This window comes from uncultured Cedecea sp. (assembly GCF_947498825.1).
In the GTDB taxonomy this organism is placed as follows: Bacteria; Pseudomonadota; Gammaproteobacteria; order Enterobacterales; family Enterobacteriaceae; genus JGM124.
This window is the reverse complement of sequence record NZ_CANMLV010000001.1, coordinates 173,015-403,700: the sequence shown is the minus strand read 5'-3', so window position 1 is coordinate 403,700 and position 230,686 is coordinate 173,015. Positions and strand designations below refer to the sequence as shown.

The 230,686-nt window shown below is 46.9% G+C and carries 232 protein-coding genes, 2 tRNA genes, 9 pseudogenes, 1 riboswitch and 1 other annotated feature (2 of these 245 cut by a window edge); of the genes and pseudogenes, 146 read left to right on the top strand and 97 right to left on the bottom strand.

Going from position 1 to position 230,686, the window contains the following annotated elements; translation table 11 throughout:
• Positions 1–1,341: the 3' portion of a carbohydrate porin gene (locus Q1A40_RS02030; RefSeq protein ID WP_299997118.1), read on the top strand. Its footprint begins 63 nt before the window's first position; 1,341 of the gene's 1,404 nt are visible here — the last part of the coding sequence; the start codon falls outside the window, past its left edge; the stop codon is at positions 1,339–1,341.
• 31 nt (positions 1,342–1,372) lie between these two features.
• Here the strand turns inward: Q1A40_RS02030 and Q1A40_RS02025 are convergent, their stop codons facing one another.
• The gene (locus Q1A40_RS02025; protein ID WP_299997115.1) at positions 1,373–1,759 is read right to left on the bottom strand and encodes a CrcB family protein; all 387 of its coding nucleotides are present in this window, start codon (positions 1,757–1,759) and stop codon (positions 1,373–1,375) included.
• A gap of 10 nt (positions 1,760–1,769) precedes the next feature.
• On the bottom strand, positions 1,770–2,150 hold the full coding sequence (gene crcB / locus Q1A40_RS02020) for a fluoride efflux transporter CrcB (protein WP_299997112.1): 381 nt from the start codon (positions 2,148–2,150) through the stop codon (positions 1,770–1,772).
• A gap of 333 nt (positions 2,151–2,483) precedes the next feature.
• Here crcB and Q1A40_RS02015 point away from each other — a divergent pair, with 333 nt between their 5' ends.
• The 4 genes from Q1A40_RS02015 to Q1A40_RS02000 all read left to right on the top strand — a co-directional run bounded on the left by Q1A40_RS02015 (position 2,484) and on the right by Q1A40_RS02000 (position 5,748).
• Positions 2,484–2,729 carry a hypothetical protein gene (locus Q1A40_RS02015; RefSeq protein WP_299997917.1) on the top strand — a complete coding sequence of 82 codons (246 nt, stop codon included), beginning with the start codon at positions 2,484–2,486 and terminating at the stop codon, positions 2,727–2,729.
• 590 nt (positions 2,730–3,319) lie between these two features.
• Complete coding sequence (locus Q1A40_RS02010) at positions 3,320–3,574, top strand: hypothetical protein (protein ID WP_299997109.1); 255 nt, start codon at positions 3,320–3,322, stop codon at positions 3,572–3,574.
• Entirely contained in the window at positions 3,575–5,284 is a 1,710-nt protein-coding gene (locus Q1A40_RS02005) for an S-type pyocin domain-containing protein (protein WP_299997106.1), read from the top strand. It abuts the gene before it with no gap.
• Complete coding sequence (locus Q1A40_RS02000; RefSeq protein WP_299997103.1) at positions 5,281–5,748, top strand: DUF6392 family protein; 468 nt, start codon at positions 5,281–5,283, stop codon at positions 5,746–5,748. The genes Q1A40_RS02005 and Q1A40_RS02000 overlap by 4 nt, the downstream gene beginning before the upstream one ends.
• 237 nt (positions 5,749–5,985) lie before the next feature.
• Here Q1A40_RS02000 and Q1A40_RS01995 read toward each other — a convergent pair whose 3' ends face one another.
• On the bottom strand, positions 5,986–6,117 hold the full coding sequence (locus Q1A40_RS01995; protein ID WP_299997866.1) for a DUF4756 family protein: 132 nt from the start codon (positions 6,115–6,117) through the stop codon (positions 5,986–5,988).
• A gap of 237 nt (positions 6,118–6,354) precedes the next feature.
• Positions 6,355–6,451: riboswitch (TPP riboswitch) on the top strand.
• A gap of 37 nt (positions 6,452–6,488) precedes the next feature.
• Between Q1A40_RS01995 and thiM the strand changes: the two genes are divergently transcribed.
• Together thiM and thiD are read left to right on the top strand one after the other, a co-directional pair.
• Positions 6,489–7,268, top strand: coding sequence for a hydroxyethylthiazole kinase (gene thiM / locus Q1A40_RS01990; RefSeq protein ID WP_299997863.1), 780 nt, complete (start codon positions 6,489–6,491; stop codon positions 7,266–7,268).
• Complete coding sequence (gene thiD / locus Q1A40_RS01985; RefSeq protein ID WP_299997101.1) at positions 7,255–8,055, top strand: bifunctional hydroxymethylpyrimidine kinase/phosphomethylpyrimidine kinase; 801 nt, start codon at positions 7,255–7,257, stop codon at positions 8,053–8,055. The genes thiM and thiD overlap by 14 nt, the downstream gene beginning before the upstream one ends.
• A 101-nt stretch (positions 8,056–8,156) precedes the next feature.
• Here thiD and Q1A40_RS01980 read toward each other — a convergent pair whose 3' ends face one another.
• The 13 genes from Q1A40_RS01980 to Q1A40_RS01920 form a co-directional block, all read right to left on the bottom strand.
• On the bottom strand, positions 8,157–9,713 hold the full coding sequence (locus Q1A40_RS01980; RefSeq protein WP_299997098.1) for a hypothetical protein: 1,557 nt from the start codon (positions 9,711–9,713) through the stop codon (positions 8,157–8,159).
• Positions 9,714–9,849: 136 nt separating this feature from the next.
• The gene (locus Q1A40_RS01975; protein WP_299997095.1) at positions 9,850–10,953 is read right to left on the bottom strand and encodes a tryptophan 7-halogenase; all 1,104 of its coding nucleotides are present in this window, start codon (positions 10,951–10,953) and stop codon (positions 9,850–9,852) included.
• A complete protein-coding gene (locus tag Q1A40_RS01970) occupies positions 10,926–13,325 on the bottom strand; it encodes a LodA/GoxA family CTQ-dependent oxidase (RefSeq protein WP_299997092.1) in 2,400 nt (799 codons plus the stop codon). The genes Q1A40_RS01975 and Q1A40_RS01970 overlap by 28 nt, the downstream gene beginning before the upstream one ends.
• 824 nt (positions 13,326–14,149) lie before the next feature.
• On the bottom strand, positions 14,150–15,049 hold the full coding sequence (gene yegS, locus Q1A40_RS01965; protein WP_299997860.1) for a lipid kinase YegS: 900 nt from the start codon (positions 15,047–15,049) through the stop codon (positions 14,150–14,152).
• Between the two features lie 335 nt (positions 15,050–15,384).
• Positions 15,385–16,728, bottom strand: a complete 1,344-nt coding sequence (gene yegQ, locus Q1A40_RS01960) for a tRNA 5-hydroxyuridine modification protein YegQ (RefSeq protein WP_299997088.1) — start codon at positions 16,726–16,728, stop codon at positions 15,385–15,387.
• Between the two features lie 118 nt (positions 16,729–16,846).
• Positions 16,847–17,569 (bottom strand): two-component system response regulator BaeR, encoded by a 723-nt coding sequence (gene baeR, locus Q1A40_RS01955; RefSeq protein WP_299997085.1) that lies wholly within the window; start codon positions 17,567–17,569, stop codon positions 16,847–16,849.
• Between the two features lie 11 nt (positions 17,570–17,580).
• Positions 17,581–18,975, bottom strand: coding sequence for a two-component system sensor histidine kinase BaeS (gene baeS, locus Q1A40_RS01950; protein ID WP_299997082.1), 1,395 nt, complete (start codon positions 18,973–18,975; stop codon positions 17,581–17,583).
• Positions 18,972–20,387: a multidrug transporter subunit MdtD gene (gene mdtD, locus Q1A40_RS01945; protein WP_299997079.1), complete on the bottom strand. Its 1,416-nt coding sequence runs from the start codon at positions 20,385–20,387 to the stop codon at positions 18,972–18,974. Before mdtD ends, baeS begins: the two co-directional genes overlap by 4 nt.
• A gap of 3 nt (positions 20,388–20,390) precedes the next feature.
• Positions 20,391–23,483 carry a multidrug efflux RND transporter permease subunit MdtC gene (gene mdtC, locus Q1A40_RS01940; RefSeq protein WP_299997077.1) on the bottom strand — a complete coding sequence of 1,031 codons (3,093 nt, stop codon included), beginning with the start codon at positions 23,481–23,483 and terminating at the stop codon, positions 20,391–20,393.
• Entirely contained in the window at positions 23,484–26,606 is a 3,123-nt protein-coding gene (locus Q1A40_RS01935; protein WP_299997075.1) for an MdtB/MuxB family multidrug efflux RND transporter permease subunit, read from the bottom strand. It abuts the gene before it with no gap.
• Entirely contained in the window at positions 26,603–27,841 is a 1,239-nt protein-coding gene (locus Q1A40_RS01930) for an MdtA/MuxA family multidrug efflux RND transporter periplasmic adaptor subunit (protein WP_299997072.1), read from the bottom strand. The genes Q1A40_RS01935 and Q1A40_RS01930 overlap by 4 nt, the downstream gene beginning before the upstream one ends.
• A gap of 319 nt (positions 27,842–28,160) precedes the next feature.
• A complete protein-coding gene (gene yegD, locus Q1A40_RS01925) occupies positions 28,161–29,513 on the bottom strand; it encodes a molecular chaperone (RefSeq protein ID WP_299997069.1) in 1,353 nt (450 codons plus the stop codon).
• Between the two features lie 211 nt (positions 29,514–29,724).
• Positions 29,725–33,069, bottom strand: a complete 3,345-nt coding sequence (locus tag Q1A40_RS01920; RefSeq protein WP_299997066.1) for a diguanylate cyclase — start codon at positions 33,067–33,069, stop codon at positions 29,725–29,727.
• A 693-nt stretch (positions 33,070–33,762) separates the two neighbouring features.
• Here Q1A40_RS01920 and udk point away from each other — a divergent pair.
• The 19 genes and pseudogenes from udk (at position 33,763) to ugd (ending at position 53,736) form a co-directional block, all read left to right on the top strand.
• Positions 33,763–34,404: a uridine kinase gene (udk, locus tag Q1A40_RS01915; RefSeq protein ID WP_299997063.1), complete on the top strand. Its 642-nt coding sequence runs from the start codon at positions 33,763–33,765 to the stop codon at positions 34,402–34,404.
• A gap of 336 nt (positions 34,405–34,740) precedes the next feature.
• Positions 34,741–35,322 carry a dCTP deaminase gene (dcd, locus tag Q1A40_RS01910; RefSeq protein ID WP_299997061.1) on the top strand — a complete coding sequence of 194 codons (582 nt, stop codon included), beginning with the start codon at positions 34,741–34,743 and terminating at the stop codon, positions 35,320–35,322.
• 101 nt (positions 35,323–35,423) lie between these two features.
• On the top strand, positions 35,424–37,259 hold the full coding sequence (asmA, locus tag Q1A40_RS01905) for an outer membrane assembly protein AsmA (protein ID WP_299997058.1): 1,836 nt from the start codon (positions 35,424–35,426) through the stop codon (positions 37,257–37,259).
• A gap of 100 nt (positions 37,260–37,359) precedes the next feature.
• Positions 37,360–37,488 carry a hypothetical protein gene (locus tag Q1A40_RS01900; protein ID WP_299997055.1) on the top strand — a complete coding sequence of 43 codons (129 nt, stop codon included), beginning with the start codon at positions 37,360–37,362 and terminating at the stop codon, positions 37,486–37,488.
• Between the two features lie 471 nt (positions 37,489–37,959).
• The gene (galF, locus tag Q1A40_RS01895; protein ID WP_299997052.1) at positions 37,960–38,850 is read left to right on the top strand and encodes a UTP--glucose-1-phosphate uridylyltransferase GalF; all 891 of its coding nucleotides are present in this window, start codon (positions 37,960–37,962) and stop codon (positions 38,848–38,850) included.
• Positions 38,851–39,578: 728 nt separating this feature from the next.
• Positions 39,579–40,712, top strand: a complete 1,134-nt coding sequence (locus Q1A40_RS01890; RefSeq protein WP_299997050.1) for an ISAs1 family transposase — start codon at positions 39,579–39,581, stop codon at positions 40,710–40,712.
• 230 nt (positions 40,713–40,942) lie between these two features.
• Positions 40,943–41,098, top strand: coding sequence for a transposase (locus Q1A40_RS23145; RefSeq protein WP_367275726.1), 156 nt, complete (start codon positions 40,943–40,945; stop codon positions 41,096–41,098).
• 31 nt (positions 41,099–41,129) lie between these two features.
• A complete protein-coding gene (locus Q1A40_RS01885) occupies positions 41,130–41,261 on the top strand; it encodes a hypothetical protein (RefSeq protein ID WP_299997047.1) in 132 nt (43 codons plus the stop codon).
• Between the two features lie 641 nt (positions 41,262–41,902).
• Positions 41,903–42,727, top strand: coding sequence for an ATP-grasp fold amidoligase family protein (locus Q1A40_RS01880; RefSeq protein ID WP_299997045.1), 825 nt, complete (start codon positions 41,903–41,905; stop codon positions 42,725–42,727).
• A gap of 302 nt (positions 42,728–43,029) precedes the next feature.
• A pseudogene (locus Q1A40_RS01875) lies at positions 43,030–43,904 on the top strand (ISAs1 family transposase); the annotation flags it as partial.
• A 202-nt stretch (positions 43,905–44,106) separates the two neighbouring features.
• Positions 44,107–44,931 carry a glycosyltransferase gene (locus Q1A40_RS01870; protein ID WP_299997042.1) on the top strand — a complete coding sequence of 275 codons (825 nt, stop codon included), beginning with the start codon at positions 44,107–44,109 and terminating at the stop codon, positions 44,929–44,931.
• Positions 44,932–45,194: 263 nt separating this feature from the next.
• Positions 45,195–46,484 (top strand): oligosaccharide flippase family protein, encoded by a 1,290-nt coding sequence (locus tag Q1A40_RS01865; RefSeq protein WP_299997038.1) that lies wholly within the window; start codon positions 45,195–45,197, stop codon positions 46,482–46,484.
• Entirely contained in the window at positions 46,474–47,283 is an 810-nt protein-coding gene (locus tag Q1A40_RS01860; protein ID WP_299997035.1) for a polysaccharide pyruvyl transferase family protein, read from the top strand. Before Q1A40_RS01865 ends, Q1A40_RS01860 begins: the two co-directional genes overlap by 11 nt.
• Positions 47,284–47,296: 13 nt before the next feature.
• Positions 47,297–48,199, top strand: a complete 903-nt coding sequence (locus tag Q1A40_RS01855) for a glycosyltransferase family A protein (RefSeq protein ID WP_299997032.1) — start codon at positions 47,297–47,299, stop codon at positions 48,197–48,199.
• A gap of 1 nt (position 48,200) precedes the next feature.
• Positions 48,201–49,247 carry an EpsG family protein gene (locus Q1A40_RS01850; RefSeq protein ID WP_299997029.1) on the top strand — a complete coding sequence of 349 codons (1,047 nt, stop codon included), beginning with the start codon at positions 48,201–48,203 and terminating at the stop codon, positions 49,245–49,247.
• A gap of 255 nt (positions 49,248–49,502) precedes the next feature.
• Positions 49,503–50,100 (top strand): annotated as a pseudogene (locus Q1A40_RS01845) (NAD(P)-binding domain-containing protein); the annotation flags it as partial.
• Positions 50,101–50,456: 356 nt separating this feature from the next.
• Positions 50,457–51,515, top strand: a complete 1,059-nt coding sequence (gene rfbB / locus Q1A40_RS01840; protein WP_299997026.1) for a dTDP-glucose 4,6-dehydratase — start codon at positions 50,457–50,459, stop codon at positions 51,513–51,515.
• Between the two features lie 20 nt (positions 51,516–51,535).
• The gene (gene rfbA, locus Q1A40_RS01835; RefSeq protein WP_299997024.1) at positions 51,536–52,411 is read left to right on the top strand and encodes a glucose-1-phosphate thymidylyltransferase RfbA; all 876 of its coding nucleotides are present in this window, start codon (positions 51,536–51,538) and stop codon (positions 52,409–52,411) included.
• A gap of 158 nt (positions 52,412–52,569) precedes the next feature.
• Complete coding sequence (gene ugd, locus Q1A40_RS01830; RefSeq protein WP_299997021.1) at positions 52,570–53,736, top strand: UDP-glucose 6-dehydrogenase; 1,167 nt, start codon at positions 52,570–52,572, stop codon at positions 53,734–53,736.
• 135 nt (positions 53,737–53,871) lie between these two features.
• Here the strand turns inward: ugd and Q1A40_RS01825 are convergent, their stop codons facing one another.
• A complete protein-coding gene (locus tag Q1A40_RS01825; protein ID WP_299997018.1) occupies positions 53,872–54,876 on the bottom strand; it encodes an NAD-dependent epimerase in 1,005 nt (334 codons plus the stop codon).
• A 403-nt stretch (positions 54,877–55,279) separates the two neighbouring features.
• On the opposite strand from Q1A40_RS01825, the gene wzzB reads away from it, so the two are divergent.
• Positions 55,280–56,257 carry an LPS O-antigen chain length determinant protein WzzB gene (gene wzzB, locus Q1A40_RS01820; protein WP_299997015.1) on the top strand — a complete coding sequence of 326 codons (978 nt, stop codon included), beginning with the start codon at positions 55,280–55,282 and terminating at the stop codon, positions 56,255–56,257.
• Positions 56,258–56,447: 190 nt separating this feature from the next.
• On the opposite strand, the gene Q1A40_RS01815 is transcribed toward wzzB, so the two are convergent.
• From Q1A40_RS01815 to hisL, 11 genes and pseudogenes are all read right to left on the bottom strand, one after another.
• Positions 56,448–56,747, bottom strand: coding sequence for a helix-turn-helix domain-containing protein (locus Q1A40_RS01815; RefSeq protein ID WP_299997012.1), 300 nt, complete (start codon positions 56,745–56,747; stop codon positions 56,448–56,450).
• A pseudogene (locus tag Q1A40_RS01810) lies at positions 56,734–57,120 on the bottom strand (type II toxin-antitoxin system RelE/ParE family toxin). Before Q1A40_RS01810 ends, Q1A40_RS01815 begins: the two are co-directional and overlap by 14 nt.
• Positions 57,121–57,259: 139 nt before the next feature.
• Positions 57,260–57,877, bottom strand: coding sequence for a bifunctional phosphoribosyl-AMP cyclohydrolase/phosphoribosyl-ATP diphosphatase HisIE (gene hisIE / locus Q1A40_RS01805; protein ID WP_299997009.1), 618 nt, complete (start codon positions 57,875–57,877; stop codon positions 57,260–57,262).
• A complete protein-coding gene (gene hisF, locus Q1A40_RS01800) occupies positions 57,871–58,647 on the bottom strand; it encodes an imidazole glycerol phosphate synthase subunit HisF (protein WP_299997007.1) in 777 nt (258 codons plus the stop codon). Before hisF ends, hisIE begins: the two co-directional genes overlap by 7 nt.
• Positions 58,629–59,366 carry a 1-(5-phosphoribosyl)-5-[(5-phosphoribosylamino)methylideneamino]imidazole-4-carboxamide isomerase gene (hisA, locus tag Q1A40_RS01795; RefSeq protein WP_299997004.1) on the bottom strand — a complete coding sequence of 246 codons (738 nt, stop codon included), beginning with the start codon at positions 59,364–59,366 and terminating at the stop codon, positions 58,629–58,631. Before hisA ends, hisF begins: the two co-directional genes overlap by 19 nt.
• 2 nt (positions 59,367–59,368) lie before the next feature.
• Positions 59,369–59,959 carry an imidazole glycerol phosphate synthase subunit HisH gene (hisH, locus tag Q1A40_RS01790; protein WP_299997002.1) on the bottom strand — a complete coding sequence of 197 codons (591 nt, stop codon included), beginning with the start codon at positions 59,957–59,959 and terminating at the stop codon, positions 59,369–59,371.
• Positions 59,959–61,026, bottom strand: a complete 1,068-nt coding sequence (gene hisB / locus Q1A40_RS01785; protein ID WP_299996999.1) for a bifunctional histidinol-phosphatase/imidazoleglycerol-phosphate dehydratase HisB — start codon at positions 61,024–61,026, stop codon at positions 59,959–59,961. The genes hisH and hisB overlap by 1 nt, the downstream gene beginning before the upstream one ends.
• The gene (gene hisC / locus Q1A40_RS01780; protein WP_299996996.1) at positions 61,023–62,105 is read right to left on the bottom strand and encodes a histidinol-phosphate transaminase; all 1,083 of its coding nucleotides are present in this window, start codon (positions 62,103–62,105) and stop codon (positions 61,023–61,025) included. Before hisC ends, hisB begins: the two co-directional genes overlap by 4 nt.
• Positions 62,102–63,424 carry a histidinol dehydrogenase gene (gene hisD, locus Q1A40_RS01775; protein WP_299996993.1) on the bottom strand — a complete coding sequence of 441 codons (1,323 nt, stop codon included), beginning with the start codon at positions 63,422–63,424 and terminating at the stop codon, positions 62,102–62,104. Before hisD ends, hisC begins: the two co-directional genes overlap by 4 nt.
• Positions 63,425–63,430: 6 nt before the next feature.
• Positions 63,431–64,330: an ATP phosphoribosyltransferase gene (gene hisG / locus Q1A40_RS01770; RefSeq protein WP_299996991.1), complete on the bottom strand. Its 900-nt coding sequence runs from the start codon at positions 64,328–64,330 to the stop codon at positions 63,431–63,433.
• A gap of 37 nt (positions 64,331–64,367) precedes the next feature.
• Positions 64,368–64,489 (bottom strand) — a sequence feature (His leader region).
• Positions 64,465–64,515 carry a his operon leader peptide gene (hisL, locus tag Q1A40_RS01765; RefSeq protein ID WP_299997857.1) on the bottom strand — a complete coding sequence of 17 codons (51 nt, stop codon included), beginning with the start codon at positions 64,513–64,515 and terminating at the stop codon, positions 64,465–64,467. (Overlaps the previous feature by 25 nt.)
• Before the next feature lie 199 nt (positions 64,516–64,714).
• On the opposite strand from hisL, the gene Q1A40_RS01760 reads away from it, so the two are divergent.
• Together Q1A40_RS01760 and Q1A40_RS01755 are read left to right on the top strand one after the other, a co-directional pair.
• Positions 64,715–65,539 carry an SDR family oxidoreductase gene (locus Q1A40_RS01760; protein ID WP_299996988.1) on the top strand — a complete coding sequence of 275 codons (825 nt, stop codon included), beginning with the start codon at positions 64,715–64,717 and terminating at the stop codon, positions 65,537–65,539.
• 430 nt (positions 65,540–65,969) lie between these two features.
• Positions 65,970–67,334, top strand: coding sequence for an APC family permease (locus tag Q1A40_RS01755; protein WP_299996985.1), 1,365 nt, complete (start codon positions 65,970–65,972; stop codon positions 67,332–67,334).
• Positions 67,335–67,801: 467 nt separating this feature from the next.
• Here Q1A40_RS01755 and Q1A40_RS01750 read toward each other — a convergent pair whose 3' ends face one another.
• From Q1A40_RS01750 to Q1A40_RS01740, 3 genes are read right to left on the bottom strand one after another with little or no spacing between them, the layout of a single operon-like run.
• Positions 67,802–69,121 (bottom strand): TRAP transporter large permease, encoded by a 1,320-nt coding sequence (locus tag Q1A40_RS01750; protein ID WP_299996982.1) that lies wholly within the window; start codon positions 69,119–69,121, stop codon positions 67,802–67,804.
• Entirely contained in the window at positions 69,121–69,615 is a 495-nt protein-coding gene (locus tag Q1A40_RS01745) for a TRAP transporter small permease (protein ID WP_299996979.1), read from the bottom strand. Before Q1A40_RS01745 ends, Q1A40_RS01750 begins: the two co-directional genes overlap by 1 nt.
• A gap of 53 nt (positions 69,616–69,668) precedes the next feature.
• Complete coding sequence (locus Q1A40_RS01740) at positions 69,669–70,658, bottom strand: TRAP transporter substrate-binding protein (protein ID WP_299996976.1); 990 nt, start codon at positions 70,656–70,658, stop codon at positions 69,669–69,671.
• Between the two features lie 360 nt (positions 70,659–71,018).
• Here Q1A40_RS01740 and uxaC point away from each other — a divergent pair, with 360 nt between their 5' ends.
• The 4 genes from uxaC (at position 71,019) to exuR (ending at position 76,732) form a co-directional block, all read left to right on the top strand.
• Positions 71,019–72,434: a glucuronate isomerase gene (gene uxaC, locus Q1A40_RS01735; RefSeq protein WP_299996974.1), complete on the top strand. Its 1,416-nt coding sequence runs from the start codon at positions 71,019–71,021 to the stop codon at positions 72,432–72,434.
• A gap of 34 nt (positions 72,435–72,468) precedes the next feature.
• Positions 72,469–73,923, top strand: a complete 1,455-nt coding sequence (locus Q1A40_RS01730; RefSeq protein ID WP_299996972.1) for a tagaturonate reductase — start codon at positions 72,469–72,471, stop codon at positions 73,921–73,923.
• Positions 73,924–74,178: 255 nt separating this feature from the next.
• The gene (locus tag Q1A40_RS01725; RefSeq protein WP_299996969.1) at positions 74,179–75,669 is read left to right on the top strand and encodes a UxaA family hydrolase; all 1,491 of its coding nucleotides are present in this window, start codon (positions 74,179–74,181) and stop codon (positions 75,667–75,669) included.
• Between the two features lie 310 nt (positions 75,670–75,979).
• Positions 75,980–76,732, top strand: coding sequence for a transcriptional regulator ExuR (gene exuR, locus Q1A40_RS01720; protein WP_299997854.1), 753 nt, complete (start codon positions 75,980–75,982; stop codon positions 76,730–76,732).
• 74 nt (positions 76,733–76,806) lie between these two features.
• Here exuR and sbcB read toward each other — a convergent pair whose 3' ends face one another.
• Entirely contained in the window at positions 76,807–78,234 is a 1,428-nt protein-coding gene (sbcB, locus tag Q1A40_RS01715; protein WP_299997851.1) for an exodeoxyribonuclease I, read from the bottom strand.
• A gap of 180 nt (positions 78,235–78,414) precedes the next feature.
• On the opposite strand from sbcB, the gene Q1A40_RS01710 reads away from it, so the two are divergent.
• Positions 78,415–79,596, top strand: coding sequence for a site-specific integrase (locus Q1A40_RS01710; RefSeq protein WP_299996966.1), 1,182 nt, complete (start codon positions 78,415–78,417; stop codon positions 79,594–79,596).
• On the opposite strand, the gene Q1A40_RS01705 is transcribed toward Q1A40_RS01710, so the two are convergent.
• The 23 genes from Q1A40_RS01705 to Q1A40_RS01600 all read right to left on the bottom strand — a co-directional run bounded on the left by Q1A40_RS01705 (position 79,577) and on the right by Q1A40_RS01600 (position 90,137).
• Positions 79,577–79,768 carry an AlpA family transcriptional regulator gene (locus Q1A40_RS01705; protein WP_299996963.1) on the bottom strand — a complete coding sequence of 64 codons (192 nt, stop codon included), beginning with the start codon at positions 79,766–79,768 and terminating at the stop codon, positions 79,577–79,579. The genes Q1A40_RS01710 and Q1A40_RS01705 overlap by 20 nt on opposite strands.
• On the bottom strand, positions 79,765–80,211 hold the full coding sequence (locus Q1A40_RS01700; protein WP_299996961.1) for a hypothetical protein: 447 nt from the start codon (positions 80,209–80,211) through the stop codon (positions 79,765–79,767). Before Q1A40_RS01700 ends, Q1A40_RS01705 begins: the two co-directional genes overlap by 4 nt.
• Positions 80,212–80,220: 9 nt before the next feature.
• A complete protein-coding gene (locus Q1A40_RS01695; protein WP_299996958.1) occupies positions 80,221–80,517 on the bottom strand; it encodes a hypothetical protein in 297 nt (98 codons plus the stop codon).
• Positions 80,518–80,788: 271 nt separating this feature from the next.
• A complete protein-coding gene (locus tag Q1A40_RS01690) occupies positions 80,789–81,190 on the bottom strand; it encodes a hypothetical protein (protein ID WP_299996956.1) in 402 nt (133 codons plus the stop codon).
• Positions 81,183–81,722 carry a hypothetical protein gene (locus Q1A40_RS01685; protein ID WP_299996954.1) on the bottom strand — a complete coding sequence of 180 codons (540 nt, stop codon included), beginning with the start codon at positions 81,720–81,722 and terminating at the stop codon, positions 81,183–81,185. The genes Q1A40_RS01690 and Q1A40_RS01685 overlap by 8 nt, the downstream gene beginning before the upstream one ends.
• Positions 81,719–82,144: a hypothetical protein gene (locus tag Q1A40_RS01680; RefSeq protein WP_299996952.1), complete on the bottom strand. Its 426-nt coding sequence runs from the start codon at positions 82,142–82,144 to the stop codon at positions 81,719–81,721. The genes Q1A40_RS01685 and Q1A40_RS01680 overlap by 4 nt, the downstream gene beginning before the upstream one ends.
• Before the next feature lie 403 nt (positions 82,145–82,547).
• Positions 82,548–82,811 (bottom strand): DUF5405 family protein, encoded by a 264-nt coding sequence (locus tag Q1A40_RS01675; RefSeq protein ID WP_299996948.1) that lies wholly within the window; start codon positions 82,809–82,811, stop codon positions 82,548–82,550.
• Positions 82,812–82,820: 9 nt separating this feature from the next.
• A complete protein-coding gene (locus tag Q1A40_RS01670) occupies positions 82,821–83,126 on the bottom strand; it encodes a phage anti-RecBCD protein (protein WP_299996946.1) in 306 nt (101 codons plus the stop codon).
• Positions 83,127–83,149: 23 nt separating this feature from the next.
• Positions 83,150–83,527, bottom strand: coding sequence for a hypothetical protein (locus Q1A40_RS01665; protein WP_299996943.1), 378 nt, complete (start codon positions 83,525–83,527; stop codon positions 83,150–83,152).
• A complete protein-coding gene (locus Q1A40_RS01660; RefSeq protein ID WP_299996940.1) occupies positions 83,527–84,147 on the bottom strand; it encodes an ERF family protein in 621 nt (206 codons plus the stop codon). Before Q1A40_RS01660 ends, Q1A40_RS01665 begins: the two co-directional genes overlap by 1 nt.
• Before the next feature lie 7 nt (positions 84,148–84,154).
• Positions 84,155–84,340: a hypothetical protein gene (locus Q1A40_RS01655; protein ID WP_299996936.1), complete on the bottom strand. Its 186-nt coding sequence runs from the start codon at positions 84,338–84,340 to the stop codon at positions 84,155–84,157.
• 175 nt (positions 84,341–84,515) lie between these two features.
• Positions 84,516–84,665 carry a protease FtsH-inhibitory lysogeny factor CIII gene (locus Q1A40_RS01650; protein WP_299997848.1) on the bottom strand — a complete coding sequence of 50 codons (150 nt, stop codon included), beginning with the start codon at positions 84,663–84,665 and terminating at the stop codon, positions 84,516–84,518.
• A 30-nt stretch (positions 84,666–84,695) separates the two neighbouring features.
• On the bottom strand, positions 84,696–85,658 hold the full coding sequence (locus Q1A40_RS01645) for a hypothetical protein (protein WP_299996933.1): 963 nt from the start codon (positions 85,656–85,658) through the stop codon (positions 84,696–84,698).
• A gap of 98 nt (positions 85,659–85,756) precedes the next feature.
• Complete coding sequence (locus Q1A40_RS01640) at positions 85,757–85,882, bottom strand: hypothetical protein (protein ID WP_299996930.1); 126 nt, start codon at positions 85,880–85,882, stop codon at positions 85,757–85,759.
• 80 nt (positions 85,883–85,962) lie between these two features.
• Complete coding sequence (locus tag Q1A40_RS23140) at positions 85,963–86,169, bottom strand: DUF551 domain-containing protein (protein ID WP_367275722.1); 207 nt, start codon at positions 86,167–86,169, stop codon at positions 85,963–85,965.
• Entirely contained in the window at positions 86,169–86,417 is a 249-nt protein-coding gene (locus tag Q1A40_RS01635; protein ID WP_299996928.1) for a hypothetical protein, read from the bottom strand. The genes Q1A40_RS23140 and Q1A40_RS01635 overlap by 1 nt, the downstream gene beginning before the upstream one ends.
• A gap of 249 nt (positions 86,418–86,666) precedes the next feature.
• Positions 86,667–86,888 (bottom strand): hypothetical protein, encoded by a 222-nt coding sequence (locus Q1A40_RS01630; RefSeq protein WP_299996925.1) that lies wholly within the window; start codon positions 86,886–86,888, stop codon positions 86,667–86,669.
• Positions 86,889–86,949: 61 nt separating this feature from the next.
• Positions 86,950–87,213, bottom strand: coding sequence for a hypothetical protein (locus Q1A40_RS01625; RefSeq protein ID WP_299996922.1), 264 nt, complete (start codon positions 87,211–87,213; stop codon positions 86,950–86,952).
• 7 nt (positions 87,214–87,220) lie between these two features.
• Positions 87,221–87,484 (bottom strand): hypothetical protein, encoded by a 264-nt coding sequence (locus Q1A40_RS01620; RefSeq protein ID WP_299996920.1) that lies wholly within the window; start codon positions 87,482–87,484, stop codon positions 87,221–87,223.
• 510 nt (positions 87,485–87,994) lie between these two features.
• Positions 87,995–88,381 (bottom strand): protein-export chaperone SecB, encoded by a 387-nt coding sequence (locus Q1A40_RS01615; RefSeq protein ID WP_299996917.1) that lies wholly within the window; start codon positions 88,379–88,381, stop codon positions 87,995–87,997.
• 2 nt (positions 88,382–88,383) lie between these two features.
• The gene (locus Q1A40_RS01610; protein ID WP_299996915.1) at positions 88,384–89,064 is read right to left on the bottom strand and encodes a hypothetical protein; all 681 of its coding nucleotides are present in this window, start codon (positions 89,062–89,064) and stop codon (positions 88,384–88,386) included.
• Positions 89,061–89,348 (bottom strand): type II toxin-antitoxin system HigB family toxin, encoded by a 288-nt coding sequence (locus Q1A40_RS01605; RefSeq protein ID WP_299996912.1) that lies wholly within the window; start codon positions 89,346–89,348, stop codon positions 89,061–89,063. Before Q1A40_RS01605 ends, Q1A40_RS01610 begins: the two co-directional genes overlap by 4 nt.
• A 105-nt stretch (positions 89,349–89,453) precedes the next feature.
• Entirely contained in the window at positions 89,454–90,137 is a 684-nt protein-coding gene (locus tag Q1A40_RS01600; RefSeq protein WP_299996910.1) for a S24 family peptidase, read from the bottom strand.
• A 77-nt stretch (positions 90,138–90,214) separates the two neighbouring features.
• On the opposite strand from Q1A40_RS01600, the gene Q1A40_RS01595 reads away from it, so the two are divergent.
• The 16 genes from Q1A40_RS01595 (at position 90,215) to Q1A40_RS01520 (ending at position 97,130) form a co-directional block, all read left to right on the top strand.
• Positions 90,215–90,442 carry a helix-turn-helix domain-containing protein gene (locus tag Q1A40_RS01595; RefSeq protein WP_299996907.1) on the top strand — a complete coding sequence of 76 codons (228 nt, stop codon included), beginning with the start codon at positions 90,215–90,217 and terminating at the stop codon, positions 90,440–90,442.
• A 108-nt stretch (positions 90,443–90,550) separates the two neighbouring features.
• Entirely contained in the window at positions 90,551–90,844 is a 294-nt protein-coding gene (locus Q1A40_RS01590; protein WP_299996904.1) for a CII family transcriptional regulator, read from the top strand.
• A gap of 24 nt (positions 90,845–90,868) precedes the next feature.
• Positions 90,869–91,570 (top strand): GIY-YIG nuclease family protein, encoded by a 702-nt coding sequence (locus Q1A40_RS01585; protein ID WP_299996901.1) that lies wholly within the window; start codon positions 90,869–90,871, stop codon positions 91,568–91,570.
• A gap of 2 nt (positions 91,571–91,572) precedes the next feature.
• Positions 91,573–92,325, top strand: coding sequence for a helix-turn-helix domain-containing protein (locus Q1A40_RS01580; RefSeq protein ID WP_299996898.1), 753 nt, complete (start codon positions 91,573–91,575; stop codon positions 92,323–92,325).
• Complete coding sequence (locus Q1A40_RS01575; protein WP_299996895.1) at positions 92,322–93,086, top strand: replication protein P; 765 nt, start codon at positions 92,322–92,324, stop codon at positions 93,084–93,086. The genes Q1A40_RS01580 and Q1A40_RS01575 overlap by 4 nt, the downstream gene beginning before the upstream one ends.
• Positions 93,087–93,111: 25 nt before the next feature.
• The gene (locus Q1A40_RS01570; RefSeq protein WP_299996893.1) at positions 93,112–93,399 is read left to right on the top strand and encodes a DUF4406 domain-containing protein; all 288 of its coding nucleotides are present in this window, start codon (positions 93,112–93,114) and stop codon (positions 93,397–93,399) included.
• A gap of 196 nt (positions 93,400–93,595) precedes the next feature.
• On the top strand, positions 93,596–94,030 hold the full coding sequence (locus Q1A40_RS01565; RefSeq protein ID WP_299997845.1) for a YbcN family protein: 435 nt from the start codon (positions 93,596–93,598) through the stop codon (positions 94,028–94,030).
• Entirely contained in the window at positions 94,027–94,551 is a 525-nt protein-coding gene (locus tag Q1A40_RS01560) for a phage N-6-adenine-methyltransferase (RefSeq protein ID WP_299996891.1), read from the top strand. The genes Q1A40_RS01565 and Q1A40_RS01560 overlap by 4 nt, the downstream gene beginning before the upstream one ends.
• Entirely contained in the window at positions 94,548–94,907 is a 360-nt protein-coding gene (locus tag Q1A40_RS01555; RefSeq protein WP_299996888.1) for a phage protein NinX family protein, read from the top strand. Before Q1A40_RS01560 ends, Q1A40_RS01555 begins: the two co-directional genes overlap by 4 nt.
• Entirely contained in the window at positions 94,882–95,112 is a 231-nt protein-coding gene (locus tag Q1A40_RS01550) for a protein NinF (RefSeq protein ID WP_367275721.1), read from the top strand. The genes Q1A40_RS01555 and Q1A40_RS01550 overlap by 26 nt, the downstream gene beginning before the upstream one ends.
• Positions 95,051–95,293 carry a hypothetical protein gene (locus Q1A40_RS01545; protein ID WP_299996883.1) on the top strand — a complete coding sequence of 81 codons (243 nt, stop codon included), beginning with the start codon at positions 95,051–95,053 and terminating at the stop codon, positions 95,291–95,293. The genes Q1A40_RS01550 and Q1A40_RS01545 overlap by 62 nt, the downstream gene beginning before the upstream one ends.
• The gene (locus tag Q1A40_RS01540; RefSeq protein WP_299996881.1) at positions 95,286–95,576 is read left to right on the top strand and encodes a DUF1364 domain-containing protein; all 291 of its coding nucleotides are present in this window, start codon (positions 95,286–95,288) and stop codon (positions 95,574–95,576) included. Before Q1A40_RS01545 ends, Q1A40_RS01540 begins: the two co-directional genes overlap by 8 nt.
• Positions 95,573–96,103 (top strand): HNH endonuclease, encoded by a 531-nt coding sequence (locus Q1A40_RS01535; RefSeq protein WP_299996878.1) that lies wholly within the window; start codon positions 95,573–95,575, stop codon positions 96,101–96,103. The genes Q1A40_RS01540 and Q1A40_RS01535 overlap by 4 nt, the downstream gene beginning before the upstream one ends.
• Positions 96,060–96,455, top strand: a complete 396-nt coding sequence (locus Q1A40_RS01530) for a RusA family crossover junction endodeoxyribonuclease (RefSeq protein WP_299997842.1) — start codon at positions 96,060–96,062, stop codon at positions 96,453–96,455. Before Q1A40_RS01535 ends, Q1A40_RS01530 begins: the two co-directional genes overlap by 44 nt.
• A complete protein-coding gene (locus Q1A40_RS01525) occupies positions 96,452–96,649 on the top strand; it encodes a protein ninH (RefSeq protein ID WP_299996875.1) in 198 nt (65 codons plus the stop codon). Before Q1A40_RS01530 ends, Q1A40_RS01525 begins: the two co-directional genes overlap by 4 nt.
• A complete protein-coding gene (locus Q1A40_RS01520) occupies positions 96,639–97,130 on the top strand; it encodes an antiterminator Q family protein (RefSeq protein WP_299996873.1) in 492 nt (163 codons plus the stop codon). The genes Q1A40_RS01525 and Q1A40_RS01520 overlap by 11 nt, the downstream gene beginning before the upstream one ends.
• A 143-nt stretch (positions 97,131–97,273) precedes the next feature.
• On the opposite strand, the gene Q1A40_RS01515 is transcribed toward Q1A40_RS01520, so the two are convergent.
• Positions 97,274–97,723, bottom strand: coding sequence for a hypothetical protein (locus Q1A40_RS01515; protein ID WP_299996871.1), 450 nt, complete (start codon positions 97,721–97,723; stop codon positions 97,274–97,276).
• A gap of 244 nt (positions 97,724–97,967) precedes the next feature.
• Between Q1A40_RS01515 and Q1A40_RS01510 the strand changes: the two genes are divergently transcribed.
• From Q1A40_RS01510 to Q1A40_RS01500, 3 genes are read left to right on the top strand one after another with little or no spacing between them, the layout of a single operon-like run.
• On the top strand, positions 97,968–98,216 hold the full coding sequence (locus Q1A40_RS01510; RefSeq protein WP_299996868.1) for a phage holin: 249 nt from the start codon (positions 97,968–97,970) through the stop codon (positions 98,214–98,216).
• 1 nt (position 98,217) lies between these two features.
• Complete coding sequence (locus tag Q1A40_RS01505; protein ID WP_299996866.1) at positions 98,218–98,748, top strand: lysozyme; 531 nt, start codon at positions 98,218–98,220, stop codon at positions 98,746–98,748.
• Positions 98,745–99,209, top strand: coding sequence for a lysis protein (locus Q1A40_RS01500; protein WP_299996864.1), 465 nt, complete (start codon positions 98,745–98,747; stop codon positions 99,207–99,209). The genes Q1A40_RS01505 and Q1A40_RS01500 overlap by 4 nt, the downstream gene beginning before the upstream one ends.
• 177 nt (positions 99,210–99,386) lie before the next feature.
• On the opposite strand, the gene Q1A40_RS01495 is transcribed toward Q1A40_RS01500, so the two are convergent.
• Entirely contained in the window at positions 99,387–99,665 is a 279-nt protein-coding gene (locus Q1A40_RS01495) for a hypothetical protein (RefSeq protein ID WP_299996861.1), read from the bottom strand.
• A gap of 201 nt (positions 99,666–99,866) precedes the next feature.
• Here Q1A40_RS01495 and Q1A40_RS01490 point away from each other — a divergent pair, with 201 nt between their 5' ends.
• From Q1A40_RS01490 to Q1A40_RS01365, 26 genes and pseudogenes are all read left to right on the top strand, one after another.
• Positions 99,867–100,484 carry a terminase small subunit gene (locus Q1A40_RS01490; RefSeq protein ID WP_299996858.1) on the top strand — a complete coding sequence of 206 codons (618 nt, stop codon included), beginning with the start codon at positions 99,867–99,869 and terminating at the stop codon, positions 100,482–100,484.
• Positions 100,450–101,925: a terminase gene (locus Q1A40_RS01485; RefSeq protein ID WP_299996855.1), complete on the top strand. Its 1,476-nt coding sequence runs from the start codon at positions 100,450–100,452 to the stop codon at positions 101,923–101,925. Before Q1A40_RS01490 ends, Q1A40_RS01485 begins: the two co-directional genes overlap by 35 nt.
• Before the next feature lie 11 nt (positions 101,926–101,936).
• Complete coding sequence (locus Q1A40_RS01480) at positions 101,937–103,358, top strand: phage portal protein (protein WP_299996853.1); 1,422 nt, start codon at positions 101,937–101,939, stop codon at positions 103,356–103,358.
• Positions 103,321–104,322 carry a phage minor head protein gene (locus tag Q1A40_RS01475; protein ID WP_299996850.1) on the top strand — a complete coding sequence of 334 codons (1,002 nt, stop codon included), beginning with the start codon at positions 103,321–103,323 and terminating at the stop codon, positions 104,320–104,322. Before Q1A40_RS01480 ends, Q1A40_RS01475 begins: the two co-directional genes overlap by 38 nt.
• 16 nt (positions 104,323–104,338) lie before the next feature.
• Positions 104,339–105,730, top strand: a complete 1,392-nt coding sequence (locus Q1A40_RS01470) for a DUF2213 domain-containing protein (RefSeq protein ID WP_299996848.1) — start codon at positions 104,339–104,341, stop codon at positions 105,728–105,730.
• A 3-nt stretch (positions 105,731–105,733) separates the two neighbouring features.
• Positions 105,734–106,177: a hypothetical protein gene (locus Q1A40_RS01465; RefSeq protein WP_299996846.1), complete on the top strand. Its 444-nt coding sequence runs from the start codon at positions 105,734–105,736 to the stop codon at positions 106,175–106,177.
• Positions 106,178–106,188: 11 nt separating this feature from the next.
• A complete protein-coding gene (locus Q1A40_RS01460) occupies positions 106,189–107,253 on the top strand; it encodes a major capsid protein (protein ID WP_299996843.1) in 1,065 nt (354 codons plus the stop codon).
• Positions 107,254–107,262: 9 nt separating this feature from the next.
• The gene (locus Q1A40_RS01455; protein ID WP_299996841.1) at positions 107,263–107,631 is read left to right on the top strand and encodes a hypothetical protein; all 369 of its coding nucleotides are present in this window, start codon (positions 107,263–107,265) and stop codon (positions 107,629–107,631) included.
• A gap of 2 nt (positions 107,632–107,633) precedes the next feature.
• Positions 107,634–108,005 (top strand): hypothetical protein, encoded by a 372-nt coding sequence (locus tag Q1A40_RS01450; RefSeq protein WP_299996838.1) that lies wholly within the window; start codon positions 107,634–107,636, stop codon positions 108,003–108,005.
• Between the two features lie 164 nt (positions 108,006–108,169).
• Positions 108,170–108,514, top strand: coding sequence for a hypothetical protein (locus Q1A40_RS01445; RefSeq protein WP_299996835.1), 345 nt, complete (start codon positions 108,170–108,172; stop codon positions 108,512–108,514).
• Position 108,515: 1 nt separating this feature from the next.
• Positions 108,516–108,914, top strand: coding sequence for an HK97 gp10 family phage protein (locus Q1A40_RS01440; protein ID WP_299996833.1), 399 nt, complete (start codon positions 108,516–108,518; stop codon positions 108,912–108,914).
• Positions 108,911–109,297: a hypothetical protein gene (locus tag Q1A40_RS01435; RefSeq protein WP_299996830.1), complete on the top strand. Its 387-nt coding sequence runs from the start codon at positions 108,911–108,913 to the stop codon at positions 109,295–109,297. The genes Q1A40_RS01440 and Q1A40_RS01435 overlap by 4 nt, the downstream gene beginning before the upstream one ends.
• A gap of 58 nt (positions 109,298–109,355) precedes the next feature.
• A complete protein-coding gene (locus Q1A40_RS01430) occupies positions 109,356–110,102 on the top strand; it encodes an Ig-like domain-containing protein (protein ID WP_299996827.1) in 747 nt (248 codons plus the stop codon).
• A gap of 49 nt (positions 110,103–110,151) precedes the next feature.
• Positions 110,152–110,829 carry a DUF6246 family protein gene (locus Q1A40_RS01425; protein WP_299996824.1) on the top strand — a complete coding sequence of 226 codons (678 nt, stop codon included), beginning with the start codon at positions 110,152–110,154 and terminating at the stop codon, positions 110,827–110,829.
• 143 nt (positions 110,830–110,972) lie between these two features.
• Positions 110,973–111,893 (top strand): hypothetical protein, encoded by a 921-nt coding sequence (locus Q1A40_RS01420; protein WP_299996822.1) that lies wholly within the window; start codon positions 110,973–110,975, stop codon positions 111,891–111,893.
• A 21-nt stretch (positions 111,894–111,914) separates the two neighbouring features.
• A complete protein-coding gene (locus tag Q1A40_RS01415) occupies positions 111,915–112,487 on the top strand; it encodes a hypothetical protein (protein WP_299996820.1) in 573 nt (190 codons plus the stop codon).
• Between the two features lie 317 nt (positions 112,488–112,804).
• Positions 112,805–113,341: a hypothetical protein gene (locus Q1A40_RS01410; protein WP_299996817.1), complete on the top strand. Its 537-nt coding sequence runs from the start codon at positions 112,805–112,807 to the stop codon at positions 113,339–113,341.
• A gap of 74 nt (positions 113,342–113,415) precedes the next feature.
• Complete coding sequence (locus Q1A40_RS01405; protein ID WP_299996814.1) at positions 113,416–116,625, top strand: tape measure protein; 3,210 nt, start codon at positions 113,416–113,418, stop codon at positions 116,623–116,625.
• A gap of 28 nt (positions 116,626–116,653) precedes the next feature.
• Complete coding sequence (locus Q1A40_RS01400) at positions 116,654–116,872, top strand: hypothetical protein (protein ID WP_299996811.1); 219 nt, start codon at positions 116,654–116,656, stop codon at positions 116,870–116,872.
• Between the two features lie 55 nt (positions 116,873–116,927).
• A complete protein-coding gene (locus Q1A40_RS01395) occupies positions 116,928–117,281 on the top strand; it encodes a phage tail protein (protein ID WP_299996808.1) in 354 nt (117 codons plus the stop codon).
• A complete protein-coding gene (locus Q1A40_RS01390; protein ID WP_299996805.1) occupies positions 117,278–117,982 on the top strand; it encodes a phage minor tail protein L in 705 nt (234 codons plus the stop codon). Before Q1A40_RS01395 ends, Q1A40_RS01390 begins: the two co-directional genes overlap by 4 nt.
• The gene (locus Q1A40_RS01385) at positions 117,982–118,707 is read left to right on the top strand and encodes a C40 family peptidase (protein WP_299996802.1); all 726 of its coding nucleotides are present in this window, start codon (positions 117,982–117,984) and stop codon (positions 118,705–118,707) included. The genes Q1A40_RS01390 and Q1A40_RS01385 overlap by 1 nt, the downstream gene beginning before the upstream one ends.
• Positions 118,650–119,174: a tail assembly protein gene (locus Q1A40_RS01380; RefSeq protein ID WP_299996799.1), complete on the top strand. Its 525-nt coding sequence runs from the start codon at positions 118,650–118,652 to the stop codon at positions 119,172–119,174. The genes Q1A40_RS01385 and Q1A40_RS01380 overlap by 58 nt, the downstream gene beginning before the upstream one ends.
• A 28-nt stretch (positions 119,175–119,202) precedes the next feature.
• A pseudogene (locus Q1A40_RS01375) lies at positions 119,203–121,686 on the top strand (host specificity protein J); the annotation flags it as partial.
• Positions 121,687–121,800: 114 nt separating this feature from the next.
• Positions 121,801–124,962 carry a DUF1983 domain-containing protein gene (locus Q1A40_RS23135; protein WP_367275725.1) on the top strand — a complete coding sequence of 1,054 codons (3,162 nt, stop codon included), beginning with the start codon at positions 121,801–121,803 and terminating at the stop codon, positions 124,960–124,962.
• Positions 124,963–125,018: 56 nt separating this feature from the next.
• A complete protein-coding gene (locus tag Q1A40_RS01365; protein WP_299996796.1) occupies positions 125,019–126,371 on the top strand; it encodes a phage tail protein in 1,353 nt (450 codons plus the stop codon).
• On the opposite strand, the gene Q1A40_RS01360 is transcribed toward Q1A40_RS01365, so the two are convergent.
• A complete protein-coding gene (locus Q1A40_RS01360; protein ID WP_299996793.1) occupies positions 126,322–127,368 on the bottom strand; it encodes a pyocin knob domain-containing protein in 1,047 nt (348 codons plus the stop codon). The two genes, Q1A40_RS01365 and Q1A40_RS01360, sit on opposite strands and share 50 nt — an antisense overlap.
• A gap of 54 nt (positions 127,369–127,422) precedes the next feature.
• Between Q1A40_RS01360 and Q1A40_RS01355 the strand changes: the two genes are divergently transcribed.
• From Q1A40_RS01355 to Q1A40_RS01345, 3 genes and pseudogenes are all read left to right on the top strand, one after another.
• The gene (locus Q1A40_RS01355; RefSeq protein ID WP_299996789.1) at positions 127,423–127,977 is read left to right on the top strand and encodes a recombinase family protein; all 555 of its coding nucleotides are present in this window, start codon (positions 127,423–127,425) and stop codon (positions 127,975–127,977) included.
• Positions 127,978–128,493: 516 nt separating this feature from the next.
• Positions 128,494–129,444, top strand: coding sequence for an Rpn family recombination-promoting nuclease/putative transposase (locus Q1A40_RS01350; protein WP_299996786.1), 951 nt, complete (start codon positions 128,494–128,496; stop codon positions 129,442–129,444).
• A 27-nt stretch (positions 129,445–129,471) separates the two neighbouring features.
• Positions 129,472–129,687 (top strand): annotated as a pseudogene (locus Q1A40_RS01345) (Rpn family recombination-promoting nuclease/putative transposase); the annotation flags it as partial.
• Positions 129,688–129,776: 89 nt separating this feature from the next.
• Here the strand turns inward: Q1A40_RS01345 and Q1A40_RS01340 are convergent.
• From Q1A40_RS01340 to Q1A40_RS01325, 4 genes are all read right to left on the bottom strand, one after another.
• A complete protein-coding gene (locus Q1A40_RS01340) occupies positions 129,777–130,010 on the bottom strand; it encodes a hypothetical protein (protein WP_299996783.1) in 234 nt (77 codons plus the stop codon).
• Positions 130,011–130,015: 5 nt separating this feature from the next.
• Entirely contained in the window at positions 130,016–130,255 is a 240-nt protein-coding gene (locus Q1A40_RS01335) for a DinI-like family protein (RefSeq protein ID WP_299996780.1), read from the bottom strand.
• A 135-nt stretch (positions 130,256–130,390) separates the two neighbouring features.
• On the bottom strand, positions 130,391–132,481 hold the full coding sequence (locus Q1A40_RS01330; protein WP_299996777.1) for a TonB-dependent siderophore receptor: 2,091 nt from the start codon (positions 132,479–132,481) through the stop codon (positions 130,391–130,393).
• A gap of 131 nt (positions 132,482–132,612) precedes the next feature.
• Positions 132,613–133,539, bottom strand: a complete 927-nt coding sequence (locus Q1A40_RS01325; protein WP_299997836.1) for a helix-turn-helix transcriptional regulator — start codon at positions 133,537–133,539, stop codon at positions 132,613–132,615.
• Between the two features lie 276 nt (positions 133,540–133,815).
• On the opposite strand from Q1A40_RS01325, the gene Q1A40_RS01320 reads away from it, so the two are divergent.
• The 3 genes from Q1A40_RS01320 (at position 133,816) to Q1A40_RS01310 (ending at position 135,009) form a co-directional block, all read left to right on the top strand.
• Positions 133,816–134,004: an effector binding domain-containing protein gene (locus Q1A40_RS01320; RefSeq protein ID WP_299996774.1), complete on the top strand. Its 189-nt coding sequence runs from the start codon at positions 133,816–133,818 to the stop codon at positions 134,002–134,004.
• A 3-nt stretch (positions 134,005–134,007) separates the two neighbouring features.
• Positions 134,008–134,445 (top strand): glyoxalase, encoded by a 438-nt coding sequence (locus tag Q1A40_RS01315; protein ID WP_299996771.1) that lies wholly within the window; start codon positions 134,008–134,010, stop codon positions 134,443–134,445.
• A gap of 222 nt (positions 134,446–134,667) precedes the next feature.
• Positions 134,668–135,009 carry a DUF496 family protein gene (locus Q1A40_RS01310; protein WP_299996768.1) on the top strand — a complete coding sequence of 114 codons (342 nt, stop codon included), beginning with the start codon at positions 134,668–134,670 and terminating at the stop codon, positions 135,007–135,009.
• Between the two features lie 138 nt (positions 135,010–135,147).
• Here the strand turns inward: Q1A40_RS01310 and Q1A40_RS01305 are convergent, their stop codons facing one another.
• Positions 135,148–136,425 (bottom strand): aminotransferase class I/II-fold pyridoxal phosphate-dependent enzyme, encoded by a 1,278-nt coding sequence (locus Q1A40_RS01305; protein ID WP_299996765.1) that lies wholly within the window; start codon positions 136,423–136,425, stop codon positions 135,148–135,150.
• 297 nt (positions 136,426–136,722) lie between these two features.
• On the opposite strand from Q1A40_RS01305, the gene Q1A40_RS01300 reads away from it, so the two are divergent.
• Positions 136,723–137,382: a protein-disulfide isomerase gene (locus Q1A40_RS01300; RefSeq protein ID WP_299996762.1), complete on the top strand. Its 660-nt coding sequence runs from the start codon at positions 136,723–136,725 to the stop codon at positions 137,380–137,382.
• 213 nt (positions 137,383–137,595) lie between these two features.
• Here the strand turns inward: Q1A40_RS01300 and Q1A40_RS01295 are convergent.
• A tRNA-Asn gene (locus Q1A40_RS01295) sits at positions 137,596–137,671 on the bottom strand.
• A gap of 188 nt (positions 137,672–137,859) precedes the next feature.
• Here Q1A40_RS01295 and Q1A40_RS01290 point away from each other — a divergent pair.
• Positions 137,860–139,281 (top strand): EmmdR/YeeO family multidrug/toxin efflux MATE transporter, encoded by a 1,422-nt coding sequence (locus tag Q1A40_RS01290; protein ID WP_299996760.1) that lies wholly within the window; start codon positions 137,860–137,862, stop codon positions 139,279–139,281.
• 56 nt (positions 139,282–139,337) lie between these two features.
• Here the strand turns inward: Q1A40_RS01290 and Q1A40_RS01285 are convergent, their stop codons facing one another.
• Positions 139,338–140,588 (bottom strand): mechanosensitive ion channel domain-containing protein, encoded by a 1,251-nt coding sequence (locus Q1A40_RS01285; protein ID WP_299996757.1) that lies wholly within the window; start codon positions 140,586–140,588, stop codon positions 139,338–139,340.
• A 152-nt stretch (positions 140,589–140,740) separates the two neighbouring features.
• On the opposite strand from Q1A40_RS01285, the gene ldtA reads away from it, so the two are divergent.
• Together ldtA and Q1A40_RS01275 are read left to right on the top strand one after the other, a co-directional pair.
• Positions 140,741–141,679 carry a L,D-transpeptidase gene (ldtA, locus tag Q1A40_RS01280; RefSeq protein ID WP_299996754.1) on the top strand — a complete coding sequence of 313 codons (939 nt, stop codon included), beginning with the start codon at positions 140,741–140,743 and terminating at the stop codon, positions 141,677–141,679.
• A gap of 68 nt (positions 141,680–141,747) precedes the next feature.
• On the top strand, positions 141,748–142,512 hold the full coding sequence (locus tag Q1A40_RS01275; protein ID WP_299996751.1) for a DeoR/GlpR family DNA-binding transcription regulator: 765 nt from the start codon (positions 141,748–141,750) through the stop codon (positions 142,510–142,512).
• A 51-nt stretch (positions 142,513–142,563) separates the two neighbouring features.
• Here Q1A40_RS01275 and Q1A40_RS01270 read toward each other — a convergent pair.
• The 3 genes and pseudogenes from Q1A40_RS01270 to hisN all read right to left on the bottom strand — a co-directional run bounded on the left by Q1A40_RS01270 (position 142,564) and on the right by hisN (position 145,287).
• Positions 142,564–143,071 (bottom strand): annotated as a pseudogene (locus Q1A40_RS01270) (HAD hydrolase family protein).
• 230 nt (positions 143,072–143,301) lie between these two features.
• Positions 143,302–144,432, bottom strand: a complete 1,131-nt coding sequence (locus tag Q1A40_RS01265; protein WP_299996748.1) for an MFS transporter — start codon at positions 144,430–144,432, stop codon at positions 143,302–143,304.
• Between the two features lie 63 nt (positions 144,433–144,495).
• Complete coding sequence (gene hisN, locus Q1A40_RS01260) at positions 144,496–145,287, bottom strand: histidinol-phosphatase (protein ID WP_299997833.1); 792 nt, start codon at positions 145,285–145,287, stop codon at positions 144,496–144,498.
• A gap of 302 nt (positions 145,288–145,589) precedes the next feature.
• Between hisN and Q1A40_RS01255 the strand changes: the two genes are divergently transcribed.
• Positions 145,590–146,705: an ABC transporter substrate-binding protein gene (locus tag Q1A40_RS01255; protein ID WP_299996745.1), complete on the top strand. Its 1,116-nt coding sequence runs from the start codon at positions 145,590–145,592 to the stop codon at positions 146,703–146,705.
• Positions 146,706–146,796: 91 nt separating this feature from the next.
• Here the strand turns inward: Q1A40_RS01255 and Q1A40_RS01250 are convergent, their stop codons facing one another.
• Positions 146,797–148,272: a PLP-dependent aminotransferase family protein gene (locus tag Q1A40_RS01250; protein ID WP_299996742.1), complete on the bottom strand. Its 1,476-nt coding sequence runs from the start codon at positions 148,270–148,272 to the stop codon at positions 146,797–146,799.
• A 106-nt stretch (positions 148,273–148,378) separates the two neighbouring features.
• On the opposite strand from Q1A40_RS01250, the gene Q1A40_RS01245 reads away from it, so the two are divergent.
• Complete coding sequence (locus Q1A40_RS01245) at positions 148,379–148,837, top strand: GNAT family N-acetyltransferase (RefSeq protein WP_299996739.1); 459 nt, start codon at positions 148,379–148,381, stop codon at positions 148,835–148,837.
• A 43-nt stretch (positions 148,838–148,880) separates the two neighbouring features.
• Complete coding sequence (locus tag Q1A40_RS01240) at positions 148,881–149,123, top strand: hypothetical protein (protein WP_299996736.1); 243 nt, start codon at positions 148,881–148,883, stop codon at positions 149,121–149,123.
• Positions 149,124–149,378: 255 nt separating this feature from the next.
• Here the strand turns inward: Q1A40_RS01240 and Q1A40_RS01235 are convergent, their stop codons facing one another.
• From Q1A40_RS01235 to Q1A40_RS23130, 3 genes are all read right to left on the bottom strand, one after another.
• A complete protein-coding gene (locus Q1A40_RS01235) occupies positions 149,379–149,591 on the bottom strand; it encodes a glycine zipper 2TM domain-containing protein (RefSeq protein ID WP_299996732.1) in 213 nt (70 codons plus the stop codon).
• 323 nt (positions 149,592–149,914) lie between these two features.
• Positions 149,915–150,586 carry an EAL domain-containing protein gene (locus tag Q1A40_RS01230; protein ID WP_299996729.1) on the bottom strand — a complete coding sequence of 224 codons (672 nt, stop codon included), beginning with the start codon at positions 150,584–150,586 and terminating at the stop codon, positions 149,915–149,917.
• A 44-nt stretch (positions 150,587–150,630) separates the two neighbouring features.
• Positions 150,631–150,753: a small membrane protein gene (locus tag Q1A40_RS23130; RefSeq protein ID WP_367275720.1), complete on the bottom strand. Its 123-nt coding sequence runs from the start codon at positions 150,751–150,753 to the stop codon at positions 150,631–150,633.
• 1,285 nt (positions 150,754–152,038) lie between these two features.
• Here Q1A40_RS23130 and Q1A40_RS01225 point away from each other — a divergent pair.
• From Q1A40_RS01225 to Q1A40_RS01215, 3 genes and pseudogenes are all read left to right on the top strand, one after another.
• Positions 152,039–153,082 (top strand): diguanylate cyclase, encoded by a 1,044-nt coding sequence (locus tag Q1A40_RS01225; RefSeq protein WP_299996726.1) that lies wholly within the window; start codon positions 152,039–152,041, stop codon positions 153,080–153,082.
• 100 nt (positions 153,083–153,182) lie between these two features.
• Entirely contained in the window at positions 153,183–153,530 is a 348-nt protein-coding gene (locus tag Q1A40_RS01220) for a GGDEF domain-containing protein (RefSeq protein ID WP_299996723.1), read from the top strand.
• A 426-nt stretch (positions 153,531–153,956) separates the two neighbouring features.
• Positions 153,957–154,043, top strand: a pseudogene (locus tag Q1A40_RS01215) (S-type pyocin domain-containing protein); the annotation flags it as partial.
• 62 nt (positions 154,044–154,105) lie between these two features.
• Here Q1A40_RS01215 and Q1A40_RS01210 read toward each other — a convergent pair.
• The 4 genes and pseudogenes from Q1A40_RS01210 to Q1A40_RS01195 form a co-directional block, all read right to left on the bottom strand.
• A pseudogene (locus Q1A40_RS01210) lies at positions 154,106–154,183 on the bottom strand (DUF4102 domain-containing protein); the annotation flags it as partial.
• Between the two features lie 179 nt (positions 154,184–154,362).
• A tRNA-Asn gene (locus Q1A40_RS01205) sits at positions 154,363–154,438 on the bottom strand.
• Between the two features lie 100 nt (positions 154,439–154,538).
• The gene (mtfA, locus tag Q1A40_RS01200) at positions 154,539–155,336 is read right to left on the bottom strand and encodes a DgsA anti-repressor MtfA (protein WP_299996720.1); all 798 of its coding nucleotides are present in this window, start codon (positions 155,334–155,336) and stop codon (positions 154,539–154,541) included.
• A gap of 238 nt (positions 155,337–155,574) precedes the next feature.
• Complete coding sequence (locus tag Q1A40_RS01195) at positions 155,575–156,825, bottom strand: SLC13 family permease (RefSeq protein WP_299996717.1); 1,251 nt, start codon at positions 156,823–156,825, stop codon at positions 155,575–155,577.
• A 343-nt stretch (positions 156,826–157,168) separates the two neighbouring features.
• Here Q1A40_RS01195 and ymdB point away from each other — a divergent pair, with 343 nt between their 5' ends.
• Entirely contained in the window at positions 157,169–157,696 is a 528-nt protein-coding gene (gene ymdB, locus Q1A40_RS01190) for an O-acetyl-ADP-ribose deacetylase (RefSeq protein WP_299996714.1), read from the top strand.
• A gap of 50 nt (positions 157,697–157,746) precedes the next feature.
• On the opposite strand, the gene mdoC is transcribed toward ymdB, so the two are convergent.
• On the bottom strand, positions 157,747–158,919 hold the full coding sequence (mdoC, locus tag Q1A40_RS01185; protein ID WP_299996711.1) for a glucans biosynthesis protein MdoC: 1,173 nt from the start codon (positions 158,917–158,919) through the stop codon (positions 157,747–157,749).
• Positions 158,920–159,228: 309 nt separating this feature from the next.
• On the opposite strand from mdoC, the gene mdoG reads away from it, so the two are divergent.
• From mdoG to Q1A40_RS01170, 3 genes are all read left to right on the top strand, one after another.
• Positions 159,229–160,764, top strand: a complete 1,536-nt coding sequence (gene mdoG, locus Q1A40_RS01180) for a glucans biosynthesis protein MdoG (RefSeq protein ID WP_299997830.1) — start codon at positions 159,229–159,231, stop codon at positions 160,762–160,764.
• Positions 160,757–163,288 carry a glucans biosynthesis glucosyltransferase MdoH gene (mdoH, locus tag Q1A40_RS01175; RefSeq protein WP_299996708.1) on the top strand — a complete coding sequence of 844 codons (2,532 nt, stop codon included), beginning with the start codon at positions 160,757–160,759 and terminating at the stop codon, positions 163,286–163,288. The genes mdoG and mdoH overlap by 8 nt, the downstream gene beginning before the upstream one ends.
• Positions 163,289–163,424: 136 nt before the next feature.
• Positions 163,425–163,655: a YceK/YidQ family lipoprotein gene (locus Q1A40_RS01170; RefSeq protein ID WP_299996705.1), complete on the top strand. Its 231-nt coding sequence runs from the start codon at positions 163,425–163,427 to the stop codon at positions 163,653–163,655.
• Between the two features lie 3 nt (positions 163,656–163,658).
• Here the strand turns inward: Q1A40_RS01170 and Q1A40_RS01165 are convergent, their stop codons facing one another.
• Together Q1A40_RS01165 and Q1A40_RS01160 are read right to left on the bottom strand one after the other, a co-directional pair.
• Positions 163,659–164,033 carry a MysB family protein gene (locus Q1A40_RS01165; protein WP_299996702.1) on the bottom strand — a complete coding sequence of 125 codons (375 nt, stop codon included), beginning with the start codon at positions 164,031–164,033 and terminating at the stop codon, positions 163,659–163,661.
• A gap of 419 nt (positions 164,034–164,452) precedes the next feature.
• Positions 164,453–165,376, bottom strand: coding sequence for a Kdo(2)-lipid IV(A) acyltransferase (locus Q1A40_RS01160; protein WP_299996700.1), 924 nt, complete (start codon positions 165,374–165,376; stop codon positions 164,453–164,455).
• A 209-nt stretch (positions 165,377–165,585) separates the two neighbouring features.
• Between Q1A40_RS01160 and Q1A40_RS01155 the strand changes: the two genes are divergently transcribed.
• The gene (locus Q1A40_RS01155) at positions 165,586–166,635 is read left to right on the top strand and encodes a rhodanese-related sulfurtransferase (RefSeq protein WP_299996697.1); all 1,050 of its coding nucleotides are present in this window, start codon (positions 165,586–165,588) and stop codon (positions 166,633–166,635) included.
• A gap of 38 nt (positions 166,636–166,673) precedes the next feature.
• Here Q1A40_RS01155 and Q1A40_RS01150 read toward each other — a convergent pair whose 3' ends face one another.
• The 8 genes and pseudogenes from Q1A40_RS01150 to mdtH all read right to left on the bottom strand — a co-directional run bounded on the left by Q1A40_RS01150 (position 166,674) and on the right by mdtH (position 174,062).
• Positions 166,674–167,240 carry a YceI family protein gene (locus tag Q1A40_RS01150; protein ID WP_299996694.1) on the bottom strand — a complete coding sequence of 189 codons (567 nt, stop codon included), beginning with the start codon at positions 167,238–167,240 and terminating at the stop codon, positions 166,674–166,676.
• A 16-nt stretch (positions 167,241–167,256) separates the two neighbouring features.
• Positions 167,257–167,811, bottom strand: a complete 555-nt coding sequence (locus Q1A40_RS01145; RefSeq protein WP_299996691.1) for a cytochrome b — start codon at positions 167,809–167,811, stop codon at positions 167,257–167,259.
• Positions 167,812–168,194: 383 nt separating this feature from the next.
• On the bottom strand, positions 168,195–169,316 hold the full coding sequence (solA, locus tag Q1A40_RS01140; RefSeq protein WP_299996689.1) for an N-methyl-L-tryptophan oxidase: 1,122 nt from the start codon (positions 169,314–169,316) through the stop codon (positions 168,195–168,197).
• A 293-nt stretch (positions 169,317–169,609) separates the two neighbouring features.
• Positions 169,610–169,864, bottom strand: a complete 255-nt coding sequence (bssS, locus tag Q1A40_RS01135) for a biofilm formation regulator BssS (RefSeq protein WP_259052467.1) — start codon at positions 169,862–169,864, stop codon at positions 169,610–169,612.
• Between the two features lie 513 nt (positions 169,865–170,377).
• The gene (dinI, locus tag Q1A40_RS01130; RefSeq protein WP_299996686.1) at positions 170,378–170,623 is read right to left on the bottom strand and encodes a DNA damage-inducible protein I; all 246 of its coding nucleotides are present in this window, start codon (positions 170,621–170,623) and stop codon (positions 170,378–170,380) included.
• Between the two features lie 73 nt (positions 170,624–170,696).
• Entirely contained in the window at positions 170,697–171,743 is a 1,047-nt protein-coding gene (pyrC, locus tag Q1A40_RS01125) for a dihydroorotase (RefSeq protein ID WP_299996684.1), read from the bottom strand.
• Positions 171,744–172,059: 316 nt separating this feature from the next.
• Positions 172,060–172,620 (bottom strand): lipoprotein, encoded by a 561-nt coding sequence (locus tag Q1A40_RS01120; protein ID WP_299996681.1) that lies wholly within the window; start codon positions 172,618–172,620, stop codon positions 172,060–172,062.
• Between the two features lie 227 nt (positions 172,621–172,847).
• Positions 172,848–174,062: pseudogene (gene mdtH, locus Q1A40_RS01115) on the bottom strand (multidrug efflux MFS transporter MdtH).
• 301 nt (positions 174,063–174,363) lie between these two features.
• On the opposite strand from mdtH, the gene rimJ reads away from it, so the two are divergent.
• The 5 genes from rimJ to Q1A40_RS01090 all read left to right on the top strand — a co-directional run bounded on the left by rimJ (position 174,364) and on the right by Q1A40_RS01090 (position 178,903).
• Complete coding sequence (gene rimJ / locus Q1A40_RS01110) at positions 174,364–174,948, top strand: ribosomal protein S5-alanine N-acetyltransferase (protein WP_299996678.1); 585 nt, start codon at positions 174,364–174,366, stop codon at positions 174,946–174,948.
• 12 nt (positions 174,949–174,960) lie between these two features.
• Complete coding sequence (locus Q1A40_RS01105) at positions 174,961–175,608, top strand: DUF480 domain-containing protein (protein WP_299996675.1); 648 nt, start codon at positions 174,961–174,963, stop codon at positions 175,606–175,608.
• Positions 175,609–175,611: 3 nt separating this feature from the next.
• Positions 175,612–176,538, top strand: coding sequence for a Gfo/Idh/MocA family oxidoreductase (locus Q1A40_RS01100; protein WP_299996672.1), 927 nt, complete (start codon positions 175,612–175,614; stop codon positions 176,536–176,538).
• Between the two features lie 190 nt (positions 176,539–176,728).
• Positions 176,729–178,264 (top strand): murein biosynthesis integral membrane protein MurJ, encoded by a 1,536-nt coding sequence (gene murJ / locus Q1A40_RS01095; RefSeq protein WP_299996669.1) that lies wholly within the window; start codon positions 176,729–176,731, stop codon positions 178,262–178,264.
• Between the two features lie 159 nt (positions 178,265–178,423).
• Positions 178,424–178,903, top strand: a complete 480-nt coding sequence (locus tag Q1A40_RS01090; RefSeq protein WP_299996666.1) for a cold-shock protein — start codon at positions 178,424–178,426, stop codon at positions 178,901–178,903.
• Between the two features lie 56 nt (positions 178,904–178,959).
• Here Q1A40_RS01090 and flgN read toward each other — a convergent pair whose 3' ends face one another.
• The 3 genes from flgN to flgA all read right to left on the bottom strand — a co-directional run bounded on the left by flgN (position 178,960) and on the right by flgA (position 180,435).
• Positions 178,960–179,385, bottom strand: coding sequence for a flagellar export chaperone FlgN (flgN, locus tag Q1A40_RS01085; protein WP_299996663.1), 426 nt, complete (start codon positions 179,383–179,385; stop codon positions 178,960–178,962).
• A gap of 2 nt (positions 179,386–179,387) precedes the next feature.
• Positions 179,388–179,681 carry a flagellar biosynthesis anti-sigma factor FlgM gene (gene flgM / locus Q1A40_RS01080; RefSeq protein WP_299996660.1) on the bottom strand — a complete coding sequence of 98 codons (294 nt, stop codon included), beginning with the start codon at positions 179,679–179,681 and terminating at the stop codon, positions 179,388–179,390.
• A gap of 94 nt (positions 179,682–179,775) precedes the next feature.
• Entirely contained in the window at positions 179,776–180,435 is a 660-nt protein-coding gene (gene flgA, locus Q1A40_RS01075; RefSeq protein ID WP_299996657.1) for a flagellar basal body P-ring formation chaperone FlgA, read from the bottom strand.
• Between the two features lie 157 nt (positions 180,436–180,592).
• Between flgA and flgB the strand changes: the two genes are divergently transcribed.
• From flgB to Q1A40_RS01010, 13 genes are all read left to right on the top strand, one after another.
• Entirely contained in the window at positions 180,593–181,006 is a 414-nt protein-coding gene (flgB, locus tag Q1A40_RS01070) for a flagellar basal body rod protein FlgB (protein WP_299996655.1), read from the top strand.
• A 3-nt stretch (positions 181,007–181,009) separates the two neighbouring features.
• Positions 181,010–181,414, top strand: a complete 405-nt coding sequence (gene flgC, locus Q1A40_RS01065) for a flagellar basal body rod protein FlgC (RefSeq protein WP_299996651.1) — start codon at positions 181,010–181,012, stop codon at positions 181,412–181,414.
• An 11-nt stretch (positions 181,415–181,425) separates the two neighbouring features.
• Positions 181,426–182,103, top strand: a complete 678-nt coding sequence (gene flgD / locus Q1A40_RS01060) for a flagellar hook assembly protein FlgD (protein WP_299996648.1) — start codon at positions 181,426–181,428, stop codon at positions 182,101–182,103.
• A 26-nt stretch (positions 182,104–182,129) separates the two neighbouring features.
• On the top strand, positions 182,130–183,341 hold the full coding sequence (gene flgE / locus Q1A40_RS01055) for a flagellar hook protein FlgE (protein WP_299996645.1): 1,212 nt from the start codon (positions 182,130–182,132) through the stop codon (positions 183,339–183,341).
• A gap of 20 nt (positions 183,342–183,361) precedes the next feature.
• Positions 183,362–184,117, top strand: coding sequence for a flagellar basal body rod protein FlgF (locus Q1A40_RS01050; RefSeq protein ID WP_299996642.1), 756 nt, complete (start codon positions 183,362–183,364; stop codon positions 184,115–184,117).
• 29 nt (positions 184,118–184,146) lie between these two features.
• Positions 184,147–184,929, top strand: a complete 783-nt coding sequence (flgG, locus tag Q1A40_RS01045) for a flagellar basal-body rod protein FlgG (protein WP_299996639.1) — start codon at positions 184,147–184,149, stop codon at positions 184,927–184,929.
• Between the two features lie 55 nt (positions 184,930–184,984).
• The gene (locus Q1A40_RS01040; RefSeq protein ID WP_299996636.1) at positions 184,985–185,677 is read left to right on the top strand and encodes a flagellar basal body L-ring protein FlgH; all 693 of its coding nucleotides are present in this window, start codon (positions 184,985–184,987) and stop codon (positions 185,675–185,677) included.
• Positions 185,678–185,689: 12 nt separating this feature from the next.
• Positions 185,690–186,787: a flagellar basal body P-ring protein FlgI gene (locus Q1A40_RS01035; RefSeq protein WP_299996633.1), complete on the top strand. Its 1,098-nt coding sequence runs from the start codon at positions 185,690–185,692 to the stop codon at positions 186,785–186,787.
• Positions 186,787–187,758, top strand: a complete 972-nt coding sequence (gene flgJ / locus Q1A40_RS01030) for a flagellar assembly peptidoglycan hydrolase FlgJ (protein ID WP_299996631.1) — start codon at positions 186,787–186,789, stop codon at positions 187,756–187,758. Before Q1A40_RS01035 ends, flgJ begins: the two co-directional genes overlap by 1 nt.
• Positions 187,759–187,832: 74 nt before the next feature.
• A complete protein-coding gene (flgK, locus tag Q1A40_RS01025; RefSeq protein ID WP_299996628.1) occupies positions 187,833–189,479 on the top strand; it encodes a flagellar hook-associated protein FlgK in 1,647 nt (548 codons plus the stop codon).
• Positions 189,480–189,493: 14 nt separating this feature from the next.
• Entirely contained in the window at positions 189,494–190,444 is a 951-nt protein-coding gene (flgL, locus tag Q1A40_RS01020; protein ID WP_299996625.1) for a flagellar hook-associated protein FlgL, read from the top strand.
• 332 nt (positions 190,445–190,776) lie between these two features.
• Positions 190,777–191,166 (top strand): DUF202 domain-containing protein, encoded by a 390-nt coding sequence (locus tag Q1A40_RS01015; RefSeq protein WP_299996622.1) that lies wholly within the window; start codon positions 190,777–190,779, stop codon positions 191,164–191,166.
• Complete coding sequence (locus Q1A40_RS01010; RefSeq protein WP_299996619.1) at positions 191,148–191,426, top strand: DUF202 domain-containing protein; 279 nt, start codon at positions 191,148–191,150, stop codon at positions 191,424–191,426. The genes Q1A40_RS01015 and Q1A40_RS01010 overlap by 19 nt, the downstream gene beginning before the upstream one ends.
• Positions 191,427–191,500: 74 nt before the next feature.
• On the opposite strand, the gene Q1A40_RS01005 is transcribed toward Q1A40_RS01010, so the two are convergent.
• Together Q1A40_RS01005 and rne are read right to left on the bottom strand one after the other, a co-directional pair.
• A complete protein-coding gene (locus Q1A40_RS01005; RefSeq protein WP_299996616.1) occupies positions 191,501–192,883 on the bottom strand; it encodes a glycosyl hydrolase family 28 protein in 1,383 nt (460 codons plus the stop codon).
• 214 nt (positions 192,884–193,097) lie between these two features.
• Positions 193,098–196,490, bottom strand: coding sequence for a ribonuclease E (gene rne / locus Q1A40_RS01000; RefSeq protein ID WP_299996614.1), 3,393 nt, complete (start codon positions 196,488–196,490; stop codon positions 193,098–193,100).
• Between the two features lie 569 nt (positions 196,491–197,059).
• On the opposite strand from rne, the gene rluC reads away from it, so the two are divergent.
• Positions 197,060–198,013, top strand: coding sequence for a 23S rRNA pseudouridine(955/2504/2580) synthase RluC (gene rluC / locus Q1A40_RS00995; RefSeq protein WP_299997824.1), 954 nt, complete (start codon positions 197,060–197,062; stop codon positions 198,011–198,013).
• 54 nt (positions 198,014–198,067) lie between these two features.
• Here rluC and Q1A40_RS00990 read toward each other — a convergent pair whose 3' ends face one another.
• The gene (locus Q1A40_RS00990) at positions 198,068–198,652 is read right to left on the bottom strand and encodes a nucleoside triphosphate pyrophosphatase (protein ID WP_299996611.1); all 585 of its coding nucleotides are present in this window, start codon (positions 198,650–198,652) and stop codon (positions 198,068–198,070) included.
• A 141-nt stretch (positions 198,653–198,793) separates the two neighbouring features.
• Here Q1A40_RS00990 and yceD point away from each other — a divergent pair, with 141 nt between their 5' ends.
• From yceD to Q1A40_RS00885, 21 genes are all read left to right on the top strand, one after another.
• On the top strand, positions 198,794–199,315 hold the full coding sequence (yceD, locus tag Q1A40_RS00985) for a 23S rRNA accumulation protein YceD (RefSeq protein WP_299996608.1): 522 nt from the start codon (positions 198,794–198,796) through the stop codon (positions 199,313–199,315).
• Positions 199,316–199,331: 16 nt separating this feature from the next.
• The gene (rpmF, locus tag Q1A40_RS00980; RefSeq protein WP_073980962.1) at positions 199,332–199,502 is read left to right on the top strand and encodes a 50S ribosomal protein L32; all 171 of its coding nucleotides are present in this window, start codon (positions 199,332–199,334) and stop codon (positions 199,500–199,502) included.
• 12 nt (positions 199,503–199,514) lie between these two features.
• The gene (plsX, locus tag Q1A40_RS00975) at positions 199,515–200,549 is read left to right on the top strand and encodes a phosphate acyltransferase PlsX (protein WP_299996603.1); all 1,035 of its coding nucleotides are present in this window, start codon (positions 199,515–199,517) and stop codon (positions 200,547–200,549) included.
• Between the two features lie 6 nt (positions 200,550–200,555).
• Positions 200,556–201,509, top strand: a complete 954-nt coding sequence (locus Q1A40_RS00970; RefSeq protein ID WP_299996600.1) for a beta-ketoacyl-ACP synthase III — start codon at positions 200,556–200,558, stop codon at positions 201,507–201,509.
• A gap of 17 nt (positions 201,510–201,526) precedes the next feature.
• Positions 201,527–202,456 (top strand): ACP S-malonyltransferase, encoded by a 930-nt coding sequence (gene fabD / locus Q1A40_RS00965; RefSeq protein WP_299996597.1) that lies wholly within the window; start codon positions 201,527–201,529, stop codon positions 202,454–202,456.
• Positions 202,457–202,468: 12 nt separating this feature from the next.
• Positions 202,469–203,203, top strand: a complete 735-nt coding sequence (gene fabG / locus Q1A40_RS00960; protein ID WP_299996594.1) for a 3-oxoacyl-ACP reductase FabG — start codon at positions 202,469–202,471, stop codon at positions 203,201–203,203.
• A 154-nt stretch (positions 203,204–203,357) separates the two neighbouring features.
• Positions 203,358–203,594, top strand: a complete 237-nt coding sequence (acpP, locus tag Q1A40_RS00955; protein WP_034456161.1) for an acyl carrier protein — start codon at positions 203,358–203,360, stop codon at positions 203,592–203,594.
• 85 nt (positions 203,595–203,679) lie between these two features.
• Positions 203,680–204,921, top strand: coding sequence for a beta-ketoacyl-ACP synthase II (gene fabF, locus Q1A40_RS00950; protein ID WP_299996578.1), 1,242 nt, complete (start codon positions 203,680–203,682; stop codon positions 204,919–204,921).
• Positions 204,922–205,019: 98 nt separating this feature from the next.
• Positions 205,020–205,820: an aminodeoxychorismate lyase gene (gene pabC, locus Q1A40_RS00945; protein ID WP_299996575.1), complete on the top strand. Its 801-nt coding sequence runs from the start codon at positions 205,020–205,022 to the stop codon at positions 205,818–205,820.
• A gap of 10 nt (positions 205,821–205,830) precedes the next feature.
• Positions 205,831–206,853 (top strand): cell division protein YceG, encoded by a 1,023-nt coding sequence (gene yceG / locus Q1A40_RS00940; protein ID WP_299996572.1) that lies wholly within the window; start codon positions 205,831–205,833, stop codon positions 206,851–206,853.
• A complete protein-coding gene (tmk, locus tag Q1A40_RS00935) occupies positions 206,843–207,481 on the top strand; it encodes a dTMP kinase (RefSeq protein ID WP_299996570.1) in 639 nt (212 codons plus the stop codon). The genes yceG and tmk overlap by 11 nt, the downstream gene beginning before the upstream one ends.
• The gene (gene holB, locus Q1A40_RS00930) at positions 207,481–208,488 is read left to right on the top strand and encodes a DNA polymerase III subunit delta' (RefSeq protein WP_299996568.1); all 1,008 of its coding nucleotides are present in this window, start codon (positions 207,481–207,483) and stop codon (positions 208,486–208,488) included. Before tmk ends, holB begins: the two co-directional genes overlap by 1 nt.
• Before the next feature lie 10 nt (positions 208,489–208,498).
• Positions 208,499–209,284 carry a metal-dependent hydrolase gene (locus Q1A40_RS00925; RefSeq protein WP_299996566.1) on the top strand — a complete coding sequence of 262 codons (786 nt, stop codon included), beginning with the start codon at positions 208,499–208,501 and terminating at the stop codon, positions 209,282–209,284.
• 296 nt (positions 209,285–209,580) lie between these two features.
• The gene (gene ptsG, locus Q1A40_RS00920) at positions 209,581–211,014 is read left to right on the top strand and encodes a PTS glucose transporter subunit IIBC (RefSeq protein WP_299997821.1); all 1,434 of its coding nucleotides are present in this window, start codon (positions 209,581–209,583) and stop codon (positions 211,012–211,014) included.
• Positions 211,015–211,302: 288 nt separating this feature from the next.
• Complete coding sequence (gene hinT, locus Q1A40_RS00915; protein ID WP_299997818.1) at positions 211,303–211,659, top strand: purine nucleoside phosphoramidase; 357 nt, start codon at positions 211,303–211,305, stop codon at positions 211,657–211,659.
• Between the two features lie 7 nt (positions 211,660–211,666).
• Positions 211,667–212,050, top strand: coding sequence for a DUF1425 domain-containing protein (locus Q1A40_RS00910; RefSeq protein WP_299996564.1), 384 nt, complete (start codon positions 211,667–211,669; stop codon positions 212,048–212,050).
• Positions 212,047–212,676, top strand: coding sequence for a penicillin-binding protein activator LpoB (gene lpoB, locus Q1A40_RS00905; RefSeq protein WP_299996562.1), 630 nt, complete (start codon positions 212,047–212,049; stop codon positions 212,674–212,676). The genes Q1A40_RS00910 and lpoB overlap by 4 nt, the downstream gene beginning before the upstream one ends.
• Positions 212,654–213,499 (top strand): thiamine kinase, encoded by an 846-nt coding sequence (gene thiK / locus Q1A40_RS00900; RefSeq protein WP_299996560.1) that lies wholly within the window; start codon positions 212,654–212,656, stop codon positions 213,497–213,499. Before lpoB ends, thiK begins: the two co-directional genes overlap by 23 nt.
• Complete coding sequence (gene nagZ, locus Q1A40_RS00895) at positions 213,487–214,512, top strand: beta-N-acetylhexosaminidase (RefSeq protein ID WP_299996558.1); 1,026 nt, start codon at positions 213,487–213,489, stop codon at positions 214,510–214,512. The genes thiK and nagZ overlap by 13 nt, the downstream gene beginning before the upstream one ends.
• A 42-nt stretch (positions 214,513–214,554) precedes the next feature.
• On the top strand, positions 214,555–215,097 hold the full coding sequence (ycfP, locus tag Q1A40_RS00890; protein ID WP_299996556.1) for an alpha/beta hydrolase YcfP: 543 nt from the start codon (positions 214,555–214,557) through the stop codon (positions 215,095–215,097).
• 234 nt (positions 215,098–215,331) lie between these two features.
• On the top strand, positions 215,332–216,636 hold the full coding sequence (locus tag Q1A40_RS00885; protein ID WP_299996554.1) for an NAD(P)/FAD-dependent oxidoreductase: 1,305 nt from the start codon (positions 215,332–215,334) through the stop codon (positions 216,634–216,636).
• A gap of 47 nt (positions 216,637–216,683) precedes the next feature.
• Here Q1A40_RS00885 and Q1A40_RS00880 read toward each other — a convergent pair whose 3' ends face one another.
• Positions 216,684–218,882, bottom strand: a complete 2,199-nt coding sequence (locus Q1A40_RS00880) for a TonB-dependent siderophore receptor (protein WP_299996552.1) — start codon at positions 218,880–218,882, stop codon at positions 216,684–216,686.
• Between the two features lie 359 nt (positions 218,883–219,241).
• On the opposite strand from Q1A40_RS00880, the gene Q1A40_RS00875 reads away from it, so the two are divergent.
• Positions 219,242–220,135, top strand: a complete 894-nt coding sequence (locus Q1A40_RS00875; protein WP_299996550.1) for a siderophore-interacting protein — start codon at positions 219,242–219,244, stop codon at positions 220,133–220,135.
• Positions 220,136–220,228: 93 nt separating this feature from the next.
• On the opposite strand, the gene Q1A40_RS00870 is transcribed toward Q1A40_RS00875, so the two are convergent.
• The gene (locus tag Q1A40_RS00870; protein WP_299997815.1) at positions 220,229–220,864 is read right to left on the bottom strand and encodes a TetR/AcrR family transcriptional regulator; all 636 of its coding nucleotides are present in this window, start codon (positions 220,862–220,864) and stop codon (positions 220,229–220,231) included.
• 244 nt (positions 220,865–221,108) lie between these two features.
• On the opposite strand from Q1A40_RS00870, the gene Q1A40_RS00865 reads away from it, so the two are divergent.
• Positions 221,109–221,366, top strand: coding sequence for a YdgH/BhsA/McbA-like domain containing protein (locus Q1A40_RS00865; RefSeq protein WP_299996548.1), 258 nt, complete (start codon positions 221,109–221,111; stop codon positions 221,364–221,366).
• Between the two features lie 291 nt (positions 221,367–221,657).
• On the opposite strand, the gene Q1A40_RS00860 is transcribed toward Q1A40_RS00865, so the two are convergent.
• Both Q1A40_RS00860 and mfd read right to left on the bottom strand, forming a co-directional pair.
• Positions 221,658–222,629: a L,D-transpeptidase family protein gene (locus tag Q1A40_RS00860; protein ID WP_299996546.1), complete on the bottom strand. Its 972-nt coding sequence runs from the start codon at positions 222,627–222,629 to the stop codon at positions 221,658–221,660.
• Positions 222,630–222,825: 196 nt separating this feature from the next.
• Complete coding sequence (gene mfd / locus Q1A40_RS00855; RefSeq protein ID WP_299996544.1) at positions 222,826–226,272, bottom strand: transcription-repair coupling factor; 3,447 nt, start codon at positions 226,270–226,272, stop codon at positions 222,826–222,828.
• Between the two features lie 400 nt (positions 226,273–226,672).
• On the opposite strand from mfd, the gene Q1A40_RS00850 reads away from it, so the two are divergent.
• The 4 genes from Q1A40_RS00850 to lolE all read left to right on the top strand — a co-directional run.
• Positions 226,673–227,860, top strand: coding sequence for an MFS transporter (locus Q1A40_RS00850; RefSeq protein ID WP_299996542.1), 1,188 nt, complete (start codon positions 226,673–226,675; stop codon positions 227,858–227,860).
• Positions 227,861–228,181: 321 nt separating this feature from the next.
• Complete coding sequence (lolC, locus tag Q1A40_RS00845; RefSeq protein ID WP_299996539.1) at positions 228,182–229,381, top strand: lipoprotein-releasing ABC transporter permease subunit LolC; 1,200 nt, start codon at positions 228,182–228,184, stop codon at positions 229,379–229,381.
• Positions 229,374–230,078 carry a lipoprotein-releasing ABC transporter ATP-binding protein LolD gene (gene lolD / locus Q1A40_RS00840; protein WP_299996536.1) on the top strand — a complete coding sequence of 235 codons (705 nt, stop codon included), beginning with the start codon at positions 229,374–229,376 and terminating at the stop codon, positions 230,076–230,078. The genes lolC and lolD overlap by 8 nt, the downstream gene beginning before the upstream one ends.
• Positions 230,078–230,686: the 5' portion of a lipoprotein-releasing ABC transporter permease subunit LolE gene (lolE, locus tag Q1A40_RS00835; RefSeq protein WP_299996534.1), read on the top strand. The gene runs 636 nt beyond the window's last position; only the first 609 of its 1,245 coding nucleotides appear in the window; the start codon lies at positions 230,078–230,080; the stop codon falls past the right edge of the window. Before lolD ends, lolE begins: the two co-directional genes overlap by 1 nt.

The following is a 230,686-nucleotide window of genomic DNA, read 5'->3' as shown; positions in this document are numbered from 1 at the left end:
GTATTTGCCCAGGGAACGACACAAGTTACTATTAGTTCTGAAGAGTTAAATAAAATTGTTGCCCAGGCGGTAGAAAAAGCGCTGGCTGAACGACAAGAAAAACTTGATGCGACATTAGTGCAAAATAAAAATATCGATGTTGTTGATACCTCTTCTGTCCTGCCGCCAACACCCGATACGGCCATTCCCTATGGCTTACAATTTAATGCTTATGCGCGATACGGGGCACAAATCCAAACTGGTGATATGAAATATGTCGGTGTCGATGGTTCATATAATGGTTCTTCCGCTATCGGACGTCTGGGTAATGAGGGGAATGGCGGAGAATTCCAGCTTTCGAAAGCTTTTAAAGGGAATAACGGCGCAATATGGGATGTGGTGGTGATGCTTGACCACTGGGGAGATGAAGTTAACCTGAAAAAAGCCTATGCCGGTGTGACCAATCTGTTTGAATCCCAGCCTGATGCCTATTTATGGGCGGGACGTGATTTTCACCAGCGACCACAGCAGGGGATTAACGACTATTTTTGGATGACGCATGACGGACAAGGTGCCGGGGTAAAAAATCTTGATCTGGGAGGTGTTAAGCTAGACTTTGCCGGAGTGGGCTCCGTTGAGTCTTGTAGCCCGGAAGTGATTGCTGATGAATCTAATCCGTCGCGCATTACCTGTACCGGTAGTTCAGGAACCGGTGATAACGGTCACTATGCGGTAACCTCAAAATTACATGGAATAAAGCTGGGCCCTATCGATTTTGAGCTTTATACCAACTATGGCTTTGATTCTAAAGCTATTGAAAGTAACGATAGGCTCACCGCCTGGCAAACCGCTGTGGTTCTGGGTCATACCGGAGAGAACATTGAAAATAAATGGGTTACCCGCTATTCGGATAAGTCAGATAACAGCATCTATTATAAAACCAGCGATCTGCGCACCGTTTATACCAGCCTGGAGGGAACCTATAAATTTACGCCACAAACCTCAGTCACTTACCTGGCAGCATTCCACGACTATGATCGCAGTAATCATAAAGATGAGAGCCGTCGTAACTATAATCTGATAGTGCGTCCAATGCATTTCTGGAATGATGTCTACTCAACCTGGCTTGAAGCGGGTTATCAGCACGTGGATTATAAAACCGGTGGAGATAACAAGGGCTGGAAACTGACCCTTTCTCAGAACGTTTCTATCGATATGGGCTCAGATTTCAGGCCAATGCTACGCTTCTATGTCACCGGTGGCGAAGTGGATAATAAACACACCGCTTCCACGACCAATGACACAGAAAATACCCGCCTTGACGCCTTTAATATCGGGGCGATGTGGGAAGCCTGGTTCTAGTTTTACCATCACCGGGTAGCTGCTCTGGCAGTTACTCGGTGCCAGGCTTTACGCGATTTCCCAGATACAGTCCCGCGATAACAGCCAGAAAACCGGCAACTATGCTAATGATTAAATAACTCACGCCGATTATCAGCAATTCAGGTGCTGTCATAACTTCAAAAGCACCATAAACAAAACTGCTAAAAGTGGATAGCCCACCCATAATTCCTGTTGCTGCCAGCGCATTGACATACTGGTTAATACGTTTACGCTGGAATAGTGCGGCGGTTATCCCCAACAGAAATGAGGCAATAATATTTGCCGAAAAAATGTCCAGAGGAAAACCATCACTGAGCGAAGGAACGCCCAGCATCAATAATTCACGACAAATTGCACCCAGTGCACCGCCGACAAAAATCAGAATGACCATATTCATGTAGGGACCCTTACATCGCCAGCCAGACACCTGCGGCGGCGGCTGCAACACCCGTCACTACAGAGAGCAATAAATATCCCAGAGCCAGCGCTTGTTGCTTTGTCTGTGCCAGTTTTGCCGCATCCAGCTGCATACTGCTGAAGGTTGTATAACCTCCGAGAATACCGGTTAATATGGCAGCATGAAGAAACGAACCGAAACGGTCTTGCCAGTCAATCACAAACAGTGTGCTTAAAAAACCAATAATAAATGCACCTGAAATATTAATGATAAAGGTGCCAAGAGGAAAATTTCCGTGATAACGTTCACCCGTTATTTTTCCTACCCACCAGCGTAGAAGCGATCCGCTGCCACCACCGATACCAACCCAAAAAATATCTATTGCTGTCATAAGAGAACTCTTATTGTCTGTTAGCCAGGAGGACTTTTATTGAAAGTACTAATTGACGGTACGATGAAATTAACTATAGTCGAACATAGTAATATCTTCCAGACATAGGAAGAACCACTACGTTCATAAAAACGGATAAACAGTCAACATTATGTGTCAGCATGCTGGTTACCCGCCGACAGTTACGTATTGGTGTAGCCTACGATATACAGAGCGTAAACGCTCTGAATCGTTGCAGTCTGTGCTTTATGCTATTTCTGAAGCGGTACACATAACCGAAGATTTGCTCAAATTATTTCAGCGTATTCATGAAATAGTCGGTACACTGCTTCCGTGGAAAATTTTTCCGTAACGTTTTATGACGATGAAACTGCTCAGCTAAGTTTCTTCTATCATATGGATGAGTTTATGCCACCTCCTACATATAGTGTTTTAATAACGCGTGAGATGAAGAAATACTCTGTCAAAAATGATGTCTCTAATATAAGCAGAAGAGATTTAAAAACCGCTATTTTGTTTTGGTATAAAGAAAATATCATTGAACTTGTTTCGAAAAATATAAGTCAGGATAACAATTAATAGCCTGTTTATACCCTAAATAATTCAAGTTGCTTGTAGGCGCAGAGTCAATTCTGGCGATGAGCATAGATAAACTATGTGATTCGGCAGGATTGACGAAGGTAACGCCCAAGCAACTTGAAGTATGACGGGTATATTGGGAGTTAAAAATGACAGTGGTTTGATGTTCAGATGTAACTGGAAGAAAATAGAGACGAAAGTTTAAGTAATGCGATTGTTTTGGACAATCACTCAGTGCTGCTATTGGAGATATGGTTTTACTATGCATTCAAGAGAAAATGCTATAGCCTGACCTTATAGTCAATATATAGAGAAAGGGCGGGGCTATGAGCGTTAGCTCATAAAATAAATATCATTTCAAAAAAATAATAAAGCAGTAATAATCTTGTTATTCATGAGGGGTTAAATTTGATTTGATGAAAAATGGTATTTAATTGCATAACAAAAATGCATTACTTCCCTGAACCGAATTCATCAGCATTGTCCCGGAACGAATTTTTGTAACCGAATGATAAACATCTCTTTTAAGTTAAATGACAAATCGGTTAGTATTACATCAAATTAACCATAGAAATTACAGGGAAAAGGACATGGAGCGTCAATACAACAATGAACTGACTACGGAAGTACTGGCAATAATAGATCAATTTCTGTTTGCGGTGAAAATTGTCACTGGTGTGGGTAAAATGAGTGAAGTAAATGATAGCGGTGTCTCTCTTGTGTCCAGCCTTCTGGATAACGGTGATGTGATTATCAGCACTCCGCAGGACAGTTTTGTTCTTGTTGGACGTACAGGCTCCTTAATGTCATTGGATTTTCTGTCGACAAAAACCGGAGATGCATAAATGGGAAACCGTCCAAATATTCTGGGGCGGGGACAGGCACTGAGCGGTGATTCAACCACAACGGGTGCAAAACTTATCTCTTCCCTGTCAGTCGGAAATATTCTCGGTCGTCGACCTATTGTGCTTGGTGACGAAACTACCCCCTGTCCTGTATGCCGTAAGTCCGGGAAAGTCGTTGAAGCTGATTCACGTCGAACCATTCACCAGCGTCCCGTAGCTGTGGATAACTGTAAAGTGCTATGTGGTTGTCCCCTAGGTTCAAACCGGATTATTGCTCCTCTGGGCTGGATTGGTCCGGGGGAATCACCTGCACAGGCTGCAAGAAGAAATGAAGAAGAAGGTCGAAAAATAGTGGAAGCTGCTACTGCACTGGCGACTGCTACACCAGCAGCAAATATTGTTCCTGTTTTTGCCAAATCAAAAATGTGCGGAGCCGGGAATACTGATGCCGGGAAAGAGCAGGAACCGCACACCAATTTTAGTACGATGGCATTTTATCAGGCTGTTCCTCCTGCAGACCCTGCATCTGATAATGAAGTGGTTCAACGTGCTCAGACTGCCAAGAGAAAGAAATCTGTTGAAGATATTCCTGAACCCAAGAAGCGAAGTGCCCTGTATAAATGGTGGAATGGTAATCATGAGGAAATGGATTATCAGGCAGCAAAAGCTGCCGCTGTCAGTGCTGCTAATGCCCAGATGGCGGTTGAAGGAGCCAGTGTACTTGGTCTGATTGGCGGAAGTGCCATTACGTCAGGAACGTGGGCGGTAAAACTTGGCGAGATATCTACCGGACTTGGAAGAATTGCTGCCAGCGGTCCCGGTGCTCCCATAGCCGCAGTCGTGATGGGAATGATGCCCGGAAGGCTCAATGACGGTGAACAGGACTTTATTGACCGTATGCGTCTGGAACAAATGCGTGAAGCACCAAGCCGTGTACGTTATACATGGGAACAGGATGATAAAGGTAATCCGGTTCCCCACGGCTGGCACACTCCACCCGGTAAAGATATGGTGCGTGTGCGTAAAATGGCTTGGGATGAGAGCCGTAAAGCGTATACATTTACCACAGAGGAAGAACCACGTATAACAATAATCTGGACGCCAGACAGTTCAGGTGTCAATGTTCCTTCAAATACAGGCAACCAGAACCCGGTAAGGATACCGAATCCGGTAGTTGTTGATCCGTTGCCTGAAAATACCAGCATCGAGGCCACAACCACTCCGGCACCGGAAGAAAAGAATTTTGCGGATTATATTCTTATTCTGCCATTGCCGAATATTCCACCGATTTATATATACCTGAGCAAGCCACCTGTTGAATTTTTGGAAGTTGAGCTTTATAGCGATTTTGTGCGCAGATCTCGTCAAGGCAAGTATGAGGCTGATCATATGCCATCGAAAGCAGCAGTAAAGGCATACCTGAAAGCACATTATCCTGACATGACACCTGAAGATATTGAGCTTGCTTCTCAAGATGTCGCTGCAATAGTGATACCTAAAAAGGTACACCAGCAAATCAGCGAAACCTACGGTGGGCGTAACACATCTGCACAAATTGAACTGGACTCAAAAAATCTCAGGGCTGCTCTTGATCGTAATCTTGATGCCATTAAACCAGCGCTAAAAGAGCAAGGGGCAACAGAAAATCAAATAGAGTCAGCAAGGTCGAGAATGCATAAACTAAACAGTGAGATGGGGTTATATAAATGACAGTAAATATTGATGCTTTGATAAGCTGTTTAGGAAAAACTTATCAGGAACTTATTGATAATGAATTGATCACTTACAAAAGCCCTCCTACAGGCTCATCTGGAGATCCTGACCTAAGTCTTGATATGGCAAAAGAAGGTCTTTTCTTGTCCTTCAAGCGGGATGGTCGAATATTGCAGGCTATCGTCGTAAAAATCCAGAATGATAAGGCTAAAAACTGGATATTTCCAAATGAATTACCAGAGCCATTGCAGCGAAGCATGTCGAGGGAATGGGTTCATGAAAAAATAGGTGTGCCATTAAGAAGCAGCCCTCCAAAGGTAGTTATGCGGAGGTCTTTTGGCTGGACAGATCTTTATGAAGCTCAAAACCGATCAATGCCTACAATGATGCAGATAAGTTATGACACATCAGATCAAGTCAGGTCTGTGACATTTCTCCCTGCTTCAGATCTTCGCTGGTAGCTTTCGTCCTTCTCATAAAAGCAGCACACAAGATTTGTTGTGTTGCTTCATTTTTTAGCTTTTTAATAAATTGGCTATAACCCAAGAAATTCTGTAGCAGTTTACTTATCGTTGACCACCACATTTATTATTACCGATAAACTAACCTTGTTATCACGGATTTTGTTTTATTGATGAGTCTAATTAGGTTGTTTTATGAGATTATCAATATAAAAGAATCAATTATTATTGAAGTATTTAAATGGACAGCTTACGGATTTTTGTATTCGATGGTTCAAGAGTTGATAAAATATGTGAAAGCTGTTCCAGACTGAGCCCAACAGAACGCTGAAACTCAAGAGCTGCTTCTGTACGTTGTTTTACCTGTATTAACTCAGACTTGATCTGACAGTTACCGGTTATTTATACAGGTGTCTGTTAGATTACATCTGGCTTAAATTTTTCTCAGCCCAGATTACCAGCGATAGCGGAGGATTCGTATACTTAATAAAAGGAGAAAACAATGGCACACATCTGCATTTTAAAGCTTGTTTGTCTGACCTTCCGCTGGCATTATCCTGATTAGGGATTAATGAAGATCATTAATCGCAAGTTTTTGATTTAGCTGTACATGACTCGGGGTGCCCTTCTTTGTGAAGGCTGAGAAATACCCGTACCACCTGATCTGGATAATGCCAGCGTAGGGAAGTCAGATGCCTGTCCGGTGTCCCTTCTTTCACGCCGGACAGGAGCTTGATATGTTGCAACCTGACCCGCTTAATTTAGTTGTATTAGATGCTTTTCGTCGCCACTCCCCCCTTGTTCACTGCATAACCAATGATGTTGTTCAGTCTTTTACTGCAAATATTTTGCTGGCATTAGGCGCTTCACCTGCGATGGTGGTTGAGCCTGATGAAGCAGAGCAATTTGCTGCTATTGCCGATGCGCTGTTAATCAATGTTGGTACCCTGACTGCTATTCAAGCGCAGGCGATGCATCGGGGTATTGAGGGGGCCTTAGCGGCGAATACACCCTGGGTGCTGGATCCCGTTGCTGTAGGGGGACTGACTTTTCGCAGTCATTTTTGCCAGCAAATCATTCAGCAAAAGCCCAGCGCAATTCGTGGTAATGCCTCAGAAATTATTGCCCTCGCGGGGTTAAGTGGGGGGGGGCGAGGTGTGGACAGTACTGACAGTGTTGTCAGTGCACTGCCTGCGGCACAAATGCTCGCCCGCCAGACGGGCGCTATTGTGGTGGTGACCGGAGAAGTGGATCATCTGACTGATGGAGAGCGTATCCGGACGGTAAAGGGGGGCAGTGTTTTGATGACCCGTGTGGTCGGAACAGGGTGCGCGCTTTCAGCCGTGGTAGCCGCTTGCTGTGCCTTGCCTGGCGATCGACTGGAGAATATTGCAGCGGGCTGTGGTTTTATGAAACAGGCGGGTTCGATAGCGGCAGGTCAGAGTCAGGGGCTGGGAAGTTTTGCGGTCGGTTTGCTTGATGCTTTGTCAGGGATGGGAGGCAGGCATGAAGCGGATTAATGCTCTGACTATCGCAGGAACTGACCCCAGCGGAGGTGCCGGTATTCAGGCGGATCTGAAGACATTTTCTGCACTGGGGGCTTATGGTACCAGTGTCATTACTGCACTGGTGGCGCAGAATACTCAGGGTGTCCAGTCTCTTTACCGCATAGAGCCTGCTTTTGTTGCCGCGCAGTTAGACTCGGTGCTGAGTGATGTGCGTATTGACGCAGTAAAAATCGGTATGCTGTCTGAAGCCGATATTGTTGAGATTGTCGCTGCTCAACTGACCCGTTATCAAATCAGCAATATCGTACTGGATACGGTCATGCTGGCGAAGAGCGGTGACCCGTTATTAACCCCCGATGCGGTTGATAGCTTGCGACGCTATTTAATCCCCAGAGTGGCACTGATCACGCCAAACTTACCGGAAGCGGCAGCACTGCTTGATGCGCCCCATGCCTGTAATGAAAAAGAGATGAAAGAGCAGGGCAGAGCATTATTGGCCTTAGGTTGCCAGGCGGTACTGCTAAAAGGCGGGCATCTGACTGACGCAGAAAGCCCGGACTGGTTATTTACGGCTGAGAGTGAGCAGCGCTTTACTGCCCCGCGCGTGGTAACAAAAAACACCCATGGCACCGGTTGTACACTGTCAGCCGCACTGACCGCCTTACGGCCTCGCCATTCTGACTGGGCGACGACAATACTACAGGCGAAAAGCTGGCTTTCCGAAGCGCTGGTACAAGCGGATAGTCTTGAAGTGGGGCAGGGCATCGGCCCGGTACATCATTTCCATGAGTGGTGGTAATACGTGAGTTATTGTTAAGCCGCTGTCGTGATAGCGGCTTAACAGATTAATTCGACGGTTTGTTAAACAGGAATACTCTGTGATTTTTTAGCAGATAAATATTATGCATAAGTCATTACGAAGTTGTTTAAAGATATCACAAATACTCCACTATTAAACTTAAATGTCAGTAGGTTAAAAGCACTACCATTTACTGGCTGTATCGTTACACGAGCGTTAATTTCTCCAGTTTCGAATGATTCGATAAATTCATTATCCAGATAAGATGATATTGTTAAAACGTTCGCACTGATACCACGAACCACAATTAAATCAAAACTAACATTCTTCATATTATGCTTTTCAAAAAGTAATCTCATCGTGCTAGAGGTATAGGGATAATTGACATAAATAATGCCTTTTTCTATAAAAGGATGACTGGATAGATCACCTCTATGATTTATATATATAGGAGATGATGTGTCGCGGGCACTTATTGTTATTTCTGGAAATTTAGTCAAGTAATGATTCGGATTTATCGTGACTGGGCCAGAACTGCTAAAATTTTCAGAGACATTTCCCAAGGTGCCAATCGGCCATGGGGTGTCCACAGTAGGGATAAAAGCAGGTTTATCCGACAGTTGATACGCTCTTGGTTTATCAGGCTCTCCTGCACTCTGTCCATTCACGTTTCGGCGTACTTCCGCGGAGGACTGATAAACGACTTTTCTGGCTTCAGCAATACTGCCCACCGGTTCCATTTCTGGTAGCGTTCGCCAGAGATTAAAGGATAACGACTCGCCGTACTCTTGCTGTTGTCTGGTGCGGATATTCTGTCTGTAAAGCGTTAATGTTGCCACCTTAAAGGGGATTGCCTCGCGTTCATCCCACAGGTTACGTGCATCGGTAAGAGATTGTTTTGCAGGGTTATTGCGTAACTGCACGAAAAAATCAAGCCTTATCTCGCTATCCATTAACCGGTAGGCTAAATCATGCCCGAGATAGTCGATGCCATTAAAGTCTGGTACATGGTCTGTCTTGGGGAGTGTTTTTGCAAACAGTTTAAATTTGCAGTAATCATCACCAAACTTAAAGGGAACGCAGCTCCAGAGTGGTTCACCTAACAGGGTATCCACTTTTTTTTTCATACTGTCCAGAACAGCCTTCATCTCCGGATTTTGTGCCAGGAATGTATTCAGGTTTCCAGCCATGGAGGCTGATTTGAAGTTATTCATATCCGTTGCATCGGAAGCAAAGAAAACCTCTGTATTTTGTAATATAAAATCCAGAGTGCTGCCATTGGCTTCCTGGTCTATGGATTTTCTGCCTGTAATACCGAAAAGCTTGATGCCTATACCAACTGTAGAGTTAAGGTCTGCTGCTGTTTGTGCAATATCGCTGGAGTACCTGACCCAGGCAGTATAACGTCTTCCGGGTTTAAATATACCCACCTGATACCTTGTGGGCAGATTATCAACGACCTGAAAACTGGCAGAAACAATACCGTGTGTTTTGGCAAAAGCAGCACGTTTGGCAGGGGTCTGATTATTATTAACGATACGTGGCACCTGTATTTCGTCAACAAACATGCGGCGAATATTTTCTATTGCGGTGGTATCAGAGGCGGGCTGAATCTCTTCATTATTTCGGATAATATCTTTAGCATCATCATTATTCATAATTTCACCCGTGAAAGTTATAATAAAAAGGGAGGCGTGCCTGGATAGTAACGGCCAGGATTGACTCTGCGCCTACAAGCAATTCGAATTATTTTGGGTATAATCGATTTATTTCCCTGGTATGGCTTACATAAAGTCACTCTCTGTCTGCCTGATGAATTTGCCAGAATCGATGTCTGGACCACCGTTGCTCTTGTCGATAATATTGGCTGACCTCCCGGCGATAGGCATCACGTATAGATTTAATTCTTTCATTGTACTGAGAGAGTAATGAGTGATCGTTGGTGTTTAATGCCGTATTAACGGCCTCAGCTCCTCTTAGTCCGGTATAAATTGCATTGTATATCCCCTGTGAGGACAAGGGATCGAATGATACCGCGGCATCACCGACAGCTATCCAGTGTTCACTTACCGCTTTTTTGAGATAACTTGCCGTGGCTTCTGTAATATGCAAGGGTTCTGCTATTATTTTTTCCCCAACACCGTGCCTGGAAATATACGTTGTCTCTTTCAATGCCGATATAAAGTGATTCTTGTTTCGTAGCAGGGCTTTTGCTTGTTGTGCCAGAGTAAAAAAGGCGACAACGCGTTTGCCATCAGGCAATCCGGCCGTATACCACCATCCGGAAGGCGCAGCTTCCACAGTACTGCGCGAATCCGGACTATCACTCTCACACCAGGTATAGATAGCAAATAAAGGGGCATCTTTTTGTCTGACAGCACCTAACTGACTGGCAACAAATTGTGAAGTGCCACAGGCATTAATCATCCACGGCGTTGAAATATTGAACTCTCCTGCTTGAATATGGATCCCTTCATCGTTTTCGATAAGAGAAGATAACCGCTCTCTCAGCAAAAACGCGCCCGAATCGACAGCCGCATTACGTAAATTTTGCTCAAAATGCTGTCTGTCAAGGTGCCATCCACAGCCATAAGGATCACGAATAAAGTCCGTTTCCCTTAATTTGTCATCACCCCAGCTGGATAAATTGCCTTTATTTGTCAAAGACGCCGCATTTTCAACCCAGGGCAGTAAACCCAGTTTATCCAGCATAGGCCGGGCTGCTCCTGGTAAACTTTCTCCTATTTTTTGCCGGGTAGTCTGACTCGCATCCAGTAAGACGACCTGTTTTCCACAGAGAGATAATTCCCTGGCTGCAACAGCACCCGCGGGCCCCCCTCCGACAATTACCGCATCACAATACATATGGGTTAACGTGTTCGCCTGAATTTGTCCCATTGCTCTTGAGTCCATCCCAGTTGTTTGAGAAGCGCCTCTCGGTCATGCACCGTGCTACCGTCTATACGGGAACTGAAAGCGGCAACAGAAGGCGGGAAAGGCTCCATGCCCGGTTTTAACTGTTCAACAAAGACACTGTCTCTTACCGCCCGATCCTCATCAGACGCCGGGCAGCGTTGTACGATGCCGAGTTCATCAAAGCGGTCAACAGTCATTTGCATTACTGCTTCGTTATCCAGACCTTCTAATAAGAATCCACGCTGCCAGTAGTCACGCGTCTGGAAGGCTTCTTTTCGCTGTTTTGCACTGTGGTCTGCATGGTCATTAAAGTAGATGTCGTAGTGGGCTTCGGAAAGAACCTCATTAGGGACTTTAGCGGGCCAGAATGACGGTAAGTAGGGATGAAAATCTTTGTCATAGCCTGAACGACAGCGAGCGGTATCTCCTTGCCAGGGAACGGCCATCCAACGGCTCAGGCCACCGGGAGATTGCGCATGGAGGGGACCGTCTTCTGACAACGCTTCATCCGGCGTCAGGATATCGCCATAATCACGTTCAGGACAGTCCTCTTCACGGCGTTTAATCCGCAAAAAGTCACTGTATAAAGACGCATGCCGCATCGGCCAGGTCAGCTCACAGCCCGGGTGAAAGGCATCGGCACAGCAGTAAGCTAGAGGCGCTTTATCAAGGATTTTGGGTTGCATTGCAGCCGGTAATTCATCAACGGGGACGGCATAGAATTGGGTTGGAAATCTTGCTGCACCGAAGATTTCATCATATTTCAGGTCGTTAATAAAATCGCCGTTAACAAAATTGACAAGGTGCTCATAACTTTCTGCAGAGACGGGAAGAAGAGCACCAGGTTCCTCTTTCAGTTGACCCTCAAATACATCTCCGTACAGTTGTGGCCATTTCATTTTATCGCCACCTTCGAGCCGATGATCGTCTGGTGCCCGGAACCGTTCGAAGATTTCAAAACGCTCGAAGTAGCTATCCGCTTTAGCGAGTGTTTTAATCAGTTCCGAATCGATTGGAAATAAACCATCCTCACCAAATACCCGGGCAAAGCCGACATTAACCCATTGCAGATTAGACAGATTAAAGAGTAATGGCACAATGTCATTGGTATACGAGGTATCCTGTTCGGGCTCCAGCGTCGAGTGCTTAATCATGTCATACATCGAACGGAAGGCCACAATGCCAGGAGCATAATCAGGTGGGCCGATAACAACCCAGGCATCGACGACGGGAATATTTTTTCCCTTGAATATGACTTTAGCAGAAACCGGACCATCAGAAGTATCGTCATACCAGTCTACAGAGTTATTAAAGTTAATTTCTCTGCCACTGGCATCGGTCAGTAAGAGTGGTGCCCCACTCGGTGACCCGGAAATACCATGCCCTCCCAGCACTAATAAACGGCCTTCGCCATCAGTCTGTAATTCACCTAACTCAACAGTGACGTTTTTAAACTTTCCGTCATCAAAAAATACACCACTCTGGTCTGCACCTGTTATGGTTTGAGGCGAAGGTGTTATTTCCAGCGTTTTACGTTGGGCTCCAGTAATTAATGGATTACGGCGTTCTACTGAGTTTCCGGCAGGTTGATCCATGGCATTGTCAAAACAGTACCATGAGGCTTTTTTATTCGCGAGTTCGACTTTCCAGGTAATATCAGCACTATCAGCCGTTAATTCTGCCACCGCCACGCTATATTCGTTATAACCATAAATCCTGAACCTGGCAGCTTGTCGCTTAATAGCTCCGGTATCATCGCGAGTTGCTCCAAAAGGTGGTGGAGGTTCATGTAAATATTCAGGTCCAATATAATATTCATCTTCACTGTTCCCCACGCGGCCGATACCAATGGCTGGATGTATTTTAGCATAAACAATATCATCGATTTTTCTCTGGTCATTCGTGCAGGATAATTCAGCATGACGGGCTGAGTGACGAGAGCCGATTTTCTGTTGCTGGTTTTTTTTAGCCGCTGTTTCTTTGAGGATTGCTGCTATTTCTTCGGTCAGCGATATATTGATGGTGACAACGGGGGAGGTTTTAATATCGCCAGTGCCAACCCGATGGAAAGAGTACCATATATCTAAAAGTGGATGATTCTCTAACTGTCCGAGGGGGATTTGATAAATAAAGTTTTTTCCTTCACGCTGCTGTGTTATTGCTTTCGGGTAGCTTTTATTAATAGCCTCTTTTCCTCGCCAGTAAATAGTCAGTAAATCATAATGTTTCATTCCTGCTTCGGCAGGAATGATAACGATTAAACCCGTTCTATTTAGTGACACTTCATTATTAGTTGCATTTTTAATAATAACAGCAGGCAGAGTATCATAATCTTCAGTACTTCTACTATTCATTGAAAAATCCTCTGGCAGGTTAATGTTTAACATTAAAAGACAGTTTTCAAAAAAAATAGAAAGGAACGAATGATATTGATTTTTTAATAATAGCGAATCACAAGCTGCCACCATCAAATAATGGGACTCATTGAGGTGCACAGAAGCGCTATTTTGGTGTGGCTTATTAGTGATATAATATAGAAAAATAAGAAATTATTAATTGATAGCAATGATTCACTGCTCACTAATAGAGAGAGTGTTTTTTTTTCTAAAGCGACAGAATGAGACTTATCTATTGGCTATCAGAAAGTACTATATCTGTGGTATTTTAAAAAGTATATCCCTTATTTTATCATATGGTATGTAATCCTGTTGTTTTTGTTTTTTATGTCTAACATGATTAATTGTTTACATTAAATTAACAAAAAACAGGTTAATATATCGACATTTGTGATTTTATTGGGAGTTTATTGATTTTTCGTTTCTGAATGGTGCCTGATGAGGGAAGTTATCGGCAGATAAATGAAGTATAGTTCACTCTCAGCAGAACGGAGATTTATTTAGTTATCACGCACTCGGGCTATTTGTGGAAAATGACATCGCGTGTGTTGTGGCAGAGAGCGGATAATCAACCAGGGAATAATGGATGAGAGGACTTTATCTGTCAGGTTGGCTCTGATAACGGGAAAAGAGACAGATAAGAGCCTTTCAGGATGTCAGACCTGAATATGAATAATGACTGATATTGTGCAGTTATCGGGGGAGATACCGGACGGTTGGCTAGCTGTAGAAAAGGGGGTCTCTCCCGGGAAAGAAAGAGACATGACTTTGTTAAGGGTTATCTATTTCAATAACGGGCAGTCAGGTTGCAGTCGGCATGCCAGGGCATGAGGATGAACCTCAAGATGAAACTCATTCCCTGTTAAGGGTTCACCATCGAGATTGAAGGTCATTTCATTCTGTGCTGTGATGGTAAACCATTTCGATCTTCCTTCGGTAAACGCGTAATGTTCTGAAGTATTAGTGAGTTGTGTCACTATTGCAGGTAATAACTCTTCCCCGGTAAAGATCCTTATATCGAGTAATCCGTCATTGATAAAAGCATCAGGACAAAGTTGCTGACCACCCCCAGCCTGGCGTCCATTACCAATACCTACCACTAGCGCATCACCTTGCCAGTGAAAATGTTCACCGCGAATTTCACAGCTATCGGGTTTCAGAGTATCCATACGCATCAGCCCGTGGATAAAATACGACAGTCCCCCGAGCAGTGATTTCATTTTTTTCGGCGTTTCAGTCGTGATACGGGTACCAAAGCCGCCGGTAGCCATATTGATAAAGAAAAATTCGTGGTTAACCTGAATTAAGTCAATACCGAGCGGGCTGGCAGCGACGGCTAAGCGTAAAGCGGGTTCCATTTCTTGCGGAATTCCGGCGCTGGTGGCAAAGTCATTGGCGGTTCCCAGCGGTAAAACTCCCAGAGCGGGGCGCACTTCAGGCTCAAGTCCTGCAAGACAAGTAGCGATAGCATTAATGGTGCCATCTCCACCACCGGCAATCACGGTGTCGACCTGCAAGGCCAGGGCCTCTTCCACATAGCGAGGAGTATCGTCTTTTTCCCAGGTGACGCGAATATGGATAGTGTAGCCTTCGTCGCGCAGAGCGGTTACGGCATCACGCAGGGGATCGTTTTCGGCATTTTTGCCATTAAGTATTATTAATGAAACTGGAAATGTCATTATTCACCTCTGGCTTGTCCGTCGTTCTCTATTTCGATGTGTACCCGTCATATTTCAAGTTGCAGACCAAAACGTTAACGTTTTAAACAATGCACATGCAACTTGAAATATGACGGGTATCGATAAAGTGTAGGCAAGACTGGCAAGGGGAGGGACAATTAGATTGTAAAAAAGAAAGTCTGCGCAAGGGAGATTGCGCAGACCAAGGAGGTGGTTTCAAAAAAGCTGTTCATTTATTGTTACGTTTTTCAGCCCGGCGATAATAGCGTTATCTGGCCGATTGATATGTGATCAGATTCTAATATAGAAAGAATAATCTTATTTATACCCGTCACACCTCAAATTGCCCGCCCGTTAAGATTACGCATTAGCAGAGCATAAGTCAGGTCCATATCATCAGGGACAGGCAGCCAGACGGTATAACCATCACCTGGCGCAACTGACACCGCTTCAGATTTCTTGTTTTCCATCTGTTCGAGCGTAAATACCACATTACCCTGGGGAGTCATCAATTCCAGACTATCACCGACGCTGAATTTATTTTTTACCTGCACAGCGGCAAGGTTTCCGCGGCGCTCACCGGTAAACTCTCCGACAAACTGCTGAGTGTCAGAAATGGAGTGTCCGTAGTCATAGTTCTGCGCGCTATCATGGGTATGACGGCGCAGGAAACCTTCGGTATAGCCACGATGAGCCAGACCTTCCAGTGTGCGCATCAATGTCGGGTCAAAAGGTTTGCCAGCAGCGGCATCATCAATTGCCCGGCGGTACACTTGGGCGGTACGCGCACAGTAATAGTGTGATTTAGTCCGGCCTTCGATTTTCAGAGAATGGACGCCCATTTTAGTCAGACGCTCAACATGCTCAATTGCCCTTAAATCTTTTGAGTTCATGATATAAGTGCCATGCTCATCTTCAAAGGCTGTCATATACTCGCCGGGACGTTTGGCCTCTTCAACCATAAACACTTTGTCCGTCGGAGCCCCCAGACCTAAAGTCGGCTCGACGTTCTGTACAGGGATAGGTTCATGAATATGAACGATATTGCCGAGATCGTCCTCTTTTCCTTCCTGCACTTTATATTCCCAGCGACAGGCATTGGTACAGGTTCCCTGGTTCGGATCACGTTTATTGATATAGCCTGATAGCAGGCAGCGTCCGGAGTAGGCCATACACAGCGCACCATGGACAAAAATTTCCAGCTCCATTTCCGGAACCTGCGCGCGAATTTCTGCTATCTCATCCAGGGAGAGTTCACGGGACAAGATAACGCGAGTCAGCCCCATCTGTTGCCAGAATTTAACCGTTGCCCAGTTGACGGCATTGGCCTGCACTGACAAATGGACATCCATTTGCGGGAAAGCTTCGCGTACCATCATAATCAGTCCGGGATCGGACATAATCAGGGCATCCGGCCCCATATCAATCACCGGCTTTAAATCACGAATAAAGGTTTTCAGCTTGGCATTGTGGGGGGCAATATTGACCACCACATAAAATTTCTTTCCTGAAGCATGAGCTTCATTAATGCCGGTCTGTAAGTTCTCGTGATTAAATTCATTATTACGAACCCGGAGCGAGTAGCGGGGCTGGCCTGCGTAAACCGCGTCGGCACCATAGGCGAAAGCGTAACGCATATTTTTCAGCGTTCCCGCAGGGGAAAGGAGTTCTGGTTTAAACATGTTGGTCTCAGTCTGATATCAAGTCAGAACCGCCTCACTGAATGGGGCGGTTTGGGAGGAAATAATTTCCACAGTTACTGAGTGGAATTGTAGCGCGAATTGTGACGGGAAACTACTTTTACAGTAGGGTGCTGATACCGGCTTCCCAGCGATAACCCATACCGTAAACTGCGCGAATAAACGAAGGTTCGCTGTCCAGCGCTTCCAGTTTACGGCGCAGATTTTTAATATGTGTATCGATAGTGCGGTCCGTCACCACCCGGTAATCATCATAGAGATGGTTGAGCAGCATTTCTCGAGAAAACACTTTTCCCGGTTCACTGGACAGGGTTTTTAATAAACGGAATTCAGCCGGTGTCAGCTCCAGTAGTTTACCGCGCCAGCTTGCCTGGAAGCGTCCTTCATCTATCACTAACGGGCTACTGTCTGCGTCAATACTGAAATTTTGCGTTTTTTTATAGCGACGTAGAATCGTTTTTACACGAGCCACGACTTCACGCGGACTGTAGGGCTTGCAAATATAATCATCTGCGCCTAGTTCCAGCCCTAACAGCCGGTCTATTTCTTCAATCTTCGCCGTGACGATAACCATCGGGACTTCGGAGAAGCGGCGGATCTCCCGACAGAGCGTCAGGCCGTCGCAGCCGGGTAACATCAAGTCCAGCAAAATAAGGTCAGGAGGCGTCTGGCGGACATAAGGGATAACCAGATCGCCATGATTAATCAACACCGGGGTAAAATTTGCCGCACGTAGATAATCAATTAATAACTGACCCAGCTTAGGTTCGTCTTCAACGATTAAGATACGCGGTGCCTGGTCATCAACAGGAGTTTCAGTCATAGTATTCTCGATTAACTGGTTTCCAGTGGCAGAACCACTGTCATCATCATCCCACCCAAGGGGGAATGACTGGCTTGTAGTGTGCCGCCGTGGGCGGTAACAATGTTCTGACAAATCGATAAGCCCAGACCGGAGCCGCCACTGGCGCGGTTACGTGAACCTTCTGCGCGATAGAAGCGGTTGAACAAATGAGTCAGTTGCTCGTCGGTCACTCCGGGGGCGCTGTCGCAAAAACGCAGCGTCAGGGTGTTATCTGTAAACTGCCCCTGAATCAGTAGCTCTCCCCCAGGGTCGGTATAACGCAGGCTATTTTCCAGCAAGTTATTAAATAGTTGCATCAGACGATCGCTGTCACCAAATACCTGTGCCTGCTCGGGAAGCTCAAGACGTATCTTTAAGCCGCGTTCGGCAAAACGCAGACGAACAACCCCGGTTGCCACTTCCAGCAGGGTAATAATATCCAGCGTCTGTTTTTGATAGGCCAGGGCTCCTTCATCGGACAAAGAAAGCTGATGCAAATCGTTCACTAGTTTGGTCAGAGTGGCAACTTCCATTTGTAATGAGGCCAGTGAGTCAGGGGTGAACTGACGAACGCCATCCTGCATGGCTTCCAGCTCGCCATGCAAAATAGCCAGTGGCGTACGAAGTTCATGCGAGATATCGGCCATATAGGCGCGCCGCATCTGCTGGTTTTTTTCCAGTGTACTGGCAAGCTGATTAAAGTCTTGTGCCAGCCGACCCAGCTCATCATCACTCCCCGGCGTCACCCGAGTGGTAAAATCACCAGCCGCCAGTCGATGTGTTCCCGCTATCAGTCGTTTGACTGGAGCCAGTAAACCGCGTGCCAGAAAAAACGTCACAGCGGCTGCCAGTAATGATGACAGGGCGACAATAATCCAACTGGTGCGCTGCTGCTGGCGATCAAAATTGATATCGGCATTTTGCGTCAAATGTTCGACTGATGAGGCAACCACCCAGCCTACCAGACGATTATCGACTTTGATCTCCTGCTGTATCCCGTCGGTTGGCACGCTTTCGCGCGGTCCTGCCAGCACTTTTTTATTTTGATCCAATACCCAAAACTTGGTACGCCAGCCATGAGGAGGAGGGTGTGGCGGAGGGTTACCATTTTCATTATCAGCGTCTTGTTCAAAAGATCGCAACAGCTGAAACATCACCCGTTGATTGTGGTGCAGAAATTTCCAGTTGCCATGTTCGGCATACTGTTCACCCAGCCCGTTGCTTAACCACTGAACACGCTGCTCATTACCCCGTTTAATATAGTCAATAAAACCGTACTCAAAGCTCAGCCGTACGCCCCAGTGCATAATGGCTAACACCATTAAACAGGTCGACAGGATGGCAAAAAACAGTTTACCGGTGACCCCCGGTCGCCAGAGTTTCATGACGTGTTCCTCTTTTTTCGGGTAATCGCTAAATTCAGGGTGCTATCGGTCGGAACCCACAGAAAAATCAGTGCCGGCAGGGCAATAATCACGGCCATACAACTGTAGGTGTAGATAAAGATGTGCTGCAACATGCCCGGATCGCTGACGCCCTGTGGATGGCCAAACATGCCCAGTAAAAGACCGGCAATACTGACGCCAATACTCATTGCCAGCTGCATGACCATTGACAGCAAGCTATTACCGCCGCTGGCCAGGGTATCAGGTAAGTCTTTTAAAGTAAGGGTGTTCATGGATGAAAAACGCATCGCATTGACTATGCCTTGGCAGAACAGCACTATCGGTAGCAGCCAGTACCAGCCCATCATCGCGGTGGTGACAAATAACAGACTCAGTACCGACAGGCCCAGGGTCGAGGCGACCAGCACTTTACGATAGCCAAAGTGATTAACCACCTGAACCACAATGCGTTTCATCCCCATACTGCCCAGCACCATCGGGATCATCATTAATCCGGCATGAAACGGCGAAAAGCCAAGGCCAATTTGCAGAAATACCGGTGTCATAAAGGGCAGCATGCCGCTACCAATACGCCCACAGAGACTCCCGGCCAGGCCCAGAGAAAAGGTTTTGGTTTTGAATAAATCAAGATTAAACAGTGCGTCAGGGTTACCCGAGGCATGACGCAGATAAAGCAGCAGAGCGCTCAGGCCGATAACAATGATTGCACCGAGTAGTCCGGCTGATATATCAACCCCTTGCTGACCTTCCAGTGCAATCGTCAACAGGGCCATACCCACAGCCAGTAATAAGAAACCGGTAATATCAAAACGACGCGTCTGTAGTTTGTGATTGGGCATCAGTTTCAGGGTGGCAATCGCGCCGATAATTCCCACCGGGATATTAATCAAAAAGATCCAGTGCCAGGTTGCATACTCAACCAGTACGCCGCCCAGCGCCGGGCCGAGAAGAGGGCCGACTTGTCCCGGAATCGTCACCATCGTCATGGCTGCCATATACTGCGCGCGTGGGACAATTTTCATCACCGTTAAGCGCCCCACAGGCACCATCATTGCTCCGCCAACCCCCTGGATAATGCGGGCGAGAACCAGCTCATTTAGTGTTGAAGCAGCCGCACAGCAGAGTGAACCAAAGGTAAACAGTACAATGGCAGTAAAAAAGACATTACGCACACCCGCTTTGTCGGCCAGCCAGCCACTGGCTGGCAGCATCACCGCCACCGTTAAGACATAGGCGACCACCACTGAGTGCATCTGCAACGGACTGACCCCCAGGCTGTGAGCCATGCTGGGCAGCGCCGTATTCACAATCGTGGTATCCAGGGCTTGCATAAAGAAGCCAAAAGCAACAATCCATAACTGCCAGCGCACCGCCGAGGGCAGGTCATTCATGTATCAATTATCCTTGACCCCAAACGTCAGGTCCGGTTTTTTACTGGAGGTAAATCGGGCTCTCAGCTTATCAAAGAAGAGATACACCACTGGAGTGGTATAGAGCGTCAATAGCTGACTCATCACCAGTCCCCCCACCAGGGTAATACCCAGCGGTTGGCGTAGCTCTGCGCCATCACCATGCGTGAGCACCAGTGGCAGTGCGCCAAATATCGCCGCCAGCGTCGTCATCATAATGGGGCGAAAGCGTAATAAACAGGCCTGGAAAATCGCCTCTTCGGGGCTGAGATTGCCCTGACGCTGTGCGGTAATCGCAAAGTCGACCATCATAATCGCATTTTTCTTTACTATACCAATTAACAGCATAATGCCAATCAGAGCAATCAGGCTAAAAGGAGCCTGGAACAGTTCCAGCGCCAGTAAAGCGCCTACGCCAGCAGAAGGCAAGGTTGAAAGAATGGTTAAGGGGTGAACATAACTTTCATACAGGATACCCAGCACAATATAGACCGTGGCAATTGCCGCCAGAATCAGAATAACCTGCGAGTTTTGCGACTCCTGAAAAAGCTGTGCGGTGCCAGAATAGCTGCCCTGCACCGAGGACGGAACGCTTAATGCCGTCATGGTTCTGTCAATATCCGCGCTGGCTTCAGACAATGAGACCCCGGTCGGCAAGTTAAACGCAATAGTGGAGGAGGCTGACAGTCCCTGGTGATTAACCGAGAGCGGCGCATTAGCAGGCCGCCATTTAGCAAAGTAAGAAAGCGGAATAGGAGCCCCGTCTTTATTGATGATAAACATCTTATCCAGTGCACTGACATCTTCCGCATAACGCGGGTCAACCGTCATCACCACTTTGTACTGATTAAGCGGTTGATAAATGGTGGAGACTTGGCGCTGACCAAAAGCGTTATTGAGTAAATTATTCACCTCGGCCACATCCACCCCGAGCCGGGCCAGCGCGTCCCTGTCATAGGTCAGGGCCATTTCAGAACCTTTATCCTCTTGGTCTGAATTGATATCGGCAAGTGTAGGTAATGCCGCCAGCGCAGTACGGATTTTCGGTTCCCATTCTCGCAGAGCGCTAAGATCGTCGGACAACAGGGTATATTGATAGCTGGCATTGGCCTGACGCCCGCCGACACGAATATCCTGCACTGGCATTAAAAACAGACTGGCGCCAGGTTCTTTGGCGAGTTTAACCCGCAGTCTGTCAATCACCTGTTGTGACGTTTCGCTACGCTCAGACAAGGGTTTGAGTGAAATAAACATCATCCCACTGTTAACCCGGGAGCCTCCGGTAAAACCCGTGACGTTGTCTACCGCCGGATCCTCACGAATAATTTTCATAAAATCCTGCAGCTTTTCGCGCATTGCCGGGAAGGAGATGCTTTGGTCAGCGCGAATATTCCCCATTAACCTTCCGGTATCCTGTTCCGGGAAGAAGGTTTTCGGAATAGAAATGTAAAGCCAGACCGTCAGGGCAATGGTGCCGAGAAACACCATGCCAATAAAGCGGCTATGCCTCAGCGCCCAGCGCAGGGAGCGGGCATAACCGGTTTGTACTCCGCCCAGTAATTTTGCCATTCCTGTTGGGGCCAGCGGGGTATGTGGCGGGCGGCTTTTCAGTAACCAGCCGCACATCATCGGGGTTAACGTCAGTGACACCGCCAGCGAAATCAGAATCGCCACTGACAAGGTAATGGCAAACTCCTGGAATAATCGTCCTGGTAATCCGCCCATCAGTAACAGCGGCAGGAACACGGCAATTAATGACAGACTCATCGAAAAAACGGTAAAACCCACCTCTCGCACACCAATCAGGGCCGCCTGCATCGGTTTCATTGACGCTTCCAGATGACGGGTAATATTTTCCAGCACGACAATAGCATCATCGACCACAAAGCCCGTGGCAATGGTAAGCGCCATCAGCGACAGATTGTTAAGACTGAAGCCGCATAAATACATGGCGGCAAAGGTACCTACCAGAGAAACCGGTACGGCAACCGCCGGGATAAGGGTGGCACGACCCGATCGTAGAAATAAAAATACCACCAGGATAACCAGGGCGACCGCAATGACCAGGGTCTTTTCGACCTCAAGGAGCGAGGCGCGGATCGTGGGGGAGCGGTCCTGGGCAATCTGTAACTTGACCGAAGCCGGAAGCAGTTGCTGCAAAATGGGCAGTTTTTCGCGCACTCGGTCTACGGTGGCAATAATATTGGCTTGCTGAGTTTTACGCACTATCAACAGAATCGCTGGTTTGGCGTCGGCCATTCCCGCATTACGGTAATTTTCCACATCATCCACCACCTCGGCGACATCGCTCAGGCGTACCGCTGCCCCGTTCTGGTAGCGGATAATCAGCGGCTGATAGTCCGCCGCTTTCTTTAGTTCATCGTTGCTCTCGACCTGAAAGCGTTGATGATTATCTTCCAGCGCGCCCAGCGGGCGGCGCACATTGGCGCTACTGATAGCGGTGCGAACGGCATCCAGCGAGATGCCCTGGTTAAACAGTGCCATTGGGTTGAGCGTGACGCGTACTGCAGGAAGCGAGCTCCCCCCCACATCCACGTCACCAACGCCTTCTATCTGGGAAACGGCCTGGGCCAGTTGTGTCGAGGCAACATCATACAGTTCTCCCTGACTCAAGGTATCTGATGTCAGGGTAAGGATCATTATCGGTGCATCAGACGGATTGATCTTACGGTAGGTAGGGCGGCTTGGCATACCGGTTGGCAATAAGCTCTGGGCGGCATTAATCGCTCCCTGAACATCACGGGCTGCGCCATTAATATCACGGTCAAAATTGAACTGGAGAATAATACGCGTACTGCCCAGCGAGCTCGATGAGGTCATTTCATTGACCCCGGCGATGCGGCTTAATGAACGTTCCAGCGGCGTGGCCACAGAAGAAGCCATGGTTTCAGGCGATGCGCCGGGCAAAGACGCGCTGACAATAATCACCGGAAAATCAACCTGGGGGAGTGGGGCAACCGGTAATAACCGGAAGCCCAAAATTCCGCACAGAACAATAGCCAGGGTCAGTAGCAGCGTGGCAACCGGACGCGAAATAAAGAAAGCGAAAAATTTCATTTACGCCTCCGGCTGCGACTTATTAAAACGGTGACGCGTGTTGCTGGCAAGACGGTCAAATAACAGATAAATCACCGGCGTGGTAAACAGGGTCAGAACCTGGCTGACGAGCAGCCCTCCGACCATAGCAATCCCCAGCGGCTGGCGTAATTCTGCGCCGACACCGGTCGCGAGCATCAGCGGCAGTGCGCCGAGTATTGCCGCCATTGTTGTCATCAGTATCGGCCGAAAACGTAATAAACAGGCCTGATAGATAGCATCGTACGGCGTCATGCCTTGCTCACGTTCTGCCGCGAGAGCAAAGTCGATCATCATAATGGCATTTTTCTTCACGATACCAATCAACAGAATAATGCCGATAATGCCGATGATATCCAGCTCGGCCCCGGACAGCATCAGTGCCAGCAAGGCGCCGACTCCAGCGCTGGGCAAGGTAGAGAGAATCGTTATTGGGTGAATAAAACTTTCATATAACACCCCAAGCACAATATACATGGCGACGATCGAGGCCAGGATCAGCCATACCGAACTGCTGAGCGCCGCCTGGAATGCCAGCGTGCTGCCCTGGAACTGGGTGGTCATATCCGTCGGTAAATTCAACGCTTTTTCCGTTGCCAGGATAGCATTGACGGCATCCCCCAGGGCATAAGGTTCCGGTACGTTAAACGACAGAGTGGCAGAGGGAAACTGATCCAGATGATTGATGGCCAGTGGCGTAAAGCGTTGCTCAATGTGCGCGATGGTGCTTAACGGGATCGGTTTACCTTCACTGCTCGTCAGATAAACGCCGTCTAACCCGCTCAGCCCTGGCGTATTTTGGGTGTTGTTTTCCAGCACCACGCGGTACTGATTAGACTGGGTGTAGATAGTTGAAATCAACCGCTGACCAAAGGCATTGTACAAGGCGTTATCCACATCCTGCATGCTGATACCAAGCCGACTGGCGCTGTCACGATCAACATTGACATAAGCCATTAACCCTCTGTCTTGCCAGTCACTACTGACATCTGACAATTCTGGCAGCGTTTTTAACTGATCTTCAAGTTTGGGTATCCAGGTACTTAGCTGCTCCAGCGAGGTGGCCTGAACGGTAAACTGGTACTGAGTGCGGCTTGCCTGGGTATCGATAGTTAAATCCTGAGTCGGCTGTAAATAGAGCGACAGGCCAGGCAGCCTGGCGACACTCTGTTGCAGACGTTCAATGACCACCGGAATACGTGTATCTCGCTCGCTGAGCGGCTTGAGGTTAATTTGCAGACGGGCACTGTTCAGTGACGGATTGGTGCCATCGATCCCGACAAAGGAGGTCAGACTTTCAACATCCGGATCCTGCAAAATAATATCCGCGACCTGCTGCTGGCGTTCTGCCATACCGGCAAACGAAACCGACTGGGGTGCCTGCAGAGTGCCCTGGATCATGCCGTTATCTTGCAGGGGAAAGAACCCTTTGGGGATAAAGATCCACAGCACGACCGTCAGCGCCATGGTGGCAAACGCGACGCTGGGTGTCAGCCAGGGGTGGCGCAATACTGGCGTCAGAAAACGCCCGTAGGCGGCAATCACCCGGTCAAACATCACTTCACAGGCGCGTGAGAAACGATTCTGCTTGCGTAATGATTCGTGGCTTAGCATGCGGGCGCACATCATTGGCGTCAGGGTGAGCGACACCACTGCAGAAATAAGAATAGCGACAGCCAGAGTGACGGCAAACTCGCGGAATAAACGCCCGACGACATCCCCCATAAACAGCAAAGGGATCAGCACTGCGATAAGTGAGAAGGTTAACGAGATAATAGTAAAACCAATTTCACCGGCTCCTTTCAGGGCCGCATCCAGCGGTTTTTCGCCTTTTTCAATGTAGCGTGAGATATTTTCGATAACCACAATCGCATCATCCACCACAAATCCGGTGGCGATAGTCAGGGCCATTAATGTCAGGTTATTGATGGAAAAATCAAGAAACACCATCACCGCAAAAGTTCCGACTAAGGAAAGCGGTACCGCAACAGCAGGAATAATCGTTGCCGGCACATTGCGTAAAAACAGATAGATAATCATCACCACCAGCGCGATGGCGAGCATCAGTTCATGTTGCGTGTCGCTGACTGAAGCGCGAATATTGGTGGTGCGGTCACTCAGTAACGTCATCTCTACCGATTTCGGCAGGCTGCTGGTGAGCGTTGGCAGCAGGGCACGAATACTGTCTGCGGTGGCGATAATATTTGCCCCTGGCTGGCGCTGAATATTAAGCACCACTGCAGGCTGTTTATTGGCCCAGGCTCCCAGCCAGCGATTTTCTGCACTCCGTTCCACCTCGGCCACATCGCCCAGGCGAATCGGTGCACCATTTTTCCAGAGGATAATCAAATCCCGGTACTCTTGAGCTGATTTCATCTGGTCATTGGCGGAAAGGGTAACAGATCGTTCCGGTCCGTCCAGACTTCCCTTGGCGGAGTTAACGTTGGCTCCGGTAATCGCGGTGCGCACATTTTCGCTGGTCAGCCCCAGCGCGGCCAGCGCCTGGGAGTTCAGTTGAATACGCACTGCCGGGCGCATTCCACCGGATAGCTGTACCAGACCGACACCCGAGACTTGGGAAATTTTCTGGGCAATGCGATTTTCTACCAAATCCTGGACGTCGGTCATCGGCAAGGCGCTGGACGTTACTGCCAGCGTCATAATCGGCGGGTCGGCCGGGTTAACTTTGCTGTAAATCGGCGGATTGGGTAAATCACTGGGTAGCAGATTCGTGGCGGCGTTAATCGCAGCCTGAACTTCTTGTTCCGCGACATCGAGAGGAAGACTGAGCAGAAACTGTAAGGTAATCACCGACGCCCCACCGGCACTCTGGGACGACATTTGTTGTAAACCAGACATCTGACCAAACTGCCGTTCTAATGGTGCTGTAATGGCGGAGGTGACCACCTCAGGGCTGGCACCCGGATAGAGTGTAACCACCTGAATAGTCGGGTAATCTACTTCAGGCAAAGCGGAAACCGGTAAAAAACGATAACCAATGATCCCGGCCAGTAAAATAGCCACCATCAGAAGAGTCGTAGCCACCGGGCGTAGAATAAACAGCCGGAAAGGGCCTCCTGGCAGGTCAGGGGGTAAAGCACTCATGATGCCCGCGCTCCCCGCGCTTTTTGCTCTGTCGCAGGCGGCCTTGTATTCACCTCTGCAGGGGCGACGATTTCAACCTGCGCTCCATCCGTCAGACGATCAACACCATCGGTGACCACGCGGGTTCCCGCTGCGAGACCGGTTTGGATAACCACCGATTTACTGCTTTGTACACCCGTCGTCACCCGCTGCTTGCTGACTTTATTATCGGCGTTAACAGCCCAGACAAAGTGACCTTCACTGCTCATCTGTAATGCTGAGGCAGGAATAACAATAGCATCTTCCTGCGTGGCGACTTGCATACGGGTATTCACAAACTGATTCGGGAATAGCAGACCCTCCTGGTTAGCAAAGCGCGCTTTTAGCTTGATGGTGGCAGTGGTGGCATCTATCTGATTATCCAGACTGAGCAAGGAACCCTGAGCGAGCCGCTGCTGGTTAGAGCGATCCCAGACTTCAACCGGTAGAGCAGGCTGGATAGCCTGGGCTTTCACTACGGTGCTGATATCACTTTCCGGCAGGGTGAACACCACGTCAATCGGGTCGGTTTGGGTAATAATCACAATCGCATCGCTACTGGAAACCTGGTTCCCGACATCGATTTGTCGTAATCCCACGCGGCCACTGATTGGTGCGGTAATACGGCTCCAGTCCAGCTGAAGCTGAGCATTGTCGACCGATGCCTGGCTGGCCGCTACGGTGCCTGTAAGTTCAGCGACCAGCGCTTGCTGAGCATCCAGCTCCTGGCGGGAAGCCACCTGGGTTTTAGCCAGTTGCTGATAACGGGTTAAGTCACGGCGGGCATTATTCAGTGAAGCCTGGTCTTTAGCCAGCTGCCCCTGGGCCTGTGCCAGCGCGACTTTAAATGAACTGGGATCGATTTCAGCCAGCAGCGTACCGGCACTGACTTGCCGACCTTCCTGAAAATGAATCGCGATTAACGGGCCATCAACCCGACTGCGCACCGTTGCGGTATTGGCTGCCGTAACAGTGCCTAAACCCGTCAGAATATGCGGCACGGCCTGCTGCTTGGCAGTGGCAACCTGAACCGGTGCCAGGGCTGCACCTCGCATACCACGAGATCCTCCGGCTGATGGGCCTTGACGGTGACTTGCCTGAGGCGCAGATGTCGGTGCCGTTTGCTGGCTACGCCAGAACCACACCGCTGCCAGCAGAATTATAACGATGCCGGCCAGCCATAATCCTCGTGAAATTTTCCTGCTTTTGCCTGTCATAGGAGGTCCATTCTCTTTTTAAAACTATACGCCCAGTGTAATTAAATATAGCCGGGGAATAATGGAGGAAATATGAAGTACTGTATATATATCCGTCATACTCCAAGTTGCCTGGGTATTACCTGCCTCCAGCCCGCCGAATCACAGCGTTTATCTATGCTCATCGACGGGCTGAACTGGGAGCCTTGCCGCAACTTGAATTATTTTGGGTATAGATAGTACTCTGCAATTGAAAAAACATCACTAAAAAGAGGGTGTTGTGCCAGAAGCGGAGAACATAGCCCCCAATAGCAGGGGGATATATTGAAGAAAATAAGGACTAGCGGAAAATAATCTCAGACCAGCGCGCCAGCCCTTGGGTGACCGAGCCAAAATCATCCCCACCTGCAATGGGAATTCCGGGGAGCTGACGACTGAGTGCGGCGCGTAATAGCGGGGAACGAGCGCTGCCACCGGTAAGATAAATCACATCCGGCTGTACATCACTGCTGTTCATCGCCAGGGTGACCTGTTCCATAATGCGCTGCAGTGGCTGGCTGATAGCGGACTCCAGTGCTTGCTGACTAATATCACAGCCAAGGTCGGGGGCAATAAACGGCAGCAGGGTTGCCACTTGCTCGCTATTGGAGAGGGAAATTTTGCTCTCTTCGGCCGCGCGAACCAGACGATAGCTTAAACGTTGACGCCAGACCTGGTACAGGTAGGCCACTTTTTCCGGCTCTTTGGCGTTATATTGCATCTCATTGAGCGCGCGCCCGTTTGCACTGGCATAAAACTCATTCTGAGCCGGAACATCATTAATCGCCACCGCATTCCACCACGGCAGTACAGGCAGAGCGTTACCATTTTGCATTTCACCCCCCATGCCAAGCAGCGGTGACAGTTGTTTAAAGGCCAGCATAATATCGAGATCGTTCCCCCCGACCCGGCAACCACTGTGCCCCAGCAAACTGGCGGTACGGTTTGACTGGGTATGCCACTGAGGCCCCATCAGCAAAACAGAACAGTCGGTGGTTCCGCCGCCGATATCCACGACCAGTACGCGTTTTTCTTGCTGAAGCGTGGCTTCAAAATCCAGCCCGGCAGCCACGGGTTCAAACTGAAAAACTACGTGCTTAAACCCGGCGCGATGGGCTGCACGTTCCAGAATACCTTCCGCCTGGCGGTTGGCTTCTTCCCCTCCCATTCCCTGGAAGTTAATCGGCCGGCCAATCACAGCCTGGGTCGGCTGCTCGGTCATTTGAACGCCGGCCTGCTGGCGAATATGCAGCATCATGGCACACACCAAGTCTTCAAACAGCGCAACTTGCTGAGGCTTTAGTCCGGTGGCGCCAAGAAACGATTTCGGAGATTTAACGAAGTAGACCTCTTCCGGATCTTCCATATACTGGCGCAATGACTGTAAGCCAAACTGTACGCTACCCGGCAGGACGTCAATGCCTTCTTCGCGGTTAAAACTGACCGAACGGCGCAACAGCGCCTGGGTTTCATCCCGGTTAGCCGGTACGCCGTGATGGCGGTATAACCACTCACTGACCGCCTCACGAGTCGGTGCGCATAGCATCGAAGGAAGAAATGTCGAGCCTTGCTCCATCTCCAGTAGTTGAGGTTTTCCCTCACGCATTATTGCGACAGAGCAGTTTGCAGTGCCGTAGTCAAAACCAATATTCATATTAATTATCCATCCCCATGCCATTGAGAAGCGGGCGACTTTAGCGGAATGAACGCCGCTCGGCAACTGAATAACTTTACCGGGCTTATTGACGGAGTAAATTCCAGGCTAAGCGCTTATTTTATTGGTCTCTTAGCCTCTGTGAATAAAGGAACAGAGAGCAAAATGGGCGTGAGTCACAAGGGGGGATCGTCAGCCAGTGGCTGACGATTCAGTTAATCGCGAAGTAGCTATGGCTTAGCAGTGAATCCAGCGGCAGGGAAGAGGAAACTGACTCACCAAAGATTAAATCAATGCCCAGTGACGAAAGGGTATCGAACTGCTCCTGCGTTTCTGCCGGGCCGGCAATAGACCGTAACGACAGACGATGGGCGTGACCATGAATAATCGACACCATCATTTCATTCATCACATTCTCGTGAATGTTCACCATCAGTTCGGAGTCAATCATGACATAGTCAAATAACTGACGGTTGACGGTATTTAACATTTCCGGCGCCCGGTTGACATGGCTTATCAGCAATTTACAACCGGCCTGTTTCAGTTTTTGCAGATTATCATTCAACTGTGCCGAAGCATGAGACAGGACTTCACTGGAAATGGATAAATGCAGTAAACGGGCTGGCATTTTATGTTTGGCTAAGGCATTTAACAGCTCATTCACCAGGCTTTTGCTGGAAAGCCCTACCGCCGAAACGGGCAGGGTTACGCCAAAACCTTTACGGGTTAGCGTAGCGGCAAAGCGATTAAAGAACTCTTTAATAACCCTCAGATCCAAATCGTACTGCAATCCTGGGTCTTGCAACTGGGGGCGAAGCGTTTCCTCGTTAATGACCTCTGCGTTATTACGCCAGAAACGCAGGGACAAGAAATAAAAACTGGTGGTCGCTGATACGCGTACCGGAGCAATAGACTGGGCAACGATCATTATTTGGTTCTGGTGAATCATCTCGCGAATTTCTTTCGCCTGCAGGCTACTATGGCCGACGGAAGCCTCGAGCTGATGCGGGTCATAAACAGTAACCCGACCACGGCCGCCATTTTTTGACGCATAACAGGCGATATCTGCCTGGGACAACACCTCTTCCGCCACGGCATTACCACTATGAATACGGGTGAGGCCGGCACTGGCACCAATCCGGTACTGCACGCCCTCCCAGATAAAATCATAGTGATTAATATTGCGAATAATCGCCTCGGCAATGTGAAACGCATTGTCGATGGAACAATTAGGCAGTATCAGTGCGAATTCATCCCCCCCTAAACGTGCCAGCAGATCGCCGGTGCGCAGCATACTGAGCACCATGGCGGAGATCTCTCGTAGCAAGGCATCCCCGGCGGCGTGGCCCGCGGAGTCATTGACGGCTTTAAAACGGTCGAGGTCGATAAACACCAGAGCGTGTTGCTGACGATGTTCGATAGCATCTTGCAGCAACTGCCGCAGGTGATTTTCAAAACTGAAGCGGTTAGCCAGCTGAGTCAGGCTGTCATGGGAGGCACTGTAGCTCAACTGCTTGAGCATATTTTTTGACTCAGTCACATCCTGAATAACCATCACCGAGCCAATATTATGCCCGTCGAGGGTGGTCAATGGCGTCAGGCTATAATGAATATCATAGTGGGCACCCTGACGTGAATGCAGCACCATATCTTGCTCAATCAACGGGTGCGAGAATATCCCGTTATAAATATCCGTCAGAATGGGGCCGTTATCCCCGAGAGTAATATGCAGCACACTCTGGACCGGCAGGCCTAATGCTTCTTTATGTGAACAACCGCTGAGTCGTTCAGCAATCGGGTTCATAAAAGTGATTTTCATTTCGACATCGGTACAAATGACCGCTTCACCGATGGAGTCAAGGGTAATATGCAGGCGTTCTTTTTCCTGATAAAGGGCTTCATTAAGCTCTTTAACCTCTGTCATATCCATATTAATGCCTAAGAAACGTTCTGTTTCGCCATTTCTGGCCAGCACACGATTCGCAAATGAACGGATATGGCGAATGCCCGTTGAGGTGTTAATACGAAACTCTTGCTTGAAGTGCTCATTACTTTTGGCAATGCGTCGGGAGTACAGATCAAGGGCGGCTCTCTCTTCTTCCACGACACATTGCAACCAGACGTTATAGTTCAGAGGAGTCTGCGGCGGTACATCATATAATTCATACATCCGCTTATCCCAGTTCAGAGAGTCATCGATAAGATCCCACTCCCAGATCCCCACGCCCCCGGCTTCATTCGCCAGGGTAATACGCTCCATCAACTGGCGATTAACCTGTTCACTGTGTTTAAGCTCGTTAATATCTTCAATCTGGGCGATGTAATAAAGTGCGTTATTGTCCGGATCGCGAACCACTGAAACGGTAAGCAGCGCCCAGACCACATTTCCTTCGCGGGTGTAATAACGCTTTTCCATCGAATAGCTGTTGATTTCACCTGCCGTCAGTTTTTCCAGTTTTTCGAGGTCGCTCTTTAAATCACCCGGCCAGGTGATTTGCTGAAACGTTAGCGCCAGCAACTCATGAGGTGAGTAACCAAGAAAACGGCATAACGACTGGTTAACCTGCATCCATTTTCCTTCTGGCGAGACAAGCGCCATCCCGATAGCGGAATACTCCATCGCATTACGAAAGCGAGTCTCACTGGCGGCAATTAATTTACGTTCTTCTTTGAAGGCATACATCACCATGGTCATGGTATTGGCCGGGAGCAATAACATCAAAAACGGCAGCCAGGGGGTATAGGCAAGTAGGGTGGACCCGGCGCTGTGCTTAATTGTATCGAGTGAAAAATAGCCAGTAGTAATCACGGACGATAAAATAATTACGGCAGCAAAAAACAGCAGAAAGGCATGTAGCCGGGGTAATCGGATAGCACTCCACATTAAGACAACGATAATAAAAGTGAGTGGCCAGGGGAGATAGCTCAGCGCCAGATAGCCCAGCACTAAGGTTACGGCAAGAGTAAGAATCGTTTCGGTAATCCACTGTAGGTGGTAGCTTTTGGGTAATGCAGAGGGTTTAAACAACAGGCCAATAGGTAAAAATGCCAGCGTCCCCACGGCTTCTGCCGAAACCCAGACAGAGAATAATTTGACGACGGGCAGGCCGACAGTCGCGGCCAGGGGACTTGTCAGTACCGCGCCAACGAGCGACGGAATGAGCGTGCCGCAGAGCAGCATTTTGGCCCAGTCATTAAGACTGGCTAATGGATTATCCCTTGGTAACACGCGGCGTAAGAGCAAGGCGCCCACTAACGCTTCAATAATATTGAAAGACGTGAACGCCAGAGATATCAAGCTGGTATCATGCCAGAGGCTACTGGCAATTAAACTGCCCGATCCACAGACCAGGGCTATCAAAGGCCATAATTTGACAGGATTACGGTAAAAGGCCGCCATGATAAGTGCAGTGGATAACCACAGGGGCGACATTGCCGCGTAGGTATCTGTCAGCGTGCGCGTATAGAGAGTAAAAATAAAACTGAGTAGCCCCAGACTGAACAGCAGTGTTAGTGGAAGCTGCGTGATTTTTGCGGGTTGATTATTTTGCTTCATTACTGCCCATACGCCAGGCTACAGGCCCGGGCGAAGTAAATAAAAAAGAACGTATGCCCTGAATCATTCCCGTTGCTTGCAGACGCCAAGTTCAGACAGACGGTAAACATAGATAAACTCTATGATTCGGCAGTCCTCACTGCGTCAACGCTCAGGCTACGTGAAATATGACAGGTATAAACGAGACTCTAATGCATTAAAATGACGCTCAGATGCACCACAAAATGCACCTTCCGGCATAGACAGACACTGTAATTTAATGCATCTCACGACAGTCATATCCAGATAACTTCAATATGGCGACTATATGCTAGTACAAACTTTTTATAATTCATACGAACGTTTTGTTAAATATACCTTTATACCCTAAATAATTCGAGTTGCTTGTAGGCGCCTGGTTCAGGTCGTCGATGAGCATAGATAAACGATGTGCGCCGACGGTACTCACTGCGGTAACACCCAGGCAACTTGCAGTATGACGGGGATATATTAAAAATAATTTGCGATGGTTACCCCACTAAGGCAGCTTAAAGACAGAGGGTGTGAAAGCCTGAAAAGAGGTTATTTCGGCATTTTATGGTAAATATGCCCGGCAACAGGCTGGTATCAGCTGGCCGTTAACCCTATACTTGCGACGTTTGGCGTATTAACGCCGCCTCCCCATATAACTTTTTGTATTCAGGCCGTAAAAACATGACTGAACAGTCTCATCAATGCGTCATTATAGGGATAGCCGGCGCATCGGCTTCAGGGAAAAGTCTTATTGCCAGTACACTCTATAGAGAGCTGCGTGAACAAGTAGGTGATGAGCACATAGGTGTCATTCCGGAAGATAGTTATTATAAAGATCAAAGCCATCTGTCGATGGACGAACGGATAAAGACCAATTACGACCACCCCAGCGCCATGGACCACAATCTGCTCTTCCAGCATTTGCAAATGTTGAAAGCAGGGCAGGCGATTGAATTGCCTGTCTACAGTTATGTTGAACATACGCGAATGGAAAAAAGCATTCATCTGGTACCTAAAAAGGTGATTATTCTTGAAGGTATTCTGCTGCTGACCGATGCCCGGTTACGTGAAGAGATGAATTTTTCTATTTTCGTTGATACCCCACTGGATATTTGTCTGATGCGCCGAATGAAGCGCGACGTCAACGAACGCGGGCGTTCAATGGACTCGGTTATGGCCCAGTATCAGAAAACAGTAAGACCGATGTTCCTGCAATTTATTGAGCCGTCTAAACAATATGCCGATATTATTGTGCCGCGCGGGGGGAAAAATCGTATTGCTATTGATATCCTTAAAGCGAAGATTTCTCAGTTTTTTGAATAACAGGGCAGCAGATAGCGACAATAATTTGCATGGCTTAATCATCAGTCTCTGACAGGCGACGAACGCTCTCTACCCGGTGGCTCGATTTTCTGAATATCAGTAGATACGGGACAACCTGGCGTATATAAAGGTACAGGAGGAGCCCACTCCCTTGACTGATGGTTTATTTAATTAGATGAAGAACCTGTCTCACCCGTTATTGCTATAGTGATTTTGCTCCTGGACTGCGCGAAGGAACCGCAACGTACACCTGGTATGTGAGGCTCCTGAGCACAGCCCCGGGACCAAAATGGCAAATAAAATAGCCTGGTGAGACAGGTCATTAAGGAGAGCATAATGCGTTTGTGTGATACCGATATTGAAGCCTGGCTGGACGACGGCCGTTTGGCCATTACGCCACGCCCTCCCGCTGAACGCATTAGTGGCGCTACAGTTGATGTGCGCCTGGGGAATAAATTCAGAACCTTTAGCGGCCATACCGCACCTTTTATCGACCTTAGTGGTCCGAAAAACGAAGTCAGTGCGGCACTTGAACGCGTGATGAGTGAAGAGATAGTGCTGGCTGAAGGCGAAGCCTTTTTTCTCCATCCGGGTGAGCTGGCGCTGGCCGTGACGCTTGAGTCAATAACCATTCCCTCAGATTTAATCGGCTGGTTAGATGGCCGCTCTTCCCTTGCCAGACTGGGTTTAATGGTGCATGTCACTGCCCACCGTATTGATCCCGGCTGGCATGGCTGTATTGTGTTAGAATTCTACAACTCCGGCAAGCTGCCCCTGGCGCTGCGGCCCGGCATGCTGATCGGCGCGCTTAGCTTTGAGCCCTTAAGTGGCCCTGCCGCTCGACCCTATAACCGCCGTCAGGATGCAAAATACCGCGATCAACAAGGGGCTGTTGCCAGTCGCATAGACAAGGACTAACGACAACAGCGGCTTATCTTGTCAGGTTTTAGGGTGACCATTATCACCCATCTGAACTAAGATAAGCACTGGAAGTTGTTGATAATCGTTCTGAGGATGCTATGAAACGATTCCTGACCACATTGATGATTTTACTCGTGGTGATTGTTGCGGGCCTTTCTGCATTGATTTTATTGGTTAATCCCAATGATTTCCGTGGCTGGATGGTGCAGGAAGTCGAAGAGCGTAGCGGCTATCAGCTTAATATCGAAGGTCCTTTGCGCTGGCATGTCTGGCCGCAGCTCAGTATTTTATCCGGGCGGATGTCATTAACCGCACCTGGCGCCAGTCAGCCGATTGTCAGCGCTGAGAATATGCGCCTTGATGTCGCGCTCTATCCACTGCTGTCCCATCAGCTTCAGGTGAAGCAAGTGATGGTGAAAGACACTGTGGTGAAACTTATCCCCGAGAGTCAGCCCCAAGAACCGGCAAATTCACCCGTTGCGCCACAGGGGAGCAGTTCTTCCTCGACCACGGACCGAGGCTGGTCATTTGCTATCGATAAACTCAAGGTCGTTGACAGTGTGCTGGTGTTTCAGCGAGCGGATAAAGAACAAATTACCGTTCGGGGCATCAACCTGGAGATGCAGCAGGACGCCAGTAAAAAAGCCCATATTGAACTGAGCAGCCGTATCAACCGTGACCAACGGGATTTAACCTTTTCGCTACTGGCAGATGTTGATTTTAGCGATTACCCTCATACGCTGAATGCCAGCGTTTCCTCGCTCAACTATCAGCTGCAGGGCGCAGACTTACTGGCGGAAGGCATTAAAGGTAGCGGCGACTTCTCTTTTACCTGGCAGGAAGAGAAGGCAGCACAAAAACTTGACCTGAATATTACCCGTTTTACCGCCAATGACAGCGATCTGAAGGGCGAAATAAGTTACACCCTGGGGGATATCGCCGAACTGGCGGTTAATCTGCAATCCCGCAAACTGAATCTCGATAATCTTTTGATAACCGACACCCGTTCAGGCCAGCCGGTAGCCAGTAGTAACCCGCCACGCCCGGTGATAGCACATTCCCCTGAGCCCGATTATCAGACGCTGCGTACCCAGCAGGCAGACATCAGCCTTGCCGCTGATACTCTCCAGTGGCGTGGACTTAATGTTACCGGGCTCCAGACCAGCCTCACTAACCGCAAAGGGTTGTTGAAAATTGAAACCCTGAATGGCCAGATAGGCAACGGATCTTTATCTTTGCCAGGCACCCTTGATGTACGCGGTAGTCAAGCTAAATACAGTTTTCAGCCACAGTTCAGACAGATTGAGGTTGGCACCCTTTTAAGCGCCTTTAACTATCCGGTGGTGGTCACCGGCCTGTTATCCCTGAATGGTTCGCTGAGTGGGAATGCACTCAGCGCCAGCGACTTTCGTGAACACTGGCAGGGTAATGCCCAAATCGACCTCAGTCAGGCTCTGTTACAGGGCATGAACTTCCAACAGCTGATCCAGCAGGCCGTCAGCCGCTCAGCCAGCGGGATCTCTATTCCGGGCAATGATGATAACATCACTTCACTGGACAGTTTGAGCGCCCGGATGCGCTTGAACAATGGCTCCCTGCAACTCAGCTCCATGTCCGGACACTCAAATATACTGACTTTAACGGGGAGCGGTACGCTGAATATTGTGCAGGAAGTCTGCGATGTGATGTTCCATATCAGAGTGAACGGCGGCTGGCAGGGTAGCAATAATAAACTCATCAAGTTGCTGGAAAGGGCCTCTGTACCACTGCGGATCTATGGCCCATGGCAGCAACTCAGCTACAGCCTGCCAATAGACCAGGTTCTGCGTGACTTACTGCAAGGTGAAGTAAAACAGCGCCTGAATGAATGGCTGGACAAGAGAACAGAACAAGAAGGCGTTGAAGACATTAAACGCCTGCTGAAGGATTTTTAACCGCGACCAACGTAAGATATTAACCATAATAAAATAAAGGCCGTCAGTTACGTGACGGCCTTTATTTTATTGTTTTTAAGAATTATCCCTTGGGAAAAACATGGCTGAAAATAATCCCGAAAAAAAACAAAGCAGGGCATTTTTAACTCTGGTTGACAAAAGAAAATTAGCACGCCTCCTTGCAGAATATCACTCTGCGCGCGGTGTGACCCCAAAATTATATTATTAAAAAAGAATCGCTGGCCTCAAAAATCTGTTCTGTGCCACTCAGGCCCGGGAACAATGACGTTATAATTGCTAAAGAGAGTTGTATAGAGAAAATGGTTAGTGCGATTTATAACAGGGGACTATTCTTAAAAGAGAACAGCAGTCATGAGGCTGGACTATCTATATGAAAATTAACTCACAATGTGCGTGTTAATATAAAAAACCACTATAAATATTTTACTGATATGAAATTCTGACCAGACCACATTCTGTAGTATTATATGTTAACTATTGCAATAAGGTGAAGTTCAGATAATGAGCGCTAAATTATCATGCCCGATAATAACATTTCACCCTAAGTGTGTATGAAATAAACACTATCCTTTGCTGAAGAACGCTGGATTATTTTTTGTATCGGTATTCTGTTAATTGTTACTGGAATTGAAGCGCGAAAAGTTTATAATCTTTCGTTAATTGCAAAGTGGGATGACAAATGACGAATTTAAAAGCGGTGATCCCGGTAGCGGGATTGGGAATGCAGCTGTTACCAGCCACCAAAGCAATCCCTAAAGAGATGCTACCTATCGTTGATAAACCGATGATTCAATATATTGTTGATGAAATCGTCGCGGCAGGCATCAAAGAGATTGTGCTGGTCACCCACTCATCAAAGAATGCGGTCGAAAACCACTTTGATACCTCATACGAATTAGAAACCCTGCTGGAACAGCGTGTCAAGCGCCAGTTACTGGCAGAGGTGAAGTCTATCTGCCCGCCGGGTGTGACCATTATGAACGTGCGTCAGCCACAGCCATTAGGCCTGGGCCACTCCATTCTGTGTGCGCGTCATATCATTGGCCAGAATCCTTTTGTTGTGGTACTGCCGGATGTGGTTATCGATGACGCCAGCGCCGATCCGCTGCGTTATAACCTGGCTGCCATGATTGAGCGTTTCCATGAAACCCGGCGCAGCCAGGTACTGGCCAAACACCTGGATGGTGACTTGTCTGAATACTCGGTGATCACCACCCAACAACCACTGGTTAATGAAGCGGATATCAGCCGTATTGTCGACTTTGTTGAAAAGCCGGACCAGCCACAAATTCTGAACTCTGACCTGATGGCCGTAGGCCGTTATGTCTTGTCTGCAGATATCTGGCCAATATTGATGAAAACCCTGCCAGGCGCCTGGGAACGCATTCAGCTTACTGACGCTATTGCCGAGTTAAATAAAACCCAGCCAGTAGAAGTCATGCAGCTCACCGGTGAAAGCTACGACTGCGGCAAAAAGCTGGGCTATATGCAGGCCTTTGTCCAGTACGGACTGCGAAATCGCAAAGAAGGGCGGAAGTTCCGCGAGCATTTGCTGACTTTGTTAGACTGATTTTCAGGTAAAGCAGAGGGTAGGGAAGAGTATATAGGGTAGTTATGCGTCCAGATAGTGCTGAACTTGAGATGCGAACTGCCTTTTTTTTCGACTTGAATCTAATGAAACCGTCATATCTTTATCGGCGGTTTACAGGAAAACTTTAGTCATATCTGTGCAAGATGTTGCGTGTAAATTGCCAGGGTTGCGTGAAAGAAAATAACAACCGGGTAACGCAAGGTCACAGATTTATGTTTTCGGCTATCGCGTCAATAAGAACGATAACCTTATGACTAAAAACACATAGAGAAAAGCGGTACAGTGCACTGGTAGCTGTTGAGCCTGGGGCGGTAGCGTGTTGCAAAACATGTTTTTTAAAATCAGAATCCTGCTGATGTAGTAGAATCAAAGGGAAATCTCACGAGAAGTGCGTTATTTATACAATAAATCTCGCATTTATTTACATGTAACAAAATAGGGTCATTGATTTATATCACAGAGGAACGAAATGTTATCTCTGATTATCGACAGTCCTAGAAAATAGAACATAAATTATTAGATATTATCTATCTCACTATTTGTGCTGTGTCATATTAGGTACCAGGGAAAGATCATGAAAAGTACGTTTTTCATACAATGAATCGTATGTTTATTGACCTATGACAAAAGGGGGTCATTAAGTGATATCTAAGCAGAAGTGAATGTGATCAAATCTTCTTAATTCAAAAATAAATGGAATTAGCGTAATGAATCTTGAAGATTTAATGAAACATCTCACTATCATCCCTGATTATCGTCAGTCATGGAAAGTTGAACATAAATTATCTGATATTCTTCTTCTCACTATTTGTGCTGTTATCTCTGGTTCTGAGGGTTGGGAAGATATCGAGGATTTCGGCCATGTTCATCTGGATTTTTTGAAACTCTACGGCGATTTTGAAAACGGTATTCCTGTACATGATACTATTGCCAGAGTCGTGAGTAATATAAGTCCTAATAAATTTCATGAATGTTTTATTAACTGGATGAAGGAATGTCATACAATCGATGAAGACGTTATTGCGATTGATGGAAAAACGCTGCGCAGATCATATGATAAAAGCAGACGACGCGGAGCGATACATGTCGTCAGTGCATTTTCGACAATGAGTGGTGTTGTCCTTGGTCAGTTAAAAACGGCTGAAAAGAGTAATGAAATAACAGCGATGCCTGAGCTATTAAAACTGCTTGATTTAAAAGGTAAAATAGTGACGTCAGATGCAATGGGATGTCAGAAAGATATCGCTGAAAAGATCCGAAATAAGGAAGGTGATTATCTGCTGGCAGTGAAAGGGAATCAGGGGAAATTATACCGTGCGTTAGAAGACGCTTTTCCTGTGAAAAGGATAAACGATCCTGGGTTTGAAAGTTTTGTAGCGGAAGAAAAAAGTCATGGAAGAGAGGAAACAAGACTGCATATTGTCAGTGATATTCCGGATGGACTTATTGATTATACCTTTGCCTGGAAAGATTTAAGAAAAATAGGCATGGCAGTTTGTTTACGCTCAGAAATAGCAAAAGATAAAAAAGAACCTGAAATGTCCGTTCGTTATTATATTAGCTCATCAAATATTTCTGCAGAGAAATTTGCCTCATCGATACGCGGTCACTGGCAGATCGAGAATAAATTACACTGGCGTTTGGATGTGGCGATGAATGAAGATAATTGCCGAATAAGAAGAGGTGACGCTGCGGAATTATTTTCAGGAATAAGACATATTGCGGTAAATATTTTATCGCAGCATAAAGAATTTAAGGCAGGGCTGCGCAGAAAGATGCGTCGGGCAGCGATGGACAGGAAGTACCTCGCGTCAGTCCTTGCGGGCTGCGGGGTTTCGTAATCTTTCCCTGTATTAGGTACAGAAGGACGGGGGATATTGAAGATTTTTGTCATGTTCACTTGGGGTTTTTAAAAATTCTACGGTGATTTTGGAAACGATATTTCCATACATGACATGAGAGCCTAGGTAGTGGGTAATATAAGTCCTAATAAATTCCATGAATGTTTTATTTACTGGGTGAAAGAATATCGTATAGTCGATGAAGACATTATTGCCATTGATGGAAAACGCTGCGTAGATCTTATGATAAAAGTAGACGATTCGGAGCGATGCATGTCGTCAGCGCATTTTCGGCGATGAGCAGTATTGTTCTCGAACAGTTAAAAACGGCAGAGAAAAACAATGAAATAACGGCGATGCCTGAGTTATTAAAAATGTTTGATTAAAAAATAAAATTATCACAGCAGATGCGATGGGATGCCAAAAGATAATGCTGAAAAGATCTGCCAGAGGGAAGGCTATTATCTGCTGGCGGTAAAAGGAACTCAAGATAAATTATACCGGAAATTAGATAACGCATTATCCAGCGAATATATAAATGCTCTATAAGCAGAAGGTTTTTTTGAAGAGGAAAAGACATGGAAGGCATAAAACTTTATTTCAAATAGACAGTGATATTCCAGATAAACTGATTAGTTTCACTTTTTCTAAAAAATTTTAAAGTTTGAGCGTTGTAGTCAACTTTCAATTGGAGATAACAGAAAATAGGAAATAACTTGAAATATCTATTCATTATTATATTAGCTCATAAAATATAACAGTTAAGAAATTTTATTAAGCTATACGAAGATATTAGGCAGTGAAGAATAAATTACACTGTGTCTGGATATGGCGATGAATGAAGATAATTGTCGAATAAGAAGAGGATAGACAGCAGAATTCTTTTAGGGATAAAACATATAATAGTAAATATATTATCGTAGCATAAAAAATTTAAAGCTAGACTGTGCAGAGCGCGATGGACAAGAAATGCTTGGTGTCAGTCATTACGGGAAACTGGGCTTGGTAATCTTTCCCTGAGTATAGAATGAATCCTTTAAAATATATTATATAGAAAATTTTTTCGGGCAGCAATCAATCGGAAATGTTTCGAGTTGCTTTTGTAGAATATGTCGTTACGAAACTATAGTCTGAATAGCATGTTTTTTATATAAAAATAACCTATATAGTTAATAAGTTGAGGTACTAAAATGAATGTTTACGATTCTTTTTTTTCAATACTGATCTATATCATTCGACAAAAAAAACTACCCCGCATTTTTTTTCCAAAAACGCTAACGGAAAAAATTTTCTATTTGAAGCTTAGACCAAATTTAGAACTATCAAAATTAAGAACGCGTGTATCAGATAGGATCAGAGTGAGAGATTATGTTTCTCAAAAAAAACAGCATGATATATTAATACCATTACTATGGACTGGATTAAATTTGAGCAAGCAAGAATGGGATTTATTACCAAATAAATTTGTTGTTAAAGCTAATCATGGTTCAAAAATGGTTTCTATAGTAGACAAGAAAAACACCACATATGAGTCAATTTGTGATGAAATTAAAAAATGGCAAAAAATAGATTACTATAAAAAAGGCAGGGAATGGGTTTATAAAAATTTACCTAGAACTATAATTATAGAGGAACTTCTTAATTTCGAAAATGGCATTCCCCCTGATTATAAGTTTTTTTGTATTAATGGCAGAGTAGAGTTTGTTCAAGTAGACTTAGACAGATTTAGCAAACATAAAAGAAATATCTACACGAGGGATTTTAGTTTAACGAATGTAAAATATCAGTTTGAAATTGGAGATGATATTAAAAAACCTGCATTGTATGAAGATGCTGTAAAAATAGCAGAGCAACTTTCGACGGAATTTGATTTTATCAGAGTGGATTTGTATATATTAGAAGACAAAATATATTTTGGAGAACTTACTAATTTTCCAGGTAATTGTTTAGAAAAATTTGATCCATCAAGTTTTGATGAGAAAATGGGATTGAAGTTAAGATTGTTAAAAAAATAATTTTTATTCTTTTAATTAGCCAGAGTGCTAAAAATAAAGTATGAAAAATTCAGTTGTGCATCGATTATTCTTTTTAATACAGTAGCTATCTTTAATGGTTAATCTAATAGCTTACTAGCTGAAGTAATTGGTAGGGCTAAAAATTTAAGTATTGAAATAAAAAAGGATTACGGGAAGTATGTTTTTTATACAATGAATCGTGTATTAATTGATCTGTGATAAGATATAATCATTATGTGGTATCTCACCAGAATAAAATATGATCAAGTCTTTTTAGTTTAAAACTAAATGGAATTGTCGTAATGAGTTTTGAAGATTTAATGAAACATATTACTGTTATATCTGATTATCGATAGACCTGAAAAATAGAACATAAATTATTAGATGTTATTCATCTCACTATTTGTGCAGTCATATTAGGTGAAAAAAGGATAGGAAGATATTGAAAATTTTGGTCATGTTCACTTGATTTTTAAAATTTTATGGTGATTTTGGCAACGGAATTCTCCTGCATAATACGAGAGCTAGAGTAGTGAGTAATATAAGTTCTGACAAATTCCATGAATGTTTTATTCACTGGATGAAATAACGGCGATGCCTAAATTATTAAACATACTTGATTTGAAAGGTGAAATTATCACAGCAGATGCGATGGAATGCCAAAAGATAACGCTGAAAAGATCTGCTAGCAGGAAGTCGATTATCTGCTGGCAGTAAAGAAAATCAGCGGCAATTATACTGGGCATTAGAAGATGAATTTCCAGTGAAATGTATAAATGATCCACAGCTTGAAAGTTTTGTTACGAAAGAAAAAGCCATAGAAGAGAAGAAATCCGGTTTCATATTGTCAGAGAACCTGCTTGATTTTATTTTTTGGCTAGAAAGATTTAAAAAGATAGGAATGACAGTTAACTTCTGTTCGGAAATAACAGAAAATAAGAAAGAAGTCGAAATACCTGACTGCTACTATATTATTTCATCAGATATATTAGCTAGGAAATTATCCTCAGTGATACGAGATATTGGAGGGTGGAGAATAAATTAAACTGGCGTCTGGATATGGCGATGAATGAAGATAATTTTCGAATAAGACGGGGACGCAGCGGAATTATTTTCAGGGATAAAATATATAGCAGTAAATATCTCATCGCAGCATAAGTTGTTTAAGACAGGATTATAGAGAAAGATGCGCAAAAGCTGCGATGGATAGGAACTACCTCGCGTTAGTCCCTGTAGACTGCAGGATTCATAATCCTTATAAAGTATTCTACCTAAGTAAATCATATGCTCGTAGAAAACAGTCTGCTTAATATTATCAATTAATGGTCGTTTTATATGACACTTCTCTTTGAATATAAATATAATATTTGGATATTAACATGCCTCAGGAATTAAAGGTTGCTATAATTTTATCAGTCTATAAGTCAGATTCTTTAACTTTTTTAAAAGAAGCAGTTGATAGTTTAATAAATCAAACTTATAGCTGCATTGATATCTTTATCCAAGTAGATGGTTGGGTATCTGACGATGTGAAGTGTTTATTAAAAAAATATAATGAAGAAAATAATATCTTCATCTTCTATCATGCAGAGCAGAAAGGTCTTGCTACTCGGCTTAATAATTCCATTGATCTAATAATAGAGAAGGGGGGGTATGAATATATAGCCAGAATGGATTCTGATGATATCTCATGTTCGAATCGAATTGAAACTCAGGTTAAATTCATGAGTGATAATATTGATATTGATGTTGTTGGTTCTGATGTAATAGAGATCTCCGAGATTGGAGATGAATTATATTATAAGAAAATGGACTCAGATTCTGAAATCATCATGAAAAAAATTATTAAAAAATGCCCCTTAAATCATCCTTCAGTTATGTTTAGAACTTCTCTTTTTGAAGATGGTGTGAGATATAATGCTTCTTTAAAAAATACACAAGATTATTATCTCTGGATCGACTTATTATCAGCCGGGAAAAAAATATCTAATATAAATAAACCGTTGTTAAAATTTCGAGTGGATAATAATTTTCATTCACGACGTGGTTTTAAAAAGGCTATAAATGATTTAAATGCGAGATGCTATGCCTTTAAAAAATTAGAAGTATTAACCTTAACTAATATTTTACACACTGTATTATTGTTCCTTCTGAGGATTTCACCACCATTTTTGAAAAAAATTGCATATAATAAGTTTAGATAAATATAATTCCTAGATGTTAGTGGGTTTTTCATTCTTTCCAAGAATAGTTATTTATGTTAAAGCGTCTTGTAATCGGATGCATTATTTGTGGAAAAATATAGTGCGACTTTATTTATGATTTTTTTAATTCTATAGTCAGACGGCAATAACGATTATCGTTATGTGAAAAATAAAAATATTAATACATTTCTGGTTTTTAAATTGATTGATTAACAGTAATATTAATCAATCTATCAATTAACAAAAAAGTGGAAGTATTATTAGTGTTAAATATCAAAAATAATTATTTAATTAAGTTGTTGATGTCCACGTTTATAGCTAAGGTATTTGTGTCATTTGGTGGGATTTTACTTTCATTTGTTATCAGTCGACTTTATGGGGTTGATGTATTAGGTGATTTTTTTATTTTTCAAATATCAGTGATAACAATCAGCGTTATATTATCCCTCGGTATGAATGAAACAATAGTTTTATTCGTGAGTAAATATATAAAAGAAGTTGACATTTCATTATATTTGAAGTATTCAATTATTTTGTCAGGTTTATTATTTTTACTTTTCAGTTTGATAACCTCCTTGTTAAATATTAATTTTCTTCCTTCGAGTTATAAAGTAATTGCTAGCAATAAATATTTATTCCTAATTAGCATATATTCTTGCTTGATTAATACTCTACTCTCTGGCTTTATGAGGGGCGTAAAAAAACCAGCGTATTCTGTTTTACTAGAGAATGGAGTGGTGGCAATTATTAGTATAATAATAATTGCTTTAAATAGTTTATTGACTAATAACAGTGACATAAACATAGCGTATATGTATTGTTACTCAAGTGCCATTGTGACACTATTTTGTTTATACAAATTTAAAACTAAATTTTCATCCACTTTGAGAAAACCAAATAAAGATGAAATACGGTCGTTTTTTAGAAAAAATTGGTCATTCTATTCAATGGTCTTATGTGGGTTAGTAAGCACATCTTTTATATCACTTTATTTAGGCTATAAACTTGATTCTGAAGATGTTGCTTTGTTTAGAGTCATGCAGCAAGTATGTACGCTAATATCATTTTCACTTATAATACTTAATGCTGTTATGCCTGCATATATATCTGGTTTATTTACGGAAAATTCATTGAAAAAGATTGAGAACATTTCAATCAAAACATCAATATATGCAACGCTCTTATCGCTTCCGATATATTTGGTATGTATAATATTCCCCGCTGAGATATTTTCATATTTTAATATAAATGCAAATTCTCTTTCATTAATAATACTAGCATCAGCTCAATTGTTTAATGTTTCAACAGGCAGCGTTGCTTCAGTATTGAAAATGTGTGGATTAGAGAGGGAACTGAACTATATAATCATATCAACGAGTTTTATTAGTTTGAGTGTATTAGTGATATTAACCCCTATCTATGGAGTCTTGGGGGCTGTTATCGCGTCATCTTGTATATTAATAATTCAGAATTTTCTTTCATTGATCTTAGTGAAATTAAAGTTAGGAATATCAACCGTTTTTTATATTTGGAGAAGTCCACGTGAAGTTTAAAACTATCAAAATTAAGGCTGAAGAGTTTTTACTTGCATTTACTACAAGAAATAATGATATCAAGTTAAATTACTGTATAGAAAATAATGCGGGAGACTCATTTAATAAAGATTTTATTAAGGATTTCTTTAATAAATCAGTCGCAAAATATACATTTGGAAATAATGAGCATTATATTTTTTGCGGCAGTATCTTAAGCCGGACAAATAAAAATAGTATTATTATTGGTGCAGGTCTTATTTCTGAAACTAGGACGTTTGGAGAGTTTAAAAAATTTGTAGGCTGTAGAGGTCAATTGACATTAGATCGGGTTAATAAAAAATATCCAAATACTCAAGCTACTTTTCTTGGTGATCCAGGTTTAATGGTTCGCGAAATTTTCGATGTCGATATTGAAAAAAAATATTCAGTTGGTATTATTCCACACTTTGTTGACTATGAAAAAGTTATGAGTATGGTAGGAGATAATCCTAATTTTCATATTATAGATATAAAAAGAAATTATAAGGATGTTTGCAAGGATATTTTGATGTGCGATATTATTCTATCGTCATCTCTACACGGATTGATTTTTTCTGATGGTTTATCGGTTAAAAATAACTGGGTTAAATTTAGTGATAAAATAATTGGAGGGGACTTTAAGTTTAATGATTATTATTCAGTAATGGATCGAGCTAAGAAAGAACCCATTGTTTGCAATTCATTAGATGATATAAATTATGCTTTAACAAATTCTTTTGTTTCTCATAATCCCAATTATGGTAAGATGTTAAATACTATCAGTGAGTACTTTAAATAACATGAACATCTCGGTGGTTATTCCTGTTTATAATAAAGAAATATTTGTTATTCGATGTTTGCAATCGGTGCTGTTGCAGAAAACAAAACCAAGAGAAATTATCATTGTTAATGATGGCTCAACCGATAATAGTTTAAACGTAATAAATGACTTTTTTATCAAAACAAACACTGATATTGAAATTATTATTCTAGATATAGAGAATGGTGGTGTTTCCAATGCAAGAAATATGGGGGCAAAAAAATCAAAATCTGATTATATAGCTTTTCTTGATGCAGACGATGAATGGAGTCAAGATTATCTATTCGAAATGACCCAGTTAATACAAAAATATCCCAATGCAGGTGTGTTTTCATGTAATCATATGATAAATAGAAAAGGAAGTGATATATTCACTGCCATTTCATATATGGATGAGGGTTTTTCTGGACCTGTTGATTATTTCTATTCAGCACAAAAACAATCCATAATTAATAGCTCTAAAGTTATTGTTAATAAAAATATTTTTTTCTCTGTTAATGGTTTCCCCAAAGGAGTGCGATATGGGGAAGACCTTCATACTTGGATTAAATTAGCTCTGGTAAGCGAAGTGATTTTCACGAACCAAGCTCTCGTAACGATAAATCAGTTTCCAGATGAATCTAGAAACTCAAGATCTGATGTTGTTTTATATCCTTTAATTGTGGTATCATCGTATGAATATAAGAATAATAAAGAGTTAAAAAAATATCTACTAACGCTATTTAAACGAGGGTATCTATTTAGAATAAAAGAAGGTAATATAAAATCCGCATTTAAAACTTTAACTCATTCATTTAAAATATCGCCAATTCATGTATTTCTATATATACCATGCTTATTTATTCCTGCGTCGCTAATGAGAATTGCTTATAATATAAGTAAGAAAGGTCGATGATATGCTTGTCTATTCTTTAGTTCTCATTTTTTCATTATATTTTCTTTTGTTATCTAAAGTAAACAAAAAAATAGATCTGTATTCTTCGTTTATCCTAATGTTTATCCTATTGTTGATTGCAGGATTAAGAAGTGAAGTAGGTACGGATTATAATACATATGTCCATTTTATTACCTTAATTAAAGATGGTTATGATGTATATATGGAACTTGGTTTTCAAGCGCTAGTTAAATCTGTTTTATATATGGGTTTCGAATATCAAGTTGTTTTTTTGTTTAGTAGTTTTATTACTTTGATGTTTTTCTATTTGTACATATTAAAACATTCCAAAGGATATACGTTATCTGTTGTTTTATTTTATTTGTTTCCAATTTTCTACTTTGCTTCATTCAATGGTGTTAGACAATTTATTGCCGTTAGTATTTTTTTATATTCTATCCGTTTCATCTTGAATAAGAAATTTATTGCATATTTTACATGGATATTAATAGCGTCGTTATTCCATAAAACAGTGCTGCTTACTCTTCCTCTATATTTTATTTTAAATATAAGAATAGAATTAAAAGAAATTATTATAATTTCTTCCGGTTATTTATTGTCTGTTAGCTTACTCCCCTTTATCGGTAGAGCATTAGGTTTTCCTGAAAAATATTTTAATGATTCTCTTATATCAGAAGTGATAAATTATAAAATATTGGTCTTTCCTGTTATATTTTTATTCTATTATTCTATAAGAAATAAATATAAAGGTAAGTGTTTTGATGAAAATATAACAACAAATATGCTTTTAATAGGATCTCTCATATCACTGACGCCTTTTGTATCGACCTTACCATCCGCACCTGTTATAAGAATGAGTAGCTATTTTACACCGATAATAATTGTCTTGTTGCCTAATGTTTCGTATTTATTTAAAAATGGAGTTGTTCGGCTAATATATGTTCTGTCAGTAGTTCTACTATCTTTAATATATTTCTATTCAACGGTTATTGTTAATGGTGAAGTGGTTAATCTATTACCTTATTCTTTCAATTTCAATTTGTTATGACTCTATAGATAATCTTTTATATAAGAGTTTTTCAGTGTTTATTATTCTGGGTTTTTATTGGTAGTGATAGTTTTATGTTTAATAATTAGTTGGATATATCTTTTCCCAGATGTTATTTATAAATTATGAGGTGCTCGCAGCATTTGTCTAAAGTATATGCGATACATGAACGATATTACAGGTACTTTCACCTTGCTAAACCTATATCATAAATTGTTGTAAGACTTTACAGTGCACATTAATCAGGAGCAAAGAATGTCCAAGCAACAAATCGATGTTGTTTGGAATGACTGTAATGGAGTGCAATCTGGCGCTGAATATTGAAAGCAGCGGTTATACTGTGTCTATTTTTAACCGTTCCATCGACAAGACCGAAGAAATCGTTGCCGAGAACCCGGGTAAAAAACTGGTTCCTTACTATACGGTTAAAGAGTTTGTTGAGTCTCTGGAAACCCCACGCCGTATCCTGCTGATGGTGAAAGCGGGCGCAGGTACTGACAGTGCGATTGATTCCCTGAAACCTTTCCTTGAGAAAGGCGACATCATTATTGATGGCGGGAATACCTTCTTCCAGGACACCATTCGTCGTAACCGTGAACTGTCTGCCGAAGGCTTTAACTTTATTGGTACCGGTGTATCCGGTGGTGAAGAGGGCGCATTAAAAGGGCCTTCTATCATGCCGGGTGGCCAGAAACATGCTTACGAGCTGCTTGCGCCTATCCTGACCAAAATCGCCGCTGTTGCCGAAGACGGTGAACATTGCGTGACCTATATCGGTCCGGACGGTGCGGGTTACTATGTGAGGGTGCTACATGACGGTATCGAATATGGCGATATGCAACTGATCGCTGAAGTTTGCCTCCGTGCTGAAATACGGTCTCGGTTTGTCTTTGCTGCAGCTATCATGTGCTACTGGTGTTACCGTGACGCACCTGCCTGCCAGATTGATTCGGGCGCAGCGTGGCTACTTCGGGGCGCATAATCTATAAGCGTACTGATAAAGAAGGTGTGTTCTACACCGAGTGGCAGCAAGACTAAGTTAACGTTCAGTTTTGGCTTTTCCGCTAAGATTAGTCAGCGCAAGCTTCCTCGCTGGTTTTTCGCTATTATGCCCTGAAAAATTTTATTTAAGAGTCTATTGGGTTGGCTCTATGGCATCTGATATCCATGCTGGCTCACTGGATAAAACAGTTAAGGACCTCAGGCTGTATGAAAATTATCGTTACAGGCGGCGCTGGATTTATCGGTTCTGCGGTAGTTCGCCATCTGATTAAGAATACTTCTGATGAAGTATTAGTCATTGATAAATTGACTTATGCCGGTAACCTCGAATCTCTGGCAAGTGTTGCAGACAATAGTCGTTATTCGTTCCAGCAAGCTGATATATGTGACAGGGTAGTATTAGATAAAATTTTTCAGAATTATAAACCAGATGCAGTGATGCATCTGGCGGCTGAAAGCCACGTTGACCGTTCAATTGATGGTCCTGCTGCATTTATTGAAACCAATATTGTCGGTACCTATACGTTACTTGAGGCGGCTCGTCATTACTGGAGCCAGCTGGCAGACAGAAGTCACTTCCGTTTCCATCATATTTCCACTGATGAAGTCTATGGTGACCTGCAGGATAGCGGCGCATTATTTACTGAAAATACCCCTTACGATCCGAGCAGCCCTTATTCAGCGTCAAAAGCGGCGAGCGATCATTTAGTCCGTGCCTGGGCTCGCACCTATAAGATGCCGGTTCTGGTAACGAATTGCTCTAATAATTATGGGCCGTATCATTTTCCGGAAAAGCTGATCCCCTTAGTGATCCTCAATGCGCTTGAGGGTAAACCCTTACCGGTTTACGGCGACGGCAGTCAAATTCGTGACTGGTTGTATGTTGAGGATCACGCTCGCGCTCTTTACAGCGTACTGACGCAAGGCTCTGTCGGTGAAACTTATAATATCGGCGGCCATAATGAACGTAAAAATATCGATGTAGTGCTGACGATTTGTCGTTTACTGGATGAAATCATTCAGGATAAACCTGCCGGTATTGCGCAATTTGAACAACTGATTACTTATGTCACTGACCGACCCGGACACGATCTGCGTTATGCCATTGATGCCAGCAAGATAGAAAGGGAGCTAGGTTGGGTTCCTGAGGAAACCTTCGAATCAGGTATTCGAAAAACGGTGGAGTGGTATCTGACAAATGCGTCCTGGTGGCAAAGAGTGCAAGATGGCTCCTATGCCCGTGAACGTCAGGGATTAGCGCAGTAGTCTAATTTTAAGGAGCTAAAATGAAAGGTATTGTTCTGGCAGGTGGTTCGGGGACTCGGCTCTATCCTATTACTCAGGGCGTTTCTAAGCAGCTGCTGCCCATCTACGATAAGCCGATGATCTATTATCCCATTTCTGTGCTGATGTTAGCGGGCATTAGGGATATTTTGCTGATCACCACGCCGGAGGATTTATCCTCGTTTCAGCGTTTGCTCGGTGACGGTAGCCATTTAGGTATTGCCCTTAGTTATCAGGTACAGCCTCGTCCGGAAGGTCTGGCGCAAGCTTTTCTGATTGGCGAAGAGTTTATTAATGGTGAGTCTTGTGCTCTGGTATTGGGGGATAATATTTTCTTCGGTCAGGGTTTTGGCAGCAAACTGGAGATGGTTGCTCAGCGTACGCAAGGAGCATCGGTTTTTGGCTATCAGGTGATGTCTCCGGAGCGTTTTGGCGTGGTTGAATTCGATGAAAACTATCGGGCATTATCGATAGAAGAAAAACCGGTTAAACCTAGGTCAAACTGGGCCGTCACTGGGCTTTATTTTTATGATAACCAGGTTGTTGATTTAGCCAGACAGGTTAAACCTTCCCAGCGTAATGAACTGGAAATCACCACGATTAATCAAATGTATCTGGAAATGAATCAGCTGAATGTTGAATTATTAGGGCGTGGTTTTGCCTGGCTGGATACCGGAACCCACGATAGTCTGATTGAAGCGTCTCAGTTTGTGCATACTATCGAAAAAAGACAGGGTTTTAAGATAGCATGCTTGGAAGAAATTGCTTTTCGTAAGGGATGGTTAACCCCGGAGCAGGTCAAAGAAAATGCGACCTTGATGGAAAAAACGTCCTACGGACAGTATCTGCTCCAGTTACTCAATGATCAGCGACAGTGATATTTAATATCAGCAGTATCACCCTGATTTTTTGAAAGTGTTCACGAGTACTTCCGACGTTTTAAAGAGAATAATTAAAAAATACAGTTTGGTATTTGAATCGATATTTAAAAGAGCACCCTGGTTATTCAGGGTCATGAAATAAGAGACATGGAAAAATGAAAATAGCGATTGCCGGAACTGGCTACGTTGGCCTGTCAAATGGTATTTTAATTGCCCAGAATCATGAAGTGGTTGCCTTAGATATTGTCCAGGAAAAAGTTGAATTACTGAATAATAAGCGTTCACCGATTGCTGATAAAGAAATTGAGTCTTATCTGGTGACTAAGCCACTTAACTTTCGTGCCACCACAGATAAAGAAGATGCCTATACTAGGGCAGACTATGTGATTATCGCCACACCCACGGATTACGATCCTAAAACCAATTACTTTAATACCAACAGCGTTGAGTCGGTGATTAAAGACGTGATGGCGATTAATCCAACCGCGGTAATGGTGATTAAGTCGACCATTCCAGTGGGTTTTACCCAGAGCATGAGGGAAAAACTCGGTACCGATAATCTGTTTTTCTCGCCAGAGTTTCTGCGCGAAGGGCGCGCCCTGTACGATAACCTGCACCCTTCCCGCATTGTGATTGGTGAACGTTCAGAACGTGCGGAACGCTTTGCTGCGCTGTTACAGGAAGGGGCGATTAAGCAGGATATCGCCGTGCTGTTTACTGATTCAACCGAAGCCGAAGCCATTAAGCTGTTTGCCAATACCTATCTGGCGATGCGCGTGGCCTATTTTAATGAGCTGGACAGCTACGCGGAAAGCCTGGGGCTGAATAGCAAGCAGATTATTGAAGGGGTTAGCCTCGACCCGCGGATCGGCTCTCATTATAACAATCCTTCTTTTGGTTATGGTGGTTACTGCTTACCGAAAGATACCAAGCAGTTGCTGGCTAACTACCAGTCTGTGCCTAACAACCTGATTTCAGCGATTGTAGATGCCAACCGCACCCGTAAAGACTTTATTGCCGACTCGATTCTGGCGCGCCAGCCTAAAGTCGTGGGTGTGTATCGCCTGATTATGAAAACCGATTCTGATAACTTCCGTGCTTCTTCTATTCAGGGCATTATGAAGCGGATTAAAGCGAAAGGCGTCCAGGTTATTATTTATGAGCCGGTGATGAAAGAGGATGAGTTTTTCCATTCCAAAGTTATTCGTGATTTGAACGCATTTAAACAAGAGTCGGATGTGATTATCTCGAACCGTATGGCAGAAGAATTATTGGACGTGGCTGAGAAGGTTTACACCAGAGATCTCTTCGGCAACGATTAATAACCTGGAGTCGATGATTTATAAGCTGTATCTTGATTTTATTATTCGGGATACGGCTTTTTTTATATACTTTTAATCAATTAGATGCGTCCTTGCATCTTTTTCTTTATTCAGGCAGTTTTAAATACTCGCGTATTAAACTTTATAAAATTCACGATACCAGTCGACAAAGTTTTTCACTCCCTCTTTTACCGACGTTTTTGGTTTAAACCCTATCACATCGTACAGTGCTGTTGTATCGGCGCTGGTCTCATGCACGTCACCAGGCTGCATTGGCAGCATATTTTTTTCTGCTTTAATATCCAGTGCTTCTTCCAGCGCAGTAATATAATCCATTAATTCAACCGGTGAACTGTTGCCGATATTATAAACGGCGTAGGGCGCCGAGCTGGATGCCGGTGAGCCGGTTTCTACTGACCATGTATTATTTTTTTGCGGGATCACATCTTGCAGACGAACAATAGCTTCAACAATATCATCAATATAGGTGAAGTCTCTTTTCATTTTCCCATAGTTATAAACATCTATGGGTTTACCTTCCAGCATCGCTTTTGTGAATTTAAATAGCGCCATATCCGGGCGGCCCCACGGGCCATAAACAGTAAAGAAACGCAAACCTGTGGTAGGTAGATGATAAAGATGGGAGTATGTATGCGACATCAGTTCGTTGGCTTTCTTGGTCGCAGCGTAGAGTGAAACGGGATGGTCTACAGAGTCGTCAGTAGAAAAAGGCATTTTGCGGTTCAGGCCATACACAGAGCTGGACGAAGCATATAACAGATGCTGTACCTGATTATGACGACAGCCTTCCAGAATATTTAAATGCCCAATCAGATTCGCCTGGGCATAAGCATGGGGGTTTTCTAAAGAGTATCTTACCCCTGCCTGGGCGGCGAGGTGGATCACGCGATCGAATCTCTCTTGGTTAAAAAGCTTAGCAATATTCTCGTTGTCCGCTAAGTCAAACGCGTAGAAAGAAAACGCTTCACCCGATATAGTATCAAGGCGCGCCTGCTTGAGCGTTATATCGTAATAACTATTAAGATTATCAATACCGACTACCTGATGTCCCATATCCAGAAGGCGTTGGCTTACCTGCGAGCCTATAAAACCAGCAGCACCCGTGACCAGAAATTTCATACTGTTCCTTTAATCTTTGTATTGTTTTTATGATACAAAATAATCGTTGCTATAATACCGCTATCTGTTCCATAAGCAAAATCACGATAGTATTACAACTCTTGGATAGGGAACCTTGTGGTAAATTATATTAGTAACATCTGTTATTTTCCTAACGGAAATTGGATTATAAATCCGATTGGTATGTGTTTAATGGATTATTATTCTGTGATAGAATAATAATTATCAGTAATATTTTATCTTTATGTGGTCTGTCAGTCAGTTAACGTGCTGAAAATATGACCATTTAAACAGAAAAAACGAATTCCCCAAAAAATACGTCTATTATACAGGGATGGTTTAAGAAAATTCATAGTATAGCAGGTAACCTGTTGTCTGATTTTATCTCGCGCACGGAGAGCATATGAACGTTGAAAGTAAAATGGGTCTTAAGGAACGAGATCCGAATGAGATTGATTTAATTGAGGTTGTGCTGCTGCTATGGCGGGGAAAGCTGTTGATAACACTGCTGGCTCTGCTGGGTACGGCATTTGCCGGCGGGGTGGTGTTTTTTTCGCCACAAAAATGGACCTCTACCGCCACTATTACCCGGCCGGATAGTGCGCAGATTGCCAGCTATACTTTTGCAGTGAGCGTGCTGGACGGAGCCCCCTCTTTTGACGCCCGGGATATTGAGTCCCGATTGATTAATCGCTTTTCTGCGAGTTTTTCGGCGCTGGCTGAAAGTCTGCGCAATCAAACGCGTCCGGAAAATCTCACTATTGCTCCTTCTGAAAAAGGGCAGCCGTTACCGCTTAAACTCAGTTACGAAGGTAGCAGTGCGAGAGCTGCACAGGCTCAGTTAACCGAGTATATTGAACAGACGAATACCCGTATTGCCAGCGAGCTGGAAGCGAATTTACGTGAGAGTCTGCAGCAGAAAATCATGGCGCTGAATAGTCTGCTGTCGGCGCAGGAAAAAATTGCCCAGGAGCAAAAAGATCTGCGTATTGAGCAGATTAAGGAAGCTCTAAAATTTGCCGAGGCGGCGAATATTGTTCATCCTCAGCAGCGGCAAGGGGATAGTGCTACCCAGGACACGCTGTTTTTACTGGGGAGTGAAGCGTTAAAAGCGATGGTAGAGCGTGAGTCTATGCGTCCGTTAGTTTATCCGGATGATTATTTTCAGAATCGTCAGCAGCTCCTGGCGATTAAAGGTCTCAAAATCGATAAGACCAGTATCAGCACTTATCGCTATGTCTTAGCGCCAACACTCCCGGTGCGTCGGGACAGTCCGAAAACTGCACTGGTATTGATTTTAGGTCTGTTGCTGGGGGGAATGATTGGCTGCGGTGCGGTGCTGGGGCGTAATACTATCAGGGAATATAAATCACGCCAGTAAATGATTTTTTGTGTTTCACATTGCAGGTACGTTGCTTAACCAAGGTCCTGACTGGCATCAACTCTCAGGGGACGCTTTCTTGCCGCATGATGAGGCTCAAATATGAGTCTTGTCATGCGGGGCCAGCGCAAAACGAATTATTTTGGTTAATACCTGCCACACTTTGAGCACCAGGCGCCTTGGAGTTGGTTTACAATGTCAGCGCTATACGCTTACCATCTGGCAGGGTGACATCCAGCGCAAGTTCACCACCAAGTGCGGTAACATAACGTTTTAGTGTTGATAACTTGGGATCATTTTCGACTTTTTCAATCTTCGCTATAGCCGGCTGTTTAACACCAAGTTTGGCTGCCAGTTGTGTTTGTGAGATGTTTAACTCTTCACGCAATCGTGCCAAGGTAATCTCTTGACGGAGCTCAGCTGTACGGGCTTCAATACGGGCACGGCTCTCTGGTGAGCGTGCAGCGATCATTTTTTTAAGCGTTGTCATCTTCATTTACCTTTGGTGATTTCAGATGCGATTTGAACTCGTCGTCTGCTATCTGGGTCATACGTTTACAGAACAATTTTTCATCCTTGCCTTTCTTGTCTCCGGCACATAAAACAATCGCTTTACGTGCGGGATCAAATGCGAAGAAGGCCCTGAACGGATGGCCACCAACCTGAACACGTAGTTCCTTCATATTTTTGTAGCTTGAGCCTTTAATTTTATCGACTAGTGGCCGTCCTAACTGCGGACCATCTTCTTCTAAGATATTGAGGTGTGCTAAAATTTCATCTTGTACTTCTTCGGTCTGTTTCTCAAACCAAGTATCGAATTATATTCGTGTTATTACTTTCCAGGCCAATTTGAACACCTCCATGTGTTGTCAACAGCATAATATAACCTTGGGGTTATATTTGCAAATTGGTGGTGGGGCGGTTTCTCTATTTAGTTACCGTATCAATCATTTTCAAACAGGCCACCACCACCGTGGCCTGTTCTGTTTTAGCGACTACAGCTTACTTCCCCTGATGTCTCTGGCGCAGGTTATCAATTACCGCACTCAGATCCAGTTTCTGATCCTGGAGCAGCACCAGCAGGTGATAGACCAGGTCAGAAGCTTCATTGGTCAGCTCGGCACGGTCATTAACTGTGGCTGCCAGCGCGGTTTCAACCCCTTCTTCACCCACTTTCTGGGCAATGCGCTTGGTGCCGCTGGCGTAGAGTCGGGCAGTGTAGGAGCTTTCAGGTGCGGCATTTTTGCGCGACGCCAGTAGCTGTTCCAGCTGGTAGAGGAAGTGCCAGTCGTGGTGGGTATCCGCGAAGCAGCTGCTGGTGCCTAAATGGCAGGTCGGGCCAATGGGATTGGCGAGTATCAGTAAGGTGTCGTTATCGCAGTCCGGGGTGATACTGACCAGATTTAAAAAGTGGCCGCTGCTTTCCCCTTTGGTCCACAGGCGCTGTTTGCTGCGGGAGAAGAAGGTGACTTTGCCGCTGTTGATGGTTTGATCCAGCGCTTCCTGGTTCATATAACCCAGCATCAGGACTTCACCCGACTGAGCGTGCTGGACAATAACAGGCATCAGATCGGCGGTTTTTTCCCAGTCTAATTGGGCGCGTTGTTGTTCGGTTAACACACTCTAATCTCCACACCTTGTTGAACTAAATAGGCTTTCAGTTCACCAATATTAATAATTTGCTTATGGAACACGGACGCGGCCAGTGCACCGTCGACGTTGGCGTTACTGAAGGCTTCATGGAAGTGCTCCAGGGTACCGGCTCCGCCAGAGGCAATAAGCGGAACCTGGCAAACCGCGCGGACTTTGCACAGTTGCTCCAGGTCATAGCCATTACGCACGCCGTCCTGGTTCATCATATTCAGTACGATTTCCCCGGCACCTAAGCGCTGAACTTCTTGTACCCAGTCCAGGGTTTCCCATTGTGTCACCCGGGTACGGCTTTCATCGCCGGTATACTGGTTAACATGGTATTTGCCGGTTTTTTCGTCAAACCAGGTATCAATGCCCACCACAATACACTGTACTCCGAAGCGATCTGCCAGACGTGTAATCAGCGTCGGGTCCGCCAGGGCGGGGGAGTTGACAGAGATTTTATCGGCACCGAAGGAGAGGATCTGCGCGGCGTCTTCCACCGACTTAATGCCCCCGGCGACACAGAAAGGAATATCAATCACTTCGGCGACACGGGTCACCCAGCTCTTATCCACCACACGCCCGTCACTGGAGGCGGTGATATCATAGAACACCAGCTCGTCAGCCCCTTCCTGTGCATAGCGTTGCGCCAGCGGGACGATATCACCAATAATTTCGTGGTTACGAAACTGTACCCCTTTGACCACTTGCCCGTCACGTACATCCAGACAAGGAATTATCCGTTTTGCCAGCATGAAATTGCCTCCGCTGCTGTGAATTTACCTTCCAGTAATGCCCGACCTACAATGACACCGCTCACGCCACTGCCACGCAGGGCGGCGATATCGTCCAGTCCGCCAATTCCGCCTGAAGCCTGGAAACCGACCTGTGGAAAACGGGCGCAGACTTCCCGGTACAGTTCAACGTTAGAACCGCTCAGCGTGCCGTCGCGGGAGATATCGGTGCAGAGCACATGCTTTAAGCCAAAAGGTAAAAATTGCTCAACCAGCTGTTCAAGCGTCGTGCCGGAGGTTTCCTGCCAGCCGCTCACTGCCACCTGTTTTTGACCTGCGGCATCAATACGCACATCCAGCGCCAGTACAATAGCGTCAGCCCCGAAGCGCTCAAACCAGCCTTGTACTTTTGCCGGGTCAGAAACTGCCGTAGAACCGACCACCACGCGGGTGGCACCGGCATTGAGCAGGGCTTCAACATCCTGTTCGGTGCGCACGCCGCCGCCGACTTGCACCGGAACACTGACTCCGGCCAGCAGTTTTTGCAGCAGTGGGATCTGGCGCGCGGCAGGATCTTTTGCGCCGGTTAAATCCACCAGATGCAGGATCTCTGCGCCCTGGGCTTGATAATCCTGAAGTCTTGGCAGCGGGTCGCGGCCATAGTCGCGTTGCTGGCCATAATCGCCTTGATGAAGACGTACCACGGTGCCGTCAATTAAATCGAGTGCCGGAATAATCATGGTTACATCTCCAGAAAGTTTTTCAGCAACTGTGCGCCAGCGGCACCTGAACGTTCCGGGTGAAACTGTACGCCCCAGAAATTGTCTTTTTGTACCGCTGCGGTGAAGGCTTCACCGTAATGTGCCTGGGCGATGGTATTCTCACACACCGGCATGGCGTAGCTGTGAACAAAGTAGAAATAAGCCCCTTCTTCAATGCCACGGAACAGGCGGTCACCCGCTTTAGGATAAACCCGGTTCCAGCCCATATGGGGCAGCGGCAGTCCGGCATCTTTCATCTGCAGAACCGGCTGATCGACAATGCCCAGCAGGTCAACACCATTATTTTCATCACTGCGGCTACCGAGCAGTTGCATGCCCAGGCAGATACCCAGCACGGGCTGGGTACAGGCTTTAATCAGGGGAACCAGTTCACGTTCGATAACTTGTTTCATGGCCGCCTGGGCCGTCCCCACACCCGGTAACAGCAGTTTATCGGCACGCAGCACCACATCCGGCTCACGGCTCACGATGGGCTCATAACCGTGGCGCTGGATGGCTGATTTTACCGAGTGCAGGTTCGCACAGCCGGTATCGAGAATGACCACGTTCATTACAGAACCCCTTTTGAAGAGGGCAGAACATCGCCTTCCACACGGATAGCCTGGCGCAGCGTACGGCCAAAGACTTTAAACAGACTTTCAACCCGGTGGTGGTCGTTTTTGCCTTTGGTTTTCAGGTGCAGCGTCACGCCCATGGTATAGGAGAGGGAGCTGAAGAAGTGTTCCACCATTTCGGTGCTGAGGTCACCCACGCGCTGATAGTTAAACTCGGCTTTATACTCCAGATGCGGGCGGCCAGAGATATCCAGTGCACAACGGGCCAGACACTCATCCATCGGCAGCATAAAACCAAAGCGGGTAATGCCGCGTTTATCACCCAGCGCCAGACGCAGGGCTTCACCCAGTGCCAGACCGGTATCTTCTACTGTATGGTGGTCATCAATATAGAGATCGCCATTAACAGTAATCTCCATGCGGAATCCGCCGTGGGTGGAGATCTGGTCCAGCATATGATCAAAGAAGCCGACACCGGTATTGATCTTGCTGCCGCCTTCGCGGTCCAGCCAGACTTTAACGTCGATTTGTGTCTCTTTGGTGTTACGTGCCACATGGGCGTAGCGATCGCGTTTGGTCAGCTGTTCACTGATATGGGACCAGTTTAAATCGCTGCTGTGGTAGCGCAGCCCCTGAATTCCCATATTTTCTGCCAGTTCAATATCAGTGGCGCGGTCGCCAATCACATAACTATTGGCAGCATCCAGTACGCCATCTTCCAGATAGCGGGTCACCAGTGCCGTTTTAGGTTTGCGGCAGGCGCAGTTGTCGGCTGGCAGGTGCGGGCAAATCAGTACTTCATCAAACGCAATGCCCTGAGAGGTGAAGACCTGCATCATCAGGTTATGCGGGGCGTCAAAGTCGGCTTGCGGGAAGCTATCGGTACCCAGACCGTCCTGATTGGTGATCATCACCAGTTTATAGCCTGCTTTCTGCAGTTTTAGCAGAGCCGGAATAACATTGGCTTCAAAGGCCAGTTTATCCAGACGGTCAACCTGGAAGTCAACCGGGGGTTCACTGATCAGGGTACCGTCGCGGTCAATGAAAAGGATTTTCTGGCTCATTTGTTCTCCGAGGTCTGCAGGCCGGGTTGTTCTTGTAGTGCAGCGACAAGGCGCTGGCATTCAGCACGGGTGCCTATCGAAATACGCAGGCAGCCGCTTAAAGAGGGTTGTTTATTCTGGTCACGCAAAATAATGCCTTGATCCCACAGGGATTTAAACACCTGACTGGAATCGGTGATTCTGACCAGAATATAGTTGGTCTCGCTTTTGAAAACCTGTTCAATACAGGGCACTTTTTCCAGAGCGCTGACGAGCTCCGCGCGATTTTCAATAATTTCAGCGACTCGCTGGCGCATCGCGGCAAGTCCTTGCTCGCTCAGGGCCTGAGCGGCAATATCGGCCACCGGGGTGGAGAGTGGATAAGGCGCAATCACTTTCAACAGCAAATTAATGACTTCTTTATTGGCCAACGTAAAGCCGCAGCGTAAGCCTGCCAGCGCAAAGGCTTTAGACAGGGTCCGCAGGATAACCAGGTGCGGATACTCAGCAAGCCATTGGGTCAGGGTCGCCTGCGGGCAGAATTCAATATAGGCTTCATCCGCCACGACAAGGGTCTTGTCGCGCGTCAGTTCCAGCAGGGCGCGTAAGTCCTGAGGATGAATAAGCTGGCCGGTTGGGTTGTTAGGGCTGCAAACATACAGCACCTTGACGTTATCAAGCTGGCGGGTGATAGCGGGCAGGTCGAGCTGCCAGTCCGGCCGCGTCGGGACAATACGACACTCAACACCGAAGGTTTCAGCGCTGACGCTGTACATACCGTAGGTCGGCGGGCAGTACATGATGGCGTCCTGGCCTGGTTCGCAGAAGGCGCGGATCAGCAGTTCAATGCCTTCATCTGCGCCACGGCTGACCAGCACTTGTTCGGGTTGCACACCGGCATAGGCGGCATAACGCTCAATCACCTGTGCAGGCTGGCATTCCGGATAACGGTTCAGTGTCTGAGCGGTTAACTGAAACTCTACGGGGGTCGGGTATTCGTTGGCGTTCAACCAGACATCGCCGTTGCCACCGAGACGACGGGCAGAGAGGTAAGGCACCAGTTTGCGAACGTTGTCGCGGGCTAAGGCTTCAATACTCATTTTTCATCCCCTTGCTGGCGGGCATTCAGCGCCGCAACACGTAGAGTAACGGCATTTTTATGGGCGGTCAGTTGCTCTGCAGCCGCCAGTATTTCAATGGTCTTCGCCAGTGAGGAGAAGCCAGTCACAGAGAGTTCCTGAATAGTCATACGCTTCTGGAAATCCGCCAGACCCAGACTTGAACAAGTCGCCGTGTAACCGTAGGTCGGCAGCACATGGTTGGTGCCAGAGGCGTAATCACCCGCGGACTCCGGTGACCAGTCGCCGAGGAACACCGAACCCGCGCTGGTAATATCATCCACCAAATCACGGGCATTACGGGTCTGAATAATCAAGTGCTCCGGTCCATAACGGTTCGATATTTCAATGCATTGTGCCAGTGACTCAGTCACAATCAGACGGCTGCTGGCCAGCGCCTGACGGGCGGTTTCTGCGCGTGGTAGCTCCGCTAACTGACGCTCGACGGCAACGGCGACGGCTTCGGCCATCGCGGCATCCGGGGTCAGCAGAATGACCTGTGAGTCCGGGCCATGTTCTGCCTGAGACAGTAAGTCTGAGGCAACAAAATCAGGGGTTGCTCCACTGTCAGCAATCACCAGAACTTCTGACGGACCGGCAGGCATATCAATAGCCGCGCCATCAAGACGCTGGCTGACCTGGCGTTTTGCTTCGGTGACATAGGCATTGCCGGGCCCAAAGATTTTATCCACTTTAGGCAGGGATTCGGTGCCCAGCGCCAGGGCAGCAATCGCTTGCGCGCCACCGACTTGAAAGACTTCCTGCACACCGCAAAGTGAGGCCGCATAAAGAATTTCGTCAGCAATCGGAGGGGGTGAGCAAAGTACCACTTTGCGACATCCGGCAATGCGTGCTGGGGTTGCCAGCATCAGCACGGTAGAAAATAGTGGCGCTGAACCACCAGGAATATAGAGTCCGACAGAAGCCACCGGGCGGGTGACTTGCTGGCAGCGCACACCTGGCAGCGTTTCAATATCCACCACTGCCAGTTGCTGGGCGAGGTGAAATTTTTCAATATTGGCGACGGCAACGGACATCGCTTGTTTCACGTTATCATCGAGGCGTGCGACAGCGGCGGCAATTTCGTCGTCAGTGACACGTAACGACTGGACTTCGGTTTTATCAAACCGGGCGCTGTACTCACGCAGCGCGGCGTCGCCGTTGTTTTTAACGTTATCGATTATTTCGCCAACGATACGGGTGATATTGTCCGAAGCGGAGATAGCCGGGCGGGTTAACAGTGCCTGCCGGGTTTGCTCATCGCTGTCATTCCAGTTAACCAGGGTATTAAAACTCGACATGGTGGCTTACTCCATCATCTTCTCAATTGGCAATACCAGAATCGAGCTGGCACCAAGCGCTTTCAGTTTTTCCATAGTTTCCCAGAACAGGGTTTCGCTACTCACCATATGCATGGCAACACGCTGTTTGTCACCTGCCAGCGGCAGAATGGTTGGGCGCTCAGCACCTGGGAGCAGGGCGATAATATCGTCCAGACGCTCGCTTGGCGCATGCAGCATAATGTATTTTGACTCACGTGCCTGAATCACCCCTTGAATACGCGTCAGCAGGGTATCCACCAGCTGCTGTTTGCTGGCTGTCAGTTCGCCATCACGCTGAATCAGGCAGGCTTTGGACTGGTAGATCACTTCGACTTCACGTAAGCCATTTGCTTCAAGTGTCATACCGGTGGAGACCAGGTCGCAGATAGCATCAGCCAGACCTGCACGCGGAGCCACTTCAACGGAGCCGTTCAGCATACAGGACTTAAACTGCACGCCTTTTTTATCCAGGTAACGTTTCAGCAAGTGCGGATAAGAGGTGGCGATACGCTTATTCTGTAAACTCTGTACACCTTCCCAGTTCACATCTACCGGCGTGGCCATTGACAGGCGACAACCCCCGAAATCAAGACGGCGCAGGGTTAAATAGCGCGGGTCTTCGCCTTGAGCGCGACGGTTCAGTAACTCTTCTTCCAGCACGTTTTCGCCGATAATACCGAGGTCAACGACACCGTCCATCACCAGGCCCGGAATATCGTCATCACGGACGCGCAGGATATCAATCGCCATATTTTCAGCCTGGGCAATCAGTCGCTGGGTGTGCAGGTTAATTTTAATGCCGCAGCGCGCCAGAAGTTCGCGTGATTCGTCACTGAGACGGCCTGATTTTTGAATAGCGATGCGTAAACGGTTGATGTCAGACATTGTTGGTTACTCCTTATATTTATTCATTATGACGTCCAAAAAAAAGCCCCCGAAGAGTTTCTTCCGGGGGCTTTATTCGCGTGCTAGCACCACTGGAAGAACTTTTCGTCTTCCAGCACCAATCGCCTGAAAGACTAGTCAGGATGATGGTGATGGTGGTGGTTTTTAGTCAGAACGCGTGTCATAAAATTCTCTGGTATCAAGATGTATTGATTTCTGTAAACTAACCTAAACCAGATTGCCTGATGGGTGCAAGGGCTTTTTTGGTTAATATTCATATTCTGTCGCGTTTTGTCATTGGTGTGCGAAACCCGACTGGAGTAGCTTTTACCAAGGTATCGATGCTATCACAGAACATAACACTGCAACACCAGGAGAAGGGATATGAAAAAGGTCGCTATCATCGGGTTAGGGTGGTTAGGAATGCCGCTGGCTTTATCGCTGGTGGCGCGGGGTTATCAGGTGCTGGGAAGTAAGACGACATCTGATGGCGTTGAAGCTGCCAGAATGTGCGGCATTGAAAGCTATCCGTTGGTATTAGATCCGCAGATGGAGTGTGACAGTGATGCTCAGGACGCATTATTTAATGTTGATGCACTGATACTGACATTACCCGCCCGGCGTAGCGGAGACGGCGAGAACTTCTATTTTCAGGCGGTGCAGCAGGTGGTTGATACCGCTCTGGCGCATGGCGTACCGCGGATTATTTTTACCAGCTCCACCTCCGTCTATGGTGACAGCGAGGGGATGGTGAATGAAAGCAGCCCTTTACGGCCTGTTACCCAGAGTGGCCGGGTATTAAAAGAGCTGGAAAGCTGGTTGCATAGTTTGCCGGGGACAGAAGTCGATATTGTACGTCTTGCCGGGCTGGTTGGGCCACAACGACATCCCGGCCGTTTTATGGCGAATAAAACCCAGCTTCCCAACGGGCATGACGGTGTTAATTTGGTCCATCTGGATGATGTCATCGAAGCGCTAAACTTGTTATTACAGGCACCACGAGGCGGGCATATCTATAATCTCTGTGCTCCCGAACACCCCACGCGCGCTGTTTTCTATCCACAGATGGCAAAGCAGCTTGGATTAACACCGCCGCAATTTCTCAGTGAAACGAAAACCGGGTCCGGAAAGCTGGTGGATGGCAGTCTGATTTGCCGTGAGCTGGGTATGGTTTATCAGTACCCTGATCCGCTTCTGATGCCACTCTGAATCGGGTAAAAAACTCTCTTTTTGTAACTGAATTGACACAATTTGTATACGGATTAGTCAAAAATCATCAGCGAACATAGCCATCCCAGCGCTGACGCGGTATACAGAGCGGAAAAATAATATTTTCTGACATGATTTTAACGAAAAAAAGTGCCCATAAAGGCTTTATTGTCTTGTCAATTGGCAAGCGTTTGAGGCAAAATACTCGCTCTGCAAAAAATGCACACTAACCGACGTTTAAAAGACGTCGGTTATTTTTTTGCAATCAATTAAGTCAGACAAACGGCATGATGCCAAAAAAACAAGAGGCCGGGCTTCGTACCGGATAGATACTAGCTTTTAAAAAACGACAGTTGTGTCGCCGAGGAAATCAAGATGGGGCAGATTTTTGCTTTTGCGCGGACTTTCACTGAACCAGAGGAAAGTTGCCATGTCGCTTAACGTCACCGCAGGTACAAACAATCGTGTAGGGTTAAAGAAGACTTTAACACTGCTTCCCGTAGTCATGATGGGTCTCGCCTATATGCAGCCCATGACGTTGTTTGATACGTTCGGTATTGTTTCCGGGCTGACCGACGGTCATGTACCGACGGCCTATGCCTTTGCTCTGATAGCGATATTATTTACCGCGCTTAGCTACGGTAAGCTGGTACGCCGTTTCCCGTCTGCGGGTTCGGCCTATACTTACGCTCAAAAATCATTTAATCCGCTGGTTGGCTTTATGGTCGGCTGGTCATCGCTGCTTGATTATCTGTTTATGCCGATGATCAACATTCTGCTGGCAAAAATTTACTTTGAAGCTTTGGTACCCGGGGTGCCATCGTGGATATTTGTTATTGCACTGGTCGGTTTTATGACCGTATCTAACTTGCGCAGCGTAAAAACGGTGGCTAACTTCAACGGCACTATCGTTATCATGCAGATAGCGCTGATTGCCGTGATTATCGGCCTGGTTATCTACGGTGTTGCCGGGGGTGAAGGTCAGGCTACGCTGAGCAGCAGCAAGCCGTTCTGGTCTGAAAATGCCCACTTGGTACCGATGATTACCGGTGCGACAATACTCTGCTTCTCGTTTACCGGGTTTGATGGCATCAGTAACCTGTCTGAAGAAACCAAGAATGCGGAACGTGTTATTCCGCTGGCTATTCTTCTGACTGCATTTATCGGCGGTATGATCTTTATCGCTTCAACCTATTTCTTGCAACTGTACTTCCCGGACATCTCTCGCTTTACCGATCCGGAAGCTTCACAGCCAGAAATTATGTTCTTTGTGGCAGGGAAAGCATTCCAGGTGGGGGCGCTGATTTTCTCTACCGTAACCGTACTGGCATCCGGTATGGCTGCACATATGGGGGTATCCCGTCTGATGTATGTTATGGGCCGTGACGGTGTGTTCCCAACGCGTTTCTTCGGGTATATCCATCCAAAATGGCGTACCCCGGCATTTAACGTACTGCTGGTCGGTGCGGTTGCCTTACTGGCGCTGGATTTTGATCTGATCACCGCTGCTGCATTGATTAACTTTGGTGCACTGGTTGCCTTTACCTTTGTTAACCTGTCGGTTATCTCTCAGTTCTGGATCCGTGAGAAGCGCAACAAAACGCTGAAAGACCATCTGAACTACCTGATCCTGCCGATGATGGGCGCGCTGACTGTTGGTGCCCTGTGGATCAATCTGGAGCAGAGCTCAATGATCCTCGGTCTTATCTGGGCCGCCATTGGTTTTGTTTACGTGGCTTGTATGACGAAAAGCTTCCGCAACCCGGTACCACAGTGCAGCGAAGATATTGGTTAATTGCCGCTGAGCAATAAAAAATGAAAAGAGGGAAAACGGATATTTTCCCCCGGACTGTAACTCACCCCACTTTATTGTGGGGTGAGTTTTTTTGTGCGCCGGGCATGGCGCTGTCTGTTGACTGTGGTGGTAACCGACGACTTGGAGGTGTAAGTTCTCTACACACCGGCAAGGGGAATTTCAAACAGACGCTGCTGGATGTTACATCCTGAATTAACGATCGCTTTCAGGTAGTTAAATCTTATTGGGGATATCAATATGGAGCTTAAAGAATAAGGCCCCTTTACGGGGCCTGGAGACTGATGACAAAGCTAAAGTGATATCTAATTCTCAGCGCTTATTTACGAAAATAAACAGGAAAATCAATTCATTGATTTTCGGCTGATAACACAAAGAAGGAAAAACCACGTTTTTTCCTTTTTTGTCAGCAATCTGAAGACCCCTTTACGGGGCCTTAGAGAGACTGATTACATCATACCAAACAGACGAGGCAGGAATAATGAAATCGAAGGGACATAGGTGATCAGCGCCAAGCTGACTAATAAGGCAAAGAAAAACGGCAGCATTGGTTTAATTAAGTCTTGCAGTTTAACGCCCGACACGGAGCATCCAACAAATAATGCACTTCCCACTGGCGGAGTACACAGACCAATACACAGGTTAGCAACCATCATAATACCGAAGTGAATCGGATCCATTCCCAGCCCCACGACGATAGGCAGGAATATAGGTGTGAATATTAATACTGCCGGAGTCATATCCATAAAGACACCGATGACCAGCAGAATGATATTAATAATAAGTAAAATAACTAACAAATTATCAGAGAAACTGGTCAGTGCATCGTTGATCATATAGGGGATGTCAGCATTTGTCATCGCCCAGGACATACTTACAGACACACCAATTAAGAACAGAACGATGGAGGTCGTAACAATTGAATCGAGAATTATCTTTGGAATGTCTCGTAATTTAATCTCACGATAAATGATGACCGAGAGTATAAATGTATATACCACAGCAATCGCTGAAGCTTCTGTTGCAGTAAATATTCCACCTAAAATCCCGCCCATCACAATGATGACCATCAGCAGACTAGGAATAGCATCCCAGGTGATTTTAAGGGCAACTTTAAAAGGTATACGAGCCTCAACCGGATAGTTGCGACGTTTAGCCATAATATAAACCACGAGCATCACACTCAATCCCATCAGGATGCCGGGCAAATAACCTGCCATAAAAAGTGAGGCAACAGAGATGCCACCTGCGGTTAATGCATAGATGATAAGTACATTAGAAGGTGGAATAAGTAAACCGGTTATACATGACGTGACGTTGACAGCTGCAGAGAACGCCGGGTCATATCCCGCTTTCTTTTGCATAGGCGCCATGGTGCCACCCACAGCCGCCGCGGCCGCGACTGCGGATCCTGATATGGAGCCAAACATCATGTTTGCCATGACGTTAACATGCGCCATAGAGCCTGGAATTCGCCCAACCAGCAGCTGGGAGAAATGAATCAGTCGATGAGCGATACCGCCACTATTCATGAGGGATCCCGCAAAGATAAAGAATGGAATCGCCAGTAATGAGAAACTATCCAGGCCTGTTGCTATCTTTTGGGAAGCAATCGTTAAAGTCACATCAAGGGAAAGCATAAAAGTTCCGGCAATAACCGTCGCAATCCCAATGGCAAATGAAATAGGTACACCAATAAATACTAAAACAATGAAGGATAGCAGCATGACTACCGGAACAAACCATTCCCAATCCATAAGCCATTCCATTATGCTACTCCTTTCTTAATATTAATAAGTGCATCAATAATAAATAGAATGCAGTAATAAAAAATAATGACTCCACTCAGTGGCAATACAATGTAAATGTAGGCCATCGGCAGTTGCATTGCGGGAGAAACTTGCCCGGTAGATAACACTTTAGCGAATAATCTAGAACCGCCATAAATCAGTGCTCCACAGGAGAATAAACTGATAATAATATTTATGACAATTGCACTGATATATTTTTTCTTACCTGTCAGATGGTGAGTAAAAAGGTCAATAGAGAGGTGTTTCTGTAAGCCAACAGTATAAGCTGCTCCTAATAACGCAACCCATATCATACTAAAACGAGCAATTTCATCTGTCATAGTACTTGGCGAATTTAACACATACCGACTAAATACCTGCCAGACTACACAGAAGACCAGCATGGTCATAATAACGATAGAAAACCATGCGAGAACCGTATCGATCGGCTTTTTATATTTTACAATTAACATGTGCTGACCTGCTCAAAAGGCAGGACAAACTCCTGCCTTAGTGTTAAATAGAATTATTGTTTTCCTGCACTTTCAATCTGCTCTATCCAACTTGCAACATTTTTATCTTTACGAAAATCGTCATAAAGAGGACGAAGAGCCTGGCGGAACGGTTCTTTATCAACAGTAATAAATGTCACGCCCATCTCTTGCGCTTTTTTTCGACTGTTGGCCACTTCTTCGTCCCACAGTTTCTGTTGATACAGTTCCGAGTTGTGTGCCGCTTTGGTAAAAATAGCCCGCTGCTCATCACTCATTTTATCCCAAACCGGCTTGGAGATAATGAGGTAGTCTGGCACCGATGTATGCTGGTCTTCAGTAAAATATTTCGCTACCTCCAGATGGCGAGTTTGGTAATAAGAAGGTTCATTGTTTTCAGCACCATCAATTACCCCCTGCTGTAAGGCTGTATAAACTTCGCCGAAAGGGATCGGAGCAGGAGATGCACCCAGCAGTTCAATAATTCTGTTGGTTGTTGGCGTTGAAACGACACGAATTTTCATGCCTTTCATATCTTCTGGAGAGTGCACTGGTTTTTTAGTATAGAAGCTACGATTGCCTGCCACATATGCGGCAATAGGCGTAAATCCTTGTGGGGCAGTTTCCTGCATGATTGAACGACCGACAGGGCCATATAAAACTTTTTTGAAATGCGCTTCGTCATTAAACAGATAAGGCAGGCTGAATACAGAGAATGCACTTGCGAAAGGCTCCATTTCACTGGCGCTTGCCTTCGTCATATCAAGGCCACCGGCCTGAATCATTTCTAAGGTTTCACGCGGTCCACCCATTTGGCCGTTAGGATAAATACGGATCCGCATTTTTCCACCCGACTCTTTTTGTACTTCTTCCGCCATCTGCGCGATAGCTTTATGAACAACATGTTCCTGATCTAAGTTATGCGCTAACTTCAGCGTCAATTTATCGACAGCAGCATGCACTGAGGATTGAAACATCAGTGGGGCAGCCAGAGCCATTCCTATCAGTAGTGACTTCATTTTCATCGATTATTTCCCATAAGATATTATGTAGTATCAGTTCAGTCAGTGTTCTTCACGTAGAATTTCAGAATATATCTCACACTCAATGTCATACCTCTTGCGAAAGATATCATACAAAAAAGTGCAACTTTTATTCGCTGAGGTTTACAGGGCTGTCTATCCTGCATCTCACTAAAAACCGCCGGGTTGCCTGAAGAATCGCGGTTAAGAATTGCTTTTTTACTGAATAACCATAGTAATACAATGTATTTTTATCGAGAGCGTGATCTGAATCGCTAAAATAGTGGTAAACCGAATGATTGAAGTTGTATGATAGGTTTTGTTCTGATAGAAGATAGCTTTCACGTCGATCCGGAGCGCACCATGGCACATTTTCTCACCGAAGATTTTTTGCTAGACACAGAGTTTGCACGTAAGCTTTATCATGATTATGCAGCCGATCAACCGATTATTGATTACCATAGCCATTTACCTCCTCAACAAATTGCCGATGATTATCAGTTCAAAAACCTCTATGACATTTGGCTGAAAGGTGACCATTACAAATGGCGTGCGATGCGTACCCATGGGGTGGATGAGCGCTTTTGTACGGGTAATGCTGAAGACTTTGCTAAGTTCCAGGCGTGGGCAGAAACGGTTCCTTTCACTATCGGTAACCCGCTCTATCACTGGACACATCTGGAGTTAAGAAGACCTTTTGGCATTAAAGATGTGCTCTTATCGCCTGAAACAGCTGACTCTGTCTGGCAACGTGGTAATGCGCTGTTGCAACAGCCTGAATTCTCGGCTCGCGGAATACTGCGCCAGATGAATGTTCATATGGTAGGAACGACAGACGATCCTATTGATGATCTTTCTCATCATAAACGTATTGCTTTAGATAGCTCTTTGCAGGTTCAGGTTCTCCCAAGCTGGCGTCCTGATAAAGTATTTAATATTCATTTAAGTACTTTTGGGGCTTATATCTCTCAACTTGAAGCGGTTTCTGACGTTGAGATAAATAGTTTTGCGGCCCTTCGTCAGGCGCTTGTCAAACGGCTTGATCATTTTGCCGGGCATGGCTGTACCATCGCCGACCACGCCCTGGATGAAGTGCCTTTTGGTCTTACCGATGAAGCTACACTGAATCAACTGCTACTCAAAGGCCGACAATCTGCGCTGGTTGACAATCATGAGATCGCCTGTTTTAAAACGGCTGTCCTTCTCTTCTTAGCCGAGGAATATACCCGTCGTAATTGGGTACAGCAGTATCATATCGGTGCCTTGCGTAATACTAATGAATATATGTTGAATCAACTTGGCCCCGATACAGGTTTCGACTCTATCAACGATGGCCCTGTCGCTGCGCCTCTGGCTCGACTGCTTAATGAACAAGCGAAAACCAATCAATTGCCTAAAACAATCCTTTATTGCCTGAACCCCAGAGACAATGAGGTGATAGGCACTATGGTCGGTAATTTTCAAGCGGCGGGAATACGCGGAAAAATGCAGTTTGGTTCAGGCTGGTGGTTCAACGATCAAAAAGACGGTATGCAGCGCCAGTTAACTCAGTTGAGCCAGTTGGGTCTGCTCAGCCACTTTGTTGGCATGTTAACCGATAGCCGTAGCTTTTTATCCTATACCCGCCATGAATATTTCCGCCGTATCCTCTGTCAGATGATAGGTCGCTGGGTAGCGGATGGTGAAGCACCTGCGGATATCAATCTGTTAGGTAGCATGGTGAAAAATATTTGCTATGACAATGCGAAGTCGTACTTCGGACTGACTATCGAAAAATAGTGGCCTCGCATATTGCTAATAACGAGTAGATATAATGACTATAACTTTAAATCGTACTAATTTTCCTGGGCCGCAATATACCACTCGCATCATGCAATTTGGCGAGGGCAATTTTTTACGCGCTTTTGTTGACTGGCAGATTGATCTCTTAAATGAAAAAACCGGCTTAGATGCAGGTATCGCTGTTATTCGTCCACTAAATTCTGACTTTCCACCGTCGATGAATACCCAGGATGGGCTTTACACGACGGTTGTCAGAGGGTTAACCCCTACGGGGGAGGCCGTCTCTGATATCAGAATGATTCGCTCAATCAATGAAGAAATAAATATCTATCAGAACTTTGATGATTATATTTCCTTGTCGCGTGATGAAAATATTCAATTTATTTTCTCAAACACTACCGAGGCAGGTATCAGCTATCATTCAGGTGATAAGTTAAGCGATGCTCCCCCGGTGAGTTTCCCCGCCAAACTCACCGTTTGGCTGTACGAGCGCTACCAATACTTTCAGGGGGACAGCAAGCGCGGCGTGACTATTATCCCTTGTGAACTGATTGACTATAATGGTCAGGCTTTACAGTCTCTTGTCCAGCGTTATGCAAAAGAGTGGCAGCTGCCAGTAGAATTCTTATATTGGCTGGAACACAGCAACCCGTTCTGCTCCACTCTTGTAGACAGAATTGTGACTGGTTATCCGCGTGAGCAGGCAAAGAAATTTGAGCAATCTCTCGGATATCATGATCAATTCCTGGATACAGCAGAATATTTTTATCTGTTCGTTATTCAAGGGCCTGAGTCGCTTAAAACAGCATTGCACCTTGATAAGCTGGACTTGAATGTTCTGATTACTGACGATATCAAGCCTTATAAAGAGCGAAAAGTTGCCATACTTAATGGTGCACATACCGCATTAGTACCTGTTGCCTATCTGTCAGGTATCGATACAGTGGGTGCGGCAATGGAAGATGAGCAAGTTTTTGAGTTTGTTGAGCAGACGATTTATCAGGATATTGTTCCGGTGCTTTCTTTGCCACAGGCTGAACTTGACTCCTTTGCGCAATCTGTACTACAGCGTTTTAAAAACCCCTATATTCAGCACCAGCTACTGTCTATTTCACTAAACAGCATGACGAAATACCGCACGCGGATATTACCTCAAGTCATCCGCTGGCATGAAGAACAGGGGAAATTGCCTCACTATCTTATTTTCTCTCTGGCTGCACTGATCGTTTTCTATCGTGGAACTCGCGGTGATGAAACAATTCCTTTAAGCGATGATGCCATCTGGTTAAGCCGTTTCAACGACCTCTGGCACGGATATGAGCAGCAAAAAATCAGTTTGCAAGAATTGGTCAGACAGGTTCTCGATGACCGTGAACATTGGCAATATTCTCTGTTGAGCATTCCTGGTTTTGCTGAACTAACAGAGCGTTATGTTTCTGACATTTTATATGGCGGTATGCGTCAGGCGTTAAAAAATGCCTTTTAGCCGAAACAGGTAGCGCATTACTGGCAACATCAAGTCGGTTGATCGATGAACAGCATTCCGTTCCGGAATGAGATGAACTGACAGGTGTGACCAATATGATTTGAAGCAAAGTATTTTGCGTAACTGTCGCAGGTTTCACGGAAAAAATCTTACTACGTGCAGTATTGCGCAAAATACTGACTCGGTGAACGGGCAAATGGTCGGTGAGCTGCCCAGTCCATATGGAATGTAACTCATTAAAATGAAAAAAATATTATGAAAGAAATTATAAAAATTCATCCTGCAGATAATATTGCTGTAGCACTTGTTGAGCAACAAAAAGGGCATCGGGTTATCATCGATGAACAGGCCATTCAACTGAATGATGATATTGCCCGTGGGCATAAATTTGCCTTACGCGATATTAAAGCGGGTGAAAATATCATTAAGTACGGTATGCCGATTGGTCATGCTCTCCAGGATATCCCCTGTGGAACACATATTCATACTCAGAATCTTAAAACCAATTTAAGTGATATCAATGAGTATGAGTATCAGCCAACTCATGCGTCTCTCGCTTCTCAGCCAGATAATCCGCAGGTTAATATTTTCCGTCGGAGTAATGGCGATATTGCGATTCGCAACGAAATATGGATTGTACCGACAGTGGGTTGCGTAAATGCTCTTGCCCGTAAAATGATCCAAAAATTTGAAGCACGCCATGATAACCTGGATGATATTGATGGCGTATTTCTCTATAACCATACCTATGGCTGTTCTCAGTTGGGTGACGATCATCTGACTACACGCACTATCCTACAAAATTTGGTACACCATCCGAATGCAGGTGGCGTATTAGTGGTTGGCTTAGGTTGCGAGAATAATCAGATTACCGAGTTTAAGAAAACCCTGGGTAATTATGATCAAGAACGAGTCCGTTTTATGGTCTGCCAGCAGGCTGACGATGAAATCGCCGAGGGTAGCCAACTGCTGGAAGAAATATATCAAACTATTCGTCACGACCAGCGTGTACCTGGTTATCTCAGCGAAGTGAAATTTGGTCTTGAATGCGGGGGCTCCGATGGCCTGTCAGGTATCACGGCGAATCCTCTTCTTGGGCGCTTCTCTGATTTCTTAGTCGCCCATGGTGGAACTACCGTATTAACGGAGGTCCCTGAGATGTTTGGCGCAGAGCAGATCCTGATGAACCAGTGCCAGAATGAAGAGACCTATCATAAAACAGTCGATATGGTTAATGACTTTAAACGCTATTTTATGTCCTACGATCAGCCTATCTATGAAAATCCATCTCCAGGCAATAAAGCGGGTGGGATCTCAACGCTTGAAGAGAAATCTCTTGGTTGTACTCAAAAAGCGGGAACAAGCCAGGTGGTTGATGTACTGAAATATGGTGAGCGCCTGAAGACTCCTGGCTTTAATTTACTCAGTGCACCGGGTAACGATGCAATAGCAACCAGTGCGTTAGGTGCAGCAGGCTGTCATATGGTTTTGTTTACCACCGGTCGCGGTACTCCATACGGCGGATTCGTCCCTACGGTTAAAATCGCAACAAACAATGAGCTGGCTGAGAAGAAAGGTCACTGGATAGATTTTAACGCCGGGGCATTGCTCACGGGTAAAGACATGTCACAGTTGCTGGATGATTTCACGCAAGTGATTGTTGACGCTGTAAACGGTAAACGGGTAAAAAATGAAATCAATGACTTTAGAGAGCTTGCCATATTTAAATCAGGCGTTACGCTGTAGTGAGTCATGATTATTGATAATCAAAGTCTTTGTTAGACAGGCCAAGGATTAGGCCTGATTGCCTTCTTATTAAAACGATATACCCGTCATACTTCAAGTCGCTTGGGCGTTGTCTGCGTCCAGCCCGCCGAATCGCATACTTTATTTATACTCATCGACGGGCTGAACTGGGAGCCTACAAGCCATTCGAATTATTTGGGGTATAAACACAGGTCAATGGCACGGCCGTTTTGTGGAAGTCATATTACAGATCTCAAAAATTGGTGTAATATAAATCAAGGAGTTTATTTCTGATTAAAGGTGCCAAGTGATTGAGTTGAACAGTGAACAGCGTTTGTACCAACAGGTTGCAGCCAGACTTAAAGAACGGCTTGAAGGCGGCGTTTATCCTGTCGGTGACAAAATTCCAGCTGAACGCCTCATCGCTGAAGAGATGAATGTGAGCCGCACTGTGGTGCGCGAGGCCATTATCATGCTCGAAGTTGAAGGTTACGTCGATGTACGCAAAGGATCAGGTATTCACGTTATCTCAAATCGCCAAAATAACGTTATCTTAGCCCCAGGTAATCTTGAGTTTGCCAACTGTGGTCCTTTTGAGTTGCTTCAGGCACGTCAGTTGATTGAAAGCAATGTGGCTGAGTTTGCTGCTACCCAGGCAACTAAAGAAGATATTCTCAAGCTGATGGATATCCAGAAAATGGCCATCAAAGAAGACCGTTTTCGTGATTCAGAATGGGATCTTAAATTTCATACTCAAGTGGCGGCAACCACCCATAATAGTGCGATGGTTATCATTGTTGAACAGATGTGGAGCCAGCGTAAACTTAATCCTTACTGGCGAAAACTGCACGAACATATCGACGCCAGATCCATCGAAAGTTGGTGTGAGGAGCATGAAAAAATTCTTCAAGCTCTTGCTCGTAAAGATGCTAAAGGAGCGAAAGTTGCCATGTGGGAACATCTGGAGAATACTAAAAAAATGCTCTTTAATGCCACCAGCGACGACTTTGAATTTACAATAGATCGCTATATGTTTACCGATAATCCCGTCGTCAGTATCTAAATCAACAGTACAGCTATCAGTTTTTCAGCGATGAAGGTCTGATAGCTGTTACTCGATAACCAGACCTGTTTCGCTTATTCCACCAGATTACGGGCATAATCAAACAGCGCTTTCAGCAGTTTCAGCTTTTCGCCATCTCCTTCATACTGGTTATACAGGGCTTCCAGTTCCAGCACATAGGCTTGCACGACCTCATGGCTGAGTCGTTCCTGGCGATGTTGTAGCCAGCGTTGCTGTTCTGTTTCATCCAGGGTTTCAGGCCAGTTACGTGCCCGGTAATTAAACAGCAGTGGTTCAATTCGCCCGTCGACAAAGGTCAGATCCAGAGTGGCTAACCTGTCAGGTGGGGTCTGCTGCACAATATTCATGGCGCTTCTGTCTGCATCGCTAAAGAAACCGTTATACAGCTGGGCGTCAACATCTTCAGAAGGGGTAAAAGGCTCGGCGTCGGCAAACACAGCGACCACTTTCTCACGGATTTGCGGATGTTCACGCAGAATTTTTAAATTAGTCAGACAATGCTGACGATCAATACCCAGACGTTCGGCATCTTCTGGCCGTAAGGTGTTAGCGACAGCCAGAACCGGGCATTTATTGAGATGTACCAGCTTTATGGGTACCGCTGGGGCATCGCCTAACAGCGCTTTGGGCGTATATAAACGCTCGCGCAACAGATGAGTATCCAGCTCCAGTAAACTGGAAAGATCCCCGGCAAGATCCACCATTATCACCGCGTTACGGTTATCAGGATGCCAGGCCAGAGGTGCTATCCAGCTGGTATTTCCGCGGCTTGCACCAAACATGCCGGAAACATGCACCAACGGTTTCATCTGTGGAATATCAATCAGTGTTTGCAGTTTTTGCTTACTGCGATGGCTGTAGAGATAATCAAACAGCCGCGGCTGATGGCGTTTCACTAATTGCGCCATCGCGATAGTGGCATAGACATCCGCCATCGCATCATGGGCGTTGCTGTGCTCTATACCGTTGGCTTTTGTGAGATGTTCCAGCCGGAAACTCGGAAAACCCTCGTCATTTTCTGGCCAGACAATACCTTCCGGGCGCAAAGCGTAACAGGCGCGCATAACATCCAGTAAATCCCAGCGCGAATTTCTATTCTGCCAGCTCCAGGCGTAGGGATCGTAGAAGTTACGATAGAAAATATTGCGCGTTACCTCATCATCAAAACGGACATTGTTATAGCCGACGATACAAGTATTCGGCGTACTGAACAGTCCATGAATACGTTTGGCAAACGCGGCTTCATTTTCCCCCTGTGCCAGCGCTTGCTGGGGCGTTATTCCGGTTATCATCACCGCTTCGGGCTGAGGCAAATAGTCATCTGCCGGCTGGCAAAAAAATACCTCAGGGGAACCCATAACATTGAACTCACTGTCAGTGCGCAGCGCGGCAAATTGTGCCGGGCGATCCAAAGAGGGGCTCTTGCCGAAAGTCTCGTAATCATGGAAGAGGAAGGTGGGTTGTTGCTGTTCGTTTTTCACTGTCACCTGATGTACACGCCTGATTGTTTATGTATATGATAATTAATCATTTAACTTGGTTTTCTGTTGTCGTTTGTTGTGGTTTGTACAAATGTGAATATTGTTGTTTATGTTCGTACATGCGATATTGAGTACACAATGAGTACATAATCTGAAGTTAAGTGAGTACAAAAAACTAATATGGCTATCAGTGATACAAAACTTCGCGCTCTCTATGGTAAACCATATTCAGGCCCGACTGAAATAACTGATTCTGACGGGCTAGGGGTACGGATAACCCCGAAGGGCGTCGTTAGCTTCCAGTTCCGATTCCGCTGGGATGGGAAACAGCATCGTCTTGGCATTGGCCGCTATCCAGCTTTAACCCTTCGTGAAGCGAGAAACATAGTAGCTGACCTCAGAGAGTCCGTTGATAGAGGTCTGGATCCTCGCTTGTTGGCGGAGCGGAAAAGCGCAGAGAAGAAACCCACAGTAAAAGATTGCTTAGAATATTGGCAGGAAAACTATGTTGATACGGCACTGAGAACAAAAACACAGGCTCTTTATAAATCGACAGTCATAAAACATATGACGAACGTCTTTCCAGGGATGCCAATAGAAGAGATTCCTGTCAGGCTGTGGGTTGAGTTGTTCAGCGAAGAAGAGAAGATAAACCCACGAAGAGCCCGACAGCTTCTCATTCAACTACGTTCAGCAATAGGCTGGTGCAACCGTAGGCAATATATTGGCGCAACGGAATTTATGCTTTTACAGCCAAAAGATATTGGCCAGAAGCCTGCTGTGGGTGAAACCACCCTTAGCTATAATCAGTTGGCTAAAATTTGGTTGGCTATAGATCGTAGCAGGGGTTCTACATCCAACCGACTTCTCCATCAACTATTGATGCTGTATGCCGCCAGAAATAGTGAAATGAGGCTGGCTGTTAGATCTGAGTTTGACCGTGAAGAGGGGGTTTGGATGGTCCCTGCGGAAAAAAGCAAAACGAATAAAATTATTAGACGTCCGATATTCGGCCATGCTGATGAATTATTGAAAAAGGCTGAAATGACATACGGGAATGTATTGTTTCCTGGCCCACAGTTAAATAAGCCCCTTGGGATAGCAGGGGCCAACCGTTTCCTTGGGCGCATACAAGAATCGCTTGGTATCGGCGAGTTCACAGCTCACGATTTTAGACGAACTCTCGCTACCAGATTGTCAGAGGAAGGTGTTGCCCCACATGTCATAGAGAAAATGCTGGGGCATGAACTTGGCGGCGTACTGTCGGTTTACAATAAGCATGACTGGCTTTCAGAGCAGAAAGCCGCATATGAGTTATATGCTGAAAAAATATTCTGGCACATCAGGAAGATTTCTGGTTGATGCCGCCGTTTAAAATCCATGCAACCACCTCAGGCTTAAGGTACTGTTTGGGGTGGGTTCTTACTGGCATTGGGAAAGCGTGCTTTTTAGTGTACTTCCAGATTGTCATTCTAGAGGCAACCTTAATCATCCCCATCACTTCTTTTTCATCAATCATTTCAATGTCATTCATAATCTACCTCGCACAAAATCTGTAGTGGCACACTGAATTTGGCCATCTGCATGAGTGTTATCGCCCACCTCTGGCTTTGGTGCTGTGGCTAACATTGCGGAGCGGCAAGCGTTCCATCCGTCGATGTATTGATCCTTATATCCGCACCCATCTTCCAGTTCATCAGGCACAGCAGGCAGCGGCGGGGCGGGTGCTCGTCCAAGCAACTTGTTAACTTCTTTAGCCATTGCGGTGTATTTATCTAAGTGTCGAGTAGCCTCTATGCAAACCCGCTGCATTTGTTCTGAGTTGACACGTTCAACCGGCTTCCCCTGCGCCTCCCGGCATGCCAGTAGCTCAACCTCTGATGCTTTCAAATCATCAATTAACTCCCCCCACGCATCAGACATGGGAACTTCATCGGCTCGCATTAGTACTTTTAAGCGATTACTCAGGTTACTCATAAAGCCTCCTCAATCCCAGCAAAGTGTTGAAGCAAAGTAAGCGCCACGGCATGGAGTATCGCGAGGGTGATTCCAGCTCGAATACCCATCCTGACCACCAACAGGGCTTGTCTTGTACCATGACTGGTAATATCGAGAAGCTCTTGCCCATGTTTCGGCATAGTCACTATCAATAATGTTTTGGTTTACTGCTGCCTGAATGATTTCAGTTTCAGTGTAATCACCGCGCATAACCAGGAACCGGCAATCATCTGATGTTAGATAATCGACAGCACCGTCATTCCTGCTCTTAGTTGTGGGTTTCATTAGCTCTGTCATCTACTCATCCCCCAAGGTATCAACGCAAAACTGAGTTAATGAATCAGCTTCGGTGCGACTAACGCGGTAGCGATAGGGCTTACCGTCACTATTAGCGGCATCCCCCAAAGCAAACCAATCATCGCTAAATAAATCCGATTCAAATTTCCTGCCATTGCCACCAGTAACGTACCGATTCCTTCTTGTTACTCCTTTTCGTGTGGAATGACCCCCTTGCCAGCATGTGGCACCTTCTCGGATGAATTTATGCTTTGCCATGCTACTCATCCCCCTGAACGGTGCCGCCGGCACGGATTGCCTCAAGAACGTCTCGCACATTTTCTTGAGTGGTACGATGTTTTGCTTGGGCTGATAAATGCCACGTCACTGTTGCTAAACGTGGCAGCTTCACGGCTAATTGGCTGGCCTCAAGCCTGTCACATTTTTCGCCAAGTTCAGTAGCCCACTTAACCCACTTGTCTTTTTCTTGCTGCGACTGCTCCAGCGCCGCTATCAGTGCCTGGACGTTTTTGGGATTATCCGAGTAATCAAGATAATCCTTCATCTCTATCGCACACTCTGAGAGTGTTATTTTCTTTTCAAGGTAAAGCTCATTTGCCTGCTTTGCTTTCTCCGCCGCTGCTTTCATTTCGGCAATCAGCGCTTCGGGTTGGTTAGTCATTGGAGCGCTCCAATTCAATAATGCCGCCACGCACCGCGTCAACGATGCGATCTAAGTATCGATACTCAGGATTAGGCACCGATGGCCAATTTGCATAAAAAGGTTCATCGCCTAATAAATTAAGCAACGCGTTACCTATGCGGCAGTCACAGCAATCCGCCTTAACATCATCGGAGTTTTCAGCCTCATCCCACATTTCACGGGCTTCAATTGCTGAAATCTCTTTCTGGTGACGCAATTTAACTATTTCACTTTTGACGAAAAGAGTGTTTGCATCGTTATCATCATCAACCGTGGGGCGAAGGTTTGGAGAGAAATAACCAATCAGATACTCATTGCTGACACGTTTGATAAACTCCTGAACCGTATCGCCACCCATTGCGAACCAAGCACCTGTCCAGGCCTTGCCGTAACAAGTTATGGTGATTCGACCCTTGCCTGGCTCATAGTTTTCAATCATCACGCGCACAGGGTCTAAGCGCTCAACCTCGGTTATGTTGAAGGCCAAAACATCCATTTTTTCTATTTTCATAACCCAGCTTCCTTGCGCAGTTGACTGGCGAATACTTCACGCATGGCGGAGCGGTATTCTTCTGGTGAATCCCCGCGATTTGATGCTCGGATAAGCTCAGTCAGAAATTCGTCAGATGGCACAAAGTTAATCACACCCTGAGCCCGAGCCTCTGCCAGTGCGGCGTCGGTGGCAGGAGTTTCGCTGTGATTGATTTCAGGAAGAGCTTCATCCCATGAGGCTATAGCACCGTTCAGATGCCACCCAGCAACGCCACTGCTTTCGCCAATAAGCTCCTTGACTGCTGATATGATATAATCCTGAATGCAATTTTCCGCAGTCAGCGCCTCAACCTTGCGCTGTAGCTCCTGATTCTCCGTTACCAGTTCTGCATTGCGCTCGGCTAACTGGTTCATGGTTAGGCCATCAAATTTAACTGTCATAGCTTCTCCTTAAGCACTCCCGTATGAATGCCTATGTAGTAGTTGAGATAGGGAAGGGTGAAGCGAGGGGTGATCCGTTTTTCGTACCTGAGTAATATCTCCCGGCTTATCAAATCCTTTTGTTTCTGCGTCCTTGCGCCAGCCTCACTCCACGCCTGTTTGATTTCTGCTACGCATTTGCGAGCCAGTGACTTAAGCGCGTTAACGTCCTCTGGCTTCATGCTGGAGTCGCGCTGTATTAATCATGTCCGTTATGAGCTTGCTTGAATTAAGCCCCTCCTTTCTGCCAAAGCTGTCGCGCTCTAGCGCTTCCTCTCTGCTAATTTCAAACTTGATGTATTTCGGACGCGCTAATGCGTCTCCGGGGAAGTCGGATAGTAGTTGTGCGTTCATTGGCGCTCCGTTATTCAGCGACTGATTTATGAATAGACTTGGCAAGGGTGTCGATATGCAGAACCAGCCCCTGCAATGTCTGAGCCTCAGAGATAAGAATTTCCCGGTGGCAAAGTTCTTTCACCAGGTGCTCAAACTTGGAGTAGTAACCGAGCCTGGCCAGGGTTTCTTTTCCAGCGTTCGGGCCGTCTTTTACTATTCGCTTTTCACTCAAAACGAGGTCGTAAGAAGTCCCGGTAACGATGTAGTTACCGATTGGTATGTTTAATTTCATAGATAATCCTTAGTCGTTAATTCGTGCGCCAAATCGACCAAAGCGAACTTTCATACGGTCGTCGGTGTAATCGGCTGGTAGATGTGGCCCGGTGATTTCGTACTGCGGGAAGAATGCTGTCCGTGCGGCTATTTCTCTGAGTTCCTTCTCGACTAACTGATCAATGCGATAATCCATTCGCTGAGTTTTGCTCTGAGGCTGAATCTCTCCAGCCTGCGATACTTCGAAATACCGGGCAAAATTAGCCATCACCGACTCCTTGGTTCTGGAAGAGCACATGCGAGGGTTATCCGCCCCTGATTGAGGTGATGGCATAGGTGAGTCCTTAAGGAGTTAAATCAGAATGGAATTGAGTCGTCGAACTGGTGGTTCTGCTGGGGTGCTTGGTTGTTGCTTGTCGCGCCGGATGTAGCAAATCCGATTCTTGCGTTTAACAACTCAAGAGTTATGGATTGCCCGTTGTTCCCGTCATAGATATCCAGTTTGATGTTATCGCCAGTAACTTCAACAATCGCACCTTCAACTAAAACATTTCGGTAGTAGTCGGCTTGCGGACCCGGCTTTGCGAATACCGCTGCGCTATAGTTCGTCCACTCTTTTTGCTTCTTCTGGCGATCGTAATATTGAACACCCATGCGGATATTGAACCCTACGCTGTCGCCAGCCTGAAATTCTCTTGCCGGCTTGTTTAGCCTGGCGGTAATTGTGTGTGCCATTAAGCTGTAACTCCTTCAAGTTCTGATTTGCGAATATCGTAAACGTCTTTTGCCAGTGCTTGCTGCGGCGTTCCGTCTAGCATCGACCAGACCTTAGCAAAAGCCTGTTTTAGCTGTTCTGGTGTTGAGGCGTTCCCTGCTGCCGCAGTGAATGCTGCCAATGACTGGTCAGGTGTTGGCTTTGTTTGATTGGCTTGTTTTTGTTGATTCTGTGCTGCTGAGTTCTGCTGGTTCTTATGCTCGTCAGTATCAGCATCTTTTGAGTCATCAATACCAAACAGGCCATTGAGGCAATACTTTCTGGCGTAAGAGCTTGTTGCTCCTGTTACTTGGGCTGAGTCCATTCCTTTTTTCGACTCTTCTTCCCGGGCTAACGCCGTTGCTTCATGGGTACTCTCTCCATCCGTGATTCGTGCTGTAGCTTTCACGTAATGGCGGTTTCCAATCAGCACCACTTCATCACTAATCGAAAGGAAAAGACCTCCGAGAAGTGGCTTAACGCCTTCGAGAATATCCTCACAGCTACGGTATTTATACTTTCCGAAGGAGTTAAACTGATTCTTCGGCGCATTCAGCGTTCGCTGTATCTCTGCCAGTTTTGCGTAAAATTCTTTACTCATAGTCACCTCAGAATGGCGCAGGGCCGAGTAATTCGCGGGAGTTCATCTTCTCAGCGAAAGAATTGTGCAGTGCCAGGCGCTTACCTTTTCTGTTGCCTGCTTTACGGTACTCAAGCGCAGTTAGGACATAAGCCTTTCGCCATATAAAACTGATGGCCAGCGTGGTTGCTAGCGGCTGTGGATTTAATGTCATGAGGCCTCCTTGACCGGGTTTCTCTCCCGGTCGATAATCAGTTCTACTGTCAATACTTTGATTTGCTCTCGCTCCATCGCACGACTAATGCAGAGCTTGCCGTTTGCATTCACTGCTGCTCGCCACGGCTTCCCTTTGTGCATAATCAGCATTCCAGGCTCTACGCACTGGCGTATTACTGTTTGAGTTGCGTACATATAACCTCCGACATATAGCGAAGAATATTGCGGAAACTATCGCGTAATTGGCGAGTTACTCGGTCTAATTGGGATTCGTTTAGTTGAGCGCTACCCATGACGGTTGCGCCCGAGATGGCAAAAGTCATCATGGGGTTTCTCCTGGTGTTCCGGTTCAATTAGTAATTAATGGCGGTATGCGGGATGTTCCCGTCTTTTAATGCGGTCAGAACCTGAATGGCCTGAACTCTATCGATGTTTGCGTTAGCGAGAAGGGCGTTAACAATTTCAGTGCCGATAGCCTTACGGTGATTCTGGTCAGCTTCGCGCTTCGCCTTTTCATCAGCAATGCGCTTCTCTTCTGCCAGCCTAGCCTGTTCTGCGGCTGCTGCCTTGCGGCGCTCGTCCTCGATAGCTTGTTGTTTTTCGCGCTCTGCTTTTTCCTGCGCAGCCTTTTTGTCAGACTCGGCTTTAGCTATTGCATCCTTTCTTGCTTGCTCAGCGCGTTCAACTCTAAGCTGAGACTCACGCTCACGGGCTGCTGAGGCTTCGCGTTCACGCTGCTGTTTCTCTTCAAGTTCGCGCTTAACCTTTTCCTCTGCCTGGCGCTTTAACTCTTCTTCGTGAGCGATGCGCTGGCGCTCTGCTTCGGCCTTGGCTTCCTCTAGAGCGCGGTCGAATTCGTAGTTGTCAATTAGCGCTTCCCGGTGGGCCATCTCGATTTCTTTCGCCAGCTCCTCGGCTGCTTTTTTGGCCTCTTCCTCTGCCTTGAGTCGGTTCTGCTCGGCTTCCCATTCAGTTACTGGCTTTCTAATCTCTACGGCAATCTTATCCATTTCATCGCGAAACTTTTTGCGACTGGCATCAATCAGTGCAGGGCGAGCTTTTAACTCTGCGACCAACTCCTTGGCGCGAACCTCGAAAGCGGCTTTGGACTTTCTGACCTTATCAGCCATCGTGATATAAACGCCGCGACCCTTTGCTGTTTTCAGGTCACCAACTACTGAGCTGGCAGTCTTTCTAACGTTCTCCAGCAACTCATCAATAAACTGGTCATTAAGTAGCGCGACTTCTAAATCTTGTTTTTCAACTGGCAGAGTGACAAGAGCCAGCTCTTTCTTTTCTTCGGTTACTTCGCTCATATCCTGCTCCTGTTTGTTAGGTGTGTGTTCATTCCTCAACTTGGCTCAGGGATGAACGCGCATGAAAAAGCCGCTCAGTGGCGGCTTCTGGTTATTAGTTAATCTTCTCCGCCAATTTGCTGATAAATCTCTTGGGCATCGTCACCGTTGTTTTCGCAGAATGATTCCCACGCACTCCAGTTTTCACTTAAAAACTCAGCTAAACGCATTAACTCGTATTCCACATTTCCTCCAGGCATAAAAAAGCCCACATAGTGGGCGAGACATAAACCACATAGCTCACTCTTGAATGAGCTATAGGGAGTTAGTCGTTGGGCGGGGGTGGTAGCGGTTGCCAGTGGGATACTGCATATGCACAATTGGCTCCTCGATAGCTAAACCATGCGCCTAAGAATCTACCGTTACCCATATACTTGCCGCTCTCGATATTGTGACATTCACATACAGGGATTCGTATCAGCACCTCTTGATTGATTTCAGGCATCCGCTCGCTACATTTGACCCATTTCATCACTCCCCCTCACGCGCTTTGAGCATAGCATCAGCCATTAGATAAGCATCCTTTGCAACGCCATCCCTCCAGCCTTCCTGAATTCCATGCTCTGCGGCATAATTTAGATAGTCTGCGTAACACAACCCGAGCGCCTTAGCTGCAAAGTAATCACGCAAACTCATACCCGGTTCCTGATACTGCAAAACGTTATTCTGTCCGTCGTATTCCCATGACTGAGTAGGGAATGCGTTTAGCTCTTTACTCATATCTCACCCCATTAAAAAGCCCGCTATTCAAGCAGCCCGTTACGTTCGCAATATTCCATCTCAGCTTCATATCCCGCCGCTCCGTGGTCGAATATCAGCTCACCGTTCGGCGTGTAAACCCTCCGCCGCTTATTTCCGTATCGTTCAACCCTGTATCCGTGTGCAGCCCAGCATCCATTAGGGCTGTTTCTGTCTGGCTTATTCATCCTGGCTCCAGGTGTAAAAAAAGGCCGCTAGTTAGCGACCCGGTTATTCCTGTTTCTCACCGCAGAAGGGGCAGTGATTCATTGTTACATTGCCCTCCATCCGAGTTAGATTCTTTGCTGGAGAGCCGTCTTTTTTGTTGGCTCGATATGCCAGCTTATATTTCAGCATGACTATAAGATCGCCGCTTGATAGTGATAGACAGGTATTTTCCCATCCGGTATCAAATCCCTTTTTGATTTCCGCTCCCTCTGGAACCTTTTCCATGAGCCGCTGCTTCATCCGTTCGCCTACAGTTTTAAAGCAATCACACATTTCACTCTCCTAATTATTCACCGTATGCGTCGGCGTGGAATTTGACAGTTGCGCGGCGGTCGGCACCTTGCTCCTGTGCCGTCTGCAAAGCAAAGAAGTTAGCCCATTGCAAAGCTGTTCGGGTAGGTAGCGCAGCGCCTGTAACAACGTGATAGTAAGTCTGGTCGGCCTGTTCATTACACTGCTCCATACTCTCCACAGCATCCGACAGATTAATTTCAGCGCTATGTTGAGCGTAGACTTCTTTAAGCTGATCCAGCGTGATTGTTGTTTTCATACTTCCCTCACTTAATAATGTGAACAGCATCTTTCCGGCTAGTACGATGCCCTGCGGCGAAGATCGCCACTTCTGGCAAGCACACGCTTCCTGTGTACTGCTCCGGTTTGCTGCGGGGCTTCATTTTGTAGTCTGTTGAGTTGACTGCTTTCATTACTCGCTCAGGCTCTCCAAGAAGCTGCATGATGAACTTACTTTCAGCCTTAGCCATTGCCTTAGCCTCTCTGTGTTTCGCCGCTCTTGCTGCGTTATAGCGCTGTTTAGCGTTCATAATATTCTCCAGTTAAGTGCTTTGGTGGTGTGGTGGGTTGAGCCGAGAGTTCAACCATCGGTAGCGAGAATCGAACCCGCCTATGTCCACTTTGAGGATGACTTCACCAGATCGTCTTTACCGTCACGCTCACTACACCGGGCCATGAACCCCGTCACGCTAACGCTTACCGTATCGACCTACGGATTCACCACACCCCAAAACACTCATGTTCTGGCCTACCTGCATCAGGTAGGAGTTAACTTTTTAATGAGCAGCCTGTCGTCCTGACTGGCGCAGAAATCTGACTTCTGCTGTCGATGTTTCGTTTCGATGTGGTGATATTGAACTATTGGTTCGATATGGTCAAGAACTTAAGGTACGAATTATGTTTGAGATATCGTACTTTTTGTTTAATGTTTTGTTATTTAATGAAATTTATTTTTGAATTTCTATTGAGGTGATACTGGCGAGCTATCAGAAGTGGGATTCAGAGCACAAAAAAGCCGCTGGGGAGCGGCATGGTGGGGGTTATTTCATGTCTAATGGTTCTTTAGTGAAGTCTGCGTATGGTAGGTTGAGTGTCCCGTATCCTGATAATTGACATACTGATTCTATGTACGTCTTGATATATGGATAGGCTAAACTTGGCGCTTCTGACCTTACCACCAAAGATTTAGTGAATTCTTCATCTACAATATCAGTTGTTTTAAAATCAAAGTCATATGACAAATCCACATCAACGTAACCGTTAGCAGTTATTTTTACTACGTATCTCACCCTAAAGAGAGAATTATCTTTAACGTTTGTAAATAATTGACTGCTGATGTTGGTTTTGACCTTGTTATCTTTATTTTTTTCTTTATGATTTTTCTCAAGAGACAAGTTTTGAACCTGTCTATTTTGTAGTGTAATCATGATTAGTGAATCACCCTTATAAAATCGCTATCTTGATACTGAGTTAAGGAAATATTACTCCCCGCACTTATTTCCACATCAACCCTTGCAGAACTCCCCAGGCGATCTTGCATTACAAGCTCGCAAGGCTCGTCTCTTCTGTCAAAACTGATAACATCATACATATCAATTAATTGTTTTTTTGGTGAGAGGGACTTGAAGTTATTTGACTGGCTCATTGAGTCATTAATGGCATTCGCTTCCATAGTTTCTATTAACTCACTTCCAAGAATTTCCCACTCATTTGTATCTGTATTTTTTGATAAGAACCTCTCATCAACTTGGAGCAAAATATCTAATGGAATGCCAAGTCCGCGATGAATTCCTCTTATCATTGATAGGCTTAATGGTCTTTTATAATTCAAAACCTCTGAAACTTTTGAAGCCGAACCTATGTACTGACGCATGTCGGATTGTGATAGCCCCTGCTGATCCATTCTGAATTTAATAGCTTCTACTGCGGATGGTTTTTCCATAGGGAATTGTTTATTTTCATAGTGTTCAATCAACAATCCCAGCAGTTCAAACTCTTCAAATTCATCTGAACCTGGTTGTAGCTCACAGGAAGCAAGCTCAATAAGTCTCGACATTGCCATGGCATGATCTTCGGTATTTCTAATGATTCGCCAAGTCTTCTGACTCATCTCAACCTCCACTTGTTGTACTCAGAATGAGTGCCAACCTTTTCAACGATTACCATCCCGGCCTGATATTTTACTGTCACAAGAAGTCTATAGTTATTCCCTTTTATATTGAAAACAACCTTGTTATCAGGGAAGAAATCAGCTGAATTAAAGCTATTTCTTATGTCATGGGTTGTTTTCCATTTCTCTCTATTTACTTGCTCACGCCAAGCCTCAAGCGGTCCCTTGGCTTGGTTGTGGACTTTGATAAAGTCGGTTAACACACCTACATTTAAGACCATCATGGCGCAATAATGTTCCCTATTTGGGAATTATAATTGAATTTCCCATAAAGGGAACCTGTGTTTATGTCCAGAAAAGCTAAACCAGCCGCATCTTCGTCTCTATGGCTACTTGAATAGCATCCTCGCCTCAACAGCCACGCCAATGATCCTACAGTTGCCATTGATAGGAACCATAGGCCAGGCTGGGTTCAATCCTTTTAAGTACTTCTGCCCAGCATCGATAACGAGCTTTTTAAAGGTCGCCTCGTTAGAGTCTGTTAGCTTTGCTATAACCAGGCTCCCATTGATGGCATCTTTTCCTGTATCAAAAAGAACGTATGATCCTTGGGGTACGCTGGTTCCAGTAGGGGCGGTCATTGAATCACCATCGACTTGTAACCAAAACGCCTCGCCTTGCACGTGAGCATCAGAATCAAGCCATTCACCTACATCCTGCAAAGTGTAGGCTTCTACAGCTTCGCCCCACGAACCCGCCTGAATTGAACTAAGGACAGGGTACTTTCTGCCGGGGGTGTATGGGCCAGCATATGAGAAGTTATCCCCTTTAAGCTCAGTTGCCATTCCATGCTGTAGCCATACAACATCAACGCGCAAAAGTTTCGCCAGTTCATTCATTGTTTCTTGGCGAGGCATGGACTCAGCATTGAACCACTTGCTGACCCCTTTGGACGAAAGCTTAAGCGCCCTGGCTATAACCATTCCTCGCCCATGCTCATCAAGCCCAGCTTCTCTACAGGCCTGCGCCAGCCGCTGAGCAAATTCTTCACGCATATTTTCTTTTTGAACCATGAGTTCGATATTAAACCACTTGCAAAAACTTTCAGTTCAAACATAATGCGTACTGAAAGTACGAAAAGGAGTAACCCATGCATACCTTAGATGAGTCAATTAAAGGTGTTGGAATCCCAGAGGTTGCCCAGGCTTGCGGAGTAAGTGAAAGAGCCGTCTATAAATGGCTAAAGAACGGATTCCTCCCCAAGACTGAGTTTTTTGGGAAAACACAGTACGCAGCAAAAATTGAAGCAATTTCTCAGGGCAGATACAGAGCTTGTGATCTTCTTGAGATTAGCCAAAAAAAACTTTTAGCCGCATAGCAACACCGCTCTTTATCAATCTGCCCGGCTACCTGATGCAGGAAGCCACAACCAAAGTGAATGCCTTTGCATTCGCTCAATTAACTATTTCAAAAAGGAATTTATCAATTGGAACATACACAAACACGCACAGTAGCCCGGCGCATTGAATCAGCGCTACTGAATAAAATCGCAATGAAGGGGAGTGTTGAGATTGCTTCTGCAATCGGCGTTGACAGATCCCAGGTTACACGCTGGAAAGAGACATTCATCCCTCGCATGAGCATGTTGCTGGCAATTCTTGAATGGGGAGTTGTTGACGATGACCTTGCTCATTTAGCTAAGCAGGTAGCAGCAGTTCTCACAAAAAGAAAAGCCCCGACGGTCGAGGTCGAGGCTTCACAGATATCAATTGATTTTTAACTGGATCAATTCACAGGGGTAATTATGCACTTAGAAGAGTTTGAAAGGCAATCTGAAATTTTAGAAACGATGCCAGTACCTAAAGAGTTTAGGTTGAATGGACGGGTTTATATCTTAAGTAATGAAAGCATGCCGGGGATTTATAAGGTAGGGATGACAACAGTTAGCCCTGAAGCAAGGGCTAAGGAATTATCCGCTCCTACGGGGGTTCCGACCCCCTTTAAGGTTGAAGCCTCATATCACTGTGATGACCCATCCTACTCAGAGAAAGAGATTCACGATTACCTGTCTGAGTACCGTGTCAACAATTCTAGAGAATTCTTTAAGCACTCTCTTGAAGACATAAAGTGGATTTGTAGTGAGTGCTGCCAACTAGATTCTGATGAGAATATCGAGTATTGGGCTCCTTATTACACAGTGATTTCCGCAGAAAAACTACCAACGCTCAATGTTATGGAGCTACTTGATGATATCGGCCTGAGTTGTGTGGGTGATCGATTGGCTATTGCTGAGAGATTAATAAGGATTGGTGCTGAGGAAGTACAGAAAAAAGTAAGTGGGAAGTCAGTATCTTATGTATTTCATTCCAATAAATTAACGCTAGTCGAAGACCCAACAGAAAGAGAAATTCGACTCACAAGAGAGCATCTTGAATCGCTTGGAATATACGGCCCCAGAATGCCATTCGCGGTATGGGCTGAACGCAACTCACAAGAGGTATTTTAACTATGAGCATGAGCCTGATGGCGAAAGCCATGGGTATCAAAGTTGGTAACCCGCTAAGAAAGCTCGTACTGATAAAACTTGCAGACAACGCTAACGACAAAGGCGAGTGCTGGCCATCATATCAGCATATCGCTGACCAGTGCGAGATAGGAAGGTCAACCGTAAAAAGTCACATAAGAGCGCTTGAGGATATGGGGATGCTCCGCAGGGAGTATCGCCGCAACGGTGATCTAAATCAGTCAAATGTTTTTTACCTAAACTTAGATAATCCGACCCCTAAACCCTCACAAATCACTGGGTCAGTAGGTGACCTAGGGCAGGAGCTGCCCGAGGGGGTGGGGCAGGAGATGACCGAGGGTAGGGCAGGAGCTGCCCGGGGGGGTGGGGCAGGAGCTGCCCCCATAACCAGTCACTCTTTTGAACCAGTCATAGAACCTAAAGAAACACCAGTCGCTGACGCTCCCTCCGAACAAGTAACCGCACTATCTCGATATGCCTTTGAGGGAAAGATCGTAAAGCTAAATCACGACGACTTCCAAAGATGGGCTGGCCTCTATTCGAGCATTGACCTGGTATACGAGCTTCAAAAACTTGACATCGAATTCACCCACGAAAAGCCGAAGAACTGGTTTATCACTGCTAGCCAGAAGCTCAGCTACCAGAACAAACAGGCGGCGGCACGCGGCATTAAGCCTGAGTCGCTAAAGCAGACACCGCACTGGAATAGCCGAGAGGGTTGGGAGGACTTCCTATGACCGTGCAACTTGTATCAGCGATAAATAACCGTGATGGGGCTGCCCTCGCAAAGATGGCCGGAGGGCGGTACGAGCCGGGCAAGGTGATTAGCAGCGAAGCAGAACAGCTTGTTGATTCACTTTTCAGGCAGCTAAAACAAATATTTCCCGCCGCAGCCAGTACCAGCCTAAAAACAGAATCCGATGAGAAAACCACTAAGCGTCAGTGGATAGCCGCTTTCTCTGAGAATGGCATCAAAACCAGAGAGCAGTTATCTGCAGGGGTGCGACACGCGAGAGCCAGCGACAGCGCTTTCTGGCCTTCACCTGGTCAATTCGTTAAGTGGTGCAAAGACAGTTCTGTCGTGCTGGGAGTAACGTTTGATGACGTGATGGCTGAGTTTCACCGATACAACCGTGACAGAAACTTGCATACGGGCGGAGCTGAACAGTTCCCCTGGTCAAAGCCAGTCATGTACTGGATTGTCTGTGACACCCGGCGAGCCATGTACCAGCGGCAGCTCAGTGAATCCGAAGTTGAGAAATTCGCCCAAAAGAAACTCGATGAGTGGTCGAAGAAGGTTTCCGCTGGAGAAAAAATTCCGGATCCGATTATGCGCCTGGAGAACAACAAAACGGTTATTCCGGTTAGCTCCGAGCCTGACAAGGCCGACTACAAATATCGGTACATGCCGAACGCTGCAATGCTTGGAGGTGTTACGCCATCCCAGTGGCTTTATGCGGAGTATCAGCGCAGAAAATCTTTGGGGCTTTGTGGTTAACGAAACTGCTTAGAGAGGTGAGGGTGTGAAAATTTATATCGCAGGACCAATGAGCGGATTGCCTGATTGCAACCGTACAGCATTTCAGATGGTGCATGTAGAGCTAAGGCAACAAGGCCACGCAGTTTTAAGTCCAGCAGTGCTTCCTAACGGTCTAGAGCAGCACGAATACATGGATATTTGCCTTGCAATGCTTCGCTGTGCTGACTGTATTTTTATGCTCGTTGGCTGGGAGGATTCATTGGGGGCGAGAGCTGAACATGCGCTTGCTGAAAAACTAGGGCTGCAAATCGAATATCAGAGGGCGCTATGACATCACACATAACAGGCATTAAGGGGCTATCAATGATGGCCCTTTTTATTGGCGTGGCAAAAATGGCGTGGAGGAATGGTGATGACAGCATACGTCAGTGAGTTAATTTTTAGCAGCGCGATAATCGGCGTGGCCTTGGCGATATTCGTGGCTGTGAAGCTGGGAGGTTCGGAGTGATGCAAATCCCAAAGATGGCATCCGGTTACACAAATCCAACTTTCAGGCCATAGGCCAACAGTTAATTCCACTTCTCGACTCAGGCGATTGTTACCGCCTCAAGATAGAACCCTGGCGCGAAAAGCGCAGCCTCTCTCAGAACGCCTTATCTCACATGTGGTACGCAGAAATAAGCCGCTACTTAATCAAGCGCGGTAAGCCTTTTGCGTCTCCAGAATGGGTGAAAGAGGCCATGAAGCATACCTATCTTGGCTACGAAGAACGGGAAATGGTCGATGTGATAACCGGACAAAAAACAACAGTGCAAACGCTCAGGCATACATCAGACCTAAAAACGGGCGACATGCACCACTTCTTAACTCAAGTCGAGGGCTGGGCCGTAAACATTGGCTGTCTTTTGACTATCCCGGAGACATGCGAATACCGGGAGTTGCAGAGGAAGCAGGAAGAGTGACACTCAAATCTAACACCGATCCCGGTGATAAGGATTGCTGGCAAACACCACTTTGGCTATTTGACGCGCTCGATATGGAATTTGGGTTCTGGCTGGATGCCGCAGCGAGTGATAGCAATGCTCTATGCCAGAAATACTTCACCGAGTCCGACGACTCTCTTTCGCAGGAATGGGAAAGCATGGGTGCAATTTGGTGTAACCCTCCATATTCCAAAATCCTACCCTGGGTAGAGAAAGCAGCCGAGCAATCAGCCAGGCAACACAAGGCAGTCGTCATGCTAGTTCCAGAGGATATGTCTGTCGGATGGTTCAGCAAGGCACTACAGACCGTTGATGAAGTCCGGGTGATTACTGATGGCCGCATCAACTTTGTTCACGCCACTTCGGGCAAAGAACAGAAGGGAAACAGTAAGGGATCCATGCTTCTGATTTGGCGACCGTTCACCAGTCCGAGGCGAGTAATAACAACGGTTTCCAAGCAAGCATTGATGGGGATCGGCAACCAAGTGAGGGCAGCATGACCGACTATTCACAGATGAGTGACTTTGAGATTAATAAAGAAGTCCTTATAAAGACTCAATATTATGACGATATAAGCGATAGACAAGTAAAGAAAGATTCGGCAGTTAGCTGGGGTGACGGATGTAGCTGGCATCGTTTTGACCCATGCAACAACCCGTCAGATGCCTGGCCGATTATTATTGGAAGTAGAATTGCATTGCATCCACTGCATCCAGTTTACGAAAACGAATGGAGAGCAAGCGCCGAAGATGATTGCGGATTCATTGGGTACTCATCGTCGAATACTTCCCCACTCCGCGCCGCAATGATTGTCTTCCTCATGATGAAGGATGCAGAGAATGCTAACCCCTCTTGAGTCATCCACCTACGAACGCCAAAGCAACATAGCTGCTGGCCTGTGTGCCTCATGCACTAAGCCACTAAAGCCTGATGAAATCCATGTATGCCAGAAGTGTGATGCGGCATTTATTGAATGTGACCCCAACGGGAGAATGGTTGATGAAAATGTTTTGGGAGCTACTGCTGAAATTATCCATCAAGGCAACCTCAAAGCTGTATGACAGCGATGTAAGCCAAGTCGATATCCATCTAAAAAACGGAAATAAATTGATGGTTATGGGGCGGATGGAAAGCGAAAGACTAAAGCGTTGCACGGAACTGCTTAACAAATGGGAAGGCGTGGATATTACCGAACTGCAAAAGCAAATAGACAAGCTGAACAGAGGGGCAATAAATGGCTAATTTACGCAAAGAGGCCAGAGGCCGAGAGTGCCAGGTAAGAATCTTTGGCGTGTGTAACGGTAATCCCGAAACAACTGTTCTGGCTCATTACCGAATGGCAGGGTTATGCGGCACTGGAATAAAACCCAATGACCTTATGGCTGCATGGGCATGCAGTAGCTGTCATGATGAAGTAGACCGCCGAACGCATGTGATTAATAACCAAGACGCGAAGATTCACCACCTCGAAGGCGTTATGCGTACCCAGGCGGAATTGTTGAAAGAGGGCAAGGTGAAAACATGAATGAATCATTATTACTCAGCCTACTTACGTACCATTCTGAAACAGGGTTGTTTACATGGAATGTGAGCAGAGGGAAGGCTAGAAAAGGGAAAGTTGCTGGTTATGAGATGGCAAATGGATACATAGGCATTTTTTGCAATAAAAAATTATTCAAAGCACATCGATTGGCTTGGTTTTTTTCTTATGGAGAGATGCCTGCCAATGTAATTGATCACATTAATCGCAACAAAAAGGATAACAGGATTGAAAACCTTCGACTGGCAACCACGGCAGAGAATCTACAGAACAGAGGCATTCAAAAAAGAAACAAATCAGGAATAAAGGGGGTTAGCAAAAGAATAGGCCGTAATTCATGGGATGTATCTATAGGTGTTAATGGCAAAAGCGTTTTTTTGGGAAGCTTTAAAGATATAGAGCTTGCCGACCTTGTTGCAAGGGAGGCTAGGGAAAAGTATCACGGGATGTTTGCTAATCATGGGGGTGATCGTGGAGTACAAGATAAAGCTTCCGTGGCCTCCATCAGTTAACAACTACTGGCGACACTCAAGAGGAAGGCATTACATCAGTGAAAAAGGGAAAAAGTACACCAAAGCAGTAAACAGCATCATCCAGCAGCAAAACCTCGCAATAAAACTCTCTGGCAGCCTCTCAGTAACGATTTACGCAGCACCTCCCGATAACCGCAAGCGTGACCTCGACAATCTCTCTAAAGGCGTTTTAGACGCGCTGACGAAAGCCGGGTTCTGGATCGATGACGGGAATATCGACATTCACTCAACAAAGCGATGCCAGAAAATTAAGGGCGGTCAGCTCTGGTTAATCGTTCGTGAGACAGGCGGCTCATTGCCAGTGATAACAGAAATCATGGAGGGGTTATGAAAACGTGCACAACCATTCCCGAATTACTCCAAAAGGTCGGCAGCATGGAGTCGCTAGCTAAAAAGCTAGGGTGCAGTAAGGTGACGGTTTTTAAGTATTCTCTCGATAAGTCAGGCGTTTACCATGCGGTTGTAAATGGAACCCTCATGACATCGACAGCGACAAGATGCAAGCGGGGGAAGCATGCGGACTAAAGAACTTCAGTTAACCAAAGAACAGCACGACTGGATTAATAACTGGCTGGAATTATGGGGCGCATGGGTTTATTCAGGCAGACTGGAAAAGCGCATGAGCAGCATGATAGCTCAGTGGATGGCAACGGCTGAACCGCAGCGATACCCGGAAAGACCGATGTGCAATGACGATGACGGAATGTTGATTTCTCAGGTCGTAGATTCCGTCATGTGCATTGACAAGAAAGCGTTTGGCATACTTCTAAGTTACTTCTCGCATGGGTCATCTAAGCGAGCAATTGCATCGTACTATCACGCGACTGCAAAGCCCCGCAAAATAAGCAGAGGAAGGCTAGGTGAGGGGTGGCGAAAGCCATCGGAGGAAACGTGTAGGAAAGAGGTCGCTCAAATAATAGACGCAAGCCTTTATCTTCTGTACTTCCCACTGGAGATTGCATTCAAAAACCGTAAACGTGTAGGTAAAATTAAGCATGTTGCATGATATCGCTTGACTTTGTTATACCCATTTACCCATAATATGGACATAAGCTGCCGTTAGTGACTCTTAAGTTGCCACGGCAGCTTTTTTATTGCCTAAATTTCCCCAAGGTCGCCATGTGCGGCCTTTTTCTTTGTAAGCAATTGCTAAATAATAAATTCACCAGTTATTAAATCGATGAAGTCAGATAGCTTGAGCGTTGCTTTAAAGTTCTCACCATATTTACCATCAATGGTTTGCTTGTCTAGCTTGAATGAAATGTTTGTAAGCTTTCCTGACTTCGTTCTTTTTATTAGTTTTTTGTCCAAAATATATTTTATTATTTTTTTGTGCCCATCAGTATCATCGATATTTAGATAAAAGCAGATCATACCCCCCCTATCGGATAGCTCTAAAGCTAGATCAGATGTGTGTTTGCATATGGGTATGATGTTTTTTTCCACAGATTCTGCACATATTTTCTCTATGTCATTAAAGCAATAATCTCCGCCAAAATGGACAAAAGAACATAGCCACTTGCCAGATGTGTCGGGGAGAAGATTATTGTCATTATCTGACTTATAGATATTCCAGTAGGTGTTTTTTACCACTTTCATGAGTCACCTCTCTATTACAGTTTTATAAGGTTGTCGGCAAGTGTAGTTAAAAATCAGATATCCAAATTGACTGTGGTCAATTTTGTCTGATGCATCTTTTCGTTTGCGCTTATCTCCAACCGAATCACTCTCTCATCCCTCATGTCATGTGGCGGTACGGAATGAGCGCAAACCAAAAACAACCAACCTATTAATCTTTTCCTTTCAAACTTACACAGCGCCACGGCAAAGCCGGAGGTGAATCATGGTTAAAACTATGCCTGACAAAATTGCATCAGCCGCGAGCTATGGCGTGTCTGGCACACTCGTATTCGGGGGTGGCATGGCTCAGTGGCTTAACGAATTAAACTGGGATCGGATAGCGATAATCAGCGGTATCGTCATTGGTATCGCAACGTTCCTCGTCAATCTTTACTACAAACGCCGCCAGACTCAGGCGTACGAAGCTGCTTTGAATCGTGGCTACACTACAGCACCTCCGCAGGATAACTGATATGGCATCAACAAAAGCACGGCTTAGTGCCGCGATGTTGGCGTTACTAGCCGCCGGAGCATCGGCCCCGACCTTGCTTGATCAGTTTCTTGATGAAAAAGAAGGGAACCATCTCACGGCCTATCAGGATGGCGTAGGCATCTGGACCATTTGCCGTGGCGCCACGATTGTAGATGGCAAGCGGGTAGTTCAGGGAATGAAGTTAACGACGGAAAAATGCAACCAGGTTAATGCTATTGAGCGCGACAAGGCACTGGCCTGGGTAGACCGGAATATCAAAGTACCACTGACCGAACCACAGAAAACAGGTATCGCCAGCTTTTGCCCGTACAACATCGGCCCAGGGAAATGCTTCCCTTCCACGTTCTACAAACGTATGAACGCAGGTGACACAAAAGGCGCTTGCGAGGCTATTACGTGGTGGATTAAAGACGGTGGCAGAGACTGTCGTATCCGTTCAAATAATTGCTACGGTCAGGTATCTCGCAGGGACCAGGAGTCAGCGTTAGCTTGTTGGGGGATAGGTCAATGAAATGGTATCACCAGGCATTAATTGCTCTGTTTGTCATGAGTCTGGCAGGTGGCCTTATCTATTCAGCCAATCACTACCACGGCCTGTACAAGGACGAACAGGATAGAGCTGATAAGGCTGAATCGCTCGCGCAACTGAGGCTGGACACAATCAATGATATGCAAGTACGGCAGCGTGATGTTGCTGCGCTTGATGAGAAGTACACAGGAGAATTGGCCGATGCAAAATCAGAGAATGAAAAGCTTCGCGCTGATATCGCTACTGGCAAGCGTAAGTTGCAGCTCAACGCCACCTGCCCAGAGGGCGACGCCGCCAGAGCCAGCAGCCTGGGCGATGGAGAAGGCCCAAGACTTACAGCTGATGCTGAACTCAATTATTTCAGTCTCAGAGATGGAATCGGCAGGATCACAAAGCAAGTGAACTACTTGCAGGACTACATCAGACAGCAGTGTTTAAAATAAAAATACCCTCATCAACAAGGGAGTGATGAGGGTAAATATTCATGCCAATTCATTTTGAAGTTTAGATATTAAGTGATGTATCAGAATCAACATCATGAAAAATGCTGAATACATAACACGCGTCATGAAATTAATTTTTTATCGGATGGCCTCGCAATAATGGGGTTTTTTATTGAGTCATTGGATGGTGTTGATATTTGTCATAATGCAGACCAATGCTTTTAGCGCAACACTACTGACTTCGTCATCACTGATAAACTCAGCAAGGCGAGCTGCCATCTCTTCTTGTGAGACGCTCAAAAGGTCGCATGTGACAATCGCTAATGCTGCGACGCAGGTCATAGCAGCGATAAGCATGTCGGTTTCTATTGCAGTTTCCATTTTCATTTCATCCATTTCAGTTGTTTGAGCCTCAATGGTACTGGCGCGTACATTGCTAGCAATATCAATGTGCATATTCTGGAATCAACATCCGTAGGGGCTGCGAATAAGAAGCGGTTAGTGATAGCAACGACTATCAGAAAGGAAAATCGGGAAGTAGAAAACTCCGCAAAGGTCGTCGCGAGGTGGCCTTTTCAGAGTTTTGTATAAGTTTACGAATGCCTCGATATCAAAATCCCAGGGGTTATATAAACGACACATAGAGGAATGTTCTGTATGGCATCGAAAAAGCTCACGGCAGAGCAGCAACAGCTTTTCGATGTGCTGACTCCGCTACAAAAGAAGTTCGTCACATATCTACTGAAAGGCAAAAATCAGACTGACGCTTACAAAAAGGCTGGCGGGAAGGCTAAAGGCGATAACCTGCGAAAAGCCGCTCATGTCATTGCGACAAATTGCGACGTTGAGGCTTTCATCAAGTCGGTGCAAGGCGAGATTATCGACGACGCCATAATGACCCGTGAAGAAGCTCTGAGGCGACTGTCTCAAATGGGCCGAACCTCTCTAACTGACATTGCCGAATTCAGGAATAGCCAGATTGGCGAGGATGAAGAAGGCCATCCGGTCTACCAGGCGTCATGGAGCTTCAAAGACTCAGCCATGCAAAGCCCTGAAGCGATGAGCGCTATAGCAGAACTCACCACAGGCAAGGACGGCATCAAGTTAAAGATGCATGACCCGAAAGCCGCCATTAAGCAGCTGGCAGAAATGGAAGGCTGGCAAGCTCCTGAGAAACATGAGCACACAGTCTCTGATGAGTTGGCTGAAATAATCGCATCTATCAACGAGGGTATGGCTCATGTCAGTAGGTTACGAGGCGGTAAGGACTCTTGATCGCCTTGCGAGGCTTAACTCACTTTACTGGATAACCGATAAGCAGGGCCAGTCAGTCAAGTTCCAGATGACGGCTGAGCAGCTCGAATACTTCGACGGCATGCATCACCGCAACATCATTCTGAAGGCTCGGCAGCTTGGCTTTACGACAGAGGTTTGCATCATGCAGCTTGACGCTGCTCTTTTTGATGATGCCAAGTGTGCTCTTATAGCTCACACCCTTACAGATGCTAAGAGGCTATTCAGGGAAAAGGTTAAGTACGCATACGATAAGCTACCGAAGGCGATTACATCCGGCAACCCAGCAAGAAATGACTCGACCGGGGAGCTGGTATTCAATAATGGCGGCTCGCTATACATCAGCACATCATTTCGTGGCGGTACGCTGCGTTATTTGCACGTTTCAGAGTTCGGCAAGATATGCGCTAAGTACCCAGATAAAGCGCGTGAGATTGTCACTGGTGCGTTTGAAGCGGTATCGACTGATTGCTTTACTACCATTGAGAGTACAGCAGAGGGTCGGGCGGGTTACTTCTTCGATTACTGCCAGGCAGCTGAGAGGGCTCAACTCCAAGGCAAACAACTCTCTAACCTCGACTGGAAGTTCTTTTTCTTCACCTGGTGGCGAAACCCTCAGTATGCAATTGACCCGGTAGAGCCATTACCAGAGCGCTTGGCCGATTACTTCGCTGAGATGGAAGCCAAACACGGCGTAACCCTCAACGAGCGCCAGAAAGCCTGGTACTACGCCAAAGAGAAAACACTCGGCGATGATATGAAGCGGGAATACCCGACCATACCCGCCGAAGCATTCCAGCAGTCTGTGGAGGGTGCTTACTACGCCAAGCAGTTCCGCTGGCTCTACACCAACAAACGCATCGGTACTCTTCCTGACAACTCGCATCAACCGGTTCATACGTTCTGGGATATTGGCGTGAGCGATTCAACGGCTATCTGGTTCGTGCGTGAGGTCGGTGAAGAGTTTCACGTTATCGACTACTACGAAAACTCAGGCGAAGGTCTGCGGCATTACATGAAGGTGCTGAAAGACCGGGGGTATGAGTACGGCGAGCATTGGGCTCCTCACGATATTGAAAACCGTGAATTCGGATCTGATGCAAAGTCCAGAAAAGACCTGGCCAGAGAGGGTTATGAAATCGACGGCCAGAAATATTCAATGACACTTAAGGTCGTTCCGAAAGTTGGCGTAGATACCGGGATAGAGTCGGTACGCGAGATTCTCGTTAAATGTGCATTCGACGAAGCTAAGTGCGCAGAAGGTATAACCCATCTCGAAGGGTACCGGAAAGAGTGGGACGACAAGCGAGGTTGCTGGAAAGATAAGCCGCTTCACGATGCTACATCACACGCCGCTGATGCATTCCGTTACTTCGCCGCATCCAAGCACAACCGCAAACAGGTTGGTGCAATATTCTTCTAAGGAGCCACTCAGTGAGTGATAACAGTAACGAGGTTCAATTCCTCGTAAACGCCCTTGCTGAGCAAATAGGGCGGCAGCGTATGCTGTATGCCGGGCGCAATGGCAACGTTAAGCGCACGAAGTTGTGGGATGAGTTCGGATACCCGGACATAATCACATTCGATATGCTTTATAGAGCCTATCGTCGGAACTCTGCTGCATTCTCAGGCGTTCATAAAACGCTGGATGACTGCTGGATTGACCTGCCAATCATCATTGATGGTCCCAAATCGACAGAGGCGACTGAAACAACCAAATGGGAAGCTGATGTCACTAAGCTAATCAAGCCTCACTGGTCCCGCATTAAGGATGCAGATCGGCGAAATCTGGTTGGTCGATACTCGGCTATTCTTCTGCAGATAAAAGACGGCAGGACGTGGGACCAGCCAGTGGATACCGCGGCAGTAAAAATGCTCGGTCACGCCGCACTGGTTAAGCTAATCCCCGCATGGGAATCGCAGATAAAGCCGACGAACCACGATACCGACACGCTATCCGATACCTACGGCATGCCGACCGCTTATGAGTTTAATGAGCAGCCCGTTGGTGATGACGGTACTTATGGGATAGTGAGAAGTGTTGTAGTCCATCCTGACCGGGTAATCATCTTAGCGGAAGGTTCAGAGGACGATAATGCCCTGGCTGGAGTGCCGCTTAATGAGGCCGGGTACAATGACCTGTTGGACATCGAAAAAACCAAAGGTGGCAGCGCCGAGGGATTCCTGAAAAACGCCAGTCGTCAGCTTGGTATTAGCTTTGATTCAGCTACCGATATGAACCAGATAGCTGAGCAAGCGAAGAGGGCTGGTTATAACGACATTGGCGAAGCCATGAATGACAAGATTGGAAAGCTGAACAGAGGAACGGATGCAGCCCTGGTTACTCAGTCTGGCACTACATCTGTGCTATCAGTTGCCCCGGCAGACCCAACGCCTTCATGGACGGTCTCAGCTAACAGTTACGCAGCAACAATTATGTGTCCGTTTAACATTCTGTTTGGTAAGCAGACTGGCAACCTTGCATCCGAAGAGGACAAAAAAGCATGGGCCATCAGGCGTAATAGCCGACGAAATGGCTGGCAGTCAAAGTTAGTTACCGATGTCATCACACGGTTCTGGAAGGTTGGATTCATCAGCCCGCCTTTAAGTGGCGAGGTTTCTGTAACGTGGTCTGACTTGCTGGCCCCTGGTGATGCCGAGAAACTCAGTAATATGGATAAGATGGCTGATATAGCTGTTAAGACTCAGCAAGCGTACGGCACTCCGGCAGTAGATGCGAATGAGGTCAGGGCCGCTGGCGAGCTTGAGCCACTCGAAGAGATTCAGCTACCAGACCCAAATAAAAAGGTGACAACCGATGATCCCCTTTCCGATGATACCGGAACAAAAGACTAGAATCGGAACACCGATAATACCTCGCAACAAGAAAGACCCCACTCAGTCAGCGCGCCAAGTAAGCCGGATGTTCAATGATATTGAAAGCCGATATCTGGACGTTAAGCGCCGACTGAAAGCGTTGTTTGATGTGAGAATGACCGGGCGCGAGAGGGTGGATAACTGCCAGCAGTCGTGGTTGATGTGCAATAACGAAGATGCTGAACCTACGCTGTATCAGGTTAACGCGGGAACGTACATCTACGACATGACAGCTGCGCAGCTTGCTGACTTGCTTCAAGTGGTGCAAACCATACTGGATGATGCGCTACTGGATGGCGGTAGCCAGAACCTGTGGGCGCTTAGTTATGTTGCTGCAGAATATGAGCGTGGTACACATGCGGCTTACACCAATCTCGCTGTGCAGTCATCAGCCTACGCCAGCCAAACAACACTGGTAGCCCTGCTTTCTACAGCGGTATACCAGAACCAGATAGCCAGCGCATTTATCAGCACATACAGCGACTGGAAGGGGATATCGGACTCAGCAAGAGCCGACCTTGCGAACATTATCGCTGATGCTATCGGACGAGGCATTAACCCGCGCGAAACCGCCAGTATTATTAGCAAGCGGCTTGATGTGTCGATGGGCAGGGCAAAGACAATCGCTCAGACTGAGCAAGTCGGCGCACTTCGTCAGGCGCAATGGAACGAAACGGATTGGGCTTCTGAGCGGTTAGGGTTAAGAGCCGGCCTGATGTGGCTGTCTGCGCTAAAGGCGACTACGAGAAGTTGGCATGCAGCCCGTCACGGTCACGTGTACACGACCGAAGAAGTGCGTAACTTCTATGCGGAGAATGGTAACCGGTATAACTGTTATTGCAGCCAGATTCCATGCTTGCTGAATCAAGATGGAAGTATTTATAACGAGGGGCTGGCCGAACGGCTGGCTAAAGAAAGAAAAGAATGGGCTGATGCAGCCTAATAACAGAGGACACAGCATGAAACGCAATCGCGTTAACGTGCTGACCGTCGTCAACTCCGCTTCAAACATCACCACTGAAACCATAGACGGCAAGCCACATATCGTGGTTCGCGGCATCACGCCTGTCGTGGACGATATTGTGATGAACCGGAAGTTGTACCCGGCAGCCGAAATAGAGAAGGCCTACAACACCCTTGAACGAAACCCGATGCCTCTCGGTCATCCGAAGGTAGATGGTAAACACGTATCCGCAAGGGATGTTCGGGCTGTAAACAACTATCACGTCGGAGCGTGGCTTCAGAACGTCAGCCACAAAGACGGGAAGGTGACTGGTGACATGTACGTTGACCGCCAGTATGCGGAGGGTAGCGAGAAGGGTAAGCGCCTGATTAACCGCCTGGACGAGATGATTGCCGGGACTAACTCAGAGCCGATTCATATATCCACCGGGCTTCTGTACTCCGGTATCGCCGCCAATGGTGAATCGAAGGGTAAGAAGTACAACGAAATCGCCACGAACATGATGTTCGACCATGTGGCCGTCCTGCTTGATGAGCCGGGTGCGGGTACACCCAGCGAGGGCGTCGGTATCTTCGTTAATGCTGAAGGTGATGAGCAAGAGATCGAGATTGCTAATCTCTCTGACGGCATCGACTGCACCCGCGAAGGGTTATTGAACAAGGCTAAATTCTTCTTCACCAACGCCTCTAGCTTCTCCTTTGATGATATTCAGCGCGCCATCAGCGACAAACTTCGCGAAGGTCGCAGCCCTGACGTGTATCTCTGGCCTGAATCAGTATGGCCGGACACATTCATCTATCGTGATGAATCAAAATATTTCAAACAAAAGTACCTCATTGATGAGGACGGCAAGGCCGTTTTTGTCGGCGAACCTCAAGAAGTCGTGCGAAAACCTACTGAGTACGAAATTAAAACCAACGGAGCAAATAACCCCATGAAAGAAATGATCGTAAACGCGCTTAAGGCGAAGGGTAAGCCGACCGAAGGCAAAACCGAAGCTGAGTTACTGGACGCCTATAACCAGATGAACGCCGAAGAAGGCAAGGCTGAAACAGACGAAGAGAAAGCCGCTCGCGAGAAAAAAGAGGCTGACGATAAGAAAGCCAAAGAGCAAGCCAATAACAATCAGGAGGCTCCTGCATGGTTCACTCCGTTTGCTGAGAAGCTGACTGCAATTGAAAGCGGCATTGCTGTGAACTCCGACAAAGAGAAAGGTGAGAAGCGCGCAGCAGTTAAAGCGAAATTTGGCCTTGAGGATATCGCAGTTAACGCACTCGACGGCGCGGCACTCGACGGTCTGTATGCGCAGTGCCAGACATCAAGTGGCCTGAACGGCTCATTCCGTCAGACCAACAACAACCAATCATTCAGCGAAATGCCGGAGTAAATAATGGCTAAAGACGGAAAGCATGTAATTCATGCGGGTGGCATCTTTGCTAACCCACAGTTACACCGAGAAGGTGCAACAGCAGCAGACACTAAACCCGGCACTGTCGGGTTTTTTAATGCCGGAATTTTCACAGCATCAGTTGATGGGAAGGAGCCTGACATTCTCTATGTCGCCAATTATGACTATCTACGCTGCAAAACAGTTGATGACGTCATTAAAGCTGATGACTGGCTGGTTGCCTTCCATCCAACGTCAGGGGTGTTCCTCAATATTCCTGCGGTGGCCGGCACCTATAAAAAGGGGCAGGCGGTGGCTGTTGTTAACGGTCAAATCAAACTGGCTGTTACCACTGGTGAAACGCCTGATGCCATTTTCGCTTATGTCGAAGAGGACAAAGCACTCACCGCAGTAGCTGGCGACCTTGTTCGCGTAGTGTTTAAGTAAGGAGACACTGAATGTTTGTATTCTCAACGAAAAAGGCCACTGAGACTGGCAATCTGGCAGTTAACCAGGCGCAGTACCAGCAACTTGATTTTGCGCGCAACTCAACAGCGCAGGCAGTAGCAGACTTGCTCGCTCGAGCAACCATGGGCGAGTTCGGTCAATTGGATGCAGTCAACGCGATTGATGATATTCGCCGCCTGTATAAATCATACGACCAGACGGTGCTGGCGCAGTTCGAACCAAACACTGAATTTACCCTCCTGAACGACCTGATGCCGTTGTCCCGCTCTGTTCGACTGGAAGAGTCAGTGTATGAGTACGCTCGCACTGGCGGTCGTGGCTGGGCTCACACATCTATGTCTGGTCAGATTGGTGCGGCGCTTGATGCTAAGAGCTACACCTTCGACGGCACGATGGTTCCTATTCATGACAGTGGCTTTAAGTTTAACTGGCGCGATCCGGTATTTAACAAAGGCTCTGCGCTTTCATCCCTAGCAGATGCGCAGTCTGGCTCTGTGAGTGATGTTCGCCGACAGTATGTGGATTACATCTGGAATGGTTTCCGTGACTCAGAAGGCAATTTCATCAAGTTCGATGATAAGACCTGGAAAGGCCTACGCAACGATGAGCGCGTTGCACAGGTGGATCTTACCTTTAACTTCGCTACCAGCACTGACCCGAAAGCCATCCGTGCCAATGTAATCAATCTGCGCGATGTGTTGAAGCTGCAAAACCTCCAATACGGTGAGCAGACCTGGTATATCTCAGCCGAAATCATGTCGAACTGGGAGCAGTACTTTGATGTGAATTCTCTGCGTACGGTTCTGGAAGAGATTAAGAAGCTCTCTGGTATTAAAGACATCAAAGAAGATGCAGAGCTGAAGGGTAACTCAATTCTGGTTGTCCCTTTGGGTGCTGGCGTTATTGCCCCAATCGTAGGGCAGGCTTTCGGTACTGTTGCCGACCCACGCCAGTTCTATAACTCAGATTATGTATGGCGCACTTGGGGTGCTGCTGGCCTGATGGTTAAGCAGGACATCAACGGTCACTTCTCTGTCGTTCACGCATCCAGCTAAGGATAAATCATGGCATTTGTAAAAGTATTGGTAGCAAACCTCTTTGCTGGAGCAAGCCTCCAGAAACTGGAGTCCGGTCTGGTTTATGAAGTTGATGATGCTATCGCTGCAAAATGGATTGCGGCAGGTAAAGCAGAGGCATCAGAGGATAAAGGGGGGGAGAAGCTATCTTTCGAAGTTGCGACACCATCTGCGCCAATAGCGATTGATGAATCAGTGTCACAGTCTCAACTCTTTGACGCGCTAGAGCGCATCGCGAAGCTCACTGATGAGGCAAAAGAGGCCAAAAAAATCAGTGATGACGCACTGGCAGCTGAAAAGCAGCGAGCTGATGCAGCAGAAGCTGAGCTGTCAGCAGCAACTAAAAAAGGTAAGTAATCATGGCGCAGATAACAGCGGCGCAGGTTAAACAGCAGTTGTCTGCGCTTGGTTACACCATCCCTGATTTCATGATTGATGCCTATATCTGCAAGCTGGGTAGTATCAGTGAATGCCTCGCTGCAGCGGGTCATGATGAATGTGACTTGATACTCATTCAGGTGTACGCCGTAACGCTAATGGCGATTACTGCAAATACTCAGCGTATCAGTTCGCAATCAGCACCGTCAGGTGCGTCGCGATCGTTCAATTACAGCGGCGATGTTAAAAATATGCGTAATGCTCTTCGCGCTCTTGATAAATCAGGATGCACTGATGCACTGCCAATTGATATTGGCCCGTCTGTTGGATTCTTCGACGTTGTAGGGGGCTGATATGTGGGTATGTGTCAATCAGCAGCAGCCGAAACCATTTGTTCGGGTATGGGTTGAGACTGATACCAGGCGAAAAACAACGGCCTATGTTAATAGCTCTGGCGGGTGGGTTATTAACTGCCCGTCAATCAGAGCGTCAGGCGCTAATGTCGTGAGGTGGAAGGATGAGTGAAATAGCTCGTTGGTCCTACACCGCTCCCTGCACATTCTGGCGGTATCTTGGAATGGCTGAAAATGGCGACTCGTCATGGTCAGGGCCTGAAATTATTATGTGCGACTACCAAGGGGGGGTGTCTGCAAAAATCGGCAATCTTGGAACTGAGATAGTGGTCAAAAACACTTTCTGGTCTGAGTTCTCAGAAGCCAAAAAAGGCGATTACATCCTGATTGGCGAGTCCAATATAGCTGACCCAACGGAAGCGGGTGCTGATGAGGTTATGCAAGTTATTCGCTATGCAGACACCTTCGAGCGCACAGCAGACGACTACGCAATCCTAACTGGAGTCTGATATGGGCGTAAAAGTTAGAGGATTAGAGCAGGTACAAGCCAGGATGGATGCACTGATTGGCGATATACAGGGAAGGAAAGCTGTCAGAGGGGTGCAGTCAGCAATGTTTGTTGTTGGCGCAGAAGCAGCGAGTAAGACGCCAAGAGACACCGCAACGCTGGTTAACTCTCAGTTCAGGGAGCTTAGCTTCATTGGTACCAGGTTGATTGGGCGAGTTGGTTTCTCAGCTAACTATGCAGCTTACGTTCACGACGCCGCTGGGAAGCTTAAAGGGCAACCAAGAGCTAACGGAAGAGGCGACTACTGGAATCCGCACGGTGAACCTGAGTTTCTTAAAAAGGCAGTTGAGGAAAAAAGGGATCAGGTTGTTGAAATCATCCGTAAGGAGCTTGGCTTATGACGCCTCCAATGTATATGCGGGTGCGTAATGTCTTCGAGTCCGCAAAGCTGACCTCTCCATTCACGTTTATCAATACGCTCTCCTGGAACGACACAGGCAAGCTGACGGACTCATTCATCGTGTTCCGTCCCAGCGGCGGCTCTGACATTCAGTATGACAGGGCAGGCGACTCATTCGTTCAGATAGACCTCATCGGGGCCAAGGGGAAAAACTCCGCTATCGAGACGGCTACAAACAACATCGTCGAATGGGTTAGTGGCCAAATAGGGACATCTACCTGCATCGGTGCTGTGCGGCTTCTTGGCGGCATCCCGCAACCAGTAATGACTACAGAGGGCAGGCTGGTTATGCGCCTCATGCTCTGCTGTACATACGGCGAATAGCCTATAAATCATCAATCTGACCGCCTTCGGGCGGTTTTTTCATTTAAGAGGTATACACATGCAAGGTTGTGCAAACGACACGGGCAAGCTTATTGGTAAAGTGGCGGTACTTCGCATGGCCTTTGGCTGTGCTGATACTCGCCCGCTGCTTACCGATTACAAGCGCCTGGGTGCTTTAACTACGAAAGGGTTTGATTATGCGATCAACTCAATCACATCTGACACTGACGACTCTAAAAACCTGACAGAAAACTTAGTCACTGGCATGGATATTAGTATCTCTGGTGACGGCGAGTACCGGAAGAAGGATAAGGCTTCTGAGATTGGCGCGAAAAAAATGGCGAAGTACATCTTTGACGAGATTGTTGCAGGTCGCCAACCAGCGCTTTGGGTTCGATTTGATTTCGTGGGAGAGGATTCTGGAACCTACATTGAGGGCTATTTTGTAACCACTGCCTGGAATGGGGATTTTCCGACCGAAGTATCCACATTCTCCGGTGAATGGAAAGTGGCAGATGCTGACACCGTAGTGTTTGAAGTTAACGACGACACTCCGGTTGCAAGTGTGACCGTTGCCCCGGCCACCGCCAGTGTTGCCGTGAATGGTACTCAGCAGTTAACGCCGAATATCCTTCCTGTTGATGCCAGCGACAAAACAGGCGCATGGTCATCTTCTGACACATCAAAGGTTACTGTCAGCCAGGCTGGATTGGCGCGTGGTATCGCTGCTGGCTCCGCAACAATCACGTTTACATCTAATGACGGGCTGAAAACTGGGAAGTCAGTCATTACAGTAACAGCGTAATCAATCCAGAGGGTTCCCGTGAGCCCTCGATATTGATTACGGAGGCCACATGACACCTTTAACCGAAATAGGCGAATGCCTGATAAGCACCAAGAGGCGCGATTACTTATTCAGGCCATCATTCGCAGCAATGGCCAGAATTGGCAGTCCAGAAGAGATCGTGAGAGCCTTTTACGATATTAACCATGACTCAGTTACCCCGTTACTGTCCCGCGCGTACGAAGCGTATGGCTCTATTCCCGCGTGGCTTATTGAGCATGTGAATAAACCTCAGTTTGCAGTAAAGGCAATTAGCGCCGCAATAAGTGTTATCCAGGCTTGCTGTGAAGACGACTGCTCAGAGTTAACAGGTGAGCTTGTTCCAAGCCGCTCCCGCACAGGTGCGCTGGTCTGGCGCTCAGGCTCGCTTTCATTCGAGAAAATACTCTTAGTAGCTCAGAGCCTTATTACTCACGGCGTTATAGGTAAAGCTAAGACCAGGCAATTACAGCGCAACGAAGGCAAGGAAGCGTCCACTGAATTTTTCGCTATCGAGTACATAAATTCAGCTCGCACGCACTTCGGCATGACCCGCGAAGAGGCGGAGCGCTTAACGATGACTGAGTTTACTATGCTGATTAACTCCAAGTACCCGCCAGAGAAAGGTTTCACCCGCGATGAGTACGATGCCGTCATGGATGAAGACGACCGCAAGTGGCAGGAGATGATAGATAAGCAGGTCCGCTAACAAAACAGAATAACCAAGCCTCGGCATAGTCCGGGGCTTTAAAAATAAATTACTGTTTTAATGAACACTGGTTTTTTTTACAAGTTGATAAAAAATGTTTCTAGATATTAGATTGTGCAAATTTCTAAATAAAAGGAATAAAAGTGCTTTCGAATCTAGAGCGATGGGTTGCTGTACATGAGTTCAAAATTAAGCCAAGCCATGACGAGGCTGACTTTTTACCTTTTACTGATGTTGTAAATAAACTTAAGACGTTATTTGACAACAAAGAAGCGTACAAAATGTACAATACTGATACTAGAGCTATCAGGATATCTGATTTTAGATTCGAACCAGCTGATGATTGTCTCACTATGCTTATTCAACTGAGCGATAAGCGAGTGGCAAATCCTGTTTTTGCTGACCTGAGCAACGGTACGCTAAGAGAGGAGCCCAAGCTCGAGGGAGAAGGTGTCGCTGTGTCTGCGCATTTTGTTATCAAGTGCACTCCTACGCAACATTCAGCAGATCATTATAAGGTTTTAGTTGAGTGCGTTCCTGGGTTAACGAAAAGTGTTTTTGAACCTTTTCTGAGCGCCATGTTTAGGAAGGCTTACGAAAACGAAGAATTTAAAAGCAAGCTTAGTGGCAAGGTTTACAAGCTTCGACCAGTACTTGAAGTGTTGTCATACGCATCAGAAACTCTTGAGGAAAGTTTGTTAGGATCAAGACTTCAAGGATTGAGGTTGATTAGCACATCCAGAGTAGATGGCATGGATAAAAACCCATATACTCACGTCGTCGAAAAGTCATTAAAACTCAAAGTTGTTAAACAACCTGGTGCGGCAGGGAAGAAAAGATTATTTGCTAGCATTAGAAAACGTGGCGAGGCAGAAGGTTACAACAAGCTCATCATTAGCTTCTCAAAAGATGGCAAGCAATCAAGTATTGATATCGATGTAAAAGATGATGCGGCGACCAAGCTTTTTACTAAACTGGAAAAAATTATTCTTCCAGATGGTATAAAACAGTGCGAGCCTTCTATTCTCGACGACATGGAAGAGCGAATGAAAAAGGTGCTTTAAACTTGATATAAGGAGTCAAAGATGAAACTGCTTGCTCCGCTCAGGTATTGGAGTATCAAGCACCATGAGAAAAAACGTTATGACCTTTGGTATCCGCTCGCGGGTGCTGTTGGTTTGACGGTGATTTACGTGTTGATGGAACAGCCTTTCAGTTTACTTGGAAAAAATGGGCTAGTCCCTCAAATAAATGGGTTGCTACAAGTCTTGATCGGCTTCTACATAGCCGCCTTGGCTGCGATATCAACATTTTCCAATGCATCAATTGATGAGACGATGGCTGGAACCCCTCCATATCTATATGAAGAATTTAGAGGGAAATCAATAAAAGTCCCATTAGTAAGACGCAGGTTTCTCTGTTATCTCTTTGGTTATTTAGCGTTAGTTAGCTTTATTGTTTTCGGTTGCGGTGTATTGGCTACGCTTTTCATTAAACCATTAATAGCCTTGCTGCAAGGGTTTGACATCCCTCATTTAGTTTATGGCTTTAAGGTCTTTTTCCTTGTTATTTATTCATTTATTTTATTCAATCTCATAACGACAACGCTTTTGGGGTTGTACTACCTATCAGTCAGGATCCATCAGCCTAATGACTAACCCACCTCCCGGTGGGTTTTTGCTTTTTACTTGCTGCTAACCATAGGCAGATCCTTCCACCAGTCATGATCGATAAAATATATTGCACCCAACACTAGGGCAGCCAATACGAACGAAGCTTTTATTGAGTTAATCATCGCGCTCTCCTTATGTGAAAGCACAGGTTTACACACTGTCGGTGAAAGGCATAAGAAAAATCAGGACACTTTGAGGTCTTTTATCAAATAATTGCCTAGCCCCGTTAACTCGGGGTTTTGCGTTGCCTTGCACCATCCCTCTGCTAACATGTAAGAAAAGGTTACTTTGGGGATAGGGATGTGAGAAAGGTATTGGTGATTGCGGCTTTATGTGCTGCTTTGGTTGGGTGTGGTGATGATAAATTATCGCTACCGATAGGAGTCGATCTTGGTAGTAGTGTCAGTGATTTTAAGAAAAAAATAAATGTAATTAATGAAATTGATTTCCCTGATACCGCGCCAGCCAAGTCAATCAAATTCGATTCGCCACCAAAACCGTTTGCTGGATATTCGGTATCATATGAAGCGCAGACAAGAAACGGCAATGTCATCGGCGTGATGATTTGGTCTCTTGGTGCAGGTGAGTCCGTCTATGAGGAAAAAATAAAGGAAGCATCATCCTCGCTAGGATCAAGCGTTGCCAGTGAGATTGATGTGACTAATGAATTGCTATCAAAAGCCAGCGCCATGCAGTGCGCAATAGATCGTTCTTGTCCAGGAGACAAATATCGCCTATTTGTCTCTGATGGATTTAGCGCTTTAATAACATTGAATAATAATGATGTTAGTGTCCTTTATTCAAAAGATGATGAAATGAATAAATCCATGGGGAGATAAGTTAATTTCCCATGATATATCTAATTATGCTCAACCTCGCCTCGGCGGGGTTTTTTTATGCCCGGAGATAACAAATGTCAGAAGACGTAGGCAGTATTTACATTGAAATAGAGCTTGAGGTTCAGCGTCTACTTGATGGTGTAGATCAGGTTAATAGGCGACTTAATTCACTTCCTGGTGCTGCAAATAACGCTTCATCATCATTCAACCGCGCTGAGCGGTCGGCTGGCACATTGAATACCGGGTTGAGTAAACTGGCTGCAACCATTGGCGCGGTAATCACAGCCTCAGCGTTGAAAGAAATGGCTGGCATGGTTCAGAAACATCAGGAATTTGCTGAGCGCGTCAGAATGGCAACCAGTAGTCAGTCTGAATTTAACGAAGTTCAGGAACGGTTGCTAAAAACTGCAAACGGTACGTTTCGCGCTTTATCAGAAGCTCAAGAGCTATACATCACAACCGCTGACAGCCTTCGCAGTATGGGATATACAACCAGCCAGGCTATCGACATTCAGGATTCGATGTCTTATGCGTTTGTTAAGAATGCAACCAGTGCAGACAAGGCCAGCACGGCAATTGGCGCTTTTTCTAAAGCAATTAACACTGGTAAGGTCGGTGCTGACCAGTGGGAAACAATTACCTCTGCGATTCCTTCTGTTATCAACGATATTGCTACAGCAAGCGGAAAATCATCGGCACAGGTTCGCGCACTTGGTGCGGCAGGGAAGCTTACCGCCAAAGACTTAACGGAGGGGCTTAAACAATCACTGGAAGCCAACGAAACCGCAGCTACCGGGATGGCGAATACATTAGTTGACGCAACGGTCAGAATGAATACGGCGATCACTTCCCTTCTAGTTGGTTTTGAAAATAACACTGGGGTGTTGAAGACATTTACCGAAAGCCTGATTAGTGCCGCTGATTCAATGCTGTCATTCAGCGAAGACTCAGATGGCATGAAAGCCGCAACTGATGCGGGTGTAGTAGCCTTGGGTATATTCGCCTCGCTAATGGCTGGAAAACTCACGTCATCCCTTGTAGGTGCCACTACCGCACAAGCTACAAATATTAAGAGTACGATCCAAGGCGTTGCAGCCACAAGGTTGCGTGCGAAAGAGGAGTTGGCAGCGGCAACTGTAACGCTGCGGAGAGCAAATGCAGATAAAAGCGCCGCATTGTCTGCCCTGAATTTGGCTACAGCGGAAGCTAACGTTGCAAGGGGTTCGGCAGCAGAAGCGCTAGCAATGGACAACGTCAATAGAACCAGAGCCATTTATATCGCTGCGTCATCACAAGCAGCACTTGCCAATAATGCTCTTGCAGCATCTCAGGCGCGAGTGGCAGCTACCGGGCTAACAATGGCGAATACCATGACGGCATTGAAGACTATAACAGCGCCACTTGGTGGGCCTATTGGGGTTATAGCAGCAGTAGCAGCAGGCTGGTATTTATATGCACAGGGTCAAGCTGAGGCCAAGAAGGAGTCCATAGCCTTTGCTGATTCCCTCCCAGATGTCATAGCTAAACTGAAAGAACTTAATCTTGAGCAAGCCAGAGGGAAACTTGCTGATACGTCAGAATCCATTGAAAACCAGAAAGAGGCTATAAAAGGGCTGGAGTCTGAAATTGCAGGACTGAATCAAAAATATCAGGAAAGAATAACCCTGGCCAAACAAATGGGCGGCGGTGACGAAACAAATAACGGGCACCTAAAAATTGCATCTCAGCTAAGCAGAGAGCTTGCACAAAAAAATCGAGATTTGGACTCGGCGAACTCCAAGCTAGCTAAAACACAGGAAGGTTACCGTGCAATAGCGGTGCGCGTTAACGAGGTTATCGTCGACCAAATGAAGGCTGCCCGTGATAATGCGCTGGCGATAGCAGAAGCAGAGAAAAACGCGACCTTCTTAGGTGGCGCTCATGCTCTTCTGGCTCAGAGGCTTGGAATTTCAACGCAGGCGCTTCAGGCGTTTAACTCTGAATCGCTCAAAATCAACTGGGGCGGCGCTGAGGGTGAGAAGTTAATCAAACAGGCTGAACGCCGACTGGAGTTATCTAAACTCGAAGGCGAGGCCAGAGCGCGACTGCAAGCGGTATATGATGCTGAAGATGCTGGGGTTAAAGACCAGTTAGCCATTAATCAGTTGCAGGAAAAATATGCGGCTATAGAAAGAAATACTACGGCACAGAAAAAATCTAATGCCGAGAGTAATAAATCGTCAAAAACAGTAGACGACGCTGCGCAATCCCTCGCTCGCCAGCAAGCACAGTTAGACCGCCTCAACACTGGTTACGCGGAAGGCTCTCTTGAACTCGCCAAGTACGATGCAGTGCAAGCACTTGGAGCTAATGCCTCGGCGCAGCAGATAGCGGAAGCCAAAGCAACAGCGGCGGCTATACATGAAAAGACTCAGGCTATTAAAAATCTCGCCCAGGCAGAACAGGCCGCACGGTTTATTGCTCAAGAGCTCGCAGCAGCAAATAGCACGCGCAATCCTTACACGGGAGATTCTGCAGACCCTGCTGCTCAAATAGCAGCAGAAGAGCAGCGCAAGCTCGAAGCCCTAAATAATTATCAGAAAATAGGCGCTGTGACAGCTCAGCAGTATGAGGATGCTAAAACCGCCATAGCTAAAAAGGCTGCAATGGATAGGGCTCAGATCGCTAAGGAAGAAACCCAGCGCCAGTATGACAGTATGAATATGCTTCTTGGCGGAATTGGCAATGGGTTTAGCGGTTTGGCTGATATTGTCGCCAATTCTGCTGGAGAGAGCAATGCGGCCTACAAGGCTCTGTTTGCTGTTAGTAAAGGATTTGCCGTTGCTCAAGCCGGGTTAAACCTTCAACTGGCAATCTCAAATGCCATGGCTTCAGGCCCATTCCCATGGAACCTTGCAAACATGGCTCAGGTCGCTGCTGCTGGAGGTCAGGTTATCTCTGCCATCGGAGGAGCATCTTATGGTGGCGCTCGATATAACGGCGGTCCCGTTAACGCTAACTCAATGTATCGAGTGGGTGAACATGGTAAGCCTGAGATATTCAAGGCCAACAACGGTAGTCAGTACATGATACCTGGCGATAATGGGCGTGTTATTAGCAATAAGGATATTGGGGGTTCAGGCGGCGTCGCATCATTAAGTCAAGTAATGAACTTAACGATTAACACCACCAATGGCATTGATGACGCTACTATTAAACAACTCAGGAAAGCATGGCAAACAGATACAATGCTTATAATCAAAGACCAGCAGCGATCAAGAGGGTTATTATCCCGTTCTAAATAGTTACCTGAAGCCCACAAAGGAGAAGTGAATGTACCATCAAATCGAAGACATTGCCGCCTTTAACTATCCAGAAGATAACGACTCAGGAATCGTAGCCACCGTTAGATTTATCTTTGACGACCACAATCGCAACATTTCAGTAAATGTTTGTATTGAGCGAGACATGGAGGCATCTTTGGCAGTTATCGAACAACGGCTTCTCGAAAAAGCGAAGTCCCAACTGAATGAGCTGGTATCGGAGATTTAGTATCCAGCCTTGTAATATGAACCCGCTTCGGCGGGTTTTTTAATGGAGTTTTTCCATGCCAGAAACTTTCACATGGAGCCCACAAACGGGCTTCACGGGCGAACGTACGCCCGATGTAGCTGTCGTGAAGCTGGGTGACGGCTACGAACAGCGACAAGTGAAGGGTATAAATCCGCTCATGGGCAAATACCCTCTCACTTTTATTGGCCACGACGACACCAAATGCGGAAAAGGTAACGTGGCAAAGGCTGTGGATGCGTTTTTAAAGGCCCGTATGGCTGTCGAGCCGTTCTACTGGACGCCATCAGATACAGGCATTCAGGGGTTGTATGTATGCCGCTCCTGGTCGATGCAGAAGAACAGAGGTATTTACACGCTAACCGGAACGTTTGAGCAGGTGCCGCGATGAGAGACATACCAGCAGAACTCATTATCGAGAGCGTTGATGCCGGTGTTGGTGCAATGCTTGACCTGTTTGAGGTTGACCTGCAATCGTTCGGCGGAGATGTCATTCGTTTCCACGCAGGCACCAACGGCTATTACAACGATGTCATCTGGCAGGGGCGAGCTTATTCAGCCTACCCGATCGCTGTTGAGGGCTTTGAAGTTAAATCAGAAGGGGTATATTCGCGCCCAACAATGACTGTAGCAAACATAACTGGCCTGATAACTGGCATTAACGCAGATTTTGATGATGCGCTGGGCGCTGTGGTGACTCGTAGGCAGGTTATGGTTAAGCATCTGGACTCGGTGAACTTCCCGAACGGTAATGCAGATGCGGATCCAACTATGGAGGTTCTATCGCGCTACATCATCGAAGAGATGGCAGAAGAGGCGTTCGAGACAGTCACTTATAACTTAGCAACGCCGGTTGACTGTGATAATGCCATTATACCGGCGCGTACGATTCTGGCAGATGTTTGCCAGTGGGTATATCGCGGCGATGGTTGCGGTTACTCTGACGGCGCAGTGGCTGACGAGAAAGATAACCCCACGGCTGACCTATCCCGAGATAAGTGCTCAAAGCATCGCAGCGGATGTCGGTTGCGATTCGCCAAGCCTAACCCACTGCCATTTGGCGGCTATCCCGGTTCATCCAAGGTGTCCTGATGATTGAATCTGAATGTTTGGCTTATGCTGCATCATCCGACAATGAGGTGTGCGGCCTAATTATCGACGCCCACCGCCTGTGGCGATGTCGCAACGCGCACCCTGATCCGGCGAGAAATTTCCGGATTGATGATAGGGACTGGCTTGAAGCAGAAGCGGCGGGAGAAATCACCGCCGTTTTTCATTCCCACCCCCAACAAAAACTGGTGCTATCCGGCGCTGACCGTACAGCGCAACTGGCGACAGGTATTGAGTGGTGGCTTGCAAGTGGCGATAAGTTAAGAAAGTTTCGTCCTGTGCAACATCTTCTCGGGCGAAGGTTTGCGCACGGTAAAACGGACTGCTATACGCTGTTTCGCGATGCATATCATCTCTGCGGCATCGACCTACCCGACTTCGAGCGGACCAACGGTTGGTGGCTGCGAGGAGAGAATCTTTATCTTAAGAACATTGAGGCCAACGGCTTTTATCAGGTTGGCTTTGACGCTATTCAGCCTGGTGACGTAATCATCCGGCGAGCTTTCCCCGAGTGTGACCCATGCCATGCAATGATATGGCTGGGCGAGAACACCATTATGCACCATGAAGTGCACGGCAGACTCAGCCGTCGTGAACCGCTTCGTCAGATTCACGTACCTCTTATTCACTCTATCTGGAGACACGAACAATGCTCATCTTTAGATTTGCGGGGAGTTTACGACGACATTTCCGCCAGATCACAATGAGCGTAGACACGCCAGCGCAGGGGCTGCGGCTCCTTCTTGCACAGTGCCCCGCATTCAAGCGAGATTTCTACAATGCCCGGATACGTATGCGCATCGATGGTAACGATGTATGCGGAGATAGCCTCGAATTCCATATGAATCGGCATGTAAAAGAAGGCTCTAGCGTACTGATTGTACCAGTCGTAGAAGGTGCTATTTCTGCGGCGGCTGCTGCTTGGGTCATGGTGGCTGTGTCGGTCGCATCTGTTGCGTACTCGCTTTACATGACATCACAAATGAAGACGAAGACGTCAGCAGAACAGGATACGAATTCAATCACGAACAACTCATTCACCAGTGCGGAGAACCGTGTCGGACAAGGCAGGCCGGTACCCATTCTTCTGGGTGAGATGATGATCGGAAGTAACGTTATCAGCCTGGGTATTGATACAAGCAATACTGATAACTGGGAACAAATTATCAGCTAACTGCCTTGACAGTTGAAAGGAGGAGTTTATGAGTGGCGGCGGTGGTGGAGGAAGCACTCCTAAGTTAATTGATGACAACCTTAAGAGTAAGCAGTATCTGAAAGTGCTCGATCTTCTATGCGAAGGTCCGATAGCAGGGCCAGTTGACCAGCAGCACCTGTCATCTTTTATGCTGAACAAAACCCCGGTGACTGATTCAGCAGGAAACACGACTATCAATGGTGTGAGCGTGGCGTGGAGACCGGGAACAGCATCTCAGGAGCCGATTAACGGCTTTAACACAATCGAATCAACAACGCTTGTTAACGCGGATGTCACGCAAGCTACACCGATTGTTCGCACGGTTACTGATACAGATGTTGACCGTGTACGCATGAATATCGGCGTTTCTGGATTAGTCCAGCAGGACACGAGAGGAAATCAGCAAGAAACGTCCGTGACGATGGTGATTGAAACCCGGACGGGCAATCTTTCCTGGCAAACTCAAAAGACTGTCACAATCAGAGGGAAAATATCCGGTGAATATCTTGAGGCTCATCTTTTTGATGCACCTGATACTAAACCATTTGATATTCGTCTGCGCCGCATTACAGCAGACAGCAGCAGTGATTTGCTGAATAACGGCACTGTCTGGAATAGTTTTACCGAAATTACTGACGACAACCTGTCGTATCCGCATTCTGCTGTTGCCGGGTGCGTAGTTGACCGTGACCAGTATACTGAAACGCCCACCAGGACCTATCATCTTCGCGGTCTCATTGTCGATGTACCTGATAACTACGACCCGATAACCCGCACTTATACTGGCATCTGGACTGGTGGCTTTAAATCAGCGTGGACAAATAACCCGGCCTGGCTGTTCCGTGCGCTAGTAAAAAACCCCCGGTATGGGCTTGCGCGCAGCGCTGGCTATATCGACGTGGATGACGGTAGCCTGTACGTTCTTTCGCAGTTCTGTGATCAGATGGTTGATGATGGCTACGGCGGAAAAGAGCCGCGATTTACACTTAACGCATACATCACTGAGCAGAAGAGCTCCCGCGACTTGCTTGATGACATCGCCGGAATGTTCAGGGGTATCGCGCTGTGGGATGGCATGCGTTTCTCTGTAATGCTTGACAACCCTCAAGACCCTGTAGCTTCAATCACTAACGCAAACGTGGTTGATGGGCTGTTCACTTACAGTTCGATGAAGCGCTCCGAGAGATACAACGCCGTAGTTGTCTCTTGGACTGACCCGAATAACGGGTGGGAGCAAGTAAAAGAATACGTTTCTGATGACGAGATGATAGGGCGTCATAGCTATAACGAAACAACTATAGAGGCATTCGGCTGTACATCGCGGGGACAGGCTTTCAGAGCAGGAAAGTGGATGCTGGAAACCGTCAAGCGTGAAAACAAAAAAGTAGCGTTCAAGATGGCTCGGGAAGCGATTCGGTTCATTCCAGGCGACATTATTGAAGTGATGGATAATAACCATGCAGCCAGCCGACTGGGTGGTCGAATCATGTCTCATGCGGGGAAATCCATTACCGCTGACGCTGATGTATCTGAGCTAGTTGGCAGCGGAGATTTAGTGTCTCTGATGAGTTCCAGTGGGAAGTTTGTTAAGTATGAAATAGCCAGCGTTGCAGGGCGAGAGATTACACTGAAGACAGCGCCGACATGGGTGCGTGATGGGACTGTATTCGTCATTTCCACTGGCGAAGCGGCACCGATTCTTGTTCGCATCATGGGCATTTCAGAAGAGAGTAACAACTCTGTCTATAGCATCACTGCAACACTGCATGGCCCGAAAAAACAAGCTGTCGTTGACGATGGTGCGGTATTCGATATGCCAAACGATACGTTTAATAGTTATCGCGTACCAAATATTGAAAGCCTGAGAATCATCAATACTAACAGTGAAACAGTGCAAGTCACCGCTACATGGGAAACCGGTACAGCAACAAAAAAACTCGCGTTCGAGCTATACATTTATAACGCGGACGGGAGAGTTGTTGCACAGTATGAGACCGATCAGTTTCGTTATGAATTTTACGGGCTGGACTCTGGAAACTACTCTCTTGGCGTACGCGGGCGCAATGAAAACGGGATGAAGGGGGCGGAAACGCAGGTTAGTCTGATTATCGGCGCACCTTCTGCACCAAAATCTATTCAATGGCTTCCTGGTGTATTCCAGGCCACTCTGGTGCCAGTCACACAAGCGACACTGACATCTGATACTGGATTTGAGTTTTGGTTTTCTGGCGAAAACCCAGTATCCAATATTAAAAACATAGAATCACAAGCGCAGTACCTTGGACGTGGTCACCAGTGGACTGTGAGTCAGCTAAAAGTGGGGCATGTATATTATATTTATGTCAGAGCGAGAAACGCTTTTGGCGTATCTGATTTTGTTCAGGCATCCGGTTCGCCTGAGGCCGATTTTTCAGAGATTACAGATGCCGTGGTTGAGGGGGTGAAAGACTCTGACGTATTCAAGGGAATAATTGAGTCAGTCATTGACGGCAGTGCAAAAATCGAAGACCTGGCGGAAGCCATTCGTGATAATGCTGAAAATCTCGCTTCGGCTGTAGAGTCAACAAAACAGACCACCGATCAGATTATCGCTGATGCAAAAGATATGGCGGAGGACATTCAAAAAAATGCCGATGCCATAGCAGATGCGGTTCAATCAGGCAAGGAAACGACTGACCAGATTATCGCTGATACTGAAAAACTGGCTGAGGATATCCAGAAAAATGCTGACGATATTATTAATGCTGTCAACTCAGGGAAGGAGACCACCGACCAGATAATTGCCGACGCGGATAAAATGGCGAATAATATTTTGCAAAATGGCGCAGATATCACAGCCGTTTCAGCAGCTAACAAGCAGACGGCACAAGCGATTATCAGTAACTCTCTGGCGCTGGCTGATGTTGTTGTCCGTCAATCGGTACATTACGGTGAGAACTCTGCAAAATACGAACAATTGCGGGAAGTAATCGCTACTGAAACCGAGGCACGTGTTACTGATGTTATCAATCTTGAAGCGAGAACTGCGGCTAATGAATCCGGGCTGACAGAAGTTCGTCAGACACTGACGAATGAAACAGAAGCCAGAACAACGGCAGTTGACCAACTTACAGCGAAGACAGCCAACAATACGGCTGATATTACCAGTCTGAACGAAGCCGTCACCACTTTGGAGAGCTCTACCGCAACGCGTTTTGATGAGTTGGCAGTAAAAACCGATACTGCGTCCGGTGCTATTCAAAATAATGCCCAGGCCATCATAAGCAACTCTCTGGCTCAGGCAGATACCTCGTTCCGCATCGCAGTACAGAACGGCGAAAATACGGCGAAATTCGAGCAGGTGAGGCAGGTCATCGCCACGGAAACGGAAGCCAGGGTATCCGATATCGAGCGTCTGGAGGCCGCAACCGGGGATAATACTGCTGCAATCAACGCGGTTCGTCAGGCGGTTTCTGATGAGTCGAGTGCGCGGGTTGATGCTGTCGAGAAATTAACGGTCACCACCGGAGAGAATGCGGCAGCGATCACCCGCGTAAGTCAGGCCATTACAGATGAAACTGAGGCGCGTACTTCTGCTGTGGAAAAACTGACTGCAGAGACGGAGAAAGCCAATGCCAGTGTGTCTGGATTAGCTGAAACCGTGGCTACTCTGGATGGTGCAACATCTACCCGTTTTGATGAAATCACGGCAAAAACTGAGCAAGCGTCCGGCGCGATTCAGAACAATGCCCAAGCCATCATCAGTAATTCTTTGGCGCAGGCGGATATCTCAACGCGGCTGTCGGTTCAGAGTGGCGACAATGCTGCTAAGTTTGAGCGGGTCACTCAAGTTATAGCCACTGAGACGGAAGCCAGGGTGTCAGATGTCGAGCGCCTGGAAGCCGTAACCGGGGATAATACTGCTGCAATTAACTCTGTTCGCCAGGCTGTTAGCGATGAAACGAGCGCCAGAATAGATGCTATTGAGAAATTAACTGTCTCGAGTGAAAGCAATGCAGCAGCTATCACGAGGGTTAATCAAGCTATTACCGATGAAACCCTGGCGCGTACCTCTGCTGTTGAGCAGCTAACCACCAAAACCGATCAAACCAATGCCAGCGTATCTAACCTGGCTGAAACTGTGGCCACTCTGGATGGTGCCACCTCGACCCGGTTTGATGAAATGGAAGTGAAAGCCGGGCAGGTTTCTGGTGCTATTCAGAATAATGCCCAGGCCATCATTAGTAACTCCCTTGCGCAAGCTGATATTTCCACTCGCTTATCGGTCCAAAGCGGTGATAACTCAGCGAAGTTTGAGCAAGTCACTCAGGTTATCGCAAGTGAAACGGAGGCTCGTGTAAATGATGTCACTCGCCTTGAAGCTCAGACCGGGAAGAACACAGCCGGGCTGACTGACTTGAGCCAGGTTGTGGCTGATGAGAAAGCGGCTTCAGCTACGCGTATGACGACTATCGAAACCCGAACCGGCAAGAACGAATCGGCGATCACAAACGTTAATACCGCATTGACGAATGAGACGGAGGCCAGGACACAGGCGGTTAATCAGCTTAATACCCGCGTCGATGATAACGAGTCTGATGTTTCTGAATTAACGCAGGCAGTAACCACGCTCGACAGTGCTATGGCTTCCAGGCTGGAGGAGCTGAAAGCGCAGACTGATAATGCGTCGGGCAGTTCGAAAAACAATGCTATTGCATTGATTACGAATACCCTGGCTCAGGTCAATATGCGCCAAACGCTGTCCGTTCAGTACAACGCTAATCAGGCAGAAATTGACCGTATTGATACCGTGATAGCAGATGAGAAATCGGCGACAGCTACCGCGCTGGAGCAGATTAAAACTGATGTTGCTGGGAATGCGGCGTCTGTAACTAATCTGAGTCAGACGGTATCGAATTATCAGCAGGCCACCGCCACGCAAATTAGCACAATCACAGCCAGTGTGAATGATAATACCGCCTTAATATCGGATACGTCAAAAGCGGTGGCTGATATTAATGGTGAATTAAGCGCATCACGGGTAATTAAAGTTGCGGTAGATGATAACGGTAGGAGTGTTGTCTCAGGCATTGGATTTGGCGTTAATAATGATTCTGGTGTTACACAGTCAGAAATTATTATGATGGCTGACCAGTTATTTTTTACGAGTCAGGTTAATGGAGCCTTAACATCGCCATTTATTATCAAAAACAATCAGGTGATTATTAATGACCTGCTTGTTGGTGATGGCTCTATTACTAACGCAAAAATTGGTAACCTCATTCAATCCAATAATTATGCACCCAGCTTTTCTGGTTGGTCTATAAACAAAGATGGTGGCTCTGAATTCAATGATGTTGTGGTAAGAGGGAAGGTTTACGCCACCGATGGTGTATTCAGAGGCACTGTATATGCAACGGATGGCCGTTTTGAGGGGACCGTTTATGCTGAAAAAATTGAGGGTGACGTCGTTAGCACTCATGTAGTTAACAGGGGGGAAACAATCACTATCCCTGCATCAGCAGTCAAAAGAACGTTGGTAATACCAACAATAATGGCGTCAGGTGATGTTAGCTCAGATTTCGGGACGAAATTTTTTACTCGATGTATTGTAACAATAAATGGAACTCGAGCTGTAGATATTCGAGCGGACGGAGCTCAAACCAGAGCCACGGCATACTCCAGAGTTATTGAGGCAAATACAGTTACTACAATTCAATATGAGGCTGACGGCAACACAGGTGGGGGGTATATGCCTTTCTTAGCATGCATCCTTATGAAATCCTAACCAAATTAAACATCACAACCCGCTTCGGCGGGTTTTTCATTTTCTGGAGATAAATAATGATTTACACAACAGGCACTATTGCAGTTAGCGGAAATACATTAACCGGCACTGGCACTAATTTTACTGCAGCGGGTTCTTTAATCCGTGTGGGATGCACTGTATTAACCATGACCTCACCGCCACAGACATTTCAAATCACTGGAATAACCAGTGGCACAGCAATGACGGTATCGCCAGCAGCAAGCCCAGCATTAGCCGCAGGAACAAAATATTCAATTCTGCTTAGTGACAATCTGAGTGTTGACGGACTGGCACAGGATATAGCTGAAACATTCGGCATGTATCAGCGAAACATCAGCGGATTTGCTGACGTGATGAATGGTACTGGTGACGTAACGATTACTGTGGGCGGTCAAGCAGTAACTGTTCCGGGACAGAAGTCACTGGCGAAGAAAGGCGCGAATAGCGATATCACAAGCCTGACTGGGCTTAAAACGGCGCTGAGCATTGCTCAGGGTGGTACAGGTGCAACCACTGTGGAAGGTATTCGACAAAACGCTGGTTTGGGAACTGTGGCCACTTTAGATGCGACGACGTCATCCAGGGATAAAACTCCCGGGAGGGTGCTTCAAGTCGGCGGGTTTGGGCTTGGTGGGATGTCGCCTCCTCCATTATTGGATAGTGAACTTGATAGCGTAGAAGGTTATCCCACAACTTTTTTCACTCAGGGTGGCGGAAGCGCAAATATCAAGTTCGGGGCCTATGGTGCAGGAATTAACATACCGTACGGCAGGATCAACTCAGCAACTTATTTCGCGTCATTCCAGCTTTTCTGCAATGGATCTGGCACACTAAAAGCTCAATGGAGCCGTGTCAATATAGCCACCGGGGTGCAGGAAGCAGCAATGCAAACAATTTACACAACAGCTAACACAACTAAAGCAGCGGATGGAACACTAAAAGTAGCATCCCCAATAGTTAAAATATTCCATGATGGCCACTACGAAACTAATGACGAGTCAGAAGGGTGCGTGGTGACTCGGTTAGCTGTGGGCCAGTACCTAATCAAAAACTGCATTGGTTTAAATGCTGATGCGGCATGGGGCGGGGTTAATGGCGGGTTTGATATACCGAAAGACCGGAATGGCCAGCCTCTTGTATGGTTGGATTTTGAGGTGAACGCTGATGGTTCAGTGCTGGTACAGACCTATCATCGAACCTATCCGGACGCGCCTGTATTTGCTCAGAATATCATTGAAGGGGTTTCCGATGGTGAAGCGGTCGACATTCCTGCCGACCAATTCGTTTCAGTTCGTGTCGAGATGCCGATAGACAGCATTTGGAATCAAAATCAGGCAGCTATTCAGGCTGAATCTGAGGCTCTTCAGTCGGAGCATCAGGAGCAATAACTGATTCTGGCATATCCAGACGAATATCAATCCATGAGTTAGCCGGCACATCAATCGACTCACCTGACTGAATAACAATTTCTCCATCAGCTAGTACCATTTTGCGGCGGAACAGTGAAATGATGATCTCATCATCAAGCTGTTCTGCTGTCACCACACCCAAATCCCCGCTGCCATCTGGATCGCGTGGCGGTAGCAAGCGCCAGCCCGACGATGCCAAAGATTTAGCGCCTGTTACCCGATACACGCCAACATCCTCACGAATGATTTCAACGCCGCGAGCCTCGCCATTAGCTACGCCGTAACCACACCATTCAAAATCACTCTCATCAATATCAAGCCGATCTGTAGATTCAGGGCTAGCAATACGAGCTACTGGTGAGGCTGCTTTTAGTGCGCCATCAGATGCTTTAGTTGTGTTCGCTGTCGAATAAACGGTGTGTACTGTTCCTGACACCTCTCCAGTTGAAGTGTTAACTGATTGCCATTTTGTTTTTAGCTGTCCATTTGCCTGCATGAACAAAAATGTGCTAAGTCGACTGGTTCCTGCGCTCGACATCGCATGCGGCATACAAATCCCGGAACCATATGAACCAAATAAATTTGATAACCCCACACTACCTGACTGTCTAAATAGCCCACCCGGTACTCCGTCGGGTGCTGTTAGTTCAGCATCTGAACGAGCAACACCCGTAGCACTTCCTATTCCAAAATCCCCAGCAAGCATGACTGACATCCATGCGCCCCAGCCATTTGTATCTTTTGAACGTCGCCACATTTGTGGTGATGCGGAGTTAGATCTCATGCAAAGCTGCGTAATGTAAATTCCAGTCACAATATTTAAGACAATTAATCCACCAACCGCTGCAGGCAACTCTGGTTGGTTTTGTGTTTCAGCATGATAGATACCCGTCTCTGTAATTTCATTCCAATTCGCTGAAGATACCGTTCTATTACTGAACCCGCCCAAACCAGCGTTTTGGATAAAGCCTTTCAATTTTTACCTGTACACTTCCCTGCATTTTTATAACGAAATTAGTGGCTATAAATTATGCAAATTGGCTATGTTCGTGTGTCAACAAATGACCAAAATACCTCTTTACAACGTGATGCCCTGGAACGCGCAGGATGCGAACAGATATTTGAGGAAAAAATGAGCGGTACTGTTGCTAATCGCCCGGTTCTAAAACGGGTATTAAAGCAGCTCAAAGAGGGTGACATTCTTGTTGTCTGGAAGCTGGATCGGCTAGGCCGGTCAATGCGAAACCTGGTCTTGTTAGTCGATGAACTCCGTAACCGCAACATTCATTTCCGCAGCCTGACAGACAGCATCGATACATCCAGCCCAATGGGGCGTTTCATATTTCATATAATGGGCGCACTGGCTGAAATGGAACGTGAACTCATTGTTGAACGAACGATGGCCGGTTTAGCGGCAGCAAGAGAACAGGGAAGGATAGGAGGGCGCAGGCCAAAATTAACGCCAGAACAATGGGCGCAGGCTGGGCGGTTGATAGCTAACGGGACGGACAGGAAACAGGTGGCGCTGATTTATGATGTGGCTGTGTGTACTTTGTACAAGAAATTTCCTGTGACTAAGAAGTAACCAATAGCAAGTACATTGTTAAGTACATTTGCATGGTTGAATTTTAATTTTAAAGATATATATCATTATCTTATTTGATGATTCGCGTAATCATGGAAGAGGAAGGTAGGTTGTTGCGCTGAGTTATTCAATGTTTATCTGTGTCCACTTATGTTGTCTAACTCATTGTTATTAAATTCTATATCTAATAAACAATCCGTTCTTTTATATTGCAGTATTGTTCACTGTTCATATGAGCCCATAGCCTGTATCCAATATTATTATGGATCTCAGTGACACAAAACACCCCTCCGCACATGGTAAACCATATTCTGGTTCACAAGAAGCATCGGATCTGGTGGCTGAGTGTGGGAGCCTTATCGAAGGGAAGGGGCCTGGTGCAATATCGCGAGTGTTGTTGAGCGTTTATTGGTGGTTTTCAGATGTGTCTCCGGGTAGTTTAGTTCAAATAGAGTATCGGTGTTCCGGTACCTCCAGGCATATAAAACGAAAGGTAAAACAGCTGCGGAGAAGGAGATGTCCGGCAGGAACAACAAGGATAGTGCGAGTGGAACACCTACCCCACATGACTCGGTATTTAAACAGTTTCTGACCCATCCTGATACCGCCAGGGATTTCATGCAACTGCATCTGCCCGTAGAACTGCAGGACATCTGTGACTTCAGTACCCTGAAACTTGAGTCTGGCAGCTTTGTCGAGGAAAGTTTACGACCTTACTTCAGCGACGTGCTATACAGCCTGAAAACCACGTCCGATGATGACGGTTATATCAACGTACTTATCGAGCACCAGTCTTCTCCTGACAAACATATGGCGTTCCGACTTCTTCGTTATGCGGTGGCGGCCATGCAACGTCACCTGGATGCAGGGCACAAAAAATTGCCGCTGGTGATACCCGTTCTGTTTTATAACGGCAAACGCAGCCCGTATCCGTATTCAACCCGCTGGCTGGATGAGTTTAACCATTCCGGATTAGCCGAAAAGCTGTACAACGGTCATTTTCCCTTGGTTGATGTTACTGTTATACCGGACGAAGAGATCATGGGACACCGCCGTATGGCAGCCCTGAGCTTGCTACAGAAACATATTCATAACCGGGACCTGTCAGATCTGCTGGACAATCTGACCACCTTATTACTGACAGAAAGCATGACAGGACAGCAACTGGCGTCACTGATAAACTATCTTGTACAGGCAGGCGAAACTTCAAACGCAGAGGCCTTTGTACATGATCTGGCACAGCGAGTGCCGCAACATGGGGACGAACTGATGACTATCGCACAACAGCTGGAACAGAAGGGTATTGAGAAAGGACGACAAGAAGGTCGACAGGAAGGTATCCAACTAGGTCGCAATGAAGGAAAACTCGAAGTGGCCCGAATCATGCTACAGAATGGTTTTGACCACAATACCATCATAAAAATGACAGGCCTGACAGCGGAAGATCTGACACAGGTCGACCGCTGACCACCTTGCTAGTGACAGAACACATGACAGCAAGTGCCGCAAGATGGGGACGAACTGATGACTATCGCACAACAGCTGGAACAGAAGGGTATTGAGAAAGGCCGACAGGAAGGTATCCAACTAGGTCGCAATGAAGGAAAACTCGAAGTGGCCCGAATCATGCTACAGAATGGTTTTGACCACAATACCATCATAAAAATGACAGGCCTGACAGCGGAAGATCTGACACGGATCGACCGCTGATTATCTGTCCTGATACCCCCGGGCCTGATCCGGACGCCCCATAAAACGCCCCTTTAAACCAGACTGATATACATCAGAGAGTTCTTTATTTACTGCCACTTAATTTGACCCTGTTTCACTGCCTCCATAATTGCTCTTCCGGAATTTTGGTATTCTGGTAATGACAACACACGCCACTGACCATTCTGAAAGGCCAGCAGGCAGCAGCGAGTATCTATAGTGCTTTTAATGGCAAAGGTACGGATGTCAGTCGAGGGTACAGGCAGGCGTTCCCCCGGACGGGGGAAATAGATGCGCACGCCGGAAATAATAATGTTATCCATGGGCGTTACTCGTTAACCAGCCAGAATTCGGCTTCGTCAAACATCTCTTCGATTAAACGGTTGAGGCGTTCTTTCTCAAATTTAGTGCAGTCACTGTTCACTGCATTGGTTTGCATGGGTTTAACCCGTACTTCGGCGTCAGGGAATACACGATGTACGCGTTGGGTAAGCTCTGCAAGGATGATATCTTGAGCGCCAGGCAGACCGGCAACGTTGCGTTTATCATAGACGAGTTCGACGAACATGGGTTATCTCCGTTATACTGTTTTAATATACAGTATCTGGCGTTTTTGCAATGTCGTCAACGGCTAATTTGATGAATACTTTATGAAGTAAACCACCCACCTGCCAGGAAACAAGCAGGTGGGTGATATTGCCAATCAGAACTTCCAGGAAACACTGCCGACGATGCTGCGTTCTGCACCAAAATAGCAGTAAGAGAGCGAGTTACAGGCGGCAACGTAGCTCTTATCTGTCAGGTTATTAACGTTAAGCTGGGCGTTTAACCCTTTGATGCCGACTTTTGACAAGTCATAACCCACGGCTATATCGACCAGCGTATAGGATGGCAGCGTATGGGTATTCAGGCGATCGGTGGTCACACCGTTAACATAACGCATCCCGGAGCCGATGGTCAGACCGTCCAGCGGGCCGCTTTTAACATCGTAGCTTAGCCAGGTACTGGCCATATTACGTGGCGCATACACCGCACGTTTACCTTGTTCATCCTGGCTACTTTTCTTATAGCGGATATCGGTATAGGTATAGGCTGCCTGGAGACGCAGGTTTTCGGCTATCTCGCCTACGGCTTCCAGTTCCACCCCTTCAGACTCGATTTCACCGATCGAACGATAAGGAGAATCGGGCTCTGTTTTGGTCGCGATATTTTTCTGATTGATACGGAATACCGAAGCACTGTATTGGATGTTGGTGCCTTCTGGCTCATACTTTAAGCCTGCTTCCCATTGCTTACCGGTCATCGGTTTCAGCAATTGACCCGCATCGTCAACGAAACTGGTTGGGGTAAAGGACGTCGAGTAGCTGACATAAGGTGCAATGCCATTATCAAACAGATACATCAGGGCGGCGCGGCTGCTGAAGTTATTTTTATCCAGCGCGCTTGAACTGCCATCCAGCTTATTGAGATTGGTGATTTTCACTTGGTCAAAGCGGCCACCCAGCGTCATACGCCATCTGTCTAATGAGATCTGATCCTGAAGGTAGTAGCCGGTCTGACGCAGTTTATGCTGTTCGTGACCATACATGGTTATAGTATGCGGATAAGCATTATAAACCGGATTAAAGGCATCCAGTGCCGGGAAGCTGCCAGAGTAACCGGTGGTATGATTGCTACGATCCTGATAGTCCATACCGATAAGCACGCGGTGATTCAGTGGCCCGGTATCAAAGCTTCCGTCTACATGGTTATCCAGGGTGATGGCATTCATCTGCTCTTCCGAGCCTGAATACCCGCGGTTTAACTGGCTTGCATTTGCCCAGCCTGCGGCATAGACCTGATTCAGTTCAACTTTGGTATTCAGGTAACGCACTTTCTGACGCACCGACCAGCCGCTGTCAAACTGATGCTCGATATCATAGCCGACCATATTTTCCTGGCGATTATATTTATCGAAACCAGGCTCACCCTCATAAAAGGTGTTTGAGATTTTTTTGCCATTATAAGGGACTACCGTTCCTTCATAAGGCAGGCCGGAGTGGCTGCCACCTTCAGGATCACGGTGTAAATAGGCCATTAAATCAAGGCGAGTATTATCAGTGATGCGCCAGGTCAGACTGGGCATGATGGCATAACGCTCTTCTTTTAGCGGATCGAACTGCGAGTCGGCATAACGCGTCATACCACTGATGCGGCCGGCGATTCTGTCGTTATCATCCAACGCGCCGGTGACATCAAACATTGCCCCGCGCTGTTTATTATTACCGGCAAACAGCTTAATTTCACCGCCAGTGTCAAAGGACGGTTTACGGGAGGTGAGAGCGACAATACCGCCAGGAGAGGAACGACCATACAAGACAGAGGCCGGGCCACGAACCACTTCAATACTGTCTAAAAACCACGGATCCACCACCAGTGAACTATGGGAGTTGGTATCCCCCATTATTTTCAAACCATCAAGATAGATATTGTCCAGACTTCCGTCGGAGAAGCCTCGCATAACAATATAGTCAAAACGGTTTGAGGCCCCGATTTGGTTGCTATACACACCCGGCGTATAGGTAACCGCCTGATGTACACTGGTTGCGCCTTGCTCTTCAAACTGTTCCCGTGTGACTATCGATACAGCCTGAGGCGTTTCGATATCCGGGGTTTCCAGTTTAGTTGCGCCACTTTGCACTTTTGAGGTGACAACAAGGGTATCATTTTTTGTGGTTTCTTGTGCTAACACCGGGAAAGTGAGGCTACCGGTAGCCAACCCCACCAGCAGTGCCAGACGCGTTTTAGTCAACATTAAAGTCTCCAAAGGCTTTTTCTAATTGTTAATAAGAATTATTACCTTTTTGAGGCGTTAAGCAGATATGCGTAATGTCAGGTTACATATGCGTAATGACAAACTATTGTTACCGACATCTTCGGGTCAGATTAGCGGGAACGGCGGATATCGACTGGTGGCATACCATAACGGCGACGAAAGGCGGTAGAGAAGTTGGTGGCATGCTGGTAGCCTGACATCCATGCGGCTTGTTGGACGCTATGGCCTTCCAATAAATAACGATGTGCCAGTGCCAGGCGGCAGTCACGCAGAAAATCAAAAATAGTGCAGCCGTAGGCCTGTCTAAACTTACTGCGCAGGCTGCTTGGGCTCATGGCGGCTTGTTGCGCCAGTCCGTTCAGGGTGTACTCTTTTTCCGGGGCTTGTTCGAGCAGGTTGCGAATATTTTCCAGCCGCTGATGTTCGCAACGCTGGGCAAACTCGACAGGACGACTGAGGCTTTCATGCTGGTTTAAGCCGTGCCCCAGTAACTGCATAATCAGTCCTTCAAGGATCAGCTGCCGGGCCACGCCGTTGCCGCTGCCGTGCTGCGCGCGGGCTAAACCGGTGAGCAAATAATCAGGCACGTGCCAGGCCATTGACGGCGTATTACTGAAGGCCCCGTCGCGTAAAAGCGACCTGAGCAAGCTGCTTTGCCAGGCCTCGCCGGGATACACTCCCAGAGAGAGCGTTCTGAGTTTATGCCCGGCAATATGGCGAACAGTCATAGCCTGATGGCTCGAAAGTCGCGTGGCATAAGTCATACCCGAACGGATAGTGTACTGTTGACCATAGTGCGAGATAACCACATTCCCTTCCAGCACTACCAGCATATAGAGCGGTGATTCATGGCAGGAGAAGGTTTCATAAGGCTCCAGAACCTGCACATCAGATTGTGTCAGACTGATACCCGAACCCAACGTTAATTCTTCAACATCCCCGTGGAGCACAGGAATGTGCAGGCCGTTCCCCTGGCTGTGTTGTGGGAAGTGATAATCGATATTATAGCGTTCACCATAACGTTGAAAATCTTCCATTAAAATGAATCTTTTTTTCACGGGAACCAGCGCATTAGGTTCTTGAGCTATCACAGAATTCGCCCTGTCTCTGTCAGGAGTGAATAAGATGGTAAAGATTATCATTCTTATTACGATGCGACAACGTTACGTCAGATATCAGGAAAGGGATAACGTCAGTTAGCCCTGAGTGTACTTTTTAGTGCAGTTTTTTGGCGAACTGCACATACTGACTAAGAAAGGGCTGTACAGAGACAGACTGGCTGTTATATTTATGTATAAATATACAGTTATTTGATGTCAGCTGGAGAAAACGATGTTTACCGTACATTTGAAGCCTGGGAAACGCTGTTTGACCAGGTTGAGGCGGACGGGGGATATCAGTTTACTGGTAAACCTTGTTACGAACGCTACCTTAATGACGGCAGCCAGTCTGGTGTCTGGCAGCTCGAAATGCTCATTCCCGTTAAACCCGTGCAGGAGTAACTCATGGCTTTTGATGAAACAACAGGCTTAACCGTTCTTTTTATTGCAGGTTTTGGACCTGTTACTGGTAATAGTGCCACCAGTCAGGCCTTTTATCAGCACGCACTGAATTTACCGTTGAAAGGCATGCCCGGTAATGAAACTTATCTCTCGTTGGAAGCAGGGGAACTGGAAGGCGTTAAACATTTTGCTGTCTGGCCGCTGGAGCAAGCCGCACAGTCCTGTTTTAACTGTGCTGACTGGCCAGAAAGCCATGCCGTTCCCCAGAGCTGGATAGAATTTGAAGTGGCTTCTCTGGAGGTTGCCAGCAATGAACTCAAAGCGCAGGGGTACCAGTTGCTGGTGGACAATCACCTGGAACCTTGGGGGCAAACCGTGACTCGCCTGCTCAGCCCGGAAGGATTACTGGTGGGTCTGACAATAACACCTTGGTTGCGTTAAAAGGTTGCGTGAAAACTGACAGTGACAGGGGGAACAGGGTCTGTTTTCTTCCATACCTCGCATTTTACAGCAAATTTTTTTTTGCTTGTTTCGATTCAGCTGCAATTAGGGTTAAGATAGAGACAGTCTGTTTTGAATGTTAGTCACGCATTGCCATTCAGGTAGGCTATAGCTTAATGTAGTCGTAACCTGAATCCGATTGCCAATTTATAAGGTGTGAAAATGGAAAATATTAAATCATCCTTTCAGGACGTCCTGGACTTTGTGCGTCTGTACCGTCGTAAGAACAAGCTACAACGTGAAATTCAGGATGAAGCAAAAAAAATCCGTGACAACCAAAAACGTGTGTTGCTGCTCGATAACCTGAGTGAATATATTAAGCCGGGTATGAGCATTGAAGCGGTGCAAGAAATCATTGCCAGCATGAAAGCGGACTATGAAGACCGCGTTGATGATCACATTATTAAAAATGCGGAACTGTCAAAAGAGCGTCGCGAAATTTCGGCTAAGCTGAAAATCATTGGCGAGCAGAAAAGAGCTGAAGCGAAATCCGAAAAAGCGTAATTGCTCAGCAATAGCCGCCTGATACCCCTCTGAAGAGCGCCCGGTGTCAGGCGGCTTTTTTATGTCAATAAAGATTACTGGCCAGAACTGCATTAAACCTTGAAACCAGCCCCCGCACGGAGCTGGCTATTCCGGAGACTATTTCTGTGCCGCTTCTAACGCCTGAGAAACATCATTAATGATGTCATCAATATGTTCGATACCGACAGAAATTCTCACCAGGTCTTCACTGACACCAGCACGAGCTAACTCTTCCGGGTTTAATTGGCGATGGGTAGTACTGGCTGGATGACAGGCCAAAGATTTAGCATCACCGATATTCACTAAGCGTAAAATCATCTGCAGCGCATCGATAAAACGTCCACCTGCTTCCTTTCCGCCCTTAATACCAAAACTGACTATCCCGGAGGCTTTTCCGGCAGTAATTTTATCCGCATTGGCTTTAAACGGGCTGTCGGGGAGGGCGGCATAGTTAACCCAGCTGACGGAAGGATGTTGCTGAAGATATGCCGCCAGTTTTTCGGCATTACTGCAATGTCTCTCGATCCGCAGGCTCAGGGTTTCAAGTCCCTGGAGCAGTAAAAAGGCACTGTGTGGCGACAAGGCGGCACCGGTATTGCGCAGAGGCACCACCCGGCAGCGGCCAATATACGCCGCGGGACCAAAGGCTTCGGTATACACCACCCCGTGATAAGAGGCATCCGGTTCATTCAGTAAACTAAACCGTGCTTTATTCGCAACCCAGTCAAATTTTCCTGAATCGATAATAATGCCACCAATCGTGGTGCCGTGGCCGCCAATATATTTGGTCAGGGAGTGCACCACAATATCCGCTCCGTGTTCGAAAGGACGGCATAATACGGGCGTTGCCACGGTATTATCGACAATAACCGGAACACCATGGCGATGGGCGATTTCAGCCAGGCGGGCGATATCTACCACATTCCCCGCCGGGTTACCGATTGACTCACAAAACAGCGCCTTGGTTCTGTCATCAATCAGCGCTTCCAGGCCGGCAAAATCATCAAAACTGGCCATGCGTACTTCAACACCCTGGCGCGGTAAGGTATGGGCAAACAGATTATAAGTACCACCATAAAGCTGGCTGGTACTGACAATATTGTCGCCGACTTCAGTCAGGGCCTGAATAGCATAGGTGATAGCGGCCATACCGGATGCCACCGCCAGTGCACCGATACCGCCTTCAATTGCGGCAAGTCGTTGCTCAAGCACGGCGGTCGTCGGATTCATAATTCGGCTGTAAATATTACCTGCAACTTTTAAATCAAAGAGATCAGCACCATGTTGGGTATCATCAAAAGTATAAGAGGTGGTCTGATAAACAGGGACTGCCGCAGATTTTGTTGTCGCTTCTGATTCATATCCGTGGTGTAAGGCCAGTGATTCTATTTTCATAAAGGAGTCTCTGTGGATGTGTCATCGTCAAGGTTTACGCCTTCGCAAAGCAGCGCGAATGATTTTACTTTTATAAACAGCATACGTTGCGGAACGAGAAATATTTATACATAAAAAGCATTACATTAGATAGAAAATGAGCAAGTCCTGAGCCAATGTATCGCTGTTGATAAAAGCAAAATCATTGGAATGACAGGCAGAGACGAATATTATCGTGAGAAAATCTGCTGATGTGATTTTTCCTCAGCCCCTTTCTCATATACTGAAACCACTCAAGTTAAGGCCAGAGCGACAATAATGAAAATCGAAAAATTACAGTATATTTTTGACCCTCTGTGTGGCTGGTGCTATGCGAGTGCCCCTGCGCTGGCATATTTGGCACAGTCCTGTCCGCAAGTGCTGGAGCTGCTCCCGTCCGGGCTGTTTTCAGGAGAGGGAGCCCGACCGATGTCGCCACAGTTTGCGGCTTACGCCTGGGGCAATGACCAACGAATCGCTTCTTTGACAGGTCAGCGCTTCAGTGAGGAATATCATCAGTTGCTGAATTCGGGGGGCAATTTCGACTCACATGCGCTGAATTGTGCTCTGACAGCCTGTGAAAGAATTGCACCTGAAGCTGAAGCGGGCCTGTTACATGAACTGCAAATTGCACGCTATGTACGGGGCCTTGATACCTCACGCAGTGACGTTGTGGCAAAAATCAGCAATGAATATGCCATGGCTAAAGAACTGGAGATTCATTTCCCGACTCACGGCGATCCTTTTACTGCGGGAACAGAACTCGCTGAGATAACGGATAAACGTACAGACAGCGTGAAGCAGCTAATGCGTTCAGTCGGCGTGTCTGGTGTTCCGTTATTACTGGTTACTATAGCGGGTAAAACCTCGACAGTCAGTGGCGCGGATCTGTATGGTGGCCCGGCTTCTGTGAGTCATGCACTGAAAAAATTGTTGTAAATTAACAGCGTGTTGTAATCCTCATGATATAGGGAACAGATCACCTTGAGTTATGGGGATAAGCAAAATCGAACCAGAGATACCAACGATTCTACCAACAAAAGTAGTGGGTAGTAGCGTTTTTTGGTGGAAGAGGGTGAACGTAAAAAAGAGGGTAAGTAATTGATAAAAAGCAAAAAAGCAGACGTCAGTGAACGTCTGCTTTCTTTAAATTGGCTCCTCTGACTGGACTCGAACCAGTGACATACGGATTAACAGTCCGCCGTTCTACCGACTGAACTACAGAGGAATTTCGTTGGGCGCTATCTTAGCTTTTGCTACAGGTTTGTCAAAGACAAAATAGCAGAAAATGTCTTTTTGCTTAAACAACCGACATCTTGTTGTCTTTTAATACCGTTAGCTGAAAAAACTTTGCAGGAACCGCTGACCTGGCTCATCATATTGAAATAATGTTTCATTAAACATCCGGGCTCTGGCTTGAACATAACTGAAATAGTGCGTCGGGGGGTACAAAAATCGCCCTGGGGCGCAAAAAGGAAAGCGCACCGTGTTCTCTTGTGGCGTGAGGTTATGCCTCTCGCGGTGCCGATTTTTTTAGAGAATGCCTGTGTATTGCTGATGGGGGTTTTCAGTACGTTCCTCGTGAGCTGGCTGGGGCAGGATGCAATGGCGGGTGTCGGGCTTGCTGACAGCTTCAATATGGTGATTATCGCCTTTTTCGCAGCTGTAGACTTAGGAACCACCGTTGTTGTTGCGTTCAGTTTTGGTAAGCTTGATCACGAACGCGCACGTGCTGCTGCCAGGCAGTCATTAGTTCTGATGACGTTAGTTGCGCTCGCCTTGGCGGTGGTTATCCATATTGCAGGGCCGCATATTATTGAAGTGATTGCCGGGAAGGCTTCTCCTGAGGTTAAGGCTCTGGCATTGTCTTATCTGCAAACTACCGTCTGGAGCTACCCGGCTGCGGCAATCACCTTGATTGCCAGTGGGGCCTTACGAGGTGCCGGCAACACCAAGCTACCGTTATTGATTAACGGCGGCATGAATATTCTCAATATCCTCTTCAGCAGTATCCTTATCTACGGTATTTTCAGCTGGGATGGCTTGGGTTTTATTGGTGCCGGACTCGGTTTGACAATTTCCCGCTATGTGGGGGCCATCGCCATTATTCTGATATTAATGAGTGGCGTTAATCCGGCCCTGCGTATTACCTTCCGAAGTTACTTTACTCGTCTTAACACCGGCATTCTGCGCGAGGTGCTGGGAATTGGTATTCCGGCCAGCGTCGAATCAGTGCTGTTTAATGGCGGTAAATTGCTGACCCAGATGTTTGTTGCCGGCATGGGAACCAGCGTAATTGCCGGTAACTTTATTGCCTTTTCGGTGGCGGCATTAATTAACCTGCCAGGTAATGCCCTTGGTTCAGCATCGACCATTATCGTTGGAAAACGATTAGGTAAAGGTGAAATAGCCCAGGCAGAGCGTCAGCTACGGCATGTTCTTTGGCTCTCTACCGTGGTGCTGACAATCATTGCCTGGGGGACTGCGCCTTTTGCCGGGCTTTTTGCCTCTTTTTACACCGACGATCCGGATGTTATCCATGTTGTGGTTATTCTTCTGTGGATGAACGCCGCATTTATGCCTATCTGGGCCGCTTCCTGGGTCCTGCCTGCCGGGCTGAAAGGGGCGCGTGATGCCCGTTATGCTATGTGGGTGGCGATGCTCGGGATGTGGGGTTGTCGAGTGGTGGCAGGTTATACGTTAGGGATTGTTCTGGGGATGGGCGTCGTGGGCGTCTGGCTGGGGATGTTCCTGGACTGGGCGGTTCGCGGGGCCTGTTTCTACTGGCGTATGGCCAGCGGCCGCTGGTTACAAAAGTATCCTCGACCTCAGAAATAAATCTTTCCGGGAGTAGTCATCAACCACGTTACGTGGTTGATGACTGTAAGACAGATTTAATCGACTTTGTGGGCAACAATATTGGCAAGCGATCGTACGTCATTCCCGGTAGGGGCCTGATAAACGCGCAGACCAAATTCACCGACAATCGCAAAAATATGGTCAAAGATATCAGACTGGATCGCTTCATATTCCAGCCATGCCACGGTATTGGTAAAGCAATAAATCTCCAGCGGTAAGCCCTGAGCATCCGGTGCTAGCTGGCGTACCATCATGGTCATATTCTTATGAACTTTCGGATGGTTACGCAGATATTCAGCGAGATAAATACGGAAGGTACCAATATTGGTCATCTGCCGCTGATTCAGCACGGAACTGTTATTAATTTGCTGATTATATTCTTTAATTTCGCTATTGCGTTCACTGATATACGGGGAAAGCAAGTTAGCTTGCTGTAACTTACTTTGCTCTTCCTCAGACAAAAAATGAATGCTGGTGGTATCAATAAATAAACTGCGTTTAATTCTGCGTCCGCCGGATGCAGACATACCGCTCCAGTTTTTGAAAGAATCAGAGACCAGGGCATAAGTGGGCATTGAGGTAATGGTATTATCCCAGTTCTGCACTTTTACTGTGGTTAAGCCAATATCGATAACCGCACCATCGGCACCATATTTTGGCATTTCCAGCCAGTCACCCAGCTTAAGCATATTGTTCGCAGACAGCTGAATACCCGCCACCAGCCCAAGAATGGGATCTTTAAATACCAACATCAGGACTGCGGCCATGGCACCTAACCCACTGATAAGAATGGCGGGTGATTTCCCAATCAGCAGGGAAATAATCATGATGCCAACAATCAACGAGCAGATAAGTTTCAGACTCTGGAATATTCCCTTTAAGGGTAGATGCGAAACGGTAGTGAATTTATGCGACAGTCCGGTAATCACATCCAACAGAGAGAAGACAGATAGTAGTGCGTAAAGCATCACCCAGAGCTGAGCACAGGTACTCAGAATAACCAGTTCATCAGAACCTGATTTTAGCCATAATACGGCCTGCACATTGACGATAATGCCTTGCAGCATAAATGCCAGTCGATGAAAGAGTTTGTTTTGAGTAAAAACTTGCAATGTCAGGCTGGAACTGACTTGAGCTCGTTTTTCAATGCTTCTCAATACTACCCGGTGCAGAATAACGTGCACAATTATGGCCGTTAATAAAATAATAACTGCCATTACGACCAGATAGGGTGTTTCGTCGGGTGTTATTCCATATTTTTCGAGCTCGGAAATCAGTGCCTTCATAATTCCTCCTTTAATAAATGCACGGGGTATGATGCATATTGCATCAGCCAGACGCAACCCTTAGCGGATATTCAATCAGAAGTACCTGCCTTAAATCGCAAAGCACGTTATGATAAACGGAGAACAGATTAACCTGTAGCGAGAAGTACAATATGATGCGGTATCTATCTTCTTTTATCCTGGCGCTAACGGCTCTGACCCATGGTGCCTGGGCTGTCACATACCCACTACCATCTGAAGGCAGCCGCCTGGTGGGGGAGCCCTTGACGATTACTATTGCTCCTGGGAATACGCAGCCGCTTGAATATTATGCAGCCCAGTATGGCCAGGGGCTGAGTAATATTCTGGAGGCGAATCCCGGCGTCGATCCTTTCCTGCCTGCTGGCGGAACCACCCTGATTATTCCCCAGCAAATTATTCTGCCAGATACCGTACGTCAGGGGATTGTGGTGAACGTCGCCGAGATGCGGTTGTATTACTACCCGCCGGGCGGTGATACGGTTGAAGTCTTGCCCATTGGTATAGGTCAGGCCGGGCGTGAGACCCCCCGCAACTGGGTGACGAAAATTGAGCGTAAAAAAGAGGGGCCATCCTGGACTCCTACTGCCAATACACGCAGAGAATATGCCAGAGAGGGGAGGGAACTCCCGGCGTTTGTTCCGCCAGGTGTTGATAACCCGATGGGGCTGTATGCTATCTACATTGGTAAGCTTTATGCGATACATGGCACCAACGCCAATTTTGGTATTGGTCTGCGGGTGAGTCAGGGCTGCATTCGTTTACGCAATGACGATATTGAATGGCTGTTTAATCAGGTTCGTGAAGGCGAACGTGTCCAGATAATCGATCAACCGGTAAAAATCGCGCTTGAGTCGGACGGCAGTCGCTGGATTGAAGTGCATGAGCCGCTGTCGCGTAACCGGGCTGAATTTGAATCGAACAAAAAAGTCCCGTTACCGATGGCACAGACATTACAGAAAATGGCGGCCGAATTGACCGTTGATGCTGATACCTTTAACGAGGCGCTTACCCGTCGTTCCGGTATGCCTGTTCGGGTTGATAACCAGAACGCGGTGCTTAATCCATTATAGAAACTGGCTCACGGAAGACTCCCTTTCATGCTAGATTATGACATATTACTTTTAATTGAGGGCGCATCGTGACAGATTATGATGCATTTCCGGACCAGCGTCAGGCGATGATCCAGCAAATGCTGACGGATAAAGGCCGGGTGATTGGTACGGATTTGGCAAAACAGCTGGGCGTTTCAGAGCATACTATTCGCCGTGACTTGCAGGAACTGGCCAGACGAGGCATTTGCAAAAAAGTCTATGGCGGTGCGGTCAGCCAGATGGTGCAGTCGGCGAGTTTTGAGGTGCGGGCATCTCAGAATATGCAGGAAAAATCTCAGGTCGCCAGACATTGTGCAAAAATGCTCAAAGCTGATAGCTGTGTCTTTATTGATGCTGGCTCGACCTATCTGGCGATGGTCGAGTTTATTCCCGAAACACTGGCATTAACCATTGTGACAAACTCGCCACAGATTGCAGCAGCCCTGAGTAGCCGTAGCCGCGGTGAGCTGATTTTACTGGGTGGCAAGGTGAACCCGCTTACAGGAAGTACGCTGGGTTCAGACACCGTGAAACAAATTAACGATATGATCTTCGATCAGGCTTTTGTCGGTGTATGTGGGTTGGATCCTCAGGCAGGATTAACCGCGGTTTACTATGATGACGCCTGTTTTAAAAAAGAGGTACTCAGCCAGAGTAGCGAAGTGATTGCGGCAGTGACCGCAGAGAAAATGCCACAGGTTGCCCGGTATAAAGTCGCCTCTTGTGAAGATATTGATGTTGCGGTGGTAAGCCCGCAGACCAATACCAGTGACTTCAGTCATATCGGGATGCGAATAGAAGTGGCCGAATAGAGGCTCTCAGGTAGCCAGCAAGCGGAGTAGGTTCCGCTTTCTGGTCTGTTGTCAGGACTGCAAAGCTAAAATACGTTTAATGGTTTCCTGAACGGCATTTTCATCATTACTGCCCGTGACAAATCTAGCGGCAGCCTTGGTTTCCTCGAAAGCATTACGCATAGCAAAGCTGTATTCAGCGGCCGCCAGTAGCTCGAGATCATTAAACCCGTCACCAAAAGCCATTGTTTCATGTGAACCGATATTCAGTAATGCCTGCAGTCTCTGCACTGTTGTCCCTTTATGCACCCCATAGTCGGCGATATCTATCCATGCCGCCTCTGAGACCACGATATAGACATCATTCTCATAAGGTTTCAGGCTCGGGCGAGTCTGCGGACAGCCGCCGCTTTCATCATAAACGGCGATTTTGACAAAGTCGTCCCGTACCTGTGCAAGTAGCAAACTGGACACCTTTTGCCGTCATCATGGCACTTACTTCAGCAAATAAGGCCCTGTCATAGTCCCCCTGACTGTTAAGAAAGGTCCCGTCTAAATCTGTGATGACTGACTTAATCATTTTATCCCCTTCATTGTGGTTAGTGCGTTTTACCCTGATGTCGCGTTTTTTGAGAGTAGGTTATTGCGAGTCTCAGAGGGTGAGGGATTACATTAACAGCGGGTGATATATCATGCAATGTTAAGATGTGTTTCTTGATGTATTGTGGTTGTTTGTGATGCATTTGGTTTCTTTGCGCCGGAATGAAAAATATCTCCGGCGTAAACAGGATTATCTGTCAGATTTCATCTTCAGATATGGGCTTTAAGCAGATTTCGGATACTGAAGGACAGTAACGCGGCGACGATAACCAGCAGGGTGACAAAAATAAAGCCATGGGCAATAGAACTGTGCCAGGCGATATAACCGATGATGGCCGGACCGGCTAAAATTCCGAGATAAGCGACCGAGGTGACAGCGGGAACAGCCACCATCTGCGGCATGCTCTTTTGTTTCCCTGTCTGGGTAAACATCACCGGAACAATATTCGCGCAGCCAAGACCAATTAACAGATAACCTGCCAGCACCGGCAGGAGGGCGTAACTGGTTATCAGCATCAGAAAGCCAATCGCAGCGATAACGCTGCCGAGTATGACGACTCTCAGCGCACCAAAGCGGGTAACAATATAATCCCCTGTCAATCTGCCGAAGGTCATGGCGACTGCAAAAGTGGCAAAACCGAGCCCCCCGAGGGTTTCCGGGATATTCCGGCTTTCCACCAGGTAGAGCGCACCCCAGTCCAGAACCGTGCCTTCAGCCATAAAGACAATGAAGCAAATGGCACTAATAATTAATACCGTACCTTTAGGGATAGCGAAGGCCGGGCCTTCTGTGGGGTTAGCATAAGGCAGCATTGCCTTGAAACTGATCAGTAGCAAGAACAACACTAGAGCCGACATAGTCAAGGTCGCAGCAATGACGCCGAAGTCGAGGCTCATCAGTCCGGTCATCATGCCAGCGCCCGCAATACCTCCCACACTGAACATGCCATGAAATCCGGACATCAGCGGCTTTGCAGATGATTTCTCAACCAGAATCGCCTGCACGTTCATTGCACAGTCTGTTATTCCCACTCCTACACCGAAAACCAGCAGACAGAGCCCTAATAGCAGGGGGGAAGTCACCAGAGGAAGAAAGGGCATCGCCAGTAAGATAATCACTACTGCGGCACAAATGACTTTTCTGCACCCATAACGAGAGGTCAGGATCCCGGTTACCGGCATGGCAACGATAGCGCCGACACCCAGGCATAGTAATAGCGTGCCCAGTAAGGCGTCATTAACGCCAGTATTGGCTTTAGCAAAAGGAACAATCACAGCCCAGGTGGCGGTCGCTAACCCGGCAACGAAAAAAATAATACGCGTGGAGACTCTGTCATTCATGATTTTTGTCCGGACAATATGGTTCTGCGAGTCTTGAGGCAGAGAGCCGCCTCAAGACTTTTATCAGGCATTAAGAATATTCAGAACATCTGCGTGGAGTCTGGCATTCGCACTGGCGACAACCGCGCCGCCATTTTCTGCCCGACCACCGTCGAGTGTGGTGACAACGCCACCGGCATGCTCAATGATGGGGATGAGTGCAACAATATCGTAAGGCTGTAGAGCGTATTCAACACAAATATCGATATGACCTGCTGCCAGCATTGCCATGGCATAACATTCGCCGCCGAAGCGCGTCATCAATGTTTTATCGTGCAGCAGATTGAAATGATTATCGGGATATAAATCAACAGATTCAGGTGATGTTGTGTGCAGGATAGCCTGATGTATTTCGACTTTTTGTCGCGTATGAATTCTTTTTTCACCCAGACGACCAGAAAACCAGGATTGTTCACCATCGGACCAAAAGCGGTCGCCAGTATAAGGCTGGCTCATTATACCCATGGTGGCTCTTCCCTGTTCCAGCAAGCCAATCAGACATCCCCACACCGGGAGTCCACACAAAAACGGGCGCGTTCCGTCAATAGGATCAATGACCCACTGAAAGTGACTTTGTCCACTTTGGCCAAATTCTTCACCGAGTATCGCGTGGTCTGGATACTGTTGAGTAATCAGTTCCCGCAGCAATAACTCTGTTTCACGATCAACGTTTGTTACCGGATCGAATCGGAAACCGTCCTTAGGTTTTGTCGAGATATCGATATGGTGGGATTCCAGATAACTTTCGAGCGTTCGTTTCTCCGCCACTTCGGCGAGCTGGTGCAGAAACTGAGTTGTGGGTCTGGTGACAGGCATAATAGCAGTCTCATGATGGTTTTGTGTTGCTCGATGATGATTCATTGTGTCTGATTATGCAATATATAATCAAAGAAAAGGAAAATCATGCTCGCTTTGATTTTGCAGCAGGATTTCAGGAAGAAAGTAAAATAATGATATGGGCTTGTCTGGTGTCCGGACTGACCCAGGCAAGAAAATTTTGTACGCTTATGTATATACTTCTTAAACGAAATGTAAGTTTATTAAGACATGGCAGGGAGATTTGCGTTAAATTTTTCTAAATGAAAATGATTAACAATCTCTTTATCATAGGGCCTGCAATGAAAGTACCTTTTATCCTCTCCGGACTGCTATTGACTTCACTGAGCTGTGCTGCAACCACCTATCCGGTGACCATCACCGATATGGACAATCAAAAGATAACCTTAGAAAAAGAACCTGCGCGCGTTATCTTGCAGGACGGGCGTGACATCATGGCGCTGGCGTTACTCGATCGTGAAATGCCTTTTAAGCGAGTGGTAGCCTGGAATAATTTACTGAAAAAACAGGATAGTCGTAGCTGGGCGCTGCTAAGTGAAAAATGGCCTGACTCAAAAGCCATTATTGATATGGGGTTCAGCGATCAGGGGGAAGTTAATCTGGAAAGCGTACTGGCAAAGCAGCCGGATATTATGATAGCTCAGTTACGCGCTAAACCTGCACTGGAGCAATCTGGGGTCATTAAGGCTTTAAAAAAATTAAATATTCCGGTTATTTTTGTCGATTATGAATTGCATCCGCTGGAAAATACGGCAAAAAGCGTCGATTTACTGGGAACGGTTTTGAATCAGGAATCACGTGCTAAAGAGTATACTGACTATTATCAGCAGCAGCTGAATGCATTACAACAGGTTACAAAAGCTGAAAAGAATAAACCTACAGTCTTTATTGAACCTATTGCTGGTAACAGCGAGAACTGCTGCTTTACCCACGGACATAATGGCTGGGGCGGGCTGGTAGAGGCGGTCGGAGGCAAAAATATCGGTTCAGAGTTATTGCCTGGCAGCACAGGATTTATTTCTATCGAGAAGATTATTGCGATGAAACCGGATGTTTATATTATGACGGGATCTAAGCGTGCTAATCAGAATGTATTACCGTTCGGATATAACGTCACGAAGGATGAAGTAACCCCAGTTTTCAATGAACTTCTTTCCAGGCCGACATTTGAAATGATAGAACCGGTACAGAAAGGCAATGTATTTGGTGTCTACCATCACTTCTATAATCATCCTTATAACATTGTTGGGATGGAAGTGCTGGCTAAAGATTTATATCCGCAGGCGTTGCAGCAGCTTAATCCGGAAGCCGATTATCATCATATTATTAAGAACTTTACCCAGATCCCGGACAGCCCAGTTACCCTGAGCTATTCATTGAAAGACGTAAAACAGTGAAGAAAGGGACTGTTGATGTGATTTAGTGAAGCAAGTTTGTCGGTATAAATAGCCGACAAACTTGCCTTATGAAGATGATATTCGCCCAATTTTATTGGGCTAAAACCTGGGCCAGTTTCTTTATCCCTTCAATAATTTCGTCAGGCGTGTGCGCAGCGAAACCTAACAGAATGGCCTGACGTTCAGATGCTGTCTGGCAGTAACGTGACAGTGGCTGAGCACCTAACCCCACTTTACGGCATTGCTCAATCAGAGTGGTTCCATGGATATGGTTGGATAACCAGCAAACCAGATGAATACCTGAATCTAAAGCCTCAGCAACCATTATTCCGGATAAATAGATTTGTATTGCTTCCAGCATCACTTGCTGGCGTTCATGACAGGCTTTTCTTATTCTTCTCACGTGACGTGCATAATGGCCTTGTGAAATAAAGCTTGCCAGAATGGCCTGGTCTAAATAAGGCGTACGGGTGTCGGTGTAGTATTTGGCTATTTTAAACGGCTCTATAAGACTTTCCGGTATGACCAAAAAGCCGATATGAAATCCGGGAAACATCATTTTAGAGAATGATCCTGCGTAAATAACACGCTGATGTTTATCTAAACCTTGCAGGGCGGGCAGTGGCTGAGAGTGATACCTGAACTCACTGTTATAATCATCTTCAAAAATCCACATTTTATTGTCGGCTGCCCAGTCAAGCAGCGCCATTCTTCGGGATAAACTTAATGTCCCGCCAAGTGGAAATTGGTGTGATGGAGCAGTAAACATCATTTTTGCCTGCGGCCAGTGCTGTATCGCGTAGGCAATATCCATACCTTGCTTATCACTGATAACCGGGCGGACTATTGCCCCCTGAGCAGTAAATACGCCCAAAGCGCCGTCATAACCAGGCTCATCTAACCAAACTTCATCGTCTTTTTGCAACAGAACCTGGGCGGCAAGATTCATCGCTTGTTGAGTGCCATTGACGATAAGAACCTGCTCTTCGCTGCAATTAAGGCCACGCGTAGCGCGTACATATTCACTGATGGCTCGACGCAACGGCGGGTATCCCATAGGGTGATTGAGTTCCCTGTCCTGATGCCGAAACTGACGCCAGACTCGCCCGGAAAGACGTCCCCATAGCTCATAAGGAAAGAGGTCTGTGCAACCAACACCAATGTTAAAGGTCATCTGCTGCCCGGAATAGGGTTGAGTCTTATCCCATATCTCTTTGACGACATGTCTGTGTGGATTAATATTCGTATGACTCAGTGCCGATATCTTATTGTCAGCAGGCGATAGCGATTTAATCGCAATCATCTCATCCGGAATGATGGATGCGACATAAGTTCCCGAACCTGCTTTAGTTTGCAAATATCCTTCATCAATCAGCCGTTCGAGGCCGGACAGAACAGAATTTCTTGAAATTGACATCATTTCACTGAGGGTTCGGCTGGAGGGGATTTTTTCCCCGGCCTGAAGCTGGCCGTTTAATATCAATTCTTTGATAGAGAAATAAAATTGATCTTTGATTTTACCTTTCTGAAGCAAGAGCCCCGGAAAACTGGCCACATTTTTTTTCATTGCAAAGTGGATCCATATAAAAGTCGATAAGTGTATCTTATGCGATACCACTCTACGCGTTACTCTCTCATCAAACAATATCCAGTATGTTAATAAGGTGATTGAGATGACGGATAAAAACAGTGAAATATCAGTGGTAGCGGTACAACAGGATGAGTATCTCCAGTGGCTTCCTTTGTGGGAAAAGTATCAGCAGTTTTATGAGGTCAGTTTATCGGAAGAGACAACCCGAGAAACCTGGCGACGTTTTTTTAATCCAGAGCAGCCTGTCTGGTGTGCGGTAGCCAGACAGGGAACGACGGTACTGGGTTTTGTTCATTATGTTTTTCACGGGTCCACATGGTCAGTGAATGATTTCTGTTATCTGGAAGACCTGTTCGTGACAGAGAATGGCCGGGGGAAACATATTGGCAAGCAGTTGATCGAGTACGTTAAGCGGCAGGCAAGCGAGCGGCAGTGTGGCCGGTTGTACTGGCATACCCAGGAAAAAAACACTACCGCACAGCGACTTTATGACTGGGTGGCAGAAAAGCCCGGTGTAATAGAGTACCGGTTAGCGCTCTGAGACAACACATTCTTAATTTAAAGAAGACAGCAGTGCTTTATATATGCCAGCATCTAAAATCACTGCTAGCCTTGGTACTGCTGTCATGCTTTCCGTTCCTTTTTCGGTTGTTACGTTGTTTGCCCTCTTTTATTTACTGGCGCTGCTACTGTTTCCTGAAAAACAGCGCCACAGCGGTACTGTGCGCTTTCTTGTTGTCTGTATTGTTCTTCTTTCCGTCAGCAGGAGGGTGATGGCGAGGGGTGGATTCAGAAACAGGCTGATTTTATCAACAAGTCTTCGATGAATATCGGCTCTTAAAGCCGCAATCCAGGATAAATTACGCCAGTTTCCGTTATAGTCGTGTGAGATAACGAATAAAGGGAGGGGGGCCTGGTGAGAGAGACACATCGTCAGTATCAGCGATTTTATCTTTGTTGCTTTAATTCACTACTGAGTGACTTCAATGAATCACTCAGACTGCCAGTGGGGGCTGAAGAATATTGCGGGCAATAAAAAACCGCTTCGGGAAAATCCCTACAGCGGTTTTTTTCAGGGTAAGTTATCGACTAATTTGATGACCGATAACACCTCCGACTGCGGCACCCCCCACGGTACCAACTGCACTTCCTCCGGTCAGCACTGCACCACCAACCGCGCCTATACCAGCACCAATCGCCGTATCACGACCGCGATTAGACATATGTCCGCAGGCAGTAATAGAGAGGGTAAGCAGTATCACGACTGCAACAGAAAAGCTGCGTTTTAAAAGCATAGTTAACCTCACTACCATCAATCTTCATAGTACACAAAAAAGTGTATTTATGATGTTTTGGCCCGATTCTTGAGCCAGGTAAATAAAATTTACTTGTTACAATGATGTTGCGACAGGTAAAAATTCCTATTTAATCTTTTCTGGCGAGAGTGGTGGTGGGGGACAGCTTGAAGATGCTTTTCCAGGATGAATATCTCTGGGAGCGGGGATATGGGCCAGGGGCCGGAAGATTGCTGTCAATTCCCGGTTTGGAATGCCGACAGCAGCCATAACCAGAGCTTGATCGCTATTTGAATTGTTGCACTGAATATTGAATCAACCATTTATAATAACGATTCAATCTGATGAAAGGGTACGGATTCAAAAAGATACCCTTGTAATCCCCAAATATTGGCCTCACGCAAAACAGGGAAGTGCTGTCTACTCTCAATACCTTCAACGACGATTTTATCACAGTATTTTCTGATGTTTTTAATCAACAGAAGGAATGTGTTTTTTTTGATTTCTTCTTTAAAAAAATAACGATCTATCTTCGCTACTTCAAAATACCCATTAAGCAGGCAGGCGATATTAGCATTTCCGGCTCCGAGGTCATCCAGCCAGAGGCCATTCTGGCCTTGATTAAGTGACTTGAGCAACGGATTTTTTAATTCTGGTTCACGCTCGTGGAAGTGTTCAGAAACCTCGAGCTTAACAAAAGGCATTGATTTTAAATTGTTTTTTAACTTTTCATCAATGCTGATTAACATTGCCATGTCATCATCAATATTAAGTGTGCAAAACAAACCATTGCGTTCAAACCAGCTGCGTTTTGAGGCAATAACATCGATCTGTTGATAAAGAAAGGATTGCTTTCGTTCAAAATCCCAGCCAGAAATAACAAACTGTGGGTGTAATGGTTTAGTCATATTTAAAACAAAGCGGGTCAGTAGCTCCACGCCCAGCAGTTTTTCATTAATACTGACTATAGGCTCAGCGACAAATTCGATGTTCATTTTATCTCCGGTGTCGATAATATTAATCGCTAACAGAAAACATGTTATCGCTTGCGTTTGGATACAGGGAGCTTAGTGCTTTTCGTATCTCTTATATAAGATATAATTAAAAATACGGCCGCAATAAACAGTACGGTAGTAAGAATAATAAATAATAAGTTTTCCACTTTAAACCTTAAGCGTGTTGTTATAATTGATGTCAGCTATGCTGTGTTTTATTGTGATAATTTTTTTACGATGCTGGTGGTAATGAATCTACTTAGTGCGATACGTATTAAATAGCGTTAAAAAAAGTATGACGCAACTTCTTTTAAAACAGTTAAAGTATTTTGAATATCACTTGCTGTCAATAATTTGTTTTTTAATTTTATAATGATTTAAACTATTTTTTTGGTGACGTAAGATCACCAGAATGCACCTGAAACAAGCAGAGTAACAATGCTAAAATATTATGAGCAGGGACATAAAAGACAGCTCCTGTTTTCTGTATGGCATGCCTCGAGATCTGATTTGTCAGCGGTTTCCGGCTTTTGGTTATTTGATGTCGAGTAGGAATTTTATTAATCATTGCATGAATCATTTACAAATAGAAATAGTTTAAAACGATCAATAGCACAGCATTTAATAGATTTTGACTATTAATTAAATGATATCGATCTGTTGTATCAATTGGTTGTTTATGGATAAGAAAATCAAACATTCTGCATGATTGATAAATTTCTTTATAATCAATTTGTTAAGGTCATTTTTTTGTTGTGGGTATTGATTGTAATGTAAATCAGGTATGGGGAAACATATATTTACATTATATACTGTTAACAGAAACTACCCACGAAGGAGTAGAGAGAGTATATCGATAAATATGAGCGGGTAAAGTGTGTTTTTTTAATTCTAACTTTATATTTTATTATCGCTGAATATTTATTTTTAAAAAAACACCCGTACATTTTAATATTGCACAGACTATGTCTGTTGATATATTAAATTTATCATTAAATATATTTATAGATAGTCATAATCTGTTTTTTATAAGGACAGTATGCCGACGATGTCAATTTTAATGGAGTTGTTATGTTCTTTTTTTGAATGTGACCCCGTATTCTTTGTGTGAATAAAATAGCGGAGTTATCTGTGGCTATTGAGTGACTTGAATAATTTTTTTCGGGTTATCCGTCGGGAGGAAGACGAGGCCAGAGGTTACTGATGAAGGTGCTTTTTTCATCGATCAAGAAATTCACAGAGCCGAAAAAAAATTTCAATAAAAATGTGCATAATAAACGTGACTCTGAGAATGTTCTTAATTTCCTGAATGTGATATACCATTCAACCTCAATCATATTATCCGCCAGTGCGAGTTAACGGGTGCCCGAAATTAGCGCCAGGCACACTCAATCGTATTTTAGATTGATTATATTCTGCACACATCTTCGTAAAAGAGATTAAAACTTGAACATGTCATTGATTACTGATGAAACAAGAGAGAGCTGTGAGGTTGACTACAATCAAGTCATAAAATCAGAATGGGGACAGATAATCGCGTTAACCTCAGCGGAAGCATTCAACCTGTTACGCAGTATTGCAACCCAGAAAGCGTCTGAGTTTGCCGACAAGTTCTATGGCTACATGCTAAAAGACAGTGATGCCGCTTTTTTTCTTTCAAGCCAGCAAGTTCACGACAGTCTTCATGGCGCTATGACTAAATGGATAACGAGTATCCTGACAAACCGCGGAGAGCATCTGACGGACTTGATCAATTATCAAAAGAAAATTGGTGAAGTTCATGCACGTATCGGTATTCCTGTTGATTTGGTTGAGCGTGGGGCCAGACGTCTGAAATGGCATATTTATGAAGATATTGAAAAGCATGCAGAGGAAAAATATCTCTGCTTTGACGCGATACGTTTTACTTCGGCTTCTGTTGATATCGCTATAGAGATAATGAGTAAAAGCTATTCAAAATCACATAATATCGAAGCCAAAAATGAGGAGTCGTATCGACTATTTTCTATTCTGGAAAATGCCAGTATAGAGAGAGAGCGTCAGAATGCATCTCTATTAAACTGGGAAAATGCCTTTATATTCAGTGTTGCGACCGGCACGCCGCTGAATACTATCCAGGAGCTAAATGATTCTGATTTCGCGCTGTGGTTTAACCATAAAGGTAAATCAAATTTCAGTGATTCGCAGAGAATACAGACTATCTCCGAGACAATTAAAGAGACTGATAACTGTATTCAGCGTTACAGTAATGGCGTACTGTTAACACAGCAGGATTATGCACCATTACTCAAATCGGTGCGAAGTAAAATCCACAAAATAAATGTATTACTTGGATCTCTGTTCGATGAGGTCCAGAAACTGGAAAGTGGAAAAGATACCCTCACACTTTTATTAAATCGTCGTTTTTTACCCACAATCCTTCGGCATGAAATATCTCTGGCCATGCATTCCAGTATTCCTCTCTGCATTGTTATGATTGATATATACCCTAAATAATTCGAGTTACCTGTAGGCGCCAAGTTCAGCCCGTCGATGAGCATAGATAACTATGTGATTCGGCGGGCTGAATGCAGGCAACACCCAGGTAACTTGAAGTATGACGGGTATAGATAATTTTAAAATAATTAACGACACATATGGTCATGCTGCTGGCGATGATATTCTGGTGAAAACAGCTGAGGTTTTATATGAAAGCGCGAGGAGTAGCGACTACATTTTCCGTTATGGCGGGGAAGAATTTCTTATTGTACTGATTGAAACATCAAAAGCTGAAGCTTATAGCATAATTGACAGAATGAGAAAGAAAATTCAGGAAAAATCGATTTATATTCAGAGAGATGAAAGAATTTTTGTGACAATAAGCGCAGGTATAGCTACCTATAATGGGCATCCTGATTATGAATGTCTGATAAAAGCTGCCGACGATGCACTGTATCAGTGCTAAAGCCAATGGTAAGAACCGGATCGAATACGCCAAAGAATAATCACTGTTTTGCTGTACGGTATGCTTGTGTCATGTGTCGTTATGAGAAGAGAACGGTGTCATGACATTCTTTCATATCGCTGACCCAGTATGAATCAGGGATGACTAAATGAACCCGAAGAGAGTTTACGTCAGGAACGTGGGCGGTAAAACTTGGTGAGATGTCTACAGGACTTGAAAGAATTGCTTCCAGCTGCCCGGTGCTCCCGTAGCCGCAGTCGTGATGGGAATGGTGCCCGGAAGGCGGAATGACGGTGAACAGGACTTTATTGACCGTATGCGTCTGGAACAGGTGCGTGAAGTACCAAGTCGTGTACGTTATTCATGGGAGGAAGATGATAAAGGTAATCCGGCTCCCACGGCTGGCACACTCCACCGGGTAAAGATATGGTGCGTGTGCGTAAAATGGCATGGGATGAGAGCCGTAAAGCGTATACGTTTACTACAGAGGAAGATCCGCGTCTCACCATCATCTGGACGCCAGACAGTTCAGGCGTCAATGTTCCTTCAAATACAGGCAACCAGAATCCGGTAGGGATACCAAAGCCGTCAGTCAGCTTATATTCCTTCTCAAGAGACTTGGCATTTTTTACTTTGGAATCAGTAAGTGACATGACTCGCCCCCTTGATTTGTTGGTATAAGCAAAATCGAACCAGAGATACCAACGATTCTACCAACAAAAGTAGTGAGTCGTAGCGTTTTTTGGTGGAAGAGGGTGAACCTAAAAGAGAGGGTAAGTAATTGATAGAAAACAAAAAAGCAGACGTCAGTGAACGTCTGCTTTCTTTAAATTGGCTCCTCTGACTGGACTCGAACCAGTGACATACGGATTAACAGTCCGCCGTTCTACCGACTGAACTACAGAGGAATTGTCTTAACGAGGCATATGTTAGCGTTAGCGATTAAAACTGTCAACACTAAAACTAACATATTAATTAGTATGATTAATTTTAGAGCATGATGGTGACTTAATATGCTATTTTGTCGCTCTTATCGGGTATGTTTTGATTCACTAATAGCCGTTGCATCGGGTCTTGTTGATAGAACTGGCAAAATCGCTGATAAAGTGAAGTAAATCGTGGCTCAAATAGCTGTGGAGCACTGAAAAAGTATTCTGATAATACGGCAAAGCATTCTGCGGGATCGGTAGCGGCATAGGCATCAATACTGGCGGCTTCTTCACCGACCAAATCGATTTCATCCTGAATATGGTTCATGGCGGCATGCAGGTCGCGTTCCCAGCTGGCAATTTCACGCAGGCCGGCTAATGGCACACCGCTGGCGTAACCACCATTACGCATATCAAGCTTATGCGCAACTTCATGGATGATGAGATTAAAACCAGAGGCGTCAAAGGAATCTTTGATATCAAGCCAGTTCAGAATAACAGGGCCTTGCTGCCAGCTTTGCCCTGAATGAACAGCACGCTGCCGATGAACCAGGCCATGTTCATCTTCCCACTCATCGTCAAGGGTAAAGGGCTCAGGGTAAATGAGTACTTCGTAGAAACCATCAAGCCATTCAATCCCCAGTTCCAGTACCGGTAAACAAAAAAGCAGGGCGATACGTGCTGATTTCAGCTCGTTGAGAGTGAAGCCATCTAATGCTGTCAGATGCTTTTGCTGCAAAAAACGTTTAGCCAGCTGAATTAATTTTTGCTGTTCTGACTCACTGAGCGAAGAGAGTAAGGGAATAGCCAGGGCCTGTTGCCAGGGCAGAGTATCAATGGGAGTCGAATTCTGTTCTTTCCATGGCCATTTGATCATTTACATGCTCACTAAGTCATTATAAGGAAATGTATCGTGATGTTGAGAGTACAGGTATGGCACGTGTCGATAAGCATAAGCAATAGCCGTGAGTTATGTAAAAAAAGCCACAGCAGTGAAGTGCGATCACTCGTCTCCCGACAGGTGATTATTCAATCACTTGCCGGGCAGAGTTTCAACGATAGTAATCACATTTGTTAGCGCAAAAAATGCATTCAGGCATATTTATCGGCGTGAACTAGGAAATGGCAAAGATCCATACGCTGGACAACAACATACAAATCAGCGCGGTAATACCGCCGGAACGGGTAAATTCCATAAATGAGATTTTTACTCCGTAGATCTTCGCTTGCTCAACCACAATGATCCCGGCCAGGCTGCCAAAGACAAAAAAGTTACTGGAGAAACCTGAACCCAGTGCCAGAGCAGCCCCCAGGGCATCAATGCTTCCTTCATGGGTCACATAGGGGACCAGCAACATGATAGCGGGGTTATTACCTACAATAATGCACAGCAAACCGGTTATTAAAAACAGGATAACAGGATTATTCAGGTCTATGCCATGCTTATGTAAACTGTGCAAAATATCACTCGGGATCCCGGTATTTGCCAAGGCTGCATTGACAACAAACAGCCCCATAATGAGCAGCAGTAAATTACCATCAACTAATTTAAGCATGTCATTAGACGATATCGAACGGTTGATAAGCAGTAGCCCTGCGGCAGTTAAGGCAATAATCTCTTTAGAGATATCAGTAAAAATAAAACAGAAAATAATCGCGAAGGTAATGACTCCGGCTTTGGCCGTTTCCCAGGTATCGAGTTTGACATCTCCTGGTGCAGCTGACATAGCGCTGGCTTGTGCCGTTTGTAACTGGTCTTTGGCGATATACCAGCGATTACGGTAAAGCAGGGTGACGACAACCCAGATGACAATTAATGACAGCAATGCCGGAATACCCGCAGACTGTAATAATCCCATAAAGGATAAATCCAGCCCTTGAGAAATTATCATATTTTTCGGGCTACCAATCAGCGACCCGGCGGACCCATTATTGGCGGCAAAACAAAATGCCAACAAAAAAGGAATGGGATTCAGTCCGCGTGCCAGGGTTATCGAAACCAGCAGTGGGGTCATAGCAACAATAACCACATCGTTGGTCAACAATGCAGACAATACGCCACCCACCACAATCAGCACCGCAAGTAATGCTGGTGGTGTCACATCCAATGTCGCGACTTTTTTAACCGTCCAGGAATAAAAGCCCGAAACCACAAATGAGGCTGAGACCACCATTAAACCGAATAGCATGCCAATAGTGCCATAATCGATGGACATCCAGGCTTCAGGAGGCGTGATACTACCAACAGTCATCATTGCCATAGCGCCAATGATCGCGGCTCCCGTTCGGTCTACTTTGAAGCCAGGAAGGCTACCAAAACCCATTGCAATGTAAACCAAAAGGAAGATAAGAACGGTCAAGTCCATCTTAGTGTCACCGTGATATTAAATTTTTACAGTAAGTTAACCATCAAGTAATGTTAAAGCAAGCCAGCGCCGTTCCCCGTTACATCTATTCAGTGTTTTTCTGCCGCTAAAGAGATGCCAGTGGATATTTTTGTATGGCTTTAATGCCAAATGCTAACATGATGTAGCGACAGTTTACCGCCTGACGTCCGTCCGTTTTCTGCTTTTATCTTTAGAGAGAAACCAAAGTATTAACGAATATCGATGACCCTGCTGCTAAACATCTCAGTTCTGGCAAATGGGATGTGTTTTTTGTCATCAATCCGCACTAGAGTAGCGGCAACGACTTTCAGGAGAGAACCGAATGAGTGACTGCATAGAGGTGATTAAAGGAGACATTACACAACTGATTGATGTTGATGTGATTGTTAATGCTGCAAATCCCTCTCTTATGGGAGGCGGTGGCGTAGATGGTGCTATCCATCGCGCAGCGGGTGAAACAATTCTTGAGGCTTGCAAGGCCATTCGACGGCAGGAAGGGATGTGTGATCCTGGTCAAGCAGTGATTACCGAGGCCGGAAATATGACTGCACAGGCGATCATTCATGCGGTCGGGCCGGTATGGCAGGGCGGCAATCAGCAGGAGGCTGAGTTGCTGGCACAAACCTATCGTAACTGTCTTGATTTGGCTGCCGCAAACCGTTACCGCACTATCGCTTTCCCCGCAATTTCAACCGGAGTTTATGGATTTCCCAGACAGCAGGCAGCACGTATAGCATGGGATACGGTATACCGTTATCTTGGCCAGCGGCCGTTACCTGAAAAGGCTATTTTTGTCTGCTTTGATGAAGAAACGCAGCAGATCTATCAGACGCTGGCTGATACGCTATAAGACTTGAGAAGGCTCGCTCTCCGGACAGCAGTTCAAAGGAGCGACGGGGTTTATTTCTCCACGGGTGAGGTTTTACTGGTGGCGTTTGACGCTGGAGCGTTAGATTTACCCGAAAACAGAAAGCGTAGCACGGGTATACGCAGGTGAATTTCATAAAGTATCAGAGCAATACCGATAACGAAGACCAGCCCGGCAAGAAAACCTAACAGGTTTGAACCTATCAGAGGGGTGATATAGGCACCGAAAAAGAGGGTCAGGGGGTGATGGACCAGATACAGGAATAAAGAAGCATTAACAAAATAAGTAATGCGTGCGGACTGTACGTTAAGTAGTCGATAACCCAGTGAAAACACCACATTGACCATCCAAAGCCCCATCAGCATATTGATGCAACTCTCTGTCTCGTACATCCACTCATCACCGCTGCCATAACGCTGATTCAGAATATAGGCAATCAATGCCACCGCAGCTCCCAGGGTGCAACCGACGGAAGGGGTAATAAACAGCGTCTTTAATGATTCTCGAGTAAATATCAGCGCCCCGAGAATAAAAAAAGGTAAATAGAACAGGGTTTGCATCACCACAAAATTAAACAGCCCGTCACCTAATAATGCCGGACAGGCGATCAGTATCAGTCTGCGTATTCCGGCGTAAAGGATACCAAACCCCAAAAAGAGTAATGACAGCTTAAACAAGGTCGGCGGTTTTTTCGGAACTGATTCGTTTTTTTCGGTGATGTGCGCAATAAATTTAAACAGTCCCATGCCGAGAGTCGTTAACACTATCAGTACCAGTAAAAACCAAAGATGGGAGATCAGTTCCCAGGCCATAGCGTTGTACTTTTCATATCCGCTTAACAGATGCCAGGTTTCAGCCTGTCCTTTAACTGAAAGCAACATTAAAAATTGTGGCAAGGTCAGGAGTGGGATCGCTGCCAGCATCGGGATGCCAACACGCAGGACGCGTATTTTCCACCAGCGTTTAATCGGATAACGCAGAAAAAGCATGTAAGAAAAATAGCCTGAAATAACGAAAAACACCTGCATGCGGAAAGCGTGGATGAAGTCATTAAAAAAAGTGAAGCCTGCGGAAGAGGTTGCACTATTGACGTGCCATTGATGGGAGGAGTAAATCAATGACAGATGAAATGGGATACCTAATAACATCAGCCATGCGCGGATGGAATCAAGAAAGTACTCACGCTGTTTCGGGGAATTACTCATATTACTCCGGACTGTTCCAGATATTTCGTCTTGTTATAGGCTTTTTGTCGTTAAACTTATTGTTTGCTAAGGGATAAAATACGTCAGATAGCAGGTTGTCCGTGGTAACCGTACACTAAGCATGTCATTCTGTCTCTCGGATGCATTCTTAAAATCAATTTTACTCTCTTTTTTGCTCAATAGCTGAGCCAGCACATCGAACAATGTGGTGATTCAGTTGTCGGAAACCGTGAGTTTACATTAAAATGGTAAGATTGATTCAAGCACACAAAGGGGGATGTGCTGGTTAATATGAAACATAAATCGAAAATAATGCAATTACGCTGGTTGGGCGCAGTCGTGATGTTGTCTCTTTATACAACGTCGGTTTGGGCTTTCTCAATTAATGATGTCGCAGAACAGGCAAAAAAATTAGCAAGTAAAAGCTACGAAGTACCTAAAAGCAATCTGCCGTCACAATTGCGTAATATGAAATACGCGGATTACCAGCAGATCCAGTTTAACCATGACAAAGCCTACTGGAGCGATTTAAAAACCCCATTTAAGCTTGAGTTTTACCATCAGGGAATGTACTTCGACACGCCAGTTACCCTCAATGAAGTAACGGCGACGACTGTGCGTAAGATAGGCTATAACCCTGACTATTTTGATTTCGGCTCGCTGAAAACAGACAAAGATGCCATGAAAGACCTGGGCTTTGCTGGATTCAAAATCCTTTATCCTATCAATGAGAAAGGTAAAGATGATGAGATCGTCAGTATGCTCGGTGCGAGCTATTTTCGTGTCGTAGGGGCAGGTCAAGTGTATGGCTTATCTGCTCGTGGTCTGGCAATTGATACGGCTTTACCTTCAGGTGAAGAGTTTCCGCGTTTCCGTGAATATTGGATAGAGCGCCCGAAAGCGAACGATAAAACACTCGTTCTTTATGCATTACTTGACTCGCCTCGTGCAACCGGTGCTTATCGTTTTATGATTATTCCGGGCCGCGATACGGTAGTCAGAGTCCAGTCTAAAATCTATCTGCGTGACAAAGTCGGCAAGATTGGTGTGGCGCCTCTGACCAGTATGTTCTTGTTTGGCCCTAACCAGCCTTCACCGAATATCAATTACCGCCCTGAAATGCATGACTCTAACGGTTTATCGATTCATGCCGGCAATGGTGAATGGATATGGCGTCCGTTAAATAATCCTAAACATTTGGCGGTCAGTTCCTATGCCACGGAAAATCCGTTAGGTTATGGTCTACTCCAGCGCGGTCGTCAGTTCTCTCGTTTTGAAGATTTAGATGACAGATATGACCTTCGTCCTAGCGCCTGGATTACACCTAATGGCGACTGGGGGAAAGGGCGTGTTGAGTTAGTCGAAATTCCAACCAACGATGAAACCAACGATAATATCGTGGCTTACTGGACTCCGGACACGTTGCCAGAGCCCGGTGTTGAAATGAATTTCAACTACAGTATTACCTTCAGTCGTGACGAGGATAAACTGCATGCCCCTGACAGTGCCTATGCGACACAGACCCGACGTTCACTGGGTGATGTGAAACAGGCGAATCTGGTTCGTCAGCCAGATGGTACGACGGCATTTGTTATCGACTTCACTGGCATAGATATGAAAAAAATGCCAGAAGACACGCCAGTGACAGCACAAACCAGTATTGGTGACAACGGTGAAATCGTTGACAGCCAGCTGCGTTATAACCCGACGATTAAGGGCTGGCGTCTGACACTGCGCGTGAAGCAAAAAGATGACAAAAAGATAACCGACATACGTGCGGCACTGGTCAATGGTGATCAGACATTGAGTGAAACCTGGAGCTATCAGCTACCTGCAAATGAATAAGTCCACTGTTACTACATCTGATTATATTGCAGCCCTGAATCTGTCAGATGCTGAACGCGCACAACTGCCTGAAGAAAATATTCAGGCAGTACATGAATCTCTCGATCCCCAGGGGCTGCATTATTCGCGTGCAGATGACTCTCCCTTGGCTTCGGTTGCTTCACGTCTGAAGACTGTCTGGCCTGATTCTTTGAATAAAGGGCAGCTGGGCGAGGATTATGAAGGCCGTACTCAGTTACAAGCTATGCCGAAAGTGACGCGCACCTCGATGCATCCTGAACCTTGGCGCACCAATCCCATCGGGCGCTTCTGGGACAGATTCAGAGGGCGTGAAATTCACACCAGTAATCATTCTCGCGAAAGTAATGCGGCAGAACAGCAGTGGCGTATGGTGGGTACGATTCGCCGTTATATCTTGTTGCTACTGACGTTGTCACAGACCGTTGTGGCCACCTGGTATATGAAAACCATCCTGCCATATCAAGGATGGGCTTTTATTAATCCAATGGAAATGGGCAATCAGGATTTGTGGGTCTCATTTATGCAGCTTCTGCCTTATGTGCTGCAAAGTGGTATTTTGATTCTGTTTGCCGTTCTTTTTTGCTGGGTATCAGCGGGTTTCTGGACCGCGCTGATGGGTTTTCTACAGTTGTTGATGGGTAAAGATAAATACAGTATCTCCGCCTCAACGACCGGTAATGAACCTATCGATCCGGCTCATCGCACCGCGCTTATCATGCCTATCTGTAATGAAGATGTGGCGCGTGTTTTTGCCGGACTTCGCGCAACCTGGGAGTCGGTAAAAGCTACCGGTCAGCAGCGACACTTTGATGTGTATATTCTCAGCGATAGCTACGATCCGGATATCTGTGTTGCGGAACAAAAAGCCTGGCTGGAATTGATCGCAGAAGTGGAAGGAGAAGGTCAAATCTTCTACCGCCGTCGCCGCCGTCGCGTGAAACGTAAAAGTGGCAACATCGACGATTTTTGTCGCCGCTGGGGTAAGCAGTACAGTTATATGCTGGTGCTGGATGCCGACTCGGTGATGAGCGGTGACTGCCTCACGAATCTGGTCCGTCTGATGGAGGCCAATCCAAAAGCCGGTATTATCCAGTCGTCGCCAAAAGCCTCTGGCATGGATACGTTGTACGCGCGATGCCAGCAATTTGCTACCCGGGTATACGGGCCGCTCTTTACTGCCGGATTGCATTTCTGGCAATTAGGAGAGTCACATTACTGGGGGCACAACGCAATTATCCGCGTTAAGCCATTTATGGAACACTGTGCCTTGGCTCCGCTGCCGGGTGACGGTAACTTTGCCGGTTCAATATTGTCTCATGACTTCGTAGAAGCAGCTTTGATGCGCCGTGCCGGTTGGGGGGTATGGATAGCATACGACTTACCGGGCTCCTATGAAGAGTTGCCTCCAAACCTGCTGGATGAACTGAAACGCGATCGGCGCTGGTGCCAGGGTAACCTGATGAACTTTCGGTTGTTCCTGGTTAAAGGCATGCACCCGGTACACCGTGCTGTGTTTCTCACGGGCGTTATGTCCTACCTGTCTGCACCGCTATGGTTTATGTTCCTGGCACTCTCTACTGCACTTCAGGTGGTCCATGCGCTGACAGAACCACAATATTTTCTGCAGCCGTATCAACTATACCCGGTATGGCCAAAATGGCGTCCGGAACTGGCTGTTGCTTTATTTGCCTCGACCATGGTGCTGTTGTTCCTGCCGAAGCTGCTCAGTATCATTCTTATCTGGTGCAAGGGCAGTAAAGAGTATGGCGGTTTCTTTCGTGTTACCTGCTCGCTGTTGCTGGAAGTGCTGTTCTCTGTCCTGCTGGCACCGGTTCGTATGTTATTCCACACCGTGTTTGTGGTCAGTGCATTCCTGGGCTGGGAAGTGGTATGGAATTCACCTCAGCGAGACGATGACTCGACCCCATGGGGCGAAGCCTTTATGCGTCATGGTTCACAGCTCTTGCTGGGCCTGGTTTGGGCGATAGGTATGGCGTATCTGGATCTGCGTTTCTTGTTCTGGCTGGCACCTATTGTTTTCTCGTTAATTCTGTCTCCATTTGTGTCGGTGTTCTCCAGCCGAACTACGCTGGGTCTGCGGACTAAACGCTGGAAACTGTTCCTGATACCAGAGGAGTATTCTCCACCGCAAGTCCTGGTGGATACGGATAAATACTTACAGCGTAATCGCAGCCGTGTTCTGAGTGATGGCTTTATACACGCGGTCTTTAATCCAGCATTGAATGCGCTGGCAACGGCGATGGCAACCGCGAGACACCGTACCGGCCCGGTGCTTGAAATTGCACGCGAGCGTCATGTTGAGCAAGCGTTGAATGAAACTCCGGACAAATTATCACGCGATCGGCGTTTAGTATTGTTAAGTGACCCTGTAACAATGTCACGTTTACACTATCGCGTATGGGCGAATCCGGAACGGTACTCATCCTGGGTAAAAAGTTACCAGGGTGTGACGCTGAATCCCCGAGCGCTATCTGCGGAATAGTAACAGAGCAGGGCGGTGGATGATTTATCCAGGCCCTGCCGTTATTGTGACGAAGTACAGTAACCAATACCGACCATCAGGTCGGTATTTTTTCATCAGCTAAATTGTGACATGCTTTATGTCACTGGGAAGAAAAGTGTTAAAAATCATAACTGTAATGCTGGTTGCCAGTTTGCTTACCGGTTGTGGCAGTATTATTAGCCGCACCGTTTCCGGGCAAGGGCACGGTAACCAGTATTATCCTGGCGTGCAGTGGGATATGCGTGATAGCGCATGGCGTTATCTTACCGTGCTGGATTTACCCTTTTCGTTGGTCTTTGACACGCTGTTACTGCCGATTGATGCGAGTCATGGCCCTTATGAGTAAATCTTAGCGATAGTCCCACTCATCAGCGGCGCTTTGCCCCTCTTCGGTATCCAGGGAAGGATCAAGCTGAAATTCACCCTCATCCCATTCGTGCAGAGTATTTTCCTCCAGCCATTCCTGGCGAATTTCAATTTCATCATAGTCGCCATCAAAAACACTCTGTGCGGCAGCCCCGCTCAATACAGGTAAACAGTTTCCACTGTCCTCTTCATCAGCAAAAAATTCTGCCTGCCACATAATATCGCCATCCTGCATAACATATTTCTGGATATTGAATTGCTCAATACTACTGCTCTCTTCATCCAGCTCTGGATGTTCAGCAAGAAATTGTTCCCGGGCAGCATCAATCGCTTCATCAAGGGTGATATAGAAAGTCATATTCTTTCTCCGGACAGAGGGGATATAAAGAAATCATAGACCAAGATTTTCCTTAAGTATGACTCAACGAAAAAAATCCTGTCTGGTGCTCATAGCCGGATGATCCGAAGGAATTGATGTTTTGGACAGGGGGGGGTGAATTAGGATGATTTAGTCGATGAGTTCAAAGCAGTAGCGGGCAAAGTATGAGTAATTTGTCCGCTCTATACCCGTCATACTTCAAGTTGCTTGGGCGTTACCTTCGTCAATCCTGCCGAATCACATAGTTTATCTATGCTCATCGCCAGGATTGACTCTGCGCCTACAAGCAACTTGAATTATTTAGGGTATATATACCCGTTATTGCCTGCGTCCAGCCCGCCGAATCTCATCGTTTATCTGTGCTCATCAACGGGCCGAACTTGACGTCTACCCGTCACTTATCGATACCGATCGGGCATACCTTCCGGGCGAGTTTTAAAGCGACGATGAAGCCACATATACTGTTCCGGGGCGATATTGATACAGTTTTCAATGATCCCATTCATCCAGCGGGCTGTTTCTTCCGGGCTTTCAAGTGGCGGAGAAAGTTCCGGTGTCAGGATGGTTAATTCATAGCCTTTACCTTCAGGCAGACGTCGTGGCACAAAAGGAACAATACTGGCACCGGACAGTTTAGCCAGAGTATAGGTTCCGGTTGTGGTGGCGGCTTGTTCTACAGCGAAAAAAGGCACGAAGACGCTGCCACGAGGACCATAGTCATGATCAGGTGCATACCAGATAATATCGCCTTGTTTAAGCGTGCGGATCATTCCTTTCAGATCTTTTCTGTCCAGCATGCTTTTGTTAGAACGCATTCTCCCTTTGGTCTGTACCCAGTCGATGACTGGATTATCATTCGGTCGATAGACGCCAATACCTGGCGTTTTGATACCAAAAATACGGGCACCCAATTCAAGCGTTAAAAAATGAACACCGATCAGTAATACCCCCTGACCCGATTCCGTAATGCTTTTCACTTTCTCTACACCATCATAGTGACACCAGCGATTAATACGCTGAGTGGGCCAGAACCATGCCATGCCGGTCTCAATAAGCCCCATACCCACGGATTCGAAGTTGGCCTCTGTCATTTTCTCGCGTTGTTCAACAGACATGTCAGGAAAGCAGAGTTCCAGATTGCGACGAACAATACTGACGCGGCGCTTCATCAGTCTCATGGCCAGGCGACCTAACCCACAGCCAAACCGATACAGTAGCGGATAAGGCAGCTGTACCAGAAGATACAGCAGGCCGACTCCCAGCCAGGTTCCCCAGTAGCGAGGATGAAGTAACGCGCGAGAGAATTGTGGTAAGTTTGTCATTGCTAACCTTTTCTGCATTATTTTTAGATTTTTTTCGCCGGCTATTGTGGCATTTTTTGTCGCCAAGCTAAATTATGTAGCAAAGATTTCTAATTGTGCATGCTCTTTCTTAATCATTAAACAAAATGTAGCTGAAAAGGTATGGATGTAAATTGCTGTTTTTTGCTTTATGATGCAGGCCCATTTTTCATGATTGCAGAGTGAACACCATGCCAGTGTTACATAACCGCATATCGAATGAGACTCTACGTGAACGCATGCTGGCTGAAACCGAGCCACGTACCACTATCTCATTCTATAAGTATTTTACCCTTGAAGATCCGCAAATCGTGCGCGATGCGCTCTACCAGGCTTTTACCCAACTTGATGTATTTGGTCGGGTTTATTTGGCCCATGAAGGTATTAATGCGCAAATTAGTGTGCCTCAGAGCCGTGTCGCGGCATTTAAAGAGATGCTTTACGCTTTCCATCCGGCGCTGGACAATTTGCGTCTGAATATTGCCCTGGAAGATGACGGTAAATCATTCTGGGTATTGCGTATGAAAGTGCGCGATCGCATTGTGGCTGACGGTATTGATGATCCTACCTTTGATGCCAGCGATGTCGGTGAGTATCTCAATGCCGCACAAGTCAATGAGATGCTGGACGATCCGCAGGCAGTATTTGTGGATATGCGTAACCACTACGAATATGAAGTAGGGCATTTTAGTGATGCGCTGGAAATACCGGCTGACACTTTCCGCGAACAATTGCCGAAAGCGGTTGAGATGCTTCAGGATGATAAAGATAAAAAAATAGTCATGTACTGTACCGGAGGAATTCGTTGTGAAAAAGCGAGTGCCTTTATGCGTCACAACGGTTTTGAAAATGTTTATCATATTGAAGGCGGTATCATTGAATATGCACGTAAGGCACGCGAACAAGCATTGCCTGTGCGTTTCATTGGTAAGAACTTTGTCTTCGATGAGCGGATGGGCGAACGTATCTCCGAAGACGTGATTGCCCATTGTCACCAATGCGGTACCGTCTGTGATAGCCATACGAATTGTAAAAATGATGGTTGTCACTTGCTGTTTATTCAGTGTCCGGACTGTGCTGAGAGATTCAATGGTTGTTGCAGCGAAGTGTGTCGGGACGAACTGATTTTGTCACCTGAAGAGCAACGCCGTCGTCGCGCGGGACGTGAAAACGGAAATAAAATTTTCAACAAATCACGTGGGCTACTTAATACGACTTTAGGTATTCCTGATCCTGAGTGAAAGATAATGCTCTCCCGGTGACGGGAGAGCATTTTTTACTACTGCTGAATACCTTCCACAGAAAGCGTCAACTCCACTTCTTGCGATTTAGGTCCCAAGTCGGTGTTGATATTAAAGTCTTTCAACTTAAATTTACCTTGGGCTTCAAATCCTGCACGTTTACCGCCCCATGGGTCATCACCCTGGCCAACCAGCTCAGCGGTTAATGTTACCGGCTTAGTAACTCCGTTAAGCGTTAAATTACCGTCAATTTTCAGAGCATCGGCTTCTTTCGTTACACCGGTTGAAACATAAGTTGCTTCAGGGAACTTGGTACTGCTCAGAAAATCGTTACTGCGCAAATGTTTGTCACGTTCAGCGTGGTTGGTATCGACACTGGTTGTTTTGATGGTGACGTCGATTTTATCTTGCGCAGGATCTTTCTCGTCATAACTGAAGTTACCGCTGAAATCGTTGAATGAACCATTCAACCAGCTATAGCCCAGATGCTGAATACGGAAGCTGATAGTGGAGTGCTCGCTGTCAATTTTATAATCTGCTGCAACAGCAGAACCTGCAGAGAATAACAGAGCGGCTAAAGTGGTACCCAGTAGGATTTTTTTCATGTTCTTACTCCATAAGTTAACGGGACGCTTTACCCAGCATACGTTTGAGGGTGGCATCTTTATCAATAAAGTGGTGTTTTAGTGCGGCCAGGCCATGTAACAGAGAGATAACTACGACTCCCCAGGCCAGCCAAAGGTGGATGCTTCCCGCTAAATCTGCCTGGGTTGCACCTGCGGCAAAGATTGCCGGGATCTCGGTTATGCCAAACACACTGATAGCTTTACCGTCAGCAGTTGAAATGAAATAACCGCTGAGCAAAATGCTAAACAGCAAGGTGTAGAGCAAGATATGAGCTGCTACAGAAGCAACCCTTGTTACCCGAGAATAGCTTTCTAACGCTGGTGGGGGCGGTGAAATAAAACGCCAGATCACGCGAATGACCATCACTAACATTAATGTGATGCCAATACTTTTGTGTAAATCAGGAGCTTTATGATACCAGTCACTATAATAACTGAGTGTCACCATCCATAAACCTAGTGCAAACATGCCATACACGGTTATTGCGACTAACCAATGAATTAAAACTGAGATATGGCCGTAGCGCTGTGATGAATTTCGCCATTGCATAATTTAACATCCGTTTAAGAGCAATTAATGCGAACATTAGACGATCCACATTCTTTAAATCAACTTAAAAATATATCTAATTAAATATAAATAATTTCTTTCATAAAATTTGATTGAAAATGGCATTTTTCATTCTATTTTATCGAGAATTCTCGGTGTGTTGCTGATTTTTTACGATCTTCTTGCATTTTTTTATTTCGTTATATTTGTACATATATATATTTATTTGTTTTTTATTGTCAGCTTTCTTCAGCATAAATATCAGTTATAAAATAGGTGGAATAATCCTGGTGTAATGGTTTTCTGCCAGTGAGTTTATTTCTGAGTTTAGACGGGAGTTAACACAGGCGCTGGAGTGGTGGAATGACCACCACACCGGTGAATTATATTTTATTAAAACGAGACAGGGAGAAAGGTGTTAAGTCAAAAGCAGATTCTTTACCCAAAGCAAACTGACAGGCAATTTCACCTAATGCAGAAGCAAATTTAAAACCATGACCACTCAGACCCGTAATAATCAAGGTATTGGCATGTTCCGGCAAGGTGTCAATAATAAAGTCTTCATCCGGAGTATTATCATAGGTACAAGCAGCACCATGTAAACAGCAACCAATACCCGGTAAGAAATCACGCAGAAATGGAAACACTTCCATTCCATCACCGGGTATGCGTCCGAACGGGACCCTTTGGTCTGGCGAGTCGATAACTTGTCCGCCATTATGTTTAGCCACTTTTAGTTCGTTATCTTCTGACGGAAAACCGTAATACTGGTCACCATTAGGCGTTTCAGCAGTAAATGCAGGGAAGCGGTTATTTTCACTGTAACGGCCATCTGCCTGATGCCAGGCAAAAATTTTACGTACCGGCGTGACAGGCAGTTCCGGCAGTAATTTTTTCACCCAGGTTCCTGCACTGATGAGCAGTTTAGCCCCCTGATAACTGCCTTCTTTTGTGATAACCGTGACCCCATCATCTTGATGCAATATCTCCGTGACCGGGCAGTTAAAAAGCTGGGCCGCTCCCCCTTGTTTTGCCAGACGAATATAGGTTTCAACCGCCACTTCGCTTTTCAGCACGCCTGAGTCTGCTTCAAAAAGACCAATATAATCTGCAGGGATCTTTATTTCTGGCCAGCGTGCTTGAACAGTTTCTGAGTCCATTTTTTCAACTGATAACGCATATTTCTCGACACTCTGAGTGATATTTTTAATAAATAACGAATCAGTCGGGCCAATATTGATAACCCCGGTACGATGGAATATCTTCTCTCCGCTCATCTCAGCCAGCGCATCCCATAGTTTCTGGGCACGTAGTACCAGAGGGACATATCGCTCTCCTTCACCGTAAGCATGACGCATCAGGCGTGTATCGCCATGATGGCTACCCTCTGTATGCGGAGGATGTGCGCTGTCAATCATCAGTACGTTCAGGCCAGAATTGGCAGCATAGCAACCTGCGGCAGCGCCAACAGAACCACTACCAACGATGATAAGATCATATTTCATGGTTTTTCTCATTATGTGCCTGTCAAACTTAACCTTCCCGAAAAGGAGGTTGCCAGGCGGTTTACAGCGTTCGGGAGTAACGGGAATGTTTTACTTTACAGAGGGTAATTAATTCGCTGCATGCATGCAATTTTTGTGGGGATAAAAATGTCGGAGAAAACGAAAAAGAACCTGAATTGAGTGAACGAGGGGGCAGTATATGCTCCCCCCGAAGGTTAGCAAAAGTGATGCTGAGAAAGTCAAACTGACTTACTGGGTCACTACAACAATAAACCGAAACGAGGATAAAATCGTTAGTGTTTACGGTAATCACTAACCTGGTACTCACTGGACTCAATTTTTGCTATCCCGGCTTCGAGGATAGAAATAAATTGTCTGGCAACATCGGTGGTGAGCCATAGCGTCTGGCCGATTTCAGTTTCATCTTGCTTTTGATTATTTGATGTCAGGTAGTGTAGACGCAGCATCATTGCATCGTAACTGTCTACTGTACTGATATCCCATCCAATAAGCGGATGTGTTTGAATAACATCTTTATTTTTTTCCATCATAACCCCTTATAACGTGTAAGAAGACAACGGCTTGTGAGGTTCATGCAAGATAAAGGTGAAGCAAGTTAAGTATATCAACTCCCTAAAATAAAGGTGGAGTAAATGTGTGCCAGCAATACTTTCTAACATCATTTACCCATAGCATACAAATATATTTAAAGTAGCTGATTGTTTTTTATACATAAAATGAGAAAGAAAAAGCGGGGAAACGGATAAATATTCGAATATACAGCGTGAAATATTCGTTTTATTTGAATAAAAATTACTAATATCAATTTGTTAAAATTGAGTTTTGATGCCGTGATGGCAAAAATAAAATAAGCTGCTGACTGAGGACTTATCCCGTCAGCTGTTTTAATTTGTTATTTTGTCCATGGGTAGTGGTCAGCGTTTCCACAAACAGCGTGTACGCTGAGTCCTTCCGCGCTATCCGTGAGCAAAATTACTGCAACCTGGCACTTACAGAAATAGATGCCAGGGGGAGGCAGCAAATATTCTGATAGCTGAATGTTATTCAGCGCTGAACCAGTCGTCAGCGCTCTCCCAGGTTTCCTGGAGGATTTCGCTAATACGGGTTTTGTCTTCTTTAGCCCCTCCCAGCACGGAAAGCTGGTTACCGCCAGCAAGACGTACCTGTACTTCGTTAGAGCTGTCGGGCCAGGCATGCTGAATTCGACGAGAGAGTTCCTTTGCCAGGGCTTCAACGGCACCGGAGGGGAGTGGGGTAGTTTTGGCTATGGTTACTTCAATACGCATAATGGCCTCCAATAGTGATACTGTATACATATACAGTATCGCTATTAACAACACAAGAGACCTGATGAAAAAGTTAGTCTTTTACTGACCAGAGGACTTCTTCGCCAGCAAGGAACGGAACGATATCACCGTCAGGGCTGGCGATTTGTGCGGGCATGGTTTCGGCAACACGCACTAATTCAATCGTCTCATCATTAACAGGAAGACCATAGAAAGCCGGGCCATTCAACGAGCAGAATGCTTCAAAGTGTTCCAGAGCATTCATTTCCTCAAAGACTGTCGCATAGGCTCCCAGGGCAGAAGGGGCATTAAAGCAGCCAGCACAGCCACAGCTGGATTCTTTACGTGCCTGAGTATGCGGCGCGGAGTCAGTGCCGAGGAACACGCGAGAGCACCCGCTGGCAACCAGTTCACGCAGGGCTTGCTGATGGACATTGCGTTTTAAGATTGGCAGGCAATAGAGGTGCGGACGGATCCCTCCCACCAGCATATGGTTACGGTTAAACATCAAATGCTGAGGAGTAATCGTGGCGGCGATCAGTGAGTTGCCACTCTCAATGTACTGGGCGGCGTCTTTAGTGGTGATATGCTCTAATACCACTTTCAGTGCCGGTAGTTGTTGGCGTAATGGTTCCAGCACGGTTTCAATAAAACGCGCTTCGCGGTCAAAAATGTCGATATCAGCATGCGTTACTTCGCCATGAATCAGTAACGGCATCCCTATTTTTTGCATTCGCTCCAGCACCGGCATAATCGCCGCAATACTGGTAACGCCATGACTTGAGTTGGTGGTGGCATTGGCAGGATAGAGTTTTGCCGCAGTAAATACCCCTTGATTAAAACCTTGTTCCAGAACCTCGGGAGCCAGGGAGTCCGTCAGATAACAGGTCATTAACGGCTCAAATTTTTGTCCTGCGGGTATAGCGTCGAGAATACGCTGACGGTAGCTAATAGCGGCTTCAATGCTCGTTATCGGAGGCACAAGATTAGGCATCACAATTGCGCGACCATAAACCTGGCTGGTATAGGGCACCACAGTTTTTAACATTTCACCATCACGCAGATGAATATGCCAGTCGTCAGGACGGCGAATTTTTAATACCTGGGGTAATACGGTCATGAATGTGCTCCGGCATGAGATAAAGAAAGCAGACAGCGATACCGAAATAATTCGTGTTGCAGGACAAAACCTTGGCTCGGCCTGGACGAAACACATTTATCAGTTTCGTCACGCGGAGGGGGAGGATCCCGCTGCGCTAACACGGATAAGTGACCCGGGTGAACGAACGCAGCCAACGTATATGCAACTTGAACTATGACGGGTATACAGGCTTCTATGGCGGGCACCAAGGATAAGCGGAAACGTTTTCGTTTGCATCACTTATCTCACATATTAGTATCAGAGCGCCGCGAGTGCGCTCTGATTTTGCAGGAAATCAATCAATAAAGGGGATAACAATTTCGCCTGGACGAACTTCAATGCCTTTCGCCATTTTTTTCGCCAGTGCTTCACCTTTACTGCGGCTATCACTCAGAACATAGGCAGGGTTCTGATTAAAATAACTGCGTAACGATTGACTGAGATAAGGCATCAACGTTTGCAGGATGCCCTGCATTTTCTCAGGATCTATCTGACTGTTGATAATCTCAATTTCACGTAAATAAATGGCCCCGGTCTCTTTATCAAAACCTGGCTGGGCTTTCATTTTGAGTACAGCGGTTGCTTTTTGACTGCCAAAAAGGGATGAAATATCCAGATTGACTTTACCGCTTAACATGATTTTATTCGGTTCTTCACGGCCTATCTGGCTGACTAAATTGGTCAGTGTAATTTGCGCATCAGCAACGCCAGGCAGACCAATGTTTTTTGAAAATTGATTGTGTTTCTCCAGTGCCTGATTGATGGTTTGTTCACTCACCTGATACTGCGTGAGCTGGTTACATCCGGCAAGTAAAGCTCCCAGTGCCAATACGACGGGCAAAAAAAACCTTTTCATCTACATCCTCATCCACAACGTTATCATGACAAGCTTGTCTTATGGGGGCGTGCCATGGCTACGACTTTGTTCATTCCGACAGCGGATGAAGCGAAAATCGCCTGTCTTAACAGACATCTTTGATACCACTTTGTTCAGCATTGAACGCGATTTTATCGATTAATGGTAGCAAGTTACTCAGGTTACATGACAGCGAAAACCACATAACATATTGATAATACTGTGGTTTAATGTAATTCATTTGATTCAGCGATGGGCGGTTTTTCATGCCCAGGTAAAAACTGCCACCAAAGAACCATCAAAGTAATAATCCCAATAATCCCCAGCATCACCCAGGGAAGCTCTGGCTGGGCCACTTCTTTTCCGGCATCAAATAACCAGCCGCCGCCGGTATAACCCATGGCTCCACCAAAGGCCAGACCAAGGCGGCTAAAGCCCATATAGCTGCCCCTGGCTCGAGAGTCGGCCAGGGAGGCACTGAGTGTTTCACGTGCAGGCTCAGCAATGATTGAGCCGATATAGAACAGACAAATCAATGCGAATAGCTGTTGCAGCGAGCTGGTTAAACCTATTGGCATCATACTGACTGTCATCAGAAACAGTCCGGCCATCAGACGTTGTTCCAGGCTGAAACGTTTTTCACTATAGCGGGCGACAGGATAGAGCAGGGTCAGTGACAGGGCCGCTTCGATGGCATACATCCACTTTACAGCACCTGGCGTGCCGGCGATATCGTTGACCATGATAGGCAGCATGAGCATCACCTGGACGGCCAGCATGTAATAACCGGTGAGCGTCAGGACATAGGTAACAAAACGCTTGTCCCTTAGTACAACACGCATGCCTTCACGTATGGGGGTACGGACAGTCGACAGTTTATAGGCCGGTAGTAGCCAGAGATTCACCAGCGCGCAGAGAATAAACATCACCGCGCCTGTGGCACAAACCAAAGAAAAGTCGAATTGCAGTAACCAGCTTCCCAATAAGACACCGATAACGGCTCCTGCACTGTCCTGCATTAATAACAGCGAGAAGAAACGCCCTCGTTGCTCCGGACGGACCAGTTTAATCACTAGAGCCGCGCGAGGGGGATCAAATAAGGTCCCCCCGAGGCCGGAAAGAATGCAGGATAACCAGAGTAATCAGGGCTCATCTGCGATAGCCATTGACGCGAATCCAGCGGCGCGTAGCAGCATACCGGTAATAATCATCGGTTTTGCGCCCAGTCGGTCAGCAATCGCCCCGCCAAAGATCCCAAGCCCCTGCTGAACGATCTGGCGTAAGCCTAAGGCAATACCTACCATCAGTGCTGCCCATCCCATCTGGTCAACAAAGCGGATCGAGATCAAAGGAAAAACAACGAAAAAGCCCAGAACAACCAACATGTTATCTAATAACAGGAAATATTTACCCAGTCGCCTGGCCTGCGATACACGCGACATTTCCCCTCCTGGGGATATTGATTACCGGTCGTACTTTGCGTTATCTGGATATGACGTCAATCAGATGCGGCGCGTAGTGCCTGGCTGGAGTCGAACTATTTGGTCTATATTTTCGCTCTTGGGCTCTATTTTTAATAGTCGACAAAAGATAATATTTTTTTATCGTTCGATGACATTGAGTTAAATTTTTCATCGATGGATTACCCCCCTATGGGGGGATAATTTTTTATCGACTGTAATCAGGTTGCAGGCAGAGTAAAGACGTCAGTCTAAGTCAGGTAAAATGAAAGGGTGGAATAACATGTTTGGCTATCGCAATAGCGTACCTAAGGTCCGTTTAGTGACAGACCGTATGGTAGTGAGGCTGGTTTATGAACGCGATGCCTGGCGCCTGGCGGACTACTATGCTGAAAATCGTCAGTTCCTGAAGCCTTGGGAGCCCTATCGTGATGAGAGTTATTATTCGCACTCTGGATGGCAGACTCGTCTCGCCATGATGGAAGAGATGCATCAGCAACAGAGTGCTTTTTATTTTGCTCTGATGGATACCGACGAAAAAGAGATACTGGGTGTCGCAAACTATTCTAATGTGGTGCGTGGGGCATTTAACGCCTGTTATCTCGGTTATTCACTCGGGGATAAATCACAGGGAAAGGGATTGATGTTTGAAGCTCTGACCGCGACAACACGTTATATGTTTCGCGTACAGTCATTACATCGCATTATGGCTAATTATATGCCACATAATCAGCGCAGTGGTGATTTACTGGCGCGCCTGGGGTTTGAAAAAGAAGGCTATGCCAAAGACTATTTGCTGATTGACGGGCAATGGCAGGATCACGTTTTAACCGCGTTGACGAATAAAAACTGGCTCTCTGGACGCTAAGGATAAAAAAAGATGAAACATCAGTTCACTGCTGTAGAAGCTCGGGTGATAGGTAGTCTGCTAGAAAAACAGGTTACGACGCCGGAACAGTACCCGATGTCGCTCAATGGTATTGTGATAGCCTGTAATCAGAAAACAAACCGCGAACCGGTAATGAATCTGAGCGAACGCGAAGTACAGGAAACACTCGATGAACTGGCGAAGCGTCGTTATCTGCGCACCGTCACGGGTTTTGGTAATCGAGTCACCAAATATGAGCAACGTTTTTGTAATTCAGAGTTTGGGAACTTAAAATTTTCTCCGGCAGAAGTGGCTATTGTGGCCACGCTGTTACTGCGTAGTGCCCAGACTCCGGGTGAGCTTCGTGGGCGCACCACCCGCATGTTTGAATTCAATGATATGGCGCAATTAGAAAACGTACTGACACAGCTGGCGGAACGTGAAGACGGCCCTTTTGTGGTGCGTCTGGCGCGTGAACCTGGGAAGCGCGAAAGTCGTTATCAGCACTTATTCAGTGGTGCCGTTGAGGAACAAAATCTCGTTTCTGAACCCCTGGAGTCCACGGCTTCTGAACTTGAAGCCCGAGTGACAGTATTGGAAGCCGAAGTGGCTGATTTAAAACAACAGCTGGCGGCATTTTTGAACCGTTCAGGAGAGTAGGCGATGAGTAAACTGCGGGTTGGAATTGTCGGTTTAGGCGGAATTGCACAAAAAGCATGGTTACCGGTTTTAACCGCATCACCGGACTGGCAGGTGGTGGCGGCCTTTTCACCGACAAAAGCCACCGCGTTGCCGATTTGTGAAATGTACCGTATTCCTTACGTCTCTTCCTTATCGGTACTTGCCAGCGAATGTGATGCTGTGTTTGTCCATAGTAGTACCCGTTCTCATTTTGCCGTGGTGCGTGAGTTACTGGAAGCGGGCGTCGATGTCTGTGTTGATAAACCGCTTGCCGCGGATCTGGCGGAAGCAGAACAACTGGTTGCCCTCGCTGCAAAGAAAAAACGGACTTTGATGGTCGGTTTTAATCGTCGTTTTGCCCCCCGCTATCAGGCACTTAAACAACAGCTGGGTTCAGTATCCTCCCTGAGAATGGACAAGCACAGACTCAACAGCATTGGTCCGCACGATGTTCGATTCACTTTGCTGGATGACTATCTCCATGTCGTGGATACCGCGTTATGGCTGGGTGGACAGCAAGCCGATTTACAGGGTGGGGTGTTACATGCGAATCCGCAAGGGCAGTTAATATACGCCGAGCATCACTTTCGCCGCGACAATGTCGTGATAACCACCAGTATGCATCGCTGTGCCGGTAGTCAGCGGGAATGGGTGCAGGCTGTGACTGACGGCGGGCTCTACGATGTCACTGATATGCGTCAATGGCGTGAAGAACGCGGTGCAGGAGTGGTCGAGCATCCTATCCCAGGCTGGCAGAGTGTTCTGGAACAACGCGGTTTTGCTGGCTGTGCCCGGCATTTTATCGACTGTGTTGCTAATCAGACAGTGCCAGAAACGGCGGGTGAACAGGCGATACTGGCGCAGCGGGTAGTGGAAAATATATTGAAGGACGTTATATCTGCCAAATAATTCTGTAACATCTCATAGTAGCATTTCAGTAACGTATCGGTAGACTATGTCACGTTAATGTTATCTGAATGCGGTAACACTCTTTATCCGTTTGACTTGCAACCTCAGGACCGATGGTGATATCGGGCCGGGTTGTCAGGTTATCTGATGCCTGCTACTCAGGTTGGTTGGTTGTGGAATCACGAATTCAATGAATTTATTAAAATCACTGGCGGCGGTCAGTTCAATGACGATGGTTTCCCGCGTACTCGGATTTATACGTGATGCGATAGTTGCCAGAGTCTTTGGTGCCGGTATGGCAACCGATGCCTTTTTTGTTGCCTTTAAACTGCCTAATCTGTTACGGCGTATTTTTGCCGAGGGGGCCTTCTCGCAAGCCTTTGTTCCTATTCTGGCTGAGTATAAAAGCCGCGACGATCTCGAAGATACCCGTCTGTTTGTCGCTTATGTGGCCGGATTGCTGACCCTGGTACTGGCGTTAATTACCTTGGTGGGTATGATTGCTGCTCCTTGGGTTATTATGGCAACGGCGCCGGGTTTTACGGATGACGCGGATAAGTTTGCGCTGACCTCAAGCCTGCTGCGGATAACTTTTCCCTATATCTTACTGATCTCTACAGCCTCTTTAGTCGGAGCAATATTAAATACCTGGAACCGCTTCTCCGTTCCGGCTTTTGCGCCGACGTTACTGAATATCAGTATGATCCTGTTCGCGGTCTTTGCTGCACCGCATTTTGATCCCCCGATTCTGGCTTTAGCCTGGGCAGTAACGGTTGGTGGCGTATTACAGCTGGCGTATCAGTTACCCTACTTGAAGAAAATAGGCATGCTGGTCTTACCGCGAATTAACTTTAGAGACACGGGGTCTCTGCGGGTAGTCAAACTGATGGGGCCTGCTATTCTTGGTGTCTCCGTTAGCCAAATCTCATTGATAATCAACACCATTTTTGCATCATTTCTGGCATCGGGGTCGGTTTCCTGGATGTACTATGCCGATCGCCTGATGGAATTTCCTGCCGGAGTTCTTGGGGTCGCGCTCGGCACTATTTTGCTCCCCTCGTTGGCGAAAACCTATTCATCAGGCGATCATGAGGGCTATAACCGATTGATGGACTGGGGGCTGCGACTTTGTTTCTTACTTGCTCTGCCTTGTTCAGTGGCTCTCGGTATTCTGGCACAGCCATTGGTGGCGTCATTGTTTCAGTACGGTAATTTTACCGCTTTTGATGCCCTGATGACGCAGCGAGCGTTAGTCGCCTATTCCATCGGATTATTGGGGTTGATTGCAGTAAAAGTATTAGCGCCCGGATTCTATTCACGTCAGAATATTAAAACACCGGTGAAAATTGCTATTGCCACGATTATTGTCACCCAGTTGATGAATCTGGCGTTTATCGGTCCGCTGAAACACGCGGGTCTTTCACTGTCAATTGGTCTGGCGGCTTGCCTTAACGCGGCTTTGCTATACTGGCAATTACGTAAACAAGATATCTTCAGACCCCATCCGGGCTGGGGAATATTTTTAATCCGCTTACTGGTAGCCGTGCTGGTGATGTCTGGGGTGCTTATCGGGATGTTAGTTCTGCTACCATCCTGGGATACTGGCTCAATGTTCTATCGCTTATCACGTTTAATGCTGGTGGTAATTGTTGGTGCCGGATCCTATTTTGCAACCTTGATGCTGCTTGGTTTTAAACTCAAAGACTTTGCCCGACGTTCAGTATAATGCGCTGACGTGGTACAGAGTGAGTTTCAGCAAGATGAATGACTTTATACCTGTCATACTTCTCGTTGCCTGGGCGTTGCGTGCGTGAAGCGCGCCTCCAGGCAACTCGAATTATTTTGGGTATAGATACAAATAAAAAGTTAATTAGGTGGTAGTACAATGAACGGAACAATCACAACCTGGTTTGAAGACAAAGGGTTTGGATTTATCAAAGATGAAGAGGGCGATAATCGCTATTTTCACATTATTAAGGTGACAAACCCCGAACTGATTAAAAAAGGCGCCTTGGTCACGTTTGAACCAGGTACCAATAATAAAGGCTTGTCCGCTTTTAAGGTTAAAGTCTTAGCCCCCAGCAAATATATTTTTATTGCCGGTGAACAGATCAAAATTACGGCAATTAAATCTTTCCGGGTTTATAGCGAAGAAGTTCCTGCAGAAGCAAAAATTGATAAAGAAAATACCGTGTTATCTGTAGGGTTACTGATGAATAATATTCGCCCGAAAGAGAGCAATGAGAGCAGTAAAATGCGTAATCTACAAAAACTTGCCATCACAACGTTTCAAAATAGCGAGCTTGTCTTTTCAGAAGATGAGATAGATATTGCAGAAACAGTAAAAATTCTTAAGTCATTATAAATACGATGAAAGCTGGTCGCAGATTGTGACCAGCCATGACATAGCCTGCGCAATGATTACCAAGTAATTTTCTTATTCGCGGGGCTAACGGCAGATTTGGCTTGCCCGTCAGCACCGTAAAACTCAGGAGCCTGATGGGGTTTAAGAATTGCCAGTGCCTGTTCAGTATGTTCACGCTGAGATTCAAGTAACCAGCCGTTATGCAGATTAACTTCACTGAGCCGCTGAATATGTTGCAGTATGGTCTGCCATTGCATTTCCGTTTCAGCCGAGCGAGCGAGCGCCGATTTTTGTTCAGCCTGCCGTTGTGTTTCGAGATAATCGAGCGTTGCCAGAAGTGAGCTTTTATCTTCAGTGATCCGCTGAAGCGCGCTGCCATTTATTTGCCCTGCAGACAGCTGTTGTTGCTCTGCATTCATCACTGTTTCCAGCGAGTTAAGTACGCTTGCTATTTGGCTTAGAATTTCTGGCAATCGTGTCACTGTTATTTATCCAGCAGGGCGTTGCGAGTGTCCTGAAGTAAAGCATCGGCAATCTTACCGGTATCCATCTTCACTTCACCATTGCGAATAGCCGCTTTAAGTGCTTCCACGCGAGCTTGATTAATATCCCCCTCGTTGGGTTGCATTAACTTGGCTTGCGCATCGCTGAGCTGCACGCTGGTGCTGTTAGCGGAAAGCGACTTATTCGGGCTATTTTGTAGCGCCGGATTATCGTTAGGTTCGCGATGTTGTACGGTACTGACCGGATTTAAAGCGGATGTACGATCAATGCTCATAATGTTTTCCTCACCGAGATGCTGGTGGCGTAAGAGCCAATTATTATCTGTGCTAAAGGTACTATCGGCAATTGTGACGGAATCTTTAAAAAGATTACAGATTAATCAGAATATTCCCATCAGCATCGACTTTACCGCTGACAATCTGACCGGAGTCCATGCGAACACGTGCATACTGACCCACAATGACATTGTTCAGGGCGCGACCTTCACTGTTGATGCTAAAGCCTTCGCCATTGGCAACGACCCGAACTTGCTGCCCTGCTTTTACGCGCCAGGGTTGTCTTACCATAGACCGTGTTAACGGCATATCAGGGGTAATGTCGCGCTGGGTGACAGCATTAACGGCCTGTTCTGTCAGGGTAAGAGCCTGAGCCGGTAAACGCTCCAGTTGTCCGCGCTTTAGGGTCACACTCTGAGCATCCAGTATTGTCCCTCGCGGCACTGAACGGGTCACAACCACATAATGACCTACGGCGCTTACCTGGACTTGGATAAAACGTTTGTCGTTATTGCAACGCATCAACACACTGATATTTCCCCATAAACGGCTATTACCTGGGGTCGAAAATACCGGCTTTTCGCAGTCGGGAAGATGGGTCGGATTGGTTTTTAACGTAACACTGACCTCATCACTTATCCCCGCCAGGCGCTGCTGAAAATAGGGTAGCAGCAGGGTGTTAATATCAGCCGTAAAGCCGAACGGACTGGCCATGATGGCGGCAAAAGCAATTCCTGTCCTCAGATGACGCATTGTCGTTCTCCTTTATCAGGTAAGGCAATTTTACGCGTCCATTGATTTCGCCAATGCAACAAATAGCACGGTATTTTATGCTTATTCTTCCCATCGAGCAGGGCTCTGGCGCTTTAAGCTTTGGCCTATTCCTTATTCTGTGAAAAATGGAGGGAACATGCTCGATAAATTAGATGCTGCGCTCAGATTTCAGCAAGAAGCGCTTAATCTGCGTGCTCAGCGTCAGGAAATACTCGCTGCGAATATCGCCAATGCCGATACGCCGGGGTTTCAGGCGCGTGACATTGATTTCGCCAGTGAGATGAAAAAAGTTTTAGCCCGTGGGCGTGTTGATGGCGGTGGTCTTTCACTCACCACGACTTCTGCACGCCATATTCCTGTTCAAACCCACTCCTCTCCTTCAGTTGATCTTCTCTACCGTGTTCCGGACCAGCCTGCACTGGATGGTAATACCGTCGATATGGATCGTGAACGTGCACAGTTTTCAGATAACACACTGGGTTATCAAACAAATCTGAGGGTATTAGACGGACAAATTAAAAGCATGATGTCCGTGCTTCAACAAGGGTAACCCATGGCTTTACTGAATGTATTTGATATCGCAGGTTCGGCCATGGCCGCCCAGTCTAAACGCCTGAATGTGGCGGCGAGTAATCTGGCTAATGCCGACAGCGCAACCGGACCAGATGGCCAACCTTATCGTGCCAAACAGGTAGTATTTCAGGTGGATGCTGCACCAGGTGCGGCTACTGGTGGGGTCAAGGTCACGCAGGTTATAGAAAGCAATGCGCCGGATAAACTGGTTTATCAGCCGGGTAATCCGCTGGCAGATGCCAGTGGTTATGTACGTATGCCGAATGTTGATGTGGTGGGGGAAATGGTCAACAGCATGTCAGCTTCCCGTAGTTATCAGGCGAACGTTGAGGTGTTTAACACCGCGAAGAGCATGATGCTTAAAACATTGACGCTGGGCCAGTAAAGGAGAGGGATATGTCTATTTCGGTGAAAGTAAATGATGAGTCGGTATCGGGCATCAATAATACATCTGCCAATAGTAGTGTGGCAGGTAATAATGCGGCGGATTTACAAAACAGTTTTTTAACTCTACTTGTCGCACAGTTAAAAAACCAGGACCCCACCAATCCGATGGAAAACAATGAGCTGACTACGCAGCTCGCACAAATCAGCACCGTAAGTGGTATAGAAAAACTGAATACGACTTTAGGGGCTATCTCCGGACAACTAAACAATAACGAGTCAGTACAAGCCGCCAATTTGATTGGCCATGGCGTAATGATCCCGGGCGATAAAGTGCTGGTTGGCAGCAAAACCACGACGCCTTTTGGTGTTGAACTGGTTCAGGGTGCCGATAAAGTCAGCGCAACACTGACGGATAAAGACGGCAAAGTCGTTCGTACTATCGACTTAGGCGGACTGAGTGCGGGGGTCCACACCTTTAGCTGGGATGGCACCTTAGAGGATGGTTCTGCCGCCGTTGATGGGGCTTATACCGTGTCTGTCAGTGCCACAAATGGCGGTGCTCAGTTAGTTGCCCAGCCGCTCAATTTTGCCATGGTCAATGGCGTCGTGCGCAGTAACGGCAACGTCTTATTAGACCTTGGGACTTACGGAAACAGTACTCTCGACGAAATCAGACAGATTATTTAACCCTATAACTTTAGCAGGAGTAAGACATGTCGTTTTCTCAAGCGATAAGCGGCCTGAATGCTGCGTCCGCCAACTTGGATGTGATTGGTAACAATATTGCCAACTCCGCAACCTACGGTTTTAAATCCAGTTCGGTCGCTTTTGCCGATATGTTTGCCGGAAGCAAGACAGGCCTTGGCGTAAAAGTTGCCGATGTGATGCAGGATTTTAACGATGGTATCACCACCAGTACCGGGCGTGGACTGGACGTGGCGATTAGCCAGAATGGTTTCTTCCGTCTGGTCGATAATGCCGGACAAGTACTCTATAGCCGTAACGGTCAGTTCAAACTGGATGAAAACCGTAATCTCGTCAATATGCAGGGGTTACAGCTAACTGGTTATCCTGCTACCGGCGTACCGCCAACTATTCAGCAGGGTGCAGATCCGGTTGGATTAGCTGTACCCAATACCTTGATGCCTGCCAGAACCACGACCAACGCACATATCCAGATTAACCTGAACTCGATGGATAAGCTGCCAGTCATTGAGACATTTGATCCCAATAAATCAGAAAGTTATAACAAAAAAACCTCTGTTACCGTATTTGATAGCCAGGGTAACGTCCACGATATTAATCTCTTTTTTGTCAAAGGTAAGGCAGATAATACCTGGGATGTTTACTCCCTTGATAACAGCGCCCCCGGCAGTGAAGTCACGCCTGTTACCACAATGAAATTTGATAATAACGGTAACTTAGTTGAAGGCGTGACTACTGCAGGTGTTACCAGCGGCGTGATCGGGGGTGCCGATCCGGTGGTTTTTGAACTTGATTTCAGAAACTCCATGCAACAAAACACCGGTGATAACTATGTTATTGCTTCCAGTCAAAATGGTTATAAGCCAGGAGACTTGGTGTCTTACCAGATAAATGATGACGGTACCTTGGTGGGTCTGTACTCCAACGAACAAAGTCAGTTACTGGGGCAAATTGTCCTGACTAACTTCGCTAATCCCGGTGGTCTCGATGCCAAGGGCGATAACGTCTGGGGAGAAACGCGTTCATCAGGTACTGCCTTACTCGGAACCGCAGGAAACGGCAACTTTGGTATCCTGACCAGCGGAGCTCTGGAGGCCTCGAACGTTGATCTGAGTAAAGAACTGGTGAATATGATTGTCGCCCAGCGTAATTATCAGTCGAATGCGCAGACCATCAAAACCCAGGATCAAATCCTCAATAACCTGGTTAACCTGCGCTAAGCGTCTGACGGGAAATCTTAATGGATCACGCTATCTATACAGCGATGGGTGCGGCAAGCCAAACGCTGAACCAACAGGCCGTTACCGCCAGCAATTTAGCCAATGCGTCAACGCCAGGATTTCGTGCCCAGCTTAACGCCTTGCGTGCGGTTCCGGTGGAAGGACTGTCCTTATCTACCCGGACCTTGGTGGTCGCTTCCACCCCGGGTGCGGATATGACTCCGGGACCACTGGACTATACCTCCCGTTCTTTGGATGTTGCTATCCAGCAAAACGGCTGGCTGGTTGTACAGGGGGAAAATGGTCAGGAGGCTTACACCCGCAACGGTAATATTCAGGTCAGTCCTGGCGGTCAGTTAACTATTGGTGGCCGGCTGGTGATGGGTGATGGTGGGCCAATAGCCGTTCCTGAAGGGGCGGCGGTCACCGTTGCATCTGACGGGACGATTTCAGTGCTTAATGCCGGTGACGGACCTGAAACTGTGGGGCCGGTAGGGCGTCTGAAACTGGTCAGTGCTGATGCGCAGGAGGTGATGCGCGGTGACGATGGTCTGTTTCGTCTCACTGAAACTGCGCAGGCGGCACGTGGTGCGGTGTTGCCTGCAGATGAAACGGTTCGTGTCCTTTCTGGTGTACTGGAAGGCAGTAACGTGAAACCAGCAGAAGCCATGACCGACATGATAGCCAATGCCCGACGCTTTGAGATGCAGATGAAGATTATCTCGGGTGTAGATGAAAATGCACAGCGTGCAAACACGCTGCTGTCTGTGACCTAGCGTCAGATTTACTCTAACAAGGTAACAACATGATCAGTTCGTTATGGATTGCTAAAACAGGGCTTGATGCACAGCAAACCAATATGGATGTCATTGCCAATAATCTGGCAAACGTCTCCACCAATGGATTCAAACGCCAGCGTGCGGTATTTGAAGATTTGCTGTATCAGACTGTACGTCAACCAGGGGCCCAGTCTTCTGAGCAAACGACGCTCCCTTCGGGCTTGCAAATAGGTACAGGTGTGCGTCCGGTTGCGACTGAAAGGCTTCACAGTCCGGGTAATTTATCACAGACCAATAACAGCAAAGACGTGGCCATTAAAGGGCAAGGTTTCTTTCAGATCCTGATGCCAGATGGGACTGCCGCTTATACTCGTGACGGCTCATTCCAGATGGATCAAAACGGTCAGCTAGTAACGTCCAGTGGTTTTCAGGTTCAGCCTGCCATTACCGTACCGGCAAACTCACTGAAACTGACCATTGCCCGTGACGGCGTAGTCAGCGCCACGGTGCCTGGCCAGACATTACCGGTGCAAGTGGGGCAGCTGAGTTTAACGACCTTTGTCAATGATGCCGGTCTGGAGAGTGTCGGGGAGAATTTATATGTTGAAACCCAGTCTTCAGGTGCACCCAATGACACCACGCCCGGCTTAAATGGTTCAGGACTTTTGTATCAAGGTTATGTTGAAACCTCAAACGTCAACGTTGCCGAAGAACTGGTTAACATGATCCAAGTACAGCGTGCGTATGAAATTAACAGCAAAGCGGTCTCAACCACTGACCAAATGCTGCAAAAACTCTCGCAACTCTAAAGTGTAAGTCAGGGTGATATATCGCCCTGACTGCCGTTTTCTGAAGATAAAAGTCATGCAAAACCCTATGGTGTTACGTCCTGTAATATTGAGCCTGTTATTACTGAGCGGCTGTGCTTTCGTGCCGCAGAAACCACTGGTTCAAGGTGCCACCACGGCGCAACCGGCTCCGGGACCCGCACCGGTGGTGAATGGTTCAATATTCCAGAGCGCACAACAGGTCAACTATGGTTACCAGCCGCTGTTTGAAGACAGACGCCCCCGGAATATTGGTGATACGTTGACCATTCAGTTGCAGGAAAATGTGAGTGCCAGTAAGAGTTCATCAGCGAACGCCAGTCGTGATGGCAAAACGAGTTTTGGTTTTGATGCGACCCCCCGCTATCTTTCGGGTTTATTTGGTAATGGCAACGCGAACCTCGATGTCTCGGGGGGGAACACATTTAATGGCCGCGGTGGCGCGAATGCCAGCAATACCTTCAGCGGTACGCTGACCGTCACTGTCGACCAAGTACTGGCTAACGGTAACTTACATGTGGTGGGCGAGAAACAAATCGCTATTAACCAGGGTACTGAATTTATTCGTTTCTCGGGCGTTGTTAATCCTCGCACCATCAGCGGCAGCAATACCGTCGCCTCGACCAATGTTGCAGATGCGCGCATTGAATATGTCGGCAACGGGTATATCAATGAAGCTCAGAATATGGGCTGGCTGCAACGTTTCTTCCTTAATGTATCGCCGATGTAAGCGAGGAATTTTATGATTAAATATTTACTCGGACTGACCCTCATCTTACTCAGCAGCGGTGTGTTCGCAGACAGGATCCGTGACCTGACTACGGTACAAGGCGTTCGTGAGAATGTGCTGATTGGCTATGGTCTGGTGGTCGGACTGGATGGTACGGGTGACCAGACGACCCAGACACCTTTTACCACTCAGAGTCTTAATAATATGCTGTCCCAGCTCGGTATCACCGTACCGACAGGGACCAATATGCAGCTGAAAAATGTCGCTGCGGTAATGGTAACGGCAAAATTTCCGGCCTTTGCACGAGCAGGTCAAAACATTGATGTTGTCGTTTCCTCGATGGGGAACGCGAAAAGCCTGCGTGGTGGAACCTTATTAATGACCCCGCTAAAAGGGGTTGACAGTCAAGTTTATGCCCTGGCCCAAGGTAATGTTTTAGTGGGCGGTGCGGGTGCGGCGGCAGGGGGCAGTAGTGTCCAGGTCAACCAGTTAAACGGTGGACGTATTACCGGCGGGGCGATTATCGAGCGTGAGCTACCGAGTACATTCGGAACGAATAATACGCTTAATCTGCAGATGAATACGGATGACTTTACCCTGGCACAACAAATCACTGACACCATCAATCAGGCTCGTGGTTATGGTAGCGCCACGGCGCTTGATAGTCGCACCATTCAGATCCGTGTTCCGACAGGAGGGAGTTCCCAGGTACGTTTTCTTGCTGATATTCAGAACCTGCAAGTCAATATGCCGATTCAGGATGCCCGGGTAATTATCAACTCCCGCACTGGCTCGGTTGTCATGAATAGGGAAGTCACGCTTGACAGTTGTGCTGTGGCGCAAGGTAATTTGTCGGTGACCGTGAATCGGCAGGATGTGGTGAGTCAGCCTGATACCCCGCTGGCTGGCGGACAAACGGTGGTGACGCCCCAGACGCAAATTGATATGCGTCAGAGCGGTGGTGCTGTTCAGAGTGTTAATGCCAGTGCAAATCTGAATAACGTTGTCAGAGCGTTAAATGCCCTCGGCGCCACGCCAATAGATCTGATGTCTATTCTGCAATCGATGCAAAATGCCGGTTGTTTACGGGCAAAACTGGAAATTATCTGATGCTGAACGATACCGGATTACTGACAGGTGCCGCCTTTGATGCCACTTCACTCAACCGCCTGAAAACTAAAGCGGGCCAAGACCCGCAGGGAAATCTGAAAGAAGTTGCCAGGCAAGTTGAGGGCATGTTTGTGCAGATGATGCTAAAAAGCATGCGTGAAGCCTTGCCCAAGGACGGCATATTCAGTAGTGAATCTACGCGGATGTATACCAGCATGTATGATCAGCAAATCGCTCAGCAACTGAGCGAAAAAGGTCTGGGTTTTGCAGATGTCCTGGTGAAGCAAATGTCAGCGAGTAGCGGGGGGAGCGCCGGGGAAAACACAGTAACAAATGACGCTGATGCTGATATTACCGTTCCTGTGCGGTTTGCCCCTCAGCAAATAAATAGCTATCAGCGTGAGATGATGGAAAGCATTGTACGCCAGGCTGTACCTCGCCCTGCCCAGACAGCAGGGGGATTAAGCGGTGATAGCCGCGACTTCCTGGCTCAGCTTTCGCTGCCTGCCAAACTGGCCAGTGAAGCCAGTGGTATACCTCACCACTTAATTCTTGCGCAGGCGGCGCTGGAATCCGGCTGGGGGCAGCGACAGATCCGTACCGAACAAGGCGCTCCAAGCTTTAATTTGTTTGGGATAAAAGCAAGCGGAGACTGGCGCGGAAAAGTGACCGAAATCACTACTACGGAATTTGAAAATGGTGAGTCGAAGAAGGTCAAAGCACGTTTTCGGGTCTACGATTCCTGGCTGGAATCGCTTTCTGATTATGTCAATTTACTGACACGTAACCCACGTTATACCGCGGTCACTAACGCCAGTACAGCGGAGCAAGGAGCGCATGAGTTACAGAAAGCCGGTTATGCGACGGACCCGAATTATGCCAAAAAACTGACGGGTATGATCCAGCAGCTAAGAGCGATGAACGATAAGGTTACCCAAGCCTACAGTAATGACTTATCGAATTTATTTTAAAACACTCAAGAATGGCAAACTGTTGCCGATAATTGTCATCAGAACCTGTGACACTTTGCAAGTAAGGAATTTTGATGTCCAGTAGCTTAATTAATACTGCGATGAGTGGCCTGAATGCTGCTCAGGCGGCACTGAATACTGTCAGTAACAATATCTCTAATTACAATGTTACGGGCTATACCCGCCAGACGACAGTCCTTTCCCAGGCGAACAGTTCACTGATCAATGGTGGATACATCGGCAATGGCGTCCAGGTCACGGGCGTACAGCGTGAATATGACTCTTTTATCACGAATCAGCTGCGCGCCGCACAGACGCAGAGTGCCGGGTTAAGCACGCAATACCAACAGATGTCTAAAATTGACAATATTCTGTCAAGTACCACGAATTCACTGGCAACCAGTATCCAAGATTTCTTTACGGCGATACAAACATTAACCAGTAATGCAGAAGATCCGGCTGCGCGTCAGTCCTTGCTGGGTAAGTCTGAAGGTCTGGTTAATCAGTTCAAGGTGAACGACCAGTATCTGCGTGACCTCGATAAACAAGTGAATACGTCACTGACCAGCAGCGTAGATCAAATTAATGCCTATGCCAGCCAGATTGCCAATCTGAATGACCAGATCTCACGCCTGAGTCGCGGCGCTCAGCCAAATGACCTGCTTGATCAGCGCGATCAACTGGTGACCAATCTGAATAAAATTATCAATGTTGAGGTCACCGTTCAGGATAGTGGCACCTATAACATCTCTATGGGGAACGGTATCAGCCTGGTGCAAGGGAGCTCCAGTGCAAAACTGGCAGCCGTGGGTTCCAGTGCCGATCCTTCACGTCTGGCGGTTGCCTATATTGACGCCAATGCAGGAAAAATTGAAATACCTGAAAGTCAGATAACCAATGGTTCACTGGGGGGGCTGCTCAAGTTTCGTTCCGAAGATTTGGATAATGCACGCAACCGTCTCGGGCAGTTAGCCCAATCTTTCGCGACCTCATTTAACGAACAGCACGGCAAGGGTTATGACGCGAATGGGGATGAAGGAACAGACTTTTTCAGCGTCGGTCCGGCAGTGGTTCTGAGTAACAGTAACAATTCCTCGCAGACCCAGCTAACGGCGAGCCGTAGTGATAGTTCTGACGTTCAGGCCAGCAACTATAAAGTGGAATTTGACGGTAAAGCCTGGTCTGTGACTCGGTTATCAGATAACGCAAAAATTGCACCGGGTCAGGTTGAGGCCGACGACGGAAAGATCAGTCTGAATTTTGACGGTCTGAAGGTAGAGGTAAGTGGCACACCCGAAAAAAACGACAGCTTCACGGTGAAACCCGTCACTGACGCGGTCGTCAATATGAGCGTCTTAATTAAAGACGAAAGCAAACTGGCGCTGGCCAGTGAGGCCGATTCAGGGAGAAGCGATAACCGTAACGCTCAGGCATTACTTGACTTGCAAAGTGCCAAGGTCGTCGGCGGTAATAAAAGTTTTAACGATGCTTATGCGAGCCTGATAAGCGATGTCGGTAATAAAACCGCGAGCCTGAAGGTTATCAATACGACCCAAAGCAATATCGTGACTCAGCTGAACACCCAGCAACAATCTATTTCTGGCGTCAGTCTTGATGAAGAATACGTAAACTTACAACGTTTCCAGCAATATTACATGGCAAATGCCCAAGTTTTACAAACCGCATCGACTCTGTTTGATGCCCTGCTGAGTATTCGCTAACAGGAGCCCTAACGATGCGTATCAGTACTCAAATGATGTATGACCAGAATCTGCGCGGCGTCACCAATGCGCAAAGTTCGTGGCTGGCTTCGGGTGAACAACTGGCAAGCGGTAACCGTGTTAATCGTCCGTCTGATGACCCGATTGCGGCATCTCAAGCAGTTGTTCTTTCCCAGGCTCAGGTACAAAACAGCCAGTATCAGCTTGCCCGGACCTTTGCTAATCAAAAAGTATCGCTGGAAGAGAACGTTCTGTCGCAAGTGGTTACTGCCGTCATCAGTGCGCAAGGTAAGATTGTGAATGCCAATAACGCGTCACTCAGTGACAGTGACAGGGCTTCCCTGGCTACCGATCTGGAAGGAACACGTAACCAAATACTGAACCTTGCCAACAGTACCGATGGTAATGGCCGTTATATTTTTGCTGGCTATAAAACAGAACAACCTCCTTTTGAAGATACAGAAACGGGTGTGGTTTATCGGGGAGGGGATTCGACCATTACTCAACAAGTCGATAGTGCCCGCAGCATGGTAATTGGTCATCCTGGCAGTCAGATTTTTAATACTATTTCAGGGTATGCGAAACCTGAGCCAGATGGCAGCGCAAGTGAAACCAATATATTTGAAATGTTTGATTCGGCAATTGCAGCGCTTAAAAAACCGCTGGAAAGCCTGACTGACAGCGAACTGGATGCAGTGAATAAAACCAACCGCGGGCTGGGAAATGCACTGGATAATATCCTCTCCGTTCGTGCTGAACTGGGTACCCAGATGGCAGAACTGACCAAACTGGATGAGCTGGGAAGCGAGCGTGCGCTTGGACAGAAGTCGCAGATGACGACGCTGACCGGGGTAGACTGGAGTGCCGCTATTTCTGACTACCTGATGCAAAAAGATGCCTTACAGGCTTCCTATAAAACCTTCAGCGATATGCAAGGTATGTCACTCTTTCAACTAAATCGTTGATATTTAAAATATTAACTCACCAGAAGTTCGGGTTATACTTAAAGCCTGCTTCCCTGCCCGGAAGTCGGCTTTTTTTATGGCTGGAGCCCGGTGCTCTGGCTGTGACCCGAGATAAATTCTTCTCTGATTGACAGGTATTGACAGAAATAGTTGCCTGGCACACTCCCCTCAATACCGATTAACAAAACGAAAGCAGAAGCACACTATAGAAAAAACTCTGGCATAATGAACGTTCATGTATAGAGATATGTTTTTAAACTGGCTTTTGCTATTCGATCGTTTATTGTATTTTAGTCACTTGTCAGAGTTATTGATAAAAGAAAGGATTACATGTGAGTCTTGAAGATGACACACACTCAAATCGCCCGAAAGGAAAGTGGTGGCTGGCCGGAAAAACGCCAGACTATCGTTTTACTCTGGCAAACGAGCGTACCTTTCTGGCCTGGATCCGTACTGCTCTGGCATTAATGGCAGGGGCTGTGGGTATTGAACAGTTCTCCCCCAAATTTTCCTCAGCCGGGCTTCGGATAACTATCGCCTTGACGCTGCTGTGTGCCGCCGCAAGCATAGGTTTTATCGCCTGGCGACGCTGGCGATCGAATGAATATGCTATGCGCCTTGAGCGCGATTTACCCTATACCCGTGTTCTGCTAATGCTAGCCGTCTTTATGGTTATTTTAGCCTCTTTGCTGGGGGGATTACTTTGGCAGGCGCAACCGTGAATGTTCGGGATCCTGGATTACAGCGGGAGCGAACGACCTTAGCGTGGCGGCGTACTGGCTGGTCGATGCTCATGCCTGGAATTCTCTGTCTGCGAGGCTGGTACTATCAGGATAATTTACTGTACCTGGTAAGCAGTTTGTTACTGCTGTGCAGTGCTCTGGCCATATTAACGGGTCAGGTGAGTGGTAAGCATCATTTGCTCTCATTGCTCGTCATGATAACGAGCCTGCTGCTTGCCCTAATGATACTGACACAATAGTCGGTTGGACGGGAAGGGCAGTCGGACAGGTGCCAGAATAAACCTGGCTCCTGTCCGAAAAGAAGCATTAGTGCTTAGTCTGTAATAATCGCTCCGGCATCTTTTTGAATGACCGGGCCATCTTTCACGGTTACGTTAAGCCCTTTTGTTTCTAGTTCAGCATTACGTACACGGATACCGCGATCTGCCTCGATATTGACATTCGTGAAGTGAAAACCACTTAACGGAGCTTCCGGAGTACCAATAATATAGGCCGCAGCACGGCTTTTACCGGTTGACGTTAAGTTTTCAACGGTGATATTGCTGAAGTGTGGTGTTTTATGTTTGTCGAAAGGCTGCTTCGGATCGCTGTCTGGCGGATAAATTTGTTCACCCATTGTGAAACCACCCGCTTTGAGTTGTTCATCGACTTCTGCCTGAACAATCGGAGCGGCTTTATAGTAGGCGGAGAAGACCAGAGGCACTTCGACATCTTTCATTGTGGTATTGCGGTAAACAATATTTTTGACTTCGCCCCCTTTTCCGCGAGGACTTTTGATACGAATACCGTACATTGATCCTTCAAAGTTATTATTTTCCACCAGCACATTATTCACGCCGCCAGCACTTTCACTGCCGATAGAAATACCGCGACCCTGCTTCAGAGTATTATTGGCGATATAAATATTGTCTACCACGCCGTCCGGGAATCTGCCGTCCGGTTTCTCGGCTTTGATAGCGATATGATCATCATTACAGTCGATATAGTTATTAGTGATTCGAATATTCTGGCTATCAATAGGATCAATTGCATCGGTATTAGGGGCATGCCAGGGTGATAAGATCTTGGTACCGTTAATATCAACATCATGTGAATAACGCGTCACAATATGAAAACTCGGCGAGTGCGTCAGGGTGATGCCATCAATCAGTACGTTATGGGCATTTTTTACATACACCAGGCGTGGTCTGTCGGTGCCGCCTTTTTTGCCTGTTGCACGGATATTTTCACGCCAGCGTTCCCACCATACGGCACCCTGACCATCAATGGTGCCTTCGCCGACAATCGCGACATTGTTCGCATCGGCAATACTGATAAAAGGTAGCCACTTATTTTCCGCCTCAGCGTACCTGGTCTGGTCATTAGCACGGTAGGCATCAATTTCGGTGGATGCGACCAGTGTCGCGTTTTTCTCCAGCTTTAACTGAATATTACTTTTCAGAAAAATAGGATTGGCTAAGTAGTTTCCCTCAGGAACCAGGACGGTCCCCCCGCCAGCTAACGCGCAGTCATCAATCGCTTTCTGGATTGCCTCAGTGTTTAAAGCAATTTGTAAACGATGGCCTTCCGCGCCATATTCGGTAATGTCACAGATTTTATCTGGGAATTTTACATCACTTGCAGCAAAGACTTGAGAAACGGGAAGCGCACCAAGAACACATAAGGCAATAAGGGATAGAGAACGACGGTTATTCATACCAACTCCTTTTATTAAAACTACGTTTTAATAAAAATACACCACCTTTTCTTTTCTTGCTGGTATAAAGATCACTTTTTTAACATGACATCATAATTTGCTGATTATATTCCGAAACATGCGATTGATATAACGAGGGAATATTTCTCTTTAGTGATAAAAAAACCGGTCAATGAAAATTGACCGGTTTATTCAATTCAACTAAGGGTAAAAATTAGTCGACGCTTTGAGGACGTGTTGCCGGAGCAGTAGCTTGATGCGTGGCACTGTGACCACCCGCAGAACCTTTACCCGTAAAGGCGAACTCAGGACGAACCCAGTCGCTGTGAGTGACTGCTTCTGGCACATAAGTCGGGGCTGGTGCACGTGTCATTGGTGCTGTGGCATGGCGAGCGGACACGACAACGACTGTGCTTTCAGGCTGGCTTTCTGCCACATCAGGCTCTGCTGATACGGCTGCAGGCTGCACTGGTGTATCCACTGGCGCCGGACGTGTCGCAGGAGCTACGGCAACTACGCGTTCAGTCACAGGCGCTTTTTCGGTTACCAGTGGCGCTGGAGCAGATTCAGCAGCTTTCACCGCTTGCTCTTCTGCTACTGGTTGCTCTGGACTTGCAGGCGCAGCAGCTTCGGCAGGCGCAGCAACTTCAGCAGGTGCAGCAACTTCGGCAGGCGCAGCAACTTCAGCAGGTGCAGCAACTTCGGCAGGCGCAGCAGCTTCGGTAGGCGCAGCAGCTTCAACAGGTGCAGCAGCTTCGACAGGGGCAGCAACTTCGACAGGTGTAGCAGCTTCGGCAGGGGCAGCAGCTTCGACAGGTGCAGCAGCTTCGACAGGGGCAGCAACTTCAACAGGAGCAGCAACTTCGACAGGTGCAGTGTTTTCAGCAGGTGCAACAACTTCGGCAGGGGCCTGTACGACTGCTGTTTCTGGTGCGACAGTGGCAGGCGTTACTGCTGACTCAACCACTTCGGCTACGACTGCTGGTAAGGCTGCTTGATTCTGTAACGCAGCATTTTCCTGATAGTCGTTAACACGGTTCACCGGATAGTGGATAAACACTTTACCGGATGCCAGTTCCGGAGAAGCACAAGCCGTAGCCAGCGGCATAGGTGAAACACTTGGATAACGCTCATCACGATAGCGACGGCGGCGCTGACCGCTGACACGTAGATGGCGCGGAGAGCGACGTGAACGACGTGGCATACCATTGTTATCACGGTTATCGTTAGCATCTTCTGTCGCTTCAGTTGCGACTTGAGCCTGAGTATTAACGACCGCAGGTGGCGCAGCAGCAATCTCAGTGGCAGCAGGCTCGGCAACAGTATCTGCCTGAACATCATCAGCAACAGAATCAAAGCGAACTTTTTGAGTCAGCTGGCGCTGTTTACGACGTTCAACAACAACCTGCGTGCGTTCTTCTTGCTCGGTCTCGGCCCCGGTTACTTCCTCTTGACGCTGCAGCGCTTTAACTTCTTGCTGTGCCTGGCGTTTATCATCGGAACGACGGCGGTTTCTCTCATTACGACGAGGAGCATGATCATCACGTGATTTCTGCTCTTTTTCCGCTGTTTCCGCTACCGCATCACGCACATCCTGGGTATCGGTATTTTGCTGAGCATTTGGACGGCGATTACGGCGATTATCTTCACGATTCTCACGATTCTCACGATTCTCACGAGGTTCACGTGTTTCGTTACGATTGTCGTTACTGCCTTCACGAGTACGGTTATTGCGCTCACCGCGATCGCGACGATTGTTAGGACGTCGTGTATTACGGCGGTCAGTACGTGGCTCGCGTGGTGTTGCTGTTTTCTCTTCAGTGACTTCTTTTTCAACAGCGGCGTCATTATCAGAAGCAAAGAGTTTTTTCAGAGCACGTAAGAAACGAGTGACTAAGCCTGGGCCCGCATTGACGGCGGGTGTTGCTATTGTTTCTGCAGCAGTCTGTTTTGTGACAGAGGCTGGCGTCTCTGCCGAGGCAGGAGGCATCGGTGGAACTTCCGGCATGGCAAAGGTGGCCAGGGCCGGTTGTTCAGGGCGTTTACGCTCGGCATACTCTTCTTCAGACGGCATTGCCATCTCTTCTTCATGCAGCTTTGGCAGCATATAGCTTAGCGTTTGAGTCTCTTCACCTTTACGAACACGCAGTACAGAGTAGTGCGGGGTCTGCATCTGATCGTTTGGTACGATAATGGTGCGAACGCCGCCTTGACGCTTCTCAATAGCGTTAACGGCTTCACGTTTTTCGTTTAACAGATAAGAAGCGATAGGCACTGGAACGATAGCATGAACTTCTTTCGTGTTTTCTTTCAGGGCCTCTTCTTCTATCAGACGTAAAATAGACAAAGACAGCGATTCATTATCGCGGATAGTCCCGGTACCGCTGCAACGCGGGCACACGTGGTGGCTGGATTCTCCCAGTGACGGGCTAAGGCGCTGACGCGACATTTCCAGCAGGCCAAAACGTGAAATATGGCTTATCTGGATACGCGCCCTGTCCTGGCGTACGGCTTCACGAAGACGGTTTTCTACTGCGCGCTGGTGACGTACCGGCGTCATATCGATGAAGTCGATAACAATCAGGCCACCAAGGTCACGCAAGCGTAACTGGCGGGCAATTTCATCGGACGCTTCAAGGTTGGTATTAAAGGCTGTTTCTTCAATATCACCGCCACGGGTGGCGCGGGCGGAGTTAATATCAATCGCGGTCAGGGCTTCGGTGGTGTCGATGACAATTGAGCCACCAGAAGGCAAGCGTACTTCACGCTGGAAGGCAGATTCTATCTGCGATTCAATCTGATAGTGGCTGAATAACGGGATTTCACCGGTATACAGTTTGATTTTACTGCTGAAATCAGGGCGACCGAGAGCGGCAATATGCTGACGAGCCAGCTCAAGTACTTTCGGGTTATCAATGAGAATTTCACCGATATCCTGGCGGAGATAGTCGCGAAATGCACGGACAATAACGTTACTTTCCTGGTGGATCAGGAAGGGGGCCGGACGGCTTTCTGCGGCTTTCTGAATCGCTTCCCAGTGTTTTAAACGGAAACTTAAGTCCCACTGTAGGGCTTCGGCAGATTTGCCAACACCAGCAGTACGAACGATCAGTCCCATACCGTCTGGCAATTCAAGAGAAGAGAGCGCTTCTTTCAGTTCGGTACGGTCATCACCCTCAATACGACGAGAAATACCACCGGCGCGCGGGTTATTCGGCATCAATACCAGATAGCTACCTGCAAGACTAATAAAAGTCGTCAGCGCAGCACCTTTGTTGCCTCGTTCCTCTTTGTCTATCTGAACAATAACTTCCTGACCTTCACGCAGTACATCTTTGATATTCGGACGGCCGTGTGAGGAGTAACTGGCTGGGAAATATTCGCGGGCAATTTCTTTTAGGGGAAGGAAACCATGTCGTTCTGCACCGTAATCAACAAATGCTGCTTCCAGACTCGGTTCAATACGGGTAATTTTGCCTTTATAGATGTTCGCTTTTTTCTGTTCGTGCCCCGGGCTTTCGATGTCCAAGTCATACAGACGTTGCCCATCTACAAGGGCGACACGCAACTCTTCTTGCTGAGTTGCGTTAATTAACATTCTTTTCATCGTAACTTACTCATTATTCTTACATTAGTATTAGTGCTGCGGGCAAAAGTAACGCTAACCGGGAATGAACCGATGGCCTCGTGACTGAACGCCAAGTCGTCAACCTCACGGTTGTCGCTGGCTGAGAGGCGCAGAGTGTCGGTAGCCTGTATTTCATAAGGAAATACAGCGCAATTATCGTGGGAATAACCTTAGATATTTTCTTAAAAGTTAATTCCATTTACCGGTCAGGCCGCAACCCGCAGCCCGCTAACTGCCCGAAAATACAATACGTCTTATGCCATTGCTGCGCGGATGAATGTTCGGGCAAAACAGGTATTCCGTAAATTTCTTGTAAATCCAAGTATCAACAACGGAAAACCGTCACATTATTCCATTGCTAGCCTTATTATAGCAAGATGACTTTTTCCAATACGAGTCAGTTTGCCACAGTTTTAACTCACTTTTTAATCAACTAGCTGGAACGATAAATTAAAGATGAGTTAAGCTGCCTAAAACAGGGCTGATATTCAGTTAAGCACATAAAAATGAGTGGCGCTATGCGTCCGGGCTATTTAGAATCGCCAACCATGAAAACAGAGACTCCAGCAGTAAAAATTGTTGCTATTTCAGCCGATGAAGCAGGGCAGCGTATCGATAACTTTTTGCGTACCCATTTGAAAGGGGTTCCGAAGAGTATGATTTACCGTATCTTGCGCAAAGGTGAGGTTCGGGTAAATAAAAAGCGTATTAAGCCAGAATATAAACTGGAAGAGGATGACCAGGTACGAATTCCTCCTGTAAGGGTGGCTGAGCGTGAAGAAGATGCCGTTTCTCCGCATCTACAAAAGGTGGCGGCACTTGAGCACGTGATTTTATACGAGGATGACCATATCCTGGTATTAAATAAACCTTCGGGTACTGCTGTACACGGTGGCAGTGGTTTAAGCTTTGGTGTGATAGAAGGTCTGAGAGCCTTGCGTCCGGAAGCCCGCTTTCTTGAGCTGGTGCATCGCTTAGACCGCGATACATCAGGCGTTTTGCTGGTGGCTAAAAAACGTTCAGCCCTGCGTTCTCTGCATGAGCAACTGCGTGAGAAAGGAATGCAAAAGGACTACCTTGCACTGGTACGCGGGCAATGGCCGTCGCATATTAAAAGTATCCAGGCTCCTTTACTGAAAAATATTCTGCAAAGCGGGGAGCGTATTGTCCGGGTAAGTAGTGAAGGTAAACCATCAGAAACGCGCTTCAAAGTAGAAGAACGGTTTGATATTGCCACGCTTGTTCGTTGTAGTCCTGTTACAGGTCGTACTCATCAGATCCGCGTACATACTCTTCATGCGGGGCACCCGATTGCCTTCGACTCTCGCTATGGTGAGCGGGAATTTGATAGTCAGTTAAGTGGAACGGGTTTGCATCGACTGTTCCTGCATGCACTGGCATTGCGTTTTACCCATCCGAATACCGGGGAAATTCTGCGCATTGAAGCTCCGCTGGATGAGGGGCTCAAGCAGTGTCTGAAAAAGTTACGTAAACCTCATTAAATTTTCACATCAACGCTGCCCTTTATCAGGCAGCGTTGATAGTTTCCTGCCCGGCTAGCCCAGCAGTGGGTTATAGCCTTCATTTCGTAACATCTCACACAAGGTGATTAAAGGAAGTCCGATGAGCGTATTCGGATCTTTACCACTGAGTTGTTCAAACAGGGTTATCCCGAGTCCTTCGCTTTTAAAGCTGCCTGCACAGTGTAAAGGTTGTTCCTTATCGATATAGTTACGGATCTCTTGTTCTGTTAGCTGGCGAAAATCAACGTTAAATATCTCGTAGCAGGTCTGACAGTTGCCAGTACTGCTATTGAGCAAGCTCAGCCCCGTATAAAAAGTCACCCGCTTACCACGGGCTGCAAGCAGTTGTTCTACGGCCCTTTCAACTGTGTGGGGTTTACCCACGATTTGCTGATTCAAAATACAAACCTGATCGGAGCCAATAATTAAATGTTGCGGGTAATCTAAGGCTAATGCTTGTGCTTTGGCATGAGCCAGGCGCATCACGAGTGACGCAGCATCTTCATTTTGATGGGCTGTTTCATCAATATTCGGCGCGACAGCAATAAAGGGAAACGATAATTTTTGTAACAAACTCTGACGTGCGGGAGAGCTTGACGCAAGAACGATAGATTTCATATTTTTTTGATTAAAGATAGCGAATTAGATAAAGGCATTTTAAACTGTGTCGCCGCAAAGTGTTCGAATAATTGGCAAAGGGCTTCTTGGAAAGCCTTTTTCTTTGACTCTATGACATTACAAAGTTAATATGCGCGCCCTATGCAAAACGTAAAATTACCCCTGACGCTTGATCCGGTTCGTACCGCCCAAAAACGCCTCGATTACCAGGGTATTTATACCCCAGATCAGGTTGAGCGTGTAACTGAGTCTGTTGTCAGCGTGGACAGTGATGTAGAATGTGCGATGAGATTCGATATCGACAACCAACGCCTTGCCGTTTTAACCGGTGATGCGAAGGTCACGGTCACTCTCGAATGTCAGCGCTGTGGGAAACCGTTTGTTCACCACGTTCACACAACGTATTGTTTTAGTCCTGTTCGTTCTGATGAACAAGCTGAAGCACTGCCGGAAGCGTATGAACCAATTCAGGTTGATGAATTTGGTGAAATCGATCTTCGGGCCTTAGTTGAGGATGAAATTATCCTCTCTTTGCCTGTTGTTCCGGTGCATGATTCTGAACACTGTGAAGTGTCCGAGGCGGACATGGTCTTTGGCAAACTGCCTCCAGAGGCGGAGAAACCAAATCCATTTGCCGCATTAGCCAGTTTAAAGCGTAAGTAATTGAGGAGTAAGGTCCATGGCCGTACAACAGAATAAACCAACCCGTTCCAAACGTGGCATGCGTCGTTCACATGACGCTCTGACCACCGCTACACTGTCCGTAGATAAAGTTTCTGGTGAAACTCATCTGCGTCACCACATCACCGCCGACGGTTACTACCGTGGTCGCAAGGTTATTGCTAAGTAATTTGGCAATATCTTGACACGTCTAACCCTTGCGTTAGATGCGATGGGTGGGGACTTCGGTCCTACCGTGACAGTGCCTGCTGCATTGCAGGCACTGGACTTCGACCCTGCGCTCGAACTTCTCTTGGTCGGACTTCCCGACGAAATAAACCCATTGCTCACAAAAACTGATTTTGAACAGCGTTCACGTATACAAGTGATCCCTGCTGAGTCTGTTATTGCCAGCGATGCAAGGCCCGCACAAGCCATTCGCCAGAGCCGCGGCTCTTCGATGCGGGTAGCCTTGGAATTGGTGAAAGAAGGGCGTGCCAGTGCTTGTGTCAGTGCAGGAAATACCGGTGCACTGATGGGGCTGGCGAAATTATTGCTCAAACCTATTGAAGGTATTGAGCGACCAGCGTTGATGACGTTACTCCCGCATCAGCTGCAGGGTAAAACAGTCGTGCTGGACTTAGGGGCGAATGTTGACTGCAGCAGCACGATGCTGGTTCAGTTTGCCATCATGGGTTCAGTGATGGCAGAAGAGCTGCTGGAAATTGCACAGCCCAGGGTCGCTTTGCTGAATATTGGCGAAGAGGAAACAAAAGGGTTACCCAGCATTCGAGATGCCTCTGCATTATTAAAGAGTATGTCCGCTATCAACTACATTGGTTATCTTGAAGCCAATGAACTATTAGCTGGAAAAACGGACGTATTAGTATGTGATGGTTTTGTCGGTAATGTCACATTAAAAACCATGGAAGGTGTCGTCAGAATGTTTCTCTCTTTGCTTAAATCAGAGAGTGAAGGGAAAAAACGGTCGTGGTGGCTTATTTTATTGAAGCATTGGCTACAAAAACGCCTCTCCAGGCGATTTAGTCACCTCAACCCCGACCAGTATAATGGCGCCTGTCTGTTAGGATTACGCGGCACTGTAATTAAGAGTCACGGTGCGGCCAATCAGCGAGCTTTTACTGTCGCTATTGAACAGGCAGTGCAGGCGGTGCGGCGGCAAGTCCCTGGTAGAATTGCTGCCCGCCTGGAATCTGTATTATCCAAGAGTGACTGAACAGACATGTATACAAAGATTATTGGTACGGGCAGCTTTCTGCCTGAACAGGTACGGACCAACGCTTGTCTGGAAAAGATGGTGGATACCTCTGACGAATGGATAGTCTCGCGGACCGGAATTCGCGAACGTCGTATCGCCGGGCCGGACGAAACAGTGGCAACGATGGGCTATGCCGCGGCGACACGCGCGCTGGAAATGGCAGGTATCGATAAACAAGATATTGGTCTGATTATTGTGGCGACCACGTCTTCAACACATGCTTTTCCAAGTGCGGCTTGCCAAATTCAGGCTATGCTGGAAATTAAAGGCTGTCCGGCGTTTGATGTTGCTGCTGCGTGCGCAGGGTTCACTTATGCGCTCAGTATTGCCGATCAGTATGTCAAATCAGGTGCGGTGAAACACGCCCTGGTGATTGGTTCGGATGTATTAGCCCGAACCTGCGATCCCACCGATCGCAGCACAATTATTATTTTTGGTGATGCTGCCGGTGCAGTCGTCTTGGGACAGTCTCAGGAGCCTGGCATTATCTCAACGCATTTACATGCAGATGGTAGCTATGGTGAGTTACTGACGCTGCCGAATGCCTCACGCATTGATCCTGAAAGTCCGATTTATCTGACTATGGCGGGTAACGAGGTATTTAAAATTGCAGTGACTGAGCTTGCTCATATCGTTGATGAAACGCTGGCTGCAAATAACTTGGGTCACGAGGCGATTGACTGGTTGGTTCCTCATCAAGCAAACCTGCGTATTATCAGCGCGACGGCGAAAAAGCTGGGAATGTCGATGGATAACGTGGTGGTCACTTTAGACCGTCACGGTAATACCTCGGCGGCATCAGTCCCGGCTGCACTGGATGAAGCAGTACGTGACGGCCGAATTAAGGCGGGTCACCTGGTACTGCTCGAAGCCTTCGGCGGTGGTTTTACCTGGGGTTCTGCTCTGGTTCGTTTTTGATTAAAGGAATGTTCACGATGACTCAATTTGCAATGGTATTTCCAGGGCAGGGTTCTCAAACGGTTGGTATGCTGGCATCTCTGGCGGCAGACAATCCGATTATAGAGCAAACTTTCCAGGACGCGTCTGACGCTCTGGGCTATGACTTATGGTCTCTGACCCAGAATGGCCCAGCAGAAGAACTGAATAAAACCTGGCAGACCCAGCCGGCGCTGTTAACCGCGTCCGTGGCATTATGGCGTCTGTGGCAGCAAAAGGGGGGGGCTGTACCGGCTCTGCTGGCAGGACACAGTCTCGGTGAATACTCTGCGCTGGTTTGCGCGGGTGTGATTGATTTTGCTGATGCCGTTCGTCTGGTCGAACTGCGTGGTAAACTGATGCAAGATGCAGTACCGGAAGGTACTGGCGCAATGTACGCTATTATTGGCCTGGATGATGACGCAATTGCCAAGGCTTGCGCTGAATCAGCACAAGGCGAGGTTGTTTCTCCGGTTAACTTTAACTCTCCCGGTCAGGTTGTTATTGCGGGTAATAAAGAAGCGGTTGAGCGTGCGGGAGCTGCCTGCAAAGCCGCAGGGGCCAAGCGTGCGCTGCCATTACCGGTGAGTGTGCCATCACATTGTGCACTGATGAAACCGGCAGCCGATAAACTGGCTGTTGCATTAGACAAAATTGTTTTTAATACGCCAAATATACCGGTTGTAAATAACGTTGACGTAAAATGTGAAACCTCGCCTGAAGCGATTCGTAGCGCGTTAGTTCGTCAGCTTTATAGTCCGGTACAGTGGACTCGGTCGGTGGAATTTATTGCCGCTCAGGGCGCTGAATATTTGCTGGAAGTCGGTCCGGGTAAAGTATTGACAGGATTGACTAAACGCATTGTTGATAGTCTGACGGCGACGGCGATTAATGAGCCAGCATCCTTGTCAGCAGCACTTGAGCAATAACAGAGGAATACCATGAGTTTTGAAGGAAAAATTGCGCTGGTTACGGGTGCAAGTCGCGGTATTGGCCGGGCAATCGCTGAGACACTGGTTGCTCGTGGTGCAAAAGTCATCGGTACTGCAACCAGCGAAAGCGGTGCACAGGCTATCAGCGACTACTTAGGCGCTAATGGTAAAGGCTTTATGCTGAATGTTGTCGATCCGGATTCTATTAACTCGGTGCTGGAAAACATTCGTAAAGAATTTGGTGAAGTTGATATTTTGGTGAATAATGCCGGAATCACTCGTGATAACCTCCTGATGCGTATGAAAGATGATGAGTGGAGCGATATTCTCGAAACTAACTTGTCATCTGTTTTCAGACTGTCAAAAGCGGTACTGCGTGCGATGATGAAAAAACGTCATGGTCGCATTATCACTATCGGTTCTGTGGTCGGTACCATGGGAAATGCAGGTCAGGCCAACTACGCTGCGGCGAAAGCGGGTCTGATCGGCTTCAGTAAATCGCTGGCACGTGAAGTTGCGTCACGCGGTATTACAGTGAATGTCATTGCTCCGGGCTTTATTGAGACGGACATGACGCGTGCGCTATCTGATGAACAGCGTACGGGTATCCTGGCGCAGGTGCCTGCGGGTCGTTTAGGCGACGCAAAGGAAATCGCCAGCGCTGTTGCATTTTTAGCCTCTGACGAGGCCGGGTACATCTCTGGTGAGACCCTGCACGTCAATGGTGGAATGTATATGGTTTAACCATGGTGAAAAATATTTGCGTTATTTGGGCGAATAGCCGCAAAATAACGTAAAATCATGGTGTGATTAGCCTAGATTTAGTTGCATCTTTTTCAGCATTTTATACACTACGAAAACCATCGCGTAAGCGAGTTTTGATAGGAAATTTAAGAGTATGAGCACTATCGAAGAACGTGTTAAGAAAATCATTGGTGAGCAACTGGGCGTTAAGCAGGAAGAAGTTATCAACTCCGCTTCTTTCGTTGAGGACTTGGGCGCTGATTCTCTTGACACCGTTGAGCTGGTAATGGCTCTGGAAGAAGAGTTTGATACTGAGATTCCGGACGAAGAAGCTGAGAAAATCACCACCGTTCAGGCTGCCATTGATTACATCAACGGTCACCAGGCGTAAGTGAGCATCTCCAGGCGGTCATTCGACCGCCTGTGTTTTATCTGAATTGTCCCACAAGTAATTAATCCCTCCCTGGAGGACAAACGTGTCTAAGCGTCGTGTAGTTGTGACCGGACTGGGCATGTTGTCTCCTGTCGGCAATACCGTAGAGTCTACTTGGAAAGCTCTCCTTGCCGGTCAGAGTGGCATCAGCCTGATCGACCATTTTGATACTAGCGCCTATGCAACAAAATTTGCAGGCTTAGTAAAGGATTTTAACTGTGATGACATTATCTCACGCAAAGAACAGCGTAAGATGGATGCCTTCATTCAATACGGAATCGTTGCAGGCTGGCAGGCCATGCAGGATTCTGGCCTGGAAATAACGGAAGAAAATGCCCCCCGTATTGGAGCCGCGATCGGTTCGGGTATTGGTGGTCTTGGTCTTATCGAAGAAAACCACTCAGCGTTAGTTAGCGGTGGTCCGCGTAAGATCAGCCCTTTCTTTGTTCCTTCTACTATTGTCAATATGGTCGCTGGCCATCTGACGATTATGCTTGGGTTGCGTGGTCCTAGCATCTCAATTGCGACTGCTTGTACTTCTGGTGTGCATAACATCGGTCAGGCTGCACGGATTATCGCCTATGGTGATGCGGATGCAATGCTGGCGGGTGGCGCAGAAAAAGCCAGTACACCTTTGGGTGTGGGAGGCTTCGGGGCTGCTCGTGCGCTGTCAACGCGTAACGATAATCCTCAGGCTGCAAGTCGTCCCTGGGACAAAGACCGTGATGGTTTTGTACTGGGTGATGGAGCAGGTGTGGTAGTCCTGGAAGAGTATGAACATGCCAAAAAGCGTGGCGCAAAAATTTATGCTGAAGTTGTCGGTTTTGGCATGAGTAGTGACGCTTATCATATGACTTCGCCGCCAGAAGATGGTGCAGGTGCTGCATTAGCAATGGAAAATGCATTGCGTGATGCGGGTATCGAAGCCGGGAAAGTGGGGTATGTGAACGCGCATGGTACCTCAACAGCCGCAGGCGATAAAGCCGAAGCCCAGGCGGTAAAAACCATATTTGGTGCAGATGCCAGCCGTGTTCTGGTTAGCTCAACCAAGTCAATGACCGGTCACTTGTTAGGTGCGGCTGGCGCGGTGGAGTCCATTTACACTATTCTGGCTTTGCGCGATCAAGCGGTCCCGCCGACAATCAATCTCGATAACCAGGATGTTGGTTTCGATTTAGATTTTGTTCCGCATGAAGCACGCCAGGTCGCAGGCCTTGAGTACACACTGTGTAACTCTTTTGGCTTTGGTGGCACCAACGGCTCTTTGATCTTTAAAAAGATTTAAACCGTATAAATAGTCGGGCCTGTTCACAGGCTCTGCTATCCAGAGCTTCCCTCCTTTACCCCGCCGGTATTATCCCATTCTGTACTGAGGGTTCTTATATGCATCTCATCAATGGCCAGTGGCAAAGCGAAATTAACGCCAGCGACCGTGCAATCCAGTTTGGTGACGGGTGTTTTACGACGGCACGTATCCTCTCAGGAGCGATTTGTCATCAACCCGATCATTTACGTCGCTTGCAGCAAGCATGCGAAGTGCTACTGATAACGAAAGTTGACTGGCAGAAACTTGAACATGAAATGAATATGCTGGCCAGTGAGACACCTGATGGTGTACTCAAGGTGATTATTTCTCGTGGCAGCGGTGGACGGGGATACAGTGCCAGCCACTGTGATAACCCTACGCGTATACTGTCCGTTTTCCCGCGTCCGGCTTTCTATCATCACTGGCGTAAACAGGGTATTAAACTTGCTCTGAGCCCTGTTCGGTTGGGGCAGAACCCAATGCTTGCGGGAATTAAGCACCTTAATCGTCTTGAACAAGTCCTGATTCGAACACACCTTGAGCAGACTGACGCCGAAGAAGCGCTGGTTCTTGACAGTGAGGGATGGCTGGTAGAATGTTGTGCGGCCAATTTATTCTGGCGTAAGGGAGAACAGGTTTTTACCCCTTATGTGGATAAGTCTGGTGTCAATGGTACTATGCGCCAGCGTATTATGAGCTACTTAAAAGGCAGTCGATGGCACTGTGAACAAGTCAGTGAACCGCCGGAAACGCTTGCGGATGCCGATGAAGTGATAATCTGTAATGCTCTGATGCCGATTATTCCGGTCAGACAGGTTGAAAACTGGCATTACCCGATCGGCGCGCTGTATCATTTTTTAGCCCCATTATGTGAGTAATTGATTACCGATGAAAAAATTCTTACTGCTCCTTTTGTTCATCCTGGTTGTGCTGGCTGTCGTTGCCGGCGTAGGTATGATGAAAGTGCGTCAACTGGCTAATAGCCCGATTGATATCCAGCAAGACACCTTTTTCACCCTTAAAGCAGGCACCGGTCGGCTGGCGCTGGGAAATCAACTCTATAAAGAGAAGCTGATTACTCGCCCGCGAGTCTTTCAGTGGTTACTGCGGGTTGAACCTGAACTCGCGCAATTTAAAGCAGGTACCTATCGCCTGTCGCCAGGCATGACCGTCAGCGATATGCTGCAATTACTGGCAAGCGGCAAAGAAGCACAGTTTCCAGTACGTTTTATTGAAGGGATGCGATTAAGTGACTTACTGAAACAATTACGTGCTGCACCTTTTATCCAGCATACCCTTGCCGACGATAATTATGCGACGGTAGCTAAAGCTCTGGGTATTGATGACCCAAACCAAATAGAGGGGTGGTTTTATCCTGATACCTGGATGTATACCGCGGATACCACGGATGTGGCACTACTCAAGCGCGCGCATCAGAAAATGGTAAACACCGTCACTGAGACCTGGAAAGGGCGGGCCAAAGATCTTCCCTACAAAACCGAGAATGAACTGGTGACGATGGCTTCGATTATTGAGAAGGAAACCGCGCTGGCTGAGGAACGGGAAAATGTGGCATCGGTGTTTATGAACCGTTTGCGGGCCGGTATGCGTCTGCAAACCGATCCTACCGTTATCTATGGTCTTGGTGATGCTTATACGGGGCGGTTAACACGTAAACATCTCGATACGCCGACACCTTATAATACTTATGTTATCAGTGGCATGCCCCCTGGTCCGATTGCATTACCAAGCAAAGCTTCGTTACAGGCCGCCGCACATCCAGGGGAGTCACCTTATTACTATTTTGTCGCAGATGGTAAAGGAGGCCACACCTTTAGCACCAATCTGACTAACCATAACAAGGCCGTTCAGGTATATATCAAATCACTCAAGGAAAAAAATGGACAGTAAATTTATTGTTATCGAAGGTCTGGAAGGCGCAGGTAAAACCAATGCACATAATGTGGTGGTGGCAACTTTAAAAGACTTAGGGATCAACTGTCTGACTTTTACCCGTGAACCTGGCGGCACGCCACTGGCAGAGCGTTTACGCGAACTGACCCTGAATAACCGTGGTATCGGTGATGAAAAAGTCACGGATAAAGCAGAATTGCTGATGTTTTATGCCGCGCGTGTCCAGCTGGTTGAAACGGTGATTAAACCAGCGCTTGCCAGCGGACAGTGGGTTATCGGTGACAGGCACGATCTCTCAACCCAGGCTTATCAGGGCGGTGGTCGGGGTATCGATAAGAACTTGTTGATGGCGCTGCGGAACACGGTGCTGGGGGATTTTCATCCTGACCTGACACTGTATCTGGATGTCACACCTGAAGTCGGGCTGGGTCGTGCTCGTGCTCGTGGCGAGCTGGACAGAATAGAGCAAGAATCACTCGATTTCTTTAACCGCACACGGCAGCGCTATCTTGAGCTGGCGCAAGCTGATAGCCATATTCAGGTTATCGATGCGACCGGCTCGCTGGACGAGGTTTCACAGACAATTCGTCAGACCGTGATTGACTGGTATCAGGAGCAAGTCTGATGAAATGGTATCCGTGGTTACGCGCGCCTTTTGAGCAGCTAATCAGCCAGTATCAGGCGGGCCGCGGACACCATGCCTTATTGGTTCATTCTTTACCCTGTATGGGAGACGATGCGCTGATTTATGCTCTTTGTCGCTGGCTAATGTGTCAGCGACCTCTGGGTAATAAGAGCTGTGGCGAATGCCATAGCTGCCAGTTAATGCAGGCGGGAACTCATCCCGATAGCTATGAAATTGGACTGGAGAAAGGCAAGTCAACAATAGGTATTGATGTTATTCGTGAGATAACAGAAAAACTTTACAGCCACTCCCAGCAGGGGGGCAATAAAGTGATCCGTATTGCCCAGGCCGATAAACTTACGGAAGCGGCGGCAAATGCACTGCTAAAAACACTGGAAGAGCCGCCTGTCAAAACCTGGTTCTTTCTCAGTAGCCCGGAACCTGCACATCTTCCCGCGACCTTACGCAGCCGTTGTCTCTGTTGGCACCTTGCGCCACCGCCTGAATCTTTTGCCCGGAGCTGGCTTGCCCGGGAAATTCAACAGACTCCGGACGCATTAACCGCCGCATTACGTTTAAGCGCTGGATCGCCGCCAGCGGCTTTACAGTTGTTGGAACCGGCGTTATGGAAACAACGTGAGAAACTGAGTGACAGTCTGAATATCGCTTGTGACTCTGGCGATATGTTAGCGTTACTGTCCGAATTTAATCATGACGATGCGGTACGCAGTCTGGACTGGCTCTGTGCACTCTTGCTGGATGCGATAAAATATCAGCAAGGCGCGACCGACTGGCTAACGAATAATGACCACTTGCCACTGGTTATAAAACTGACACAGCAAGGTTCACCTGCCTTACTTCATAGCTTGCTACAGACCTGGCTCCAGTGCCGGGGAACATTGCTGAATGTAGTAGGTGTGAATCGTGAACTTATCCTGACAGAAACATTGCTGACATGGGAACGCCTGATGCAACCCGGTTCAATGCTTCCTTCACACCCTATCTAAGAGTAAATATATGTTTTTGGTCGATTCACATTGTCATCTTGATGGTCTTGATTATCAGTCTTTACATAAAAACGTCGATGATGTTCTGAAAAAGGCGGCGGCCCGCGAGGTCAAATTCTGCCTGGCCGTTGCCACCACCCTTGAGGGTTACCAGTCGATGCGTCAGTTAGTCGGCGAGCGTAATGATGTGGCATTCTCGTGCGGCGTACATCCACTTCATCAGGATAAAGCCTATTCCATTGACGCGTTACGAAACCTGGCAGCAGAGCAGGGTGTAGTGGCAATGGGCGAAACAGGGCTGGACTACTTTTATACTCCAGAAACTAAACAGCAGCAGCAGACATCCTTCCGTTACCATATCCAGGTTGGCCGTGAACTGAAGAAACCGGTGATTGTTCATACCCGCGATGCGCGAGCTGACACTTTGGCTATTTTACAAGAAGAGCAAGTCATGGACTGCGGTGGGGTATTGCACTGCTTTACTGAAGACAAAGCGACGGCTGCAGCGTTGTTGGATATGGGATTCTATATTTCGTTCTCCGGGATCCTGACTTTCCGCAATGCTGAAGATTTGCGTGACGTAGCGCGTTATGTGCCACTTGACAGACTACTGATAGAAACGGACTCCCCTTATCTGGCTCCTGTCCCTCATCGCGGCAAAGAGAACCAGCCTGCGATGGTACGTGATATTGCAGAGTATATGGCGGTGCTGAAAGGGGTTTCTCTCGAACAGCTTGCGACAGCTACAACCCGTAACTTCAGTCACTTATTCGGGGTTTCTCTGCCAGAACAATAATATGTTTGATAATTAATTCGACCTTCGTAATAATTGACGAAGAAATCAGGCGCACGCTTCATTTTAAGGAGGTGTGCGCTTTTTTTTGCATCAAAAAGGGTCTGAATAGGTTCTTTTATCGGCATTAGCATTTGACGTTAATGAAAAGTGTGACAGCCATCAAACAATGTTGCTGCTATTTATTTTACCCTTCGTAATAAATGCAGGGGCACACAGATGCCCGGCTTAAAAGGGCTGATTTTTTTGTCCTTAGCCATTTTTATATTAAAAAAGTCCACTCAGGAGCACTCTCAATGATGTTTAAAAATGCATTTGCTAACCTGCAAAAGGTCGGCAAATCGCTAATGCTACCCGTATCCGTGCTACCAATCGCCGGGATACTGTTAGGCATTGGTTCTGCAAACTTTGCCTGGTTACCGCTGGTTGTTTCTCACGTAATGGCGGAGGCGGGCGGCTCAGTGTTTGCCAATATGCCGCTTATCTTTGCTATTGGTGTGGCTTTAGGGTTTACCAATAACGATGGTGTTGCTGCTCTTGCATCTGTTGTTGCCTATGGAATTATGGTCAAAACCATGACTGTGGTTGCGCCATTGGTGATGCATATGTCGGTACAGGATATTGAGTCTAAGCACCTTGCTGATACGGGCGTATTGGGAGGCATTATTGCTGGTTCAATAGCCGCTTATATGTTTAATCGGTTCTATCGCATTAAATTGCCGGAATACTTAGGTTTCTTCGCGGGCAAACGTTTTGTCCCAATTATTTCTGGTCTGGCTGCGATTTTTATGGGCATTGTTTTGTCCTTTATCTGGCCTCCGATCGGTACAATGATTCAGGAGTTCTCTGAGTGGGCGGCTTATCAGAACCCGGTTCTGGCATTTGGTATCTATGGCTTCGTTGAACGCTGCCTGGTGCCGTTTGGTCTGCACCATATCTGGAACGTACCTTTCCAAATGCAAATTGGTGAATATACCAATGCGGCAGGCCAGGTGTTCCACGGTGATATCCCTCGCTATATGGCGGGTGACCCAAAGGCAGGTATGCTGTCTGGTGGTTTCCTGTTTAAAATGTATGGCTTGCCTGCAGCGGCGATCGCTATCTGGCATTCAGCGAAACCAGAGAATCGTGCCAAAGTTGGCGGTATTATGATCTCTGCGGCCCTGACTTCATTCCTGACCGGGATAACAGAGCCGATTGAATTCTCATTTATGTTTGTTGCACCAATCCTGTACTTCATTCATGCGGTACTGGCAGGTCTGGCATTCCCAATTTGTATTCTGCTGGGTATGCGTGATGGCACCTCATTCTCACACGGCTTAATTGACTTTATTATCTTGTCTGGTAACAGCAGCAGATTGTGGTTATTCCCAATTGTTGGTGCAGGCTATGCCGTGGTTTATTACACCGTGTTCCGGGTTCTTATCAGTGCGCTTGATTTGAAAACGCCGGGTCGCGAAGATACCGTTGAAGAGAGCAAATCGACCGTGAACAGTGAAATGGCACCCAATCTTGTGGCCGCGTTTGGTGGTAAAGAGAATATAACCAACCTTGATGCTTGTATTACCCGCCTGCGTGTTAGCGTTGCAGATGTAGCTAAAGTCGATCAGGCCGGACTTAAAAAGCTTGGAGCGGCAGGTGTTGTCGTTGCAGGTTCTGGCGTTCAGGCTATTTTTGGCACCAAATCTGACAACTTAAAAACTGAAATGGATGAATGGATCCGTAACAATTAATCGTTAAGTTGTTTTATCCGGGGAGAAATTTTCTTCCCGGATCGCTTGGATGAGAAGAGAATGATGCGCTTTTCACCCGATTCAAAAATCTTTTTTCACGCTTCCCCTCCTGTATTATGCTTGTTTCTTCGTCATCCATTCTTTAAGTCAGTTAATCCATGCACTTGATAATCAGCATTTTTTGGTGAGAAAATGCCTTATCGGGTAAAGAAAGTGTGGCTGAAGGTTGAGTCAGAACTCTGCCTCGCTCATACTCTTGTTATCGATCTTTTATTTCAGGGACTACCGATGGCCGAAGAAACCATTTTCAGTAAAATTATTCGCGGTGAAATTCCAGCCAATATTCTTTACCAGGATGAACTTGTCACAGCATTTCGAGATATAGCGCCTCAGGCGCCCAGTCATATCCTGATAATACCGAATATCTTGATCCCAACGGCAAATGATGTGAAGGCTGAACATGAGGCCGCCCTGGGACGTCTGTTTACTGTCGCCGCTAAAATAGCTGAACAGGAAGGGATTGCTGAAGACGGTTATCGTTTGATAATGAACTGTAATCGCCATGGTGGCCAAGAGGTTTACCATATTCATATGCATCTGCTGGGTGGCCGTCCGCTGGGCCCTATGCTTGCGACGAAAGCGTAATACGACAATGCACAAGACTTTTGGTCTTTTAATGCTGGTGTTAGCTATCGCAGGATGCAGTTCACGTCCGGCTATACCCGTAAGTGATACTCAAACCCTGGTGATGGAAGGCGCTATTCTGGCGGCCGGCATTCGCGCCAGTAGTCCGACCCTGTCACAAAGGGACGGAACCGCTGTTGCAATCTCCTCGCTGTATAATGAAAAACAGCATCCAGTCCAACTCTACTATCGTTTTTACTGGTATGACGACAAAGGGCTTGAAATTCATCCGGCTGAAAAAGTTCAGATGATAACGCTCGAAGCAGCGTCCGGAAAACAAATTCAGTCCACGCTGTTTAATCCTGATGCCAGTAAAGTGCGTCTTTTTCTCTCGTTAAGGAGTGAATTGTGATCAAGGGGATTTATCGTCACCTGACCGTTTCAGCTTTGGCACTGGTTCTTGCAGGGTGTGTGACTACAGAACAAGCCCCGGCGCCGGTTGAACCCGCTAACCAGGATCCGGTGGCTGTCGAGGCACCACCACTTGTTGTTCCTGTTATTCCGGATCTTAAAACGATTGAACTACCAGAACCGACGATCCCGGCTGTGCCTACAGTACGTACCTATGCCTGGAGTAGCGCTATTAGCCCTCTGGTTAATCAAATATTGCAGGCCGATGGTGTGACGCCGGGCAGCGTATTACTGGTCGACCAGGTTAATAACCGGACCAATGGTAGCCTGCAAACGGGCAGTGCGACACAAGCCTTAGTTGATGCGATGGCGAATAATCGTACCTTTATCTTGGTTTCGACCCAGCAGCTTGCGCTTGCGAAGCAGCAATTGGGCTTATCACCACAAGACAGCCTCGGTAGCCGCAGTAAAGCCATTGGGATCGCACGTAAGGTGGGCGCGAAATATGTGCTGTATAGCAATGCCAGTGGTAATGTGAATGCTCCGACGTTAAAAATGCAACTCATGCTGGTACAAACTGGCGAGATAATCTGGTCAGGTAACAGTGCTGTTTCGCAAACCAACTGATACCTCTCTTGAGAGCGTAATTGCACGATATTTACCGGTGGCTGATGCCACCGGTTGTTTTTCTGCCCTCGGGGGACTGAGTGGTACCAGTTTTTGTGTGAAAACGGATCGGGGGAGGTTTAATGCCCGAAGGTTGCCCGAACAACGGCTACCGGGATTGTCCTTACATCGTTATCACAAAGTACTGAAACAACTGCCCCCCGGAATGGCTCCACAGCCTTATGTCCTGGCGGAAGGCTGGCTATTGAGCCACTGGCTGGAAGGCGAACCCTGGTCAGGGCCATTGCCGGCAAGCGAACTTGCCCGTCTCTTGCATCTTTTACACCGACAACCTCTTTTCGGCTGGCGGGTCAGAGTTGCGCCGTTACTGAGCTATTACTGGCAGCAAAGCTCGCCTGCGCGACGTACGGCCTACTGGCTGGCGACCTTAAAGTATTTACTGGCGATGAAAGAGCCGCGACCCTTGAGACTTGCGCCATTACACATGGATGTCCATGCTGGCAATCTTATCCGGCAGACGCAGGGATTGGGGCTGATTGACTGGGAATATGCGGGTGATGGTGATATTGGACTCGAATTGGCGACGGCTCTTGACTGTAACACCTTTGCTGACGATGATTTTTTATCCCATTATGCTCGTCTTGCCCATTTGGATCTGACTGAGTTATATCACCAGATAGCGCGCTGGCAACCCTGGGTAAAACTACTTGTTGCTTCATGGTATGAATGCCGCTGGCAACAAACGAATCAACCACAGTTTGCCGCCCTGGCCGACAAGGCGTGGCAAGAGATGAAATATCAGGAGAAAATATGGGTCCGGTAATGTTGGACGTGGCGGGTTTTGAACTGACCGCTGAAGAGCGCGAAATTCTGGATTGTCCGCTGGTTGGCGGGCTTATCCTCTTCACCAGAAACTACCATGACCCGGCACAGCTGCGAGAGTTAGTGCGTCAAATCCGCGCTGCCTCACGGAATCATTTGGTCGTTGCTGTTGATCAGGAAGGCGGGCGGGTACAGCGTTTTCGTGAAGGTTTTACCCGTTTGCCCGCAGCACAGTCATTTGCAGCTTTGCTAGGGGTGGAGGCCGGAGCGAAACTGGCGCAAGAAGCAGGCTGGCTAATGGCTAGCGAGATGATAGCGATGGATATCGATATCAGTTTTGCTCCTGTGCTGGATATTGGCCACGTAAGTGCTGCTATCGGTGAACGATCCTGGCATGCTGAACCGAAAAAGGCGTTACAGGTTGCGAGTGGATTTATTGACGGGATGCATGCTGCGGGAATGAAAACGACCGGTAAGCATTTTCCCGGACATGGTGCAGTCAGTGCTGACTCGCATAAAGAAACACCGCATGACTCTCGTCCGGAAGCGGAAATTCGCCAGCATGATATGCGTATTTTTGCCTCGCTCATCCGCGACAATAAGCTCGATGCTATTATGCCAGCACACGTGATTTATCAACAGGTTGATGACAAACCGGCCAGCGGTTCAGCACACTGGCTAAAAACCGTGCTACGCGGTGAGCTAGGCTTTAACGGTGTGATTTTCTCGGATGATTTGTCGATGGAAGGTGCCGCTGTCATGGGCAGTTATGCTGAACGGGCTCAGGTATCACTGGACGCAGGTTGCGATATGGTACTGGTCTGTAATAATCCTAAAGGAGCAATAAGTGTGTTGGATAACCTGTCACCGGTCAAAGTTGAGCGTCTGACAAATTTGTATCATAGAGGGACATTTACGCGTCAGGAATTACAGTCATCGGCGCGCTGGAAACAGGTAAACCAGCAACTGGAAGCACTGTATGAACAATGGCTTGCTAAGAAAGCAAATGCCTGATTTTTCTGACAATTCGGTCTGTCATTATACGATGGGGATGCAATGATTATCTATTTACACGGTTTTGACTCCAGCAGTCCCGGTAACCATGAAAAAGTACTGCAACTTCAATTTATTGATCCCGATGTACGGCTTATCAGCTATAGCACGCGGCATCCCAAGCACGATATGCAGCATTTGCTGAAAGAAGTCCATAAAATGCAGCAACTCACGGATGATGAACGGCCACTCATTTGTGGAGTAGGACTTGGCGGATTTTGGGCTGAGCGTATTGGTTTTCTCTGTGATATGCGTCAGGTGATGTTTAACCCTAACCTTTATCCCCATGAAAATATGGAAGGCAAGATTGACAGGCCGGAAGAGTATGCCGATATTGCCACCAAGTGCGTCAGCAATTTTCGTGAGAAAAATCGCGATCGCTGTCTGGTGATTCTATCCCGTAAAGATGAGTTACTGGATAACTCGCGTGCAGCGCAAGCCTTAGATCCCTACTATGAAATCATCTGGGATGAGGAACAGGGGCACAAATTTAAAAATATTTCTCCACACTTACAACGTATTAAGGCATTTAAAACCCTGGGCTAATCGCTCACGTTTTATTGCCAGTCCTCTTTTGGTGATGCTAAAAAGCTCGCATTTTTATGCGAGTTTTTTTGTTTCAGATGCTAAAAAAATTGATAAATATCAATTTTGGTGTGAGCATTTTGTCCTTCGTGTTATTCTTCTTATCGCAGTAAATCATACTGTCTAAACCATTGTTAATTAAGGGTTATTGCGATAACTTTTAATTAACATTTGGTTAATATTTTGGGGGTCCAAGTGACTACATCGTTGAAAAAAATAGTGATTGTTGGTGGCGGGGCAGGAGGCCTTGAGTTAGCAACACAATTAGGGAAAAAACTGGGTCGTCGTAATAAAGCAGAAATCACTTTGGTTGACCGTAACCACAGTCATCTCTGGAAACCGCTGCTGCATGAAGTGGCTACCGGCTCACTGGACGAAGGTGTCGATGCAATCAGTTATCTGGCTCATGCGCGTAATAATCACTTCCATTTCCAGTTAGGATCGGTAACCAATCTTGACCGCGAGGCCAAAACACTGACAATTGATAAGCTGTGTGATGAGAAGGGCGATCTGCTGGTTGGCGAACGTCAGATACCTTATGATACGCTGGTCATGGCACTGGGCAGTACGTCTAACGATTTTAATACCCCTGGCGTGAAAGAAAACTGCATTTTCCTCGACAACCCTCATCAGGCGCGCCGATTCCATACTGAAATGCTGAATCTGTTCCTGAAATATTCTGCGCAGGGTGATGCTAACGAGATGGTTAACATTGCTATCGTTGGCGGAGGGGCCACGGGTGTTGAATTATCAGCGGAGCTGCATAACGCGGTGAAGCAACTGCATAGCTACGGTTATAAAGGCCTGACCCGTGATGCGTTAAATGTGACGCTGGTAGAGGCGGGAGAGCGTATTCTGCCTGCATTACCGCCACGTATTTCCGCGGCCGCGCATAGTGAGTTAACCAAACTTGGTGTTAAAGTGCTGACACAAACGATGGTAACCAGCGCACAGGCTGATGGCTTGAACACCAAAGACGGTCAGTTTATTCACGCAGATTTGATGGTCTGGGCGGCAGGTATTAAAGCGCCTGATTTTATGAAAGATTTAGCAGGCCTGGAAACCAACCGCATTAACCAGCTGGTGGTTGAACCTACCCTGCAGACGACCCGCGATCCAAGTATTTACGCGATTGGTGACTGTGCTTCTTGTGCGCGTCCGGAAGGTGGATTTGTTCCTCCGCGGGCACAGGCTGCACATCAGATGGCTTCCCGTGCTTTGAGCAATATTATTGCCGAAACGAAAGGTCAGCCGCTGAAGCCTTATGTGTATAAAGATCACGGTTCACTGGTATCGCTGTCACGTTTTTCAACCGTAGGAAGCCTGATGGGTAACCTGATGCGCGGCTCTATGATGGTGGAAGGACGTATTGCGCGCGTGGTGTATATCTCGCTGTACCGTATGCATCAAATTGCACTACACGGCTATTTGAAGACGGGATTGATGATGGTGGTGGGGAGTATCAACCGCGTGATTCGTCCGCGCCTTAAGCTGCACTAATCTCCGCCTTTTCAAGATATTGCCCGGCAATCGCCGGGCAAACTGTTTTAGAACTGTACTGAGTAGTTCACCCCAAAAGTACGACCCCGACCTTTGTAGTCATACAAAGAGGCCGGACCATATCCCGGGCTGTAGTGCAGAGGGGCACGCTGACCCCAGACCGTGGAGTATTCGCGGTCTAACAGATTCTCAACGCTGAAACTCAGTTTACCGACAGGTAACTGATAACTTCCCAGTAAATCAAAGGTGCTATAACCGCTGATATTCTGCCCGCTGGCGTCGTTTAAGCCAAACGACGTGGTGCTTTGCAGACGCAGTACCCACACATCCGGAGCCCAGCTAACATAGGCTGTCGCTTTTGACGGACTGGCGGTTTTTACATCTGCTTTCTTCCACTGACCATTGGTTTTTGCCTCGGTTTTCAGCAGGTTTAAATTGGCACCGGTACTCCAGTCGCTGTCGGCGATAAAGTAGTCAACCGAGCCTTCTACGCCATAGACACGACGTTTATCATCAACCACACTGATAGTCAGATCGGAATTACTGATGATATTTTTATCAGAGAGGGAGTAGTAACCTGCAACCTGGGTACGCAGATTGTCGCCGGTGTAACGCCAGCCGAGCTCATAGGAGTCAACCTTGATACCCTGCAGTTTACTGTCGCTGACATTGACACTGTTAGTCAGCGGAAGATGGCCATTCACGGCAGCGCCATAGGCTCCACGACCGTAATACTTACCAGGATCAGGCAGTTCAACCCCCTGTGAGAAGTTGAGCCAGGTTTGCTGACGTTCAGTCAGATGTACCAGGACACCGGCGTTAAATAACAGGTTGTCATAGTCGGTTGAACCGCCCGGAATGGCATCGGCGGAGGTGGCTTTGCCAGCTGCAATCGCCTGTTGCTGGCTGTAACCGATAAAATCGTCTACCTGGTTCTCGGTATACTGATAACGCACTCCACCACTGAAGGTAAAGATGTCGTTAAAGTCATAGCTTGACTGCAAGAAGGCTGCAACATTAGTAATATCATAGCCGGGATAGCGGCCTGTTTTATAGATCTGCTGATTATCCAGCCCACCTGAAGCGTTTGCTTTCGCCAAATCAAAGAACATTTGGTTAGAGGTAAAACGTTCATGATCGGCGTCTAACCCATAAGTGAGCTGCAGATTGTCCAGTACTTGGCTGTTTAGCGTCAATTTCGCGCCGTACTGAGCGGTATCTTGCTGGGATGATGACAGGGCCGTCACTTGTTTACTGCCGTTCAATGACGGGAAGGGATAGAAGGTCTGGGACTCATCCCGATAATAAATCTGGCTGACCAGTTCCTGACCAAGGAACTGATTATGGGAATATTGCAGGCTGATCAGATGACGTTCCGTCCCCGGGATACGGTCAGAGTTCAGGCCCTTGCTGACATAGGGCTTAGTGGTACCCGTAATGGCAGAGAAATCTTTGCCAAGATAGAGACCATAATCATCATCCCCCTTACTCTTATAGTACTGGGTTAACACCTGTAATTGCTGGTGTTCATCAATATGTAAGGTTCCGGCACCCATCACATCAAGTCGGTCCGAGTGCTGCAAGCCGGTCTGGGTATTATCCATCAGGGCTTGTTTGCCGCTACCGTCATACCAGGCGCCGAACTGCTGATAGGCGACCGACATACGTCCGGAAATTTTCTCATTGCCCCCTGATATCGCGGCAGCAACACGCTCATCATGATCTTTGCTGCTCTTAAAACCGCTCTTCAGGCCGGTTTCAAATTCGAGCTGACTTTCAGGCTGGCCTTTTTTGGTCACAATATTAATCAAGCCGCCAGTACTGCCGCCGCCGTAGAGCGAGGTCGCACCTGAGATGACTTCGATATAATTAATATTAAAAGCATCGATAGAATCTAACTGACGACCATCGGTGCGCGAAGAATTCAGACGTACACCATCAATCAAAATAACGACCGGACGACCGCGCAGATTCATACTGGTATTCGTCCGGCTTTGGCTACTGACATCCAGGCCTGGGATCAGCTGGGCTAAAGCGTCTTTAAACTCTTTACCACCTTCGATTTGCTGTTGCAGTTCAGCATTTTCAATCACCCAGGTGGTCTGTGCCATTTCGGCAACCGTACGATTATTACGGCTCGCAGAAACAACCATATCTTCTTCATGAGTCTGCTGTGCGAAACCGGGGGCTGTGATGGCGAGAAGCAGGGGACTGAGTACCCACTTGGTTTTTTTGTTACTCGTCATTATTTTTCCTTCAGAGGCACTGAATCTTTATCAGTGTCAAAACACGACATTTATTCATTTAAAGATGCCACAGCAAACGTAATGGCCGGATGTATTACATTCTGTAGCGCTAACATCACAAAAATTCATAATTTGTGATAACGTGAATCTTGACGATAATTCTTATCATTATCAATAATGATTGTTAAAATAACCAAAAATAAGTTAACAAAAATGCCCTGTTATCCAGAGGTCTGGTAAACCTTGGCGGATTTTATTTAGCCTGTTTCGGATTTTTAAAGGGCAAGCGGTGATCTGGTAAGCACTGATGTAGTTGAGAAATGACTATTTTGCTTTAAAAACAAAAGGTAAGAGAATTTATGGCTGGAGTTCAGGGCTATCGCCTGTTTAATGTTCAACTGGCGCGTAAGTCAGCTATTTCCCCTTCACTGTTGAGCCTGATCTTTACAGGAAAAGATGTTGGTTACATGAAATGTGATTCACCCGATCAGCGGATCAAGCTACTGCTACCTTCACTGGATGGTACACCGTCAGCCTTGCTAAATGATGGCAAGTGGTACGATCTGCTGCAATCGATGGACAAAGAGAAGCGCCCCATTTTGCGCACCTATACCTTACGTCATGTCGACCGTGAAAAAGAAGAGTTTACCGTAGAGTTTGTCAGTCATGGTGCAGAAGGCCCGGCCTCGGCTTTTGCGATTAATGCAGAACCTGGTGCAAGGTTACAGATAGTGGCACCGAACGCTGAGTACCCTGAAGACAGCGGTGGCTATGAGTGGACGCCGCCGGTGGGTTTACGGCATGGTTTGATTATTGCCGATGAAACGGCATTACCCGCGGCACGTGGTATTCTGGAATTGCTGGCGAAGCTACCTGAACCGCCCAGGATCCAGGCTTTCCTTGAAGTACCAGAGGCAGGGGACTGCATTGATTTAACCGGCTTCAGCTTCGCAGAGATCCATTGGTTACCCCGTGCGCCAGTCAATGCCCGTTATGGCGAGTGTCTGGTGAAGGCAGTCAAGGACAGGGTCTGGCTTCCGGAAGGATTTCGGCACAACGTCATTCAGGAAGAAGCAGAAGGTGAGCTTTTGTGGGATAAAGCCACTTCAGATAACCGAGAATTTTATGGTTGGGTCGCTGGGGAGTCCACTACAGTAAAATTGTTGCGCCGTTACTTAATTGGTGAACGAGGGGTGAACCAGGACGCAGTTAACTTTATGGCTTACTGGGCAAAAGCACGTATTCGTAACTAGACAAAAATAGCCGTGGACGTTGCAAACAGAATGCAAAATCCGCGGCTGTATTCCACGCACCTGGCCGGTATTTTTCTGACAATAACCTGCCGACTACTCGGTTTTAATCAGTCCGGGTAATAATCTGATAGTCGTAGCTACCAGACTTAACAGTTCTTCACCACTCGCACCATCCCGCGCTGAAACTGACATACCGCGAATAATACAACTTAAGTATTTAGCTACGTGGCTGACATCGCAGTGTTCAGGCAGTTCGCCTTGTTGTTGCCGCTCACGTAAGAAACGTGCCAGCGCCTCATCTTGCAGAATATGCCGTGCTTTAATGATGTTGGCTATCTCTTGTGAAGAGGCGCCCAGACCGGAAGAAGTGGAGACAATAAAGCAGCCTGATGGTGTATCTTCCGCAGTAAAACATTTGGCTATTCTTGTCAGAAAGACTTCCAGTACTTCAGTGACAGACCCCGTTTCACCAAATAAACAGGTTTCATACTGGCGGGTAAAACGGGTGATGTAGTGCTCAAGTACGGCACGAAATAATCCCTCTTTATTGGTAAATTCTGCATAAAGAGTCGGTGCTTTTGCCCCAGTAGCGGCAACCAAGTCTGACAGCGATGTGCCTTCATATCCATGCTGCCAGAAGAGTGTCATGGCTTTTTCCAGCGCATCTTCCCGGTCAAATGTTTTAGGCCGTCCACGGCTTTTTTTACTGCCACTGATTGTGGTTTCCATCATGCCGTTTCCTCTGTCAAAACTATTAATGAATAATCATTATAAAAATAATAGTTCAGAGTATCCAGTGCCTTTTTATGCAAGATAAGAATGAGATATGACAGAAGAATGGCACATATTAACAAATTGATTAACGATCGATAATAAAATATTGACATGTGATCTGAATCACTATTATGATTAACCTATCAATCGTTAATTTAATCGATTCAAGAAATATATCCTCTACTGAAAGGCAACTGTCATGAAAAAATCATCTGCACTTTTTGCAACCGTCCTTCTGTCCTCACTCTCTTTTGCAAGTGTTGCGGCGGTTCAGGTTTCTGAAGCACCACAGAATCAACAGCAAATTGGCATTATAGGTGCAACAACGCTGAGTGATTTAGGTTCTTTAGAAGAGAAACTGGGTGAGAAAGCAGACAGATTGGGGGGAACCTCATTCCGGATCACTTCAGCAGTGGGTAACCATCTTCTGCACGGTACTGCGGTTGTTTATCAGTAGTTTTTGTTTATCAGTCAATCTTGTTATTCATTATTACTCTCCTCTTTGTTGTTATTCGCTAGATTCTTTGCCATGAGCATTTCTCCTCCTGTTGTCTCTTTCGACTGCAGGAGGTTTTTTTATATACCCGCTGGTATTAGCGTAATGTGACATGATTCATCATGATGATGTCCGATGTTAACGCGTATCCATCTGACAGTAAGAGCAGGCAGGTACCAGAAACTCAAGTCCTTCAAAGCGTGCACCAGATCAAGCCAGGCAGCACGCATTGAGGGGGTGACTAAGACGGGATTAGATATTTTCCACTGTCGGGAGATGGGTTTTAACCTCTACAGGCATACCTGAACGATGCTCCATCGCTTTATCCATCACTCCGGCATCAGTTTCTTGCGAATTACGGAACTGTGTTGCTTTACCGTTTAACTGGATAGGGAGCAATTGTGGATCATCGTCAATTGACTCTGACAGTGGCTGGTGAACTTCAACCAGGCGATTTCCATTAGGTTCAATCGAGGTTTTGATTGGCTCATTAATAATCCGTACAGATGTACCGACAGGTACGCTTTCGAATAACTCTTTAATATCGCCATCACGCAGACGAATACAGCCGGAACTGACACGCATACCGATGCCGAAATCGGCATTGGTTCCATGGATCAGATAAACACCACCATAGGCAGCCAGACGAATAGCATGATGCCCCATAGGGTTATCATCACCAGCCGGAACAACAGCCGGTAATTTGATGCCTTGGGCAAGATAACGGGCGCGGATATTTGCGGTTGGAGTCCAGGTTGGATTGGCTCGTTTACCAGAGATTTTCGTGACCATGGTCGGTGTCAGAGTATCTCCGCCTAACTGGCCAATACCGATAGGATAAACGGTGACTTTATTCTGTCCGGCAGGGAAATAGTATAACCGAAGTTCCGCCAGGTTAAGCACAATGCCTTCACGGGGTACATCAGGCAGCAGCATTTCCGTTGGAATAGTCAGTACATTACCGGCACGTGGTACATAGGGATCAACCCCCGGATTGGCTTGTAACAGGGCCAGAAAACCGACATTGTACTTTTTAGCAATGGCTTCCAGCGAACCACCGTCATCCTCAACAACATGATACTGGTTTTTACCAATCAGCTTGCTGTTTGCGGCAGGCAGCGAATAGTCTTGCGCAAAAGTCGGCATAACGATGCTGGTGGCACCGATCAGTACAGTAAGTACAGCGAGTTTTCTGGTGTATGGAAACAATCGTGATAAAGACATAGTGGCTACCTTGATTTACCTGTCATCGTTCAAATTACCTTGAAAGTCACTCGAATGATTCTGGATATTATAGTAAACGCTAAAACGTCGATTATCGGCCATGCTGGCGTCTTAAAGACCTGGTGAAATGAAAAGAATGTGTAAAGATTGACGTTTTGCCCCGTAATTGACCAATTACGAGGCAGTTAACGTTAAATTAGGCTATGGCATGTTCTTCCAGATCGCGCATAAAGTTACGCACCCACTCGATACGTGTTTTACGCTCGGCTAAATCTTGAGTAAATTTCAAACGTGTCGGGCCATCGAGCCGGTAATGCTGGGGCTGTTTTTGCAGTAAGCCTATCAGCCATACCGGATCAACATGATTTTTCTCAGCAAACTCAATCATACCACCTTTTTCGTGCCCTTCAATTTTACGGATCCCCAGTTTTTGGGCTAACTGACGTAAGGCTGCAATATCAAGAAGATAACGAGCGGCATCAGGCAGCAGGCCAAAACGATCGATTAATTCGACTTTTATCTCATCGAGTTCATTGGCTTGTCTGGCACTGGCAATGCGCTTATAGAATGAAAGACGAGTATTTACATCCGGAATGAAGTCGTCCGGTAGCAGTGAAGGCATGCGTAATTCAACATCCGTCTGGCTATTGGTCAAATCTTCCAGTGAGGGTTCCCGACCTTCTTTCAGCGCATCTACTGCATTTTCCAGCAGTTCCATATACAAAGAGAAGCCAATAGTTTCCATTTGCCCACTCTGATCGTCACCTAACAACTCACCGGCACCACGAATTTCCAGATCATGGGTTGCCAGCGCAAAACCAGCACCTAAATCTTCCAGTGAAGCAATCGCTTCAAGTCGTTTTTGGGCATCGGTCGTCATGGCTTTGGGATGAGGGGTCAACAGCCAGGCATAAGCCTGGTGATGTGAACGACCAACACGCCCACGAAGCTGGTGTAATTGTGCCAGACCGAAGTGATCGGCCCTGTCAATAATAATGGTGTTGGCGGTTGGAATATCGATACCCGTCTCGATTATTGTGGTACAAACCAGAACATTAAAGCGCTGATGATGGAAATCATTCATTACCCGTTCCAGTTCCCGCTCACGCATTTGACCGTGACCAATAGCAACACGGGCTTCTGGCACCAGTTCTGCGAGTTTAGTCGCCATCTTATGAATATTTTCAACGTCATTAAACAGATAGTAGACCTGACCACCGCGCAAAACTTCACGCAAAATAGCTTCGCGAACCATCAAATTATCATGCTCACGAACAAAGGTTTTAACCGCCAGACGACGGGCGGGTGGGGTGGCAATAATCGATAAATCTCGCATGCCACTCATTGCCATATTCAGTGTTCGCGGGATAGGCGTGGCTGTCAGCGTCAGAATATCAACATCAGCCCGCATCGCTTTAATGCGTTCTTTATGACGGACACCAAAGCGATGCTCTTCATCCACAATCAATAAACCGAGATCGTGCCAGTGAACATCGCTTTGTAGCAGCTTATGGGTACCAATCAGAATATCGATTTTGCCCGCGCGTGCTTGCTCCAGAATTTGCGTTTGCTCTTTCGCACTGCGGAAGCGCGACAACATTTCAATGCGTACCGGCCAGTTTGCAAAGCGGTCGCGGAAGTTATCGAAGTGCTGTTGTGCCAGCAGTGTTGTGGGGACCAGAACGGCAACCTGTTTGTAGTTCTCCACGGCTAAGAATGCTGCACGCATCGCCACTTCTGTTTTACCAAAACCCACATCACCACAGACCAGACGATCCATTGCTAATGGGCGGCACATATCGCTGAGGACAGCGTTAATCGCCTGTGCCTGGTCGGGTGTGGTTTCAAACGGAAAACCATCGCAAAATAGCTGATACTGTTCTTTGTCGTGCTTAAAGGCAAACCCGGCTTTCGCTGCGCGCATCGCATAGATATCGAGCAGCTCTGCTGCAACATCACGGACCTTTTCGGCTGCTTTTTGTCGGGCACGGGTCCAGGCATCACTCCCGAGTTTATGCAGCGGCGCATTTTCATCGGCACCTCCGGCATAACGGCTAATGAGATGCAAAGAAGAGACCGGAACATAGAGCTTGGCGTCTCCGGCATAGGTCAGCATCAGATACTCGGCAGTAATACCCCCGGCTTCCAGGGTTGTCAGGCCCAGATAACGTCCAACGCCGTGCTCAAGGTGTACGACAGGCTGACCAGGGTGCAGTTCTGCCAAATTCCGTATCAGGGTATCCGGATTAATCGTTCGGCGACTGTCCTGGCGGCGTCGACTCACTCGTTCACCCAGCAGGTCACTTTCACATACCAGAACCCGCTGACGTAAGGTATCAATAAAGCCGTGTTCGCTGGCACCCGTCATCAAATAAGTGCCGGTTTTTAAAGCTTCATCAAGACGATAAATACGTTTAGGCGAGACTTTAATACGCCCTAATAACTCACCCAAAGCTTCACGGCGTCCTTCACTTTCAACCGAGAAAATGACCGGTCCAATGGCGTTTTCAAGAAACTTACGCAGATTATCAAGCGGGGCTTTATTCTGTGCCTGAACCGCCAGTTCAGGCAGTGGCTGGTAACCCAGATTGACGTTGGCCGCTTTAGATGGCAGGACTCCTGTTTTAAGCTGTACGCGTGGCCAGGCTTTTAATTCACTGAACAGGGCGTCCGGGCGTAACCAGAGTATCTGTGGTTCCAGCAGAGGACGCATCGGATCAACGCGGCGATTTTCAAAACGAGCCTCGGCATCCTGCCAGAAACGTTCAGCGCTGCTCTCTAAATCGCCGGTATTAACCAGTAGCGTATTGGCTGGCAGATAGCTAAAAAGTGTTACTAATGGCTCGTTAAAAAACAGCGGCTGCCAGTATTCAATACCCGCGGGCAACGTTCCTTTACTGACTTGCTGATAAATATGTTCAGGCTCACGTTTTACATCGAACTTATCGCGCCACTGGCTGCGAAACAGTTCAATCGCATTTTTATCTGTCGGGAACTCGTGGGCGGGAAGTAGGTTAATCGCCTCGACTTCATCTAGCGTGCGTTGTGAGTCGACATCAAAGATACGCAGACTGTCGATCTCATCATCAAAAAAATCGATGCGGTAGGGATGTTCGCTGCCCATTGGGTAGAGATCTAATAGCGCGCCGCGCGTGGCAAATTCCCCATGCTCCATCACCTGATCGACACTACGGTATCCCGCCTGTTCCAGCTGAGCGCGCAAGTTATCGCGCGACAGGCGCTGGCCTTTTTTCATCACCAAAGCATGACCATGCAGATAGCTGTGCGGACAAACCCGCTGCATCAGCGTGTTCACCGGTAATATCAGGACTCCACGCTTCATATTCGGCAGCCGATACAGCGTTGCCAGTCGGGAAGAGATGATTTCCTGATGTGGTGAAAAACTGTCGTAAGGCAGTGTTTCCCAGTCTGCCAGACTGACGACCAGCGAATCAGTAAATTGTGAAATTTCGTCATGCAGCCGCAAGGCATTCTGCATGTCCGGGGTGATAAGTACCACTGGTCCATCATGACGTTCAGTGATTTCTGCTACTTCAGTCGCACAGGCAGAACCCAGCAGCTCACCGAGAACGCGTTGCTCGGCTGCTTTAACGGGTAAGGAATAACGATAATTTTCAGGCATAAAAAGCGTCACAATCTCGTAAGTTGGGTGCCGCGCTGAGGGCAGAGAGCCGGGCGAGGGGCAGTTAGCCAAGTGATATTATTATCTCGCATCAATGAGTATTAGCAACCTGCAATACAGAGTTCTCTTGCTTTCTCATTTCTTAAAAGTGTTCTCCAGGCATTTGATTCTCATCATGCAGCATAGCGCCTGATACTGTCCGACAGACGATTCAGGTGAAGGTTCACCTCATTTACTGGGAACCAGTACGCAGCTAATCAGGGGGAAGATTTTATTTTTACATACACAAAGAATGAATATTTACATTCTTTGTGTATGTATATTATTTTTATTCATACGTCGTGTATCTAAATGGATGGCATACCGTCAATCCAGGATCTCACAGAATTAAGGAATAAAGATGATTAAGGCTTATCGGATACTTTTTGCTGCTCCTGGCAGTCTGGCTTTTACCTTTGCCGGTTTACTGGCCCGGCTGCCGTTACCGATGACCGGGATCGGACTGATTACACTTCTCTCGCAGTTACAACAGAGCTATGCGCTTGCCGGGGCGGTTAGTGCCAGTTTTGTGCTGACTTATGCCTTGGTTTCTCCTCAGCTATCCCGCTGGGTGGACAAATATGGTCAGCGTCGCGTATTGCCCTGGGCATCGCTGATCAGTATTACGGGAATGGGACTAATTCTGGTGGTCAGCAAACTGCAATACCATTCCGTTCTGCTCTTTGCTGGTGCCATTCTGAGCGGCTTTATGCCCAGCATTTCTGCGATGATCCGCGCTCGCTGGACGGCGTTGTATCGTGACCAGCCCCAGTTGCAAACAGCTTACTCTCTTGAAACCGTCTTTGATGAGGTGACTTTTATTATCGGACCGCCCCTGGCCGTGGGGATGACGGTATTACTCTTTCCACAGGCCGGTATTCTGGCAGCCGCGGTTCTTCTGTTACTGGGTATACTGACTCTGGTATTACAGACAGCTACGGAACCTGCGTGTATTCCCGTATCTGAGGGGGGAGAAAAAACGCACTCTGTCATTGGTCTGATAGCGGTACAGCGTTTGACTCTCTTGATGATAGCGCTTGGGACTATTGTTGGGTCTGTTGATCTTATCAGCGTCGCTTTTGCCCGGGCGACAGAGCAACCCGCTGCGGCTAGTCTGGTATTATCCGCCTATGCCTGCGGTTCCTGTCTGGCGGGGCTATTTTTTGGCGCAAGATCGTTTCACCTCGCGTTACCGCAACAGTTGTTACTCGGTGGAGGAGCGATTGCTCTGACGACTCTGCCACTGTTATGGGTCAGCTCCATTTATTCTCTGGCTTTCTGGATTTTCTGGGCAGGCGTCTCTTTTGCTCCGACGATGATCATTGCTATGTCGCTGGTGGAGCGCGCAGTTCCTGAGCGTAGCACTACGGAAGGTATGACCTGGCTGTTAGCCGGACTTAATATCGGTGTGGCCCTTGGCGCCGCGCTGTCAGGATATTTTATCGACCGTAACGGCCTGCAAAGTGGTTTTATCCTCGCCAGTATTGGCGGCGGTACTGTGCTGGCGATAGCGCTGTGGAGTGTTTTGAAGTCAGTAGCCCGGCAGTGACTTGCGTTGCATCCCTCACTTTTTCTGTGTGCGTTGTTGCTCGCGAACCTTAAACAGAACGGGACTGAGCACCGTTCTAAGTGCTTCGTCAACACACGTTATATTTCAAGTTGCCTGGGGGGGAGGCGTGCGTGAGGCGCGCTGACAGGCAATTCGAACTGTTTTGGGTATACAGCTGAGTCTCTGTCATTTATCCCTTTTACTTAAAATCTCCTTAGCGGCATCAGTCTGATGATTAATTTAAGCGATTGAATTCATTTGAACGGGCAGCTGTCGTATACTTGACTTCTTTGCCCAAGCCACAGCAACCAGACGGATGTTATGTATCAACCTGTCGCGTTATTTATCGGCCTGCGTTATATGCGCGGGCGTGCAGCGGACCGTTTCGGTCGCTTTGTCTCCTGGCTTTCCACGATCGGCATCACACTAGGCGTTATGGCGCTGGTGACGGTGCTCTCGGTGATGAATGGCTTGGAGCGAGAGCTGCAAAACAACATCTTAGGGCTGATGCCCCAAGCGATGATCACCTCCCCCACAGGGTCGATTAATCCCCAGCAGCTTCCTGCAGACCGCCTTAAGTTACAGGGAGTGACGCGGGTTGAACCGCTCACTACCGGTGATGTTGTGCTACAAGGTGCTCACGGTATTGGTGTTGGCGTGATGCTGGGTGTGAAGCCTGAACAATATGAACCTCTGACGCCTTTTCTGACTGGCGTACAGCAATCACAACTGGTTGCCGGGGAGTACAACGTCATACTGGGAGAGCAGTTAGCCAATAGCTTAGAGGTGAAACGGGGCGATACTGTACGGTTAATCGTGCCGTCTGCCAGTCAGTTCACCCCCATGGGGCGTCAGCCCAGTCAGCGGCTGTTTAATGTGATTGGTACCTTTGCCGCAAACAGTGAAGTTGATGCGACTCAGTTACTGGTCAATCAGCAAGATGCCTCGCGTCTGATGCGCTACCCGGTGGGTAATATTACCGGCTGGAGACTCTGGCTGGATAGTCCGCTAAAAGTCGATTCTCTCAGCCAGCAGGCGTTACCGGCCGGGACCGAATGGAAAGACTGGCGTGAACGTAAAGGCGAGTTGTTCCAGGCCGTGAGAATGGAAAAAAATATGATGGGACTGTTACTGAGCCTCATCATTGCCGTTGCCGCGTTTAATATTATAACCTCACTGGGACTCCTGGTGATGGAAAAACAGGGAGAAGTGGCGATTCTGCAAACCCAAGGACTGACTCGCCGGCAGATTATGGCGGTATTTATGGTCCAGGGCGCTAGCGCCGGGGTACTGGGGGCGCTATTTGGTGCGCTGCTCGGTGTATTGCTTGCCAGTCAGCTCAATAATTTAATGCCGGTGATTGGTATCTTAATCGATGGAGCCAGTTTGCCTGTCGCTATTGAACCCCTACAAGTGGTCACCATTTCGCTGGTCGCGATGGCGATTGCGCTACTCTCTACGCTATATCCTTCCTGGCGTGCCGCCGCCACTCAACCCGCTGAGGCTTTACGTTATGAGTAATTCTATCCTGTTGCAGTGCGATAAGTTGTGCAAACGCTACCTGGAAGGCAGCGTGCAAACGGATGTGTTGCATGATGTCAGCTTTAGCATGAAACCGGGCGAGTTGATGGCGATTGTCGGGAGTTCCGGTTCGGGAAAAAGTACCTTACTGCATTTGCTCGGTGGGCTGGATTCACCTAGTTCTGGTGATGTGGTTTTTAACGGTCAGGCGCTGAGCCAGCTCTCTTCATCAGCTAAAGCGGAACTGCGTAATCGGGAACTGGGCTTTATTTATCAGTTTCATCATTTATTGCCTGACTTTACGGCGCTGGAAAATGTTGCCATGCCGCTACTGATTGGTAAGCAAAAACCGGCAGAGGCACAGCAACGGGCATTGGAGATGCTGGCGGCAGTGGGTCTGGAAAAGCGCAGCCATCATCGCCCTTCGGAACTCTCTGGTGGTGAGCGTCAACGGGTGGCGATAGCCCGTTCGCTGGTCAATAATCCACGATTAGTGTTGGCCGATGAACCGACCGGCAATCTTGATGCTCGTAATGCCAACAGTATTTTTGAGTTATTGGGTGAGCTCAATGTGCGTCAGGGTACGGCTTTCCTTGTGGTAACTCATGACTTGCAACTGGCTAAACGCATGTCGCGCCAGCTGGAAATGCGTGATGGTCGTCTGACTCAGGACCTGACCTTAATGGGGGCCGAGTAATGGCATTGCCGTTATCGTTACAGATTGGTTTACGTTTTAGCCGTGGGCGGCGACGCAGCGGGATGGTGTCGCTTATTTCTGTTATCTCAACCATGGGCATTGCTCTGGGGGTTGCGGTATTAATTATCGGCCTCAGCGCGATGAATGGTTTTGAGCGCGAGCTGAAAGACAGAATTCTGGCTGTGGTACCGCACGGGGAAATCTCACCGGTTAATCAGCCTTTTAATGACTGGCAAAATATCCTTAGTCGGATTGAGAAAGTCCCGGGTATTCTGGCGGCCGCCCCCTATATCAACTTTACTGGGTTAATTGAGAGTGCAAATAATCTGCGCGCTATCCAGATTAAAGGTGTGGAGCCTTCTCAGGAAGCTCGTCTGAGCGCGTTACCTCATTTTGTGCAGAACCAAGCCTGGTCCCAGTTTAGTGCAGGCAAGCAGCAAATTATTCTGGGCAAAGGGGTGGCGGATGCGCTGAAGGTTAAGCAGGGCGACTGGGTTTCATTATCTATTCCGAATAATGATGAAGGCAATCGTCTGCTACAGCCGAAGCGTGTGCGTCTACAGGTGGCGGGTATTCTGGCTCTCAGTGGCCAGCTTGATCACAGCTTT

What these genes read in the sequence shown, in the direction of transcription:
- Q1A40_RS02025 (WP_299997115.1), bottom strand. Translation starts at nt 1,759, where the DNA reads ATGAATATGGTCATTCTGATTTTTGTCGGCGGTGCACTGGGTGCAATT.
- crcB (WP_299997112.1), bottom strand. Translation starts at nt 2,150, where the DNA reads ATGACAGCAATAGATATTTTTTGGGTTGGTATCGGTGGTGGCAGCGGA.
- Q1A40_RS02010 (WP_299997109.1), top strand. Translation starts at nt 3,320, where the DNA reads ATGGAGCGTCAATACAACAATGAACTGACTACGGAAGTACTGGCAATA.
- Q1A40_RS02005 (WP_299997106.1), top strand. Translation starts at nt 3,575, where the DNA reads ATGGGAAACCGTCCAAATATTCTGGGGCGGGGACAGGCACTGAGCGGT.
- Q1A40_RS02000 (WP_299997103.1), top strand. Translation starts at nt 5,281, where the DNA reads ATGACAGTAAATATTGATGCTTTGATAAGCTGTTTAGGAAAAACTTAT.
- thiD (WP_299997101.1), top strand. Translation starts at nt 7,255, where the DNA reads ATGAAGCGGATTAATGCTCTGACTATCGCAGGAACTGACCCCAGCGGA.
- Q1A40_RS01980 (WP_299997098.1), bottom strand. Translation starts at nt 9,713, where the DNA reads ATGAATAATGATGATGCTAAAGATATTATCCGAAATAATGAAGAGATT.
- Q1A40_RS01975 (WP_299997095.1), bottom strand. Translation starts at nt 10,953, where the DNA reads ATGGGACAAATTCAGGCGAACACGTTAACCCATATGTATTGTGATGCG.
- Q1A40_RS01970 (WP_299997092.1), bottom strand. Translation starts at nt 13,325, where the DNA reads ATGAATAGTAGAAGTACTGAAGATTATGATACTCTGCCTGCTGTTATT.
- yegQ (WP_299997088.1), bottom strand. Translation starts at nt 16,728, where the DNA reads ATGTTTAAACCAGAACTCCTTTCCCCTGCGGGAACGCTGAAAAATATG.
- baeR (WP_299997085.1), bottom strand. Translation starts at nt 17,569, where the DNA reads ATGACTGAAACTCCTGTTGATGACCAGGCACCGCGTATCTTAATCGTT.
- baeS (WP_299997082.1), bottom strand. Translation starts at nt 18,975, where the DNA reads ATGAAACTCTGGCGACCGGGGGTCACCGGTAAACTGTTTTTTGCCATC.
- mdtD (WP_299997079.1), bottom strand. Translation starts at nt 20,387, where the DNA reads ATGAATGACCTGCCCTCGGCGGTGCGCTGGCAGTTATGGATTGTTGCT.
- mdtC (WP_299997077.1), bottom strand. Translation starts at nt 23,483, where the DNA reads ATGAAATTTTTCGCTTTCTTTATTTCGCGTCCGGTTGCCACGCTGCTA.
- Q1A40_RS01935 (WP_299997075.1), bottom strand. Translation starts at nt 26,606, where the DNA reads ATGAGTGCTTTACCCCCTGACCTGCCAGGAGGCCCTTTCCGGCTGTTT.
- Q1A40_RS01930 (WP_299997072.1), bottom strand. Translation starts at nt 27,841, where the DNA reads ATGACAGGCAAAAGCAGGAAAATTTCACGAGGATTATGGCTGGCCGGC.
- yegD (WP_299997069.1), bottom strand. Translation starts at nt 29,513, where the DNA reads ATGAATATTGGTTTTGACTACGGCACTGCAAACTGCTCTGTCGCAATA.
- Q1A40_RS01920 (WP_299997066.1), bottom strand. Translation starts at nt 33,069, where the DNA reads ATGAAGCAAAATAATCAACCCGCAAAAATCACGCAGCTTCCACTAACA.
- udk (WP_299997063.1), top strand. Translation starts at nt 33,763, where the DNA reads ATGACTGAACAGTCTCATCAATGCGTCATTATAGGGATAGCCGGCGCA.
- dcd (WP_299997061.1), top strand. Translation starts at nt 34,741, where the DNA reads ATGCGTTTGTGTGATACCGATATTGAAGCCTGGCTGGACGACGGCCGT.
- asmA (WP_299997058.1), top strand. Translation starts at nt 35,424, where the DNA reads ATGAAACGATTCCTGACCACATTGATGATTTTACTCGTGGTGATTGTT.
- Q1A40_RS01900 (WP_299997055.1), top strand. Translation starts at nt 37,360, where the DNA reads ATGGCTGAAAATAATCCCGAAAAAAAACAAAGCAGGGCATTTTTAACT.
- galF (WP_299997052.1), top strand. Translation starts at nt 37,960, where the DNA reads ATGACGAATTTAAAAGCGGTGATCCCGGTAGCGGGATTGGGAATGCAG.
- Q1A40_RS01890 (WP_299997050.1), top strand. Translation starts at nt 39,579, where the DNA reads ATGAATCTTGAAGATTTAATGAAACATCTCACTATCATCCCTGATTAT.
- Q1A40_RS01885 (WP_299997047.1), top strand. Translation starts at nt 41,130, where the DNA reads ATGCCAAAAGATAATGCTGAAAAGATCTGCCAGAGGGAAGGCTATTAT.
- Q1A40_RS01880 (WP_299997045.1), top strand. Translation starts at nt 41,903, where the DNA reads ATGAATGTTTACGATTCTTTTTTTTCAATACTGATCTATATCATTCGA.
- Q1A40_RS01870 (WP_299997042.1), top strand. Translation starts at nt 44,107, where the DNA reads ATGCCTCAGGAATTAAAGGTTGCTATAATTTTATCAGTCTATAAGTCA.
- Q1A40_RS01850 (WP_299997029.1), top strand. Translation starts at nt 48,201, where the DNA reads ATGCTTGTCTATTCTTTAGTTCTCATTTTTTCATTATATTTTCTTTTG.
- rfbB (WP_299997026.1), top strand. Translation starts at nt 50,457, where the DNA reads ATGAAAATTATCGTTACAGGCGGCGCTGGATTTATCGGTTCTGCGGTA.
- rfbA (WP_299997024.1), top strand. Translation starts at nt 51,536, where the DNA reads ATGAAAGGTATTGTTCTGGCAGGTGGTTCGGGGACTCGGCTCTATCCT.
- ugd (WP_299997021.1), top strand. Translation starts at nt 52,570, where the DNA reads ATGAAAATAGCGATTGCCGGAACTGGCTACGTTGGCCTGTCAAATGGT.
- Q1A40_RS01825 (WP_299997018.1), bottom strand. Translation starts at nt 54,876, where the DNA reads ATGAAATTTCTGGTCACGGGTGCTGCTGGTTTTATAGGCTCGCAGGTA.
- wzzB (WP_299997015.1), top strand. Translation starts at nt 55,280, where the DNA reads ATGAACGTTGAAAGTAAAATGGGTCTTAAGGAACGAGATCCGAATGAG.
- Q1A40_RS01815 (WP_299997012.1), bottom strand. Translation starts at nt 56,747, where the DNA reads ATGACAACGCTTAAAAAAATGATCGCTGCACGCTCACCAGAGAGCCGT.
- hisF (WP_299997007.1), bottom strand. Translation starts at nt 58,647, where the DNA reads ATGCTGGCAAAACGGATAATTCCTTGTCTGGATGTACGTGACGGGCAA.
- hisA (WP_299997004.1), bottom strand. Translation starts at nt 59,366, where the DNA reads ATGATTATTCCGGCACTCGATTTAATTGACGGCACCGTGGTACGTCTT.
- hisH (WP_299997002.1), bottom strand. Translation starts at nt 59,959, where the DNA reads ATGAACGTGGTCATTCTCGATACCGGCTGTGCGAACCTGCACTCGGTA.
- hisB (WP_299996999.1), bottom strand. Translation starts at nt 61,026, where the DNA reads ATGAGCCAGAAAATCCTTTTCATTGACCGCGACGGTACCCTGATCAGT.
- hisC (WP_299996996.1), bottom strand. Translation starts at nt 62,105, where the DNA reads ATGAGTATTGAAGCCTTAGCCCGCGACAACGTTCGCAAACTGGTGCCT.
- hisD (WP_299996993.1), bottom strand. Translation starts at nt 63,424, where the DNA reads ATGTCGAGTTTTAATACCCTGGTTAACTGGAATGACAGCGATGAGCAA.
- hisG (WP_299996991.1), bottom strand. Translation starts at nt 64,330, where the DNA reads ATGTCTGACATCAACCGTTTACGCATCGCTATTCAAAAATCAGGCCGT.
- Q1A40_RS01760 (WP_299996988.1), top strand. Translation starts at nt 64,715, where the DNA reads ATGAAAAAGGTCGCTATCATCGGGTTAGGGTGGTTAGGAATGCCGCTG.
- Q1A40_RS01755 (WP_299996985.1), top strand. Translation starts at nt 65,970, where the DNA reads ATGTCGCTTAACGTCACCGCAGGTACAAACAATCGTGTAGGGTTAAAG.
- Q1A40_RS01750 (WP_299996982.1), bottom strand. Translation starts at nt 69,121, where the DNA reads ATGGAATGGCTTATGGATTGGGAATGGTTTGTTCCGGTAGTCATGCTG.
- Q1A40_RS01745 (WP_299996979.1), bottom strand. Translation starts at nt 69,615, where the DNA reads ATGTTAATTGTAAAATATAAAAAGCCGATCGATACGGTTCTCGCATGG.
- Q1A40_RS01740 (WP_299996976.1), bottom strand. Translation starts at nt 70,658, where the DNA reads ATGAAAATGAAGTCACTACTGATAGGAATGGCTCTGGCTGCCCCACTG.
- uxaC (WP_299996974.1), top strand. Translation starts at nt 71,019, where the DNA reads ATGGCACATTTTCTCACCGAAGATTTTTTGCTAGACACAGAGTTTGCA.
- Q1A40_RS01730 (WP_299996972.1), top strand. Translation starts at nt 72,469, where the DNA reads ATGACTATAACTTTAAATCGTACTAATTTTCCTGGGCCGCAATATACC.
- Q1A40_RS01725 (WP_299996969.1), top strand. Translation starts at nt 74,179, where the DNA reads ATGAAAGAAATTATAAAAATTCATCCTGCAGATAATATTGCTGTAGCA.
- Q1A40_RS01710 (WP_299996966.1), top strand. Translation starts at nt 78,415, where the DNA reads ATGGCTATCAGTGATACAAAACTTCGCGCTCTCTATGGTAAACCATAT.
- Q1A40_RS01705 (WP_299996963.1), bottom strand. Translation starts at nt 79,768, where the DNA reads ATGAATGACATTGAAATGATTGATGAAAAAGAAGTGATGGGGATGATT.
- Q1A40_RS01700 (WP_299996961.1), bottom strand. Translation starts at nt 80,211, where the DNA reads ATGAGTAACCTGAGTAATCGCTTAAAAGTACTAATGCGAGCCGATGAA.
- Q1A40_RS01695 (WP_299996958.1), bottom strand. Translation starts at nt 80,517, where the DNA reads ATGAAACCCACAACTAAGAGCAGGAATGACGGTGCTGTCGATTATCTA.
- Q1A40_RS01690 (WP_299996956.1), bottom strand. Translation starts at nt 81,190, where the DNA reads ATGACTAACCAACCCGAAGCGCTGATTGCCGAAATGAAAGCAGCGGCG.
- Q1A40_RS01685 (WP_299996954.1), bottom strand. Translation starts at nt 81,722, where the DNA reads ATGAAAATAGAAAAAATGGATGTTTTGGCCTTCAACATAACCGAGGTT.
- Q1A40_RS01680 (WP_299996952.1), bottom strand. Translation starts at nt 82,144, where the DNA reads ATGACAGTTAAATTTGATGGCCTAACCATGAACCAGTTAGCCGAGCGC.
- Q1A40_RS01675 (WP_299996948.1), bottom strand. Translation starts at nt 82,811, where the DNA reads ATGAAATTAAACATACCAATCGGTAACTACATCGTTACCGGGACTTCT.
- Q1A40_RS01670 (WP_299996946.1), bottom strand. Translation starts at nt 83,126, where the DNA reads ATGCCATCACCTCAATCAGGGGCGGATAACCCTCGCATGTGCTCTTCC.
- Q1A40_RS01665 (WP_299996943.1), bottom strand. Translation starts at nt 83,527, where the DNA reads ATGGCACACACAATTACCGCCAGGCTAAACAAGCCGGCAAGAGAATTT.
- Q1A40_RS01660 (WP_299996940.1), bottom strand. Translation starts at nt 84,147, where the DNA reads ATGAGTAAAGAATTTTACGCAAAACTGGCAGAGATACAGCGAACGCTG.
- Q1A40_RS01655 (WP_299996936.1), bottom strand. Translation starts at nt 84,340, where the DNA reads ATGACATTAAATCCACAGCCGCTAGCAACCACGCTGGCCATCAGTTTT.
- Q1A40_RS01650 (WP_299997848.1), bottom strand. Translation starts at nt 84,665, where the DNA reads ATGACTTTTGCCATCTCGGGCGCAACCGTCATGGGTAGCGCTCAACTA.
- Q1A40_RS01645 (WP_299996933.1), bottom strand. Translation starts at nt 85,658, where the DNA reads ATGAGCGAAGTAACCGAAGAAAAGAAAGAGCTGGCTCTTGTCACTCTG.
- Q1A40_RS23140 (WP_367275722.1), bottom strand. Translation starts at nt 86,169, where the DNA reads ATGAAATGGGTCAAATGTAGCGAGCGGATGCCTGAAATCAATCAAGAG.
- Q1A40_RS01635 (WP_299996928.1), bottom strand. Translation starts at nt 86,417, where the DNA reads ATGAGTAAAGAGCTAAACGCATTCCCTACTCAGTCATGGGAATACGAC.
- Q1A40_RS01630 (WP_299996925.1), bottom strand. Translation starts at nt 86,888, where the DNA reads ATGGAAAAGGTTCCAGAGGGAGCGGAAATCAAAAAGGGATTTGATACC.
- Q1A40_RS01625 (WP_299996922.1), bottom strand. Translation starts at nt 87,213, where the DNA reads ATGAAAACAACAATCACGCTGGATCAGCTTAAAGAAGTCTACGCTCAA.
- Q1A40_RS01620 (WP_299996920.1), bottom strand. Translation starts at nt 87,484, where the DNA reads ATGAACGCTAAACAGCGCTATAACGCAGCAAGAGCGGCGAAACACAGA.
- Q1A40_RS01615 (WP_299996917.1), bottom strand. Translation starts at nt 88,381, where the DNA reads ATGATTACACTACAAAATAGACAGGTTCAAAACTTGTCTCTTGAGAAA.
- Q1A40_RS01610 (WP_299996915.1), bottom strand. Translation starts at nt 89,064, where the DNA reads ATGAGTCAGAAGACTTGGCGAATCATTAGAAATACCGAAGATCATGCC.
- Q1A40_RS01605 (WP_299996912.1), bottom strand. Translation starts at nt 89,348, where the DNA reads ATGATGGTCTTAAATGTAGGTGTGTTAACCGACTTTATCAAAGTCCAC.
- Q1A40_RS01600 (WP_299996910.1), bottom strand. Translation starts at nt 90,137, where the DNA reads ATGGTTCAAAAAGAAAATATGCGTGAAGAATTTGCTCAGCGGCTGGCG.
- Q1A40_RS01595 (WP_299996907.1), top strand. Translation starts at nt 90,215, where the DNA reads ATGCATACCTTAGATGAGTCAATTAAAGGTGTTGGAATCCCAGAGGTT.
- Q1A40_RS01585 (WP_299996901.1), top strand. Translation starts at nt 90,869, where the DNA reads ATGCACTTAGAAGAGTTTGAAAGGCAATCTGAAATTTTAGAAACGATG.
- Q1A40_RS01580 (WP_299996898.1), top strand. Translation starts at nt 91,573, where the DNA reads ATGAGCATGAGCCTGATGGCGAAAGCCATGGGTATCAAAGTTGGTAAC.
- Q1A40_RS01575 (WP_299996895.1), top strand. Translation starts at nt 92,322, where the DNA reads ATGACCGTGCAACTTGTATCAGCGATAAATAACCGTGATGGGGCTGCC.
- Q1A40_RS01555 (WP_299996888.1), top strand. Translation starts at nt 94,548, where the DNA reads ATGACCGACTATTCACAGATGAGTGACTTTGAGATTAATAAAGAAGTC.
- Q1A40_RS01550 (WP_367275721.1), top strand. Translation starts at nt 94,882, where the DNA reads ATGCAGAGAATGCTAACCCCTCTTGAGTCATCCACCTACGAACGCCAA.
- Q1A40_RS01545 (WP_299996883.1), top strand. Translation starts at nt 95,051, where the DNA reads ATGAAAATGTTTTGGGAGCTACTGCTGAAATTATCCATCAAGGCAACC.
- Q1A40_RS01540 (WP_299996881.1), top strand. Translation starts at nt 95,286, where the DNA reads ATGGCTAATTTACGCAAAGAGGCCAGAGGCCGAGAGTGCCAGGTAAGA.
- Q1A40_RS01535 (WP_299996878.1), top strand. Translation starts at nt 95,573, where the DNA reads ATGAATGAATCATTATTACTCAGCCTACTTACGTACCATTCTGAAACA.
- Q1A40_RS01525 (WP_299996875.1), top strand. Translation starts at nt 96,452, where the DNA reads ATGAAAACGTGCACAACCATTCCCGAATTACTCCAAAAGGTCGGCAGC.
- Q1A40_RS01520 (WP_299996873.1), top strand. Translation starts at nt 96,639, where the DNA reads ATGCGGACTAAAGAACTTCAGTTAACCAAAGAACAGCACGACTGGATT.
- Q1A40_RS01515 (WP_299996871.1), bottom strand. Translation starts at nt 97,723, where the DNA reads ATGAAAGTGGTAAAAAACACCTACTGGAATATCTATAAGTCAGATAAT.
- Q1A40_RS01510 (WP_299996868.1), top strand. Translation starts at nt 97,968, where the DNA reads ATGGTTAAAACTATGCCTGACAAAATTGCATCAGCCGCGAGCTATGGC.
- Q1A40_RS01505 (WP_299996866.1), top strand. Translation starts at nt 98,218, where the DNA reads ATGGCATCAACAAAAGCACGGCTTAGTGCCGCGATGTTGGCGTTACTA.
- Q1A40_RS01500 (WP_299996864.1), top strand. Translation starts at nt 98,745, where the DNA reads ATGAAATGGTATCACCAGGCATTAATTGCTCTGTTTGTCATGAGTCTG.
- Q1A40_RS01495 (WP_299996861.1), bottom strand. Translation starts at nt 99,665, where the DNA reads ATGCACATTGATATTGCTAGCAATGTACGCGCCAGTACCATTGAGGCT.
- Q1A40_RS01490 (WP_299996858.1), top strand. Translation starts at nt 99,867, where the DNA reads ATGGCATCGAAAAAGCTCACGGCAGAGCAGCAACAGCTTTTCGATGTG.
- Q1A40_RS01485 (WP_299996855.1), top strand. Translation starts at nt 100,450, where the DNA reads ATGTCAGTAGGTTACGAGGCGGTAAGGACTCTTGATCGCCTTGCGAGG.
- Q1A40_RS01475 (WP_299996850.1), top strand. Translation starts at nt 103,321, where the DNA reads ATGATCCCCTTTCCGATGATACCGGAACAAAAGACTAGAATCGGAACA.
- Q1A40_RS01470 (WP_299996848.1), top strand. Translation starts at nt 104,339, where the DNA reads ATGAAACGCAATCGCGTTAACGTGCTGACCGTCGTCAACTCCGCTTCA.
- Q1A40_RS01465 (WP_299996846.1), top strand. Translation starts at nt 105,734, where the DNA reads ATGGCTAAAGACGGAAAGCATGTAATTCATGCGGGTGGCATCTTTGCT.
- Q1A40_RS01460 (WP_299996843.1), top strand. Translation starts at nt 106,189, where the DNA reads ATGTTTGTATTCTCAACGAAAAAGGCCACTGAGACTGGCAATCTGGCA.
- Q1A40_RS01455 (WP_299996841.1), top strand. Translation starts at nt 107,263, where the DNA reads ATGGCATTTGTAAAAGTATTGGTAGCAAACCTCTTTGCTGGAGCAAGC.
- Q1A40_RS01450 (WP_299996838.1), top strand. Translation starts at nt 107,634, where the DNA reads ATGGCGCAGATAACAGCGGCGCAGGTTAAACAGCAGTTGTCTGCGCTT.
- Q1A40_RS01445 (WP_299996835.1), top strand. Translation starts at nt 108,170, where the DNA reads ATGAGTGAAATAGCTCGTTGGTCCTACACCGCTCCCTGCACATTCTGG.
- Q1A40_RS01440 (WP_299996833.1), top strand. Translation starts at nt 108,516, where the DNA reads ATGGGCGTAAAAGTTAGAGGATTAGAGCAGGTACAAGCCAGGATGGAT.
- Q1A40_RS01435 (WP_299996830.1), top strand. Translation starts at nt 108,911, where the DNA reads ATGACGCCTCCAATGTATATGCGGGTGCGTAATGTCTTCGAGTCCGCA.
- Q1A40_RS01430 (WP_299996827.1), top strand. Translation starts at nt 109,356, where the DNA reads ATGCAAGGTTGTGCAAACGACACGGGCAAGCTTATTGGTAAAGTGGCG.
- Q1A40_RS01425 (WP_299996824.1), top strand. Translation starts at nt 110,152, where the DNA reads ATGACACCTTTAACCGAAATAGGCGAATGCCTGATAAGCACCAAGAGG.
- Q1A40_RS01415 (WP_299996820.1), top strand. Translation starts at nt 111,915, where the DNA reads ATGAAACTGCTTGCTCCGCTCAGGTATTGGAGTATCAAGCACCATGAG.
- Q1A40_RS01405 (WP_299996814.1), top strand. Translation starts at nt 113,416, where the DNA reads ATGTCAGAAGACGTAGGCAGTATTTACATTGAAATAGAGCTTGAGGTT.
- Q1A40_RS01400 (WP_299996811.1), top strand. Translation starts at nt 116,654, where the DNA reads ATGTACCATCAAATCGAAGACATTGCCGCCTTTAACTATCCAGAAGAT.
- Q1A40_RS01395 (WP_299996808.1), top strand. Translation starts at nt 116,928, where the DNA reads ATGCCAGAAACTTTCACATGGAGCCCACAAACGGGCTTCACGGGCGAA.
- Q1A40_RS01390 (WP_299996805.1), top strand. Translation starts at nt 117,278, where the DNA reads ATGAGAGACATACCAGCAGAACTCATTATCGAGAGCGTTGATGCCGGT.
- Q1A40_RS01385 (WP_299996802.1), top strand. Translation starts at nt 117,982, where the DNA reads ATGATTGAATCTGAATGTTTGGCTTATGCTGCATCATCCGACAATGAG.
- Q1A40_RS01380 (WP_299996799.1), top strand. Translation starts at nt 118,650, where the DNA reads ATGCTCATCTTTAGATTTGCGGGGAGTTTACGACGACATTTCCGCCAG.
- Q1A40_RS23135 (WP_367275725.1), top strand. Translation starts at nt 121,801, where the DNA reads ATGGCGGAGGACATTCAAAAAAATGCCGATGCCATAGCAGATGCGGTT.
- Q1A40_RS01365 (WP_299996796.1), top strand. Translation starts at nt 125,019, where the DNA reads ATGATTTACACAACAGGCACTATTGCAGTTAGCGGAAATACATTAACC.
- Q1A40_RS01355 (WP_299996789.1), top strand. Translation starts at nt 127,423, where the DNA reads ATGCAAATTGGCTATGTTCGTGTGTCAACAAATGACCAAAATACCTCT.
- Q1A40_RS01350 (WP_299996786.1), top strand. Translation starts at nt 128,494, where the DNA reads ATGTCCGGCAGGAACAACAAGGATAGTGCGAGTGGAACACCTACCCCA.
- Q1A40_RS01340 (WP_299996783.1), bottom strand. Translation starts at nt 130,010, where the DNA reads ATGGATAACATTATTATTTCCGGCGTGCGCATCTATTTCCCCCGTCCG.
- Q1A40_RS01335 (WP_299996780.1), bottom strand. Translation starts at nt 130,255, where the DNA reads ATGTTCGTCGAACTCGTCTATGATAAACGCAACGTTGCCGGTCTGCCT.
- Q1A40_RS01330 (WP_299996777.1), bottom strand. Translation starts at nt 132,481, where the DNA reads ATGTTGACTAAAACGCGTCTGGCACTGCTGGTGGGGTTGGCTACCGGT.
- Q1A40_RS01325 (WP_299997836.1), bottom strand. Translation starts at nt 133,539, where the DNA reads ATGGAAGATTTTCAACGTTATGGTGAACGCTATAATATCGATTATCAC.
- Q1A40_RS01320 (WP_299996774.1), top strand. Translation starts at nt 133,816, where the DNA reads ATGTCAGCTGGAGAAAACGATGTTTACCGTACATTTGAAGCCTGGGAA.
- Q1A40_RS01315 (WP_299996771.1), top strand. Translation starts at nt 134,008, where the DNA reads ATGGCTTTTGATGAAACAACAGGCTTAACCGTTCTTTTTATTGCAGGT.
- Q1A40_RS01310 (WP_299996768.1), top strand. Translation starts at nt 134,668, where the DNA reads ATGGAAAATATTAAATCATCCTTTCAGGACGTCCTGGACTTTGTGCGT.
- Q1A40_RS01305 (WP_299996765.1), bottom strand. Translation starts at nt 136,425, where the DNA reads ATGAAAATAGAATCACTGGCCTTACACCACGGATATGAATCAGAAGCG.
- Q1A40_RS01300 (WP_299996762.1), top strand. Translation starts at nt 136,723, where the DNA reads ATGAAAATCGAAAAATTACAGTATATTTTTGACCCTCTGTGTGGCTGG.
- Q1A40_RS01285 (WP_299996757.1), bottom strand. Translation starts at nt 140,588, where the DNA reads ATGAAGGCACTGATTTCCGAGCTCGAAAAATATGGAATAACACCCGAC.
- ldtA (WP_299996754.1), top strand. Translation starts at nt 140,741, where the DNA reads ATGATGCGGTATCTATCTTCTTTTATCCTGGCGCTAACGGCTCTGACC.
- Q1A40_RS01265 (WP_299996748.1), bottom strand. Translation starts at nt 144,432, where the DNA reads ATGAATGACAGAGTCTCCACGCGTATTATTTTTTTCGTTGCCGGGTTA.
- hisN (WP_299997833.1), bottom strand. Translation starts at nt 145,287, where the DNA reads ATGCCTGTCACCAGACCCACAACTCAGTTTCTGCACCAGCTCGCCGAA.
- Q1A40_RS01255 (WP_299996745.1), top strand. Translation starts at nt 145,590, where the DNA reads ATGAAAGTACCTTTTATCCTCTCCGGACTGCTATTGACTTCACTGAGC.
- Q1A40_RS01250 (WP_299996742.1), bottom strand. Translation starts at nt 148,272, where the DNA reads ATGAAAAAAAATGTGGCCAGTTTTCCGGGGCTCTTGCTTCAGAAAGGT.
- Q1A40_RS01245 (WP_299996739.1), top strand. Translation starts at nt 148,379, where the DNA reads ATGACGGATAAAAACAGTGAAATATCAGTGGTAGCGGTACAACAGGAT.
- Q1A40_RS01240 (WP_299996736.1), top strand. Translation starts at nt 148,881, where the DNA reads ATGCCAGCATCTAAAATCACTGCTAGCCTTGGTACTGCTGTCATGCTT.
- Q1A40_RS01235 (WP_299996732.1), bottom strand. Translation starts at nt 149,591, where the DNA reads ATGCTTTTAAAACGCAGCTTTTCTGTTGCAGTCGTGATACTGCTTACC.
- Q1A40_RS01230 (WP_299996729.1), bottom strand. Translation starts at nt 150,586, where the DNA reads ATGAACATCGAATTTGTCGCTGAGCCTATAGTCAGTATTAATGAAAAA.
- Q1A40_RS01225 (WP_299996726.1), top strand. Translation starts at nt 152,039, where the DNA reads ATGTCATTGATTACTGATGAAACAAGAGAGAGCTGTGAGGTTGACTAC.
- Q1A40_RS01220 (WP_299996723.1), top strand. Translation starts at nt 153,183, where the DNA reads ATGACGGGTATAGATAATTTTAAAATAATTAACGACACATATGGTCAT.
- mtfA (WP_299996720.1), bottom strand. Translation starts at nt 155,336, where the DNA reads ATGATCAAATGGCCATGGAAAGAACAGAATTCGACTCCCATTGATACT.
- Q1A40_RS01195 (WP_299996717.1), bottom strand. Translation starts at nt 156,825, where the DNA reads ATGGACTTGACCGTTCTTATCTTCCTTTTGGTTTACATTGCAATGGGT.
- ymdB (WP_299996714.1), top strand. Translation starts at nt 157,169, where the DNA reads ATGAGTGACTGCATAGAGGTGATTAAAGGAGACATTACACAACTGATT.
- mdoC (WP_299996711.1), bottom strand. Translation starts at nt 158,919, where the DNA reads ATGAGTAATTCCCCGAAACAGCGTGAGTACTTTCTTGATTCCATCCGC.
- mdoH (WP_299996708.1), top strand. Translation starts at nt 160,757, where the DNA reads ATGAATAAGTCCACTGTTACTACATCTGATTATATTGCAGCCCTGAAT.
- Q1A40_RS01165 (WP_299996702.1), bottom strand. Translation starts at nt 164,033, where the DNA reads ATGACTTTCTATATCACCCTTGATGAAGCGATTGATGCTGCCCGGGAA.
- Q1A40_RS01160 (WP_299996700.1), bottom strand. Translation starts at nt 165,376, where the DNA reads ATGACAAACTTACCACAATTCTCTCGCGCGTTACTTCATCCTCGCTAC.
- Q1A40_RS01155 (WP_299996697.1), top strand. Translation starts at nt 165,586, where the DNA reads ATGCCAGTGTTACATAACCGCATATCGAATGAGACTCTACGTGAACGC.
- Q1A40_RS01150 (WP_299996694.1), bottom strand. Translation starts at nt 167,240, where the DNA reads ATGAAAAAAATCCTACTGGGTACCACTTTAGCCGCTCTGTTATTCTCT.
- Q1A40_RS01145 (WP_299996691.1), bottom strand. Translation starts at nt 167,811, where the DNA reads ATGCAATGGCGAAATTCATCACAGCGCTACGGCCATATCTCAGTTTTA.
- solA (WP_299996689.1), bottom strand. Translation starts at nt 169,316, where the DNA reads ATGAAATATGATCTTATCATCGTTGGTAGTGGTTCTGTTGGCGCTGCC.
- bssS (WP_259052467.1), bottom strand. Translation starts at nt 169,864, where the DNA reads ATGGAAAAAAATAAAGATGTTATTCAAACACATCCGCTTATTGGATGG.
- dinI (WP_299996686.1), bottom strand. Translation starts at nt 170,623, where the DNA reads ATGCGTATTGAAGTAACCATAGCCAAAACTACCCCACTCCCCTCCGGT.
- pyrC (WP_299996684.1), bottom strand. Translation starts at nt 171,743, where the DNA reads ATGACCGTATTACCCCAGGTATTAAAAATTCGCCGTCCTGACGACTGG.
- Q1A40_RS01120 (WP_299996681.1), bottom strand. Translation starts at nt 172,620, where the DNA reads ATGAAAAGGTTTTTTTTGCCCGTCGTATTGGCACTGGGAGCTTTACTT.
- rimJ (WP_299996678.1), top strand. Translation starts at nt 174,364, where the DNA reads ATGTTTGGCTATCGCAATAGCGTACCTAAGGTCCGTTTAGTGACAGAC.
- Q1A40_RS01105 (WP_299996675.1), top strand. Translation starts at nt 174,961, where the DNA reads ATGAAACATCAGTTCACTGCTGTAGAAGCTCGGGTGATAGGTAGTCTG.
- Q1A40_RS01100 (WP_299996672.1), top strand. Translation starts at nt 175,612, where the DNA reads ATGAGTAAACTGCGGGTTGGAATTGTCGGTTTAGGCGGAATTGCACAA.
- murJ (WP_299996669.1), top strand. Translation starts at nt 176,729, where the DNA reads ATGAATTTATTAAAATCACTGGCGGCGGTCAGTTCAATGACGATGGTT.
- Q1A40_RS01090 (WP_299996666.1), top strand. Translation starts at nt 178,424, where the DNA reads ATGAACGGAACAATCACAACCTGGTTTGAAGACAAAGGGTTTGGATTT.
- flgM (WP_299996660.1), bottom strand. Translation starts at nt 179,681, where the DNA reads ATGAGCATTGATCGTACATCCGCTTTAAATCCGGTCAGTACCGTACAA.
- flgA (WP_299996657.1), bottom strand. Translation starts at nt 180,435, where the DNA reads ATGCGTCATCTGAGGACAGGAATTGCTTTTGCCGCCATCATGGCCAGT.
- flgB (WP_299996655.1), top strand. Translation starts at nt 180,593, where the DNA reads ATGCTCGATAAATTAGATGCTGCGCTCAGATTTCAGCAAGAAGCGCTT.
- flgC (WP_299996651.1), top strand. Translation starts at nt 181,010, where the DNA reads ATGGCTTTACTGAATGTATTTGATATCGCAGGTTCGGCCATGGCCGCC.
- flgD (WP_299996648.1), top strand. Translation starts at nt 181,426, where the DNA reads ATGTCTATTTCGGTGAAAGTAAATGATGAGTCGGTATCGGGCATCAAT.
- flgE (WP_299996645.1), top strand. Translation starts at nt 182,130, where the DNA reads ATGTCGTTTTCTCAAGCGATAAGCGGCCTGAATGCTGCGTCCGCCAAC.
- Q1A40_RS01050 (WP_299996642.1), top strand. Translation starts at nt 183,362, where the DNA reads ATGGATCACGCTATCTATACAGCGATGGGTGCGGCAAGCCAAACGCTG.
- flgG (WP_299996639.1), top strand. Translation starts at nt 184,147, where the DNA reads ATGATCAGTTCGTTATGGATTGCTAAAACAGGGCTTGATGCACAGCAA.
- Q1A40_RS01040 (WP_299996636.1), top strand. Translation starts at nt 184,985, where the DNA reads ATGCAAAACCCTATGGTGTTACGTCCTGTAATATTGAGCCTGTTATTA.
- Q1A40_RS01035 (WP_299996633.1), top strand. Translation starts at nt 185,690, where the DNA reads ATGATTAAATATTTACTCGGACTGACCCTCATCTTACTCAGCAGCGGT.
- flgJ (WP_299996631.1), top strand. Translation starts at nt 186,787, where the DNA reads ATGCTGAACGATACCGGATTACTGACAGGTGCCGCCTTTGATGCCACT.
- flgK (WP_299996628.1), top strand. Translation starts at nt 187,833, where the DNA reads ATGTCCAGTAGCTTAATTAATACTGCGATGAGTGGCCTGAATGCTGCT.
- flgL (WP_299996625.1), top strand. Translation starts at nt 189,494, where the DNA reads ATGCGTATCAGTACTCAAATGATGTATGACCAGAATCTGCGCGGCGTC.
- Q1A40_RS01005 (WP_299996616.1), bottom strand. Translation starts at nt 192,883, where the DNA reads ATGAATAACCGTCGTTCTCTATCCCTTATTGCCTTATGTGTTCTTGGT.
- rne (WP_299996614.1), bottom strand. Translation starts at nt 196,490, where the DNA reads ATGAAAAGAATGTTAATTAACGCAACTCAGCAAGAAGAGTTGCGTGTC.
- rluC (WP_299997824.1), top strand. Translation starts at nt 197,060, where the DNA reads ATGAAAACAGAGACTCCAGCAGTAAAAATTGTTGCTATTTCAGCCGAT.
- Q1A40_RS00990 (WP_299996611.1), bottom strand. Translation starts at nt 198,652, where the DNA reads ATGAAATCTATCGTTCTTGCGTCAAGCTCTCCCGCACGTCAGAGTTTG.
- yceD (WP_299996608.1), top strand. Translation starts at nt 198,794, where the DNA reads ATGCAAAACGTAAAATTACCCCTGACGCTTGATCCGGTTCGTACCGCC.
- rpmF (WP_073980962.1), top strand. Translation starts at nt 199,332, where the DNA reads ATGGCCGTACAACAGAATAAACCAACCCGTTCCAAACGTGGCATGCGT.
- Q1A40_RS00970 (WP_299996600.1), top strand. Translation starts at nt 200,556, where the DNA reads ATGTATACAAAGATTATTGGTACGGGCAGCTTTCTGCCTGAACAGGTA.
- fabD (WP_299996597.1), top strand. Translation starts at nt 201,527, where the DNA reads ATGACTCAATTTGCAATGGTATTTCCAGGGCAGGGTTCTCAAACGGTT.
- fabG (WP_299996594.1), top strand. Translation starts at nt 202,469, where the DNA reads ATGAGTTTTGAAGGAAAAATTGCGCTGGTTACGGGTGCAAGTCGCGGT.
- acpP (WP_034456161.1), top strand. Translation starts at nt 203,358, where the DNA reads ATGAGCACTATCGAAGAACGTGTTAAGAAAATCATTGGTGAGCAACTG.
- pabC (WP_299996575.1), top strand. Translation starts at nt 205,020, where the DNA reads ATGCATCTCATCAATGGCCAGTGGCAAAGCGAAATTAACGCCAGCGAC.
- yceG (WP_299996572.1), top strand. Translation starts at nt 205,831, where the DNA reads ATGAAAAAATTCTTACTGCTCCTTTTGTTCATCCTGGTTGTGCTGGCT.
- tmk (WP_299996570.1), top strand. Translation starts at nt 206,843, where the DNA reads ATGGACAGTAAATTTATTGTTATCGAAGGTCTGGAAGGCGCAGGTAAA.
- holB (WP_299996568.1), top strand. Translation starts at nt 207,481, where the DNA reads ATGAAATGGTATCCGTGGTTACGCGCGCCTTTTGAGCAGCTAATCAGC.
- Q1A40_RS00925 (WP_299996566.1), top strand. Translation starts at nt 208,499, where the DNA reads ATGTTTTTGGTCGATTCACATTGTCATCTTGATGGTCTTGATTATCAG.
- ptsG (WP_299997821.1), top strand. Translation starts at nt 209,581, where the DNA reads ATGTTTAAAAATGCATTTGCTAACCTGCAAAAGGTCGGCAAATCGCTA.
- hinT (WP_299997818.1), top strand. Translation starts at nt 211,303, where the DNA reads ATGGCCGAAGAAACCATTTTCAGTAAAATTATTCGCGGTGAAATTCCA.
- Q1A40_RS00910 (WP_299996564.1), top strand. Translation starts at nt 211,667, where the DNA reads ATGCACAAGACTTTTGGTCTTTTAATGCTGGTGTTAGCTATCGCAGGA.
- nagZ (WP_299996558.1), top strand. Translation starts at nt 213,487, where the DNA reads ATGGGTCCGGTAATGTTGGACGTGGCGGGTTTTGAACTGACCGCTGAA.
- ycfP (WP_299996556.1), top strand. Translation starts at nt 214,555, where the DNA reads ATGATTATCTATTTACACGGTTTTGACTCCAGCAGTCCCGGTAACCAT.
- Q1A40_RS00880 (WP_299996552.1), bottom strand. Translation starts at nt 218,882, where the DNA reads ATGACGAGTAACAAAAAAACCAAGTGGGTACTCAGTCCCCTGCTTCTC.
- Q1A40_RS00875 (WP_299996550.1), top strand. Translation starts at nt 219,242, where the DNA reads ATGGCTGGAGTTCAGGGCTATCGCCTGTTTAATGTTCAACTGGCGCGT.
- Q1A40_RS00870 (WP_299997815.1), bottom strand. Translation starts at nt 220,864, where the DNA reads ATGGAAACCACAATCAGTGGCAGTAAAAAAAGCCGTGGACGGCCTAAA.
- Q1A40_RS00865 (WP_299996548.1), top strand. Translation starts at nt 221,109, where the DNA reads ATGAAAAAATCATCTGCACTTTTTGCAACCGTCCTTCTGTCCTCACTC.
- Q1A40_RS00860 (WP_299996546.1), bottom strand. Translation starts at nt 222,629, where the DNA reads ATGTCTTTATCACGATTGTTTCCATACACCAGAAAACTCGCTGTACTT.
- mfd (WP_299996544.1), bottom strand. Translation starts at nt 226,272, where the DNA reads ATGCCTGAAAATTATCGTTATTCCTTACCCGTTAAAGCAGCCGAGCAA.
- Q1A40_RS00850 (WP_299996542.1), top strand. Translation starts at nt 226,673, where the DNA reads ATGATTAAGGCTTATCGGATACTTTTTGCTGCTCCTGGCAGTCTGGCT.
- lolC (WP_299996539.1), top strand. Translation starts at nt 228,182, where the DNA reads ATGTATCAACCTGTCGCGTTATTTATCGGCCTGCGTTATATGCGCGGG.
- lolD (WP_299996536.1), top strand. Translation starts at nt 229,374, where the DNA reads ATGAGTAATTCTATCCTGTTGCAGTGCGATAAGTTGTGCAAACGCTAC.